Raw genomic sequence first — 230686 nt, 5'->3', positions numbered from 1 at the left:
GCGGCTGGCGAGGGGTGGGGTGGGAGGTAACCGTGTGCTACCGATAACGCCGAGAGCATTGGAATACCGACATAAAGTAATGGAAGGCGGGCAGTGGCGCTGATCATGAAAATCAATGGGATCACGATCACAAAGCCTGCGTTATAGAAAAGCGGGATTCCAATTACAAACCCCGCCAGCGCCATTCCCCATTGAATGTATTTTTGTCCGAATAAACCGATCAATGCATCTGTAATCCTTTGGGCAGCCCCGCTGTCGGCCACCATCTTCCCGAGCATGGCGCCGAAGCCTACAATGAGAACGAGGTCGCCCAACGTTCCGCCTACACCTTTCTGAATTGCTTTACTGACCGTTTCAACAGTCAACCCGCTCGCAAGACCAAGCCCGATCGATACAAGTAGAAATGAAATGAACGTATCAATTTTGAGCCACGCGATCAGGAGAATCAAAGCCAGGATCGCAATGAAAGTAAGTAGTAAGGGCATAATCGAAATGGTAGGAAAGTAAGCTAACGGTTATAAGCCGGAATAAAGCGTTTTTTAATGACAGATGCCAATTTAGTTTTGCAGGACGTAATAATCGGCATAAAATACACGGGATCACACATATAGCCGGACTGCCTCCAAATAGCATAAAAGATAGTTGCTAGACTGGGCAAAAATCGCGAAATTTGACTTTTTACAAAGGATAATATTGCATTAATTCACTGAGCAGTTGAACATATCCAATCGCTCGTTTTAACAAATTTCGATTCTTTTCTAACACTTTATGGCAGAATCTTCTGGTGAAAACATTATCCCGATTAATATCGAGGATGAAATGCGCGGGGCCTACATCGACTATTCGATGTCCGTTATTATCTCCCGCGCATTGCCCGACGTTCGCGATGGCTTGAAACCGGTACATAGGCGGGTTCTCTACGGAATGTCGGACCTGGGCGTTAATTACAACCGTGCGCATAAAAAGTCAGCTCGTATAGTAGGGGAGGTTTTAGGGAAGTATCACCCTCACGGTGACTCTTCTGTTTATAATACCATGGTGCGTATGGCGCAACCCTGGTCGCTGCGGTATCCATTGGTTGACGGACAAGGTAACTTCGGTTCTGTCGACGGTGACAATCCTGCGGCAATGCGTTATACAGAAGCGCGTCTGAAAAGAATTGCCGACGAACTTTTGAATGACCTGGGCAAGGACACGGTTGATTTTCAGCCCAACTTTGACGACTCGCTGAATGAACCTACCGTACTTCCTGCCAAATTCCCGAACCTGCTTGTAAATGGCTCTTCGGGTATCGCGGTTGGTATGGCGACGAATATGGCGCCGCATAACCTGTCGGAAGTAGTTGACGGTGTGCTCGCTTACATTGACGATAATGAGATTACCATTCCGCAGTTGATGGAGCACATCAAGGCTCCTGATTTTCCAACAGGCGGTATTATATATGGTTACAATGGCGTAAGATCAGCAATGGAAACCGGCCGCGGTAGCATTATCATGCGTTCCAAGGCGATTTTCGAAGTTGCTAAAAACGGTCGGGAGCAGATCATTGTTACCGAAATTCCGTACATGACCAACAAGGCTGCAATGATCGAAAGGATTGCAGCGCTCATCAATGAGAAAAAACTTGACGGGATTTCTGATATCCGCGATGAATCGGATAGAGATGGAATGCGCATTGTTTTTGATCTTAAAAAAGATGCGATTCCGAACATTGTACTGAACCACTTGTTCAAGTACACACCGTTGCAGACTTCTTTTGGCGTAAACAACGTGGCGCTTGTAAAAGGCCGCCCTGTTACGTTGAACCTGAAAGACCTGATCAAACATTACGTAGATCACCGGATCGTGGTAATCACGCGCCGTACAGAGTATGAGCTGAGAGAAGCTGAAAAGCGCGCGCATATTTTGGAAGGGTTGATTATCGCACTTGACAACCTGGATGCTGTCATTTCATTGATCCGCAGCTCGCGTGATCCTGAAACAGCAAAAAATGGTTTGATGGAGCAATTTGCATTGAGCGAGATCCAGGCGAAAGCGATTCTGGAAATGCGTTTGCAAAGGTTGACAGGTCTGGAAAGAGACAAGATTGTGAAGGAGTACGAGGAGATCATGCTCTTGATTGCAGACTTGCGCGACATTCTTGCAAATGAATTCCGTAAATACGAGATCATTAAGACCGAGTTGACTGAGATTAAAGAACGTTACGGCGACGAGCGCCGGACGAAAATCGAGTTTGCTGCGGAAGAGTTCAGCGATGAGGATATGATTCCTGACGATGAAATGCTCATCACGATTTCGAATGAAGGTTACATTAAAAGGACACCTTTGGCTGAGTACCGGACGCAAACAAGGGGCGGAGTAGGGTCACGCGGCGTGAAAACCAAGGATACCGACTTCACCGAGCACTTGTTCTCTGCGACTATGCTTAACTACCTGCTGATCTTTACTGAGTATGGTAAGTTGTTCTGGATGAAGGTGTATGAAGTGCCGGAAGGTAGCAAAACATCGAAAGGCCGGCCGATCCAGAATTTGATCAGTTTGGAAAATGGTGACTCAATACGCTCGGTGATCAATGTGCGTACTTTGTCAGATGAGGATTATATCAACAATAATTACCTCATTATGTGTACCCAGCAGGGCACAATTAAGAAGACTTTGCTGGAAGCTTATTCAAGACCACGTGCAAACGGAATTATCGCAATCTCGATCAATGAAGGCGACAGGCTTCTGAATGTGGCGCTGACGAATGGAGATAATGATATTGTAATTGCGTCTAGTGCCGGCCGTGCGGTTCGCTTCAATGAGAAAGGAGTTCGTCCGATGGGAAGAACTGCTGCGGGAGTTAGAGGTATCAACCTGACCGAACCAGGCAACAAGGTAATCGGAATGGTTTGTATCAACCGTGAAGATGCGCAGCTCCTGGTTGTTTCTGAAAATGGTTTTGGAAAACGTTCGAATATAGATAGTTACCGCGTAACAAACCGCGGTGGTAAGGGAGTTTCCACGATGAATGCAACCGATAAAGTTGGAAAACTGGTTGCAATCCGGGAGGTAACTGAGCAGGATGACCTGATGATCATCACACGGAATGGTATCGCGATCAGGATGAGCGTGTTGGATATCCGTCTAGCTGGTCGTAATACGCAGGGTGTGAAGTTGATCAGATTGAACAACTCTGACGAGATCACATCGGTAACGAGGATCCTGAAAGATCCGGACGAGAAGGCGGCTGAGCTGGATGAGGATGGTAATGTAATTGCCAAGCCGATTGCAGAAGGACAAGTGCTCGACGGAGAGGAAATCCTGCCCGCTGATGAGCTTGACGAAGAGGTGGAAGACGATGTGATCGAAGACGATGAGGAAGACGAAAATGATCCTTCTGAGGAACCAGAGGCATGATTTTTGTAAAAATTATATTAATTGATTTATATTTAGGATTCGAACAAACCAATCACAATCAAAGTTAATATTTATGAAAAGACTGTTTTTTGTATCTGCACTTAGCCTTTTCAGCCTGGCAGCAGTCGCGCAAGACGATGCTGTCAACAAGGCTCTGGTAGACGGATTTCGAAAGGAAAAAGAGAAAAGCGATAAAGATGTAACTGATCCAAAGGCAAGCGCAAAAGCTGCATTTTGGATGGAGCGTGCCAAGTTGTACGAAAACATCGCATCGCAGGCTTCTCAGGTCGATTCGAGTGCTGCAAAGACTGCAATGGAAGCATATAAAAAAGTTGTTGAACTTGACGTAACCAAAAAAGGGGAGCCAGGGAAATCTTCGAAAGAAGCAACAGCGGCACTTACAGCAGGAGAGGGCACCCAGCTTTTTAATGCATTTGTAAGACAGGGAGCTGAGAAGTACCAGGCTAAAAACCTGAACGGAGCTCTTGAAATGTTCTCAATGGCGCAGGAGATCAATAAAAAAGATACACTTGCTTCTTTGTATGCCGGTATTGCGGCGCAGCAGTTGGATAAAAAGGAAGATGCTAAAAAGTCTTTCGAAACTTATGCAACAAATGGCGGTAAAGATCCAAGCGTATACTATGGTTTGGCTCAGCTGTACCGTGCAGAAAACAACTTCGATAAAGCAATCGAGACTTTGAATAAAGGATTAACTCAATCCCCTAACAACAAAGATCTTAAAGCGGAAGTTGTGAATATTTTGCTTGCATCTGGTAAAGAAGACCAGGCTATCAAAGAGCTTGAAGGTTTGGCCGCTGCTGATCCTAACAATACACAGAACATCGTGAACCTTGCAATCCTGTATGATAACATGCAGAGAACAGCAGCTGACAAGATCAAGCAAATGAGCGCTAAGTCAGGATCAGGTGCAAATTCAGCAGCTACTTTGACTAAGAATCTTGAAAGCGAAAAAGGTAAGATCGAAGTTTATGACGGTGAAGTAAAACGTATCAGCGCATTGATCAAGAAGCAGCCGAAAAATGCTGATCTGAAACGTCAGCTTGCTGACGTAAATGCGAAGAAGAAAGAATCACTTGCTGCTATTACCAAACTGGAAGGTGAAGTAAGTGCTGCGCAGGAAGCTGCAAAAAGCAGTGCAAGCTCAGGATCTGAAAAAGAACTGGCTGACCTGAAAGCAAAACAAGCAGATGCAGCAAGCAAAGCAATGGCTAACTATCAGAAAGTATTGCAAATTGACGCTGCTAACTACGATGCACTTTTCAACCTTGGCGTGTTCTACTTTAATGAGGCTGTTCAGTTGAAAGGCGAAGTTGATAACATGAACATGACAGAGTATCAGCAGAGAGGTAAAGAAGTTGAAGGTCGCGTTTGCGGTAAATTCAAAAAAGCGAAACCATACTTCGAAAAAGCAATTCAGGCGAAAGACGAAGCGGAAGCAAAAGAAACACTTGCAACTGTGAACAGCGTACTGGAACAATTTACAAGCAAAGGTGTTGCTTGTGTTGAGCAGTAAGCAATATTAGTTTTTTGAATATTGGAAAGAGCGGTAACGAAAGTTACTGCTCTTTTTTTGTTCCAATAGCGTTAAAATGCGAGTTACTACCGATCTCAGGCGGGAGCAATGTTATGATAGTCCGATTATCCAACAGCTGCTTCAACCCAACCGGATCCGGATAAGGAATATGCATTGTGGGTTGCCGAAGGTAGTTCGGATTGTTTGTTTGAAGGTAGCTAACTACGTTTTTGGTTTGAACAACGGAATGTCGGTGCACCCGTTGTACGTCATGCATATCTGATTTGAACCTCTTTCTGTGCCCATGAAAAAACAGAGGGAAGATACTTAGGATCAGATATTTGTACCATTTTGCCACTTTGTATTCCTCCACAAAACGAATTGCAAACCACGCATTCGCGACCAGTCCAATACTTAGCAATTCTGTATATCGGGAAGGTAAAGCTGTAAGTTCCTGTCCCCGGCCGAATGCAATAGCCATAGCTTGAGTCAGGGACCACATTACACATCCTGCCATAAAGAAATCACTTTTACGGAGCCTGTTCCGTTTCAACAAAAATGCAAGGGTAATGAGCGCAGGCGACCAAAGTGGAGCAGCGATCCAGTTGTGGGGACCAACAGGCCAGCTCAGAATCAGTAACAATGAATGTGTCCATTCTGACAAATTTCTTGCGCGGTACATGTCATGAGCTGCAATGTGCGGAATTTGGAAATATCCGATTATGGCCATTATTGTTAAAGCTGCAACAAGAATCCAATACTGAATCTTGTTTCCGGGTTCGCTTAGCCATTGAAGCAGATACACACCTGCTACTGTAAGTGGAGTCAGAATGCCTGACGCCGTGGTGAGGGTACTTAGGAAGCAGAGTAAGAAGACTAAAAATTGCGCCGAGGCTCTTTCCGGAAAGGCAGTGCTCAGACCAAAAGCTGTCACTACAAACAGTATCAGAAAGTAGAACTGGCTTTGAAATCCTACCAGCCAGTTTTCGAAAGAGAATGGAAGTGTGAACTGTGCAATCAAAAAAGGTAAAATCCACCATTTTCTTCCATTCAGGCCATTGAACCTGTAAAGAAAACCAAGTAGGATTGTAGGGATAGTAGCTGCAAGAACTACATTGACTTTTGCGGAAAAGAGGTTATTCCATTGACCTGTGATCTGGAATAACATCAGTGAAAACAGTCGGGTAGGGAAGATGCGGTGCTCATTGTGTGGGTTCCAAAGATCTGATACTTTGAGAGTTCCTTCCACCCAGGGGCGTATTAAATGATCTCCTTCGGCGTCCCATTGATCCCAGAAAGGTAGCGCTACAGCATAGTTTTCAACATAGCAAAGCCGTATAGCAACTACGAGAAGAAAACTCAATATCACTATCCAAATTCCTCTCATATCATTTCGCTGATTTTCCAAACAGTCGGCTCCATATCAATTTTGCTTTCAATCCCCATATCTGCCGATAGATGAATGCATTCCGTTTTGACTTCCTGGTTTTTTGAATGAAGTACAACGTTTCATAATGTTCAAGAATAAATCGGGCGTAGGCAATGGAGAGGTAGGAGTGTAGGCGGGTCTCAAATAGGGCCGCTAGTTTTTTCACAAAAGCTGGATTTTTATTGAGCGTAAATCCGGCACAATGTCTGATCCATTTCAGTTCCCGTTCGAGTTTCACAATATCCCGATTCTCATGATAATGTTTGTTGACCGTCTTTCTGTAATTAAGTATATCAGTGGAATTACTGGAATGTTGCCTGTAATCGACGAGGCATTCCCGCACGCAATGAATCGTACCTAAATTGGCGGCAGCATATGCTATCCAATGATCGTGAAAATACTCGGGATTAAACGGCAGAATATTTTTGAGAAGGTCTTTCCTAAACAAACAGCTATGGCCGGAAACGCAATTAAACAGTAGGAAAACCGCTGGCTGATCTCCGTTATACAGATTAATCACATCTGACATTTTCCTGTTAAGAAATGCTCCGCTTTCATCTATGAAACTGGAATCATGGTATACAAGTTGGTGACTTCCAATCTCTTCAACCAGTCGTCGCAACTTCTCCGGATGCCAGATATCATCCTGATCTGACAATGCGATGTATGAACCATTGCAAAGTTGAAGAGCCTTTTCGAAATTCTTGCTGTAACCTACATTGACCTCATTTTTGTACAAGTGAAGGAATGGATATCGTTGCTGATACTCAAGCAGAATATTCCATGACGCATCCGTGCTATTATCATCTACCGCGATGATTTCCTTGTTTTCATAGCTTTGATGGATCAATGAATTCAGTTGTTCTCTCAAAAACTTTTCCCCGTTGTACACACAAAGTGCAATTGAGATCAGCGGTTCATCCATGTGATGCCTGTTTTGAAATCCTAGATGATGCATGTAACACGGATAAGCCCCTTAGCCTTTAAACCCCAACTTTTCTTGATTATGAAGAACAATTTGCTGATACTGCTTTTTGTAAGAATATACAACAGGCTTGATCTGTTCTTCCAAATCGTATAAGCATAGGAAAAGTGGAAAAATGAGTTGTTTCTACAGAGGCTTTTTCGATGTAAAAATTTTACGAAACTTTGCGAAGACGATTCGATCAGTGAGCAGGCTTCAAGCCAGTTACTCTCTATCTGAATCTTGTCTTTGATGATCCGGGGACCTGCACGTCTCATTGGCGAGGCAAGTAAGTTTGTGCAGTTGTGATCATGTATCCGATATTGAACAAGACTTTCGCTGACGAAATCGATTGATCCAACGCAGCATGCAACGTAGGCAAGCCACTGGTCATAATGGAATTCGCTCGAGAAGGGTAGTGCGTAATTCAAAAGCGACCGCCGCATCAATATCGTGTGGCCGGAAACACAATTCATGAAAAGAAACGTTTCCGGCGTTGAACCCTTGTAGAAGTTAAATTTGCCTGACATTCTGCGGTCCATTGCTTTCCCACTGCTGTCAATTAAATCTGAATCGCAATAGATAAGTGTATGATTTTGAATGGCTTGTAGTTGAACTCTCAGTTTTTCTTTACTCCAGATATCGTCCTGGTCGCATATCGCGATGAACTGGCCGGCGCAAAGCTTCAGAGCTTTTTCAAAGTTCTTGTTATAGCCTAATCTTGATTCGTTGGAATGTATCCGGATGAATGGATACTCAGCAGCGTAAGTCAGGAGAATGTCAAAAGTAAGATCTGTGGAACAATCGTCAACGACAACGATTTCTAGATTATTGTATGATTGCGTGACGAGTGAGTCTAATTGTTTCTTCAAAAATCGCTGCCCGTTATAAGTACAGAGAGCAACAGAAATAAGAGGTGTGTTATTCATAATATGAAAATTGTGCAGGAGCAATTTTCATATTATCATCAGTATCAGCAGCAATTGATTAGCGTGGGGTACTTGTAGATACTTAAGTGGTTATACTAGTAGAGTTAGGAGACAGTAAAATAGCTATTTAACATAATATAAATTATACAACTTTCGTTTACTGAAATTGCGGCGACTATACATTCAATACTTTTATAACATTCATACAGCTTCTGCGTGACAGTCTCTTAAAACTGCTACCTGGGCAGCTCCATTACCTATTCAGAAGCGCCTGAGATTTGATTAATCCTGCCCGATATTCAGGAGCGAAAGCTCTGATCAATTCTCAAGCGCTGTAAGCTTGCTTTATTCACCGCTAACTGACTGCATTTCAAATGTATTACAGTCGGTTATTGGCTTGTTTGAAATTCTTCCCGGAATTTGAAAATCAAGCGATGTCGCAGATCTCAACACATTGTTTCAGGGATGCCAGCGGCTCGCGCTTTGGTATAAACTCCTGAGCCACAAAGCCTTTGTAGCCAGTATCTACAATTGCCTTCATAATGGCAGGATAATAAAGTTCCTGACCTTCGTCAATCTCGTTCCGTCCGGGAACTCCGCCTGTGTGGTAGTGACCAATGTATTTGTGATACTTGTTAATCGTAGCGATTACGTCGCCTTCCATAATAGACATATGGTAAATGTCATAAAGCAACTTGAACCGCTCGGAACCAACCATTTCACAAAGACCAGCTCCCCAGGCTGTGTGGTCGCACATATAATCCCTGTGGTTCACCTTGCTGTTGAGCAACTCCATGATCATCGTGATGCCATATTTTTCAGCCGACGGCATTAATCTTCTTAGTCCGATGGCGCAGTTCCTCATTCCGTCAATGTCCGACATTCCGCGCCGGTTTCCTGAAAAGCAGATGACGGTTGAATATCCGGCTTCCTGTAATTTTGGAAAAAGATCCTCATAACTCTTCACCAGCTCGTCGTGCAATGCCAGATCGTTAAATCCTTTTTCGATTCCCATTCCTGCGCCGTTCGGCAGTGCGCAGGTAAGTCCGTACTTTTTCAGGGTTGGCCAGTCTTCGGGACCTAATAGCTCAATGGAAGTAATTCCGATCTTTTTGCATTCCTGCGCAAACGTGTCCAGTGGAATTTTACCATAACACCATTTACAAACAGAATGATTGATTTTACCTTTCAGCTTTGGACCGAGTACTTTTTCGGTAGCTGCAAAAACATCAGATATGGAAAGTACACCGGCAGTACTGGCGGCGATATTTTTTAATGCGTTGCGTCGGCTCGACATAATTGTAAGTTTTGAAGTATCAGGCAATGTCACAGATTGTAACTCCTTGTTTTAGCGAAGCGATATCATTGTTGCGGCTCGGAACAAACTCCTGTCCCACAAATCCTTTGTAACCGGTTTCAACAATTGCTTTCATGATCGTCGGATAATAAAGCTCCTGCGTTTCATCAATTTCATGTCTACCCGGAACACCGCCCGTGTGGTAATGCGCAATATACTTGTGATACTTTCGGATGGTCGCGATTACGTCGCCTTCCTGAATTTGCATGTGGTAAATGTCGTAAAGCAGCTTGAATTTTTCCGAGCCAACCATATCGCAGAGGCCTGCCCCCCACTCTGTCCGGTCGCACATGTAGTCCCGGTGGTTTACCTTGCTATTCAACAGCTCCATCACCAGTGTCACATTATGTTTTTCGCAGAGCGGTATCAACCTTTTAATTCCGACTGCACAGTTCCGCATTCCATCCACATCCGACATGCCACGCCGGTTTCCAGAAAAGCAAATGATCTTGTCATACCCTGCCGCCTGAACTTTCGGAATTACATCCTCAAACCCTTTCACCAGTTCGTCATGGTTGGCGGGATCATTGAAACCCTTATCGATACTCCGGGTCAGGCCCTCGCCCCAGGGAAGCGCGCAGGTCAGTCCGTGTTTTTTGATAACCGGCCATTCTTCTGGTCCGAGCAGTTCGATGGAGGTAATGCCAATTTTCTTGCATTCCTGTGCGAATGTTTCAAGCGGAATTTTACTGTAACACCATTTGCAAACCGAGTGGTTGATCTTTCCATTCAGCTGAGGGCCAAGTGCATTTTGTGAATCTGCAAATGCTTTTGATAATGAGGCTGTAAATGGCACGATCCCCGCTCCCATTGCGAGGTTTTTTAAGACCTTCCTTCTACCTGAAATTCTTGTCATTATGAAGCTTAAATAATTGAATTTGCCTAAAAAAAGTAGTGATGCCGCCGGTATTATCAGCCTTTAAAGCCGGACAATACAACACGCGACACCACTATCTTAAGCTTAATAAATTATATTCTACTCAAAAAAACGTTGATCTACTTTCCACCTTTTGCCGCACCTGATTCAGTGTAAATCGGGTTGTTTTTGTTACCTCCCGACATCAGATATGCAACCAGATCGCGCAGCTCATTCGGGTTCAAACCATTGATTAAACCTGGCAGCATGACGGAAACAGTTGACAATTTAGAGGAAGCGACTTCTTTTTTGCTCAGTTTCCGTACTGTTTTGGAGTCAAACGGGTTTTGTGCGATGTAATAAAAATTCGCATCTTCATTGATCTGCCGTCCCACTATCGACTCGCCGTTTTTCATTGTATAAGCAATCGAGCCGAACTGATCAGAAATGGTTTTGTTCGGATCAATGATCGATTCGAGCATATCTTTCACTGAAAAACGGGTTCCGAGTTGTGTTAGGTCCGGACCCACATCAGAACCTTCACCCTGGATAACGTGGCAACGATTACATAGCACAGCAGAGAAAATCATTTTTCCTTTCTCAAAATCACGGTTAGCAAGACTATCCTGAACCAATGCAACTGCTTCTTCAACTTTCCATCCGCGGCCTGGACCTTTCGGAGTGTACAATTTTACAAGATCGTTTCCGGTTCCTGTAAGCAGCTCGGCACCAGATAGTTTGTTGTACTTAGCTACTTGATCCTGAGGTACATTCTTCAAGGCAAGCTGACGCGCTTTGTCGATAAAACCAATGTAACTACGACCGCCCTGGTAGCTGAATGCCTTTTTGAACCAGGTGAAATATTGCTCTCTCAAAGCAGGAGTCCAGCCAGTTTTGGCACTACTCAGCATAATTGCGTAGAATGTCTGCTGCTGTGGCGGCATTTTTTCAAGCAAACTTGCCAAGTCAAGACCGTACTGCGGATTTCTCAGGATCAGGTCAGCTGACGCTGTCACCATTTCGTTGTCCTTATCATCAAACTTCTCGTTTTTCTCGATCAGCGCCAGTGTCTTTTCAACCACTTTCGGTGCTTCGAGTGTCACAAGGATCTTGCTCAAAAAGCGATTTTGAAGCGCATTGGTTGATGGATATTTCGGGTTCAAATAAGCAATTACCGCTTGCTTTGTAGTTGCATCCGGCTGACCGGTACGGTACAGCGTTACTTCCACAGCGCGCAGCAATGCTTGCTTTTGCAGATCGTCGAGCTTCGCATAGTCGATCTTCGTCAAACCTTTGAGGATCGGCCCTCCTACTTTGGTCGAGTCACCTTCCCGTGCCAGTGCAATGGACGCGTAAATTAATGTTTGAGGATCTTTCTCTGCATAAACTTTATTCTCCCACTCTGCAACAGGCTGATGTTCAATAGCTAACCGCGCAGCGAATCTCAGGAAGCGATCAGGGCTTTTTAGGTAAGGCCAGGCAGTAGCGACTGCTTTCGGGTCTTTTTTCGCGTGGAATTTTTCCAACTCCGTGCGTTGCTTGTGCTCCGCTGTCAGTGTCGGCTTAACTGTGTTTGAACCTGCCGGGATATTTTTGTAGTCACCATAATAAACGCGATACAGATCTGATTCCAGACGACGGCCGCCGGTAAGAAAGTACAATGCGCCATCAGGGCCGATAGCTCCGTCCGTCAAGGGAAGCGGCGCGCCTGACAAAAACTCTTCGTGATCAGCCGAGTATGTGGATCCGTTGGGTTTCAAATGCAGGCCATGCACGATCCCGAAACTCCAGTCGAATGCCAGCAGCGTGTTTTTGTATTTAGCAGGAAAGCGGGCGTCACTCAGGTAGATCAGGTTGGTTGGCGATCCTTGTCCGATATTCATGATCGGTGAAAGGAAGTCAGCAAATGAAGGCGATGTGTTGGCTGATCCCGTTCTCCAACCGTAGTCGCCGCCACTTGTAGCATGACAAACGCGTGTCGGGCGGTACCAGGGAGTTCCGAAATCCCATTCCATATCTGAGTCATAAATGAACAGGTCGCCCGCTTCGTTGAATGCGATATCGTAAGAGTTACGGTATCCTGCACTTACCAGTTCCCAGTTTTTTCCTTCCGGATCGGTATGTGCGATCCAGCCGCCCGGCGCGTGCCTGTCAGCTGCATGTCCGCGTGGATCTTTGATGAATGGAAAAAGGTTATCGTTCTTCCAATTGGGCATCAAACGATAGCTGTCCATTTTCGGCAGGTCGGTGAAGTTACCTGCTACTACATAAAGCGATTGTTTGTCCGGTGAAAGCACAATGCTGTGCGGCCCGTGTTCACCTTCGCCCTTCAAGGCTTTCAGCAATGTGATCTTGTCATATTGATCATTGTTGTCTGTATCCTGTAAACGATACAATCCGCTACCCTTTGGAAATCTCGGGTTTTCGCGGTTATTGATCATGACATACAAGCTGTTGAAAGCATATAGCAAACCGTGCGCGTAGCCCATTGCCACTTTCGCAGTATCGCCTTCTACTTTCAGAGTCTCTACTGTTGGTTTTTCAGTAGAACCAATCGGAGGCAGTACCAGCCGGAACAGTCCGCCATATTGATCTGAGGTGATCATGCGACCTTTGTTATCAAAGGTCATTGAAACCCACGAGCCATTTTGTTCCTCGGAAGGACTATACAAATGTTCCGCTTTAAAACCTTCGGGTAATTTGATCTTGTCAACTTTCGAGCCTGGCGGACGGTGTTTAGCGGTTCGGTTACTTAGCATCACTCCACAGAAAACACATACAGCAACCAATACCGTAAGTGTCATTGGGAGTTTTAACCATTGTTTTTTCGTGTACATTTTACAGCTCAGCGTTAATAATTATAATTTGAAGAAAAGGTGATTCTCAGAAATTAGCTTGTCTGCATTGTTATTATGCCTCCATGCGGGAGTTAATCTTTCATTATTAGGATCTTAGTCTAACTGACTAAAACATAAATTATTCTGATTATAACAATATTAAAGCTAATGTTTCACGAGACCATCCTGTTGTGTCGGGGAAGCGATTATGGAATTCTCATTTTGAATGAGTGAATGAGTGAATGAGTGAATTTGGTTTTGCATGGCTTGGATTAAGTAGCCGGGGTCTTTTTGAATGAAAAAAGTACAGCTAGCCGGAGCTGCTGCACTTTTCTCGCTGAATAACTAAGAAGTTAAAGAATAAACTACTCCCACTCCAATCCTCCAACACATATTCTATCATTCAGTCATTCAAAACTCAACATTAAAAGTAGGGCGTCAATGCTGACTCCACGGCTGGAAGGCCATAGTAATCGTCGAGTACCGTAAATGCATTCGGCGGCGGAACTGCGCCTTTGGGGAAGTAGTAGGCTGCTGGATTTGCTTTTACTTTCGCTCCGTAAGCACCGATAATCTCCTTCACGCGTCCTGTTCTGGTCAGGTCAAACCAGCGTTTGTTTTCGAAAGCCAGTTCTACGCGCCTCTCTTTGAATATAGCTTCGCGCATTGTCACTTGTGACGTAGCTGTTGTGTTGGCAAGACCTGCGCGCTTACGTACCTGGTTGAGGTAAGTTGCCGCTTCGGCGGGTTTGCCTTGCTCATTCAGCGATTCGGCCAGGAACAGCAGCACTTCCGAATACCGGTACACAGGCCAGTTTTGACCCGTATTGTTATGAAGTGAATGCGTTTTTGCATACTTTTTAATATAAGGATAAACCTTGTTTTCAACCTGGCTCGAACTCAGCGTCACGTATCCGATTGATGCTTCCTTGCGTAAGTCACCCGGTTCGTAAGCAGCGATCAGGTCGGGCGTAGGAATGTTGTTACTCTCCTGAGAAGTTCCCTGCGGATTAGAAGTACCGGTGATCGGCGCGATTTCAGTTGCCGTAATTGGCGACGGAAGAAAACGATAAATCTGGTTTCCATTATAGCCCGCAGACCCTTCCATGTACTGGATTTCAAAAACCGACTCCTGGTTATTCTTGTTTCCCGTTGTAGTCGAGAATGCATTCGCATAGTCCGGCATCAATGCATAGCCGTCATTTGCAATTACATCTTTCATCAGCGGTTCCACTTTCGCCCACGATTTCTGAGTAAGATAAAGGTTCGCCAGCAGTGTTTTGGCAGCGCCGGAAGTAGCACGGCCAGCTTCTTGCTTGGCTTTGTTTGGCAAAAGGGTACTGGCTTCAATAGCATCTTTTTCAATCTGCGCATACACTTCTTCCGCAGTTGAAAGTGGCAATGCGGCATCCTCCCTGCTTGTTACCGGTTCAAGATGCAATGGCACTTTTCCGAACAACCGGATCAGGTCGAAGTAAGCAAATGCACGCAGGAACAGCGCCTGACCTTTGAGGTTCTTTTTGGCTGCTGCATCAAAATCCACACCATCTATCAGAACAAGAATCTGATTAGCGCGTGAAATGATCTGGTAATTCAGCCTGTATTGAACGAGCACATTGTCATTTGCAGTAACGCCGCCAGCTGTTGGGATTGCGAAGTCAGCCACGTTCTCAGTCGCGTCTACTGCACCGTAAAGTACATTCCTTGCATAATAAGTATTGTCCGAATGCATTTCTTCCAACACCCAGGCACGCTCGTTATACATTTGCCGGAAAGGCACATAGGCCGAATTGACAGCCTGCTCAAAGTCGTTTTGCGTCTTGAAGAAGACGCCGGAACTTAATGCAGTTTCAGGTATTACACTTAGGAAGTTATCGCCGCAGCTGCTCAGGATACTCGCCAGAAACAAGGCTGCTATATATCTTATTTTCATTTCTTTTCAGATTAAAATGGATCTGTAACTGATCTTACTAAAAGTTAAGGTTCACTCCCAGCGTCCAGGTACGTGGTACAGGATAGTTTGAGAAGTCGACACCCTGGCTCAGGTTACCGCCGTCACTTTGTCCGTCTGGCTGTGCGCTCGTTTCCGGGTTAGGTCCACCCCAATATTTCGTGAAAACATACACCTGCTGAATCGAAGCGTACAAGCGGGCTGATTTGAAGAATTTGTTTACAGCGCCGATGTTGTAGCCTACTGTCACGTTCTTGATCGTGAAGTAAGACGCGTTAGCCAGGAAGTGAGAACTGTTCCAGTCACGCTCAATCCCGGTGAAGTTTCCACCATTGTTAGTCGCGCCGAACCTGCCATCTCCTTTTGAAATCACAGTTGTAGCTATACCCACTCCTTTTTCGTTCGTCACATTCTTCACACGGAAACGATCTTTCACACCGGCAACCATGTTGAAAACGCCGTCGAGGTTGGCAGTACTGTACATGTGACGTACCCAAAGCTGGTTACCCTGCGATCCTGAACCAACAACGGAAAGATCCCAGTTTTTGAAGCTCAGGTTGTTGGTGATACCATAAGTGAACTTTGGAAAAGGACTTCCGATGATGGTACGGTCGTCGGCATCGCCACCGTAAGTGATTACACCGTCGCCATTCACATCACGTAATTTGATCGTTCCGATTGCTGAGCGGCCGGGTATCACGGGTGAGTTTGCAAGATCTTCGGCACTCTCGTAAAAACCTTCTTTCACCATTCCATAAAACTGGCCGAATGGTTGACCGACTTGCGTAATGTGGAAAGTACCATACACGCGGTCAATACCCGGGGCAAGTTCAAGGACTTTGTTGCGGTTGAATGAAATGTTTGCATTGGTAGTCCATTTCAACCTGCCGTCGAGGTTACGGGAAGTGATCGAAAATTCGTGTCCCCAAAACTTGATCTCACCAATGTTGTCATTGTAGTTGGTAAAGCCTGACTCCTGAGGAACCTGAACCGCATAAAGCAGATTGGTAGTACGCTTGGTGTAAAAATCATAAATGAACTGGATCCTGTCGTTGAACAAACCCAGATCAAGACCCGTATCAAATTGCTTGGTAGTTTCCCAGCCCAGGTTTGGGTTTGCAAGGGAAGTAACGTTTGCCCCAGGGCCAACTTTATCTCCAAACACAGCATTGTTCGGACTGATGAGAGCGTATTGCGTGTAGTTACCAATGTTGTTGTTCCCGATCACACCATAACTCGCGCGCAGTTTGGCAAATGAAACGCGGCTGATGGACTGCATAAAGTTTTCGTCAGAAACAACCCAGCCCGCGGATACCGACGGGAATGTTCCCCAGCGGTTTTCAGAACCGAAACGTGAAGATCCGTCAGCGCGGACAGCTGCAGTAAACAGGTACTTGCCTTTGTAGTTGTACGTCAGACGTGAAATGTAAGATAGCAGTGACCATTCATTTACACCATTGAAGGTATTGGAGCCAGAGATACCATTCACATTGAAGGTCCCGCCCCTGTCGATGTTCAATGCACCCTGGATTGTTGGCAGCCTGTCTTCGGTATAAGTATTGGTAGTAATCCGGTCAAATTCCTGGCGGAATTTCTGTTGTGTAAAACCACCCAGGAGTTCAAAATTGTGCTTTTCTCCAAAGCTGTGGTTATAAGTGGCAAGGTTCTCATTCAGCCAGGAGAAATTCTGATAGTTCTGGCGAATGGAAGAAGCAGTTGTCGGGATAGGTACGTTGATGGCGCTCGTAGCCGTCGACGGGTTGAAGAAGAAGAACTTGTTGCTCTCCATTTCAATGTTCAACGTCGATTTAAGCGTCAGCCCTCTGATCGGCTGATATTGAAGGAAACTGTTTCCGAGCAGTTTCGTGATTTTCGTTTCATTGGTCAGCTCTTCTGCTGCGCGCACCCAGTTTGGATAAGCGTAAATGTTCCCGGTGTTATCAGGGAAACGGTTGAATTTCGTCAAATCCCCGTTCGCGTCCCGGATCGGCATTACCGGCCAGGTATGCAGTGCATTGAAGAGGATACCCGTACCGCGGTCACCATCTGTTCTTGGTGTATTATCGTAAACATACTGCGGCGCGATATTAAAGCCGATTTTCACCTTGCTGGAAATGTCGTACTCCGTATTCATCCGCAGGGAAAAACGCTTGTAATTGTTATTGATAACAACCCCTTCCTGATTGAAAATACCCGCAACGAGTGAGGTACGCATATTTTCCTTGTTCGAGCTCACGGTCAGGTTGTAGCTCTGGATCGGTGCTGTACGCAGCAATGCATCGTACCAGTCATTATTCTGATTGGCAAATTGCTCGGGTTTGTCAAATGGAGCGGGAACTGTTCTGTTCTCATCTTCAAAGAGTTCTTTCTTGAATTGCGCAAATTCCTGCGCGGTCAGCATTTCAATGCGCCCTTTTTGAGGTACCTTCTGGAAACCGTAAAATGCATTGAATCCTACGCTGGTCTGTCCGGGTTTTCCTCTTTTTGTCGTGATCAGCACCACGCCGTTTGCTGCCCTGGAACCGTAAAGGGAGGTCGAGGCCGCATCTTTCAGTATTGTAATATCGTCAATTTCGTCCGGGTTCATTTGCGCGATTGTTCCGGTGATCGGAAAACCATCGACAACATATAGCGGATCACTGCCTGCTGTTACAGAAACCTGCCCGCGTATACGGACGGACATCCCCTGCCCCGGCTTACCCGTAGTCTGGTTGATCTGCACACCGGCAAGTCTTCCCTGCAATTTCTGGGTTACCTGCGAAACCGGGATATCTTTCAGCTCTTCGCTTTTGACAGTTTGCACAGCACCGGTGATCTCTTTTTTCAGCTGGCTACCGTAGCCGACAACCACTACTTCCGAAAGTGCTTTCGAGTCGGAGAGCAGTTTAATGTCAACTGTATTGTTGCTGCCGACAGCGACTTCCTGAGACACAAAACCAACGGAAGAAAAGACCAGAGTTCCGCCCTGATCTGGTACGTTAATCGAATAAGCACCTTCCGCGTCGGAAACTGTCCCAATGGTAGTTCCTTTGAGAAGGATACTTACACCGGGCACACTTGCACCACTTTCATCGGTTACTTTGCCCTTGATATTCTTGTCGATCGCAACTCTACCACTTTCGGTATATGCATTCGGGATCGCGTAGTTGTTACCGGCGTACGCATTCAGTCCACAAGCTGCGCCAATGAGCACCTGGCTCAATGAGAGTTTAATGAACGAATTCAATCCGGAACAATAGGGAAATTGTCGAAATTGATTCATAGGATTTAGCATTAATGTTTTTTGTCGAGGTTTTCCCCATGGGGGACTTTTGGAGTTGAGAATTACTTTACTGGCTGACTTTTGGCATACGATCCGGGTTTAAGTGAATAATGATCAGGGTTAGGAATAGTCGGTAACTAATTGAAATACTTGTATTTAATCTTATTTAAATCATATTGAATTTCAGGTGTACCAATTGCCTCATAATGAGTCAAGTACACAAAAGATGAAGAGAGTTGGTAGTTGTAAATAGGAATACTCTAAGAACAAACTGGCTTGCGTAGTATGAAAAGCCAATCTTTAATTCTCAAAGTAATATTTCTGCAATAGTAGAATGATTACCAGTATCGACTGTCCTGCTCTGTCTGGTTTTAAGGAATATTTAATTTTCCTTGTTTTTGCAGGATGAATTGGTGAAGGACTTGCTGTATTTAGATGTTAGCAAAGAAGGAGAAAGTACTCCCTACGCAGTGTAGGGAGTGACAGTATATTGCTACTTTAATTTTGAATTGCAGGGAATGTTCGGGTTTGATTGAGTGCTCAGGCAAGCCCGAGTTTCTTTTTGCAAACCTTTGTAAATAAACGAAGAGCAAAATAAAAGCCCGCCGTTTTACCGTTAATCATGTCTGACTTTGCCTTTAGTAATTCCGGATGAACCATATCGTACAACTTTTGCTGGCGCAAAGAGATATCTACGGATTTGTCTTTTGTAAATACGAGTATGTTTTGTTTATACCACCAAAAAATGTCCGGATTGTTCCAGAAGTACGGCCTCAGAACATCGTGACAAGTATACCCGTGTTGTTCAAACTTCTGTATCCAATAAGTTGGCCATTGCTCGTTGATGTGATTTTGCCCACCCTGGCCGGGTATGGCAGCAGAGAAAACAACATTGTCACTTAATGAAACTATGTTTTCGATAAACCGGTCTGCGCTTGCAGGTGAAAGGTGTTCTGCGACCTCCAAGCTTATTGCAAGATCAAACCTGTCTTTAACATCCAGAATCCGCTCTTGTAGATCCGTTTCTTTGAATTCATCCTCCTTAAGATATTTTTTGAGGAGGGTTTTATCAACCCAAGGTCCATCCATTCCAAGTACCCGGTCAACGCCCTGTTCCTTGAAGCAATAAAGGAAAGTCCCCAACCCGCATCCGAAATCCACAACACTTTTTGGCTGGAATATTTGCACCAGTATCGGTGTGATCTCCTTTGGTGACTTTAAATTGTAAAGTTCTTCTGAATGAAAAAACGTGGTTTGGGTCATATACAACTCCGTTGACATTGATGATTGAGCATTGTCGCTCCTGCCAAAAAAATGATCTTAACTGTTGAATATCTAATAATTTCTCAACTAGTTATTAAGCGGCTTTGCGTGGTGATTATAAGGCTTATGCAAGATCAGATTGAGTCAATTTACCAAAACAAAACGAAGAATGACCTATTAACTCAGCAATTCCATTACGGCCTTCCCTTTTCCGTCCGGCGTTGTATAGAATGGGCGCTTTTCAACTTCATATTGAGTGTCTTCCGCAATGCCGAGTGCGTGGTAGATCGTCTGGTGCACACCATCAATTTTGATTGGGTTTTCAATGGTTTTGCAGGGACGTTCGTCTGCGGTTTTTCCATAAACAAACCCTTTTTTGATACCGCCTCCGAACATCAGCATGGAACATCCGTCGGTGAAATGCCGGTGCATTCCGTAAAATTTCAGGTCGGAAAGAATGTCGGGCTGGGCCACTTGTTCCAGTACCTTGGCATCAGGTCTGCCTTCTACCATCATATCGCGGCTGAATTCACTTGCCAAAACGACCATTGTACGATCCAACAGGCCCTTTTCATCCAGGTCTTTGATCAGCTGCGCCACAGGTCCATCGATCTGTTTCTTCATTTCTTCCAGGCGGGTATGTCCGTTTTCATGTGTATCCCAGCCTTTAAACGGCTCATATTCTGTGGTGACACTAATGAAGCGGGCACCTTGTTCCGTAAGCCGGCGCGCGAGCAGGCAACCAAGTCCGAATTTGCCTGTATTATAAATGTCGTAGCTTTTTTTAGGTTCGGTACTCAGGTCAAATGCTTTCGACTCTGGTGAATTCAGCAATGCATAAGCCTGCTCCATAGACCGCTTCAAGGACTCGCGCTGGTAGTCGCTGCCGAACTCTCCGACGGGACTATTGTTGATCAGTTCATTGTAAAGCTGGTTCCTGCGCTCAAATCTTTTTGCATCCATTCCAACCGGCGGACGAACACTTTCAAGTCCCTGGCTAGGATCAGGAATAAAGAACGGACCAAATTCATTTCCCAAAAAGCCGGCAGTATGGAAAGCTTTCAGCTCTTCGGCTTCCCCCACCGTGAATCGCTGACCGATATCCACGAATGCAGGAATAACAGGATTTTTAGGTCCGAGCTCTTTGGCGATCCAGGAACCAATATGCGGCGCAGCGACTGTTTGCGGCGGCTCATAGCAGGTATGCCAGTGGTACTGGTGGCGCGAATGCAGGATGTGCCCCATGTCGGCTGCCACATAAGACCGGATCAGCGTGCCTTTGTCCATTACATTTCCGATCGATTGTAGACCTTCGGAAAAGTGAATTCCGTCCAGCTTGGTAGGCAGCGATTTGAAAGTACTCAGTACGCGGTTGCCTTCCATATCCTTCTCGAAAGGCGTGTACAATTTGGGATCAAAGGTCTCGGTATGGGCCATTCCTCCCGCCATCCATAAAAGGATTACCGTGTCGGCCGAAGAGTTAGACTTGCTTTTACAGGAAGAAAGCAGGTTTGAAACGGGAGCTCCCGCGGCGAGCGCAGCCAGTGTTGCGGCACTGGCATGCTGCAAAAACTCCCTCCTATTCCATTTGCTCTGCATTGTCATAATATTTTAAACTAATAATAATGAACAACTTAGGTAAATTAACATTTAAGACTTTTATCAAGTAGCGCCTGTATGGTAATATTAATTGTTAAAAAAGATTTATACGTCTCGCGCTTATCATTAGTATTTTACTTTTAATACTTTATGTAAGTTCTGTAAGTATCGATCTTAATATATTAATTGAAACTCTGGTACTAAGGCGATAGCCCAAACCAGATCCTGAATTCCTTCTTCACTTGGCGCAGGTCCGAGGATCTTTTTCGCTGCTGCGATCTCCTTTGGTAATGGCGTTCGTCCAAGCGCTTTCCGGTACAATGCAGTTACCAGCGAATCCGAAGTCTGGTATTTCGCCTTCCATTCCTTGGATCCTGATTTCAGTGTTTCAGTAAACTTATTCCCATTGGTCAGTTCCAATGCCTGCAACAGGTTGGCCTGTGAGGTACGGCTTGTACTGACGGTCTCCCGGTTTGGCCGGCCAAGCGAAGTTAGGAACGGGTCGTTTTTCACAAAGGCAGCACGGGCAAATGGCAGTCGCTGCCTGATATCTTCCGGCAACCGCTTGTACATGATCGCTGAATCGGAGTACATTGGTTTGAATGCAATACTGATCGCATCCGAGAATTGCTCGGCAGAGAGGCGCCTTCTCACCATTCCGGTAAATTTGAAATCATTCGCCATAATGTCTCCCGCTTCTTTCACCGAGGTAGAAGGAAGCTGATACGTTTTGGAAGTGACAATAGTATAGATCAGCTTTTTCATGTCGTATCCATTTGCCACGAAATCAGAAGCGAGCCAGTCCAGGAGGTCTTCACTCCAGGGAACATTGTCCATTACATCTACGGGCTCCACAATGCCGCGGCCCATCAACTGTGCCCAAACCCGGTTAACTACCGTTCTGTATAGCCGGCCGTCTTTGGGTTGCACCAGATAATCTGCCAGCTGGCGCAGGCGCTTCTCAGTCGGTGCATCCACGCTGATCTCACCCAGTTCAGGGAAAAGCATTTTGGTACCAGCGATTTTTCCGGTCGGCTTATCGCAGTGGTTAATTTCAAGGAGCGTATCGGCAAAGATGTTTGCGAATGCATAGGCATCTGCCAACTTCCAGTCACTTACGAAACTATCGTGGCAAGAGGCACATTTGAGGTTAAGTCCCAGAAATACCTGCGATACATTTTGTGCAGCCTGCATTTCGGTGCGCTGGCTCGAATTGATAGTGCCCCTCCATTTGATCCCTTTAATAAATCCTTCCGATTCCTTGTTCGGACTGATCAGTTCTTTCACAAACCAGTTATATGGCTTGTTGCTTTGCAAAGAGCTGTAAAGCCATTTGGTAATATCAAACCGGCCGCCGGTAATGTAGCCGGTACCTGTATAATCGTTTCGGAGCGCATCGTTCCAAAACGACATCCAGTGTTGGGCGTAATCATCATTGCGGTTCAAAAGCTCTCTCGCAAGTACTTCACGCTTGTCCGGCCGGGTATCTGCAACGAATGCGTCAACTTTCTCTGGCGGCGGCAAAAGTCCGATAATGTCGAGGTAAACGCGACGGATATAGAGCCGATCATCAACAGCTGACTTCCACGTCACATTATTCTTTTTGAAGTATGCATTGACAAACAGGTCGACGGGTTTATTCAACTCCGCGGTAGCAGCCGGAACCGCCGGTGTTCTTGGTTCAAGGGCTGCAACGCGGTAAATGCTTTTTTGCTGTCCATCCGGCCATAATGCCCCTTTTTCAATCCAGAATTTCAGGACATTCACTTCACGTTCCGTCAGCCTTTTGCCTTTGGTCGGCATTGCTTCCTTGTCGCCTTTGGGTAGAGTAATGCGACGGATGATCTCACTTTTGTCAGGATGATTGGGGACAACCACAGGGCCGCCTTCGCCTCCTTTCATAATGGCTTCTTTGCTATCGAGCCGCAGGTCGCCTTTTGTTTTGGTTTCGCTGTGGCAGCTGTAACAGTTGTGTGCAAGAATGGTGCGTACTTCCACATTCAGGTTTTGCACCTGCTCGGGACTCAATGCGCCTGTGTTGGTAAGTACAAAATCAGCTTCATCAGTACCCGCAGGTTCTTTCGGTTCGGACGAGGATGGTAACACGCTGGACAGGTAATCGTCGCCGTGGGTAAGCATTGCTCCGTAGTGTCCGGCGAACGATACGCCGAAAACTGTAACGAAAAGCAGGGAGCGGAAAAGGGAGCGGTTTCTTGATCTTAATGCAAAGGTAGCTGCAACCGCAAGTGTCATGGTTGCTATCCCAGACCATTTATGGATTTCGAAGCTGGTACCGCTCGCATCTTCCGAATCGGCCAGCAATAATCCGAAAACAACAGCGAGCAATGCACTTCCTGCGCCGACCCACGTCACGATAGCAGTAGCGTCGCGCAATGCAGCCGACTTACGCCGCCAGTCCATTAACTCAAGTAAAAGGGCAACCAGCAGTAATCCGATTGGGAAATGGACCATCAAAGGGTGCAACCGGCCTAAAAACTGCCACAGCCAGAATGTTTCGTTTGCTTGAAGTAACACAATCTAAAAAATTAGGGGTTCAGGAATAATCGGGAGTTTGACGTAGAATACACAATACTAGAACGTTGACTGCTATTTTCTATCCTGTTCTGTCTTGTGAAGCTTTTATGCTATATAGTTATTGAATGAAATCCGGGGTGTGTAAGTATCGCAACTTAGTAAGGACATTATTAGTAAGTTAACGAATATAGCTCATATAAGTTATAGTTTTTATCGGGGAAACACAATTGCTAGTGTTTCCCCGATGCATTGTTTAGTATCCCGGGTTCTGAGTCAGTTTTGCATTGATCAGGATCTGCGGTGCAGGGATCGGCAGCACGTACTCATTTTCAGTATACACATAGTCAGTCGAGTTGAACGGAACATTCCCCCTGTCGATGGTAGGCTTCGCTCTTTCGCGTGCGCCGTGAGCATTCATGAATGCAGCCCATTGTGCAGGTGTCATGGTTCTTTTCAGGTCAAACCAGCGCTGATTCTCGAATGCGAGTTCCAGCCTGCGTTCTTTCAGTACAGCTGTCCTGAATGTGTTCTTGTCCAAACCTGTCAATGCGGCCAAACCGGCACGTTTGCGAACCTGATTTAAGAAATCATAAGCTTCCGCTGTGGGGCCGCTTTGTTCATTAATAGCTTCGGCGAGCATCAGCAGCACGTCGGCGTAGCGGAGTACCGGCCAGTTGGTGTTGGTCCGTCCAATAATGGTATGCGGATAATTGTATTTCGCTACGTAAGGAACAGGATAGACTTTGCCGTCGAGCGTAAAACTCGTTTTAAGAGAGATATCTTTTCTCAGGTCGCCCGTTTCGTAGGCTTCTATGATATCGTTGGTTGGAGAATTTCGGCCTCCGTTTCCACCAGCTGCATAACCCGTCACCGCGCCTTTGGATACCCTTGGAGCAAACACATACTGGAAGCTGCTCCATTCACCGAGGTCATTATCTCCCTGGTACTGGATCTCGAAAATAGATTCAATCCCGTTCTTCTTGGCAGGCGCCGGATCGAAGTTATCTGCATAGTTTGCATTCAATGCATATCCCATCGTGGTCACTTCTTTCAAAGTGGTAACGGCGTCGGCATATCTTTTCAGCGTGAGATATGATTTACCCAAAAGACTCAATGCGGCTCCTTTGGTCACACGTCCCTTGTCTGCTGCATTTGCATACCTGGCAGGCAATGAAGCAGCCGCTTCTTTGAGGTCTTTCTCAATCTGCGCCCATACTTCCGCCTGAGGTGATCTTACCAGGTCAAATGCAGGATCAGGGGTAGCCAATGTAGATGTGACGATCACCACATCTCCGAAGTACTGCACCAGGTTGAAATACAGATAACCTCTCAGAAACTTCAACTGGCCCTCGATTTCCTTCCGCGGACCTTCGTCTATAGTCGCGTCCGCCATTTTTTCAAGTGTCAGGTTGAGATTGTAGAGGGTCGCGTAGTAGCTGTTCCAAAGCGCTGCTATTTCCCCATTGCCAGAGTTGACTGTGCCGTACTCGAATGCTTCCCAGCCGCCCGCGCCACCTCTGTCCGAGGGATTCAGGTCGATTGTCGTATTATCGGTATAAAACTCACCAAAGAGATAGCCGGTGTTTGTCAAGCTCTGAACTTGCCCGTAAACGCCATTCAATGCCTGTTTTACCTGCGCTTCATTCTTATAGAATACATCCACGCCCACTTTCGTCGGGTCGGTCTGGTTCAGAAAGTCTTCACTGCAGGACGATTGCAGGAGCCCGAGTGCTATGATTCCGATTATGATTTTACTTTTCATTACAAATGTTGTTAGAAGTTCACTTTTATACCGGCAGAGTAAGTTCTTGGGACAGGATACGACTCGTCATCGTTATTGAGCTCCGTCCCGCCGCGCACACCGGCATCAGGGTTATTTCCAGGATATTTCGTGATCAGGAACAAGTTGGCTGCATTGATGAAAATGCGCGCGTCGGACAATACGCCCTTTACTCTCGGGATTGTATAGCCGATTGTTACGTTTTTGATCCAGGTGTGGGTACCGTCGTACACGTAACGTTCGCTGCTCTCGCGTGACCATTTGAAGTAGTCAGTACCGCCTTGTGAATGCTTGTCAGCAGGATTTGAGCCAGGGTTTTGCGGCGATCTCCACCGGTCTTTTGCTTTATCGAGTACATTGAACACACCATCCATATTCATGGTAGATGCCTCAATGTTTCTGTAAATGTCAAAATCGTAAGCGCCCATTAACAATACACTGAAATCAAAACCTTTGTAGTCTCCATTGACAGTCCACGCCCAGTTAAACTTGGGATTCGGGTTCCCGATAATGGTCATATCCTTGGTATCGTAGGAAACAATTCCGTCAGGGCCGCCGTCGGGTGCACCGTGCAAATCGGCGAATATCATCGCGCCTGGTACAGCACCTTCCTGCAATGGCGCCTTGTTGATCTCATCCTGCGTATTGAAGATACCCAGCTTGCGATAGCCGAAGATCATACCGATAGGTTGTCCAACCTGCTGGATATTGTAGCCGCCATATTGGCTACCCTGCAGAATGAAGTCGTTCTGGCCTCTGATCGCAAGTACTTTGTTGCGGTTAACGGTCACGTTCGCATTGGTACGAAGGTTAACTCGTCCCAGTTTGATCCGGTAATTGGCAGCAAACTCAAAACCCTGGTTTTGAACTTTACCCAAATTTTTGAGAGTAGATGTAAAGCCCGATACCGCCGGAATGCTGTAACCAAGCAGCATGTCATCGGTGATCTTCTTATAGTATTCTAATGTAAAGACCAGTTTGTTGTTAAATGTGGCAAGATCCAAGCCTACATTCAGCTGGTTGGATTTTTCCCACGAAAGCTCCGAGTTAGCAAAGCGCGTCACTGTTTTACCGGAAGCAAGGGAGTTGCCGAGTACGTAGTTGTTGATTCCAAGGAATGCCAGACTCGCGTAGTTACCATCATCGCCTGCATTTTGTCCGACACCAAAGTTGTTGTTGGCGCTCACTGCATAGCTGTTGTTACCTGTCATACCCCAGCTGGCGCGGAGTTTAAGGTCAGTCAGCCAGGCCGCTTTCGGGATAAAACGTTCTTCTGAAATTCTCCAACCCACAGAGGCCGCAGGGAAGTTACCAAACTGGTGTCCCTCGCTGAACCGGGAGCTACCTTCACGACGGATTGAAGCTGAAAGCAGGTACTTGTCTTTGAACGAATAGTTGGCACGCGCCATGTAAGCAAGCATTGTCCAGGTTCTTTCCATAGAATTGGAAGAGCGGATCGTCGCATTGCCCAGGAATGGAGCCAGGTCATCCGGGAAGGTGTTGCCACTTCCGTATAATCCTTTCACTGTTTCCTGCTGTGCAGTATAACCCAGCAATGCGTCAAAATGGTGATTTTCGCCAATGTTGAGATCGTAGGTCAGCAACTGGTCAGCAGCGTAGTTACGCAGTTCTTCCGAATCGTCACGTTCTGTGGCAATCCGCGGAGGCGCGCCGTTGCTGCCTGTCGATACTGGCAGACCAATCGTGGAAGGGACGAATTCCTTGTACCTGTTATAATTGATCTTTGCATTCAATGAAGACCTGAACTTCAAACCCGGCAGGATATTCAGCTCTATGTACCCGTTGGAAAGTACATCTGCAATATTCCTGTCACGGTTGATATTCTTTAACATATATAATGGATTGGGGAAACCGAATACATCGCCCACTCCATTATAGAAAGGGATCAGGTCTCCTTTTTCATCGTAAGCAGGGTAGCGCGGGTCGGCGATCAGGGTGAGGCCAACTTGTGCATTACGTCCGTCGGTACTTGCCAGGCTGGACCTGGAATAGCTACCCGCGATGTTCACGCCCATTGTGATGAACTTGTTTACCTTGCCCATCAGGTTGGTACGTATTGAAGCCCGGTCGTAATCTGTGTATTTCAATGCACCTGCTTCTTTATAATAACCCGCTGAAATCACGGACTTGATCGGGCCTGAGCCGGACGAAAGCGTTACGTTCACATCCGTATAGGGTGCATTGTTATGCAGGATCAGGTCAAACCAGTTGGTTGAGTATTTAGTCTGGTCCGGATAGCGAAAGTCCATAGGGATCTCCTCAATTGTCGGGTTACGCTTATTGGCGAGCAAAAATCTTCCTTCAAAAACCTCCTTTTTGAACTGCGCAAAATCCTGTCCGTTCAAAACCTTTGTTTTGCGCGACTCAGGTACATTCTGCACACCATAATCGACAGATATATTAAGTGAAGTTTTCCCTTCCTTGGCCGATTTGGTGGTAATCAAAACCACCCCGTTGGAACCACGTGCACCGTAAATGGCAGTTGAGGCTGCATCTTTTAACACCGATATGGTTTCAATATCATTCGGGTTCAGGTTTTGTCCTGCTGAGATACCTACCGGGAACCCGTCGATTACGTACAATGGATCGCTACCGGCTCCAAGTGAGCTGATACCGCGGACCTTTACCTCGAACTGCTGACCCGGTGTACCGCTCTTTTGCTTGATAATCACCCCCGGTGCCTGTCCCTGGATCATCCTGGTCACATTGGATTTGGGAACTTCACCGATGTCCTGGATATTGATCACGGAAAGCGCAGAAGTAATGTCGCGCTTGCGCTGGGTACCGTAGCCGACCACGACCACTTCTTCCAATGCTTTGGTATCAACTGCCAGCTGCACATCAATCGCACTTTGATTTCCCACCGTAACATCTTTCGTCAGGTAGCCTACGAAAGAGAAAACTAACACGCTGTTGCCCGTTTCAGGTACATTGAGCGAGTAGCGGCCGTCAGCGTCGGATACAGTTCCTGAGCTCGAACCTTTGATAATCACACTTACGCCGGGCAGCGAGAGACCTTTGTCGTCAGTTACTTTACCCGTGATCGTTCTGTCGACGGTCGCGTGGATCGCCGGGTTTAGACCGGCAGGTGCATTGGTTTCGGCATTTGTCACACCGGTAAACAGGATTCCCATGAACACTTGCGGTAACAGTACTCTCGGAAGCACTTTCAGGCAGGTGTCACGATTCAATAGTCGAGGTAGATGCATAGTTTAGGATTGGGGTTGGTTGAACTGTTGGGTTTGTTTTAACACGAATGCATTTGTAAATGCTTTTAAGCATAGGAAACAGGTTTAGTGGATAATGAAAAAAGAAAAACCTGTTAATGCCTCCGGATAAGCGGGAGCAAAAACAGCGGGTGATGATGAAGATGATTTGTACTTAATAAATGCAATTTTTGATTCGAATTGTACTTTAATCCTACAATAGTATCTCGGTTTGGACCGGTCACTGTCCTGTTCTGTCCGGTAAAGACCAAAAAGTGTATGAAAGGAACAATTAATATAATATGACCTGGAAATACCGCTGAATCTGGTGCAGTATATTGCTGGTAGTGACTAACTTTAAGGAAAGGTAACCGTTGGAAATTAAGGCGTATGGGACGAACTTTACCAATATTTTGGTTGATATTAACACTGCTACTTGGGCTAACGCCGTTAGTCAGAGCCAATCATATTGTCGGCGGGGAGTTGCAGATGCTCCGGGTGGGAAATACCAACACTTACCAGATCCGGCTGATCCAATTTTGGGACAGCAACAATCTTGTTATCCCTACTGTGAATACAGGTGGTAACCGGGACGAATCAGCCGACATTTACTTCTACGAGAAACGCACGAACCAGCTTATGGGCAGTCTTAAAGTGCGGCTTCAATCCACCAATGCAATTGCCTACCAAAATAAAGCCTGTGCAAGCAGCCGATCGCTTAACACCAGCGTGGGCGTTTACAGCGGACAAATAACGCTTGATCCCAACCAGTACAGCGACGATGAAGGTTACTACATCGCGTGGGAACGCTGTTGCAGAAATGGCGATATCAATAATATAGTGGGGCCGGGAGATAATGGGATGGTATTTTATCTTGAATTTCCACCCTTGCAAATCACCAACTCCGCTCCTGCTTTCGTTGAACCGAACGGGCAGTACATTTGCGCCAACGCGCCATTCAGTATGAACATGAGCGCAATCGACAAGGAAGGCGACGAGCTCCGGTTTTCGCTGGTAGTGCCCTGGCGCGGCTCTACCACGGGAAGTTCGCCTTTCGGAAATGCTGCTGCGAGGAGCCCCTACCCGCCTGTAACCTGGGTCGACGGCATTTCGCTTTCCAATGTTATTCCCGGGCCGCAGCCACTGCACATCGACAATGCGGGCAAGCTGACGGTGAACGCCAACCGTACCGGGCTGTACGTTTTTGCAATACAGTGCGAAGAGTACAGAAATGGCAAGCGGATTGGTCTGGTAAGAAGGGATTTTCAGCTACTGGTGATCGACTGCAACAATGATCTACCAACACCGCCGGTGATTACAATGGGATCTGCTCCGGTGGAAGAAGTCTTGTTTTGTCCTGACGGGCCTATCGAGCTGAATACCGAAAGTTCGGCGGATTGGTCGTATCAATGGCAGCTGAACGGGCTCAACATTCCCGGCGCTACCGGGCCGAGCATGATGGTAAGAGATTCAGGAAACTACACCGTTGTGAAAAGCTATACCCGCATTTGTTCCAGGGATACCAGCTCGCTTGCGGTCAGGGTTCGTTATGCTGCACCTATTGAAGCCAAACTTACGGCAGATGCGCCGACTTTCTGTAAGGGCTCTTCCATCTCTATGTATGCCAATGGAGGGAATGTGGCCGCGGATCAGGTGCTTGCGTGGAGAAAAGAAAATGCGCCTCTCGCCGGAACCAATGCAACCATTGAGATTTCAGAGCCGGGTACCTATTCTGTTGAGATAACGAATGGGATTAAAGGTTGTCGGGGAAGGGATACGATGATGGTAACGCAGGAGGAAGTTAAAGTGACGATGCCGGCTTCCAAAATGATGACGAAAGGGTCACGGTCAAACCTGCGTCCCGTAATCTCGCCACCGCAGCCTGGCGCTACTTTTGAGTGGGGACCAGCCTACGAAATACTCTCGGGAAATAGCGATGAGACAGCGATTGTTTCGCCACTTGTAGATACAACTTATACCGTTACGGTAACCAGTGCTTCGGGCTGTACTTACCAGGCCAGTACGTACATCAATGTAATCGAACAAATGTACATTCCAACTGCATTCTCGCCGGACGGAGACGGTAACAATGATACTTTCGAGATTAAGAATGCGCGCGATCAGATCGTTGAAGTCCGCATTTACAACAGATGGGGCGAGGTGATCCACCTGTCAAAAGGCTACGAAAAACCCTGGAATGGTCAGTACAAGGGTGCCGCCGCTCCTTCCGGCAGCTATCCTTATGTAATCAAGACTTTCGATCAGGAGGTAGAAGGTACCGTACTTCTGCTGAAATGACAGTAAACCTCTGACTTACTTCTCTTGGAACTCCTTGAATGTCCCGTCCGTGTAAAAAATTATAATCCGATCCACGCGTTTTTCAGATAGAGCAGCTATTGTTTTCGGCTCTTCTACCATTCTCTCCTGAGGCTGCGCTGAAACAGCAGTCTCTTTCTTTATCCTTGGTGCAGGTTGTTCAGGTGCTGATTGTGGCAGCTCATTTTCATCGAGAATCCACTCTAATCCTAAGTCAGGATATCGTTTAACAATCTTCTGTACCATTTCCAGACTCGGTTTATTGCGTCCGGCCAGTATATGCGACATGCTGGAACGCTGTACCCCAATTTCATCTGCGAATATGGAGGGTGAGAGTGCCTTGTCGGCAAGTATTTTTTTAATCTTATCGCTTAATGTCATTTGTAAAATCGGCTAAAAGCTTAACTGTTACAAATGTAATTTACAAGCCGCAACTCTACAACTAAACTAAATAATACAAATGTAAATTATCGGTATTAATATTGTAAATCCTGTGATTCACAAATATAGACTGAGCAATAGTGATAGTAACGCGAACATCTTTGAAGTGTGAACACAAAAAAATACGGCACCGTGGCGGCACCGTATTTCATATTCGTCTGGTAAGTTCAGTTAGATAGCTACCTGATTTTCTCTTAATGCGTCGTTCAGAGACGTTTTCAAGTCTGTGCTGGCCTTTCTCTTTCCAATGATCAATGCACATGGAACGTGATAGGTACCTGCTGCAAACTCTTTCGGCAATGTTCCGGGAATTACAACAGAGTCTTCGGGAACAAATCCTTTATATTCAACTGGTTCGCTGCCAGTAACGTCGATGATCTTCGAGCTGCCGGTAATTGTCACACCAGCACCCAGTACAGCTCTCTTACCCACGTGCGCGCCTTCTACCACAATACAACGTGAGCCAATGAATGCCCCATCTTCAATAATTACTGGTGAAGCTTGTACCGGCTCCAACACCCCTCCTATTCCGACGCCACCGCTGAGGTGAACGTTTTTTCCGATCTGCGCGCAGCTTCCCACAGTCGCCCAGGTGTCGACCATTGTTCCTTCATCTATATATGCGCCAATGTTGACGTAAGAAGGCATTAGTACAACTCCCCTGGAAATGTATGCTCCGTAGCGGGCAACAGCTGGCGGAACCACGCGCACTCCGAGTTGCTCGTATCCGGTCTTTAACTTCATCTTGTCATGGTATTCGAAAATTCCCAATTCTGTTGTCTGCATTTGTTGAATTGGGAAATAAAGAATGATTGCTTTTTTTAGCGCTTGGTTAACCGTCCATGAACCGTCAGGCTGTGGCTCTGCTACGCGAAGCCTTCCCTTGTCAACTTCTTCTATAAGGTCCTTAATAAAACCCTTTGCGCTCTCCTCTTTCAAAAGTTCTCTGTTCTGCCAGTAATTCTCAATAGTCTCAGCAACTGTCATGTTAAAGTAATAGATTAATATAATATAATAAACAATTTGATAATCACTCAGTTATGAGAAAAAGCGTAATTCTATTTTTGCCGCCCCGCACTATATTTAAAAGTTTTAACTTAAACAGATAAATAACCAATTCTCATCAAGGCCTACATTGAAAGGCTTAACGAAAGTAATCATTTTAAAACAAGAACAAAACTGATTGGATGCTACTATAATTAGTAAATAAAAACTCAAACATACTAAAATGAATGGTTAGCGTGATCCAAATTTACTAATATCAGTAGTATAAACAGTTATGAGATAGCGCAGTGTTAATGCTTATTTAACCTCAATTTTCGGCCATTATCCTTTAAATACACGCCATTTTTCGTATTTTTGCCCATAATTAACCAATCAAATAAGATATGTCTACAGTTAAAGTCGCAATCAATGGTTTTGGCCGAATCGGTCGCCTCGTATACCGCCAGATCTACAATATGGAGGGTATCGAAATTGTCGCCATAAATGACCTTACCAGCCCAAAGGTTCTAGCACATCTACTTAAATACGATACAGCACAAGGACGGTTTGACGCAGAAGTTAAATCAACAGATAACTCAGTAGTTGTTAACGGCGAAAATATCGTGATCTACGCACAACGTGACCCGGCTCAAATTCCCTGGGGATCGCATGATGTAGACGTGGTTCTTGAATGTACCGGCTTCTTCACAAGCCAGGAGTCAGCAAGCGCTCACATCAAGGCTGGCGCGAAAAAAGTAGTTATCTCAGCTCCTGCTACAGGTGATCTGAAAACTATTGTTTTCAATGTAAACCACGATATTCTGGACGGTTCTGAAACCATCATCAGCGGTGCTTCTTGTACTACCAACTGTCTTGCTCCGATGGCGCAGGTTTTGGAAGAGAAATTCGGTATCGTTAATGGCTTAATGACAACAATCCACGCTTATACCAACGACCAGAATACGCAGGATGCACCACATCCAAAAGGAGATTTGAGAAGAGCGAGAGCTGCTGCTCAGAACATCGTTCCAAACAGCACAGGTGCGGCAAAAGCGATCGGTCTTGTATTGCCTTCATTGAAAGGCAAACTGGATGGTTCAGCACAACGCGTTCCTACACTGACAGGTTCTTTAACTGAATTGACAGTGGTTCTTGGAAAAGAAACAAGTGTTGAAGAAGTGAATGCAGCTATGAAAGCGGCAGCAAACGAAAGCTACGGCTACACAGAAGATGAAATCGTGAGCAGCGATATCATCGGTATCAACTACGGTTCACTTTTCGATGCGACTCAAACAAGAGTTCAAAAAGTGGGCGATACGCAGCTGGTAAGAACAGTAGCATGGTACGACAATGAAATGTCATACGTTTCTCAGCTGGTAAGAACAGTTAAATACTTCGCTGGATTGATCAACAAATAGTCTGATCAAATAATAAGCTTTGAGGCCCGCTGGAACATTCCGGCGGGCCTTTTTAATGTAATACTTCGGCTTTAATGTATTTGATCGTGTAACCTTTGCCTGTAAAGATCGTCTCGTAATGCGTCTTTACTCCATGATGATCATCCAGCAAAGTAGATTGGTACAAGTCGTCGGTATGTTCCAGGATTTTATACCTGGGAGAGTCCTTTAATGTTTCGACACTATACTCATAAAGGAAAGTACTGTCTGTTTTCAGGCAAAACAATCCACCCGGCCTGATAAATCCGGCATACTTTTCCAGGAAATTTGGGTTGGTCAATCTCTTATGCTCGTCCCTCTCGCGAACCTGCGGGTCGGGGTGGATCAACCAGATCTCACTTAATTCGTTTTCTTCAAAGAATTCATGCGAATACTGGATCCCGCCACGAAGAAAAGCCACATTTGCCAGATTAAACTCGGTGGCCATTGCACTTCCTCTCGCAATGCGGTCACCTTTGATGTCCATTCCTATGAAGTTTTTGTCCGGGAATTTCCTTCCAAGTCCTACCGTATACTCGCCTTTTCCACAAGCCAGCTCCACGACGATCGGGTTTTCATTCTTAAAGTAGCGTTTGTTCCAATTACCTTTTACTTCCTGGTAAAGCGGTTTGCCTGATTCTATTACATTATCGGCCTGCGCACTAAAATTGTAATGATATAATTTCCTTCTTGTCATTTAATTTAAACTATAATTGATCCAGATCGGCTACCACAAAAGTGCTGCCTCCCACGTAAATAATATCTTCTTTTGAGGAAGCGTCCTGTGCGGCCTTCAAAGCCTGGTTAACATCACTGTAATATGCGCCGACCAACCCGAAGCCGGCGGCCGTTTCTCTTAATTCCGCTGCATTCAACGCACGCAAATTCGACGGAGCGCAGAAGTAGTATGTAGCGGTTTTAGGGAAAAGTGACAGCATTGCAGAAATATCTTTGTCCTTTACAAAGCCAACTACAAAGCGCATTTGCGCATGTGGAAGAGATTCAAACTGCCGGATTGTATTTTCAAGTCCGCCGATGTTGTGAGCGGTATCGCAGAAAACCGCCGGTTCCGTTCCAAGTTGCTGCCAGCGTCCTTTAAGTCCTGTGAGGTTTACCACTGAGCTTAATGCAGACGCAATTGCTTCCTGACTAACGGAAAAACCGTTTTCGTTCAGAACTTTCAATGTAGTCAGAACTCCTGCCAGGTTCTTGACCTGATAAGAGCCGGTAAGGTCTAAACGCAAGCTGTCTGATTGATCTTCGCCACGATGCTTCACGCTTACAGCCAGTTTTCCATCGACAAGTCCAGCGCCTTTGACAACAAATTCCTTTTCTCCAAAACAGACAGGAGCTTGCAGTGCTTCGGCTTGTTTTAGAAACACATTACTGACACCCTCTTCCTGGTACTCACTGATCACCACAGGCACATTGTTCTTGATAATACCCGCCTTTTCACCGGCAATCTCCACAAGCGTATTCCCAAGGAATTGCGTATGATCAAGACTCACATTTGTAATCACAGAGACGACAGGCGTAATGATGTTCGTAGAATCCAGCCTCCCGCCCATTCCTACCTCAATCACAGCAACATCTACATGTTGCTGCGCAAAATAGGAAAATGCCATTGCAACAGTAACTTCAAAGAAAGAAGGACTTAATCTATCGATGTTAGATTTTATGTCACTAGTAAAATCAACAACAAATTGCTCACTGACACAAGCGCCATTAATTCTGATTCGCTCTCGGAAGTCCTTCAAATGAGGAGAAGTATATAAACCGACCTTGTACCCGGCTTGCTGCAGTACTGCTGCCAGCATGTGGGAAGTACTCCCTTTCCCATTGGTACCGCCTACATGAATAGTTGGATACTTAGTCTGAGGGTCACCCAATGATTTACAGAGCTCCTGAGTAGTACGAAGGCCCGGCTTAAAAGCACGGGCCCCAATGTTCTGAAAAACCGGTAGTTTGCTGTAAAGGAAGTCCAGCGTCTCCTGATAGTCCATTACTTATTATCTAGAACGAATTTTAAACGTGATCGTACCGACTGATTCATCAGGTACATTAGACGATTTTGGAATAAATGTTAGATCTCTAACTGCGCTTTTGTACTTGTTAACTACCGAATAGTCGGTTACTGTCGTACTCGCTGTCACGATATTTTTAACCCTGCCGTTTTTGTCAACAGTAATCTTGAAGGTAATATCGCCGGTAGCATCCGAATTATCGTCTACAACAGGTCTTCTTGCCCAGCCCCAGCCTGAGAGGTTAAGGCCCACCGCCGTGCCGCCTCCGCCGCCTTCACCTTTATAGGTCTTGGCAAACAGGCTTCCGCTCTTTGAACCTTTATCACCAATTCCATCGGCATCGTCTCCATTATTATTTCCTCCAACCCCGCTCTGCGTTCCATTGGTACCATTACTTCCGGATTTGCTTCCTGATGATTTTGAAAACAATGCATCTCTGTTGATTGCTTTTTCAGGAGCAGGCTTGGCAGCAGGCGCAGATGAATTTTCGCTTCCAGTTGATTTCTTAACGTCAGTCTTTTCAGGCGCCTCCACTGGGCTCTCGACCTTAGATGCAATTACAGGCTTTTCTGCGACCGTTTTTGTTGGCTTCGGTGATTCTATTTTAGGAGGTGTCGGTGGCGTCGGCTTCGGAGTAGCGACAGATTTTACCTTCTTCACCTCGTCGGCATCTGCGCGCATGTTCTGCGCTACCTTGCTGTCGTTCGGCTTGTTGAAAGTTTGTATATCGCCTTTCCCAACCTTGTCGGTGCCGTAGTTAACTTCTACAAACAACTCCATCGGCTCTACCTTGGGCATGGAACTGTTCAGCCGGATAAAGAAGAATAAGCCTAGCATGGCTGCGGTTATTCCAAAGGACCAGGCCCATGAAACCGCAATTCTCTGACGATCCTCAGCTTGTAATGTAATCATTGACGCTAATAGTTATTTCCTCGAAAACGTAAATTTAGGAAAATTCGTATGCAACAAAAAAGGAAGCCAGAAGCTTCCTTTTTCAATTATTTGTTTGTTTTAGGCTTAAAGACCCAGCCTTCCTGACCTATAACCGATTTCAGGCGCACAGATGCGCGGTAGGCATCCTTTTCGCTTTCGAAGCTGTCGATCGCAACCTTTACTTTGGTGCTGTATCTGTTACCGGGTATAATCAATGCATTTTCAAATCCCTTCTCCTTCAAATCAGCTAGCAGCACATTTGCTTGTCTTGGACCTTTGAATGCGCCTGCGATCACATAGAATTTAGGTGATGCAATATGAACAGCCTCAACAGGTGCAGGTGAAGGCACAGCAATGGCTGACGAATCAACCTTGGTTACTGCATTATCTTCCAATTCCAGCTTGCCTGAATCTTCTTTAACAACTACTGTCTCATTGTTCTCAACAGGTGCCGGCTCTTCAACAGTCGTTTGCTGCTCCTGTGGTACCTCGCTCCTGGAAAACATCTCCTTGAACGGGTTTAATGTACTTTGAATGTCCGAATTCTGTGAGTTAACGAAGAAGAAGCTGAGTCCGCAAAGCAATGTAACCACTGCGGCCGCAGCCCAACGTCTCCAATTAATTGACCTAACCTTTTCGTCTTCGAACTCGATTACTTCAACTTCATGTGCTGTGGCAAAGGCCTGCGCAGCTGTTTTCGTTGCAACCTGCTTGTTAAAGTGCTTTACTTTAACCTTCTCGAAGCCGTACCACTCATCTTTAAAGTACTTCTCCGTTTTTGGCTCAAATACAAGCTTTCCTTCCACATTCCTTCCGAACTCTCCAACTCCTGCTATAACAGCCTGTCCACGAGCGTCGAGCTCCTGCCGTAATTGGTCGGTGTAACCTTTAACGTAATCAACTGCCTCGGTGTGGGTGCACTTTTCCTGCCGCGAAATGTAGTTGGCAAGTAAACCGTCGTCCAGTTTAAGATATTCATTGAAAGCAAGCTTCTTGGCCGGAGGCGAAAAGAAGCCCGAATTACTGTCGTAAGCAGCCGGGATGTGGTGAGACAAAAGCGCACCGAAACCAGGGATGATTACAAATTCGTATTCGCTGATAAGTTTTCTTAATACGGTTTCAACTGCGATCATGAAGCTCTTATTGGAGTTAACCCGACGAAGTTAAAAAGAAAATGACAATCCTCCAATAAAGTTCAGGCCCTGCTGAGGGTAGTACTGATAACGCTGGTACTGCTTGCCCAACACATTGTTCAGCGCCACAAAAGCAGAGAAGTTCTTGGTTAACAGGTAGTCAATCTTGAAATTCAGATCAGCAATAACCGGCAATTTTGTTACAACACCGCTTTGAAAATTTTTCGCTTTTAAACCCCTCAAAACGTAAAAATCGGAGGTAACGAACAGCTTTTTACTTATTGTAAGCGCATTGAACCAGTTTATGGTAAGATCAGGCCGATGCCACGCATCCTCCACTTTCGACGACATTGCATAGTCGAAGAAGTTAGCTTTTAACGAGGTTTTAAATACATCATTGAAATTGTAACCCGCCTGCGCCGATATCGTCAGCACCTTCGTTTTTCCCGGATCATAAATGATCGAGAACCTGGAAGTATCCGCCAGGGAGTTGTTAAAGTTGTAGAAGTTGCGATAGCTGGTATACGCTACTTTACCTTCATAGTTAAAGCCACCGCTCACTTCGCCTTTTACGCCGGCGCTTATCTCAGATGTTTTCTCTGTATTCACAATAAGCACATTCGGACCAAGCCACTGATTTTCTGCCAGCATACTTCTTAAAGTATTTCTGACAATGTCGCCATTCCAGCCAGCAAAGATATGCAAACCCGTAAATGGAGTCACGTCCAGGTTCACAGCGGGAAAGGCTTTTGTTTTGTTGATATTCAGCTCCTCGTCTGTTTCATTAACAACGTTAAGTCCGGCCGAAACGGAATAGATATCCGTCACATACTTGAATGTAGGCTGTACCCTGAACAGGTTCCTGTTATAGGTAAGCTGATCAACCCGCTGCGAAACGAATGCGTCTGCTTCAAGCAAAGCGTAGAAACTCTCACTGATCGGCACGGATGCATTCAGTTTTGTTCCCCAGTCCAGCTCGGACGCGCTGTATCGGTCGCGCAATGTATTCAGACTCGTTTTAACCGAATAATCGACAAGAACAGAAGCATCGGTATTTTCAAAACCGAGGTTTACACCAAACTGGTTAACAGTTTGCCTGATCGTGTCACGGTCTACAACAATCCCTTCCGGTTGCGGCTGATAACCGTAGAAATAATAATTCTTGCGATCATATTCCAAACCGGCATCCATTTTATATTTACTCCGGATATACTTTCCACCGATCTTGATGTTTGTGGATGCATTACCGGAATTCTTACCATCTACCGGTCCGTTTGCTGCTGACAAATGCTTCAACTGTGTCGTAAATGCAAGATCCTCCGCTGGCCGGCCGCCTACAAAAGCTTCCCCGAGAAAACGGCCGTAGTTACCCGCGCCCAGCTTCACGTAGTTATTCAATACGTCCTTTTCATCTTTCTCCTTCTGATCGGACGTGGCGGCAACGGCGGGAGTAAGTTTAGGGGAAGAAATGTTTATCTGCGGATCAATGATCTCGTAAGACACTTTCTTCTTTCCCGTTTCACCTTTTACGGGTTGTACTTTATCAAACACCCGGTTGGCCGGAGCAAATTCAATGCTTTTCTCTTTTACAATCTCATAGGTCTGACTTTCAATCTCACCGCGCTGGGCAAGTGCCTGAGAGAACGTGAAAGCCGAAGCTATACCTGCGATAACAATTCGCGATGCTTGCGTTTTAATCATTTGTACCAATATTTTTTGTTCGACCGGAGTGGACTATTTCAGTTTCTCAATTTGGGTTAGCTTTTCTTTAGCCAGCTCTACTGCTTCTTTATCATCTGAATTTTCAATGATAGAATTCAGTGTCGCTTTTGCCTGACCAACTTCATTCAAACCGGCGTATACATCTGCCAGCAGGATGAATGACCGTGCACGCCAGTAATCGTAGCCTTCAAAGGATTTACCCATCTCAATAATGGCAGTCTCAGCCTCCTTATACTTCTTCTCCTTGAAAAGGATCATTGCTCCCCAGTAGCTTGCCTCTGCGCCAAATTCATCCTTAGAGGATTTGGAAAATTTCCGGAACTCCTCTGCTGCTTTCGTCAGATCACCTTTCTCATAAGGAACTTTACCCAGGTACAGCTGCGCCTTACCAAGCCCACCAGGAACTACATTTCCTACGTTAATCACCTCTTTGGCATAATAAAGTGTTGAATCGTAGCTTTTCAGGGTATAGTAGGTATCCATCAAACCAATCCAGGCCTGTGTCTGCTCTTTCTTATTTTCCGAGTTCCGCAACAGGATCCTGAAATTGGTAACTGCATTGTTGTAATTACCCCGTCCAATCTCCAACTCAGCCGAACGTTGCGCGGAAGCAGCCACGAAAGTTGATTTATTATCCTGAACCACTTGTCTGTACCCTTGCAATGCCTCATTTACCTGGCCAAGCTTGTCATAAGATGAAGCGATAAAGTAGTTCGCGTCAAACTTGTGCTTGCTTGCCGGGTAGCTCGACAAAAATCCTTTCAGGGCCTGGATCGCATTGTCGTACTTCTCTGCATAGTACAGGTTACGTACGTTATCGAACTCAACTTCTTCGAGCTTCTCATTGCCAGGATTGTTTTTCCGCACCACACCAAGTACCTGTGTAAACTCCTCAGGTCTGCCCACGGCCGTGTAACTTTCCTGAATACCTTCCAGCGCGCTGCTTGCAGAAGGAGACTCGGGATGTTCGGTGAGGATCTTACGGAAATCGACAATTGCCTGTTCGTATACCTGCAGGTTATAGTAAGACTGAGCCCGGCGCAGCAATGCAGCAGGGATCATCAAACTTTTAGGCTGCTCGTTGATCATGCGTGTGAAGCCTTTCACAGCCGCTGAGTAACTCTGGTTTTGAAAATCAATATCCGCCATTTGGAAGTACGCATCATCCAGGTAACGTGATGAAGGATATTGGCTGATCAGCAATTCAAATTGCTTGCGCGCCTCGGCTTCGCGGTTCATATATACATAAGCCCGTCCCTTCTGGAACATCGCATAGTCTTTGTCGACCTTTCCTTTTGAAGCAACCTGCTCATAAGTCCGTATTGCCTCATTGTAGTTCTTCGCGGCCAGGTAGCAATCCGCTAATCTTGAATGCGCATCTTCGATCATCTGCACGTCCATTCCCTCGATATTGGAAGTGAACTCCTTGAAGTAGGGTAGCGCCTGGCTGTATTTTTTCTGATTATAATAAATGTATCCCAATGCATACAAGCTCTTTCGCGCGTATATACCAGCTTTGGGATTTTTTGAAATCTGAGTGTAAAGCGCAGCTGCTTCATCCACTCTTTTCAATGCATATACTGACTCCGCTTTGTAAAACAATGCAGAATTAGAGATCTCTGGATCGATAGGTACTTTCAGGGATTTGTCAAACATGGCAATCGCCTGATCAAACTTCTCCTGATTGAAATCGGTCACTCCCTGATTAAAAGTAAGCCTCTGATAGGTGCCATTGATTTTAGCATTGCGGGAAGACAGCCCTTCAATATATTTAATAGCACCCTGACTGTTGCTTGCATTCGCATAACCTTCTGCGATCAGCTCAGTAGTTTCTTCCTTGTGTTTGCTATTTGGGAACTTAGCAAGAAAATTGGTAAACTCTTTAACCGCTTCTGCATTGTTGCCTGTTTCAAGCTGCACTTTCGCGTGGTTATAAGAAGCCTCTTCTTTTACGATGTCATTGTGATCTAACCCTGCTGCATTCCCGAAGGCTGTTAAAGCATTACTTAAAGCATTCGTCTTTAAGTAACTGATTCCCAATAAATATGAGGAGTACTGCGAAACAAAATCTTTGCCGGAACTTACGGGCTTTAAGGTAGTTATTGTAGCCTCATAGTTATTGGTCCTGAACTGCGAGTGTCCGTAATGCAGAGCAACCGCCGGTGGCATAGTACCAGCTCTCATTCTTTTGTACCGGTCGTATGCTTTGACAGCCGCAGCATAGTCGCCTTTTTCATAGTAAACTTCTGCAACGTAAAGAGCAACATCGTCCAACTTCGTATTACCTCTTTGTTGAGCAAGAATCTTTTCTCCATACTGTGTGAGCTGGTCGAACTCTTTCAGTTGATAAAGAGAAGAGATAATCCAATTGGGCGCCTCGTTTTTGTAGTAAGGATGTGTCTCTACACGCCGGAAATCTTCCAGAGCAACATCAAAGTTGTTTTTCTGATAGTTAATTACCCCGGCGTAAAATGAGGCATCTCCTGCATTTGCGAAAGACGCATCCATTTTTACCTGATTAAAAAGAGGCAATGCAAGATCGGGCTGTTGCGTGTTATAGTACGACATAGCAAGCTGGTACATGCTTTCCGTCTTCATTCCACCGCCAGTTGGCGCTTCGACCGCCTTTTCAAGGTAAGTTATTGCCTTGTCATAATTCCCTGAATTAAAATAGTAGCGTCCCAAATCTCCATAAACCCGCTGTGCTTTGGGATGTTCTGCGTGATTTTTTACAAACCGGTCTACCTGAATTTCTGCTTCCGGGTAGTTCAGATAAAGTCCCGTGACTGCGACGTAATATTCCGCAGTTACTTTGTTGTAATCACTGGTGCTCAGCAATTTGTTCTGTGAGCTCAGGAATTGGCCAAACTCCTGGCGTGCAGCCACATAGTTCGACTTTTCATAATATTCCAGACCATTCCGGAAGTGAGCTTCCGGCTCTGTTATAGTTAATGTATTCTGCGCTGACACATAAGTTGTGCCTGCACATAAAAGCAATCCGAACGCCGAGGCGCTGCGTTTTAATACCATAGAAGCTGAGTTGGTGGAGTTTTGAATGAATTTAATGCGATGGACCATATCTTTATATAAGATTACCTGAGCGCACAAATACCGCCTGAAATTGTTTGCTATCTAACGAAAAGCACATTAAAAGCGTATACGTGAACAGGTGTTGACGGGGTTACAGTACGCTAAAATACTACATTATTACGCCGTAGGGACGCGAAAAAATCCTCCTGCATGGCATCAAATTTGGACCTGACCGAATCCATGAAAACCTTATCCAAACCTGCCTCCAGCTCGTCTGCACGTTCCACTTCATATTCGTCAATCTTGTAAGTCTGCTCAAAAAGACCAGACTCAATTTTAATAATGTATTTGTTGTTCCACTGATAAAGCCCAATTTTGAACTCCGGATTTAGAATTTCCTTTATATATCTCATATGTTATTTAAAAAGCCCGAAAAAGCCTTTGCTAAGCTTCAATATTCATTAGCACTAATAATTTTAGCTGTCCTCTTTCTTCATTGTACGAGTCAGAACAAGAAAGATGCTGCTGATTTTTTCCTGAAAGCAAATCAGGCTTTGACTCAAAAGAACTATGCCGAGGCAATCAGGCTATATGATGAAGCAATCTCCAAAAATGCAGATTTTTCAGACGCATACCTCAATAAAGGAATAACTTTATTGAAAATGGGCAAGGCGGAAGAAGCCTATGAGATTTTGGCAGAAGCTACCCGCATTGATCCTACACTCGTACAGGCAAATCTCGTAAAGAGTGAAGCTGCCCTCCAACTGGGCCGGCTAACCGATGCTGTGGAGCATTTGAAGGCAATTGAAAAAGAGTACAAGGATTCTGCCCGCTTCTTTTTGATTAAAGGAGACGTGCTCGCAGCACAGGGAAATGATGTTGCCGCAATCTCCGATTATGATAAAACGATTTCTCTGGAAAAGGATAACGTAGAAGCATATGTGAATCGGGGCGCGCTTTATTATCGCATGAGGTCCTACCCTGCTGCCAAAGCTGACTTCGAGAATGCGCTTGCTCTTGACGCTGCGCATCCTCAGGCACTCAATAACCTTGGACTGATACTTTCCCGCGAGAAAAACTGGAACGCAGCCCTGGCTTGTTTTGACAAGGTGCTGGACCGGCAACCTGATGATGCGTTTGCGTTAAATAACAAAGGATATGTATTGTTGAATACAGGTTTGGCTGACAAAGGAAAGGCATTGATCGAGCGATCGCTTGAAAAGTTACCGGCTAACGGGTATGCACTACGCAACCTGGGTATTTATTATTCTCAAAAAAACGAATTCGGAGAAGCATTGAAATATTATTCCAAAGCCATTGAAATAGCAGAGCCCGTAGAAATGCTCTACGGGCTCACCGGCAATGCGTATTTTGGATTGAAGCAGTTGCCCGAAGCTTGCAGGATCTGGAAGCAGGGAATTGTACTGAAAGACGCTCTCGCTACTGAACTCGCTGCTCAGTATTGTCAGTAACCCTAAACCTGCATTGACTTCAAAGCTTTCCAGGTCTGGCGATTTTCTTCCGGATCTGTAAAGATTTCTAATAAACTGATCTTGTTCGATGCAAGGAAATCTGTTATTGTCGAATGCATTGATGCAATGTCGCGCAATTCAAAATACGTAATATTAGAATCTTCGCACGTCCGCTTTGCTGTAAATGAATGTCTGGTTTCAAAATACTCGCCAAGTTCAGGCAGACCGGCAGGGCCATCGATCATTCTAAAAATACTACCTCCTGCATTATTGACTACTACTATCTTCAAGTTGTCGGGCAAATGTCGGATCAGTAAACCATTTCTATCATACAGGAAACTCACGTCTCCAACAATCAGGAGCGTAGGTTGATTGTTTACGAGTGCCGCACCAACTGCTGTGCTCACACACCCGTCAATTCCGCTGGTCCCTCTGTTGCAATAAAGTCCAAGGCTACTCTCAAAACTCAGCGCATTGGCATATCTTATAGCCATGCTATTGCCTACATGCAGCTGGTAGCGTCCATTTGTCGCTTCAAATAAAGATTCTAACGATGTTAAATCATTTAACGAACTTAAATTCGTGATAAGTTTCTGCTTATAGCGTCTCGCCTCATTCTCTTTTCGCTGCCACAAAGCACCATAGCCACTATCATTCTGAAAATCCGAGTTTTCCACAAATAGCTGATAGTCAACCTTCTCGAATAAAGATGTGAAGAAATAAAGAGGTTCAACAGGTATTTGTCGGGTCAAGGATTGCATTGGATCGGCTAAAAAGGAGTCTTGCCCTATGTGCCAGTGCTGCGAAGGTGCATTTTTTCGCAGGAAGAGCTTTAATTCTTTTGATACAAGCGATAATCCAAATGTAATCAGCAAATCGGGAGCTAGATTTTCATCTTCTGCACTCCTCAAAAATAGATCGTGATGACGAACGAAGAGCTCGCTTCCAGGCAAATTGCTTATACAATCTCCTACAACCGGCACATTCCATTCTTCTGCTATTTGCGCAAGTACCCTACCCAATTCCGGGTCAGGATTATGCTGTCCTCCTACAATCAATATGCGTTTGGCTGAGTCCAGCTCATCCAGTAACATATTCCACTTGTCAGCCGGAATGGTTCTATCAGAAACTTCTCTGTTTATAATGCGCACATTTTCTGATTGCACGAATTCTTCTTCCGGAGAAGGGTAGAACGGCTCACGGATAGGAATATTAATATGCACTGGCCCGTTTGGCTTGGTATCGCTCAATCCAACTGCTTCATTCACGATCCGGTTAATGGCCCACACCGCATCCTTGTGTCCATAGTCAGAAGGAAGTTCGAAAGATCGTTTTACATGCTTACCATATATTTCATTCTGATAAATGGTTTGACCGTCGTACTGGTGCAACCAATCCTTGGGTCGGTCTGCTGTAAGGATCAGCAAGGGAATCTGCTGAAAAAAGGCCTCTGCAACACCAGGAGCGAAGTTATAAGCTGCACTCCCGGAGGTACAGATTAATACGACCACAGAGGTTGTTTGCTGCGCTATGCCCAGTCCTATAAAAGCTGCGGAACGTTCGTCCATGCACACATGCATCTGAAATCCGCCGTGCCTCGCAAAAGCAAGTGTGAGCGCAGCGCTTCGCGATCCTGGTGAAACTACCGCGTGCCTGCTTCCGTGCGCATAGCAAATTGCCGGAATGTCAATCAAAGGTTGTAAAATGGCCATATGTAAAAGAAAATAGCCTCTTGCGGAGGCTATTTAAATAAATATTCACTAGGAATGGATCGAAAGCTTAACCAAGATAAGTTTTAAGTGCTTTGCTTCTTGATACATGGCGCAATCTTCTGATCGCTTTTTCTTTGATCTGGCGCACGCGCTCACGGGTAAGGTTAAACTTCTCCCCTATCTCTTCCAAAGTCATCGCATGCTCTCCATTCAGACCGAAATACAATGCTATCACGTCAGCTTCGCGCTGTGTCAATGTGCAAAGTGCTCTCTGAACTTCCTTACGCAAAGACTCATTTACAAGTCCTGAATCAGGTTTGTCTTCGAGATCGTTCTCCAAAACATCCAGAAGGCTGTTTTCTTCACCCTGAACAAACGGAGCGTCCATCGATACGTGACGACCCGAAATTTTCATGGTATCTACTACTTCCGAAGATGATATTTCAAGAACTTCCGCAAGTTCCTCTGGCGAAGGCTCGCGCTCAAAACGCTGCTCCAGTTCAGAAAACGTTTTAGAAATCTTGTTCAGCGAACCAACCCTATTCAAAGGCAGACGAACAATACGGGACTGCTCGGCCAGCGCCTGAAGAATCGACTGACGGATCCACCAAACTGCGTATGAGATAAATTTAAAACCACGAGTCTCATCAAAACGCTGTGCAGCTTTGATAAGTCCTAAATTACCTTCGTTTATCAAGTCCCCCAGAGATAGACCCTGGTTTTGGTATTGTTTTGCCACGGAAACAACGAACCTGAGGTTTGCTTTGGTTAATCTTTCCAAAGCCAGCTGGTCCCCGTCCCTGATCTTTTGCGCTAAGGTCACCTCCTCATCCGGCGTTAACAAATCTACCTTTCCGATCTCCTGCAAATATTTGTCTAACGACTGACTTTCACGGTTGGTGATTTGCTTACTGATCTTTAGCTGTCTCATCTATGTCTTTTATTAAGTATGTAATGTAACGACGTCAATACTGTCTCCAATTAAGGAAACACTATTTTATGCATTTTTGTTCTCTGGCTTTGGTAGCAACACTTTACGCGAAAGTCTGTATTTCCCGGTTTTCTTATCGATCTCTACCAATTTAACCTGGATCTCTTCTCCAACTTCCAGAACACCTTCCATTTGTTCAAGTCTTTCCCACTTGATCTCGGAAATGTGCAACAAACCGTCTTTACCAGGCAGGAACTCAACAAATGCGCCGAAAGGCATAATGGACTTCACTTTACCAGTATATACTTCTCCGATTTCCGGCACAAGGATAATTCCTTTAATACGTGCTACGGCCTTATCCATTGAAGTCTTGTCAGCTGAGAATATACTTACAAACCCTGCTCCATCCTTTTCTTCAATAGACACAGTAGCTCCGGATTCTTTCTGGATATCCTGAACAACCTTACCACCAGGCCCGATTACAGCGCCGATCATCTCACGATCAATTTTAATGACAACTGCGCGAGGTGTATGCGGTTTAAGGTCTGGACGACTTTCACGGATAGTCTTGTTCATTTCACCCAAAATGTGCAATCTGCCCGCTTTGGCTTGCATTAAAGCTTCTGTCAATACTTCAAATGAAAGACCATTTACCTTCATATCCATTTGACAAGCTGTGATACCAGCCTCTGTTCCTGTCACTTTAAAATCCATATCCCCCAGGTGATCTTCATCCCCAAGAATGTCAGAAAGAACAGCGTATTTACCGGTTGCTTCATCGGAGATAAGTCCCATTGCAATCCCTGATACAGGTGCCTTGATTTTCAAACCTGAATCCATTAACGCCAGTGAGCCTGCGCAAACGGTAGCCATAGACGAAGATCCGTTTGATTCAAGGATATCTGATACGATACGGATCGTGTAAGGATTGTCTTCAAGCTGTGGCAACACCTTTTTCAATGCACGTAATGCAAGATTTCCATGACCCACCTCGCGGCGACCAGGTCCACGGTTTGGTTTTACCTCACCTGTTGAAAATCCAGGGAAGTTGTAGTGCAGCATGAATTTGCTGTACCCATATTTCAAAGTGGTATCAACGATTTGCTCGTCATTCTTCGTACCCAAAGTAACGGTAGTCAGAGACTGTGTTTCACCTCTTGTGAACAGTGCAGAACCGTGTGCGTTCGGAAGAAAATCAACTTCTGACGCGATCGGTCTAACTTCGTCTAGACGGCGACCGTCCAGACGGATCCTTTCGTCCAGAACAAGGCGGCGTGATGCTTCCCAAACCAGGTCATTGAAGTAACGTTTCGCCAAACCTTCTTTGAACTCAGGCGATTCTTCTTCTGTGATTGTAGTTTTAAATTCTTCCCAAACTGCTTTAAATCCGTCTTTACGAACTTGCTTGTTGGTAGAACCTTGCTGCGTAACAGCATATATTTTGTCGTAAGCAAAAGAGCGAACACGCGCTTCCAGTTCTGCGTCAGCATCGTCACCTACGTATTCTCTCTTCTCCGTTTTACCGACAGCAGCTTCAAATTCTTTCAATGCAAGGCATTGTTCTTTGATAACAGCGTGGGCAACTTTCAATGCTTCGATAATTTCTTCCTCAGAAACTTCGCTCATTTCGCCCTCCACCATAGCGATATCGTTGTAAGTCGCGCCAACCATCAGGTCAAGTGTTGCTTTTTCAAGCTCAACTGATCCCGGGTTAACTACATACTGTCCGTCGATTTTAGCTACGCGTACCTCAGAAACTGGTCCGTTAAATGGAATATCAGAAGCCGCCAGTGCAGCAGATGCCGCCAATGCAGCAAGTGCGTCAGGCAATGCAGTTGGATCAGCAGAAATCAAAAGAATGTTAACCTGTACTTCTGCGTGATAGTCCTCCGGAAACAATGGACGAAGAACCCTGTCAACCAGGCGGCTGATCAGTACTTCGTGGTCAGATAGTTTTCCCTCGCGCCTCTGAAAGCTTCCCGGAATACGACCGGCAGAAGCGAATTTCTCCTGGTAATCAACCGATAATGGTAAAAAGTCCAAGCCTTCTCTAATATCTTTATTAGCCACAACTGTCGCCAGCAACATGGTGTTACCCAGTCTGACAACTACCGAACCGTCGGCTTGTTTTGCTAATTTTCCTGTTTCAATAGTGATTTCCCTGCCATCAGGTAAGGGTATAGTCTTGTTAACTATATTAAAAAGCATAGAATAGTGATTTTTGTAGCTTTGGAATGCCGTCCTGACATTCCGATGATTTTTCTAATTCCGCAAAAAATCAGGGAACTTACATGTGATTGAAGTTCCCTGATTTTAAATTACTTACGTATGTTCAATTCGGCAATAATCGCACGGTAGCGGTTAATGTCCTTTTTGTAAAGATAGTCTAACAATCTTCTGCGCTTTCCTACCATTTTAAGCAAACCAAGACGCGTATCATTGTCTTTCTTGTGCGTCTTTAAGTGCTCATTCAAATAGTTGATGCGGTACGTAAATAAAGCAATTTGTGATTCAGCTGAGCCAGTGTCTCCGCTCTCTTTTTTAAAACCTTTCGATTCGAAGATCTCGCTCTTCTTTTCCGCGGTTAAATACATGATTGTAACAACAGATTAAATTGTATGAGAAGTATTTTACAGCACCTTGCCGTAAATAAGGTTGCAAAAGTACGATTTTACAGCGATTTAAAAAATATAATTTTACTATGATTGGATAAGCTGACTTTTCCTAAATCTACTTGTCAGCCACGCTTTAATTCTCTTATACTGCATTTGATAAACATCTTTTTCAAATAACCGCGAGTCGCTTCTTGCCTTACTGATGAAATACAAACCCGCCAGCAGCAGCACAGTATTGGCCAGCCAGGCGCCCAGAGGCACTGCGAGCAACCCTTCTTTCACCCATTTGTCACCCTGATTAGTCAATACATATAAAAGTATAAAGAACAGGATTGATACTAATACCGGTACGCCAAATCCTCCCTTTTTGATGATAGCGCCCAACGGCGCACCGATTAAAAACATAATCAGGCAGGAAATTGCATTGGTATACTTGTGGTGTTTTTCCAATTCATAGCGGTTCGCATCTTTGAGCTTGGTTTGCAAATAATCGTACTGGGATTTGGTATAGCTTAGCATGCTGCCTGCGGCACCTTTTGCATTTTCCAGGATATCTTTTTTCAAACTGTCCGAAACCGGTTTTGCCAGTAAGGAATCAACCCACGCTCCTTTTTTCAAAGTCTTATCGGTCCCTTCGCGGTAATTGTAGGAATAATACTGCTGACTTCCGGGCACCAGGTTTTTACGCGTTTCTACATAAGAAGTACGCAGCGAATCTGCCGTTTTCGTCAGATCCGTTATATTTTTCATGAACTCGTGGTACTTGAACTGGCCTTCGTCCGTCCGCTTCATTCCAAACGACGCCAGACTTTCGGTAAGCCGGTAATGCTTGAATGAGTTGCGGCTGAAATTAGAGAAACCCCGCGTCATAGCTCCGCCCGAAGAAATGTACACCGGTCGCGAAGTCGACGAATTTGCTTCGTCCGTATACCTTGTTCCGTTGTAAAGCTCGATTACCAGGTATCGGTTATCATTAATGGAATACATTCTTCCTGAATCCGCAAGTATCACTTCGGTGTTGCCAAATTCGTAGGAACGGTTGCTGTGCTTGTAAATTACCATTCCTTTAAGCCTGCCGTTTTCCTCCTTCTTATCCACCTTAATACTATATCCCGGCAGATCATTATAGAAGATACCATCCTTGATTTTCAATGTAGCCTTGGTAGTCTTGATATCATATAAAAGACTATACCCCTTCAAATTGGCCCAGGGTGACACTCTGTCGTTGAAAAAAAATGAAAACACGCTGATCCCGAACGTAACTATAAACAGCGGCAACATTGCCCTCGTGACCGAGATACCTGCGCTTTTAATGGCGGTGAGCTCAAAGAATTCGCCCAGGTTACCAAATGCCATCAGCGACGACAGCAATGTAGCCAGTGGCAGCGCTGTAGGAACCGTGATGAGACTAAAAAAGAAGAAAAGCTGCGCGTAATCAGTAATACCGAGGTCTTTTGACACAAAATCGTCAATGTAAAAAATCATGATCCGCATCAGGAACACGAATACAACGACCGACATTGTAATGATAAACGGCCCCCAAAAAGACATCAAAACAAGCTTATCCAGCTTTTTCATCAACTACCAACTATTTCTCTGAGATTATCAATAAAGCCTTCCCACAATGACGCTAGCTCGTCCTGATCGCGGTTCGACGAGTAGTCGATTACCCGCAGGAAAGTTGTCTGAGTTAACTCACTCACTTCTAATTTTAGTTCCAAATGGTTGTTGTCGAGATTATCGTCACTCGTGTTTTCAAAGTCAAAACGCACTGCTTTGTTGATACGGAGACCGGTTTGACGCGCAATATGGCTGTCGCCGTCCCATTGAAAATCGAATCGGTGATCAGGCAGTACCATCACTTTCTCGGCAAACCACTGTTCCAGTCCGGACGGGGTCGATATATATGGAAAAAGCACTTTGGGAGAGGAACGCAATTCAAACTCGGTAATAAATTTATATTTTTCCATATGAACTTCTATTAAAACGATACCCTTAACAGTTCCTGCCTTACTCGCTGATTTAAAAGTTGTAATATAGCATAAATCAGTTATAAAAGTCTGCAAACTTAAAATTGAATGAACCCTCAAACAGATTTTCCCCATCAATTTTAGAAAAAACGAGTTGTGCCGTAAAAATATTTAACATACTTTTGCACCACAATAACACGGCGGGGTAGCTCAGATGGTTAGAGCGTAGGATTCATAACCCTAAGGTCGGCAGTTCGATTCTGCTCCCCGCTACCCGATTTCAGACATCCCATTCCAGGATGTCTTTTTTATTGTTTCTGCATTTTAAGGCTTCGCAGAGAATTAAATTTTCCCGCTTTCAGTTTATCAGTCTAGGTAAATCACCTATTTCACCCTGCTACTGTATGAAATTATTATTACAATATCTCAGCCGCTACAAATGGCTGATATTGCTGGCTCTCCTGATGGCAGCAATTAACCAGGTTTTTTCGCTTCTTAACCCTTACATATTAGGTAACCTGCTTATCGACCCTTATGCGAACAAGGCAGCGCACTTCCGTAACAACGGGCTCAAAGATGAATTTTTCAAAGGCGTACTCACCGGTCTGCTGCTGATTATCGGTACTGCCATGGTCTCCCGCATTGCCAAAGCTTTCCAGGATTACCTGGTGAATGTGGTGATCCAGAAATTTGGCGCTAACCTGTATACGGACGGACTTCGCCATGCATTGCGGCTGCCTTTCCAGGATTTTGAAGACCAGCGAAGCGGGGAAACATTGTCAGTCCTGCAAAAAGTGCGGGCAGATTGTGAGAAGTTCATCATGAACTTTGTCAATGTACTCTTTACGACGCTGATCGGTATCGTGTTCGTTGTGATTGTCGCATTTAAGCTCAGTCCGATGCTGCCGCTGATCTACCTGGTAGGCTCCGTGGTACTCGCAATTCTGACAAGCATCCTCAGCCGCAGGATCAAAGCAATACAAAAGAACATTGTCTCCGAAACAACCGCCCTTGCCGGTTCCACAACCGAGTCATTAAGAAATATAGAACTTGTAAAAAGCCTCGGACTGACGCAACAGGAGATCAGCAGGCTGAATACTACTACTTTCAAGATCCTGAAACTGGAACTGAAAAAGGTAAAAAGCATTCGTTCAATCAGCTTTATACAAGGAACGTTCGTTAACTTTCTGCAGCAATGCATCATGTTCGCGCTGCTGTTCTTTGTCTTCCGCGACCAGATTACCGTGGGACAGATGATGATGATGCAGTTTTACTCCTTCTTCATTTTTGGCCCATTGCAAGAGTTAGGTAACGTAATCCTTTCGTATCGCGAGGCCGAAGCTTCGCTGAACAACCTGCAAACGCTTCTGGCCCGGCCCATTGAAAAGAAACCTTTGCTGCCGGAAAAGATAGGGGAAATTGAAGTTCTTGAATTCCAACAAGTCAAATTCCAGCACCAGTCAGCTACGCGGCCCGCATTGGAAAACATCTCATTCCGCGTGGAAAGAGGCGAAACGATCGCATTTGTTGGTCCGTCTGGCTCGGGCAAAACCACCTTGGTTAAGTTGCTGGTTGGACTATACCCCCCCATTGAAGGGAATGTTTATTACAACAACTTCAATGGAAATACTATTGATTTTGATGAAATAAGGAACAAAATCGGCTTTGTAACGCAGGATACGCAGCTTTTCTCAGGTACTATCAAAGAAAACCTGCTCTTCGTCAACCCCGATGCGACGGATGAAATGATTAATGATGTGTTGCTCAAAGCTGCATGCTACAATCTGCTTTCACGGGCTGAGAACGGCATTTACACCGTCATTGGCGAAGGTGGATTGAAGCTTTCAGGTGGCGAGCGGCAGCGACTGTCCATTGCACGCGCATTGCTCCGTAACCCCAACCTCATCATTTTTGACGAAGCAACCTCGGCACTCGACTCGCTTACGGAAGAGGAGATATCCAACACAATCCGGACCATTACCGATCAGCGGCAGCATATTACTGTGATGATCGCCCACCGGTTGTCAACTGTCATGCATGCAGATCGCATTTACGTACTTGAAAAAGGCCGGATTATCGAAGTGGGTACGCACAACTCGCTGCTGGACGAAAAAGGGCTGTACTATGCCATGTGGCGCCAGCAGATCGGCGAGCGGAAAGACGAGCAGGTGGTTTCAGTGTAGGTAAGGTTAAATCCCGCAAGTTTCGGGTTTTCCCTACTCCTTTCGCAGGATACATTTGTCAAACTTGATTCTGACAAATTATCCTGCAATGAGAGCAATACAGAACACGGAATGGCAAACTTTAGCGAACAGTCTCAACAATAACGGTTCCGCGCTGGTGAGGCAAGCCATTGATGCTGATGAATGTAGCCAGCTGATCAGCCAGTACGGAAACGCGGACCTATACCGCAAAACGGTCGTGATGGAACGTTACCGGTTCGGTTTAGGTGAATACAAATACTTCAACTATCCCCTGCCCGCATTGATTGGCGCACTGCGGGAAAACTACTATCCAAACCTTGTTCCAGTGGCGAACAACTGGATGCAGCAGCTTGGAATTTCGCAGCATTACCCAAATGATTTTGCGGAGTTCCTGGAACAATGCAGCGCTCACGGACAAATAAAACCTACCGCATTGATCCTCAAATATGGCGAAGGCGGCCACAACACATTGCACCAGGATTTATACGGTGATGTATTCTTCCCAATTCAAATGGTCCTGTTTCTGAATCAGGCAGGACAGGACTATACCGGCGGAGAATTTGTACTTACGCAGCAAATCCCGAGAGCGCAATCAAAAGCAATCGTAGTGCAACCCAATTTGGGAGATATACTCGTTTTCACGACCAACTTCCGGCCGATAAAAGGAACAAGGGGCTACTTTCGTGCAAATATGAAGCACGGCGTAAGCCAGGTACATACGGGCAGCCGCTACACGCTCGGGATTATTTTTCATGATGCATTGAGCTAGCTATGCTGTTGCACTCAGAACTCCGTCCACTTTCTTTTCGCACAAGCCGGTTTCTTTTCGGGCTTATACAAAGCGGTGAAATCAGATTCGCTGGAAATAGTAAGCTGCGTATTTATGGTTTGTTGAACTGCCGCTCCGGCAGAAGAATGAAACAGCAAAACAGGATATTTTTCAGCTCCGAAGCAGAAGCACGTGAAAACGGCTACCGGCCCTGCGCACATTGCATGCGCCAAGCGTACCTGCAATGGAAAAGGGTTTGATCTTATTGTTTAAAGGTCAGACTCCGCCATAGATAAAAAACGAGGTAGCTCTCCCAACCTTTGTACAGCGAGAAAAGCGCAGCTATACGATCTGTTTCCTTCCTGTCACGGATAATGTCATGATTGGCCAATGCATTCAGCAGTCCGATATCGCCATGTGGAATACTTTCCGGTTCGCGCAGTGACTTCATCAATGCATAATTGGCGGTCCACACACCTATACCTTTATGAGCAGTAAGCGCCTTCATTTTCGAACTAAAATCGGGCAAAGCTTCCAGCATTTCGCGGCTCAGCGCCCCGGAGGCAAATGCTTTTGAGATACCGATCGTATAATCCGCTTTCTGGGTAGAGAATTGCATGGCCTTCAACTCCTCCATACTCACCGCCGCCAGAACTTCGGGATCCGGGAACACAAAATAGCTGCGACCTTCGTACGATATCCGCTTGCCAAACCGCTCCACAAGCGCGCGCTTTACCTTATATGCAAAAGATAGATTGATCTGTTGGCCGATAATCGACCAGCAAATTGTCTCATATAAGTTGGCAATGCTCACCAGTCGCAAACCTTTGAATGCTTCTGCCATGTAAGACAGCCGCGTATCTTTTTTCAACAGATCATAAAAAGGCTGGATTTGGGTATCCATATCAAACCATTCGCGGATATACCCGATTAAAAATGCTTCGCCCTCCTGATCCATTTCACCTTTCAGCAGCTCAACTTCAAGGAAGTTCCCATTTTCAACTATCCTGACGAGCACAAGCTGTCCGTTAATTTCCAAAGCCTTGTAAATGCTGTTATCGCGAATTTCATGCAGGCAGTCGTCGTAGTTGCGGTTTAAAAACCACATACATTCCTCAAAACTGAAAAGCGCAGGTGTGGGTATAAGTATGCTGTTTCCTTCTTCCATGATCGAAGATATGTCAATTGGAATATCGTTGAAAGCTGTTTCTTGCTATTTATCTTAATGCAGGATTTTGAAAACCAGCTCCCTCAGCAACTCGCCTTCCGATACCGTAACCCCGTCAAGTCCCTTCATCCTGCCGTCGCATTCACGGAGATAATGGATGATACTGGCCACCTTAGGCAGCGGGTAATTCCGGCAGGCAAGCAGGTAATCTTTAACAAAATACGGATTGACCCCCAACTCCGCCGCCAGGCCTTTTTCACTCTTATCGGGCGACTTGTGCGCCAGCAGCAGCTTGGAGTAAAAATTATATAAAATGATCAGAATGGGCGCCAGAGGGTTATCCTTTGTATTTGCCGAAAAGTGGTGCGCGATCTGGTTGGCCTTCATCACATCACGCGACATCAGCGCTTTCTGAAACTCGAATACATTATATTCTTTACTGATACCCACAAAACGCTCCACCGCACCCGCGTCTATCCCCTCACCTACTTTCAGGTTAACCATCACCTTTCTGATCTCATTAGTCAGGCGCTTCAGATCGTTACCTATATTATCCACCAGCATCAACACCGCCTTCGGGCTGATCTTGACACCCTCCTGCTGACAAAATGACGAAACCCAGTCGGGCAGCTTGTTATCGTACATCTTTTTTGATTGCACCACCGCGCCTTTCGCATGGATTGCCTTGATGTAGGCGCGGCGCTCATCGGCATTTGCATGAAAGCAAAATACCAGCACGGTACTTGAAAGCGGATTTTGCGCGTAATCTTCCAGTCGCGCCAGCTGATCTTTCTGTTCGATCCCGCCCAGCTTGTTTGCGTCTTTAACCAAAACCAATTGCCGCTCCGACATAAATGGAAAGCGGCGCGCATAGCTCAGCACCCCGGCAACATCCGTATCCTTTCCGTAAAGCACAAACTGATTAAACCCTTTCTCTGACTCTGGAACAATCCGCTTTTCCAGCTCCTCAGCAATGGAATCAATATAATAAGGTTCATCGCCGTGCAGAAAATAGATCGGCAGGTATCTTTTATTTCGAATGTCTTTAAGAATGCTTTCAGGAGTATGCGCCATTTCGGGTACCCGGTAAGCCGGGCTATGTCAATTATATGAATGCTTAATATTTAAAAGGAAGTCAGCGGGTTGCATTGTTTGTAATGAACGTCGCCGCGTTAGCTTGGAGGTCGGGAAAGAACTTCAGGAATTTCTCGTAATAAAATGCCTCGTTCGCTTCCAGCTCCTTTGCTGCAAATTTAATGGGATGCAGGTAATCTGCGCGGCGGGAGAGCCTGTGAAATGTAGTGTCAATGCCTTCGAGCGTCGCGTAGCCGGTCAGCCAGTCCTGCCGGATCATCGACCGCACCATCGGAATCATACTTTCAGGGATCAGGTATTCGTTTTTTTCAATCTCCGAATATTTTCCGTGTACATACACTTGCAGCGATTCATAATGGTAATCCTCAAAATGCTTTGCAAGAAAATAATCGAAGTAAATATCCATGACAATCCCGGCGAGTTTCCCCTGCGTCAAGGCGGCGAGCTGTTTGGCGTCGTGCACCTCGGAATGGGTATCTGTAAACGAATCAATGAAGCGGTGCAGCTTCAAACCAACTACGTACTCCGGGTTCCAATTTGCCGTTTTTTCGGGTGTCAGGCGCCCTTTTACAAAATCGCCCACATAATTTCCCATCATGATTCCTTCACTTTCACCTGACAGCAAAATATGGGCTAAAAAGTTCATAGCAATTACATTTTAACAAAAATCCCGTACGTTTGCCATCATTCCTATTATGGAACAATTCTTTTACAACAACATTCATTTTAATCAAACGAGCAAATGAAAGTCGAAAAAAATAACGTTGTCGCGTTGACATATAGCTTACAAATTCCTGACTCCGATGGAGAAATGGATGTTGTTGAGGTAGTCAGCGAAGACGATCCAATGTACTTCATCCAGGGCATCAGCGGGCTGCCCGAAGGATTCGAATCGCAGATCGAAGGTTTGTCAGCAGGTGACACTTTCGAATTTACTGTTGAGCCCGAAGAAGGTTACGGCGAATACGACGAAGAAGCTATCGTAGAGCTTCCTAAGGCCGTTTTCCAAATGGAAGATGTAGATCAGGACGAGCTGCTTCAGATAGGTAACATTATCCCGATGACCAACGAAGACGGTGAGAGAATGCACGGCCAGGTGGTAGAGATCAAGGAAGATATCGTTCTCATGAACTTCAATCACCCATTGGCAGGTAAACAAATGCATTTCTCCGGCCAGATCCTTTCAGTACGCCCTGCAACTCCCGAGGAAATCAGCCACGGCCACGTGCACGGAGCAGGTGGTGTGCATCATCATTGATTCTTAAGGAGAATGGAGGAAAGGGAGAATGGAGGAAGGAAATATATCAGCTAGTCTTAGTTAATCTTTCCCTTTCTTCCCTCGTCCCTTTCTTCCCTTTACTCCGTCTTATACTGCTCCACTTCCACGCCGAATCTTTTCAGAAACTCTACGCCTTCTTCTACGGCTATTCCCTTGTATGCTGCGTAGGAATGCAGAAATATAACCTTCCGGATCTTCATTGTGTAAATTACCCTCGCACAGGCTATGCAGGGCGCCAGGGTTACGAAAAGTGTCGATCCCTCAATGTTTGAACCGTTTTTGACTGCGAACAGGATCGCATTCTGTTCTGCGTGAAGGGCCAGCGAGCAGCTTCCTTTTGCGTCTCGCGGACAGCCTACTCCCGGAAATTCTTCATCACAGTTGTGCGTTCCCGCCGGCGGTCCATTGTATCCGATTGAAATAATCCTTGTGTCTTTTGTAAGCACCGCACCTACCTGGGCTTTGATGCAGTGAGAGCGTTTGGCAAGATTTTTTGCCAACTCCATGAAAATGTCATCAAATTCCGGCCGCAAATTCGTTGTAGGTAATGTCATTCGTTTTACTGTATTTTTTTACAAACTTAGATAAATGGCAGTTGGATTCAATATGGATTTAGGACTATGATCAGAGGGGTTTTGCATTATCTGCTATTATTCATTTTACCGCTCGCAGCTCATGCACAGCAGGATCGGGTTGTACTGGCTTTATCTAAGGAGCCCGCGGCGCTGTTTAAATCTTACCAGTTTTTCATTCAGGAAGTAGAAGACAAACGCACAAACCCGGGGGCGGCGCTGGGCAAAGTGATTGCATTTGGAAAGGAAATCCCCGCTGCACTCCCGGGCAATGCGGAAAAAGAGCTGTTCAATTACTGGTCGTTTGCTGCGCCGAAAAAGGAACAGGCTTACCTCCCGCTTTACATTACTGTCAAGGATTTGTCGCTAAACGAAAAACGTGTCGGGCCCAATAAGGTCACCGGTGAGGTGAAGCTGAGTCTCAAATTCAGGTGGTACCGGGATATGCAGCCGGTGGAGCTGACAGGTTATCAAACCTCTGCAACTTACACGCGCCCGGAAACGAAATATGATTACGAAAAGCTGGTTAAACAGCTGCTGGATCAATCTCTCGTACATTTTCAGAAATGGATGTCAAGCAATGCCGGGAAAAATCCTGCGCTTGCCCGCAATTTGTTGCTGGTGTTCAAGGAGATTAATACTGCCGCAGACGATGACACCGTATTCTATTCTCCTAAAAGGCCGCTGATCTGGGACGATTTCAAAGTAAGAAGTGCGAAACCAGGCAGCCGTTATGCAGCGGCTGTTTTTACAAGCTTCGGCTACGAAGGTCGCTCCTATCCGAAAGGCAATGATCTGGTCGTTGAAATCGGTTTGAAAACGTTCATGGTAAAAAGCATGTCCTGGGGCCGGCCTGAATCGCGGAATGCAGGTACACTGCGCCACGAGCAGATCCACTTTGACATTACGCGACTGGTTGTAGAGAAATTCAAAGAGCGTCTCAGAAAAGCGGAGCTCACCATTGAAGATTACGACAGCGAGATCCAGTACCAGTTCCTGGAAGCATTCAGGGAAATGAACCGTGACCAGGAACAATACGACGGTGAAACGGGCCACGGGCTGAATGCTGGCGTTCAGGCTGCCTGGGACAAGAAAGTAGCAGCGCAAATCGCCGAACTGTATTCGGTACAGTGATCCCGGGAGTCGAAAATCTAGCGCCCGAGCCGAAGCCCGAAGGATACATAGCCAAGGTTTCCTTTCTTGTTGTTTGTAAATCCGGCACCTGCTCTGTCTGGCCCCTCGACCAGCCTGGTTGTAAGCGGCACGTAGTCAGGATAGTAGACAACAAAAACTCCTATCCATTTGTATCCTATCTCCGCCACATAGCTGGGAGCGAATGTATGTTTCCTGGCAGTCACTTCATATCCGCCACCGCGTATAACAGGACCTTCACCGGCAGCTGTCGGCCCTGACGGATTATTAATGAGTATGGAGGAAGAATAAATGGAGGGACTTGCATTCGGGAAAAGCCGGTTATAGTTTAACCTGATCCCCAGATCCAGATAGAAAGTAGATAATCCATTCGCATTTTTGAGCGATATCTTGGGAGAGAGCTGGATATAAGTCTGAAAAGCATTAAAGTCAGATTGTAGAGGCGTGATCTTCTCAGCCTGCAACACCGCCTCTCCCCGTTCCTTCATCTCCGCAATATCTTCCGATGGCACTGATTGCATGGAATTCCAGTGAAGGTATCTCTGAATATTGAGCCCCAAGCCGACCCCATATCGAAGTGCAAATGCATAACGGTCACGGTCCAGCAATTTTGCATCATGCGCAACAGACAGGCTCGTTGTTAACAGATTTTCCATGACAATATCACTGGATAATCGTGCAGTCGGATGGTTAAGCACTGACGTTGGCGGCTGGAAAAACGTGTAACGGTTGACATGGTAACCTGTTCCGACATGAAGGTTCAAGAAAGTATTTTTCCAATATTTCGAGCCCTCCGGTAATGCTGCATTCTTGCTTTCGAATGCGCTATTTTCCAGAACAATGTGTTGCAATTGCGAAGTATCTGTCATGCTTTGCTTTTGGTTCAAATCTTTTAGAATCAGATTTAAATCCAGTTGTTCGAGCTTTTTCAAATCCTGCGGCGACTTCCCGTAAAAAATAACTTTACTACTATTGCCGACGCGCAAAATGATGGTATCGGGCAATGCATTAGCGGGGGACAAATTCAACATTGTCCCGAGGAGAAAAATAATCGTGTTCATGGTTAAAAAATGAAGCTTGTTAATTGCGAGGCGAAGGGTATTCTTTAAAACTGTGGTGAACAAATGACCACAAGCCATTCTTAGGATAATGCCGGCTGAATTGCAGGCGCTTCTTGCGCATCATACGATCTATTTTAACCTGTTCAAATATTTGTGTTAATGTAGAAACGTGCTCTGTCTTATCTGATGGCAGGGAAATATCGGCAGTTAATACTCTTTCCCTAACTGGTGCCAACGGATTTGCAGATGTAGCCGTATCGCTTAAATCAGCATTTTGTGGACGTAAATTTTCCATATCAGCTAACCGCGATGTTACGCTAGCAGTATCAATGTGAACAGCCTTTGCAACAGGTGCATTTGTAATTAAGCTGTCTTTCAATGCGTAGGAATAATCCCTATTACCGCCGATTTGTTTTGAAACATTGGAATGTAAAGCAGGCTGTACAGGTAATCTCTTGTCGGCTTCAAACTGCCTGGCAAATTCCTTCTTAGGCTTTGTGTCAGCATTGTCCGGCACTTTTGCAATTTTCGTAACGGAACCGGCAGGTAGGTCAATATTTTGCCTTGCTGAAATCCAAAACGCCAATCCAAGAACAAAAAGGACACTCGCTGCCACAGGGAACTTCCATAGCCAAACCTTACTGCGTTGTTCTTTTCTTCTTGATTTTACCCAAATTCTTTCGGGGTCAAAATCATCTGTACCTGAAAGGTCGTGCAGGGCGGTTTCCTTTATTTTGTCAAACAAGTTTTCGTTTTGCATAAGCCGGATCTAATTCAATTAACTTCTGTTGCAAAATGTTTTTTGCTTTACTCAACTGAGACTTGGACGTGCCGATGCTTATACCCAGTAAACCCGCGATCTCTGCATGTGAGTAGCCCTCGATTTCATACAAATTGAAAACAGTCCGGTATCCGGTTGGCAGGTTTTCAATCAAATGAAAAATTTGTTCGGCAGTTAACTTCTCGACTGTACTATCATCAACTTCATTTACATTATTCTCATCATTGTCATACGTCTCAAACCGCTTTTCTTTCCGCAAAACTTGCAGACATTCGTTAACAACAATCCTTTTAATCCACGATTCAAATGGAGGTACAGCTATAAAATTGCAGGATCCTATTTTCTTGAAAATAATGTAAAACGATTCGGATACCGCATCCTCTGTTTTCGCCTGATCTACAAGATACCTTTTGGCTAGCCTGAACAAAATCCGTCCGTAAAAATCAAAGAGCATCCGCTGTGCCACAGCATTCTTCTTTTGCGCTTTGTAAATAATGGATGGTGTGATCAAAATCGCTTATTGAATAAAATCGCAGCTATAATGAACTCACAGCTACTTCGGTTGCCTGATACTGGAAAATATTTGAAATAAATTTAATGAAGCATGAAACCTGGCAAGGTTTGCAGACGTGTGAATACGTAAATGCGAGGCAGTCTATTTCGATTTCACAAAAACAACCTCGCTCACTTCCCGGCTTACTGCGTAATTTTTGACATAAAAATCGAATGCACGTTGGTCGGATCTGAACGCGTTGTCGCTGACAACATAGAGCACATTGCCGTGCCTGTAACTTCCTGCTGAGTGTTTTGGAATAACGTAAGATATCCGCTCCCCGGATAAGTGCAGCTGAATGCTTTTTGAAACAGAAAAACTGGTAAGCAGAAACACCAGTGCGAAGCTGTATTTCAACGAGTGATACGCGCGGTTCTCGTAGGCGTACCAGATCAAAAAGAGAATGCAATAGAGCATTACAACTTCAATGGCGCCCAGGTTAACCTGTTCCACAAGATACCCGGGAAAGTGCTTCGGAATACCGGCTGCTACATTGGTAAGGTAAGCCGAAAACTCCACCACCTGGTTCGCCAGCCATTGCAGCCAAAACATACCAGTGGCACTTACCAGCAGCAAAACCAACGCCGCCGGAAGCAACACGTTTGTGAATGCGATGACAAATGGATTTACCAGCCAGAAGTACGTCGGGAATTGATGAAAATAGTAGAGGCTCAGTGGAAATGTGGCAAGCTGCGCAGCAAAAGCAAGTGCGGTTACCTGCCAGGCAAAGCCGAGTACCCTGCTTTTGGGCGTGAAAATGCGGTAAATCGGTTCATAAAACAGAAAAATCCCGCTCATGGCAAGGTAAGAAAGCTGAAAACCGACGTCAAACAAAGCGGCATTATCGAACAGCAGGATCAGCAATGCAGAAATCGCCAGGGTGTTCATGGAATGCTGCTTGCGGCCCGAAACTTCCGCGAGCACAAAAACAATGCACATGATAGTTGCCCGCTGAACAGAAGGCGAAAAGCCGGTTACCATCGCATAAAAACAAAGAAGCAGGATCATTATCCCGACATAAAGCAGCTTCCCGATCGGCCAGCGTTTTAGCCAGCCCAGCATTGCACTGATCGCCAGAAAGATGATCGCCACGTGCATTCCCGATACCGACAAAATGTGAACAGTTCCGGATGCAACATAATCGTCGGTCTGCCCGGCTTGCAGATCGTCACGCCTTCCCAGCAACATTGCCTTAACCAGACCGTAAGACGCATTATCAACAATATTCTCCCGAAATTTTAGGTCCGCCCACTCAGAAGTAGCCGCCAGCCAGTACCTTGGCGACCAGTGATCGATCGGTTTTTTAACACTCTGAAACGTACCCTCCCAAAGCTGCCCGGTCCACAATATCCCTTTGTTCCTAAGATATTTACGATAGTCAAATTGTTCGGGATTGAGTGCAGGCGCAGGAAGTTCAAGCCGCCCATTCACGACAAGTACATCGCCTGGCTGAGGAATTTCGGCGGCATTAGCGGGCAGGTTCAGCAAGACTTTGGTATGTATACCACTCCATTGGCCGTGAGCTAAAATGCGGGTTACATTGGCTTCCAGTCTTACCATCTTGTCGCGCTTTTCAGGCAAACTGGTTACTGTGGCTTCATAGGCGCGATAGTCAGCTTGCGCCAGATAGGCGATTTGTTGATCCTTTTTCTGCTCAGCAGTAATCCGGCAAAATGCACCTGATACAATCAGAAAAAGCCAGAATGCGGCAGTAAAGAGCTTTGAAGATTTGAATTGGTAGCAGAGCAAACAGCTTGCTGCTGTAATGAGAAGAATACCATGAAGAAGCCAGTCAGCTGTAAGATCTGCAAGAAAGTCTCCGCAAAGTATTCCCGCCATAAAAAGCAAAACAATGCCGACAAATGGAGCTCTTGACAGCATAGTTAGCGAACATAAAACCGTTTGGTCAATGTCCTGGAAGCGGTTTGTACCTTATAAAAGTAGATTCCGCTGGGTAGATTTTTTACGTTGAGAGAAGTTCGGTTTAAAGCTTCACCGATCACTTTTTGCCCTTTTTGATTATAAACGCTTGCAGTAAATACTTCAAAGTTAGGCGTGTAAACGTCTGAAAAAAGTACTTCCTGAACCGGGTTCGGGTACAGATTCACTATTAGCTCTTCTGTGGTAATTTTAGATAACTCCACCAGCTTGGCTCGTCGCTTGCTCAGCTCCATCACGGCGTGCATTCGCTCCTTTTGATCATTGGTGAACATACTCATGCAGATATCCGGCGAGTAGTCCATATAATTCTCGATCATGTTACGCGTGTTCACACCCCGGCAATTGGAGAAAACGGGTGTGCAGTCCGTATCGGTCGTTTCATTTTTGGTAAATGCAGTCGGCGTGTCTGCGCAATAGTCGGTACCGCAATTCTGGTCGCCCCAAATGTGGATCAATCCAAGCCAGTGTCCAACTTCGTGCGTAGTGGTGCGGCCCAGATTGTAAATTCTGCTGGTGATCGCATCTGAATTTCTGCCAAAATACCTGAAATCGATAATCACACCGTCTGTTAATGCGTCTTTCGCTTCATCTTCTTCGGTACCGAGACCGGCAGTCTGGCTCGTTATTTTCGTAACAATGGGGAATTGGGAAGTGCCCAGGTACCTGTCGTTCAGGCGGCATACCCAGATATTCAGGTAGCGGTTAGTTGACCAGGCCGGCGAAATTTCGGCAAGCTCGTCGGCATCACTGACCGGACTGAATTGCGATTTTGCATTGTAGGTGCGAACAATGGTTACGAGCTTGAAGCGAATGCCGGTATCTACACCCAGGGAATCGGTATAAAAACCCTTGTAGCCTGACGTATTGCCGTAATCTTCATTAAGTACTTCAATCTGGCTGGCGACTTGCGCGTCGGTAATGTTCGCATTGTTGGCCCCACCGATGCGCTGGTTTTCCTGTCCGTGGATCAAATGCACGACGACAGGTATTGTAATAATTTCATCCGCATTGATCCGGCTGGCTTTTCTTAAACGAACCTGGTTCTGAATCAATTCTTCCGAATGCTGGCGCAGCCTGAGCAGCGCGGGATTCTTCAATACTCTCAAAGAATCCCGCTCGGTGCTCGCGCAACGGGTTAATTCAGCGTCGGGTACCTGCGCTATCGAGATAGCAGCAGTGCCCAACACCATCAGCAACAATGCCAGTAACCTATTGCTCCGATTTTTCATAAGCAGCCAGAATATCCTTAACCAAGCGGTGACGCACCACATCTGATCCGTCCAATTCAACAAAGCTGATCCCTTTGATCCCTTTCAAAACCATAATAGAGTCAGTAAGACCTGATTTAAGATTTTTCGGCAAATCGATCTGTGATTTATCACCTGTAATAATTGCCTTGGAACTCGGGCCCATCCTTGTCAGGAACATTTTCATCTGCATTGGCGTGGTATTCTGCGCTTCGTCCAGCAATATGAATGCATTGTTCAGCGTCCGTCCGCGCATATAGGCAAGCGGCGCGATTTCGATCGTCCTGCTTTCGAGGTATAACTTCAACTTCTCCGGCGCGATCATATCGTCCAGCGCGTCGTAGATCGGGCGCAGGTACGGATCGATTTTTTCTTTCAGATCGCCCGGCAAAAAGCCCAGGTTCTCCCCTGCTTCCACCGCTGGCCGTGTGATGATGATCTTTTTGACTTCCTTGTTTTTGAGAGCGCGTACCGCAATGGCCACTGCTGTATATGTTTTACCCGTTCCCGCGGGACCAATTGCGAATACCAGGTCAAACTTGGCCGCCTGCTCGACCAGCAGCCTTTGGTTAGTTGTTTTTGCTTTGATAACGAGGCCTTTATTTCCGTAAAGGATCACATCGTCATCGTCTTCGCCACTTGGCACCGGCGTTTTGGAAACACCGTTGAGGTAGCCTTTTACATTGTCATTGGTGATTTTACCATATTTCTGGTAGTGTGCCAGAAGCGAGTCCATTACATCTGTGATCCTGATAATCTCGGGCGCCGTGCCCTGAATGCGGATCTCGTTACCGCGTGAAATGATCTTGCTTTCCGGGAAAGCGGCGGCGACCTCCTTAATATTCGAATTGTGAATACCCAAAAAGTCAACCATTGAAACGTCTTCGAGCGTGATGATTTTTTCCAGCAAATGAATCAAAGTTTAGTGTTTACCTATTTGTTCTAAAATTTAGTAATAATACCAACATTTATAAAACAAAGAATTACAAAATCCTATTCCGCACACGAAAAAATAATGCAAAAACGCCTGTTTTCCGACCAACTATTTCATTATCAGATTGGCAGGAAAATGAAGTTTTTTTCCAAAAAAATAAAGGCCCAACTTCAAGATCCTTTCTTTTGATCGCGCCCTGCATTGCGTAACTTTGTCTTCTATGGAAAACGAAAAGGCACCCAATAATTCTTTCAGACAAGGCTCCAAATCAGGGGCTTTCGCTAAAAAGCCTTACGGGGCGAGGACACCATCTATCGATCAGACTCTCAGTAAATTGCCTCCTCAGGCCGTGGATATGGAGGAGGCTGTGCTCGGCGCTCTGATGATTGAAAAAGATGCTTTGACGGCCGTGGCTGACATCCTCCGTCCCGACAGTTTTTACAAAGAAGCTCACGTACGGATTTACAGCGCGATCATCACCCTTTTCGCCGATTCCGAGCCGATTGATATGTTGACGGTTACCGCCAAGTTGCGAAGTACCGGCGAGCTGGAAATGATCGGCGGTGCTCCATACATCATGCAGCTGACCAATAAGGTCAACTCCGCTGCCAACATCGAATATCACGCACGGATCATTTCGCAGGCCTATATCAAGCGGGAGCTGATTAAAATATCCTCCGAGATCCAGCGGGAAGCATTTGAAGATACCACAGACGTTTTCATGCTTCTAGATAAAATGGAACAGAACCTGTTTCAGATATCGGAATCCAACATTAAGAAGAACTACGCGGATATGGGCGCGCTGATGCGACAGGCATTGGCCGAGCTCGACCAGAAGAAAAACAATAAAGACGGTCTTACTGGGGTTCCATCGGGTTTCAGTGCCCTGGACAGACTTACTTCCGGCTGGCAGAAGACTGAATTGATGATCCTGGCGGCACGTCCTGGTATGGGAAAAACGGCATTCGTCGTTTCTTCGCTCCGAAACGCGGCTGTGGATTTCAACATGCCGGTCGCCATTTTCTCGCTTGAAATGTCCTCTGTTCAACTTGTGAACAGGCTTATTTCGGCAGAAGCTGAAATTGACAGTGAAAAGATCAGAAAAGGAAGCCTGGCCCCGCACGAGTGGGAGCAGCTGCATCACCGCATTCATCGGCTGACAAATGCGCCGATTTTTATCGACGATACTCCCGCCCTATCCATTCTCGAATTGCGTGCCAAATGTCGCCGTTTGAAGGCGCAGCACGATATCCAGATGATCGTGATTGACTACTTGCAGCTGATGACCGGCGATACCGGCGGCAAAGGTGCAGGTAACCGCGAGCAGGAAATTGCAATGATTTCGCGGTCTTTAAAAAACCTGGCGAAAGAACTTGACGTGCCGGTGATTGCACTATCTCAGCTTAGCCGGGCAGTAGAAACGCGCGGCGGAGAAAAACGCCCGCAGCTTTCGGATTTGCGTGAATCGGGATCGATTGAGCAGGATGCCGATATGGTTATCTTCCTTTATCGTCCTGAATATTATGGTATTACCGAAGATGAAGCTGGTAATTCGGTTGCAGGTATCGGCGAGGTAATTCTGGCAAAAAACCGGGCTGGTTCACTGGATACCATACAGCTACGGTTTATCGGTAAGTACACGAAGTTCGCCGACCTTGATTCCGCTTACAGTCCAGCGCCCTTCTCGGTAGACCGGCCGATTCAAACCACAAACCCGATCGGTTCATTCGAGAGCCAGGCAAACCCATCATCAGCAGGCGGCACACTAAGAAGCCGCGCCAACGATCTCAGCAACTTCGACTACAAAGGCCCCGACAGCGAGCCACCGTTTTGATCCCACCATTTACCCCCTAAATCCCCCGGACGGGGGACTATGCAGATTGCAAAAGTCCCCCCGTCGGGGGATTTAGGGGGGCTACTTCCTCACCAGCAAAGCCACATTCTCAACGTGGTGCGTGTTGGGGAACATATCTACTGGTTGTACTTTGGTAACCTCGTAAGCTTCCGACATCAATGCAATATCCCTGGCTTGTGTAGCTGTGTTGCAGCTTACATATACAATGCGGTCCGGTGCGGCTTTCAGGATTGTTTCTATAACAGGTACGTCCATTCCGGCTCGGGGCGGATCGGTGATGATTACATCTGGTCTTCCGTGCTTGTTTAGAAAACCTTCGTTCATAATGCCACGCATATCTCCCGCAAAAAAGGAAGTGTTTGTAATTCCGTTCAGTTCCGAGTTCCTGCGCGCATCCTGCACGGCTGCCTCCACATACTCCACTCCAACAACCTTCCTGGCCCTACGCGCAACGAAATTGGCAATCGTACCTGTTCCGGTGTAAAGGTCGTACACAGACTCATTACCTGTCAGGCCGGCATACTCGCGCGCGACGCTGAAAAGCTGGTAAGCCTGTTCCGAATTAGTCTGATAAAATGATTTCGGACCAACCAGGAAGGTCAGGTCTTCCATGGTTTCACGGATAAAATTCTCGCCCGCAAAATTGATTACTTCCTGATCCTGGTAAGAATCGTTTCCTTTCAGGTTAATGATATAGTTGAGCGAAGTGATCTCAGGATGCGTTTTGTGCATATACTCCATTACCTCGCTGATCGCCTCCTGATTATCGGCACCAAACTGCACGATCACCATCACGTCTCCCGTATTCGCAGTCCGCACAACCAGGTTGCGCATAATACCGACGTTGAACTTAACATCATAGTAAGGAATGTTCTTCAGATCAGCGAAGTGGTGCAGGGAGTTGCGGATCGTATTGGAAGGGTCCGGCTGCAAATGGCAGTGGTCAACCGTGAAAATCTTGTCAAAACGCTTTGGAACGTGAAAACCGAGGGCATTTTTAGAAAAATGCTGTCCCGAATCCATTTGCTCCTTTGTAAGCCAGCGCCAGTTTGAAAAAGTAAATTCCAACTTATTACGGTAATATTCCGTCCTCGGTGCAGCGATAATCTGGTTAATGTCAACATTTTTGATCTTCCCGATCCGTTCAAAATGATCGATCACCTGCTGCCTTTTGAATGTAAGCTGATGCGTGTAGTCGATGTGCTGCCACCTGCAACCGCCGCAAACGGTGTGGTGCAGGCAGTATGGGTCGGTACGTAGTTCGGAAAGCCTGTGTGTTTTTGTAACAATAGCTTCTTTGAGTTTCTTCTTGGTTTTTACAACCTGCAAATCAACGATGTCACCCGGAGCCACATTTCCTTCAACAAAAATTACACCGTCTTCGGACTTAAATATACATTTGCCTTCTGCCGCAAAATCGGTAATTTCAACGTACTCATATTGATTGTTTTTGAGCATACTTTCTTGTTTTAATTCTTAATCCAAATCATATAGGATCATTTTTACTGCTTCATTCAACCATGAAAAAACGTTTTCTCTGGTCTGTTTTTCTTCTTTTCTTTTTCTTTCAAGCCAAAGCAACGCACATCGTCGGCGGCCAGCTTTTCATCACGCAAAATCCCAACGAGTACTATAACTACAATATGGGACTTACCATGTACTTTGATGCCCTGAATGGTAATCCCGGCGCCGAAGATCTCTCGGTAGTAATTTACGTGTTCCGAAAACGCGACAATGCACCGATTGGTTGGCTTGAAGCCCCAAAAATAGAACGAAAATCGGTCACCTACGCTAATCCGCTTTGCGGAATATCCACACTGCAGACTTACATGATCACTTACAGTACTGCACTGCGGCTCGAACCCGGCCAATTCAACGATCCCGACGGCTATTACATGGTTTGGGACAGATGCTGCCGCAACGGAACAATCACGAATATCCAGAACCCGGGCGACGCCGGGAGCTTGTTCTACCTGGAATTCCCGCCATTGATGAAGAACAATGCAAATTTCAAAAACTCCTCCCCTGTTTTCCCGGCCATTAAAGGCGATTATGCGTGCGTGAATTCTCCTTTTTTCTTTGATTTCGGCGGTTCAGATGCAGATGGTGACAGTCTTTCCTACAAACTCATCACACCCATGCAGGGTTACTCGGATAAAGCGAACCCCAGCATTCCGGCGCGTGGCTCGTCCAGCTATCCGCGCCTTAGCTGGATCAATGGCGTTTCGGAAGCCAACATAATCCCCGGTCCCGATCCCCTGAAAGTGAATCCTAAAACGGGAATGCTCTCCGTAACGCCTGGTAGCGTCGGCCTGTATGTATTTGCGGTGCAGGTAGATGAATTCAGGAATGGCGTCAAAATCGGCTCTCTGACGCGGGATTTTCAGCTAAAAGTAGTCGACTGCCCCAAGATGGACCCACCCAAACTTTTGTACAAACCCAAAGGAAAAACAACCTGGTACAGCGAAAATGAAATTATCACCGTCAAAAAAGATGATCCTAACTGCTTCGAAGTCATTGTTACCGACCCGACAGTAAACCAGCTGATCAAGGTCAACGGGCGCGCTGTAAACAATTCCAAAGATTACTTCACGATCCTGCCAGCTGAATTCCGCACCACGATCGCGAATGATACACTTAGATTTGAAGTGTGCCTCGACGAATGTTTCGTGACCTACGATAACCGACCCATCAAGATCGAGCTGATTGCGGAAGATGAAAGTTGCCCGGTTCCGTTAATGGACACGCTCGGCATTTTTATTCGGCGGGAAAGTTCCGGCAACAATCCGCCTGTGGTGAGTACTTCGCTAGGCAGCGACTTCGTGCATGTTACTGCTGGTGTGCCGGTCAACTTCACTGTTTTCGGGAAAGATCCAGATAAAGATAAGCTGGCATTATCCGGCCGCGGGCGCGACTTTAACATGAATGCAATGGGCATGAACTTCCTGGCTGCTTCGGGAACGGAGAAAGTACAGCAGAACTTCACCTGGACGCCGCCTTGCAATGCGAAAAAAGGAGACACACTTACAGTCGACTTTAAACTCGAAGATATGCGGTGCGAAGGAAATCCGATGCCGGTCTCAAAACCTGTGTACTTTGTGGTCGACGAATCGCCGAACAATCCGCCGACTGTCGGGACCTCGCTCCCGGTGCAGGAGGTTAGCTATACCATCGGTACTGCGGAAGGAATTTCATTCGATGTGTTCGGAAATGATCCTGATACCAATGCGATCAGTCTGGTTGCGGCCGGGCGCGGGTTTGACCTGAAAGAAATGGGAATGTTGTTTGAAGGCAAAACAGGAATGAAGACCGTAAGCTCCCCCTACTCATGGAATCCTGAATGCGGCCTGCTGGGCGGCGAAGTTGAGCAGACTTTCATGGTTGATTTCATTTCGCTCGACAAGAGCTGCGCTTCCGCAAGTGACACCACAACGGTCAGGATTACGGTGAAGGATACCGAAGAAGAACCCTTCCCGGAGTTCCCGAATGTGATCACTCCAAATGGTGATTCGAAGAACGATTGCTTCGTATTCCAGGATCTGCCCCGCGACAAATGCGACGACCAGTTCAAGGATATCACGATCTATAATCGCTGGGGGAAGCAGATCTACTACTCGAAAATCCGGCCAAACGACTGGTGCCCGGACAACATTTCAGGCGGGTATTATTACTACCTGATCCAATACACCCGCCGCTCCTATAAAGGCGGATTGACTGTCCTGAAGTGAAAACCTGGGGTGGCCAGTTGGTATAGTTATTTTCATTAGATCAATACAAAGAGCTCATATTGGTTTGTTTAATAAATATTTAAAATATGATAAGCTGCAAGTATATTATAATTATCAAAAGCAAGTAGCAAATTAATTGTATATTACTAGAAATACATTTTTAACATATTTTTATTTTTATACTTTTAAAAAGTATTTAAAATATAGTTTATAAAATATGTATAAAATGTTTAAAGTAAGGTAACAGGCTGAGAATGAATGCAACTTCTCCTCCGTCCTCCTTCCTCAATTCTCCCTTTCAAAAATTATTCACATCAAAATAAACATAAATGAAAATCGCATTAATAGGAGCTACTGGATTTGTAGGCTCTCATGTGTTACAGGAACTAGTTAGCAGAGGTCACGAGGTAATTGCAATTGCGCGCAATACAGACAAAATCGCAACAGATAGCGGACGCGTTACGGCTGTGTCGGCAGATGTACTGAAACCCCAGGAAGTGGCAAGCGCTGTCACCGGAGCAGATGCAGTAATCAGTGCCTATAACCCAGGCTGGACCAACCCGAATATCTATGCAGAATTCCTGGCAGGTGCACAGTCAATCCAGGCCGGAGTAAGGCAGGCAGGTGTGAAAAGATTGCTCGTGGTTGGCGGTGCGGGTAGCCTGTTTGTGAAGCCGGGCGTTCAGCTGATCGACACGCCGCATTTCCCGGAAGAATACAAGCCCGGCGCAAGTGCGGCGCGTGAGTACCTCGAAATATTGAAAGAAGAGAACGAACTGGATTGGACCTTCCTCAGCCCTGCCATTGAAATGCATCCGGGAACTTCCGGTACCAAAACCGGCACATATCGCAAAGACCTGGAAAGTCCGGTCTATGATGAAAACCACAGGAGCATTATCTCAGTAGAGGATCTGGCATTCGCAATCGTGGATGAGATTGAGAATAACAATCACATCAAACAGCGTTTTACTGTGGCCTACTAGTATAAGGTAAGTATTATTAAAAATTTGGATAGTTTATAACAGCCTAAATGGCGCAAACTATCCAAACTTAATTTTTGTATTAACCAATATATACTTTTAATATTAATCATACTAATGAAAAGTAATATCTAATCTATACTTTAAGTACATACTGCTTTATTTAAAGTGCTTAATGTTCAATATGAATAATCCTTACTGTAAATATTATAAGCTCAATACTTTAAGGCTAAAAAGCGTAAAAGTTAGTCTCAAACAGCCGCATATCTGCCAAAAATTGAGGTTCTTTGCAACTTCTGCCACCAATTGATTTTCTTAATGATACTTCGATATGCCGGATTCACACTCCTGCTTATTTGCCTGACCGCTGGTCAAGGTTTCTCTCAGCGTTTTTTAATGGACCTTGTTGATACCACCAACCAGATGGGAAAGGGTATGCTGTCCATCTATGAACGTTACAATCGCGTTCGAATCAGCGGCTACATTCAACCGCAGTTTCAATATATCTCCCGAAAAGGCGCCGAAACTTACGGCGGCGGAAATTTCAGTTCAGCGGCTAACAACCGGTTTATGCTCCGGCGGGGAAGGTTGCGTGTAGATTACGCACACTTAAATGAGCACAACGATCCGACTTCTTACTTTGTATTCCAATTTGACGGGACAGAAAGGGGCGTCGCGATCCGGGACTTCTGGGGCCGGTTTTACGAAAACAAATTCCGGCTTTTTGCATTGACCACCGGGATGTTTGCCCGGCCTTTCGGATACGAGGTAAACCTTTCCTCTGCTAACCGGGAAAGTCCGGAACGCGGCCGGATGTCGCAGATCCTAATGCGGACTGAGCGCGATATTGGTGCGATGCTCACCGTCACCAGCCGGCACACTGATCTATGGTGGCAGAAATTGAAACTCGACGCGGGCGTCTTCAATGGACAGGGAATGTCGGGACCGATGGATTACGACAGCCACAAAGACGTGATCGGCAGGTTCAGCCTCAAACCGACGAAAATGCGTGCATTAGGCGGCGCGACACTTTCAGCCGCAGTGTCCAGTTACCTTGGCGGGATCACGCACCAGTCTAAGCTATATTATAAGACGCAGCGGCGCGGGAGTGAGTACGTCATGATCGGCGATTCGACTGAGAGTAATCTCGGAAAAGCCGCTCCCCGCAATTACGCCGGCGCAGATATCCAGATCAGCTTTCCCAACAAAAGAGGCGAAACGGAGTTCAGAGCTGAGTACATCAAAGGAAAGCAGACCGCCACATTTGCCACAAGTGAGACACCAGGCGTTTACCCGGTGACAAACGGTATAAAAAATCCGCTGTACGTTCGCAATTTTGATGGAGGGTACTTCTATTTTCTTCAAAGTCTGGGGAGCCTTGAACACATGCTGGTTTTCAAGTACGACTGGTATGATCCCAACAAGCTCGTTTCTGGAATGCAGATATCTGATGTAAAAGGTTTCAGTAAGGCTGACTTACGGTACGACACCTTTGGAATGGGCTACATATACGTTGCCAACGAATCGCTGAAATTCACCTTTTACTATGACATTGTCCGGAATGAAAAGTCAGCACTGGCAGGCTTTGAAACCGATGTAGCCGACGATCTTTTTACCTGCCGCGTGCAATACAACTTCTAACTGCCGAACCGTTCGGAAAGTACCTTTTGCCGGTAAGTAAATATCGAATTTACCTCATTTCGTACGAACACCGCATTAACTACATCTCCCAGAATTCCGAGAGGTACCTTATAATTCAGGATATCTTCCATTAAAACACCGCCATCCACTTCGGTGAAGCGGTGCTGATGGTGCCAGAATGCATACGGACCAGACCGCTGTTCATCCACAAAATATTTCCTGTCGACAACGTGCGTGATCTCAGTTGTCCATTTCAATGGAATGCCCAGCACCGGCTTGACAATGTACCGGATGATCTGCCCCTCGTACATTTTCTCACCGTGGTGTCGCGACGTCACTACAAACCCCATGTGAGCGGGCGTAATATCTTTCAAATTGGCGGGATTGGAAAAAAACTCCCAGGCTTCGTCTAGTGAGACGGGCAACTTTTGCTTAAAATATAGCTCTTGCATTGTGTGTTGTTTAGGAAAATACCAAAACATCCGCGCCAGCGAACAAACCTGATGTGGCACGATTTTAGCCCAATCAAGATAGGACTAAATTCTGAGGAACAATGAACAGAAAACTGATAGCAACAACATCCACGTCGATCTACGCAAGTCCGTCTGATGTCTGGAAGGCATTGATTGACCCTGAGATCGTAAAAAAATATATGAATGGCGCCGAAATAGATTCGGAGTGGCAGGTCGGAAGCCCGATCCTGTTTACGGGTCAGTTTGAGGGCCGGACTTACGTCGACAAAGGCACGATCCTCGAAATCATTCCCGAGCGTGTTTTAAGTTACTCGTTCTGGAGCCCGCTGGCGGGCGTTGAGGATTACGAAGACAACTACGCACACGTTACCTATCACATTTCAGAATATGATGACGAAACCACGCTAACTATCACTCAGGATAACCTGGATTCGGAAGATGCTGTGGTCACAGCCGAAGGTCACTGGATGAAAGTGTCCAGGGATATCAAACGCATTCTTGAAAACGAGCACAAGCACGTTCTGTAAATGCATTACAACCTTTCCGGACTTTGAAACCCGGAAAGGTTGTTTTTTAAAGTTTCATACTAAGTGCAATCCGCTTCCTCGAAAGATCCACCTCAGTTACCTTCACCTGCACAACCTGCTGCAACTTGACAATCTCATTAGGATCTTTGATAAAGCGGTCTGCCATCTGAGATACGTGCACAAGTCCATCCTGCTTTACTCCCACATCCACAAACGCGCCAAAAGCTGTAATATTCGTGACGATACCAGGCAGTACCATTCCCACTTTCAGATCTTCCGGCTTTCTTACGGATTTGTCAAATTCAAATTTCCTTATCTGATCACGGGGATCTCGGGCCGGTTTCTCCAACTCTGCAAGAATGTCTTTTAAAGTTGGCAGACCCACAGTATCAGAAACATACTGCTCCGGGCGTATCTGCTTGCGGATTTCAGGTTTGCCGATCAGGTCTTTGATAGACGAGCCTGCATCTTTCGCCATTTGCTCAACCAGACTATAACGCTCAGGATGTACGGCGCTATTATCCAATGGGTTAACACCATTTTCAATGCGTAGGAAGCCGGCAGCCTGCTCGAATGCTTTGGCTCCCAATCGGGGAACTTTCAATAATTGTTGACGAGATTTGAAATTCCCGTTTTTAGCCCTGAAATCCACGATATTCTGCGCCAGAGCGGGTCCTAGGCCAGAAATATACCTTAATAAATGCTTGCTTGCCGTGTTGAGATTTACGCCTACGGAATTCACGCAACTTTCTACGACTGTATCCAAAGCATTTCGCAATGAATTTTGGTCGACATCGTGCTGATATTGCCCTACTCCAATAGATTTGGGATCAATCTTCACCAGCTCGGCCAGCGGATCCATTAACCTTCTTCCAATAGAAACCGAGCCCCGAACAGTTACATCCTTGTCAGGAAACTCCTCCCGCGCCACCTCCGAAGCAGAGTAAATGGAAGCGCCCTGTTCACTTACCAGGAACAAACCGATCTCTTTATAGTCTCCTGATGTATCCAGAATTTTCTTAACAAAGTCTTCGGTTTCCCGGCCGGCAGTTCCATTCCCTACTGCAATCGCTTCTATTTTAAACTTCCGGATCAACTCTGTCACTCTGGCTTGCGCGTCGGCGGGTCGGTCAAATGGATAAATTACCTGATCTGTCAGCAGGTTTCCCTGGTGATCCAGCACCACCACTTTGCAGCCTGTGCGATAGCCCGGGTCAATCGCGAGAACATTCTTTTGTCCGAGCGGAGCCGCGAGCAGCAGCTGCCTGAGGTTCTCAGTAAATACCTGAATGGCGGCTACATCGGCTTTTTCCTTAGACAAATTACTGAACTCCGTCTCAATGGAAGGTTTCAGCAATCTTTTATAACTATCCGAAATCGCGGCTTCAATCTGGTCTTTACACAATGAAGAACCTCTCAGGAAGAGCCGGTCCAGTGTTTCGAGCGCCTGGTCCTCGTCCGGAGAAATATCTACATTCAATATACCTTCCTCCTCGCCGCGACGGATCGCCAGCAATCTGTGCGACGGAATGCGGGAAAGCGGCTCACTGAAATCGAAATAGTCGCGGTATTTGACACCCTCTTCTTCTTTCTTCTTTTTAACCCTTGAGGTAATTACAGCACCCCTCTGAAAAACCTGCCGGACCCTGGCCCTGGCATCCTGGTTTTCATTGATCCATTCAGCCATAATATCACGCGCACCCTGCAAAGCGTCGGCCACAGTACCTACCTGATCATTCAGAAATGCGCCCGCTCTTCCTTCCGGATCATTTTCCTTACCTGAAAAAATTGCCTGTGCGAGTGGTTCAAGCCCTTTCTCGATAGCCGCAATGGCGCGTGTTTTTCTTTTTTGCTTATATGGTAAGTAAATGTCTTCCAGCTCGGTAAGTGTAAAAACACCTTCAATTTTCCTGCGGAGTTCGGGCGTCAGCTTACCCTGTTCCTCAATACTTTTAAGGATCGCTTCCCGGCGTTTTTCAACGTCCAGTTGCTTTTGCCACAGCTCACGTATCGCCCCGATCTGCACTTCGTCCAGCCCGCCTGTTGCTTCTTTCCTGTACCTGGCAATAAAAGGCAGCGTAGCGCCTTCTTCAAAAAGCTGGATAGTACTTCTAACCTGTTTCTCAGCAATGCTCGCCTGCTGGGCGATAAGTGTATAATTCATTTGGTAAAAGCTTTGTTAACGACAAATAAAACGGGTTTTTGTAGCTTTAAAAACAAATACGCGCTAAACCCGTCATTTCAATGCAAATCCGCCCGACAGCCACATTCGTTTTACAAATCCTTGTGCTGGTTTCTATTGCGGCCATCTCCGCAACATTCGCGCAGCAGCCTAAACGTTTCAAGACAATCGCCTTCTTTACAGGGAAAAACGATCAGGCACATATCAGTTTTGCAAAAGAAGCGCACAGGTTTTTTCCAGAAGCTGGCAAAAAAATGGGATTCAGCTACGATTCAACAAGTAACTGGGATAACATGAATGAGGCTTTTCTGGCGAATTATGAAGTGGTCATTTTCCTGGATACACGACCCGAAAAACCGGAACAGCGAGCAGCTTTTGAGAAGTATATCAAGAATGGAGGCGCGTGGCTGGGTTTTCACTTCTCAGCTTTTGCCTTAACTCCCTCCGCCTACCCGCAAAACTGGGATTGGTACCACAACGAATTTCTCGGATCTGGTCAGTACAAAAGCAACACCTGGCGGCCTACCGCTGCATTCCTGAAAGTAGAGAGCAAGAAAAGTCCGGCTACAAAGAAATTACCAAAAGTATTTAAATCGGCGCCAAATGAATGGTACAGGTGGGAAAATGATCTGAAAACCAATCCGGATATCGAGATACTGTTGTCCATAGATCCGAGTAGCTTTCCGCTGGGGACGGGGCCAAAGCAGCATGAAATCTGGCAAAGCGGATACTATCCGGTAGCCTGGTCGAACAGGAAGTATAGGATGATTTACATGAATATGGGCCACAATGACATTGATTACGAAAACAAGACAAACAAGGATCTGTCCCTTACGTTTGAGAACGAAACGCAGAACGAATTCGTAATCAATGCATTGATGTGGCTCGGCAAAAAGGAAAAATAGCTATTTCACTTATGGATTTTCAGACTCAATTTCACCGACATCTTCTTCGTCAATGTCCTGAGCAGGAATATCATCGTCCATTCTTGAACCTGTACTTACTTCCGGTGCATCAGCGCCCGGCGCATTTGGCGAAGGATTCAATGGCCCCGGCTCGTCAGGTGAAGGCTGGTCTGGCCAGGGTGGCTGTTTGTCCGGCATTTCGTTGGTAATATCAGGTGACGCATAACTTGTTAGGAAATCCATGGTTATTTTGTTTGATGATTGAACATCACAGGGAAAAAACCATGCCGACTGGTCAGCTTTTGCGTTGCAGCAGCGCCATATAGAAGCCGTCAAAACCGTCCCGGGCAGGCGATGTTCTGTGTTCGGATAGCAATTCCCATTCTTTCCCCTGCTCCTTCACAAACCGCTGCACCTGCTTTTCAGACTCCGAAGGAAGCAAACTGCAGGTCGCATACACCATCTTGCCGCCTTTCTTCACCATGCGGCTGTATGTACTTAGAATGTTCCATTGAACCTTAATGATATTTTCCAGAAAATCGGGCTTCAACTTCCATTTCGAATCGGGATTGCGCTTCAACACACCCAGCCCTGAACAAGGTACATCCAGCAACAGCCGGTCTGTGGTTTCAGAAAGCTTTAAAATATCCTCGTCCGACTGGATCAGCATCGTTTCAAGGATAGTTACCCCATTCCGGTCGGCACGCCTTTTCAGCTCAGTGAGCTTAGGCTGAATAATGTCCATGGACAAGATAGAGCCCTGATTCTGCATCAATGCAGCCAGGTGCAGACTTTTCCCGCCAGCGCCGGCGCATGCGTCAATCACCGAAAGACCGGGTTTAACATTGAGATAAGGCGCGATCAGCTGCGAACCTGCGTCCTGTACTTCCACAAATCCGCCTTTGAAAGCCTCGCTGCCTAATATATTCTGCCGTTTATTAATCAGAACAGCATCGGGAACACCATCGACAAGCGCTGTATGCTCTGCGACAAATAAGGCTCTGACATCCTCAGCAGTAGTTTTCAAAGTGTTTGCACGCAAAAATAGAGGCGCCGGCTGGTTCAATGCATGCAACTCCGTTTCCCACTGCGTACCCAGTTCCTTCAAACCGCGCTCGTCAAGCCAGTCAGGGATAGATTGTGCTATCTTTCTGATATTCAGACCCTCTTTATATCTTTCAAGAATCTGATCTGCCGTAAAATACTGAAATTCTGGCCAGTCAGGAAGTTCATTAGATTCTCCGGAATGCAAATGCACAGGCTTGATCAGCAACCAGGCGCCAACAATTTTCCAGAATTCAGGTGTTTCTGTTACTGTTTCAATGTTAGCCGCATACTTCACAAGCCGCCACCAGCGCACAATCTCATAAATATGCTCGGCGATAAAGGACCTGTCGCGCGCGCCCCACTTTTTGTTCGACTTTAAAAGCTGCTCCACAACCTGATCAGCTTGCCTGTTCCTGATAAAAATCTGCTGCAAGCCCTCAACAACAGCTGTGACCAGTCCACGATGTATCTTCAAAATGTATTTTTTTAGGTATCAAATAAAAATTGCGCTGCCTCCAAAGTGCCGGAAGCAGCGCAATTTCGTTAAATACGCTTAACGCACGTTCATCAACCTGCCAATTCTTTGATCGGGATAGCACCGATCTTCTGAAATCGGAAGGATTAGTATAATTTCTGAGGCAAATCAATGATAAAAGAAGTACCCTTACCAAGCTCCGAGCGGATATCCAGCTCACCTTCCAGCGAGGATACCAGATGTTTCACCAGCGCCAGTCCGAATCCATAGCCTTGCTCACCGTTGGTACCATCCGTGGACGAAGCCTGGCCAGACAAGATCGCTTCGATATTTTCCTGCGTCATGCCTACACCTTCATCGCTCACGATCACCTGCAATGTAGGACGGTCCAAATGCAGCAACAAGCTGAGATTCACAGTTACTTTGGCGCCCGCCGGAGTAAATTTAATCGAATTGGAAATCAGGTTACCTGTAATTTGAAGCAGCTTGTTCTTTGAAAATGAGATATTTGCAGTTGATGGAGTAATGTTTACCGCAAAATTGATCTGCTTGTGTCGCGCCTGCGGACCGTAAAGCTTTTCGAGCTTATCTTTAAAAACATTAAGGTCAAACAGGCTGCTGTCGGCGGCTCCCGGCGTTGCAGGCAGCCGCTTTTCCCTATGTGTTTCCAGGATCTCCGCCGCAAGGTCAAGTATGGAGTTCCCGCTTCTGTGGATCAGGTTGATGAATTCCAGTACCTCATCCATTTGGTTGCTTTCGCCCTGGTCCCGGATAATCTGCGCAAGACCTACAATGCCGCCCAGCGGGCCGCGGATATCGTGCGCAACCTTCTTCTGTGCCTGTTTAGCCTCAGTCAGTTTGGCTTTCAGGTTTTCCATCAGCCTTGCAGTTCGCAACCGGCTGACGATTTCATCCGCAATAATTTTCAGCAGCTCAATTTTCTCAGGATCTAATGTAACACGCTGCTGGTCCATTACGCACAAAGCGCCAATATTTACGCCGCTGCTGGTTTTGAGCGGCACGCCGTAATAATACCGGATATTAGGATCGCCTGTTACATAGGTTCTGTCCTTGAAACGCTCGTCGGCTGAAAGGTCGGGAACTTCAAAAAACTCATCTGCCATAATGGTGTACTGGCAAACAGATTCTTCCCGCAACATCTGATCGATATCCAACCCGTGATTGGATATGGTCCACTGCGTAAGTGAATCGATGAGGTTAACAAGGGAGATTTTTGTACCAGTGACTTTCGCCGCAAGCTTGGCAAGATCTTTGAATGTATTTTGTTGATCGCTGTAATCGATGTCCAGATCCGAAAGGCCCAGCAATCGTTCCATTTCATTTGCAGGAATGGGTGCGGGAATTAAAGTCACGATATGAAGATATTGATATTGGAGAATGGAATTGTGTTATATGAACAAATTTAGAAGTAATTCTATATAGCGCAATATCCGCTATCAACTTTCTCGAAGTGTGCTTTGGCGACACAATGCAGCATCTTAGAAAAATGATGTATTGCGTGAATGAGAAAGTGTTGTATATTGGTTCACCATTTCAGTCACGAGTTGGTACTTATCTACGATGCTTGTTATAGTAAAAATTCAGCTAACAGTGGTAAGTCGATGATCTTACGTTGTTAGTTTAAAAACCATTGATAGGAAATACCGTTAACACGCTATAAAGACAGTTTGCAGTTATTTACAATAATTTAACAGTGTTCCTGCCTGCTTTGTAAATCTTGAATATTTTGAAGACCGTTTTCTTCATTTAAGCCATGATCATAATCGTTCCGTAGATGTACAGAATCATTTTTACAATATTTTTTGTCTTTGTTTCCTTCTTGTCAAACGCGCAGGTAAGCACTGCAGACAAGATATTGGGAGACTGGATCAGTGAAGAGAAAGACAGCCGGATCGAGATCTACAAAACCGGTCAGGTATACTTCGGCAAGCTGGTGTGGTCGGTTGATCTTTTTGAGGCAGATGGTACCACTTCCCGGAAAGATGTACAGAACAGAGAAACGAATTTGCGAACCCGTGAACTACACAATGTGAATTTGCTGCAAGATTTCGTTTACAGCGATGGCATTTGGGATAATGGTAAAATGTACGACCCTCAGAGCGGCAAAACTTATAACTGCATTCTGCGTCTGAAAAACGATCTACTTGAAATACGCAGCTACATCGGGTTTCCATTACTCGGCCGCTCCACTTACTGGAAACGCGCCCTCAAAGAAGCATTGTAACTCCCCTACTTTCCCGAAGTATAGTCCGTTTTCTATCCAAAAATGAATAGAATGCACATTTATGCTGTTCTGAAATAAACAGAACTACATAATGAGCAATATAAAACTGGGAGTATTGGACCAATCGGTTGTAAGAGCCGGCACCACGGTCCAGCAGGCTATTCAGGAAACCATTGAGACAGCCAAAGTAGCCGAAGAACTGGGATACAGCCGTTTCTGGGTGTCTGAACACCACAATTCTACTTTCATTGCAGGATCCACACCAGAAGTATTGATGGTGAAGCTTGCCGACGCAACCAAACACATACGGATCGGCTCGGGCGGGATCATGCTTCCAAACCACAGCGCATTGAAGGTAGCCGAGAATTTCCGTATGTTGGAAACACTCTTTCCTGGTCGCATTGACCTGGGAATGGGCAGGGCGCCTGGTACAGACAGGATCACTTCGTCTATCCTGAACCCTTCAAACGATTTCAGCGAAAGCAGTTACCTGCGGCAGTTGGAGCATTTACAGCATTTTTTCCGGGATACAGCCGGTACGGAGCGCGGCTTTATTTACGCAACACCCCAATCCGAAACCATTCCGATGCAATGGATACTTAGTTCAAGCGGAGGCAGCAGCAACATTGCGGCAAGATTCGGTCTTGGTCTCGCAGTAGCGAAGTTTATCAATGGCTTCGTCAGACCGGATGTGGTGGAAACTTACAGACGTAACTTCCGCCCGTCGGACCAATATCCGGAGCCACATGCATTGCTGTCGGTATTCGTATTGTGCGGAGAAACCGAGGAAAAAGCCGCAGAAATGCGCAAAATGATGGATTACGTTCTGATTGAGTTTGAGAAAGGCAAGTTTGGCCCGTTCCCTGATCCGGAAACAGTGAAGAATTACCGTTTTACTGCCGGCGAATTGGAGCGTATCAAATACAACAGCGGCCGACTCATTTCGGGTACCAAAGAGGATGTGAAAGAGCAGCTGACCAGGCTGGCTAATGAATTTGAAGTGGATGAAATCATCATTTCTACAATGGCGGACAGTGCTGAAAACAGGCTGCGTTCATTCGAACTGATTTCGGAAGCATTTAATTTGAGAGAAGCGGTAGTTTAAGCATCTTTGCGTCTGATCTCTTCTTACCGACGCAAATGAACCGCTTTGACCGCATTACTGCCATTTTGATACAGCTTCAATCCCGCAAAATCGTCAAGGCGCAGGATTTGGCCGAGCGCTTTGAGATCAGCCTCAGGACAGTTTACCGGGATATCAATTCGCTTGCAGAAGCGGGCGTACCGATTATAGGCGAGGCAGGTGTCGGTTATTCCATTATGGACGGCTATCGCCTGCCTCCCGTTATGTTTACCAAGGAAGAGGCGCGGACTTTCATCACTGCCGAGAAGCTGATGGAGAAGTTTACCGATTTCTCGACACAATCGCAGTACCAGTCGGCTATGTTTAAAGTGAAAGCTGTACTGCGGAGCAGTGACAAGTCAATGGTCGAAAACCTGGAAAACCACATCGAAGTCCGTAAAAATCACCACGCATTTCACAAGCCTAACAGCAACACCCTCGACGTACTTCTGAAAAGTATCTCGGAAAAGAAGATAGCCAGGATTAACTACAATGCGATCAATAGCGACGACCCGATGGAAAGGATCGTGGAACCGGTTGGGGTGTATCACGAAAACAGCTACTGGTACACCATTGCCTACTGCCACCTTCGCAACGATTACCGCAATTTCCGCTCCGACCGCATTTTGAACTGCGAACTGACCGACCGCTCTTTTGAACACAAGCACGCGCCACTGAAAGACTTCCTCGAAGAAACCTACAACCACGCCGATCTCCGGCTGGTGCGGATCAGAATGGACAGAAAGATCGCGCGGTACATTCGTGAACAACGCGCATACTACGGATTTGTCTCCGAAACAATCAAGGATGATGAAGTCGAAATGAGCTTCCTCACTCCTACCCTTGAAGGTTTCGCCAGATGGTACCTGATGATCGCGCCGAATGCACGGATTTTAGAACCGGTATCTTTAAAAAACACGATAAGGGGCCTTGTAGCGAAGATTTCAGAAAACCTCGATTAACGTCGAAGCTGCTGACATACTGTTGTCATCTGACTGGGTTTACTTTGTCATAAACCAAAACAACAGCTAAAATGTCACAACTCACTGCAACTCCCGCAATCGAATCCAGTCTGGCTTATCTGATGCAGAATTATGCGGATTACAACCACTGGGCAAACTGTACATTGATCAACTGGTTAAAAACAAAACCAAGTGAAGTTGTTGAAAGAGAGGCACTTTCAAGCTTTCCAACGATCCGCGAAACGCTCATTCATATCGTGGAAACACAGCGATACTGGCTGTCGGTGATCAATCCGGATGCTGATTACAGCGGCCAGGAATTCGATGGAGACCTGGACGAAACTTTTTCCTTTGTTATGGCCCAATCTCAGGAGCTTGCAGAATACGTTGAGACATTGTTACCCGGAGATTTGTCGGAGGAAACGCTTGTAGTAAATCCGTGGTTCGAATGCAACTTTCCCAAGTTTGAATACATCATGCAATGCATGAACCACAGCACTTACCACCGCGGACAGATTGTGACCATGGGGAGAAATCTTGGTTTCACGGACGCGCCGATGACAGACTACAACTTCTACAATGTAATGGCTAAGTGACGATCGCTTGCTGATAGATTTGTATCCTGAAATGCGCTAACTTGTATCATGGAACAAATTAAAATTCTCGGGATTTCAGGAAGCCTTCGTACCGATTCAACAAACACCATCATCCTGAATACCTGCAAAACATTGCTGCCTGCCAATGCGACACTCACTGTCTTTCAGGGCCTGGACCTGATCCCGCATTTTAGTCCGGGGCTGGAAGACAATGAGGCTGTCGCCAGATTTAAGTCAGCCGTCGCGCAGGCCGACGCAGTTATTTTCTCTACTCCTGAATACGCATTCGGGCTGCCTGGAACTTTGAAGAATGCATTAGACTGGACGGTTGGGACGGGTGAATTCAATGCCAAACCGGTTGCTGCAATCAGCGCGTCGCCATTGAATACGGGCGGCGATAAGGCGCTTGCTTCCCTCCTGCTTACACTGGCGGCGCTAGGCACTTTGCGGAACGATCACTCCTCAGCTGCCATTCCCAACATCAAGGGCAAAATAGAACAAGGCTACGTCACTGATATTCAAACGTTAGATATGCTGCGTGCACTGATTAATAACCTGACAAGCCTGCTGAACCTGCGCGGGGTAAATTGAAGCGGAATTATCCAATTTATTATCCCGCAAACAAAAGACTACCAAACCAGTATAGTTGTATCGTTATTTTAATACATTTGGGTTTAATCCACATAAAACGTATTAAAATATGAAATTTGAGACCTTGCAGCTACACGCAGGCCAGGAACCAGACCCTGTAACCAACTCACGTGCGGTACCTCTTTACCAGACTACATCCTACGTTTTCAACAATGCCGAACATGCGGCAAACCTCTTTGCATTAAAGGAATTCGGAAACATCTACACCCGGATCATGAATCCGACCAACGATGTTTTTGAGAAAAGAGTGGCTGCTCTGGAAGGCGGTGTTGCCGCATTGGCTACTGCATCCGGGCATTCAGCGCAGTTTTTGGCGATTAATAACATTACGACTGTCGGCGATAACTTTGTCACTACTTCATTTCTGTACGGCGGTTCTTATAACCAGTTCAAAAATTCATTCAGGAATATCGGTGTTGAAGCGAGGTTCGCTGATGGAGACGATGTGAGCAGCTTTGAAAAGCTCATCGATGATAAAACCAAGTTCATCTATCTTGAAACAATCGGAAATCCAAGTTACAGCGTTCCCGATTTCGAGGCATTTGCCGCATTGGCCAACAAATATGATCTTCCGTTGATCGTGGACAACACCTTCGGTGCTGCCGGGGCTATTTTCCAGCCTATCAAACATGGTGCTCACGTAGTGGTACAGTCTGCAACCAAATGGATCGGTGGACATGGAACATCCATTGGAGGTGTGATTGTCGACGCTGGTACCTACAATTGGGGCAACGGGAAATACCCGCAGTTTACTGAACCTTCACCAAGCTACCACGGACTGGTGCTCAACGATGTATTTGGAATCGGCGGTCCGTTTGGCAACATCCAGTTTATCATCCGCGCACGCGTGGAAGGTTTGCGCGACTGGGGTCCGTCACTATCTCCATTTAACTCATTCTTGTTCCTGCAAGGTCTGGAAACATTGTCCCTCCGCGTGGAGCGTATCGGCGAGAATGCATTGAAACTCGCGCAGTGGCTGGAACAGCATCCTGCGGTGGAAAGCGTCAACTACATCGGACTGGAAGGCAACAAGTACAATGCGCTGGCTAAAAAGTACCTGACAAGAGGTTTCGGAGGCGTTTTATCGTTCGCGCTGAAAGGAGAAAAAAGCCAGGCCGAGAAGTTTGTAGATAACCTGAAACTGATCAGTAACCTGGCCAATGTAGGCGACGCAAAAACGCTTATCATTCACCCGGCGTCGACCACGCATTCGCAGCTCTCACCCGAGGAGCAGATTTCAGCAGGTGTACACCCCACCCAGCTGCGTATCTCGGTAGGTATCGAGCACATAGACGACATAAAAGCAGATATCGAACAAGCAATCGGAGCATTGTAAAGGCAATCGGCGATAGGCAAAACAAAGCCCAAATGCCGTCAGGCATACAACATCGGTAGACATGCAATATCGGTGTAACGGAACGCAAATGCCATTAGGCATGCAACAACATCACAAACGTTACATCCCTACGGGATTTCTACCGAGGTTTCATCCCTATGGGATTGTGAAAAGCCAGGTTGCCGTTCGGCGCCTGGCTTTTTTGATCAAGATCTATGTTCGACGGCCGACAGCCGACAGGCTCTCCCACCTACTTCTCAATCCCTTCCAGCGCGAACATAAATGCGTATTGTAATGCGATTTCTTTGAGATAGTCGAAGCGGCCTGAAGCTCCGCCGTGGCCTGCGTCCATATTGGTTTTCAGGATTAATACATTTTTATCCGTTTTGTGCGTCCGCAGGCGGGCTACCCATTTGGCGGGCTCAAAATATTGCACCTGACTGTCGTGCAGGCCCGTCATGACCAGCATATTCGGATATGCCTTTTTCGCCACATTGTCGTAGGGCGAATAGGATTTCATGTACGTGTAAGATTCCTTGTTCTTCGGGTTACCCCATTCATCAAACTCGTTTGTCGTCAACGGAATGCTTTCGTCCAGCATGGTTGTAACCACATCCACAAACGGTACCACGGCGATAATCCCATTCCAGAGATCAGGCCGCAGGTTCGAAACGGCGCCCATCAGCAATCCGCCAGCACTTCCCCCCATTGCGTACAGGTGCCGCGTTGACGTATAGTTCTGTTCGATCAGGTATTCGGCACAATCGATGAAATCGTTGAATGTATTCTTCTTTTTAAACATTTTCCCGTCTTCATACCACTGCCGCCCCATTTCCTGCCCGCCGCGGATATGCGCAATGGCGAACACAAAGCCCCTGTCGAGCAGGCTCAATCTTGTGCTGCTGAAACTTGCATCTGTACTGTAACCGTACGAACCATAAGCGTAGAGTAAAAGCGGTGTCTGCGGACTTCTGCCCGTTTTCTTTTTATAAACAATGGATATCGGAATGCGGACACCGTCGCGGGAATTTGCATACAACCTTTCTGTTACATACTCTTCGGGATTGTATCCGCCTACTACTTCCTGGCGCTTCTTCAATTCCTTTTTCTTCGACTCCATATCGTAGTCGTAAACCGAGCCTGGCGTTGTGAGCGAGGTATAAGTATAACGCAGGTTTTTAGTGTCGTACTCGGGATTTCCGGAAGGATGCGCGGTATACGTCGCCTCGCCGAAATCAACGTAGTGCTCCGAATTGTTTCTCAGATCGCGTACCCGGATCTGCAGCAAACCGTTCTTGCGCTCACTTACGACCAGAAAATTCCTGAAAACCTCAATATTTTCAAGCAGAACATCATTTCTGTTCCCGATTACTTCCTTCCAGTTTTCTACGCCTGTGTTTGAAACCGGCGTTTCCATTAACCGGAAATTGAGTGCGTCCTTGTTCGTAACGATCAGGAACTTGTCTTCATGGTGGTCAATCTCGTACAGCACATCCTTCATTCTGGGCTGAAAAACGTGGAATTCACCCTCAGGCTGATCCGCATCGAGAATGCGGTACTCCGACGACATGGTGGCCGAAGAACCGATTACAATGTATTTCTCCGACTTGGTTTTGCCCACGCCTATGTAATTGCTTTTGTCCTTTTCTGCATAAACAACCACATCCTTCTTCGCGTCGGTACCCAAAGTGTGACGTTTGATCTTCTCGCTAAGCAGCGTTTTCGCATTTTTAGAGGTATAAAAAAGCGTTTTATTGTCATTTCCCCATTCATATCCGGGATCAGTGCGCGGAATGGCGTCAGCGAAATCCTTTCCTGTTTCCAGATTTTTGACAAACATGGTATACTCCCGTCGCGAGACAGTGTCCACACCATAAGCCAGCAGCTTGTTGTCCGGACTTACACTGAAACCATCCGCAGAATAGTAATTATGTCCCTCGGCGAGCTGATCTACATCAAGAAGTATTTCCTCAGGAGCTTCCAGCGTACCTTTCCTGCGGCAGTATTTAAAATATTGTTTCCCTTCCTCACTCCTCGTGTAATACCAATATCCGTTTGTGAAAACGGGCACGGATTCATCCTTCTCTTTGATCCTGCCCTTCATTTCCGAAAACAAATCCTCCTGGAATTTCTTCGTTCCAGCCATCAGCGTGTCTGCATATGCATTCTCCGCTTCGAGGTATTCTACCACTTTGTTGCTGTCGGGACCGTTACTGAAGTAGTCCGCCATCCAGTAATATTCATCATTCCTTTTGTCGCCATGCATTCCGGTTTCATGGTCTTTCTTCTCTGCTACGGGCGCTTTCACGTCCGGCCATTGATATGCTTTTCTGTCCAATTTCTTGTTTTGATTACATGAAAAAACGATAACAGTTAACAGGAGTAAAATAATTCTCATTGCCAGGTGTATTATTAAATGTTTAAAATGTATTATATATTAAATACTTATCAAGCTTTTTAAATGATTTATATTAAAAATACTTTAAATAGGTTTGTTATATATAAAGTAGTTTAGTAATCTTCTACTTATCATTATTTCAAAACTATAAATACATTTAATACTTTTATGGAATTACGATAGTTATTGAATGTACCATACTTTTAATACTTATCGTAAATTCTTTATTAATAAAACTGTTATAACATTTTAAAAGAACAAAACCGTATGCGCTTCTGAATCAGCAAGCTACAAAAATACCTTCGTTATCCCTGTCGGTCGTTCGACTTACGTTATATTTGAGTCTTGTAACAAGACTTACCTCATGGATAAACCCGTTCATAAACTCTTTCTGCTCGACGCGATGGCGTTGATATACCGTGCACACTTTGCATTCATCAAAGCGCCGAGGATTACATCGAAAGGTTTAAACACCAGTGCCGTGTTTGGATTTACAAATACATTGCTGGAAGTACTGCAAAAAGAAAAGCCCACACACATCGGCGTCGCTTTCGATACTGCGGCACCTACATTCCGCCACATTCAGTTTGAAGCTTACAAGGCGCAGCGGCAGGAGCAGCCCGAAGACATTACCGTGGCTATCCCGCTCGTGAAACGCCTGCTTAAAGCAATGTGTATCCCCATACTGGAACTGGACGGTTACGAGGCCGATGATATCATAGGTACCATCGCCAAGGAAGCTTCCATTGCAGGCTTTGAGGTTTTCATGATGACACCCGACAAAGACTACGGTCAGCTGGTGGAAGAACACGTTCACATTTACAAACCCGCCTTTCTTGGTAAAAGTGCGGAGGTACTTGGAGTGAACGAAATCCTGGAACGCTGGCAGATCCAGCGCATTGACCAGGTGATCGACATACTCGGGTTAATGGGCGATGCGGTCGACAACATTCCAGGTGTGCCGGGCGTAGGTGAAAAGACAGCCCAGAAACTGATTTCGGAGTACGATACCATCGAGAACCTGATCACGCATGCAGATGAGATCAAGGGAAAGCTCGGGGAAAAGATCAGGGAAAACTTTGACAAGGCTGTTTTGAGCAAGCAGCTAGCCACCATCGATATCAAGGTGCCGGTACCTTTTGACGCGGAAGACCTGACCGTGTGTCCCGCCAATGCAGACCAGATCGTGGAGCTGTTTGACGAACTTGAATTTAAAACCCTTAAACAGCGCGTACTGGGAATCGGACACCCGATACAGACCACGCAGGTAACCCGCCCGGTTGCAAAAAGCCAGAAAGGCCAGCTCGACCTCTTTGGAAATCCGACGGAAGAAGTGGGCAAGCAACCCGCGATCCTCAGCGAAGGCATTGCCGACGACGATGCGCCGGCACAAGCCTACGAAGACCTGAGAATACCGACAACGCGGCGCACGATCGACAATACTTTCCACAGGTACCACACAGTGGACACGCCTGAGCTCATGAAAAGTCTGGCTTATTACCTCAACCTGCAGGATGCATTCTGTTTTGATACCGAAACCACTTCGCTGGAAACGATCCACGCAGAACTGGTTGGCTTGTCATTCTCGTACCTCGCCGGCGAAGCATTTTACGTGCCCGTACCAGCCGATCGCACGCAGGCACAGGAAATCGTCGAGTATTTCAGAGGGGTTTTTGAAAATGAAAACATTGAAAAGATCGGACAGAATGTCAAATACGATCTGCTGATCCTGAAAAATTATGGAATAGAGGTAAAAGGAAAACTGAGCGACACGATGCTCGCGCATTACATTCTCGAACCCGATAAACGCCACGGAATGGACATCCTGGCCGCATCTTACCTCAACTACGATCCCGTATCCATTACTTCCCTGATCGGCAAAAAGGGTGTGAAACAAGGGACAATGCGCGATGTAGCTATTCCTGAGATCACTCAGTATGCCGGTGAAGATGCGGATATTACTTTGCAGCTGAACGAGATCTTTTCGCGTGAGCTGCCGAAAGTAAACGCTTCAAAGCTGTATTACGAAGTCGAAATGCCGCTGACGAAAGTGCTCGCTTCTATGGAAAGTACCGGCGTGCGGCTTGATATCAATGCACTGCGGGAAATGTCGGCTGTGCTGGAATCAGACCTGCGCGCAACGGAGTCGGAAATATACGAAGCGGCCGGGCAGTCTTTCAATATCAGCTCCCCAAAGCAGCTGGGTGAGGTTTTATTCGAAAAAATGAAACTGATCGAGAAACCTAAAAAGACCAAGACGGGCCAGTATGCAACCGGAGAGGATATCTTGTCAGACCTCGAAAACAACCACGTCATCGCGCGCAAGATCCTGGACTACCGCGAGCTTCAAAAGCTGAAATCGACCTATGTGGATGCACTTCCGCTGCTGGTCAGCAAAAAAAGCGGCCGCATTCATACCTCGTACAACCAGGCGGTAGCGGCTACCGGACGTTTGAGTTCAACGAACCCAAACCTGCAGAACATCCCGATCAGAACGCCACGCGGGCGCGAGATCCGGAAGGCATTTGTGCCCGATACAGAGGAATTCCAGATTCTCTCTGCCGATTATTCGCAGATCGAGCTGCGCATTATGGCCGCATTCAGCCAGGACAGCAGTATGACGGAAGCCTTCAACCAGGGCCGCGATATTCACTCGACAACAGCCAGCAAAGTGTTCAAGGTTGATCTGGAAGACGTTACTTCGGATATGCGGCGTAAATCGAAAATGGTGAACTTCGGTATTATATACGGTATATCTGCATTTGGACTCGCTCAGCGGCTAGGTATCGCGCGTGGCGAAGCGAGTGAGATTATCCGCGCTTATTTCGAAGAATTCCCGGCTGTGAAAGGCTATATGGACCGCGTCGTAAATGAAGCACGCGAGAAGAAATATGTGGAGACGATCCTCGGGCGGCGAAGGTACCTGCCGGATATTATCTCAGGTAACCAGACCAACCGCGGCTACGCAGAACGAAATGCGATCAATGCACCTATTCAGGGCTCAGCGGCGGATATGATCAAAGTGGCGATGATCAATATTCATGACTGGATGCAAAAAGAGCAACTGAAATCCCGGATGATCCTGCAGGTGCATGACGAACTTGTTTTCGACGCGCACAGGGACGAGATTTCATTGCTGAAAGAAAAAGTAGACGACCTGATGCGGAATGCAATTCCGATGAGCGTGAGAATGGAAACCGGAATAGGTGTCGGCGCCAACTGGCTGGAAGCACATTGAGTTGTCACAATAAACAAAAGCGGGCTGCCTCAGATAAGTTGAGGCAGCCCGCTTTTGTTGAAAATGCAGGTAAGTCAAAAGCTTATTTCGACAACCAAATCTGCTGATTGATATCGTCCTTACCAGCAAACTGGCTTTGAACGGAAGCATTATAGTTTGCCTCATTCGTAGTACGTTCAGACAGCGGATACTGCCAGCGCACTGCAATGCGGCCTGAGTTACCTGTACCTACTCCCGTCATAAACTTCGGAAAGCCCGTGCGGCGGTAATTGAAATAAGCCTCCATGCCCGAATTCATGAAGAATGCGAGGTACTTCTGCGTCACGATCTGTTCAAGTCCCGCTACATTGTTGCCTGCGTACTTCACGAGCGGCTGTGCGTAATATTCATCAAAATTGAAGTTGATGGTATAGTTCGCGAAATCCGAGGCAGCGCGGCCGCCGGTTTTGGAGTAAGTCATTGTCAGTGCGCCGGTTTTTACACCATAAAATTCCTGTGAAGCCTGGATTCCCTTTTTGTACCAGTCTTCGGCACTTCCAGTTGCCCAGCCACGATTAATACCTTCCGCGATATTGAAGCACATTTCAGGATAGCCGATAATGAATGCATTCTCGCCTGTGTAATTAGAATAGTAGCGCGACCGGCTCTGGAACGAATATTCACCCGGAGCAAAGCCCGGTCCATTGTCTTTTCCGGCTTTGTTTGACATATCCGAAAGATCCTCCCCTGAACTCGCTGCGATGAATGCAGAGAAGTCCGAAGGCTGCTTGCCGGCTTTCAACTGGGCACCTGCCGGCTCTGTGGTAACCATCACGCGCGGATCTTTGCGCGCTGTCAGCAGTCCCACGTAGGTTTGTGCCATATTCTGGCGGGTCGCGTCAAAACCGAAGTTGTCGGGATTGGAAGGATACTTATTGAAGGTATTGAATTTGAATTCCAGGTTATCTCCCATTCCTTCCATCAAAGGATATTTGGCTGGATTTGAAATGATATCCGCAAACTGTGATTTCACATTCATCCCCGCCTCATTCTCTTTTTTACTCAAACGGATCAAAACGCGCAGACGGAAGCTGTTTACCACTTTCTGCCACTTTTTAAGGTCCTCGTTCAGGTAAAAATCTCCCGTTACTTTGGTATCTCCGGCAGCGATCAGCGTTGTCATTTCTGCATTCGACTGGTCAAGCCAGGTCAGGATCTGCATGTAAACATCCTTTTGAGAATCGTATTTAGGAGTTACATTTTCCAGCCCGAGCAAAGCCTCGCTCATCGGGAGATCACCCGCCCTTACAGACATTTGATCAAAGAAGAACGCGCGGAAAAACTTGCCCATTGCAGAATAGACTTTCGCGTCGGTAGCGCCGGCACGTTTGGCCTCCTCTTCCATTTTGATCACATTTTTCAATGTAGGGTAATGGTTTTCAAAGGAAGACCATTGATACTCATTGTTTCCGTAGTAGTTATAATTGATCGCGTAAAACTGGTTCCAGCGCATTTCGTCGCTGAAAGGCGTACCAATCTTATTATACATATCCATTTCAATTCCCTTCAAAACGAGGGAAGCAGGGGCAGTTACGGGCCGGTTCGGATCTTTTTCCAAATCCTCAAAGCTCCTTTCGCACGACGAAAGCGTGAATGCGAAAACGGCGCTTAATCCCAGAAGTTTTATGTTCAATTTCATTGTTCTGAATATTTTCAAATGACAGTTTAAACAGTCGGATTTTAGAAAGTCAAGCTCACGTTAACACCGTAGCGACGCACAGAAGGCGTTTGCAGATCTGAGCTGCCGCCTGCTACAAACTGGTTCAGATCGAGGTCCTTTTTCTCTGCGAAATACAGCAGGTTCCGTCCCACCAGCGACACCGACGCATTGCGTATGAATTTGCTTCTTGTCAGCCAGCTTTGCGGCAAAGTATAGCCGATAACCACTTCGCGCAGCATTCCGAAAGAGCGGCTCATCAGGTTACCTTCATCGCTGTTGTAATAGCGGCTTACCCAGTCCTGTACGTTTTGTGCGGTTGCATTCGGCTTGAAACGCAGCTCCGACAGGTTCGTGATCTTGCCGTCCGCGTCAAAATTCAATGCAGTTCCGCCTTCTACCTGCACACCCTGACCTACATACGTCTTGTTCTCGGTGTTGTTTTTAAATGCCTGGTAATCCGTTTCTCTTGATGCACCCAGCTGGCCTTGTACCAGTTCAATGTGGCGACCACCGCGGAAGGTTTGTTTCTGGATGTAGTTAGAGATCACACCGCCAAAACGCCCGTCAAACTGGAAGCTGAAATTGACATTCTTGTAATTGAATTTGTTATTGATACCCAACACAAACTTCGGGTTCACATAACCGAGAAACTGGTTTACAGGCGAGTACACCGGCCGGCCTGAATCATCATTAATGATCTGCCCGTCAGCAGTTTTCGCGAAAGCACGACCATAGTACTTGTCCATTCTGTCACCCACACGGAAGAAGGTATTCAATGCATCCTGGCCAGGGTAAATGTCCGTAAGTACTTCCTTGAAAGTTGAATAATTGGCTACAACATCCCAGTTAAAGCCGCCGTCAGTCTTCACTGGAGATCCTGTAACGGAAGCTTCCCAGCCTGTTTTCTTAGTCTTGATACCATTCACCAGCGCGGTGCTGTAACCGGTTGTTGTTGAAATCGGCAAGGCAAAAATCCGCGGACCTTCGTTGGAGGTAAAGTAAGTCACGTCAAATCCCAGGCGATTGTTCATGATGCGCAAGTCCAGGCCAACTTCTGTTTGAGAAGAAGTATTGGGTACCAGCGCAGGGTTGTTCAGCTGGTCTGTAAAATAGGCTGCGGGTGTATTGTTATAAGCAAATGGCGTTGAATAAACCGCCGCATTCTGGTAAGAAGGACCGTCATAAGGTGATCTGTACTGATCGCCATATTCGAGGGGATTGACGTTGTTGGCCGTAGTACCAATCGTCGACATCGTTAATCCATCTTTTACATTCGCATAAGAACCACGCAGTTTAAGGAACGAGATCACCTCGGGCAGCTGCACGTAATCCGATACAACTGTGGATGCTGCAACTGACGGATAGAAGAAGGTATTGTTCCCCGAAGGCAGCGTGGACAATTTGTCCATTCTACCGGTAGTCGACAGCGTGAAGTAATCTTTAAAGGTAAAATCGGCAGAATAATAAGCTGACGCAACGCGCATGGCTGAATTAAAATTCTCAATTTTCACCGGATTCGCGGAGTTGCTGAAATTGTACAAGCCCGGTACGTTCAGGTAGTTGGTTGATCCGTAAGCCGAGTTGTATTCAAAGCTTCTGATGTTACCGCCCGCCCAGACTTTCGCATTCAATCCCGGCAAAATGTCCTTATCAAACTTCACGAGAATGTCCGTGTTGTTCTCAAACAGGTTGCGACGGTCCTCCCGGTAATCACCACGGCGCTCGTCACGTCCGTAAGCACCCGCCGAGTAAGGCATTTTCTCAGTGCGCAGCAAGTTCCAGGTTGTGATTTGCGAACGGAATGTCGCTTCCAGGAAATCGGTGAACTGGTAAGTCATGGCAGCCTGGCCGATGATATCCGATTTCTGGTGACCTCTCAGCCACTCGTAGCTCATGAAATAAGGATTGTTGTAACGCTGGTACTCTGCGTAGATCTGCTGCACACCTTCTTTCCCGGGCTGCCAGTAGTTGCGCATCTGGTCAACATCCCAGTCAGCTCCTGCCCACAGTACGATGTTGTAGATAATCGAGTTGGGCCCGTAGTTTACGTCCGGAATGTTGGGCGTGTACTGCCGGTTGTACTGCAATGAGGAATTAAATTTCAGCTTTTTGGAGAAATTGTAATCCGCCACCATGTTAAAGTTGGTGATATTCAGCTTCGTGTTTGGCACAATCCCTTTCTGGTGTGTGTGCGAAGTTGAAAAACGCAGGTTGTACTTTTCACCGGAAGCAGATACCGAAATGTTATTGGTCGAAAGCAAACCTGGTTGCAGGAAGCGTTTCAGGTTGTCTTTCCCGCGGGCTACCCACGGAGTTCCCTGCCGCTTGCCGGTTACAGGGTCCACCGGACTGTCGTATTGCGGGATCAGCTGACCTTCAAACTTCGGCCCCCAGCCTCCATCGTAGTCACCATCGTTCAAACCGCCCCCTTTTCCATCGCCGAATGCATAGCGGCCGTGGTCACCAGGACCGTATACGTCCTGTACTTTCGGGATTGCGTAAAAACCGTTGTCCATCATAGTCGATGAATTGAAATCAACCGAAAACCCGCGTTTGTCTTTCGAGCCGCGTTTGGTGGTGATCAGGATCGCGCCATTCTTTCCGCGAAAACCGTAAAGTGCCGAGGCAGAAGCACCCTTCAAAACCGAATAAGTATCAATATCATCCGGGCTCACATTCCAGGTATCTGAGTTAACAGGTACCCCGTCCACCACGAAAAGCACATCGGAATTACCGCGCAGCTGGATATTTGGCTTGCGCAGCAGCTCCGACTGGATACCTACCGTCAATCCCGCTACTTTACCCGCAAGTGCATTGATTGCATTCGGTTCACGCGCTTTCACCACCGAGTTACCATCCACTGTCTGGATAGCAACACCGATGCGTTTTACGTCTTTCTTGATACCCAGTGCGGTTACGACAACCTCGCTAAGCTGCCTCAGGTCGGTACCCAAAGTGACATCCACGGTACTCCGCCCATTGAGGTTAACTTCCTGGGTAGCAAAGCCGAGGAATGAAAACGTGAGAACGGACGCATTGTCGCGCACTTCGATTTTGTACTTTCCTTCCGAGTCTGTAATCGTCCCGTTGGTAGTACCCTTTACGATGATACTGACACCGGGAATGGGCGCATTATCCTCAGATGCAGTTACCTGGCCAGTTACGACCGATTGTGCGACAGCTACTTGTGAAAGCAACCCGAACATGAGCAGAAAGCCCGCTTGCTTATTTCGTCTGACGAAATCAAGCAGTAAATGAGAGTAGAATTGTTTAATCATCTAAGCAAACGTTTCCGTTGTTTTTGTTTGAAAAAGCTGTTTGATATGCGGGGAATTTTGAAATGCAAAACTCCGGCATACTCGTCTACTTGGCGTTAAGTATTTGTTAACTTACCATCAACAAATCAGCACAACCGCGCGCGGCTTGCATACGAACAAATCAGGGAAGCTGCATTTAATGGAATTGGATGATAAAGTATCACGGAAGTAACTGTCGCTCTACTTCGGTGCCAGATATGAAGTTTCATGTTCATGCATTTATCCACCTGGTTTTTAATTGCACATACCGCCTTTTAGCGACATTCATGCAAGCTGAATATTCAATGGGATTGAACTTTCATTTGGAAACGTCGGGCGCGATGCGTCAGCCTGGTGAGATACCGCCGCATCTTTGCATTATTCCCGCAAGGGCTAAAAATAAATCCTAATATTTCCGGGTATAATAGAAGAAAAATTTGCGAACTTCGCTTTTTAATTGTAAACAATACACTTAATAGAGCCGATGCTTCATTTTTTCCGGAAAGTCTCTCTCCTTTTATTCGCTTGCCCGGCGGTTGTCGTGGGCCAGGGTACAAAAGGAAATTACACTCCCCTGCCTCTCAAAGACCTCAGTGCATTTGAATCCGGCAGCCCCAACTGGACAGTTCAGGGCAACATTGCCATTCATCCCGCCGGTTCCGCCAAGATCAAAACCCAGTCGGGCGAAGGTATCCTGGTCGGCAGTCCAGGCAAGCCTATCGTAACTAAACTGAAAGCAAACGATCTTCGCTTTTACGCAGAATTCAATCTATCCCCGGGCGCAGAAGGGAATCTGATCCTGCCAGGCGGCCAGAAAGTGCGCCTCTCAGACAGCAGCAAGCAAAAAGGACAGGGAACGCAGACTTCGGGTTATGTCGGTCAGTTCCCCACCCAGAACGCAGCAAAAGCGCCGGGTTTGTGGCAGACGATCGAGCTGGCTTATGATGCATCTGTTCCTAACCTGGCTGGCTCTGCAAGGCTGAATTCACTTTCGCTGAATGGAGTGACTGTATTGGAAACGATTTATCTTCCAAGTTCCAAATCTCCCGCCGAGGGACAATCCATTGCGATGGAAGTGACGAAAGGCACGATCGCATTCAGGAATGTTGGGTACCAGCTGCTCGCAAGCCGCAAGCCGCTGACATTGACCAGCCTGAACTATAAAGTATATTCAGACAAATGGGACAGCAAAGAGTACAGCAAGCTGGACCACGAAGGTACCTCCGGCGTACTTACCCAGGAAGTAACCAACGGAATGCGCGAATTCCACCTTGTTTATGAAGGTGATATGGAAGTGAATGAGGCAGGCGACTATATTTTTACCAGCATTTACTCCGGCCCGATGCTCGATATCGAGATAGACGGAAAAAGCGTGCTCACCAGCGGAGAAGCTACTTCGCAGGAAACGCACCAGGGTACCGTGAACCTCACCCAGGGAAAACACAAGTTTAAACTCCATTACTCGCGCTTTCCATGGAGACAGCCTGCACTTGGGCTGAGAGTTGAAAAGGCCGGTATCAGACCTTACGATCTGCATACATTATCGTCGCTTCCAGAGCCTGAGCCCAAGCCTTACATCAGCGTGACACCCGATATGCGGCCGGAAATGGTACGCTCCTTCATTCAGTTGGACGGAGAAAAAATGAAACGGACACACTGTATCTCGGTAGGCAGCCCCGACGGCTGGAACTACACCGTAGACCTTAACCGGGGTGCATTGATCCAGGCGTGGCGCGGACAGTTCGCGGATGTTACCGAAATGTGGTACGAGCGCGGCGAACCGCAGCTGCTATTTCCTGCGGGCCTCAAAGTGCACGTGTCCGGACGCAGCAGTCTGGCCTCTCTCGAAAACAGCAATGCAACCTGGCCTGATTCTTCAAACATTAACTACCTGGGTTATAACATCAATGCACAGGGTTATCCTGTGTTCAGATATGCGCTGGGTGCAGCAACCGTGTCCGATCAGCTTGTTTCGGGTGGCAATTCACTTTCCCGCACTTTTCAGGTTCAGGGCAATGCAGCCGCGCCGTTGTTCGCGCTGGTTGCATCGGGTAAGCAGATCGTCGAAATCGAAAAAGGTTTGTACCAGATCGATGACCGCTTTTATGTTCAGCTTGACAAAAAATACAAACCGACGATCAGACCGGCGGGAGAAGTGCAGGAACTGATCCTTCCTGTTTCGGGTACCACCAGCTATTCCATGTTTTGGTAAAATCTTTTGAACTGCATTCTTTTTAAATGAAAAATATACTATTAACAACCCTGATCTCCTTCTGCTGCATTACCAGCTATTCTCAATCCAAACAGAATAAGGAGGATGATTTTTACCGGATCATCACAATCCCCATTCCTGAAAATATCCAAATGGAAGTGGGCGGAATGGCGGTATTGCCCGACGGGCGGCTCGCTACTTCAACACGCCGCGGAGAAGTGTGGCTGATCGGCAATCCGTACCTGAAAGGCGATGGTAAACCTTCCTTTAACAGGTTTGCGGCCGGCTTGCACGAGCCGCTTGGACTATTGTACCGCGGCAAGGATTTCCTGATCTCGCAACGCGGCGAGGTAACCAGGCTGGCCGATACCAACAACGACGGTGTAGCCGACGTGTACGATTCATTTGCGAAATGGCCGCTTTCTGGTAACTATCACCAGTATTCCTACGGTCCAGTGGCAATGCCGAACGGCGAGTTGCTTGTTACCCTCAACCTTGACTGGGTGGGGCGCGGCGCAAGCCAGTCCAAATGGCGCGGATGGATGCTTAAAATGGGCGAAGACGGCAAGCTTACTCCCTACGCTACCGGTCTCCGCTCTCCGTCCGGCTTCGGATCTTACAAGGGTGATATCTTCTATACCGAAAACCAGGGCGACTGGGTTGGCTCGGGAAGAATGACGCACCTGGAAAAAGGTGATTTCGCAGGTAACCCTGCCGGTTTGAAATGGAGCAAGGAAGAAGGTTCTCCCGTGAAGCTGAGCGCAAGAGATATCCCGAATACAGGCGAGCCGCTGTATGACGTGGCCAAGAAAGTGCCAGGTATCAAGCCGCCGGCAGTATGGTTCCCGCATACGATCCTGGGTATCTCTACTTCGGACTTCAAAGAAGACGTTACAAATGGCAGCTTCGGTCCGTTCACAGGGCAAATGTTCGTGGGCGACCAGGGCCACAGTATCATTACCCGCGTGGATCTTGAAAAGGTAAATGGCGTTTGGCAAGGAACTGTTTTTCCTTTCCGCGAAGGTTTTATGTCAGGTATCCTGCGCCTTGAATGGGGACTGGACGGTTCTTTGTTTGTAGGACAAACGAGCCGCGGTTGGTCTGCGACTGGGAAGTCTAACTTTGGTATCCAGAGACTGGTCTGGACAGGCAAAATGCCGTTTGAAATGAAAACAGTGCGTTCAATGCCGGACGGATTCGAGATTACCTTCACGAGCCCGATTGACAAAGCGGCGGCTGCCAACCAGGATGCCTATAAACTGAGCAGCTTTACTTACAAATACCACTCTACTTACGGCAGCCCGATCGTTAACACACAGGAAGTTCCTTTGAAAGGGATTGTTGTTGCGGAAGACGGCTTGCACGTGCGGCTGGTTGTAGACCCTGCTGTACTCAGAAAGGGTTATATCCACGAGATCAAGGCGGAGGGAATCAAGTCGGCGGAGGGTAACTCACTGCTGCATGCAACCGGCTATTACACGCTCAATGAGATCGCATCAGGAAACCCGGTGGCGGCCAGCCAGTTTACAACTACTGTCAAAGCGGCCGCTGTTGATCACAGTGCACACATGGCAGCTGCGTCGGAAACTGCGGCTAATACAGCACCTTCCGCGAAGAGAGTTACTGAGATGCCTGCCAGCTGGACCAGTGGCCCCGATCAAACCATTACGATCGGTACTGTTCCTGGTTTGAAGTTCGATATCTCGGAAATCCAGGTGAAAGCCGGTTCCAAAATCAGGATCGTTTTCAATAACAATGACGATATGCTGCATAACCTGGTAATTACCAAGCCTGGCACTGCCAATGCAGTTGGTGAAGCGGGTTTGAACCTCGGCTTGAAAGGCTCTGAAATGAACTATGTACCGCGCACCAGCGATGTACTTTTTCACAGCAACATCGTAGAGCCTGAGAAATCAGAGTCCATTTATTTCGTTGCTCCAAAACAAACCGGCACTTACCAGTACGTTTGCACATTCCCAGGGCATTACACGCTCATGCAAGGCAAACTGAAAGTAGTCAGGTAACTCGATACTTCATCCGCAGGACCAACTTTTCACTCCGGTCCTGCGGATTTTCCAATACAAAATTCAGCATATATAACACAGCCTAGGCGAAAGGAGATTTATAATTCCGCCCGCTTTAAGTAGTACAATTCTTTGAATAAATTAAACAAACCATCGTCTGTCATTTGCGCAAAGAAGAGATTTCATACGACCCCATCGAACTTGACGTGCGGCTCTGGAAGCGGTTTAAAGCCGGAGATCCGGATGCAATGGGACTACTCGCCCAGATCCATTACCGGGCACTCTACAATTATGCCGCCAGGTTCTCCTGCGATCCCGATTTTATACGCGATGCAATCCAGGAACTCTACCTCGATCTCTGGGAGCGTCGTACCTTCCTCAGCGAGACTGCATTTGTAAAATCTTACCTGCTCAAAGCATTAAGGCACAGGCTGATCAAGGAAGCGCTCAGACTTAAGAAATTCCACGAGCCCGAATCTGCATTCTTTGATGAGGACAATACAGATCCTTCCATTGAAGTAAATATCATTGAAAACGAAAATCTGCGGCATCAGCAGGGGCGTTTGAAACAGATCATTTCGCTGCTATCAAAAAGACAGCAAGAGATCATCTACCTCCGCTTTTACCAGAACCTGGCCAACGACGAAATTGCCAATATCATGGGCTTGGGCAAACAAAGCGTTGCCAACCTGCTTTACCGTACCCTGAAAGAGATCAAGCAGATCTGGGTTCCTGCCGAATTCTTCTGGCTGCTGATCATCAGCTTCGTAGCTTCCTGATACACTGGCCTTTACCAAGCGCATCAAGCCACAGCATTTTACCTCCCATTTTGCCGCATTATCATTATTTCAAAAATATTTTGATTTTTTTGGTTATAACCTGATGATATCCTGACATAGTGTTTAAAGAGCAAAAGTGCGGGCGGCTTTCCCGCAAATCCTTACGCTATGATCAATTACAGGACCCACTCGGTTGAAGAACTGGCAACTGATGAAATGTTCCGCCGCTGGGTCATTGATCCTACGCCGGAGCTGAATTGTTTCTGGTCGCAATGGATCCACGAAAATCCCGACCGGTCTCAGACGGTTAGTCTTGCGAAGGAACTGGTGATCTCGGTTCGGGATATGTACCGGGACGAGCTCACCAGCGAAATGATGCGGCAGGACATCAATGAGATCGTCAGGCTTGCTTCCGAACGCCGGAATACGAGCGGGTGGCGTATATACCTGCCCGCTATATGGAGAGTGGCAGCGGCCTTTGTCCTTATTTCAGGCCTCAGTGTCGCCTACTACAACGCCCGGCTTTTACCTAAAACTGTCCAAACAGCACACAAAATCCCCGTTATACCCGCGCTTCAGATGCGCGTCAGTTCCAACAATGACAAGGACGTTATGACGGTATTGCTCAGCGACAATACAGTAGTCACCTTGTCGAAAGGCAGCTCCATTACGTATCCCGCAGAATTCAGCGGAAGCGAGCGGCGCGTTTCACTGCGTGGCGAGGCGTTTTTTGATGTCAGCCGAAATGAGCAGCAACCTTTTGTGGTATATACCGGTGAAACCGTCACCCGGGTACTTGGAACGAGCTTCCGAATCAAGGCATTTGACCAGGATAAAACAGAGCTGATCGCTGTCAAAACGGGTAAGGTGAGCGTTTTCGCGAAAAAAGAATATGAAAAGGCCAACGCGAAACCCGACGCGAAAATACCAGGCGTCATCCTGACACCCAACCAGCAGGTGGTATATATCAGGAAAGAAAGCCGGCTTGAACGCGGCGCCGTAAGTCAGCCCGCAATGCTCGTGGAATCCATCGCAGCCAGGGAACAGCTCTTCGACGACAAACCGATACCTGAAGTATTGGTATCCCTTCAAAAGCTGTACGGGATTGATATCCGCTACGACAAGGAACTGCTATCTAAATGCAGGATCAATGCGCAGTTCGATGATGAAAATCTGAAACAAAGAATGAATGCAATCTGCCAGGCTATCGGGGCAAGCTACGATATGGTTGACGGCCAGCTGGTGATCACCGCCAGGGGCTGTAACTAAATACAGTTTTACATCTTCAATTATATAACAAACAATTCATGGTATGAAAAAACGTCGACGCACGTCCTGGCAATTTTACAGGCTTTTGAGAATATCATTTTACCAACTATTAATTGCCTTTATCTTCGGTGTGGCCGCAAGTGCCGCGGGTGCGCAGGATATCCTGAACCAGCGCATTACGTTGCAGATGAACAATCAGGAGATTAAAACGGTGTTGAGCAGGCTGAACAAATTGACGCAGGTCAAATTCACTTACAATTCCTCCCTGATCAAGCCGCAGCAGAAAGTCTCGATCAACGCCGTGGAAAAGCCGCTTTCAGACGTACTTGACGAACTTTTAAGGCCCTTGAATGTAGGCTACAAAATTGACGGAAAGCAGATCGTACTGGTCAAAAACACCGCAGAGCCGACCAGCGGCATGATCCTGCGCCAGCTTCCTCAGGGGATCGACAGAACAATAAGCGGGACTGTCTCAGACGAAAAAGGTCAGCCGCTGCCGGGCGTCAGCATTGTACTCAAAGGTTCAAAGGCGGGTACTGCAACAAACACCGAAGGTACCTACCAGCTTAGTGTGCCTGATGCAGGCGGCATTCTGATATTCTCTTATGTGGGCTACACGCCGCAGGAACTTGCACTGGGTACCCAGTCTGTGTACGACGTTACATTGCAGCCCGACGTGCGCAACCTGGAAATGGTCGTAGTCACAGCTTTGGGTATCAAAAGGGATGCGAAAAAGCTCGGTTACTCCACAGCAACCATTGACACAGAAGAACTTACAACCAACCGTACGACGAACCTGGGAAACAGTCTGCAGGGAAAAGTGGCGGGATTGAATGTAACGCCACCTGCGAGCGGACCGGGCGGTTCAACCAAAATCCGTATTCGCGGACAATCCTCTTTTGGAGGCAATAACTCGCCGCTGATCATTGTAAATGGCGTTCCGATCAACAACAGCAGCGTTTCTGCGGGCGGTTCGAACGGAAATGGAACAGGTAACCCCACCGGCGGTTCGTCTGATGCAGGTGACGGTCTGCAGAGCATCAACCAGGACGATATCGAATCAATGACGGTGTTAAAAGGTGCGGCAGCGGCTGCCTTGTACGGTTTCCGCGCGAAAGACGGCGCCATTATCATCACGACCAAAAGCGGCAGCAAAACGACAGGTATCGGTGTTGAACTCAACTCCAATTTCCAGGCGCAGCAAGCACTTGATTATACGGACTTCCAGTATGAATATGGACAGGGAGAATTCGGTAAACGCCCCACGAGTGTAGCTGAGGCGCAGAGTTCGGGGGTATTTGCATTTGGTGAAAAGCTCGACGGCAAGCCGACGCCGCAATTTGATGGCAGCACCCAGCCTTACATTGCGCACAAAGACCGCATTAAAAATTTCTATCGCACCGGTACGAGCTTCACCAATTCCATTGCACTGTCTGGCGGGAATGAGAAGGGGAATTTCCGGCTGTCATTCGCCAATACCGATGCGAATGCGATCATGCCGAATTCCGATTATCACAAACGCATTTTCAACCTCGGTCTGAATTACAAGTTCTCTAAAAAGCTCTCTGCGCAGGTAAATGCCAATTATTCAAACGAATACAACAAAAACCCGCCGCAGATTGGTATCCAGGATATGAATGCGAATACGACAATTTATACCCTTGCGACAAGCATTGATACAGATTGGCTTAAAAACAGGAAGGATGCGAATGGAAACGAAATGCCGCTTGCGCGTTTTACCAACCGGAACAATCCCTACTGGGTGGCTTACGACCGTTTTGAGAATGTAAAACGCGACCGGATTTTTGGAAATACATCCGTGCGCTACGATTTTACGAGCTGGCTGTTTGTGCAGGGTCGTATTGGTCAGGACTACTACACCCGCCCCTACAATTATAACCGCCCCACAGGAACGCGCTCGATCAGTGCTGTGACTACCGGCTTTAATGGTTACTACTACCAGGATGTTTCCACCTTCCGGGAGCGGAATATGGACGTGCTCATCGGTGCTAACCGTACTTTCGGGGATTTCGGTATCGATATAACCCTCGGGGGCAACCAGATGCTGCAGATAAGCGACAATGTGTCTACTGCGGTAACCAACTTCTACGTCCGCGATTTGTACACGATTGCAAATGGCCAGGTAAAAACGCCCAATTACGGATATAGCAAGAAGAAAGTAAACTCCATTTACGGCGCAGCTGAATTCTCTTTCAGGAACTTCCTTTTTGTGAACGTGACGGGCAGAAATGACTGGTTCTCAACATTAAACCCGGAGTCGAACAGCTACTTGTATCCTTCTGTGAGCGGAAGTTTTGTATTCAGTCAGGCATTCGCGAATGCACCGGCCTGGCTTAATTACGGAAAACTCCGCGCGGCTTACGCGGAAGTGGGAGGCGATACCGATCCGTATTCAAACAACCTGTATTACGGGATCAATGCAAACCCTTTCAATGGGACCGCTTTGGGGAATTTACCTTCGACAGTAAGTCCGAATGCGAATTTGAGGCCGCTTAAAGTGAAGGAAACGGAGATTGGTCTAGAAATGAAAACCTTCGATAGCCGCCTGAACCTTGACGTTTCTATTTACCGCAAAAACACTGTGGATGAAATCCTGAACGTGGATATTTCAAATACCTCCGGTTTCAGCCAGACCAAAGTGAATGTGGGTAAGCTGCGTAACCAGGGCGTTGAATTCCTGCTGACGATCGTGCCTGCGCGCACCGACGCATTTACCTGGGAAACCAGCTTCAATGGAAGCTACAACATCAGCAAAGTGATCGAGCTGGCGGCTAATCAGCCTCGTTTTGACGTCGGTACTGGCGAATTCTTCGGCATTGTTTCCCATGAAGTGAACAAGCCCCTCGCCTCTTTGCGCGGGTTTGACTACAAAAGAGATGCGCAGGGCCGCATTATAACTTCGGGCGGTTTGCCGCAGCAGGGTAACCTTACCACTTTCGGCAGCGCAATTCCTAAATGGGTGGGTGCCTGGGTGAATACATTCAATATCAAGGGAATCCGCATCGGCACGCAGATCGACTTCAAAGCGGGTCACAAGATTCTTTCCAACTCCAACCTCAACTTCCTGCGCGAAGGTTTGTCGAAACCGTCGCTTGTGGGACGCGAAGGCGGCGTGCTGCTGGACGGCGTCAAAGCTGACGGTTCGCCGAATGATACCCGCGTAGAAGCAGAGCAGTTTTACACGGCTTACCGCAGTACCAACCTGGCGTCGCCATTTGTGTACAACGGTGCATTTGTAAGATGGCGGACAGTGTCGCTTGGTTACGATCTCTCCCGTTTTGTGAAAGACAAGACCTTCATCAAAGGCCTGACGATTTCTGCGATGTGCAACAATGTGTGGCTGATCAAAAAATACATCGACAACCTGGATCCCGAAGCACAAGTATCCGCATCCGACAACCTCCAAGGTATCGAAACCCACACACTGCCTACTACGAGAAGTTACGGTATCAACTTGAATGTTAAGTTATAAAGGAGGAAAGGGATGATGGAGGAAAGGGACTATGGAGGAAAGGGAGCCCTTCGACCGCCCGTTGGCCCGGCGTGCTCAGGGCGACAAAGTCATTCACTCATTCACTCATTCACTCATTCAACATTCAATTATTCAGTCATTCAATCATTAGAACATGAAGCAAATATTTCTATACGCAGCAACCATCGCCATCCTCGCAGGGGCTAGTTCTTGCGACAGTGGTTTTGAGGAGGTTAATAAAAATCCGGTTCAGGCAACCAGTATTGATCCGGTGTATCTCTTTTCCAATGCCGAGTTTTCATCGGCCATTGCGACGCAGCATTATCAGATGCAGATCGTGCAGCAGATCAACACGCCATTTACGGGCGTAGTGGAAGGCGGTAATCATAATGTGGTTTCCGATCCAAATTCAAATGCCAATTTCAATTCATTATACCTGCAAAACGGCCCGGTAAACCTGCTGACAACCGTGATTGCGCAGACCAAAGACAATCCGGCGCGGTCTAATCTGTACAATATGTCGCGCGTCTGGAAGGCTTATGTGTTTATGGTTTTGGTAGATACTTACGGTGATGTTCCCTACTTCCAGGCGGGAAAGGCATTTCTGGAAGGCATTAACCTGCCTAAATACGACGACCAGAAGCTGATTTACGACGATATCCTGAAAGAACTGGTAGAAGGTACCAAAGCATTGGACGCATCGAAACCGATCGAAACGGGCGATCTTTTCTTCAAAGGCAATATCGCGCAATGGAAAAAGCTGGGTAACTCCCTGCTGCTGCGGGCTGCGATGCGCTACTCGAAAGTAGATCCGGCCAGGGCAAAACAATACGTGGCGATTGCAGTGGATCCGGCCAATGGAGGTTTGCAAAGCTCCAACGCGGATAATGCTTTTATCGCATTTAACAGCACATTCAACCACCCACTCGCCGGCTATTTTCAGGGAACAGAGCGTGGGAATGTGTACATGGGCAAAGCATTTATCGATTTCCTGAAAACATCAGCTGATCCGCGCCTAAAATACATTGCTGTCAAATACGAAGCGCCGGGAAATCCGCTCGCGACCGTCGGTGCCGAGGACACAAACCCTGCGAATCAGGAAGGCATGCCTTACGGGTACAATGAATCTACGATCACCACCATTCCTGGCTTTCCGGGAAAAATCGGGTCGGCATTTAAATATTCGCAGATCAACCGCCGGACTGTCGGCAAAATAGATGCACCGGAGTTTTTTATTACTTACTCCCAAACTTCCCTCCTGCTGGCCGAAGCCGTGCAGCGCGGCTGGGCAACGGGTGATGTGAAAGCATTGTATGAAGCTGGTGTAAAAGCACATATGTCGCAGCTGGCGACTTACGATGTATCGGCGACGATACCCGAAGCGACTCAAACAGCTTACCTGGCGGCCAATCCTTTTAATCCGGCAAAAGCATTGGAACAGATCAACAACCAGTACTGGGTCTCTTCCTTCCTGAATGGTTCTGAAGCGTGGGCCAATTTCCGCAGAAGCGGCTTTCCAACGCTCCCGATCAACAATTATCCGGGCAAAGATCCATCAGTGAAAGACTTCATCAGAAGATTGGTGTATCCTGTCCGCGAGCGTTCGGTGAATGAGGCCAACTACAAGGAAGCAGTAGCCAGAATGGGTCCTGACGAACTTGGGACACCCGTTTTTTGGGATAAATAAGAATATTAACTAACCCTTAATTGTTTTTTTATGCTTAAACAAACCTTGCTGGCGGGAGTACTGGCTTGCTGGGGACTGGCGTCCCAGGCACAATCAATCTCTCCCAGCCCCGACCAGATCAAAGCCTACACTGCTGCCTGGAAAGGTGAACGCCTGCCCGACGGCCGACCGAAGGTATCTGACGCGATTCTTGCCCGCCTCAAAAACATCTCGATGGAAGAAGCCTGGGGTGTATTGCGCAACAAAGGCTACCACAACCAGTTTGAAGGCGAATGGCAGCTGATCCACAACGACAGTACCATGACCGGCCGCGTGGTAACAGCGCAATACATGCCATCGCGCCCCGATTTACAGGATCTCGTAAAGGAGACCGGCAAAAAGGAAGGCCGCGTGCAGACCGGCGGTACCAACTCCTGGCCCATTGATGTGCTGAAAGAAGGTGACGTGTACGTGGCCGACGGCTATGGCAAGATCGCCGACGGTACGCTCATCGGCGACAACCTCGGGAATTCCATTTATGCTAAATCCAAGCGCGGGGTGATCTTTTACGGCTCAGTGCGGGATGTAGAAGGTTTGAGTGAAATCAAAGGTTTCAATGCCTGGATCAAAGGCCAGGATCCTTCTTATATCCAGCAAATGATGCTGTCCAATATCAACACCCCGATCCGCATTGGTCGCGCCACGGTGCTGCCGGGCGATGTGGTACTTGCCAAGAAGTACGGTACCATCTTCATCCCGGCGCATTTGGTGGAGGAGCTGGTGATCACCTCGGAAGTAACTGCATTACGCGACGAGTTCGGGCATCTGCGCCTCCGCGAGGGCAAGTACACGCCCGGTGAAGTCGATACGAAATGGTCTGATGCTATCCAGAAGGACTTTCTGAACTGGGTAAACAACTACCCCGGCAAGCTCCCGATGACAAAAAAGGAGCTGGACGATTACTTGAAGGAGCGGAATTACTGACCCAACTTTTGTCACCCGGAGCGCAGTCGAAGGGCCTTCTTTTGTCACCCTGAGCGCAGTCGAAGGGCTACCATGAAAGCGTGGTCGCATTGTGCTTCGACTGCGCTCAGCATGACAAAAGTGAATACCTCAAAGTGACACAGCGATATTTCAATTTAACACTACCCAAAAACCAATAAAATGAAAGACATTCTCAAACACATCATAGCAGAAAACAAACAACAGGAAGAAGCCGAAAAGGCAGCGCGGATTGTGGAAATCAATGACCCGGCTACTAAGCCCAGCAGGAGAAACTTTTTGCGAAACTCTGCTTTGGGCGGCATTGCACTGGGCGGCTTCATGTCCATGTCGGCCGAGGATACGATTGCTCAGGCTACTTCAAAGGTAAACCGCGCTTCGAAGCCTTCCGAGTTGAAAATCACAGACCTGCGGTACTGCATTGTACAGAACGTAGGCCGCACGCCGATCATTCGCATTGATACCAATCAGGGGATATATGGATTGGGTGAAGTGCGTGACGGGGCCGATGAGCGTTACGCGCTGTTTCTGAAAGCGCATTTACTTGGCCAGAATCCGTGTAACGTAGAGATGATCTTCAAAGTCATCAAGCAGTTTGGCTATCACGGCCGGCAGGCTGGCGGCGTGTGCGGGGTTGAAATGGCACTTTGGGACCTTTGCGGAAAAGCGTACGGCGTTCCGTGCTGGCAGCTGCTCGGCGGCAGATATCGCGATAAGGTGCGGTTGTATGCCGATACGCCGGAGTCGAACGATTTGAATGAATTTAAACAAAAGATCAAATTCCGCACGGTGGATCAGGGCTATACCTGGCTGAAAATGGATGTCTCGATCGGTATGCTGCGTAACAGCGAGAATGCGGTAGTTAACAACAAGTTCTGGGGAGGCGGCTTTTCGCAATGGGCGGGAGATTTCCATTCCTATGCCAATACCAAGCATCCTTTTACGGCCATTCAAATCACCGAAAAAGGCCTGGCCGAAATGGCGCAGGTTGTGGAAGATGTGCGAAGTGTGGTGGGTTATGAAATTCCACTCTCGACGGATCATTACGGTCACTTTGATATGAACAACGGGATACGGCTGGGCCGCGCGCTGGACAAGTACCGCCTCGCCTGGCTGGAAGATATCGTGCCCTGGGAGTATGTGGATCAATGGAGGACCATTTCAGACGCACTTGAAACACCGACTTTGACGGGAGAAGATATTTACCTGAGAGAAGGCTTCAAATCGCTGATAGACAAGCGTGCTGTCGACATTGTCCACCCCGATTTGGCTTCCTCAGGCGGTTTGCTTGAAACAAAACGCATTGGCGATTATGCAGAGGAAAACGGGATCGCGATGGCCATGCACTTTGCTGGAACGCCGGTGAGCTTCATGGCAAATGTGCATTGCGCCGCCGCAACCCAAAACTTCCTGGCGCTCGAACACCACTCTGTGGATGTTACCTGGTGGGAAAGTCTGGTGAAAACGACGGACGGTCGCAAGCTGATCGACAAAGGCTACGCGCCGGTACCGCTCGAAGCGCCTGGGCTAGGGATTGAGCTGGTAGACGATGAGGTGAAAAAACACCTGAACCCGAAAGACAAAAGCTACTTCGCTCCTACGCCCGACTGGAACGAAAAGCGCTCGCACGACCGTCTCTGGAGTTAGCAGACTACCGTGGTAAGTCCGCCAGACTTACCACGGTTACAACCCGTGAATGCCCTCCCGGACGCTAACACACGTAACTGTGAAAGATTTTTTTGGTATTTTGCATATCGTCACTCCCATATGTAACCATGAAAAACTTACGCAGTGCACTATTTTATACGCTGACAATCGGGATATTTTCAGTCTTTCTGTACTTCTTTATCCGGCAGGGCACTTTCCTGGAAACGGCTGCCACCAAATTACACAGCCACGTCAGCAGTGCATCTTCCTGGGAGCAGTTTACGGATACTTTCGGGCATAACCTCACGCACCCGCTTGCCACACTTTTACTGCAGATCATCACCATCATTGTAGCCGCGCGCCTGTTCGGGTGGCTCTGCAAGCTAATAGGACAGCCGACGGTAATCGGTGAAATTGCGGCGGGTATCTTTCTCGGGCCTTCGCTGCTGGGCATGTTCTATCCCGAATTCTCCAACTTCCTTTTTCCAAAACAATCCCTCGGTAATCTCCAATTCCTGAGCCAGATCGGTCTGATACTCTTTATGTTTATCATCGGCATGGAGCTTGACCTCAAAGTGCTCAAAACCAAGGCGCAGGAAGCTGTTGTCATCAGTCACGCCAGCATTATGCTTCCATTCGCATTGGGTGTGGGGCTGGCTTTGTATATGTACCAGCAATTCGCGCCCGAGGGGATCAGCTTTCTTTCTTTTGCGTTATTCATCGGAATTGCGCTGAGTATCACAGCATTCCCTGTACTTGCCCGCATTGTGCAGGAGCGCGGATTATCGCGGACAAAGCTTGGTATGATGGTGATTACCTGCGCGGCGACGGACGATATTACCGCCTGGTGCATCCTGGCTGCCGTGATCGCGATCGTAAAGGCAGGCTCGTTTGTAAGCTCCATTTACACGATCATCCTTGCAGGCGCCTATGTATTGTTCATGCTGAAAGTACTGAAACCAGTTCTGAAACGGGTCGGCGACCATTATTCTTACAAAGAGGGATTGACCAAACCTGTAGTCGCTATGTTCTTTGTGGTGCTGCTGATCTCCTCCTACACGACCGAGGTAATCGGCATTCATGCATTGTTTGGTGCATTTATGGCGGGTGTGATCATGCCTGCTAATCTGAGTTTCCGCAGCATTTTTATCGAGAAGGTAGAAGATGTATCCCTGGTACTGTTACTGCCGCTCTTCTTTGTTTTTACGGGTTTAAGAACACAGATCGGCTTGCTGAATGATCCTTATCTGTGGCAGGTTACGGGGCTGATTATTCTTGCGGGCGTCGCCGGGAAGTTTGCCGGCAGTACCATTGCCGCGCGCTTTGTCAAGCAATCATGGCGCGATAGTCTGATTATCGGTTCATTGATGAACACACGCGGACTGATGGAGCTCGTCGTGCTCAACATTGGCTATGATATCGGTGTGCTATCTCCCGAAATCTTTGCAATGATGGTCATCATGGCACTGGCTACAACCTGCATGACGGGACCCGCGCTCGATCTGATCGACAAGTTCTTCCCGCAAAAGAAGTGGGAGGCCCTGCGCGACAAGCTTGAACCTTCCCGTTTTTCTGTCCTGATCGCATTCGCCAGTCCGCAGGGAGGTCGCAAGATGCTGCGTCTGGCGGATAAAATGATCTGGAAAGAAGCAGATGACCAGCAAATTACAGCCCTGCACCTTTCGCCGAGCAGCTATCTGAATCAGGTTAACACAGAGGAATACCAGTTTGAAACCTTCCGTCCGCTCAATGAAGAAGCGCAGCAGCTGGATGTTTCATTCACTTCCCTTTTCAAACCTTCGCAGGATGTGGAGCACGATATCATCGAAATTGCCAACAATGGCGACTATGATATGCTGATGATCGGAATAGGCAGATCGGTATTTGAAGGGACATTCCTGGGCAAAATCCTTGGTTTTACTTCCAGGATCATCAGCAGAGAGCGGCTGTTTGATACCATCACCGGCAAAGAAAGATTGTTCCACGAAGATGTTCTGGACGAGCGGACTACGCAGATCATCAAGTCTGTGAAGATACCCGTGGCCATCATGATAGAGAAGAATTTGAAGGAAGTGAACGATATCTTCATTCCGATTTTCTCGCCGCAAGACCAGTTCCTGCTGGAATATGCGCAGAAGCTTGTTTCCGCAGGCGACCTCAATGTGACGATCATGGACCCCTCCGAGATGGTCAGCGCGTATGCCGAAGTGCAGGATTCACTCAATGCTATCCAGGATTATGCGCCTGAGAAAGTGAGAATGCACTTCGACAATGCATTGGAAAAAGAGTTTCTGGAACAAAAAGATCTGATGATAATCAGTTTTGAAAGCTGGAAGAAAGCGGTTGAATCTCACAGTGTGTGGCTCGCAAATTCGCCTTCTGTCCTGATCATACGTGCGTAGGTTGCTGTTTTTAATAGAAATAATAAGTGTTTACTTTACGTAAGCGAATCAGCTTTCCGACTTATGATCTCCTTTTTAAAGAATAGATATACCAATTCCTTCAATCCGCAGACAATCCTCTTTTTTTTCCATAATTTCTTTATCAATGTAGGTACCACGCTGGTTTATGTTTCCGCCAACGTGCTTTTGCTCGAAAATCACCCTGAATACTCCCTGCCGATCGCATACATAGCTGCGGCACTGGCCGTGATGACAGCGGGGAAGATTTACGAATACTTCGAGCACCATTTGATCCTGAAACGCCTGAGCCTCGGGACCATGTTCTCGTCGCTATTTATGGTGGCGGTAGTGATGGTGCTGCTGTGGCTCGGTCACGGCATTGCCACGGCCATTTCCGTGATGGTAGGTTACAGGATCATTTACCTGCTTATCAATCTTGAATTCTGGGGCTTGTCTGCATTGGTTTTTGATGTGCGCCAAAGTAAGCGACTTTTCAGTGTGATCGGGTCCGGCGATATGCCCGCCAAAGCGCTGGGTGCCGTGCTGGCTGTGCTCATCCACTCCCCTTCCGTGCTGATGATCCTGCTGGTGATCTCGCTGATCTTCTTTGCGTTGGCCTTTTACACCCAGATACTTACATTCAAATACACTGAAATTCCCAACCCGCACCACGCAAGACCGCGCCAGGTGTCGGCTTCGGATTCGAAGATCATTCAAAAGTATTTTGGCGGAAACAAGCTGCTTACCTCGCTTTGTCTCGGTATGGTCGCCATTGCCGCGACTGCGACGTGGATCGAGTACCACTTTTTTGTGAATGTAAAATACAAATTCCACAGCCAGCACGACGTAATCACCTTCGTAGGTACGCTGCTAGCCGCTACTTACGGGATTTCGACGATCGTTAAATTGTTATTTTCGGGTAAAACGGTGGAGCGTTTCGGGGTAAAAATCACCTTGTACCTGCTGCCGCTTACTACCATTTTCATTTCGCTCGGCCTGCTGATCTCCTCTTACTTCCGGAAAGACGAACCCTCGCTCCTGTTCTATTATTGCGCGGCATACCTGCTTTTTGAATTGGTAAGAAGAACGATTTTCGATCCCGTATTCCTCGTGCTGTTTCAGCCGCTTTCCACCAAAACCAGGCTGAAAGGGCACACATTGGCAAAGGGACTATTTGAACCAATGGGAATGCTGATCGCAGGTGCATTGCTCTGGATCGTGTACTCGCGAAACCTGAGCAACATCAGTCTTACGTTCGATCTTTCGCTGCTCTTTGCAGTTGCGGCGCTGATTATTTTCAGGAAAGCTTATGGGCATTATACCCAGGAGCTGAAATCGGCAATCGGGAAACGGTTTATCAAAAGTGGTGAAATGGCCTCCCCTGCCGAGGCGCTGCCGATCATTACTGAAAACCTGAAAAGTGAAAGAAGAGAAGAAGTACTGAATGCGATTGACTGGCTGGCGAAAAACAAAGTGGCGCTTTTCCGCAAAAACGTTGATCTGCTGATCAAAAATCCGCACGTACAAGTGCGCCTGAAAACGCTGCAAACGCTCGCAACGCTGGACCAGCCCGAATTGTCGGATGCATTTTTGAAGTATATCGAAGCCGAACCGGATACAGCTTGTCAGACGCTCGCCGTGCGCATTGCCTGCGCCGCTTCCCGCTTGTCGGATGAGCAGCTGGCAAGGTTCCTGGCCCACCCCGACCTGGATATCGTGAGCGGTTCCGTGATGGGGAGCTGGGAAGCCGGCAAATCCCTGCCGCTGGTGCACGGTACCCTCCGCAAGCTTTTCACTTCCGGACAGGAACAACAGCAGCTGACCGCATTGGAATGTATCAGGGTAATCGGGATCCATTCCTACGAAGACCAGATTAAAAACTGCATTCAAAACGGCAGTGAAAAAGTCAAAAATACGGCGCTGGAAGTAGCCGCAGGCTCAGGGTCGGCGCAGCTGCTGCGCGAGTTGAAGCCACTGCTTGGGGGTACGCTTTCCAGATCTACCGTCATCGCATTGATCAAATCCGGTGACGCCGGTATCCGCATTATTGAGGAATGGCTGCAAAATGATCAGTCGGGAGAACGCATTCGTTTGTTCATTAAAGTAGCTGAAAAAACTAAACACGAATTTATACTTCAAATACTTTTCAATCTAATTAAAAGTATTTACCTGAATAAACATTCTGAAAGTAAAGAACTTACAGTTAACATTGATAAGATTGATACTTTTACATTGCTGGACGCATTGAAAGCGATGTCGAACTACCTGCTTGTTGCTGATTATAAATCAGTTGTATCGGAATTTGTAGAAAAAGAACTGAGCCACGCGTCGCAGCTCCTGGCCGAAATGGAGGACCATGCAATTGACAAAACATGGAATGACACACTTGAATATGAACTGGAACTCACCGGACAGCGGCTTTTCTATCTGTTCATGATGCAGTATGACAAGGACGCGGTGTCTAATGCGTGGCGCGGAATTCGTCATGCAAGCAAGGAAAAACGGGCGAACTCGCTGGAAATGATCGAGAGCCTTTTGCCGCGGACACTCTACCCTGCGTTGCACGCCTTGTTCGAAAACATCCCTGTCCAGCGAAAGCGGGAGGCACTGCGCCAGTATGTCGGCAACCAGGATGGCGGACTTGCATTGATACCTTACATTCTGACTCACCACGACCGCTCATTTACGACCTGGACAGTCGCAGTGGCGATTAAAAAGTTTGATCCGGCAGCTGGCGAACTTACCTATCTTGAACATCTTGTACACCATCCCGCGCGCCTGATCAGGGAAGCAGCTGCGGAAAAATACAGGGCGCTTGCCTTAAATCCCGAACTCAGATTCAGCCTTAACATTCCTATGCAACATACAGAAACTGCACAGACTATCTCAGAAATGGAGCGGGTGATTGTTTTGAAAAACACACAGCTTTTTTCCCAAACTCCTGAAAACGTACTGAGCTCGATCGCCCCGATCATGAAAGAGGTGACCTACAGTGAAGGTCAGCAGATCTTCGCCAAAGGCGACCTGGGCGATTCGATGTACATTATATATACGGGCTCGGTGGGGATTTACGACGGCAAAAAACAGCTCGCGTTGTTTGACAAAGGGGAGATTTTCGGTGAGCTTGCATTGCTGGATACCGAGCCACGGTCGGCTTCAACTGTTGCAGAAACGGACGTGCTCGTTTTCCGCATTGACCAGGAAGATTTCTTTGAATTAATGGAAGAACGCGACGAGATTCTAAGAAATGTGCTGCGGATCCTCTGCCAGCGCATCCGCGTTCAAAATGAGAAAATGCGGATGCAAGGCTGAGACAGTATCAATGTGCGGCTTGTTTGAGCTTTTCCAGGTGCAGCGCTTTGGCCGCATTGCGTCGTTCCTGCTGTGATTTGGTCCAGTAAAAATGCGTTTCCAGGAAAGATACCTGCGTCTCGTTCCAGTGACCGGGATCTGATACCAGCTCGCGTGCGTTCAGCTCTTCGAACAATGTAGCAGATATGGTTTCAAAATCACCTCTCCCGAGGTAGTCCAGATCTGCGTCTGCCAGGATCATTTCCATTTTATTTTGCGGCATTTGCGGGATTTTAGTTGCCATAATCATCCCGCAGATCGCCTCCATTTGTTCGTCAGAATATCCATAGTCCGGCAGGATTTCCCTCACAATCCGGCAGCCCTCTTCTTCGTGGCCACGATACACATTCATGAAACCTGAATCGTGGTACAAAGCCGCTGTTTCCAGCAAGATCAGGGCATTTACATCTGTAATTTCCTCCAATGCAGCCAGCTCCATGGCGGCAGCTACTACATCTTTGGTATGGTGTAAACCGTGGTAAAAAAGGTTACTGTCCAATCGGGTGCGCAGCTCTTCAAAAATGTATGCTCTTGCGGCCTCAATATTCATGGCTATTCCAGTACTTCGTAAATCATCACAGCATTTTCCTTGTTTTTCAAGTTCACCTCGCCTACGGGGTTGCATTGAAAAGCCTCTTTAATGCGCTGGTATGCAGATTCCGGCACTACTACCTGGCCGGGCTTCGCCACAGACTGCAAACGCTGCGCCACATTCACCACGTCCCCGATCACCGTATAATCCAGCCGCCGCAATGCAGCTGAGCCGATGTTACCCGAAACCATTTCGCCGGAATTGATCCCGATAGAAACCTTCGGACAATAAGCGGAATTGTCAGACAGCTCTTCCCTGAACTTATCAATGTGATTGCGCACTGCCAGCGACGATTCCACCGCCCTGTCGAGGTGATAGTCCCCGCGGAAAACGGCCATTACTGCATCTCCCATAAACTTATCAACCAGCCCACCCTGCGCGATGATCTCTTTAACCATCACATCGAAATACTTGTTGATCATGGTAACCACACGGTCCGCCGGCTCCTTTTCAGATATAGAAGTAAATCCGCATAGGTCCATAAAAACGACGGTACCTTCGATATTTTCACTCGTCATCAGCGACTTTTCAAAAGTATCCTGCGTCATGAATTGCAGCACAGAGGAATCGACGTACATTCTTAGAATGTCATTTTCACGCACTGCTTTCAATGTTTCTTTCAGCTGGGCGACGTACTGGAGTGTTTTCTCCATTGTCACTTCAAGGTCTTTGAAATCAATGGGTTTGGTCAGGAAATCGTATGCGCCGCGGTTCATGGCGGTGCGTATGTTATCCATATCCCCGTAAGCCGACACGATGACCGCTTTCAGTACCGGACTTACCTCTCCAATGCGGACAAGCAACGTCAGTCCATCCATTTCCGGCATATTGATATCGCTCAAAACCATATCGATATCCTGGTTCTCGGCGATTACTTCAAGTGCTTTCACACCATTTTCGGCAAACAAAAATTCGTACTCCTGCTCACGGATCTGCCTCCTGAACTTTTGCTTGATCAGCAGCTGCAAGTCAGCCTCATCATCCACAACCAATATCCTGGCTTTCATAAAATAGTCAGCAGTTTTTCTTTCAGTTCAACAAAATTGACCGGCTTGGTCAGAAAATCATCTGCGCCAAGCTGCATGGCCTGGTCGTGATTGGCGCTGTCGCCGTAGGCCGTGATCATCATCACCTGGGGCGGTGCAGACGGGTGGTCTCTCCGTATCGTTTTCAAAAGTTCGATCCCGCTCATTCCCGGCATATTGATATCGGAAAGGATCATCACTACTTCCGAAGGATGCGCGGCAAGGTAAGTCAGCGCCTCTTCGCCCGAAAACGAAAAGGAAAACTGGAACTGCCCACTTCGTATCTCCTTTCTGAACTTTTGTTCAAACAGGGATTTCACATCTTCTTCGTCGTCTACAACTAGTATTTTCATGAAGGTTTTTCGAAAATGTCAGGATTGGCTGATTGGTTCGCTGACAGGTATTGTAATTCTGAATTCTGTTCTCTCTCCGGGTATTGACTCCACGTCCAGTACGCCACCGTGCCCGTTAGTGATAATATCGTAGCTCATCGAAAGCCCCAGACCAGTTCCCTGGCCTGTCGGCTTGGTGGTAAAAAACGGCTGGAAAATCTTGGCTTTTACGTGTTCGGGCATTCCAGTTCCATTGTCGGTAACGCGGATATAAAGCTTATTGGCAAATTTTTTGGTACTGATCTTCACCTCGGGCTTATAGTCACTGCTAAAACCTTCGGCGGCCAGCTTGCGCTTTTTCTCCGCCACCGCGTAAAATGCATTGGTAAAAAGATTGAGAAATACCCTTCCCAAATCCTGCGGAAGTACATTCACTTTGCCTATTGTATCATCAAAATCAGTGACCAGCGCCGCATTGAATTCCTTGTCTTTGGCGCGCAGACCATGGTAAGCCAGCCGCATGTATTCGTCGGCCAGCGCATTGATCTCGACGGGTTCTTTCTCACCGGACGAAAGCCTCGAATGCTGCAGCATTCCTTTTACAATGGAGTCTGCACGCTTTCCGTGGTGGGTAATCTTCTGCTGGTTCTGGTTCAGGTCTGCGATGATCTGCTTGATGTAATCTTTATCTTCCTCCGCCAGCTCCGACTTTTCGATTTCCTCTTCCAACTCCGTACAAAGCTCCGCAGATACCTCAGAGAAGTTGTTTACAAAATTCAGCGGATTCTGGATTTCGTGCGCGATACCGGCTGTCAGTTCACCGAGCGACGCCATTTTCTCACTTTGAATCAATTGATTTTGCGTGGATTTCAGCTCCTCGATCGTACGTTGCAGCTCTTCTTTTTGCATCGTAAGCTCCTGAGTCCGCTCATTCACCAGGTATTCCAGCGATTCCTTTTGTGCGCGACTTGCCTGCTCTTCTCTTAGCCGGTCTTCCCGCTCCTTTTGAAGCACTTTCATCTGCTTTCTTGCATAAAACCACACGAAAAAGCAGAGTACGAATGCAAACGCGACCGCTACCTGAAAAAAGCTGTCATTCTCTTCATAAAACTTCGGGAAGATACCTTTGACAAAATCCCGGATAATCGAGATCGCTACGAAAGGCATAACCGTTTGCGCAGTAGTGCGGAGCGAGTTGAATACTTCGTTCCGGTAAATAACCACGATCAGCCAGACCAGGAAAATGTCCCACACCCAGTTGGTCCAGAAAGGCTCTTCGGCGATGTAGAAGGTGGCGATCCAGGCAATACTGAAATACCGCGCGAAGACCAGCCGCTTTTCCCATTCAGGATGGTTAACGGCGGTTTGTAAAGATGTGCGGATGTACTGGATCAGGAAAAAGGAAACTAAAAAATAATCCATGCAAGGCAGGGTTGCTGTTTCTTCTTTTGAATTAATCGATTGTACAGCCAAAGTAAAGATTTTACTTCAAATAACCGATTCAGCAGATGCCAGGCGCGATCGCCGGGATTATACTTTTGTGTAAATCTCGTTTTTAATCAACTTTACATTATTCAGCTGCGGAATTGCCAATACCTTGTTACGCGGTACCACGCCGCGCGAAATCCAGTTTTGTACGCGACTGACTTTCAGATTATGGATGCGCGAATATTCTGAAATAGTAATCCATTCATGCAAATCATACTCTGCACCTTCAACAACAATCCGCACATCTTGTAACTGCTGCAATTCGTTCAGAGCATCCTTAATTTCAGCGATGGTTTGTCTTGCACGATCCTTGATAGCCTTCCAGAATGGTTTGATCTCCTCTCGTTCGGCTTCCGAAAGCCCATAATACCAATCTGCAAATTCTTTACGGATAGCGGGCCTATCCTCACTGCGAGCCACTTTCATGCGCGCTGTATACCGGTCAATGTAAACTTGGAAGTCCTCTCTCATAACTCATCGAAATCTGTTAAAAAACCAAGTGCCTCCCTAAGCCTGACAGCCTCTCTTACCAGCTCTTCATACTCCGAATCAAGCTCGTCAAAGGGCGGCAACAATAATTCTATCTCCAACTCAGCTAGCCGGGTGGTTATCTTTAATATAAGTTCCTCTTTTCGGGACTGTCGTGACATGGAAAAGTGTGTGTTATTTTTTCAAATCTATCTAATGTAAAGTTATTTTACAAAATATCATTTGTACTTACTTTACACTATAATTGCTCTTCGCATTTCCGTACAAGGTTTGTCCGAATCTGAACGAAAGCGAGACAATGCGAAAAGCTAAGATCCTATTTTCCAAATGTTTGCAATTCTGGTACAATGTTTATACATAGAACTATGCATTACATTGTAGTTCCTGTTAGCCATGATATTTAATTTCCCCCGACTTCAACGAATTGCACGATGATCCAAAACTATTTCAAGATCGCCTGGCGGAACCTGCTGCGGAACCGCGCGTTTTCTGCCATTAATATTGCCGGCCTCGCCATTGGACTGGCTTCCTGCATGCTGATCAGTCTGTACGTGATCGACGAACTGAGCTTTGACAGGTTTCACGAAAAAGCCGACCGGATCGTGCGGGTTGTTTTCAAGGGATCCATGCAGGGCGGCAAGTTCAATGAAGCCCACGTAATGCCGCCCACAGCAGCCGCATTGAAAGCCGATTACCCCGAAGTACTCGACGCGACACGCCTGAGACAAGGCGGCAGCCCGATCATTTCCATCGACGATCAGCTATTTACCGACAACAAAATGGCATTTGTAGATCCCAACTTCTTCCAGGTATTTACACTGCCTTTTGCACACGGTAACAGCAAAACGGCATTGGCCGACCCCAATGCGATTGTGATCAGCGAAGCACTTGCCCGGAAATTCTTCGGGGATAAAAATCCGGTCGGTCAGCTGCTTACATTCAAAGGCTCACGCGATAAGGCGAGGATTGCGGGCGTTTTTAAGGATATACCAAGAAACTCCCACTTCCGTTTTGACATATTTGCTTCCCTGATCAACTCCGGCGAGGCGAAATCTACCTCGTGGATGCAATCAGAGTTCTTCACTTACCTTGTTCTCCCCGAAGGCTACGATTACAAAAAGCTGGAAGCCAAATTGCCGGCGACAGTCCGCAAGTACATGGGGCCGCAGGTTGAAAATGCATTCGGCATGAGCTTTGACGAGTTTGAGAAGAAGGGAAACATGATCGGGTTGAGGTTGCAGCGGCTCACGGACATTCACCTCCATTCAGACTTCCAATATGATCTCGGCGACAATGGCGATGTGCGTTACGTGTACATTTTCGGTGCCGTCGCAACGATCATGCTGATCATCGCCTGCATTAATTTCATGAACCTCTCTACCGCAAGCTCATCGAAGCGTGCCAAGGAAATTGGGGTACGGAAAGTAATGGGCTCCGAGAAAAGGGAGTTGATCTGGCAATTCCTGACCGAGTCCACATTGGTGACATTCCTGGCGATGACGATCGCCCTCGTAACGGCGATCATCGCATTGCCGCTGTTTAATCAGCTGGCAGATAAAAACCTGCGCATTGACTTACAAACGTTACCTGCATTGTGCCTGTATTTTGTTTTGTTCGGACTTTTCGTCGGGCTCTTTGCGGGAAGTTACCCGGCCTTTTTCCTTGCTTCATTCAAGCCCATTGCCGTTTTAAAGGGAAATATCAGCTCGGGATTTTCGAGAAACTCAGCCAGTTTCAGCATGCGCAGCGCGTTGGTGGTATTTCAGTTCTGCGTTTCCATTGTACTGATTATTGGCACAATGGTCGTATACAATCAGCTCCGGTTTATTCAGAATAAAAAACTGGGTTACGATAAAAGTCAGGTGCTGGTACTGCCGGATACCTGGGCTTTGGGTAAAAATCAGGAGGCCTTCAAAGAGGAAATGCTGGCCGACAGTCGCATTGCGCAGGTAAGCTCATCGGGTTACTTACCTGCTGGCCCCTCCTACAATAACAACTATTCGATATATCCCGAAGCAAAATCGACCGAGCTCGTGAAAACGCTGCGGTACGATGTTGACTTTGACTATATCCCGACGCTGGGCATGCATATCCTGGAAGGACGTAACTTTTCACGCGAGTTCGGGACGGATTCTTCGGCTATCATCATCAATCAAACCGCGGCGCGGATGCTGGGCTGGAAAGAAGGCGCATTGAACCACACGGTCAGCAACAGCGACAATGCAGGAAAACGCTCGACTTACGTGGTGATCGGCGTGGTAGAGGATTTCCACTTCCGCTCTTTTCACGAACCGATCACACCATTGGTGATGGTTTTGGGAAAAGGCTCCGGCACAACGATCGCCAAGATCAAAACCAATGACATACCTGCATTGATTTCGTCTCTCGAAAAGAAATGGAATGCATTCAAACCAGACCTTCCATTTACCTACTCTTTCCTCGACGACCGTTTCAATGAAACCTACAAAGCCGAGCAAAAAACGGGTAAGATACTAGGGCTGTTTGCCGGACTCACCATTTTCGTCGCCTGTCTGGGTCTGTTCGGGCTGGCTACCTTCACTGCCGAGCAGCGGACGAAGGAGATCGGGGTGCGCAAAGTACTCGGTGCATCGGTACCCGGCATTGTGGCACTGCTTTCGAAAGATTTTCTGAAACTGGTTGGCATTGCCCTGGTACTGGCAGCTCCGCTCGCGTGGTGGCTTATGGACAAATGGTTGCAGGATTTTGCTTACCGTGCCGATATCGCCTGGTGGATGTTTGTACTGGCCGGAGCGCTTTCTGTCGTGATCGCACTATTTACGGTTTCTTTCCAGTCTGTAAAAGCCGCACTGATGAACCCGGTGAAATCGCTGAAATCGGAGTAAAAGCTGGAAAATACCTTTGGAATAATTATTTAACGAAAGTCGCCATCACTAAATCAACAACTGCCATGGCGCAAAATGAAGAAGTAATCGAAGCGCTCAACGATCTGATCGTCATTAACAATGACCGGATCGCGGGGTATGAAAAGGCTTACAGCGAAACGAAAGAAATAGAAACGGACCTGCGGTCGATGTTCAATAACCTGGCAGACCAGAGCCGGGCGAATGTAGCGGACCTGAACAATTTAGTAAGAAGTCTGGGCGGAGAGCCTGAAACAGGTACGATGACTTCCGGTAAGCTGTACCGGGTTTGGATGGATATCCGGTCGCTTTTCAGCTGGGATAACAGACGCGCAGTGCTGGAAAATGCAGAGGGCGGCGAAGATGCAGCCAAGAAGGCCTACGACGAGGCTGTCAACGCTGTTGCATTCCCCAAGGAAGTTATGGACCTGCTCGTCAAGCAACAGTCGGCGATCCACAATGCGCATGATACGCTTAAAAGAGAGCGGGACCGGCAAAGGGACCTTCCGCAATATCCTCTTACCACCTGACAAAAGCCGGTTAATAGCCGGCTTTTTTGTGCCCAATGGGGGGATAGAGCTCCACATCAATACTTTTTGAAAAAAACTTTTAATTTCCTGTAACCTTTTCAGCATTTCCCAGTTTCCACGTCAGAATCACCACAAAAAAGAGGCAGCCGCTTGAATACGCTCACAGACAATTCATTGATGCTACGGGTAAAAGCCGGCGATCTGGATAAGATGGGCTTGCTGTTTGAGCGCTATAACCGGCCTCTTTTCGCGTTTTTCTATCACATGACTCACAACGCAGACCGGAGTGAAGACCTGGTACAGAATGTGTTTTACCGGATGCTCAAATACAAGCATAATTTCACCGGCGAAGGCGAGTTCAGGTCGTGGATGTACCACCTGGCAAGAAACGTACTGAACGATTCGATTCGTGAAAACAAGGGGCGGAACAATGTTGATGTAAACGATGTGGCCGATCAGCTTGGCGGAGGTACCTCGGCGGATAGTGGTTTTGAAAAACAGCAGGACAAGGATTTCCTGCACCAGGCAATGGCGGGCCTGAGCACCGAGCACCGCGAAATCCTGATCATGAGCCGCTTTCAGGAGCTAAAATACGAGGAGATAGCCAAAGTGCTGAACATCAATGAAGGGACTGTGAAAGTGCGTGTTCACCGCGCTTTGGGGGAATTAAAGAAAAAGTTTTTTACCAATGAAAGAAGATAAACACATACGTTGCGCGCAGTCCAGGGAACACCTGACCGACTGGCTGCAAAACCGCCTCAGCAAAGCGGAGCAAATGGATATGAACATGCACCTGGCGGAATGCCTGGAGTGTCAGGAAGAGTTTGCGGCAGATAAACAGCTTTGGGATAGTCTGGGTAAAATGTCCGTTCCGGAACCAGGTCCGGCCATGCGGCTGAACTTCTATGACATGCTTGAAGAGTTTAAAGCCGCTGAACAGAAAACACCCCGATTTTCATGGCAGGCGCTGCTGGAAAGGATTCAGGAGCTGGTAGTGCCGCAATGGGCAATACAGCTGGGTTTCAGCCTGCTTTTGGTAGCACTGGGCGCGGCAATCGGGTACAAGGTAACCCAGCGCAACAGCCAGGCTGCCGCTTACCAGCAGCAGATAGAAACCCTGGCCGCGCAGGTACAGGATATGAAAAGCACGATGATGCTTTCATTGATTGAAAATCCGTCGGCAACGGAGCGGCTGCGGGCGGTAAGTTACACCAGCGAGATCGCCCAGGCAGACGAACGCGTGATCGATGCGCTTTTTACCACACTCAATAACGACGACAACGTGAACGTGCGCCTCGTCACGCTCGAAGCTCTTATGCAGTACGCCGACAATCCACTTGTCCGCAGCGGGCTGGTGAAATCACTTTCTAAACAGGAATCGCCGATGGTGCAGGCTGCATTGGCCGACGTGATGGTGAAGCTGCAGGAGAAACGCTCCATTAAAGCATTGAAATCACTGCTCCGGAAAGAGGGTCTCGACAATCTGGTCAAGAATAAAATCGAACAATCGATCAAGGATTTATCTTAAACATCCATCATCTATTTATCAGCCATGAAACTTTTTGCAATCCCCCTGCTGGCGGGAGCGGTACTCTGCTGTACCCAGGCCCCGGCGCAAAACCTGGAATTTAAGGAGCATATCAGCAAGGAATTCGCCGCGCCCACTGCTTCCGGCAGTACGCTCGCTATTTACAACATCAATGGGTTTATCAAAGTGGAGGGATATGCCGGAGATAAGGTGATCCTGGAAGTGAATAAAAAAATTACTGCCAAAACAAGCGAGGTACTGGAACAAGGCAAGAGCCAGTTTAAACTAAGCTATGATCAGAAAGCCGACAGTATCATCGTCTACATCGCCGAACCTTTCGACTCGCGTCCAAACCGCGGACGTAGAAACTGGGAAGGTCCAAAAATCGAGTACAATTACGCACTGGATTTTACAGTCAAAGTCCCCTACGCAATGAGCCTGCACGTTTCGACGGTTAATGGAGGCGACGTGACGGTAGACAATGTGACCGGTCCGCTAAGTGTCAGTAACGTAAACGGCGCTATCCGAGTCGCCAATGCGAAGGGTACCGCCAGGATGCGGACAGTCAATGGCAATGTCGAGGCCAACTTTCTGACACTGCCCCCGGGTGAGTCTGATTTCAAAACGCTGAACGGGGATATCCGTATCACCTACCCTGCGGCTCTTTCGGCCGACTGCCAGTTCAAGAGCTTCCACGGCGAATTCTACACCGACTTCCCCAATGCAGAACAGCTGCCGGCCCGCGTGGTGAAGAACCAGGTTAACGACGGGAACAAGACCGTGTACAAGCTGAATACCGAAACGTATATCCGCATTGGTCAGGGTGGGCCCACTTACAAGTTTGAAACATTTAACGGTAATATCTATCTCAAAAAGCAATCATAAGCAACGATGAAAACCAACCGATTTATAACCCTCGCGCTAAGCATTTCACTGGCTGTCTTCGGCAATGCGACTGTTTTCGGACAGGCAAAAGAGACCATTACGGTACCACTTTCTGACCCGTCCAAACCTGGCAGCCTGAAAGTAAACCTCCTCAATGGAAGCATCCGGATCAGCGGCTATGCAGGCAAGGAAGTAGTGATTGAAGCAACGGGAAAAGTACCCGAGCAGAACGATAAGCCCAAGGATGAAAACGCAGCAGGAATGCGGCGCATTGTTCCTTCGAGCGGACTCGAACTGACGGCAACGGAAGAGAACAATTCGATTAAAATAACTTCCCGGTTTGTAAACAAACCAATGAACCTGCATATCAAAGTACCCCAGAAATTCGCGCTCAAAGCGTCCACTGTAAACGACGGGGATATCATCGTGGAGAATGTAGATGGAGAGCTGGAAGTGGCCAATGTCAATGGGGAAATCTCACTTACGAATGTATCCGGTTCGGCGGTTGCCAACACGATCAACGGGACGCTGAAAGCTACCTTCAAAACAGTCGATGCGAAGTCGCCGATGGCGTTCTCAACACTGAACGGAAACGTGGATGTGACACTTCCGGCTACTGCGAAATTCGATGTAAAACTGAAATCCGACCGGGGCGAAATTTACAGCGACTTCGACGTGGAGGTTGACAAAAGTCAGCCGCAGGCGACGCGCACTTCAAAGGATGGAATGTTCAAAGTTTCGCTTGAAGACTGGGTAAAAGGAAAGGTAAATGGAGGCGGAAGCGAGATCATGATGAAGAATATGAACGGGAATATTTACGTGAGAAAGGCGAAGTAAGCCCGCTGAGATTTTGACGTACGGAAAAGATTTTCTTTCCCGTACGTTTACTCGATCGTAGCGCCCAGCTCGAAGAGCATTTTAGAGAGCTCTTCGAGCTTTTTTGTTTTCACACTGGCCAGTATCTGTTCCGACATTGCCTCGGCAGAAACAGCCGATTCGGTCAGCACTTTCTTACCTGCATTGGCCAGCTTCACATAGCTCACCCGGGCGTCACGGCTGTTGGCCTCCCGGCGTACCATTCCCAGCTTTTCCAGGGGCGACAACATGCGGGTAATTCCCGATGCGGTAAGACCAATTTTCTCCGCCAGATCCGTGCGCCGCAGCTTCTCATCAGGCGCCTCCCCGAGGTGATAGAGGATCATAAATTCATTCAGACTTAGCCCATGTGAACTCAGCTTTGAGTCGAACTTCTTGAAGATCAGCGACTGTACGGTGGTGAGGTTGAGAAAGAATTTCAATGATTGAGAAATTGCCGCCATATACTTGATTTAAACTTGAAATGTACTTGAATAATAATTGATATATACTTGATTACTCAAATATATATCAATTAAATTGAAATCCTATGATCCTATTAAACAATTGATTAAGATTTTGATATTCCAAGAAAATGTTTCACGTGGCACTTCTAGCCTGAATGTGCGCGGAGCAGCTGGCGGTAGCTGTTGAGGATTGCAGATTTGGAAATAAAGCCGACAAATTCGCCGTTTGTCTTCACCACAGGCAGATTCCAGGCGCCCGATTCGTCGAACTTTTTGACGACACTTACCACGCTGTCAAAGTCGCTGATCACGACCTCGGGCTTCTTCATAAGCTGCTTTACTTCGAGCAGATCGTAGGCGCCCGGATTGAAGAAAAGCGGGCGGATATCGTCGAGCGAAATGATACCTGAAAGCTTGTTTTCGGAGTCGGTTACTGCGATGATATTCCGGTGTCCTGAACGCACCATATCGGCCAATTCCTCCCTGCTTGCCTCGCAATGGATGACTTGGATATCCTTATCGATAAGGTCGAGGACGTGGAGCAATGAAAGCAAATTCCGATCGTGCTCACGGGTGAAAATCTTGCCTTGCTGTGCGAGTTTTTCAAGGTCTGGCGACACGGATGAAAACCATTTTGCAATTGAAAAAGAGATCACCGAAACGATCATTAACGGGATAAAAAGATCATAGCCGGAGGTCGATTCTGCAATCAGAAATATGGCTGTCAGCGGCGCATAAAGAACCCCGCTCATTACGCCCGCCATTCCTACGATCACGAGGTTATTTACGGGCACGTCGCTCACTCCCGCCTGCACGCAGAGCAATGCAAATACATAGCCGAGCGAGCCGCCCGCGAAAAGCGACGGCGCAAAATTTCCCCCGTTCCCGCCGCTGAAAATCGTGATGGAAGCAGAGAATGCTTTGAGCAAACAGATCACCGCCACAAACACAATAACGACCCAGTCGCGGTAGCCAATGAACCTGAAAAAACTGTTCTGCATAATGCCCTGCATCTGTCCGTTCGTGATCGCTTTGATGGTATCATAACCCTCACCAAACAGCGGCGGATAGAGCACGCAAAGCACCGAAAGAACACCCCCACCAACCATCGCTTTTTGAATGCGCGTCATTTTCAGGTTATGGAAAAATTGGTCGATCGTTTTTGCAATCAACACAAAATACCGGGCGTACAAGCCGCAGAGAATTCCCAGTACGAGGTAGTATGGAATGTTGTGGTAGTCGAAAGGATTTCTGGTCTTGAACTGGAATAATACCTCCTCCTCTAAAAGGATTTTTGACACCAAACTCCCGCAGACAGCAGCCACAACCAGCGGGATAAAATCGGAGAATACAACGCCTGTCAGGAGGATCTCGAATGCGAACATCATCCCGGCAATAGGCGCATTGAATGCGGACGCGATACCGGCTGTTGCACCGGCGGCAAGCAGCAATGTACGCTCGCGGTAATCGAGCTTGTAAGTACGCGCGAAGTTGGAACCAATGGCTGCGCCTGTCACGGCGATCGGACTCTCCAAACCGGCCGAGCCGCCGAGCCCCACGGTGATCGCGCTTTGCACGATTTGCGAATACATTTTGACGGACGAAACAATACTGGAATTTTGCGCGATCTCGTAAAGAATGGCGCCGATCCCTTTTCTGTCCTGGCCCTTGAAAAGGAATATTACCACCAGTGTAGTGGTCACAATTCCCAGGAACGGAAACAGTATGTAGAAAAACACCTGCCGCTCGAAGTGGACTTTGTCGGTGATAATGTAGTGTATGTAATGCACCAGCTCTTTCAGCAGCACGCCCGCCAGGCCGCAGGTTACTCCTACCAGTACACCCGACAGGATCAGGAACTGTGTACGGTTAAGCACGCTTTTTAGCCAGAACAGCAGGATTTCATAACTCTTGGCTTTCCTGAGACTGTACCGGGCAAAATCTCTCCTGTACTTTAAAAAATGATAGAACTTCTTAATGTTGACTTTATTCACTGTTCAATGTTAGGTCTGCGCCCGTGACCTGCGGACAATATGAAGGTGGCATTTAGCCAAAGCAATTACGTGTGTACTTATGCTAGCAAAATATGTTCCTGCAAGCGCCGGATTACAACAAAAAACCCGTCGGGGCTGCCGACGGGCTTTTGCACTCCATAAAGGCTGGTTTAATTAGCTCTTGCAAGCTGCACTTCCAGCCTGATATCTACATTCCTTTCATTGTTGTTATACCGCGAGCCGCCTGTTCCGATACCCACGCCCATTCCGCCGCCCATTCCGATACCGCCGCCCAAACCAATGCCGATCCGCGGACTGAAGCCCGACTGGGAGGATTGCCCTTCCACTTTGATGTTTACACCCAACATGGAAGTTTCCTTTGCATTTACAGCCATCAAGCTGAACGGGATCACGATCTGCTCGGTAAGCTCGCCGTTTTTATCCATCGAGATGCGCGACTTAATGCTGCCGTCGGGCACAACCAGGTTGATAAAATGCTGGCCACTTTTGTCTTTCCAGACTGCTTCTTTATTGTATGAATCAAGCAGCAGATCAAGTCCCAGGCTGTTAGGCAGGTCCGTATCAATGCGCTTCAATGCTTTCCTATCTTCTTTCATCACCACCGGAAAAAGCAGCGAATATGCTTCTTTTTTCTGGCCTTCGGGACTGAATGCAATCTTCAAGCCGCTGCTCAGTATATTCTGGATCGTCGAAGGATCTTTTGTTTTAAGGGTAATGTACACGAACTGATCGTCGTTGATGATCCCATATTTCAACCTCGATCTCTGATCCTGCTGGTCAGGTTTCACTTCATCCACATACGTAAAAGGCGCATTCCACTTTGACTCGTAGGTCATTGTTTTTGAAGAACTACATCCGAAAAGGGCGGCAAGCAATACGATACTCCAACTGTTCCTGAAATTTTTCATTTGTTTGGCTTAATCACAATTTATTTACAATGGATTAACGAAATCCTGCATTTAAACATTACGAAAAAGCGCAACAAATCGTTGCAAATGCGCATTTCAGGAGGCAGGTGAAATGAGCCTGCCAATTTTCTGGTGCAATTTTTCGGGTTCAAATGGCTTCGAAAGCGTGTCGTTCATTCCCGCTTCGAGCGCCTGCTGGATTTCTTCGGGCAATACGGTCGCTGAAAGCGAGAGGATAGGTACAGTTACTTTCAGTTCGCTCCTTACCAGCCGGGCTGCTTCAAATCCATCCATTTCGGGCATTCTGGTATCCATGATCACGAGGTCGAACACCCGCTGCCGGAGCGTCTCTACAGCTTCTTTTCCATTCACCACGAGCGTTGTGTCCAGCTGCCAGGCTTTCAGGTATTTTTTGAGTAAAAGCGCATTGATCGGGTTGTCTTCGGCTACCAGTACTGTTCTGCCGGCAAACGGCGGCAGATTCTGGAATGAAACCACGGGCTTTGCCTCGGCGGCTTTTTCATTCGCATCGGGCAAAATCAATGTAAAAAAGAACTCGCTGCCTTCGTTTGCGCGGCTGTTCACTTCCAGCTCGCTTCCCATCAGCCGCGCGAGCTTTTGGGAGATCGTGAGCCCGAGCCCGGTACCTCCGTACTGGTGGGATATGCTCTCCGAAGCCTGTCCGTATTCGGAAAAAATGTTCGATAGCTGCTCGCCCGACATTCCGATGCCGCTATCCTCTACGCTGAACCGGATCTTGTGCCCGGAACTTGCCTGCGCGACGTGGCTAATTTTCAGCTTAACCCCGCCCTGAACCGTAAACTTCAATGCATTGCCGACCAGATTGAGCAGGATCTGATTGAGCCGCATTCCGTCCACCAGCATGCAGTCAGGCACTGCGTCGTCCACTTCCAGGTCAAGCGAGAGCCCTTTTTCATCGGCCTTGAATTTCATCAGGTCAATGATACCCCTTGCCAATACACGCATATCCGTTGAGGTAGGGATAATGGAGAATTTGCCTTCCTCTATCTTCGAAATATCAAGTATATCGTTCAAAATGTTGAGCAGAGAACCCGAAGATTGCCGCAGCATATCGATCAGTTCCCGCTGCTCTACAGTCAATGCACTTGCGGAAAGCAGGTTACCGAGACCGATAATCCCGTTCAGCGGCGTGCGTATTTCGTGGCTCATATTGGCCAGAAAAGCTTCCTTGCCTTTGCGCGCGCGGTCGGCCTGCTGCTGTGCATCGATCAATGCGCGTTCGTGGGCTTTTCGCTTTTCGATATCGTGCAGGTTGATAAACAGCAGCCTGTTCTTGAACATAATGCGCAGTTCAAGCCACACGGGCTGGCGCAGGCGACCATAAAAGCGGTCCTCGATCACGATGGTATGTCCGCCGATATAGCTCTTTTCAACCAAAACCTGACGCAGCGCCGACGTATCCGGCTCAACCAGCAGTTCCAGAATAGAAATGCCGACCAGTCCATTTGGTGAAATGCCTAAAATCGTTTCTACTGACGGATTAATCGAGAAGATCTTGCCCGTTTCAGCTTCCACCGTCGCGATGATATCGGGTGAATTGATGACGATCGTCGCGTAGTTTTCAAGCAGCTTGTTCTTATCCCGGATCTCTTTCTGACTCCTCGCCAGGCGTATCAGCGAGTCGACTTTCGCATTGGTGATAAATGGATCCAGCGGCTTGTACAGGTAGTCAATCGCGCCGGTTTTTAATCCGCGTACAGCGTAAGTAGTCTCTTTCGAAATAGCGGTTACAAAAACAATAAGAATTTCCTTTGTTTTCGGATTGGATAAAAGCGTTTCTGCAAACTCAAATCCATCCATTCCCGGCATTTGAACATCTACCAGCGCCACTGCAATATCATTTTCCCAAACCATTCTCAGCGCTTCGTTCGGGGAGGTTGTAGCAAAAATTTCAATGTCGTCCCTGCTGAGGATTGCGCGCAGCGAGATCAGGTTCTCCTCTCTGTCGTCCAGCAGTAATATCTTGGTATCTTCCATGGCTAAGTTGAGTGAGTATGCAGTATTTCTTTGATTGTATTTGAAAAATGACCGCGGGACAGCACCTTATGCCCGCTATATTGTTGCAAAGCCGCTTCCGGCATGCGCTTTGACTCAGCATCGGCAGGATCAAGCACATAGGTTGCGCTGCCTCTTTCAGCTAGTACTTTCAGCCCAAAAGCCCCATCTGCGCTCGAACCGGAAAACAGCATGGCCGCTTTGACAGGAATGCCGGAAAACGCCGCCGATATAAATGTCGCGTCTATCGACGGTCTTGAGAAAAAATCCTTTTCAGAAGAATCATAGTAAAACCGCTTGTCGGGACCAATCAGGAGGTGATAGTCGGGTATGGCGAAATAGATGCTATCGGGCTCGACGGGATCCAGATGCTGCGGTTCACTCATAAATACATTTGTTTTATTTTTAAAAATGCGGGGAAACACAGCTGAGCTGGCTTTTCCCCTGTGCAAAACAAAAACGGCTGCGAAAGACAGCGGGCGTTCAAGGATTTGTAAGATTTCCTCAAAAAGCACCATGCTCCCGGCGGATCCTCCAAAGAGAACCAGGCTCAGCGGGTTTGTTATGCCATGGTTCATTTAATTTTCTGGTAAATATTCAGTGAACTATCTACAACCCTGAAATAATCTTCCAGTCCTGAATATCGCAGCGTTTCCCGCTTTCCGAGACAAAGAAAGCCCAGAACGCTCAAACTTTCATAAAGCAGCCGGAATACGCGCTGCCTCAATTCCAGCGTAAAGTAGATCATTACATTGCGGCAGCTGATAAACTGGAACTCATTGAACACGCCGTCGCCTGTCAGATCGTGTAGCGAAAACACGATATTTTTCCGGATTTCGGGCGAGATCACCGCTTTGTTGTACGATACGTGGTAGTAATCAGATAATGAATGCTGACCGGCTGCCTGCATGTAATTTTCAGAAAAAGTACGCACACTGCTGAGCGTAAAAACACCTTCCCGCGCGGCGGTAAGTACCTTATTGTTTAAATCGGTGGCGTAAATGAGCGAGCGGTCGAGGTACCCTGCCTCTTTCAGCAGGATCGCCATTGAGAAGGCTTCTTCGCCCGACGCGCAGCCTGCAACCCAGAGTCGCAGCGCCGGATAGGATTCCAGGTAGGTGAATACTTCACTTCTCACCTTCACAAAATAGTCAGGATCGCGGAACATCTCCGAGTAGTTGACCGTCATTTCCTGGATCAGATCATATACGATCCCTCCACCGGGTGCAATGTGCGCGAGCAGCTGCTCCATATCCATTCGCTTGCTCGTGAGGTACCTGCTCGCTCTTCTCAAAAGCGACGGACGAGCGTAACCCGAGAAGTCGAACCCGGATATTTTCCTGATTTCCGCAATCAGAATTTCAAGATCTGAATATTCCATTAGTACCATGTTCAACCAGCTTGCAGCCAGACTTTGATCAGCGACAACAACTTGTCAATATCAACCGGCTTGGAAATATAATCGTTTGCACCGGCTGCCATGCATTGCTCCCGGTCGCCCTGCATTGCTTTCGCAGTCACGGCAATAATGGGCAATGTGGCCCAGCGGCTGTTTTTACGTATTATCCGCGTTGCCTCTATCCCGTCCATTTCGGGCATCATCACGTCCATTAATACCAGCTCGATATCGGAGGAATCTTCCAGCTTCTGAATTGCTTCTTTTCCATTCGCCGCAATCTCAATTTTAAAGCCCGCATCTTCGAGTACCGCGCTTAATGCAAAAATGTTACGCATATCGTCATCGGCCAGCAGAATCTTCCGGCCAATAAATGCATGTTCCGAATAAACCACGCTGCTTTTAAAGGTATCCTGCTTGGGGGCCGCGGGGGTTGGTTTCGCTGGCTGTACCTTTTTGAGGAACAGTTTCACCTCGTCCAGCAGCCGGTCATTAGACTTCTTCGTTTTGATTACCACCGGGTGCGAATACTTCATGACCCGGCTAAGATCAGCCTGCGAAAGGTCTTCGGCTGTATTGACAACCACCGGAATGGATGTGAGCGCAGGGTTCTTCTTGATCTCGTCCAGCAGGTCCAGCCCATTCATATCGGCAAGCCGGATGTCGAGGATAATGCCGTCAACATGTTCGCGGGCCAGAATCGCCAGCGCGTCCGAAGCCGAGTAGGCATAGAGTACGAATATGTTGTTTTCGGCCAGGAACTCGCCCAGATACTTACTCTGATAAGCATCATCTTCAATCAGCAGGATCCGGTGTTTTTCAAGGTCTTTGCCTTCCAGTTTCAACACATTAAAAATACTCAGGGCTGACTTCTGGTCTACCGGCTTTTGCATAAACCCGATCGCACCTTCTTTCAGCACGTCCGAGTCAAGGTAATCGCCTGAGGATATTGTGTGAACAGGAATGAGCCGCGTCTTGGTGTCGGCTTTGAGTTCTCTCAAAACTTCGTCGCCGGACATATCCGGCAGGTGCATATCCAGGATAATGGCTGTTGGGTTGAATGTCTTCACCAGTTCGAGCGCCGTTTTTCCATCGGCGGCAAGCTGCACCTGGAAGCCGCTGTCCTGCGCTTTGGCAGCCATATCGGCAGCAAAAACGGCATCGTCTTCGATCAGCAGCAACCTGTTTTCTTTCAGCTCCCGCGCCACTTCCGGCATCGCAGGTTTGATCTCTACCGCTGGTTCAGCAGGCAGCTTTTCTGCGGCTCCGTTCTGTGCAGCGGGGATTTTTAATGTAAATACCGAACCTTGCCCAGGCTCGCTTCTCAGCGAAATAGAACCTTTGAACAAATTGGCAAGCTCGCGGCTGATGGAAAGTCCGAGTCCCGTGCCGCCATATTTCCGGCTGGTTGAACCATCTGCCTGCTGAAATGCTTCAAAAATCGCCTTCTGCTTTTCTTCCGGTATCCCGATGCCCGAATCCGCTACCTCGAAGTGAATGAAGCCGGCGATCTGCCGGATTTTCAGGGATACAGTTCCTGGTGCGGATGTGAATTTAATGGCATTCGAGAGCAGGTTGCGGATGATTTGCAGCAACCGCACGTGGTCTACAAGCATGACCTCGGGGCAAGATTCTTCTTTTTCCAGGTGTAGGTTCAGCCCCTTGTTCTCGGCTACTTTCTGGAAAGTATTGGCTACCTCCGACAGGATCAGTCCCGTACTTACCTCTTCATGGATCAGTTCAACCTTACCCGATTCCACCTTTGCCAGATCCAGGATATCGTTGATCAGGGTAAGCAGGTCATTGCCTGAATTGTAGATTACCGATGCATAACGTTGCTCTTCCTCACTGAGCCGCTCTCCTTTATTTTCACCCAAAATCCTGGAAAGAATGAGGATACTGTTCAATGGCGTGCGTAGCTCGTGGCTCATATTCGCAAGAAACTCGCTTTTAAAACGGCCGCTTTTTTCAAGTTCATCCGCTTTAAGCTGTATCTGGTCGCGGGCTGCTTCAATGGTACCTTTCTGTTCTTCCAGCAGAAATGCCTTTTCTTCCAGCTCAGTGTTAATCTGTTTGAGCTCCTCCTGCTGTACCCGCAATTCCTCCTCCGAGACTTGCAGCAGCGAAGTTTGTCTGGTCAGCTCTTCATTGGTTACGCGCAGCTCTTCCTGCTGACTTTCAAGCTCCTCGGCCTGTAACTGGGTTTTCTCGAGCAGCTCATTGGCCAGCTCTCGCGCCCTTGCAGCCATAATGGACACCGCAACGCTGTCGGATATCATTTCAAGTACCTTCGCTACTTTATGGCCCGGCTCTTTGAGATAACCTATTTCAAGTACAGCTTTGATCTGTCCACCGAATGCGATGGTTTTCAATAGCACTGAGGCCGCATCGGTCTGCCCGCTGGCCGTTTTCAATGCGAGGTAGCCTGGCGCTACGTCAAGCTTTTTAAAGGGAATCTTTTCTTCCACGATATGCCCCAATGTTCCGTCGCCGACGCGGAAAGATTTGGGTGCCGGGTTTGCTTCGCTTGTCCCGTAGCTTGCCGCAAGTTCCATTGTATCTCCCGAGCGGGTAACAATGTACATAACAGCCACATGCGCGTCCGTCAACTCCACCAGCTTGGCAATCAGCTTGCGTGACAGCTCAGCCAGGGTCGGTTCTCCCCTCACCGTCTCCGCCGCCTTCACGGCCGCATCCAGTATCCAGTTTTTCTCCTGATCTACCAGCGAAAGCTGTTCCAGTTGCCGGTTTGCTTCCAGCGTCTGCTTTTCCGACGCTACCTGCGCATTGTAAGTACGTCTTATGAAATAGTATAGAAGCAAAATCACAAAGAGGAAAGCCGACGAGCCCATCAGGATGTACTGCTTTGCCTTCGAAGAACTTACAGTTGCATTTTGCTCCCGTTCGACGAGTAAGCCTTCTTCCAGGTTCTCTATCCGCCGGAAGCTGAATTCAAGCTGGGAAGACACGCTTTTGCCGGCTAGTACCAGCTGCCTGATCGTGTCTTGTGCATAGTTGCCTCCCTGAAGAAAATCATATTGCCGGTCCATCAGGTCCAGCCGCGTTTGCAGCAGCATTGACAGGGAGTCAACCCGCGCAGACTGGACACTGTTGTCGCGAACGAGCTTCCGCAGGTCGTCCAGCTCCTGCCAGACCAGCTCAACGGACTGTAAATAGCCTGTTTGAAAAGAATTGTGTTTGGTGATAGCATACCCGCGCACATTGGATTCCGCGGTAAGAAGCTGATTTTTGAGCGAAGTGCTTGTCCGCATTACTTCTCTCGTGTGGTACACCCAACCTGTATTTTCAAGTTGTATCCTGATTGCATTATAAGAAGTAAATCCTACAACCAGTACGAGTAAGATGGAAAAAGCGATCCCGAGGAAAACCTGTCGTTGGAAGGTTAGGCGCATGGATGAAATATGTTGTGAGAAATCCGAAAGGATATTTTTTGTGAATATCCGCAAAAAATATCCATTTACAGCCTGTCTTACAGACAATATGTAGCCTTTTATAAAGTTTTGTCTACATCGGATAATGGAAGTAATTCGCAGCTTACATTTGCAAAATATTGGCTTTCAATAAGGTATCATTTTCACTATGAGTTATCTACCCATTCTGCAACCTGCTTCTGAAGATCTACTACTACACCGCGTGATTGCTTGCCGGTGGATTCGTAAGCTTTGATCACCTTTCTTAAATGCCGCGCCGGTTCCGTCATGTCCTGGCCACCAGCGAATAACATGAACGCAATAGAACTGTCAGGCATTTGTACAGCCCGGTCAATGTGCAGGAGTTTTCCGCCCGGCATCAACAGGTCGCGGTTCATCTGAACCTGGTTCTGATCACTGTATAATGTACTTAATGCAGGATTTTCCAATAGTTTCAATGCCGCTGTTCTGATTTCAGAACCTTCTTTTCTTGTAAAAATACCCTCAGTAACAAGTCTTTCCATCACAACCGGCAGCTCGGAAACAGACTTTAATCTGGTAAAAAGATACTTTAACTTTTGTGTACGATCATTTTTTGACTCAAATGTATCCACATCGAAAATGCGATCGGCCATTCGTCTCAGCCGCATGGAATCGGTACGGTCGTTGCTCAATACCGCTTCCATTACAAACGGTGTGGCCTCTGAACGTACGTGTGCATGTTTAGGGTTGGAATTGGCTTCCGCTATGGTATAAACGGAAATGTTTTCATCCCATTCCGGCTTGAAATCCTGCTGTGAAAAATAGTCTTTCAGCCAATAGTTGATCTGGCTGCCCACATTCCAGTTTCGTTCTCTTTTTGCCAAAATATACAGGCGCTGTACAGGACGGGTGAATGCAACGTAAAGCAAGTTTAGATTTTCGACCAGCACACGCGTTTTCTCATTCTGATACTGCTCTGCCGCCTTCGTATTTTCCAGCTCCTTGATAACCGAAACCATAGAAGTTTTCAGGCTTTTCGGATCATAACCCGGCGATTGCGCCAGATGCAGCTCTTCGTAATCCATTCCTTCCAGGTCAAGCCACAGCCGGTCGAGCCTTGCATTGGGGGTTACCTTCCAGTTGGCATAAGGAATAATAACAGCCGGGTACTCCAATCCTTTGGATTTATGGATCGTCGTGATCCTGACAGCATCGGTACCTTCCGGGATTGTAATGGACAGCTTGTGCCTTGCAGTGTCCCAGTAGGTCAGGAAATCGCCCAGGTGATTGCTTTTACGGTTACCAAATTCCATTACCACGTCAAGAAAACGGAACAGGTATTCGGTTTCAAAACCCTTTTCAAGCAAACCAAAACGTTTCATCAGCTGCTCGCTCAGTTCAAACACGGAGAGCTGCCGCAACCTGAATGAGGTCAGCTGAATGTTCCACCGCCTGAAATATGCCAGGAATGAATCGAGCCCTTTTTCTTCTACCAGCCCGCGGATCTGCTCATAATCAGCAGGAGCGGGCGCCTCTCTCCGGATAATGTGGTGGAACAGGTAGGCAGCCTCGTACCGTGCGAGCCGGTGGTCGGAGCTGTGCAGTACCTTCATAAATGAGATAATAAAATGCACGGAGCGAGAGTAGCTGAGCGAAAGTGCGTCATCGGAAATCAGCGGGTACCCTGCCTCTTTCATGAAGTTCGCCAGCGCGGTGGCTTCCTTTTTCCGCCGGCACAAAACCGCCATATCCCGCCAATTGTATCCCTCTGATCTGAGCTTTGAGACAATTTCAAGCGTGCGCCTGATCATGTTGTCGACAGCACCTTCTGTATCGGCATTATCGTCTGCATTCTCCGCCAGGTCCATAAATTCAACTTCCACATGCCCGCCCACAGGCGCTTCATCAGGGATTTCCTGCTGGAAGTTCTGATCGTAAACTTCCCTGATCAAAGGGTATTCGTCACCGAGCAAATCGGCCACAAACCGGAAAAATGAATTGTTGAATGCAGTGATCTCACGGTAACTGCGCCGGTTCACTTTCAGGTGATTTACATTGAGGTAATTATTCAGACTGACGAGCCGCTCTGCATGGAATGTATTGTCACCAAAAACAGAGGCCAGCTGCATTACCTGGCTTTGTGCAAGGTTCAGGATCAGGTCCATATCTCCGCCACGGAACCGGTAAATGGATTGTTTCGCGTCGCCGACAACCAAACTGAAATAGCCGCCCGACAATGCATTCTCAATCAGCGGCAGCAGGTTGGCGAACTGCAATTTCGAAGTATCCTGAAATTCGTCGACCAGAATGTGGTTGTATTTTTCACCTAACCTTTCAAAAATAAAGGGTACCGGTTCCCTGGCCACGATTTCGACGATCTTGCGATTGAAATCAGAAATATGTACCTGGTTATTTTGTCTCAGCAGAATATCAAATTCCTTCCTGATCTCTCCAAGCAATGAGAGCTGGTAAATGTGCTTTTCGAGCTGGTTGTAAAGGATTATCTTACCTGATTCAGCCGTACGCATATTCTCGATCTGGTGAAAATAGTTTTCCAGATCTGTTCTTACACGCTCGATTTCATCTTTAATCAGAACAGCCGTTTTCGCACCATACCATACACCCTCTCCTATTGTCTTGTAAACATAGGAATTCGGCTCAGCCCAGAGTTTCTTGTTTTCGGAGCGGTCCCGAAAGAACCCGTAAATGCCGCGCCCGCTCTGGTGAAAGTCTTTTTCTGTCAGGAATGTTGACTGGATCAGCTCAAATGCATGCTGTGCCAGTCGCAGCATCGTCGCCTCTTTCTCGCGAACGTAACCGCGCATCTGGTTCCGGATTGCGATCCAGTCTTCCATTTTGAGGTTTTCCACCCGCTTCATCTGCAGGTAGCTCTGCTCATTCAGCAATGTGCCCGAAGTTTCGCGGATCTGCATTGGCAGCGTGCCCCAGCTTTTACCTTCTTCGGCATTCTCGCGGTAGTATTTTTCGACAATGTCCGTAAGTACCTCCTCGCCCTCCTGCCCGATCCGGGACAGTAACCTGTCTACCGCATCGTCAAGCAAATCACTGTCGAGCTGGGTTTCAAAAATGAAAGGGATACCTAGCTCATCTGTAAAACTGCTGATCAGCCTTTGTGTAAATTTATCGATGGTCATCACTGAAAAATCCGAATACCGGTGCAGGATCTGGCCAAAGACTGCATTTGCGCGCTGACTGATCAGTTTCGACGCTTCGTGGAGCAACTCGGGATCCTGTTCGGTATCGGGATAAAGCTCACTGATCACATCCTGCATCATCGGGTGCAGCTTGCCGTTTTGTGGCTTCCAATCTGCAAAAGTGCGCAGCATCAGCAGAATGCGGTCTTTCATTTCTTTTGCAGCCGCATTGGTGAATGTTACTGCAAGAATGTTCTTGAAATAGGTATCTGCACTGTTGCTTAATGCCAGTTTCAGATATTCTTTGGTCAGCGTGTAAGTCTTACCCGAGCCGGCCGATGAACTATATACTTTAAACACGTGCGAAATCTTTTGAAAAACCGATCAGGAAACTGCCGGGCAAATTAAATAAAAAAAGCAGGTATAAACCTGCTCGTTTGACTCCGGAAATGCTTCTTGCTGCTATAAGTTGAAACGGATACCAGCAGAAAGATTAGGACTCAGGTAGAAAGGACGCGGTACCAGTTCCAGATAGGTGCCGCCTTCCAGGAAAACAGAAATGCGGTTATCGGGAATGTAATATTCAAACCCGCCCAGTACTGAACCTCCTAGTGAAATGTCCTTTTCATAATTGCCGCTCAGCCTTTTCGGATAAGCGCGGCGACTGTTCAGCTGCCCGCCCAGTCCGTAATATACGTGCACTGTTTCGGAGTTGAAAACCGGAGTGTGCCACAGGTAATGCACCTGGAGGGAAACGCCCGTATTTTTGTAAATACCCTCGTCGCCGCGGTATTTCCGGTCTTTGGACAACACGCCGCCGTAAGTACCGATGGTAACATCAAGTGCGTGAATGTTGTTGAAATATTTACGGATGTTGACACCGGTTGGCTCGCCTAATTTGAAACCGACTGCCCAGTTGTCATATTGGGCCTGTGCCATTCCGAAACAAAGCGTACAGATAAACGTCAAGGCTAATTTCTTCATAATTGTTTTTGATCGGGGAAATGGATATGCTGAGTATGCTATGCAATAACGTTTTTCTGTTGGAAATTCTTTAAAGATTCGATCAAAACTTCATTTTCTTTCTTTGTTCCGACCGTAATCCGCAGACAGCCTTCACAAAGATGTACGCGTGACCGGTCGCGCACGATGATCGCCTCACTGATCAGGTAGTCCATTACTGCCTTCGCATCTTCGAACTGAACGAGCAGGAAGTTGGCATCAGAAGGGTGTATCTTCACAACCGAGGGTAAATCCAGCAACATTTCCTGCAAAGCGCCTCTTTCGGAAAGAATATCAGTTACCATTTCATCTTTCAGCGCCGGATTTTGCAAGCCTTGCAAAAGGGCATTCTGGGCTGGCAGACTGATGTTATAAGGTGGCTTGATCTTGTTCAAAATGCGGATCAGCTCAGCGGAAGCAAAGCACATACCAATGCGAAGTCCGGCCAATCCCCATGCTTTCGAGAAGGTTTGCAGAACGACCAGATTCGGGTACTCGTCAAGCCGCTGAACCCACGAAGGTTTATCGGTAAAATCAATGTATGCTTCGTCTACTACAACCAGCCCATTGAAGTTTTTTAAAATCGTTTCTATGGCTTCATCCTGCATATTGTTCCCCGTAGGGTTGTTGGGAGAGCAGATCCAGATGATTTTCGTGTGTTCGCCCACTGCATTCAAAACCGCTTCAACATCAATATGGTAATCGCTGGTAAGCGAAGCTTTATCAATGCGAACATCGTGAATGGAGGCGCTTACTTCGTACATTCCATAGGTAGGCGGCATGATGATCACGTGATCCTGCCCCGGCGTACAAGCCGCGCGCGTCAACAGGTCAATCGGCTCGTCACTCCCGTTTCCCAGAAAAATGCGGTTGGGTTCTACGTGCTTAATCTTTGAGATCAGCTTCTTGATTTCGGACTGATAAGGATCCGGGTAACGGTTATAATCTTCGTTTGTGACAGATCCGTAAGGGTTTTCGTTCGCATCCAGGAACACACCTTCGTGCCCGGTATACTCGTCTCTTGCAGAAGAATAAGGGGCGAGCGTGAGGATGTGCGGCCGCAGTATTGTTTTTAGGTCAAAAGTGTTGTTCATTCCAATTGTACGGCGTTATGCCGTTTTTATTTTTTCAAGGGAGATGTAAATAATCTCAGATCAAATTCAAAAGGTTCCTTTCCAACTACCTGAATCGAACTGGCGTTCTCATGCGCAGGATTGATCAGGAAATTGTATTCCGACTTGACTATAATTGATGGTACCCTGCATAAAAGCGAAGTTTTACCCTTTGCCCATTCATCGCCCATATCTTTGGTCCATTGCTGTTCTCCCTGCCAGTCCTGTATCATGTAAGGTACCGTCGAAGTCGCCATTGAATCGGGTACGTACAGCACCACGATCACATACTCAGGCGGCGGCACCGATTTGTTCAAATGCACCAGCACTTCAAGCATAGCGAGCGAGCGATGGGAGGCTGTGTATAACATGTGGTGTCCCGGTGAGTTCCACCTGCCCCCATGCCGGAATGCGCCAATGCCCGTCAGATCGTCCTGGTACTCCACCCGTGAAATCCGAAACAGCTCCATCAGGCAAAAATACCATGCTCAATACGCCCCAGCTCGGTTTTGATCAACTCTATACCGGCGTGGGTTTTGAGAAAATGGATCGGACATTCGTTGCCGAGAGAAGGAACCGGGCTCGTAAGCCAGCTTTTAAAATAATCTTTTGACAGGACGTTAACCCCGACGGAGAATAGATCTGCCAATGCAATCAGATGATCAGAAACTACATTGCTGAGTAAATCCTCTTCCTCGTAGCGTTGCAGGTTCCTTGAAGTTACCGGCAAAAGGTCGATTATTTCTTTTGGATCCATGCCAATCGAGCTTGCCAAATGCTGAATAGAAGCCTTGGGTACGCCATTGGTGGCGAGATAAGCCAGGTCAAAATCAGTGTTGACGCGATGTTTGAGTACTCCGTACCCGCCCAAACGCTCATTAACCATTCGTACTGTCATAAGTTCATCAGGAAAAATGTCCCTAAATATACGACATTTTTCCTGCTTCAAAAACAATCATTCAAGACTTTTCAACCTCAAACTAACCGCTTTCCGGTGCGCTTCCAGCGATTCTGCTTCCGCCATTCTCTCTACGGTCGGACCGATATTGCGGATACCTTCTTCGGTAATGTGCTGCACTGTGATTTTTTTCACAAAACTATCTACCGACACGCCGCTGTAAGCTCTTGCGTAACCGTTTGTTGGCAGCGTGTGATTGGTACCGGATGCATAATCGCCGCAGGATTCAGGTGTATAGTTACCCAGAAATATAGATCCTGCATTAACAATCTTGTCAGCTACCATCTCCGCATTTGCCACACTCAATATCAGGTGCTCTGCGGCATATTGGTTCAACAAATCAATCGCGTCACTTTCATTATCCAGCAAAATGGCTTTGCTATGGGTAATCGCTTGTCCGGCGAAATCCCTGCGTGGTAATTCTTCGAGCTGCGAAGCAAGGGCCAGGTTCACCGATGAAAGCAGTTTCTTGCTCGTAGAAACCAGCAATACCTGGCTGTCGGGCCCGTGCTCTGCTTGTGACAAGAGATCAGAAGCAACGAATGCAGGAACTGCGGTATCGTCTGCATAAACCGCTACCTCAGAAGGTCCGGCCGGCATATCAATGGAAATGCCCTGACTGTTCACAAGCATTTTGGCAGCAGTAACGTACTGGTTTCCGGGGCCAAATATCTTATAAACTTTGGGGACGGTCTCCGTTCCGTAAGCCATCGCAGCAATGGCCTGCGCGCCTCCTACCCTGAAAGCTTTGGTCACGCCTACAAGGCTGGCCGCGTATAGTATGGCAGGATTGTCGGAAGGCGTACACAAGATAATCTCCTTACAGCCAGCTATTTTCGCCGGTATACCGAGCATTAGAACGGTGCTGAACAAGGGTGCCGAGCCGCCGGGAATGTAAATGCCCACTTTTTCAATACCCACACTTTTGCGCCAGCAAAAAACGCCCGGCATTGTCTCGATCTTTTGCGGGGCTTGCAGCTGCACTTCGTGGAACTTGTAAATATTCGCATAAGCCTGTGCAATGGCCGCTTTCAGGGGCTCGTCAAGCTGGCTGGCAGCGCTGGCAATTGCCTCTCCTGAAAAAGCAATTTCTTCCAGTACCACCTTGTCAAATTGCAGGGTAAGGTCCCTGATCGCCTGGTCGCCTTCCTGTTTTACTTTTTCAAGAATGGGGAGAACCTTGGCTTCAATATCCTTTGTTTCCTGGACCGGGCGGGTGAGCAGAGAAGCCCATTGGTCACGGTCCGGAAATGGAATGATGTTCATAATGAAATAAATAGTGCAACCGTTTGGCCGGTTATTACTGAATCATTTTCTCGATAGGTATTACCAGAATACCCTCTGCACCTGCCTGACGGATCTTTTCAATGTTTTCCCAGAATTCGTTTTCATTGATCACCGAATGCAGTGAGCACCAGCCTTCCGTCGCCAGCGGCAGAACAGTCGGAGAACGCATGCCTGGCAGGAATTTGGAGATGGTCTCAACCGCCTCGGTAGGACAGTTGAGCAGGATATATTTATTGTTTTTAGCTGCCTGAACCGATTTGATCCGGAATAAAAGCTGATCCAGCAGGTTTTGCTGCGTCGCCGAAAGTTGCTTGCTCGCGATCATCACCGCCTCAGAGCGGAAGATCGTTTCAACTTCTTTCAGCCCATTGCTCAATAATGTACTGCCGGAGCTGACAATATCGCAAACCGCATCGGCCAGTCCAATGCTGGGCGCGATTTCAACAGAGCCGCTGATCTCATGGATCTGCGCAGTGACGCCGTTTGAACTCAGGTATTTTTCCAGCAGTCGCGGATATGTGGTTGCAATGCTTTTTCCTTCCAGGTCCTGCACACCTTTATACTGATGCTCGCGCAAGACGCCGATAGACAGCCTGCACTTTGAAAAACCCAGCTTGTGAACCGTATCAACGTTTTTATCCGATTCTTCCGAAACATTTTCGCCTACGATGCCCAGATGCGCCACACCGTCTTCCACATAACCGGGAATATCATCGTCCCGAAGGAAAAGAATTTCGGCGGGGAAGTTGGTGGCGTCTGTTTTCAGCTTGCCGGCTCCGTTATCAAACCGGATTCCACATTCTTTGATCAGCTTCAATGAATCTTCGCTGAGCCTTCCTGATTTCTGTATTGCAATTCTTAGAATTTCGTCGTTCATTTTTAATGCAGCTGCCGGGCAGCCAGTGAAAAGTGCCTAATTAGGGTTTTAAATTGCCTGGGTTATTGAAGGTATGATATCTTCCAAATGTAATTTCTGCTGTTCGCCTGTCTTCATATTTTTAAGTGTCAGTAAGCCCGACTGCATTTCATCGGAACCTACGAGGATCACAAACGGGATGCTTTTACGGTCTGCATAATCGAGCTGCTTCTTCAACTTGACAGAATCGGGATAGATCTCCGCATTGATTCCGGCATTTCTGAGTTTGGGTAAAATCGTCAGACCGTACTTAAATGCTTCCTCGTCGAAGTTGGAGATCATCACTTTGGTACTGGTTTGCTGGCTCTCGGGAAAGAGGCCCAATTCTTCCATTACATCATAAATGCGGTCGACGCCGAGCGAGATACCTACTCCTGAGATCCCCGGAACACCGAAAGTACCTGTCAGGTTATCATAACGGCCGCCGCCAGAAATACTACCTATCTGCACATTTTTCGCTTTAACCTCGAAAATAGCGCCCGTATAATAGGAAAGGCCGCGTGCCAGGGTAACATCGAACTCGATCTGCGGGTTTTCCAGCCCAAGCAATTTCACCATCGCCCAAACTTCCTCCAGTTCCTGAATACCTTTTAACCCGATCTCCGAATCAGCAAGCCAGCTTCTCAATTCAGCAAATGGTTCTTTCTCGTTTGAGAGCGCGAAAATCGGCTCCAATGCAGTGACACTTTGTTCAGAGAAGCCTCTCTCAAGCAGCTCTTCCACTACCTTTTCCTGACCTATCTTGTCCAGTTTATCAATGGCCACACAAAGTGGCCCTTCCATTCCGTGTGCACCTACTTTGTCGGCAATGCCCGTGAGTATCTTGCGGTTATTAATTTTAACCACAAAATCCTTGATGCCAAGCGCGGGCAATATATCATGTAAAAGTGTCACGATCTCAGCTTCGCAAAGCAGTGAATCAGTTCCTACCACATCGGCGTCGCACTGATAAAACTCACGGTATCTGCCTTTCTGAGGGCGATCGGCGCGCCAGACGGGCTGGATCTGATACCTTTTAAAAGGCATTGCCAGCGTACCGCGGTTCATTACTACATACCGTGCAAACGGAACGGTCAGGTCGTAACGCAGTCCTTTTTCAGAGATTTTGGTAGTGAGCGGCTTGTAGCCTGCATTCCAGTCCGTATCGGAAAGCTTGCCGCTGAAATCGCCCGAGTTAAGTATTTTAAACAACAGCTGGTCACCCTCATCGCCGTATTTACCCATTAAAACAGACAGGTTTTCGAATGCGGGGGTTTCCAGGGGCAAAAACCCGTAACGTTGAAAGGAGCGGCGGATCGTATCAAAAATAAAGGTCCGCTTCACCATTTGTTCTGGACCGAAGTCACGGGTTCCGCGGGCAAGGGATGGTTTACTCATTATTATATTGGATCAAAAAAAGCCCGCCTGATTAGCTGAGCTGCAAATTTAAGATGCAGCCCGGACCAGTGCCCGGCAAGGCGATTTGATAATGGTTTGGCGGCTGGCTGGGTGGCAAAGTTAGCCAGCTTATGCAATATTTGTGATGATAGCCTGCATTATTTAACAGAAAATGATTAATTTCGCGGCTCTTTCACAAAACAATATTTTACAATGGGAGTTACGGAATTGAAACGTAAAGGACGCAGAAACAAGGCGGTAGCTAATAACCGTACTGCTAAGATCAAAGATCTTTTACGTAAACCAGAGGTTCGCAATGTCGATGTGGAGGCAATCAAGGCGCAGTTTGAAGCTAACAAAAAATAAAATTGGCCTCTCCTAAATTATTCAACTAGTCCTGTCAATCTGCTTTGATAGGGCTTTTTGCTTTTTTGGCCGATTTGGATTTCCCCGATGATTTGGTGTTGACCTTGCGTGTGAGCTGACGCATACTCCGGCGGGTCTCGCGGCGGACGTGCAGTAAAATCCGGAAACGAAGCGCCTCGCCGAACATAATCAGTCCGCCATTGATCAAAGCCAGACTGTACAAACCAAGAACAACCCACACCTGAGTAGGCTCGCCGATACGCCGCTCGTGGGCAGCCTGGCTGAGCACGGTAAGACCAAAGCTGAAAAGAATCAATCCGCATGGAGCTAAAATCATCCATTTGGTGCGTGTTGACATTTTCTTTATCAGTCTTTTACCCGGTGGTTTTGGATCAATCGATGGAATCATTCAGTTATTTTTTAGAAACTTATGATCCTAAAATTATTAATTTTTAGTTAATTGACTTAATGAAATCCATCATTAGTTTAGTATTAAGGTACATTCCCCGACCCTATCTGCAATTGGTCGGACACTGGGCAGCACGTTTTCTGAGTATCTTCTATATCGGCAACAAAGTTCAATGCCCCGTTTGTGATAACCATTACCGCAAGTTTCTTCCCTACGGACGGAATACATCCAGCCGCGAAAATGCATTGTGCCCCGGCTGCCTTTCACTGGAACGCCACCGCCTGATGGGCTTATACCTCAGACAAAAGACCAATTTTTTCACGTCCAACCTGAAAGTACTTCACGTTGCGCCCGAATACTGTTTTATCGACAGGTTTGAAAAAATGAAGAACCTGGATTACATCACGGCGGACATTGAATCCCCGCTGGCCAAGGTTAAGATGGACATTCATCAGATCCCTTTTCCTGATAACACATTTGATGTTGCTTTTTGTAACCACGTCATGGAGCACGTGGATGATTATGTATTAGCAATGAGCGAGTTACATCGTGTATTGAAGCCGGGCGGCTGGGCATTGATCCAGTCTCCTCAGGATATGAAATACGCGACAACCTACGAAGATCCTACGATAACAGACCCGAAAGAGCGCGAGAAGCATTTCCTGCAAAACGATCATCTTCGCCTGTTCGGACGCAACTATAACCACGAGCTCGAAAAAGGCGGATTTAAAGTTAAAGAAGACCGTTTCGTAATGGAAGAGCTTTCGAAAGCAGAGGTAAAAAGATATGCGCTACCCGAGGAGGAAATTGTTTATTTCTGCCAGAAGTAATGAGTTTATGAGTCTGGGAGTTCATGAGTCTCGGAGTTTATGAATTCAAAGTATAAAATTCACTAGTTAAGCATAAGTTAAGAGGCAGCTTCCCCGGAAACTGCCTCTCTTTCGTTTACTCCAAACTCATAAACCTTAAACTCATAAACTCCAACCTCCTTTCAGGAAGGATATTCAATGGCAGCGCCGGTTTCCCGGTGGGATTTTTTCTCCCAGATCCGTTTCCAGCCCTCCTGTAAAAACCCGGTCCCATATCCAAAAAGCTGCACAAAAGCTGCGCCTATCGAAAGAAAAGCCACATTCAGCTGTTTTGTTTTGATCAATGCATCAGTAAAAAGCAGCAGCACATAGAAGAGCAGGAATGCAGCTCCGAGGTAGAAAAATGGTTTGAAAACAAAAAACCAGACCGGAATGCTGCACACCGCCAATGTAAAAATGAGCGGGAATGCGTGTACCAGCTTTAATTCATCGGGGTAAAACCGTGCAATGTTAATGCGGGCCCTGCCGAAAAATTTGAGCTGACGGAAAAACGGGATAAACTTAGTCCTGCGCTTGTGGTAAATAAAAGCTTCAGGGATCAGCGTGGACCGAAAACCCAGCCGGATTGCCGCAATACTAAAAAGGATATCCTCCCCCATTCTGCTTGTCAAAAACCCGCCTGTTCGCTCCCAAACCTGCCGCGAAAGTCCCATATTGAAGCTGCGTGGATGAAATGTGCCGCCCATGTTCGACTTCTTCCCGCGAATCCCTCCCGTTGTAAAAAGCGAAGTCATGGAGTAGCTGATCGCCTTTTGAATGGGTGTAAAAGACGGGTGATCAGTATCTGGTCCGCCGTACAGATCAACATAGCTGGTATTTAAATGAGTATCTACTATCTGCAGATAATCCGGTTCTATCAGCGCGTCTGAGTCCAGCAAAATAAAGTAATCGCCCGAAGCACGTTCAAAACCGTGATTCCGGGCGAAACCTTGTCCTCCATTCTCTTTGAAAAAATACTTGATATCAACCTTTCCTTGAAAGCCGGCAACTACCGAATCTGCCCTGACTTTTGAACCGTCTTCAACCACGATCACTTCAAAATGCTTGATTGTTTGCTTTGCCAGGCATTCCAGCAACTCCTGCAACTCGTCCGGGCGATTGTAAACAGGGATAATGAAGGAATAAAAGCGCATTTCGGAGGTTGTAGTTAGATAGACAGTATTTCTTTTAATGATTCTTCGTTCGCCTGAATGATCAGATCCAGGTGGCGGTCGGTCAATGCAGTGGACAGGAACATACTTTCAAATTGGGAGGGGCCCAGGTAAATTCCTTTATTGAGCATCGCGTGAAAGTACCTGCCGAACAAAACCAGGTCGGATGTCTTCGCAGATGGAAAATCAGTCACCTGCTGATTGGTGAAGAACAACGTGTACATCGAGCCGATCTGATTCAATGTATAGTCCAATCCCAGCTTTTGCATGGAACCTCTGAAACCATCAGCAAGCTTCTCTCCTGAGTCTTCCAGTTGTGCATATACTTCCGGGTGTTCATTGAGGTAGTCCAGCATAGTTAAGCCTGCCGCCATTGCAATGGGGTTACCAGACAATGTACCCGCCTGATACACAGGCCCTGCTGGTGAAACCCAGTTCATGATCTCAGCCCTGCCACCATAAGCGCCCACCGGCATTCCTCCTCCTATTATTTTTCCTAACGTTGTTAGATCAGGCGTAATCCCGAACCTTTCCTGTGCGCCGCCTTTCGCGAGGCGGAAACCGGTCATTACTTCGTCAAGGATCAATACAATTCCTTCTTCATCACAAATTCTCCGCAAGCCTTGAAGGAAACCCTCTGCGGGTAGTACACAGCCCATATTTCCTACAACCGGCTCCAATATCAATGCGGATATCTTGTTCTTGTTTGCGTCCACCAGTTGCTGAACTGCTTCCAGGTTGTTGAATGGAGCGGTCAGCGTATCGTTTGCAACCCCGCTCGTCACACCCGGACTGTCGGGAGTACCGAAAGTAGCGGCACCGCTTCCGGCAGCAATGAGGAAGCTGTCCCCGTGACCGTGGTAGCATCCTTCAAACTTGATGATCTTATCCCGTCCTGTAAAACCGCGCGCTACCCGAATAGCCGACATAGTGGCCTCCGTACCCGAGTTCACCATTCTGACCTTCTCAATGGAAGGTACCATTCCTACAATGCGCTCTGCCACCTCAACCTCGCGGCGGGTCGGTGCGCCAAAGGAAAATGAATGCTGGATCGCATCAGAAACGGCCTTTTGGATGAGCTCATTGGCGTGACCGAGGATCATCGGTCCCCAGGAGTTAATCAGCTCAATGTATTCATTTCCGTCCTCATCATATATGTACGGACCTTTGGCAGATTTAATAAAGATAGGCGAACCGCCTACTGCACGAAATGCCCTCACAGGAGAGTTAACCCCGCCCGGAATGTATTTCTGCGCATTCTCAAATAAGCTTTGACTTGTTGAAGTATTCATTCTGGAATCGTTGGATTATCTGTCTACCGGCACCCATTTGGAACCGTTGAACTTCAAAATAGGTGTTATCTGGTTCTCGTTTGATTTTGTGTAGTCAAAGCCTGTCAACAGGTATTCAGTGTCGCCGTATTTTCTGGCTTGAAGCCCGTTGCTGATTTTGTCTTTGTACTTGTGTACCATTCTTGCAAAAAACGTAAGCTGGTCGAATCCCTGATAGGAATATACCGAAGCAAACGTATTCGTTTTGTTCCAATAGCTTTTTTGAAACTGGCGAATGCTCTCTTTTTCACGGTCCACATAATCCGGTTCGATCAGGGTAAGTCTTGAACCGAAGCGTGAAATGCGCGACTGCTGCTGATTGAAGCTGGTGGCTGTGGCGATAACAGGTGTCGCAAGCAACTTGCGGCTATTCAATACTTCAATCAGATTAGGACCGGAAGTACCGTCGGAAGAGAATAATGCAACGTGGGAAGGCTTGCTCGTCTCAAATGAAGGAATATTGTTTTCCAGCCACTCGCGGTCAGACTGGATCTTTGTCGTAGCGAGCACCCTTCCACCCTTCGCTTTCCATTCAGCTGCGTAAGAAGCCGCCATTGCCGAATCTTTGGACGTGTTCCCATAGTAGATCGCGGCAGATAACCCGGGTACTGCTGACTTCATATACTGCGCCGCTCGCTGAGTCTGGTACGCAATGGAAGGGTGCCCCAGATAAATGTTGGGAGAAGACTTAAGCAAATTCGCATCGGTCGAAAGCGGGTTGACCATAATCGCATTGCTGGCGGCTATGAATTCCGCGGTCACATCAAACGTATTCGCGTAAAGCGGCCCGATTACAATATCCGACTGCTGAAAATTCTTGTTGCTGACAATGTTCTCCATTGGTTTCGCATCGTTGCTCACGTCGTAAGCCCAGAGATTAACCTGAATGCCCTCCGTAGCGAGCTGGTCTTTAGCCATTACCAACCCCAGGTAGTAATCGTAGGCAAACTGATTTGAACGCCGCTTCGAAGTCGTGAATTCGTCCAGCCGGAATGGTAACAGCACTGCCACGTCGAGGTAACCTTTTGTCCATTGCCCCTCCTGCTTCGGAATGCTGCGCCTGGGCGCTTCCTCTGCGGCAGCTACTTTTTCCTTGTTACTGAACTTGAATTGCTTTTGCAGCTGTGCCGCGTATTGCTGGTCAACGCTGGTTGATTTCGGAGATTTTTCGATAAACTGGATCAGGATCAATGCAAGATCGCGATCAGTGGGATATTGCTTCTGCAAACTGACCAAAGTGGGCAGATCGCCCACTGTTGCCAGGTAATGCTGTTTCAAACCCTGTACATCCTTCGCCATCGAAGTGTCCTTGATTTTCAGCAGCTGTTCCAATCCCTCATTGATCTGGCCCGACTCCAGCCCGATTGCGCCGAGGAGATAATAAACATCATTGATCCGGTTCCAGCCCGGATAGCGGCTTTGCAGCTGGACCAGCATCTGGCGGCTTTCGCGGTACCTTTTTAGCTGGTAAGCCGACAATGCATAATAGTAATGCGCGTAAGGTGAGTAGGAAGTTTTGACACTTGCATTCGTCAGTGGTGCGAGCTTTTCGATGGCAGCAGCATATTTGCCTTGCTTGTAATCGTTAACAGCAGCCCGGTAACGTGTTTCCGACGGAGCAGGCGCCTGTGCTGAGGCAGGGCGCTGCGAGAAAGCAAATACCGCCAAAATCACTAAAATGAAAACTCTCATCAGATTTGTGGGTCAGTGATTGGATCAAACAAAATAAGAAAACTTGTTTGAAGAGAAAAAAACGGGCAACATTCCCGGTTGGAAATATTGCCCATATATTACGATTCTAAAAACCTTTTATTTCTTTTTCGAGCGTTTCTCGAGTTCAGCCTGCTTCTTTTTCGCTTCGTCTGCTGCCTGAAGTGACTTCTCCAGATACTTTTGGAACTTCGTCTGCTTCTTCTCTCCGTTCGCGTTTTTGCGTCTGTTTTCTTCCAGGATTGACCTGATCTTGTCTTCGTTTACAAAGCGTTTGATCAACAACTGCTGTGCGATCGTCACAACGTTTGAAACAAAATAATAGAATGTAAGACCAGCCGGGAAAGAGTTCAGAACGAACATGAACATCAGCGGCATAATGTAACCCAACATTTTCATGTTCACAGGTCCGGGCTGCGTAGGCGTGATCTGGTTATTATAATAGGCATAACCGATACTGGAAGCAGTCATCATCACAGTGAATAAGCTGATGTGGTTACCAACTCCGAAGGGAACTGTAAACGGCAGTTTTATGAATGAATCGTACGTCGACAAATCGCTTGCCCACAGGAATGATTGCTGCCGTAATTCAATGAGGTTCGGGAAGAGGAAGAACAGCGAGAACAGGATCGGCATAGTAGCAAGTACCGGGATACAGCCGCTCAACGGACTTACGCCCACCTGCTGGTAAAGCTTCATCTGATCTTGTTGCTGCTTCGCCAGGTCATCCGGATTTTGTGCGCGGATCTCTTCAAGCTCAGGCGCAAGCAGCTTCATTTTCGCCATGCTGATATACGATTTGTAAGTCAGCGGTGTTAAAAGTGTTTTTACAAACAACACCAGCAAAATGATCAGCAAACCGTAGTTGCTCACAAACTTTTCAAGGAAATTAAAAAGCGGAACAAGGAAAAACTTGTTGATCGGCTTCAAAAATGCATAACCAAGGTAAACGTTCTCGTCAAAATTCTCTGCCTGCACTTTGTCTACCAAATGGTAATCGTTTGGCCCCAGGAAGAACTGGAACTTGGCCTCTCCCTTTTGGATCGATGACATCGGGATACCCGCCGAAACACGCATCGTTTTCACGATCGTTGAATCATTCGGGTTCACATTCGCATTCAATGCGACATTGTTAAATGGATGTTTGTCGGCGATCAAACCAGCCAGGAAGTATTTGTGCTTGATGGTAAACCACTTCACCGGATCAGCTGTTTTTTCCTCTTCGTTTGCAGTAGGGCTGGTGGGCAAGCTCAGCAGTTCGTCCGTGTAGTAGTTGATTGTCACCACTTCACGGTTTTTCTTCATGTCGTTCTCAAGTTGCAAAAGGTCGTTTTGCCAGTTGAAAGTCACTGACTTATCACCCAATCCAAGTGCGTTCGACTTAATGCTGTAATCAATCACATACCCAGCTCCGTGCACCACGTAGGTCTGCTCAACAAACTGGTTGTTTTTAAGGTTAACCCGGTAAGTAACAATTGCCGAATCCTTCTCTGTCAGCTGCTGATCCTGCGCGTCCGTTGAGAAGAACACATTGGTAAGTGTCACATCACCTGTTTGCGTAGGGAAGTCAATTTTAAACTGGTTATGTGCCTCTGAGATAAGATAGAGGGGCTTTTTGTCGTAGGTTTTGTATTTCTTCAACATAACCTCTTTCAAAACCCCGCCTTTGTTGGTAAAAACAACGCGGGTATCCTGCGTTTCAATTACCAGGTCCTTTGCTTCGGCTTTTGCAACAGAGTCACTGCTTGTAGAGGTATTACTGGAATCGGAGGCTGATATCGGAGTAGCTGCTGCTCTTCTTACTGTATCTGATCTGGTTTGCTCCACAGGCGTTGGTTCCACCGGTTTCGGAACCAGGATCTGGTAGCCAATCAGCATTAGCATGATAAGTACTAAGCCGATAATAAAATTTTTATCCATTATTTACTTAAATTGTTAAAAGAGAAGTCCCCAAGGGACGGCAAAGGTAATAAGTTTTTCCTTTATCGGTTTGCCGCTCAGCTCATGGAAGGATTTAACGATTCCACTGATTTTTTCTGCAGGGAATAATCCAGCGCCGCCTTCACGAAGTTGACGAAAAGCGGGTGCGGGTTCATTACCGTACTTTTTAGCTCAGGGTGAAACTGCACACCAATGTAAAATGGGTGACTCGGCAGCTCAACCATCTCAACCAGGTCGTTCTCGGGATTGATACCTGTTGCCAGTAATCCTTTTGCTTCAAAATCTTTGAGATACTTGCTGTTGAACTCATAGCGGTGGCGGTGGCGCTCGCTGATATTGGCTTTGCCGTAAATACGGTGGGCAAGGGTATCCTTTTTGATCTTGCAGGCATAAGCCCCCAAACGCATGGTACCGCCTTTATTGGAAATATCTTTCTGATCTTGCATCAGGTGAATAACCGGGTGGTCAGTTGCCGCATCCATTTCAACGGAATGCGCACTCTCCCAGCCCAGCACATTGCGGGCATATTCAATCACCGCCATTTGCATTCCCAAACAGATCCCGAAGAAAGGTATGTTGTGCTCACGGACAAACTGGATCGCTGCGATTTTTCCTTCAATACCTCTCTCACCAAAACCGGGAGCTACCAGTACGCCATCCAGGTTTTCAAGTTTCTCAACTACATTGTCAGTAGTCAGACTCTCCGAATGGATCCATTCGATATTTACCTTGCATTCGTTGGCCGCACCTGCGTGAATAAACGATTCCACAATGGATTTATACGCGTCATGCAATTCCACATACTTACCTACGAGCCCAATGCGAACGGAGTCAACCGGATTTTTCAGTCTTGACAAGAATGTTTTCCAGGAATCCAGGTCCACATCTTTATCATTATAAATATCCAGCATATACAATGCACGCTGATCGAGGCGCTCTTTGAGCATCAGCAAAGGCACAGCATAAATTGTGTCCGCATCCATTGCTTCGATCACCGAATTCACCTGAACGTTACAGAACAAGGCTATTTTCTTACGGATATCGTAAGGAAGCGGGTGTTCACTGCGACAAACGAGGATATCCGGCTGTATACCCGACTCCTGCAACATACGCACTGAGTGCTGGGTTGGCTTGGTTTTAAGCTCGCCTGCCGAGTTGAGGTAAGGGATCAGCGTGAGGTGGATAACCAGTACATCATGCTCGTTCATCTCGAACTTCACCTGGCGCACTGCTTCGAGGAAAGGAAGTGACTCAATATCACCGACACAACCTCCGATTTCGGTGATTACGATGTCGTAATCGCCCGTTTGGCCGAGCAGAAGCATGTTTCTTTTCAGCTCATCGGTAATGTGCGGGACAACTTGCACCGTCTTCCCAAGGAAGTCGCCGCGGCGCTCAGCTGTGATGACATTGTGGTAAATACGTCCGGTAGTGACGTTGTTGGCCTGTGAAGTGCGAACGTTCAGAAAACGCTCATAGTGGCCGAGGTCCAGGTCAGTTTCGGCACCATCGTCGGTAACATAGCATTCGCCATGTTCGTACGGATTCATGGTACCTGGATCAATATTAAGATAAGGATCGAACTTCTGAATCGTGACTGAAAGCCCTCTGGCTTGCAGCAATTTTGCTAATGAAGAGGCAATTATTCCTTTGCCTAAAGAAGATGTAACACCGCCCGTAACGAAAATGTACTTCGCGGTCTTTTGTGCTTTAGCAGCCATAAGACGTTGCTGTTTTTCTATGATTACGGGATACAAAGATACACGATTATTGAAAGAATCTTAGCCGCACCATTTTAAATGTTCACTCGTACAGACTAATCATTTGTCAGTCTGATGAGTTATGAAATATAAATATTTTACGACAGCTGCTACAATGAAGCAGTTGAAGCGCAATCATCTATGATTTTTCGTTAAATGCATCCGAAATGTTTCTTTATAAAGTAAATTGAAAATTATCCGGAGCACTATTTCTACAAGCGATTCCGGGTCTTTTCGTCCAACCCTTAAACCCATTTCTTCCATGCGAAAAAAATTACTGCTTGCTGCATTGCTTTTGACGGGATCCGCCGTTTCTGCCCAAAATGCACCAGATCCGAAAGCGCCGCTCAACATCATTGTATTCGGTGCACACCCCGATGACTGCGACCTTGGCGCAGGTGGCATCGCCTCCATTTATTCCTCCATGGGACATAAAGTCAAGTTTGTATCGCTGACAAATGGTGACGCCGGTCACCAGGATATAGGCGGCGGTGAGCTGGCGCGGCGCAGGCTCGCGGAGACCAAGGAAGTAGCGAAGCGACTAGGTATCTCTTATGATGTGCTGGACAACCATGACGGAGAGTTGTTCCCTACCCTGGAAAACAGGTTGGCGGTCATCCGGAAGATACGTGAATGGAACGCTGACGTTGTAATTGCGCCGCGCACGAACGATTACCACCCCGACCACCGTAACACGGGCGTGGTTGTGCAGGATGCTGCTTACCTCGTGATTGTACCTAATATACTTAGCAGTGTGCCGCCGCTGACCAAAAACCCGGTTTTTCTATATTTCCGCGATCGCTTCCAGAAACCAAATCCATTCCGTCCGGACATTGCCATCGATATCACGAATATTCTTGCTAAAAAAGTAGACGGACTGGATGCACATACCTCTCAGTTTTACGAGTGGTTACCCTGGACAAATGGTGATCTTGCTAATGTTCCGAAGGATCCTGCCGAGCGTAAAAAATGGCTGACTTCCTCCATGGAAAAACGCTCATCAGTTACCCCGGAAATCAGGACTTCACTTGAAAAATGGTATGGTGCAGATAAGGCAAAGGACGTCCGGTTTGTTGAAGTTTTTGAGATTTGTGAGTATGGCAAACAACCCACGCCGGAAGAAATCAAGCGTCTCTTTCCAATGCTACCGCGGTAGAGTTTTGAATGATTGAATGAAAGAATGACTGAATAGATCTCTATTCTATCATTCTTTCATTCAATCATTCAGAATTAGAATATTCCACGAAATGGTTTAAGCCAAAATCCTCTTCACTCAACCATTTACTACGATAACCTGTCTTTAAAGCTTTCGTAGCCGAAACTCCTGATCACCCTAAATTCTTGACTTGACTTCCATATACCAATGGAAGGTAAGTTAACGCCGTTAAATGTTGTCGTCTTTACCATGGTGTAGTGGATCATGTCCTGAAATATGATTTTATCGCCTATGTTCAGTGGCTGATCGAAGGAATAATCGCCCATGAAATCGCCTGCGAGACAAGTCATCCCTCCCATTCTGTAAGTTGGTTTACCTGCTACCGGTTCCTGGTGTGCGCCGGTGATAACGGGCTTGTAGGGCATCTCCAAAGTGTCGGGCATATGGGCTGCAAAGGACGTATCGAGGATCGCCACCTGAATTCCCTGACTATCCATTACATCAAGCACAGTTGTCACCAATTCGCCGGTTCGCCAGGCTATTGCAGAACCTGGTTCCAGTATGACCTGTAAGTCGTATCTCTGACGGATAGTACTAACTAATGCAATTAGCTTCTCAATATCGTAACCTTCCCTAGTCATTAAATGCCCGCCTCCCATGTTGAGCCACTTGGCCTGATACAGCAAATCACCGAATTTTTCTTCCAGAGCGACCAACGTTCGCTCCAAAGTGTCTGATCCATTCTCGCAAAGTGTGTGAAAATGGATACCTTCTATACCTTCCGGCAGTGTATCGGGCAATTTATCGCGTGTTACCCCCAGCCGCGAGCCTGGTACACAGGGATTGTACATCTCTGTTGCTACTTCTGAATACTGGGGGTTTACCCTGATCCCGCATGAAAGTGCATGATTTGGGTTTACAGATCTAAACTCCTCCACCCTGCTCTGGAAACGCTCCCATTGACTCAGTGAGTTAAAAGTAATGTGACTGCTCCTCTCCAGAATCTCTGGAAATTCACTATCCAGGTAGGCTGGCATATAAGTATGCGCCTTCACACCAAGGAAATCATTGATCAGCTTCACCTCATTCAAAGAACTTGCAGTAGCACCGCTCAGGTATTCCTTTACAATTGGAAACGCGCTGTACATTGAAAATCCTTTCAACGCAAGAATGATCTTGCAGCCTGCTGCTTTCTGGACACCGTCAATCAGTTGCAGGTTTTTGCGGAGCAGTTCCTCTTCCAGCACAAAACAGGGCGAGGGTATTTGGTTATAGTCTATCGGCATTTTATAAATGAGTGGATATCGAATCGTAAAAATGTAATGTTTATCTAGTTTTGTACGCAAAATAAGGGCTTTGAGTTTCCGCTTTTACAATCAAATTGATTTTCCTGTAACATTATATATATGTCCTTTCTCGTCCTCGATATAGAAATGACCGGCCCGGAGCCAGGCTGGAATGAGATTATCCAGATTGGTGCGGAGTTTTTTGACGATAGCTGGACCTCCAAAGGCACTTACCTGCAAAACGTGTATCCCGAGAACGAAGAAGCGTTTTCAGTCAAGTCGGAGGAAGTACACGGACTTTCGATGATCGACCTTGAAGATGCTCCGATGATTTACGACGTGCTGCCTGAATTCGAGAAGTGGATCAAGAAAATGAATGCGGGCAAGCCGGGGCTTTCCAATGTGATCATTTGCGGGCAGAGTGTGATCAACGATATCAACTTTCTCCGGTTTGCTTACAGAAGCGAGAAAATGAAATGGTCGTTTTCAAACAAAATGCTCGACCTGCACACAGTATCCTATCTCTTCTTCCAGATCATGGAAAAGAACGGCAAAATGGTCCCGCGCTCGCTGAGTCTGGGTTCCGTGGCAGGATACTTTGGTTTCGAACGCGAGGAGGACACGCACAATGCATTGGAAGACGCGCGTCTGACGGCCAAATGCTTCAAAGAGTTTTTTAAATTGATCGACCGAGTCAAGTTCATATGATCGACTATAATCCCAAAGAGTGGTTTCGCTACATATTCTATTTTCAAAAAGGGGATACTGTCCGCAAGCTGACGCCGCTGATCCTGACCATCGGCGTGTATTCGGCAGTGGTAGCTTACCTGGTGCTGATTTACTTCGACCTCGGCACCAATACCGATCTGAAAAATATCTCGCTCATGCATTCGCTGCTGGGTTTTGTAATCTCTATGCTGCTGGTATTCAGAACAAATACAGCTTACGACCGCTGGTGGGAAGGCAGAAAGCAATGGGGATCGCTGATGAACAACAGCAGGAATCTCGCGCTTAAAATCAGTGGGCTGCTGCCGGAAGGACACCGGGAGGAGCGGCTTTTCTTTCAAAAGATGATCCCGAATTATGCATTCGCACTCAAAAATCACCTCCGCAGCCAGTTCCGCCCGGAAGAATTTCAGGAAACGCCAGGTATGAACCACGAATCGTTGCAAGATAGCGGCCACGTTCCCAATCAGATTGCGGCGGCGATGTTCAGCAAGGTCATCGAGCTCCAAAGAAACGGGACTATACTGCCGGAACATACCATTCTTCTGAATAATCAGCTTGAAGCATTTACCGACATTTGCGGCGCCTGTGAAAGGATCAAGAACACTCCTATCCCATTGTCTTACAGCTCTTTCATCAAAAAGTTTATTTTCACCTACTGCCTTACCCTGCCGATCGGCTATGCATTCAGCCTGCATTTCCTCGTGGTCCCTTTCGTTATGTTCGTGTTTTACATTCTCGCGAGCCTGGAAGTAATTGCGGAGGAAATTGAAGATCCGTTCGGTGAGGACAGCAATGATCTTCCCGTTGATCGTATCTGCAGTGGAATTCAATCCTCAGCCCTGGCACTGCTGCAATGACAATTTGCACGCCTGCTCCACAAATCATTAGAAAGTGGTTAGAAACTCATTAAATTTTTAATGCTTCTATAAAATTTTTCCGGGTGCAGAAAAAACCTGTTTTTAGGATATTTTAAATTTTCTTAACAACCTATTGTTCAGAAGAAACCCATTTTCTCTTTTCCTGCATTTCTACTTAAAAAACGGCTTAAAATTGAAGCTGAATTTCTCCTCGAAGTAGTTTTAGGAGAGTATTAATGAATTTTACAATCATCCTTTAAGGTATTAAATTAGAACAAACCCCAATGAAAAGGGTTGAGTTGAAGTACTTTTAAATTGAATGTAAAATGAAAAATCTAAAATTTCTTGCTGCAGCAGTTGCAGCTATAACTATACTTAGTTTCCAGGCAAAAGCCCAGTCTATCGTTGATCCCGGCATTTCGGTGCACAATTACAAGCATCCAAACAAGGCTGCAGCAGCGAAGGCGAATAGGAAGAACACAGTCGAGGTTGCCAACCTGAAAACTGTTGAGCGCGCCGGCAAATACCAGCGCAGCAAATACATGAGCACCACGCCAAAGTATGCGCCAAGACCCGCTACCATGGTGGTAATGCGCGAATACAAGGTAGAAGGCGTGCAGCTTAATCCATTGACTTCGCCACGTAACTACAAAACCCAGAATGTTCTGGCACCTGTGCGTGACACGGTACAAATGGCTGACAATGTGAACAGCGCAGACGGATCAACATACCCGACAGTAGATTAGCCGCAATAATCCTGTCAGGCAAGGCCGGTCCTCCGGGACCGGCTGCTTAGGTTAACAAACTGTTTCTAAATCCAAAAGGCAAAGAGCCACGCACATCGCGCTGGCTCTTTGCCTTTTATGGTTTTAAAGATTGTTTAAAATTGAAAAAGTATGAAAATTGTAAGTTCTTCCTTCGTTTAATGAATTTTTAACAGGTATCAGTTGTGGTGAATATTTGAATTTCATAATTTCAACACATGATACCGAGCGAGACCGTAGCGCATTTTTACCAGACGCACCCAGCTGCCAAAGGTGTAGAACGCCCGGACAGTACTTCCCGTAACGAAGAGCACATCAACGTTTTCTCCCGTGTATTTTGCCCGAAATACACTTCATATGCGCGCCGGGATTTTTACAAAATATCACTGATCATCGGCAAAGGGGTCATTTCTTACGGAAATCACCAGATTGAAATTGATAAGAATGCATTAGTGTTCTTCAACCGCAACGTCCCCTATTCCTGGCAGGCAAAGTCCCATGAGCAATCCGGATTCTTTTGCCTCTTCAACGATCAGTTCCTGAGCAGTATGAGCAGGTCGGCGACTGTAAATGATTGTCCGATACTCCGGGCAGACAGTATCCCGGTCTACTTCATCAGCGAAGAACAGCAGGATTATCTGTTACGGATCTTCGGCAAAATGCAGGAGGATATCGCTTCCAGCTACGCACACAAATACGATCTGATGCGGAATTACGTGAATGTGCTCGCCCACGAGGCCATGAAAATGCAGCCTTCCGAGCTCAACGACATTCACGCAAATGGGTCGGCGCGACTTTCTGCCTCATTCCACGACCTGCTGGAAAGACAGTTTCCCATTGAATCGCCTGAGCACAAGCTGCAACTTAAGACAGCCAAGGACTTTGCTGCGCGCCTGGATGTACACGTAAACCACCTCAACCGCGCATTAAAGGAAACAACTGGCAAAACCACCACGGATCACATCATTGAAAGAATTATGGTCCAGTCAAAAGCAATGCTGCGGCACTCGAACTGGAGCATTGCCGAAATCGCATTTTGTCTTGGCTTTGAATATCCGGCTTATTTCAACAATCTCTTCAAAAAACAAACCGGTATCACCCCCAAGTCGTACCGAACCAATGAAAGATATAGTGTTTGAATTTTATAATTTATTGTTTGATTGTAGTACATAATACCTGCGACTGAGATCTGATCCGCAGAACGACGAAAGCATAGCTCCTAAACCCCGGTGCAAACCCGGACCTACTATATGTCGAAACGTTTATTTCACTTACTCCTGCCCTTTTATTTGCTGAATCCCGGCGCACAGGCCACCGCGCAGGTACTTAGCCTGCACGATGCAGTCGAAACAGCACTGACCAACTACGGTACCATCCGCGCGAAAACCAACTATCTCGGCGCTTCAAAAGCCACCGTGGCGCAAAGCCGGAAAGATTACCTTCCCAACCTAAACCTTTCTGCGCAGCAGGATTACGGAACTGTAAACGGACAGAACGGCCCGCTTTACGGGATGGGACTTGCGGTAGCTTCTTCGGGTCTGCCGCTGGGCAGCCAGAACTGGAATGCCGCATTCGGTGCATTGTACCTGACGAATGTAAACTGGGATTTCTTCGCATTCGGAAGAGCCCGCGAGCGGATCAACGTAGCAAAGTCTACAGTTGTGCGCGATGAAAGTGATCTGACACAGGAACAATTTCAGCACAGCATACGCGTAGCCGGCGCTTACCTGAACCTGCTGGCGGCACAAAGGCTGGTCCGATCGTGGGAAAACAACCTTGAACGCGCCAATGCATTAAAGAATGTGGTAGTAACCCGCGCTAAAAACGGGCTGATCCCGGGCGTAGACTCCTCGCTCGCCAATGCGGAGGTATCCAATGCAAAGATCAGCATTACCCAGGCGCGCGACCTGGAACAGGAACAGGCAAATGTACTCGCGAGGTTAATGGGTGTTACCGAACAACGGTTCATGCTTGACAGCACTTTCATCACGAGAATGCCCAGACTGGTGGCGGATACCATACCTAAGCTGGAAAACCATCCCCTGCTCCGGTTTTACACAAACCGGGTCGCGGTAAGCGAGCAGCAAGTGAAGTATATCCAAACGCTGGGAATGCCGGTTTTCTCTTTCTTTGGCGTGTTTCAGGGTCGGGGCGCAGGCTTTTCCTCCAACTATGCGGTGGATCAGCGTGCTTTTACACAAAACTATCTGGAAGGTATCAAGCCTGTTCGATTCAACTATCTGCTGGGTATCGGCGCTACCTGGAATATGACGAACATACTTCGCACGCGGCAGCAGGCGGTGGCGCAGGGATTTATTTCAAATGCATTGAAAGAAGAGTATAACCTGGCTGAACAGCAGATCAAAAACCAGCTGCTTTTATCAGAAAACAAAATCAGGAATGCAGCCGCCAATGCGCAGGAAGCGCCGGTACAGGTAAAATCAGCGTCCGATGCCTATCTGCAGAAGAGCGTGTTGTACAAAAACGGATTAAGTAACATCGTCGACATGACACAGGCACTATACATTCTGAACCGCGCCGAGACTAATCGCGATATCGCATTGAACAACCTCTGGCAGGCATTGCTGCTGAAAGCCGCGGCGGCGGGAGACTTCGGCATTTTTCTGGAACAGTGACATTTGGTCATTGGTTGACCATAAATAACAAACCTTTACCCCTTAACTAATGGATTTAATCCGCTTTGCGCTGCGTAAACCGATCACGATCATGGTTGTAGTGGCGGGTCTATTCTTTTTCGGTATCAATGCAGTACGGAACATCAAGATTGACATTTTCCCCAAGCTTGATCTGCCGGTTATGTACATTGCCCACCCGTTTGGCGGATATACCCCCAACCAGATGGAAACCTTTTTTGCCAAACAATACATCAACATCCTGTTGTATGTCAATGGTATAAAGAGCATTGAAACCAAGAACATTCAGGGACTGACTTTGATGAAGATCAATTTCTACCCGGGCACCAATATGGCGCAGGCTTCAGCTGAGCTGAGTGCTTTTACGAACAGGGCGCAGGCTATTTTTCCTCCCGGCTCCAACCCTCCGTTCATTATCCGCTTCGATGCCTCCACATTGCCTGTGGGGCAGCTGGTACTAAGCAGTGAAAAACGCTCCAACAATGAGCTGCTCGATCTTGCGAACGTGTACGTACGCTCCACATTTACGTCCATTCCCGGCCTTGTTTCAGCTCCTCCTTTTGGTGGGAATATCAGGACCATTGTTGTAAAAGCCGATCCCGAGTTGATGCGCTCGCATAATATCTCTACCGATCAGCTGGTAGAAGCTTTGCGCGTGAACAACCAGACGGCGCCTTCGGGTAATGTGCGGATCGGTGATAAGAACTACATCACGCCCACCAACACCACGGTTCGGCACGTAAAAGATTTTGAAAACATTCCTTTATTCAAGGGTACTGTTCAAAACCTCTACTTGCGAGATGTGGCAACGATCGAGGATGGTGCGGATATTACGGCTGGTTACGGGCTTGTGAATGGAAAACGTTCGGTATACCTCAGCATTGCCAAAGGCGCAGATGCTTCCACCTGGGAAGTAGTGCAAAACCTGAAAAAGGCGATGCCGCGCATTCAAAGCACTTTGCCGGAAGATGTGAAGATCAGCTACGAGTTCGACCAGTCGACTTACGTAATGAACTCCGTGAAAAGTCTGCTTACGGAAGGTGCGATCGGCGCGGTACTTACCGGATTGATGGTGTTACTCTTCCTGGGCGATCCCCGCGGTGCATTGATCGTTATTTTAACGATCCCAACCTCCATTATTGCAGGTGTTTTGTTCCTTAACTTATTTGGGCAAACGATTAACATTATGACGCTGAGCGGATTGGCGCTAGCGATCGGTATTCTGGTTGATGAAAGTACGGTAACCATCGAGAACATTCACCAGCACCTGGATATGGGAAAACCCAAGGCACTTGCAATCTGGGATGCCTGCCAGGAAATTGCATTTCCCAAGCTGTTGATCCTTTTCTGTATCCTGGCCGTATTTGCGCCTGCATTTACAATGGGCGGCATTCCGGGTTCCTTGTTTCTTCCGCTCGCGCTGGCGATCGGTTTCAGTATGATCGTCTCCTATTTTCTCGCGCAGACATTCGTTCCGGTGATGGCAAACTGGATCATGAAAGTCAAACACCACAAAAAGGCGGACGGGACCGAGATGACCGACTCCGAGGAATTTGTCGCTTCGGGCCTGAGCAGAAATAAAGACGAGCAAAAGGAAACACTCGTTAACCGCGCGGATTTTGACCAGGATGGTAAAATAAGCTTCTTTGAGCGTGTAAGAGCGCGATTCATGCGGTTTATCGAAAGAACTATCCCCTTCCGCAAGCCTATCGTTGTTTCTTACCTGATTGTCACTACCGCACTTGCAGCCTGGATGCTTGGAACGATAGGGAAAGATGTACTTCCAAAGGTGAATGGGAGCCAGTTTCAGGTGCGGTTGCGTGCGCCTGAGGGGACCCGCATTGAACGGACAGAGGAGAAGACTTTGAAGACCATTCAGGCGATCAAAGATATTGTGGGTGCGGAAAATGTCTCGGTTACCTCTGCTTATGTGGGCCAGCACCCAGCCTTATTTTCTGTTAACCCCATTTATCTCTGGATGGCAGGACCGCAGGAAGCGGTGTTGCAGGTTGGCCTAAAAGAAGGTTTTCATACCAATCTGGATGAACTGAAAGAGAAGATCCGGGCCAGCGTTCGCCGCGATATTCCTGATCTCAAACTTTCATTTGAACCCATTGAACTCACGGATAAGATCCTGAGCCAGGGCTCTCCTACGCCGATTGAGGTAAGAATGTCGGGACGTGACAAGAAGCTGAATGAAAAATATGCGCAAAAGGTAATTGCCAGGCTGAGCCAGATCAGTTACCTGCGTGATATCCAGCTGGGACAATCGAATAAATATCCTTCCATTAATATAGAAGTAGACCGGATTCGCGCGGCGCAGCTGGGTGTGGATATGAATGATATTTCAAGATCGCTCACAGCCTCTACGTCGTCTTCGCGCTACACGGATAAAAATATCTGGGTGGATGAAAAAGGCGGGTTCAGTTACAGCGTGCAGGTTCAGATTCCAGAGAACAAGATGAATAACGTCAATGAGATTGGCGAGATACCCTTGCTCCGTAACTCCAACCGGCCTGTGCTCGGTGATGTAGCCACTATCACGCCGGATACCACATACGGTGAAAACGATAACCTTGGTTCAATGCCTGTGCTCTCGGTGACTGCCAACTTGAATAATACCGATCTGGGGATTGCGAAAAAGGACGTAGAAGCTGCATTGGCCGATCTGGGCGAGTTACCCCGCGGTCTTTCTGTTGAGCTGGTCGGACTAAGTCAAACGCTGACCGACACCCTGGACAGTCTTCAAAATGGCTTGGTTGTAGCTATTGTTGTCATATTCCTGATGCTAGCCGCCAATTTTCAGTCCTTCAAAGTATCAGCAATTGTACTCGCAACGGTTCCGGCGGTGGTACTCGGCTCCCTTGCATTGCTGATGGTAACCGGCTCCACGCTGAACCTGCAATCTTATATGGGCATTATTATGTCGGTCGGCGTATCTATTTCAAATGCGGTGTTATTGATTACCAATGCAGAACAGCTGCGTAAGCACAGCGGCAATGCCATTGAGGCAGCCAAAGAATCTGCCGGTTTGCGACTAAGACCTATTGTAATGACCGCTGTGGCGATGGTGGTGGGTATGATACCTATGGCGAGCGGTCTGGGAGAAGCGGGTGACCAATCTTCTCCACTTGGCCGCGCGGTGGTCGGCGGACTTGTTGCTTCCACATTTGCCGCATTATTTATTCTGCCGCTCGCATTTGCCTGGGGACAAGGTAAAGCCAGTACCCAGAGTGTATCCCTTGATCCTGAGGATGAAGAAAGCAAATATTATGTTCCAACAACCCGATAACCCTTTTTGAACACGATACATCATGAGAAATAATCAAAAACTACTCACCTCTTTCCTGGTTGCAGCTTCGCTGACTGCCTTTCAGGGTTGTGGTCCGTCCCAGGCGGAAAAGGAAGAGGCGGCGAAGGTAGAGAAACCAGCCGAAGCGCCGGTACTTGAAACTGTTACCGTTCAAAAGAAACAGTTGTCTTCTAACCTCCAAATTCCAGGCGAACTGATTCCTTTTCAGCAGGTTGACCTTTATGCAAAAGTCAGCAGTTTTGTGAAAAAGCTGCATGTCGATGTGGGAAGTGAAGTGAAACAGGGACAACTGCTTGCGTCTATGGAAGCCCCGGAACTTACAGCCCAGCTTACTACGAGTGAATCGAGGCTGAAATCCCAGGAGGCGATTTATGAAGCGAGCAAAGCAAATTATGAAAGGCTGCTTGAAACCAGCAAAACGCCGGGGACTGTGTCACAAAACGATCTGGACCTTGCATTAGCTAAACAACGATCTGACCTGGCGCAACTTGACGCGGCGCGCTCCACAAGCAGGGAGATTACCGACACCAGAAATTATCTTGAAATACGCGCCCCATTCAGTGGCGTCATAACGGCCCGCAATGTGAGCGCAGGCGCCTACGTAGGACCAACGGGCAAAGGTTCTGAATTTCCGCTGTTCACATTGGTGGAGCAAAGGAAGCTGCGGCTCGTGGTGAGTGTTCCCGAAGCATATACCAGCTACTTGAAAGCCAACAGCGCGGTTCAATTCAAGGTAAGGTCGCTCCCGAACCAGAACTTTACAGCGAAAGTCACCAGGCTCTCAGGTGCACTAGACGCACGTTTACGCTCGCAAAGGACAGAAATGGACGTGATTAACAGTGATAGAAAACTTTTACCTGGTATGATCACCGAAGTTTCCATTCCTCTGAGTGCAGGTGCTGCCTCACTGGCCGTTCCAAAGTCAGCAGTACTCAATTCCACGCAGGGTACCTTTGTGATTCGGGTAGATAATGGAAAAGCAGTATGGATTCCGGTTAAAACGGGCACCAGCAGCGACGATCTGACCGAGGTTTTCGGGGAGATTCAGGAGGGTGACGTGATCGTGAAGGTGGCTAATGAAGAGATACGGAATAACTCCGGAGTGAAGATTTGATCAGCTTTGCGAAAGGAGCTTAAAGCCGCTTTTCATTTAACACAATTCTTAATTTAAAACCGGCAAGATCGGTATTAACTTCCTGGCAGAGACCATTTTTGTATAGATAAACGCCCTGCTTGCCATCAGGAAGCACCACGCCGTACTTTCCTTCGGATATCTTTTTGACACTGCACATTTTCCCATAACGTTCTGAATAAACTTCATTCACATTAACCGGCTCCTTATAATAGAGGCCGGTTATTGTGCTTTTTATGGGCGCATTGAGCTCAATTCTGGGCTTATCTTCCCCGTCCTCTCCCGAAAACAGCACTTCGTACAAGGATTTGGTGCTGCTTTTCGTCTGGGTTTTCTCCTTTAAATCTCCATTCACATGGTGCGAACAAGTTGCAGATACCAGCTTTCCCTGCACATAATTGGTCTGGGTTGCATACTTTCCTTTATAAAACATGATCTTGAAATCAGACTCAATCCGGTGTGTTTCACTGTTATCTGCCGCCTTATCATCAAAAACACGGAGGGAGCCGATGGTGCGGCCTGCTACGATCACATCATATAAAGTTTGTGCATGACAAAGTGAACTTGCCAGCATTGTAAGACCGAAAAACAGTGAACCCAAAACTTTCATCCTCGTATGGTTTAGAACTAATATGGTGTGCGATTGATATATAACAGTACAAAATTTGTTCCTATTGCCCTGAGACGAAAAATAATGGGCCGACTGTCCTCGTTAAAACCAGATTTACCCGGCTCCTGTTAGAAGATACCGAATTTCAATGTCAGGTTGTAAGATATGTTACTAAGATCCTTGTCGCTCAGGCCATTGCCTTTTGCATTGAAGGTCTGCCTGTAAGATACGCCCGGACTAAAACGCATCCACTTTAATAAGTTAAATTCAACCTGCACACCCGGCTCCATTACGAAGAAGAAGCGTGCATTTTCATCGCCGTCGTGATCATCCCAGTCGTCGTTCCAGAAGTTGTCATTCCAATCATCATCGTCGAAGCGATCGTACTGCAATGTAAACCCTGAGCCTGTAAGCAGGTTTACATTCACATGGACTTTCCTGGTGGAAGCAACCACATATTCCGTCATTAGACCGAACTGGCCGTACAGATAGGACATTTTGTTGGCAGCAAAATTCTGATTCACCAGCGGGACAGGAATATAGTTGGTCGTAGCAGCGCCACTTACGCCGAGCATCAGTTTTCTATTGATAAACCAGCCTCCGTAAATCTCCGGCATACTGGCAAAGCTTCCGTTTATTCTTGTAAACTTGTTAGATAATGCAACATAACCGCCAGACTTGTGACTCCCGGAGTTTTTAAAGATGGTCTGATTTTCCTGCGCCGCAGCCTGGTTAGTTACAGCGGTGTACAAAATGATTGCGAGTAGTAAGATTCCCTTTTTCATAAAGATTGCGTTGTTTCCTACCAGACAATCCAGGAACAGCCTCCCCCTATCCGCAATTCAATTTTACATCCGGATCATTTGGAAAGTGAGAAATCGAGCTGCTGTATCAATGCAGGATTTTCAGGTGATAATGTAAAAAACACGCGGATATCGCCCCGCTCGCCATTTAACATAAAGCTGCCTCTCAGGTTATTAGCTGCAACCATGTCCGATGATCCTCTGATTTTGCCAATCTTTTCCAGCAATTGATCCAGCTCTTTCCTGCGATGCGAAAGCGACCTGTCAGGGAAAAAGTTTTCCGCGAAAATCCCGCTTTGCTCTGCATTCTGCCAGCTGGGCAACATGGAAACGAGCTGTTGCTTGCGTTGTTTGAGGATATCGGAAACCGGTAACGGAAGTGGTTTCAGACCGGCCAGCGTGATGATCGTATCTAGAACAGCCGTATTAATGTTCGCCATTCCAGCGTAGGTCCTGTTTGCATAAGCTATGATACCGATACCATAATCAGGCAGGATCTGCCACTGGCTGCCGAATCCGGGCAATCCGCCGGTATGACCTATTCCGGTACGTCCGGTGCAATCCTGGCTCCAACGCAGCCCATATCCGTAGCCGCTCGTCATGGCGCATGCGCGACCACCCGGATACTTGTAAGATGCATTCAGCCCGCTGAAATTCCACGGCATCTGCATTTCCCGCACATCACTGCGGTTCACAGGCCCAGCCTCCGGCGCAGAACTGGGCGGCCATACCGACAAATGGAATGCAACATACTTACTGAAATCTTCAATGGAGGTGATCAGTCCGCCCATTGCCCCATAAGCCCCGTCGTGCAACAGCTCCTCCTCTTTCCAGGTGTCGTCTTCGTACCGGTAACCGCGGGCGAGCAGGTTTTTGGGAGCTTTGGTATATTCCCAAATGGTATGGTGCATCCCCAGCGGCTTAAAAATCTTCTCATCTATATACTGCTGATAAGGTTTTCCCGAAACCACACTGATGATCCTTCCGAGCAATGCAAATCCGAGATTGCTGTATTCATAGGTAACACCCGGCACATTGGAGAAGGAAATACCGCTCTTGATCAATGCGATCAGGTCTTCATCCTTGTCATTCAGCTGGCGGTCGCCCCAGGGATTGTCTTCCGGAAAGCCCGCAGCGTGCGTCATTAAATGCCTGATGGTAATCGGCGGAGCGTCGGTGGTGGTTGCACGCATTGTTTTCAGCTCCGGGATGTAGAGATCGGCAGGATCGTCGAGCTTCAACTTACCTTCTTTCCGCAGTGCCAGAATTCCCATTGCAGTCGCACTTTTCGACATGGACGCGATCCGGAAAAGCGTTTCAGGAGTTGCTTTTGTTGAAGTGGCTACCTCCGAAAACCCCTGTCCGCCCGATAACAGCAGCTTCCCATCTACTACTAGCCCGAAAGCAAGTCCCGGGAAATGGTTTTTCTCTGCATAGTCTTTATAAAGCTGCTCAATCACCGGCAGCGTGGCCCGGATGCTATTAAGTCGCTCGCCCTGGGTAGACTGTGCATTGGTAAGGAGGGGTAAAAGGGAGGTAAGTAGACCGAAAGCAGCTTTTTTCATGTGCAACAGGAGTTATGTATGAAGGACAATTTAGCAAATCCTCCTGCTAAGGCACAATCCAATATCAATAAATTACACGTTCTTTCTTTTGTACAACACTTACCTATTTATATCATTTAAAAAGTACAAGAATTCTGAAACTTAATCTGCTGATATGCGTTAATTTTGCAGTGTAGATGATGCATTTGAAAAGAGTAGTACAATTTCTGCTACAAACACCCTTTCAGAATTTCCTTAAAAAAGTTATATAAAAAGCAATTACAAAACACCACTGGGCTTTGTCCCGAATGAAAAAAGAAAGTCATGAATTATTCAATTTTTGCACCCTCAGATTCCAGAAAGTATTTGCGCCTTGCGGTAGCGGCTTTCTTCTTTGTTCAGGGGCTGAGCTTCGCCGCCTGGGCAAGCCGCATCCCGGACATTAAAAACATGCTCCATTTAACAGAAGGAGGCTTAGGTACCGTATTGCTTGCATTGCCGATCGGGTTAATGGCCAGCCTGCCGATTTCAGGTTGGATGGTAACCCATTACGGAAGTCGCAAAATGGTGCTCATCGGCGCTATTCTATATGCTACCACATTAGTTTTCATAGGTTTTGTAACACGCACGGAGCAACTGGTCATTGCGCTTTTTGCCTTTGGTTTGTGGGGTAACCTTACCAACATTGCCATTAATACACAGGCGGTTGCCGTTGAGCAGCTTTACGGAAAGTCGATCATGGCCTCATTCCACGGATTGTGGAGCCTTGCCGGGTTTGTCAGCGCGATGATCGGTTCGCTTTTTATCTCGATCAACGTTCCTCCCCACCTTCATTTTACATTCATTGCACTGGCCGCATTCCTAATCATTTTTACGGCTTACAAACATACAATGCCCGAAAGCGAGAAAAATTCAGGCGAATCTCAGCCACTTTTCGTGAAGCCTGACCGTGACCTGCTCACACTTGGATTGATCGGCTTCTGTGCGATGGTTTGCGAAGGAGCGATGTTCGACTGGAGCGGCGTTTATTTCCAGGAAGCGGTACACGTTCCTGCCTCCATGACCACGCTGGGTTATGTCGCTTTTATGGGTACAATGACAGGCGGCCGCTTCGCCGGTGACTGGCTCGCCAACAAGCTGGGAAGAAAAACCATGCTGCAGATCAGCGGCACATTAATGGGTACCGGACTGGCTGTTGCAGTACTTTTCCCCTACCTAGTACCGGCCACTTTCGGTTTTCTGATGGTTGGTTTCGGTGTATCTTCGGTTGTTCCGCTGGTATATAGTGCAGCAGGTAAGTCTACCACCATGTCAGCGGGAATGGCGCTGGCCGCGGTTTCTTCAATCAGCTTCATCGGCTTTTTGATCGGGCCTCCATTGATAGGTATAGTAGCGCAGTTTGCAGACCTCCGCTGGTCTTTCGCAATCGTTGGTGTGCTGGCCTCGCTTACCGCTTATCTTTCAACCAAGGCGAAACTGATCAGCTAAACTGCTGGTATAAAAATTGAACTGGGGTATCGGATAACGGTATCCCTTTTTTTGTTATAAATGAAAACTCCCGCACTGCTCCTGATCATATTTTTTGCGCTGACCGGCAATGCTGTCAATGCGCAGAAAGACACGTTACGCAACCTGGATATCAATCTGGAAAATTATGAATATCCCTTTCCGGTATCTTATGTAGAGTTCGAATCGCAGGCGGAGAAGCTCAGAATGGCGTACATGGTCGTGAAGCCTTCCCGTGGTAACGGGAAGAGCATTATGCTGTTGCATGGAAAAAATTTCAATGGTGCATACTGGGAACAGACAGCCAAAGTGCTTTCGGAGAGAGGGTTTCAGGTCATTATTCCGGACCAGATTGGTTTTGGTAAATCCACAAAACCGCTTCATTTCCAGTATTCATTCCAGGAGCTGGCAGCAGGGACAAAGCGCATTTTAGACAAACTAAATGTTACAAAAACGATCGTTTTAGGCCACTCGATGGGCGGAATGGTCGCAACGCGATTTACACTGATGTATCCCGAAACAGTCGAAAAGCTGGTTCTGGAAAACCCGATCGGCCTGGAAGATTATAAGGTGAAGGTACCCTATCAATCAATAGACAAATGGTACATGAGCGAGTTGAAGGCTGATTTCAATTCAATTAAAAACTACCAGCTGAGCAGTTATTATGACGGGAAATGGAAGGAAAGCTATACCAAATGGGTGAACCTGCTTGCGGGATGGACATTGAATAAAGACTATCCCCGCATCGCCTGGAACTCTGCCCTGACTTACGATATGATTTACTCGCAGCCCGTCTGTTATGAGTTTGCGCAGATCAAAGTGCCAACCCTGCTGATTATCGGTCAGCGCGACCGCAGCGCCGTAGGCAAAAACCTGGCGCCTGAAAATGTAAGAAAAACACTGGGCAACTACCCTGAGCTGGGCCGAAAAACAAAAGCAGCAATCCCCAACAGCGAGCTGGCGGAGCTGGATAACATTGGCCACCTGCCGCATGTTGAGGATTTTGACCGGTTCATCGGCCCGCTTGTGAAATTCATTGAAAAGCCCTGATTACATTAATATCGCTCAGGCGAAGAACTGCTTTACATAGTTGCGGCTGGTAAGGATTGCACTTTGTACATCCTTGATACTGCCTTCATAAGCTTTGTCTTCCACCTCGATCACCACCGGGCCGCGATAACGTACATCTGTTAATGCAGCGAAGAATGCCCGCCAGTTTACGTCGCCTAGTCCCGGCAGTTTGGGAGAATGGTATTCCAGCGGGTTCGCCAATATCCCTACTCTATCTAATTTACTTTTGTAAACCTTCGCATCTTTTAAATGTACATGATGCAAACGTGATTTATAATTGTAAATTGGGTAAGTTTCATCCATCATCTGCCAGATCATGTGAGACGGGTCATAATTCAATCCGAATATAGGGCTTGGAATAATCTCGAACATTCTGTCCCACACAGCCGGACTGATCGCCAGGTTTTTTCCTCCTGGCCATTCGTCGTCTGTAAAGAACATCGGACAGTTCTCAATAGCGATTTTGATATTATTCTCCTCTGCTACCTTCACCACCGCGGGCCACACATCTGCAAAGCGGGCCAGATTGTCCTTGATACTCTTGGACGGGTCTCTTCCTATAAAAGTAGTAACAACCGGAATGCCCAGCTTCGCCGCTCCCCTGATCACTTCCTTAATGTATTCGAGGAAGTATTCAGACTTATTCGGATCGGGATCCAGCGGGTTCGGATAGTAACCCAATGCCGACACAAACACGCCGGCTTCTCTTAGGGTATGTTTGATTTCCGAAATGCGAGCGGGAGTCAGGTTGAGCACGTCGATATGCGTAACACCTGCATACCTTCTGGCATCGGCATTGTCTGACGGCCAGCACATCATTTCAACACAGGAAAACCCGTGATTGGCAGCAAACTGCACCACATGTTCAAACCCAAAATCGGCAAGTATCGCGCTATTAAAACCTAATTGAAGCATATTGAAGATGTTTTTGTGGTAAACTTCAGTAAAAAAGCGGCACTGTTCAACAATTCACCCTGAATCCATCCAAATTTTCGGCGCCTTTATCAATTCAGGCTACCACTGGTAATTATCACCGCACCTGATATCCTCCAAATTTTAGTAATATTGACCTGGTAAAACCAATGAATTTTAACCAGTTATACACGATGGCAGACTCTGAACCGGGTATTGGAAAGAAAATACTCAGCTTTTTTATCAAGGAGAGTGAAGAACCAGCCAAAGCTGTTCCGGTGACCAAGCCAGCGGCTGAACAGCCAGGGCAGACCGTCGCACCTACTGTGCCGAATGTGGCGGGCACAATGAACATTGACCGCAAGTTTGTTGAACATTTTGTAAGCCTGCTCGAAAAAGCCAACCTTCCCGGGCCCGACTATTTTGAGTATAAACAGGCTTTACAAAACATGGAAGGCCTGGGACTCGGAGAAGAAAAGCAGTTCCAGGCAGCCTGGGCGAGCTTCAAGGCAATGGGCGGCGCAAAGGAAACTTCCATTCTGCAATCCTCTGCAAACCAGTACCTGTCTATCCTGGATAAAGACCGGAGCTCATTTTTGAAGGATGTAGAAAAAGCAATCAAAGACCGGGTCGGTGCATTGCAGGACGAGCAGAAGCGGCTGGAAGAATCAAACAGCTCCCTGGCGCAGCAATTGGCTGACATTCAGAGGAAAATAGATGAAAACAAAAACCGCCTTGGACAAATTTCAGGCGAGGTAGCAGAACAAAGCGCGAAGATCAATGCGAACAAAGACAGTTTCGAGATTACATATCTCAGCTTTGTTGAACAAATTAAATCAGACTTGAACAAAATAAACCAGTATCTCAAATAACCTGACTTCTCGACAAATGGCAACACCAGATTTTACACAAATAGGCGGATCGCAGGAAGATACTTCGAAGCGGTCTTACTGGAGTAAACCCGAGGGAATTACCTCGCTCCTTTTTATAGGTGGCCTCGGCGCGGCTGCGCTTTCTTATTGGAACAAAATCGCCGCATTCCTGATCGAGGTGACGCAAAACACTTTATACCTCGGCTTTTTAATGGCCGTACTCGCGCTGGTCATCTTCCTGTTTACCAGCAAGGATGTACGCACTGCTGTTTTCTTCCTTTTCAAAACATTGATGAGGAAAATCACCGGGCTGGTTATCAAACTGGATCCGATCGCAATCATGAAAATTTACATTGATGACCTGAAAGAAAAGCGCGAGAAAATGCAGGGACAGATCAATACGCTCGCCGGCCAGCTTGTGAAACTGAACAAGAATATCAATGAGAACAACGAGCGGATCAAGCAGAAATTCGCCGAAGCCAACAAGGCAGGTACCATGCTTGAAAGACCTGGAATGAAGGAAACTGCTTCGCTCGCAACGATTGAAGGTGCAGGCCTGCAGGAAATGAATGAGAAGCTTTTTCCGTTGCAAAGGAATATGAAAACGGTTCTTGAATTTATGGAAAAGGTGAACAAAAGCGCCGATTACATTATTAAAGAGACCGAAATCAAGGTCAAGCTGAAAGAGGCCGAGTACCGGATCGTGAAGGAAAGCTCCAATGCATTGCGCACCGCGATCAGTATCTTTAAAGGTAACCCGGACAAGAAGTTTTATTTCGACGAGTCAATGGAGTATATCCAGGACGATATGAGCCAGAAGCTGGGCGAAATGAAGCGTGCAATGGACCTTTCACTCGACTTTATCAACGGTGTTGACGTGCAAAACGGGCTGCTATCTGATAAGGGACAAGCCATGCTTGAAGCTTACAACTCAGGTCAGTTCAAGCTGATCCAGCTCGACAGTCCACAGGCACCTTCAAGCCGGCCAACAGAGGTACCTAAGGATTCAAGCTACCGCGGGCTGCTCGACTAACCCATTCTATTCAACTATTTAACATTGTTCATCTTTAACACAAACCCATGAAAAGACTCACAGTAGCTGGCCGCCTGATTATCACGGCGCTTATTTTAGGAGCAATATTTGTAGGATATAAGTACCTGGGCGGTCAAAAAGCGCTCACCCAAATGGCCGAAGACCGCGCCGAGAACCCAGAAAGTCAGGCCACAACCGCTGGTGAAGACGAAAGCGCCCCGAGCGAAGCCACTGCCGGGAATTCAGAAGCAGTTACCTCCGACGCAGCCGCATTCAGCTATACCGCGCCAGCGCCGGTCGACGGGAAACTGAAAGGGGTTGTTGAGCTGGGCGCTAGCGGCTTCAATTCTTTCATTATCAAAGTAGATAAGCAAAAACACTGGTCACTGGAAAAGTCCGAGTTCGGGAACAGCCTGGTGACTGAAAATATGGCCACGGATGAAGATATCCGCGTGGGTCTTAAAAAGTACATTGGCGGCATGCTCGACTTCGGTGTGGGCAGCAAAGACATCCATTTTGTGGTAAGCTCCGGTGCTGCGAAAGCCGAGGTAACTCAAAAGATCACGCGTGTGTTGAAGTCGATCGGTTATGTGGTAAACCAGGTAACTGCCGAACAGGAAGGCCAGCTGGCACTTAAATCGGTACTGCCTGCGGAGTATGCGGATAAGGCATTTGTGGTGGACATTGGCTCAGGTAACACCAAGATCTCCTGGATTGAAGGTGGCAAAGTTTCTGCGCTGGAATCCTATGGTGCGAAGTACTATCAGGATGGAGCCGACGATTCAAAGGTTTACGAAGAGGTCTCCTCAAAATCAAAACAGATCCCGACTGATAAACGTAAAACCTGCTTTATCATCGGCGGTGTACCTTTCGAAATGGCGAAGGAAGTACGTAAAGGAAAAGAGCGTTACACCACGCTAAGCGAGCCCCTAGCCTATTCGAAACTGACCAATGCGAAATCAAAAGCGGGGGTTAACATTTACAAATCTGTAAAAGACGCCACCGGCTGCGACCAATTCGTTTTCGACTGGGACGCTAATTTCACGATCGGTTTTCTTTTGAACTTGTAAGCATAAGGATCCTCGGGAGGAAGGAGGAAAGGGAGGATGGAGGATGGAAAAAAGATGGACACTGTGAATTACAAATGTAATTTATATTTGTAATTCACAACATTAAATCAAAATCTATCCATCGTCCCCTTCCTCCTTCCTCCTTCCTCCTTCCTCCTTCCTCCCTTCCTCCCCTTCCTCCATCCTCCCCTAACTACCCCTACCAGACGAACAAAAAAGATGACGCTAACACAACTATTTCAATACATTTCCTCGAATCCCTGGCCTGCTGTGGCCTTTTTTGCTTTAATGCCGGTCCTCGCCTGGTTGATTGGTGAGTTGGCAAATGGGAGCCGCGATGTTCAGTTCTGGAGTTATGTGTATGCAGTGCTGGTATATGCGGTCAGTATCCCCGGGATTTTCGCATTTACGCTGAATATCTATCTTTTTCTCTTTGAAAGACAGAGTATCTGGCAAGCCAACATCATTTTGCAATTCCTGCCAATCATTTCGCTCGCGCTGACGCTGATGCTGATCAAGCGCAAGATACCTTTTGCATTAATACCCGGTTTTGGCAAAATTTCCGGACTTCTCACGCTCATTGCTGCTCTCATTGGTTTGATGTGGTTTTTCGACCGATTGCACTTAGTAGCATGGACTTACGTTCCATTTTCTGTGATTTTGATAGGCTTTGTACTCACTTTGCTGGCTATTAGATTTGCATGGAGCAAACTGTTCTGAAATCCGGTACATATATTCAAATCTCCGTTCGGGCTGAACAGAAGCTTGCAGCCCGCAAGCTGGTGGAGCATTCGTTGACACACCATCGTGTTTCTAATATTTGGGACAAAGCACAGGTGTTACCCGCCAGCACAAGGATGCTCCGCTTCACGGGCACGCTCGGCGAAATCGTTTTTGCCGATTCTTTTCATCTGCCCCGCCCCACCCGGTCTTTCGGAGCGGTCGATGGGCAGGATTGGGGACAGGATTTTCTGATTAGGTCGGACCTGATGGACTTTGCAGTTGATGTGAAGTCCATGAAGCGCCGGGCGGGGAATCTCGCGGGGGACTATGTGCTCAACATTCCTTCTTCTCAGCTGAACAAGCCGGGTTCAAAAACGACGCATTACTTCTGCATTTCATTTCACCAATCCGAAACAGCCGGCACCATCGCTTCCTTGCTCGGGTTTATAGACAAGTCGGCGCTGCAAAACGGAGAGATCGGCAGGTTTTATGCCGCTGGTACCAGGCGCGTCAGGGCCGACGGAACTGCATTTACATTCAACGAGGACACTTACGAAATCCTGTTCAGCGAAATTTCCCCGTTGACACCAACCGCCTACATCAGATCATTGAAAGGCTTTCGGATTTGCGCTTTGAAATAAGTAGTTTTAAGCACATTCTGCCCTAAAAACCTTTCAGCTGGGAAACTTACCAGGATTTTATTCTCGTCAATGGCATCACAGTCACGCACTTACCAGAAAAAAAAGCTCCTTGGGCAAGTTTACACACCAGCACATATTGTCGAGAAAATACTGCAACTCTGCGGTTTCTATCAGGCAGATTTAACATCGGCCTCGATCCTGGATCCCGCCTGCGGAGACGGCCGTTTCCTGGTCCCGATCGCCTCCCATATCATCGCAACTACACCTCCTGAGCTACTTCCGGAAAGACTCCGGCAAATCCATGGCTGGGACATCGATCCACTTGCAATTGCAGCCTGCAAAACTAACCTGAATGCATTACTGGAACCGCTTGGCATTTCCATTGCCTGGAACTTGTCAGTGCGTAATGCATTGACACAGAAGGGTAAGAAGCAGCGGTTTGACTTTATCGTTGGCAATCCGCCGTACATCCGGATACAGCACCTGGAAGAACAGCAGCGGACTTATATCAAAGATCATTACGCATTCTGCCGCTCAGGGTCCACCGACGCCTACATCGCATTCTTTGAGCTCGCCGCCACGCTCATGTCAAAAAATGGCATTTGCGGCTTCATAACGCCCAATTCCTTTTTTATTTCCGAAACCGGGAGGCCACTCCGCTCCTATTTTCAGGAACAGCAAAACCTCGTTCACATTACCAATTTCGCCGGGATCAGTGTATTTGAAAATGCGTCCACTTACGCTGCAATAACCGTTTTCAGCAAGAAACAGGCTACGGATTTTGCCTTTGAAAAATGCACTTCCACTGACTTCTCATACGCATCCAGGCGCATTGCATTTGCAGAACTGACTGATCCCTGGCAATTGTCCGTATCTGCTGCCGAAGCGCAGGAAGGAAGGAAACTGGGGGATATCTGCAAGATTTCAGTCGGACTTACGACACTAGCAGACGCGTACTACCTGTTCTCTATTTTGGAGGAAAATGACGGGATTGTGTATGCAAAAAACAAAAACGGCGACTTCGCACACCTCGAAAAAGCGCTTCTCAAACCGGTCATCAAAGGCTCCAAACTGAAAGCCGCAGCAGATCCTGTTACCGAGTACATTCTTTTTCCATATCAGAAAAATGAATCAGGAAAACAGCAGATTATCAACGAAGAAACGCTGCAAACGCAATTTCCGAAAACTTTCTCCTATTTTCTTAAAGTAAAATCCGCGCTCGATCGTCGTGATAATGGAAAGCCCAATCCTGTTGCCTGGTATGCATTCGGCCGCTCGCAGGGTTTGGACAGCTCATTTGGGAAAAAGATTATTTTTTCTCCGATGAACAAGAAGCCGAATTTCGTGCTGTACGAAAATCCGGATGTTACCGTGTATTCCGGCTACTTCATCAAGTACGACGGCGATCATGAACAGTTGCTGGCTCAGCTCAACTCGCAGCGAATGGCCGATTTTATTGCTGTGGCGGGCAGGGATTTTCAGGGTGGATACAAAGGATACAACAAAAAAGCCATTGAAAATTTCATAGTTACTAGCCTGGTACCAGCCTGATATTCAGTCGGGAAATATTGAAAACAATGCATTTTAAAACTCTTAAATAAACGAACGTTCATTTATATTTGCCTCATGAAAACATGTACAGGAATTGAGAACAAGAGACGTCAATAAAGAAGCACTGATCAGGCAAAAAGCGGTCGAAATGATCGTAAATTATGGTTTTGATGGTTTGAGCATGCATAAGCTGGCCAGGGCGGCGGGTGTATCTGTGGCCACTATTTACATTTATTTTCACGACCGCGAGGATCTGATCCAACAGCTTTACACCGACGAAACCAACAAGATGTTCGACGCAACATTAAAGAACTTTGATCCCGAATCGCATTTTGATGAAGGATTAAGGGTACAATGGCTCAACCGGATGCATTACTGTCTGGAAAATCCTTTCAGCCACACGTTTATAGAACAGTTGCGCCACTCTCCGCTGGTCAGCCGCTCCAATGTAGGTACCCGATTTACTGAGGCAATGGGAAGGTTCGTACATAAGGCGATTGAGCGCAAGGAAATTGTGCCGCTTCCCGTTGAGATTTACTGGTCGGTTGCATTCGCCCCTTTGTATCAGCTGGTTAAGTTCCATATCGCGAAGTCCAGCATGCCCGGCAGGCCGCCTTTTATTTTCGATGAAGAAAAAGTAAACCAGACACTCGGACTGGTACTGAAAGCTTTGAAGCCCCAACCTTAGAAGCACTCAGGATCATCCCGAAACAACTACTTAGCTATGAGCCACCACGTTTACAAAGAAGAATACGTCCTCGTTTTCAGGACGAATGTCAAAAACAAGCGGCATGTTAAATCGATATCGCCGCTGCTGGACGGACATACCAGTATTATCAAGTGGAATATAGACCTGGGAGACATTGATAATGTGCTCAGGATTGAGGCCACGCAGCCGGAATGTGCGCCGGTTATCGCGCTTCTGCAACAGGCCGGTTACGCATGTGAAGAGTTAACAGACTAATCGAATTGATACATGACAGAACAAAAAAAGCCGACTTTCACCGGCTATGAGAAATTTATTATCGCATTGCTGGCCTTCTTACAGTTCACGGTTGTACTGGATTTCATGGTACTGTCGCCGCTGGGCTACATTCTTTTGGAAAAACTCTCGATTACAACCAGCCAGTTCGGGCTGGTTGTTTCGGCTTATGCATTCAGTGCGGGAGCGGCGGGCCTGATTACAGCGGGCTTTGCCGACAAATTTGACCGGAAAAAGTTGCTCCTCTTCTTTTATACGGGATTTGTGATCGGGACTTTCTTCTGCGGCATTGCACCTACTTACCATTTTTTGTTGGCCGCAAGGATTTTCACCGGACTTTTCGGCGGAGTAATCGGCTCGATCGGCTTCGCGATTATAACCGATCTTTTCCCAATACAGGTCCGTGGTCGCGTGATGGGGTTTGTTCAAATGGCTTTTGCGAGCAGCCAGGTTCTGGGAATTCCAATCGGATTGTATCTCGCAAAAGAGTACAGCTGGCATGCGCCATTCCTGATGATCGTCGGGCTGAGCATTATTGTTGGTGTGCTGGTCGTATTTTATATGAAGCCGATCAATGCACATTTGAAGTTGCAAGCGAAGACGAATGCGTTCCAGCATTTGGGTAAAACTCTGGCGAAACCTTCCTATCTGCAGGCTTTCGCCGCCACTACCCTGCTCGCCACCGGCGGCTTTATGCTGATGCCTTTCGGCACTGCTTACGGAGTCAACAACCTCGGCATTCAGGAGGCGCAGCTTCCTACATTATATATGGTGACCGGCTTGTGCATGCTTGCATTCAGTCCACTGATCGGGAAGCTGAGCGACAAGATCGGGAAGTACAAAGTGTTCCTCTGGGGCTCCGCCATTGCGTGCGTGATGACACTCATTTATTGCAATCTTGGAGTTACCCCACTTTGGATTATTATTATATTGAACATTCTGCTTTTTGTCGGTATCACGGGCCGGATGATCTCCGCCTCGGCGCTGATGAGTGCTGTTCCCGAGCAGCAAGACCGGGGCGCTTTCATGGGGATCAACTCGTCGGTCCAGCAAATTTCGGGCGGGATTGCTTCCCTGATCGCCGGGTTCATCGTGCACGAAAGCAGCACCGGCTTTATTGAAAATTACCCTTTGCTCGGAAATGTGGTTGTATTCGCCATCGTTGTTACCGCTTTTTTGATGTATCGTATTCATAAGTACGTTACCCACAAAGTACAGCCTACTGCTGCACCGGGATCAGCCATTTAGCTTTTAGCAAACAGTCCACCAGCTCGGCGACATTGTTTTTCCAGTTAACGGAACATCAATAGCCAGCTGGTGGATTTTTTATGTAAAAACTATTTGGATCTAGCGCATTCGTTTTCAGTGAATTGTACTCAGCAATCCAGGATCTTCAAAATAAATTCTTTTTATACTTTTCAATCTTTTAAAAAGATTTATACATTTACAAAGACAAAAACTTTTGAAGCATTTTATTCATTCAGATTAGTAGTAAAATTATTTTACGTTTATTTACGTATCCGATGTGAAATAAACGACAATCATTTTATACTAATAATACTTTTTAAATGAAAATCATCAGTATTGTCAACAACAAGGGTGGTGTGGGAAAAACTACGTCTGCTCAGAGCATTGCTGCCGGTCTCAGCAAATTTGCGAATGCAAGAGTGCTGGTTATTGACCTGGATGCACAAGCGAGTCTTACAAAAAGCTTTGGCATTCAACACGCCGGCTTGAAGAAAGACAGTGGCTCGTTCATCACCGGTGAATATGAATTTGACGAGATTGTTAAGCGTGTTGGCGACATTGATGTATTGCCCGGATCGGCAGAAATGATCCACCGAGAGGACACGATCAGGTCGGCACCCGTTTTTCCATTCAACCTGAAAATTGCATTGGAAAAAGTAAAAGAGTTGTACGATTTCGTCATCATCGACTGCCCTCCTGCCCTGTATGGTAACACGAGGCTGGCGCTAGTTTCGTGCCACCAGTATTATGTTCCGTTGCAGGCTGAGTTTTTAAGTTACGAGGGTTTGAGAAACTTTCTGGTTTACTCTGCCGAGATCAAAAAAATAAGTCCGAGTACAAACCTTGGCGGAGTTTTCGCAACGCGTTACAACCCGAAGATCCGCAAGAAGATCAGCCACGAACTGATCAATGCGACCAGGGAGCAACTTGGTGAAGTATTTATGGATTCGTACATTCGCGATAACATAGCCCTGTCTGAGGCTCAGGCAAACGGCACAACGATATTCGATTACGCGCCCGACAGTAATGGCGCAGAAGATTATTACAAGCTAACTAAAGAAATACTCGAACGAATTAATAACTGACACTTATGGCAAAAGAGAGGAAATTTGATTTTGCGCCACTTCCGCTGGTAGCTGATGTCCAGGAAGAGCCAAACAAACCCACCGAGGTGATTGAGGGAGCGCCAACCAAAGTAACATTCGATTGTGACTACATTCTCATGGAAAACATGAAGGATTACGGGTACTGGGAAGGGCTTACGCAAAAAGACATCATCCTTGAATCTTTAAAGCTGTATTTTCAGGATAAAGAGATCCGTCCGCGGCCAGACAAAATCCGCAACCGCACAAAGGTGGGACGGAAGCCTAAATCACTTACCGACTAGCATTGATAAAAAGTCTCCTCCCGGAGACTTTTTTGTTTTTACTGCACAGCCAGCTTACCCGAAAACTCCCGCTCGCCATTCGTAACCTTATACAAATACACACCAGCCTGAACCGGCAGCTTTAATTCAGTTTCCCTCGTGAAAGTTTTTGTACGGATGATCTTACCTGAGAGATCCAGAAGTGTAAGGGTCGATTTCCCGGAGATATTCGTAGCAACCTTGATAAAGTCACTTGCTGGATTAGGCGAAACACGGACCCATTCTTCCGGATCATTTCCTACCGCTAACAGCCGCTCGACCAGTAACTCCGTCTCTGCGCTGGCTGAACAACCGTAAACATCAGTTCCTTTCACCGAGTACTTCCCTGAATGTTCCTTGATCGCCAGTGGAATGGTAATCTCTGCACCGGTCGCGGTGAATTCACGCGGCCCTTTCCAGGTGTAGTTACTCGCACCTGTCGCATTCAGGACAACGGTACTTCCTTCGAGATAGGGACCATTATTTGTCACCTCAATCACCGGGAGCGGCAGAACGGTGATCGTAATACTTGCTTTCTGGTCGGTGGCCACGCAGGATGCTGTGTAGGACGCTGTTTTGTCCGGCTGGATCCGGATCGAATTGGCAGTATCGTCGGTTGACCAGCTTACTTCACCTGGGCAGCCGGAGGCAGTAAGCGTTACAAATCCACCCACGCACAAGCTGTCGTCGCTCGCATTGATCTTCAATATCGCGGGTGAATTGGATTTCAGGTTCCATTCGATCTTCCTTACGCGCTGCTCTGCCAGCTCTTCAGATCTGCTCATGTGCGTGGAGTCAAAAACGGAGGCTGTCAATTTCCCGGTAGCAGGCAGGTCAGAAGGCGCGAGTGTAATTTCATCGACTCCCGCAGCGATTTTCTTTCCGTCCAGGTCCCATTCAACATGCAACGAATTGGGCGCAGGTTTCAGCAAACCGAGCCTGAATTTGGCTGGCTCGGTAACCAGATATTCCGATGCATTGCCTGGCTCTATTTTCTCAACCGGATTGACCAGTGACAGGATCGTTTCAGTTGTCGCTTCGCGGCACACCACGCAAAACTGCTGGTTCAGGTATTCCATTAAACAGGTCGCATTCGAAGGCTTATGCCAAGTGGCGGCAGGGCCGTCTTCCCCGTGCTTATAGATCCCTATCCCGGGTATATCAAGCCAGTTTTTCCATTTCACCCGGGACCGATCGGTTACAGCTGTCATATTCGGCGCTTCCCTTCCATATTGCGGGCCGGCCCAATACTCGTCATTTAATGCGGCAAATGTGTGTCCGATTTCATGCGCACCAATGGTATTGGCGCTTTGGTTCAATGTATGTACCGCAATGGAACCGCCCGAACCGCCGTAAAACTCTGTATTTACCAGCATTACCGTCAGGTCGTAAGTAGGAAAGTTGGCGGCCAGTACATTGAATGCGACGCCGTAATTAACAGTGACCAGCCGGTGTATTGAGGATCCGAATGTACCGCCGTAGAATGTTTTCTTCTGTGTGACCGGCTGGTCCGGGTAAGCATCGGGCGCAGTACCCGGGTTAGTCACCCCGCTTTCTTCTGAGGGCGTTGGAATGGAGAAAAAATTGAAGTAGTTCCGGTACTTATTATAGGGCGCATAATCGAGAAAAAACTCGGCAAATTTACGCGCCTCCTCGTTGAACTTTGGCAGCTGCTCTTTCGTAAAACCGTCACCTAGTATAACAACATTAATACGATTGTCGACCGGCCCCGATTTGTATAAGGTATCGACGGGGAAAGTTTGTCCGAAAACCCGGGATAAAAGCAGGGTAAATAATAGTGTGGTAAAGGTTCTTTTCATTGTTTCAAATTAAGTGTATAAATCTTGACTGGTTGCTGTCCTGGTTTTAAGCTATAAAAATCTAACTTCTCGATATTGGGATCTGCTTGCATGCGCATGGTAAATGAACCTTCCGAAGCAAATTGCTTCTTACGCGTGATCGTTCCGGAGGGATCAGGCACTTCCACTTCCCGAAAAAGCGGATGCTCAAAAATCATCGGAACCTCAAATGCACTAGTCCTGTACCTGGGAACAACCTGTATCCGATAAGGGTACTCCACCGGGCGGCGCAGGTTCTTCAATTTTCCTGTTCCTGACACAGAGCTCACCAGACTGATCTGTTCCAGGCTCCCCTTTTCCGGTTGACTTACACGGAATTCCAGAAAAAGGATCTGATCTGCGCTTTCCGGGTTAAACATCCTCACATCATTTAAGTCCAAAACCGCCGCTCGTTTGCTGCAACCGCCAAAAAGCGAGGCGATGATAAGTAAGTATAAAAAAGAGAATTTAAGCTGCATGCAAACGTGTGTTCTGTCCTGCCTTAGTAAACTTACATCTTTCCAAAGCAAATTCACAATGGATCAAATGCCGATTATCAAACGTAGGACTCCAAGGCTGATCTAACGGTTGCATTAGCCTGCAACAACATTGCAATTACTTGATTTTCAGCACCTGAAACCCTGTTGCACGCCTTTCAACCCTATCTTTGGAAATCAAACAACGAGTAACCAATGGAATTAGAGAATAAAAATAAGGCACAAACCGAGGCAGATGATTGCTGCTCAGGGCCGAACGCACATCAACACAAAAAATCACACGAACACAGTCACGATCACGATCACGATGGCCACGATCACGGAGATAGCGGTGATACGGGATTGCTGCAAAGTCGCTGGATGCTCTGGCTCAGCCTGGCAATACTGCTCGGTACGCTGTCCGCCACATTCATTTTTAAGATTGAAATTATACGCCCGGTAGAAATCGCATTGATGCTGATCGCCTACCTGCTCGCAGGAAACAAGACCATCCTCACAGCCGGACGAAGGGTAATGCGGGGCGACTTTTTCAATGAGTTTACATTGATGACCATCGCTACACTGGGCGCGTTTTACATTGGCGAGTTCAGCGAAGGTGTGGCGGTAATGATCTTTTACGAGATTGGCGAGCTCTTTCAGGACCTCGCTGTCAGCAGGTCGAAAAACTCCATTAAAGCACTACTTGATATCCGCCCTGATTCGGTTACGGTGATCAGAAATCTGGAAAATGTACAGACCACACCCGGCCAGGTCCGCATTGGCGAGTCAATTCTGGTGAAAGCCGGCGAAAAAGTAGCTTTGGACGGAAGATTGCTCTCCGAATCAGGCGTTTTTAATACCGCCGCATTGACCGGGGAGCCGCGACCGGATGTAATTACGTCGGGTAAGCCGGTGCTTGCCGGCATGATCAATACCGAAAAAGCAGTTGAAGTTGAGGTTACTGCGCTTTTTAAAGACTCCAAATTGTCACGAATCCTGGAAATGGTGCAGGATGCAACTGCTAGAAAAGCACCTACTCAATTGATGATCAGCAAACTGGCTAAGATCTATACTCCGATCGTATTCCTGCTGGCTGTACTGATCATCTTTGTCCCCTATCTTTTCACACCGGATTACAACTTTGATCAATGGCTGTACCGCGGGATGGTTTTTCTGGTGATAGCCTGTCCCTGCGCATTGACTGTGTCCATTCCGCTTGGATACTTCGGCGGGATCGGTCTGGCTTCGCGAAATGGTATCCTTGTAAAAGGCGCCAATTTCCTGGATGTGATGACGAAAATCGATACGGTGGTCTCAGACAAAACGGGTACCCTTACCAAAGGTGTATTTCAGGTCCAGCAAGTGCAAACCACAATGTATGAGGCCGATTTTGTTCAACTGGCCGCCTCGCTTGAAAGCTACTCCACGCATCCCGTCGCCAAAGCAGTAGTTACCTTTGCAGCGGAACAGCGTCTGGACAAACCCGCGCAAGTAGAAGAGTTGTCGGGGCTTGGGTTAAAAGGAGTTGTAAACCAAAAGCAGGTACTTGCCGGCAACCTTCGATTATTAGAAAAATTCTCTGTCACCTTTCCCCCGTCACTTTCGGATATCCCTGAGACCATTGTAGCGGTGGCAGTTGACGGCACCTATGCCGGGCATTTTATTATTGCTGACGAGATCAAGGAGGATGCAGCCGCTACTGTGAGTGAGCTCGCCAAAATGGGCATTGAAACCATTATGCTTTCGGGCGATAAGCAGGCGGTAGTTACCAGTACGGCCAGCCGGCTGAATATAGCCAAAAGCTACGGCGGATTACTGCCTGAAGACAAGGTACGGGTAGTTGAGCAGCTGAAAGCAGAAGGCCGACGCATTGCATTTGTAGGCGACGGCGTCAACGATGCTCCCGTGATCGCATTGGCTGATGCGGGAATCGCCATGGGCGCGCTTGGGTCCGATGCTGCGATTGAAACCGCAGACATTGTGATCCAGAATGATCAGCCTTCCAGGATCGTCTCGGCGATCAGGGCGGGAAAGGTGACACGCAGTATTGTGTACCAGAATATTACGCTGGCAATGGGCGTCAAACTCGCCGTCATGATCATGGGCGCAGGCGGCATTGCCACCCTCTGGGAAGCTGTGTTCGCAGATGTTGGCGTGGCGCTACTTGCAATCCTGAATGCTTTCAGGATCCAGGGCAGGAAAATTTAAGAATGCTGCCGGAGTCAAATGCACCGGCAGCAATCAAACGCCTTTTTACAAGGAATCAGACAATCGGCACAGACCGGATACCCGCCGCTTTTTCAAGCGCCAGTGTGACGCGCTCGATGCGGTCAACATTACCGCGGCTACTGTCGGACACCGCCTGCGCGACGGACGTCAGATAGTCGCCTCCCAGCTTCGTGTTAAAGAAAGGATCATGCGCCGCAAGTACGCCGCGCCAGTTCTTCCCGACAATGTTCCTTGATTTTACAAAACGTATTAAAAGGCGCTCTTTGATGGACAATCCACCATACTCGGAAACTCGTGTCTGCAGTTCGCTCATTTGATGTGAAGTTGTGTGTGTTAATTTTGTAATTTCCGCATTACTAAAAACGGTATATACAAAAGTATATATTTCTTATTACAAAGTCAAGTATTCGTATACTTTAAGTTAAGAAAATGTCAATAGTTGGTCAGAGAATTAGAAAATACCGCAAACTAATGGGATGGAGCCAGGATCTGCTGGCAGAGAAAATTGACAGGAAGGACAAGCAAACTATCTCACATTGGGAAACCGGCAAGAGTGACCCTTCTCTTAAAGAGTTGATCAAATTGGCAGAAGTCCTCAAAGCCACTGTCGCCCAGCTCGTGGGCGAAGCACCTATGTTTGAAGAGCCGAGGGAAAATTATGTGATGCTCAAAAAAGACGATCTGATCGAGTTACAGCGGAAAGCGCTGGAACTTGAAGATGAGCGGATCAAGCACCTCAAAGATCAGATCAAAGCATTAAAACCTTCGGAAACGGAAGAATCAGAATCAGCTGAGCCGGACAGTTCTTTGGAATAACATCTTGAATCCCAGCGCGCAGGTAGCGCTAACTACGATCAGCGCAAGCCAAAGTACCTGGTAACCCCACATTGCAGCGACATAGCCGCCCAGCGCCGGACCTATGATTTGAGCCACAGCCTGCGCCACAGAGTAAGCAGCGGAATACTTTCCCCTGCTCATTTCGCTTGCGCGGTTCATAACAAAGGTGCTGATGTAGGGAATAGCAAGCATTTCGCCGATTGTGAACAGCAGAACTGCGATTCCTGCAAGGACCACGGGCAACACAAACGGGACGACCAGCGCAAGGAAAGACAATGCACTGAAAACCACGCCGGCCACAATGTAAGCTGAATCCGACCACCGGTCTCTCAGGTTTTGTATCAGGATCATTTCGAACAATGCAATAACTAACCCGTTCATTCCCAGCAGCAACCCGATCGTTGACTCTCCAATGTGCATTTGTTCTTTCCAATACACAGGTACCAGTCGGAACAAAAGCGAAAAGCAAACCATATACAGGGTTACCATAATCAGGAAACGCAGGAAGAACCCGTCGGTCCAAGGTGATTTCCCGAATACCGCGTCAGCTTCGTTGACCGTCGCCTCCCGGTTGATCTTCGCTTTTGGCAGTAATATAATGATCAACACACCGGCAAGCATATACACGATACCGTCAACCTGGAATAGTAAATGGTAATTAATGGCAGCAAGAATGCCGCCCATTGAAGTACCGAAACCAAAACCAATGTTGGTTGCCAGGCGGTTCAATGCATAAGAGCGGGTAAGATTGGCGGTGGTCGAGTAAGCCGCAATGGCGGTACTATTGGCTGGTTTAAAGGCTTCCACAAAAAAAGCGAGCACTATTACCAGCACACAGATCCAGAAAAAACTGGTAATCAGACTAAAAACAATAAAGAAGACTCCGCTGAGGATCAGGCTGAAAATCTGCACCGGCCTGAAACCCCATTGATCTGTAAGGTAACCGCCTGCCATGGCGCCCAACACCGACCCTACTCCAAACAAAGTAATGACCAGCCCGGCCTCGGCGATGCTCCGGTGCAGGCTCTGGGTAATGTACATGCTCATAAACGGAACCGCCATATACCCACATCGATTGACGAGTATGACGACACTTAATAGCCAGGTTTCCCTGCTGAGCCCGCTAAATGCGGTACGATAACTTGCGGCAATTTGACGGTACATAAACTCACGGCATTGATCCTGCAAATCTCACAACAAATCCCTGATAATCGAGACACTTTCTTCCAATTCATTCAGGTTGGAAGATGCAAAGCCCAGCCTGACCATGTTCGCGAAGTCTTTGGACTGGCTGAAACCCGAAGAGAAATACAGGTCTTTCTGCAATGCTTTTGAGGCAAGATGGGGTAAGTCAATGGCGGGATGAAATTTTGCCCAAACTGCCATTCCACCATCAGGAACGTCAAATTGAAGGTAGTTACCGAGCTCAGATTTCAATAATCCGGTAAAATGATCGCGGCGTTGTCGGTATATCCTCACCGACTTTCTTAAATGCCTTTGTATAACACCCGTCTGCATCAGTTCAGCAATTGCATTTTCCAGCATCTGATCGCCTTGCCTGTCAACAATCCGCCTGAGCAGCGCTAATTCAGAAATAATATCCTCCGGTCCCACCAGAAACCCCACCCTGAATGCAGGTGAGATTGTTTTGGTAAACGAGCCGCAATAAAGTACCATCCCATGCTGATCCGCACCCGCGAGCGGCAGTAAGGGTTTACTCAAATAATGGAAATCGTAATCGTAATCATCTTCAAAAATGGCGAACCGGTATTTCGCGGATAACTGCAACAAGGCAATCCGTCGATCGGCACGAAGCGCTACCGTTGTCGGATAGTGGTGGTGGGAAGTCACGTATACCAACCTGACAGGCTTCTCGGCACAAAGCATCTCCAATGCTTTCACATCCAGCCCATACTGATCAACAGGGATCTGCACAACACTCGCCCCAGCGTGAACAAAATTCATGTTAGCCCCAAACCAGCCGGGCGCATCCACGGCCACGCAGTCTCCCGGCTGCAACAATGCGGTACTCACCAGATGTATGCCCATAATGACGCCACGGGTGATCAGGATGTTTTCTGCACTGGTTTTTAAGCCGCGGGTTTCATTGAGGTGCATTGATAGCTCCTGCCGCAGCCAGGCTGAGCCTTTGGTATCCCCATAACCTAATCTCACATACGGATTTCCGTGGAGCAGCTGGCTCCGGTAAGCGCGTGAAAGATCCTCCACCGGGGCAAGTCGCGCGTCGGGAAAACCATCGTCCAAATGCAATCTGCTGCCTGATTTTAACACGGCACGGTTCAGGTGCGTCAGCTTGCGGAAGGTAAAACCGGCTTTTTTGGAAGCATTGCCATAATCATATTCCGGCTTGGCGGGTTTCTCAGGTGCCATTTCGGGCAAGCTTCGCGCGACGAAAGTGCCGCTTCCGGTTTGACTTTCAAGCCAGCCTTGCGCAAGGAGTTCATCATAAGCCTGAACGATCGTTCTGCGATGCACTTGCAAAAGTGACGCCAACTGCCTGGAACTTAACAACCTGTGTCCTGGTTGCAAAGTCCCGTTTCGGATCAATGCAGTGAGTTGACCGGCGATTTGCAGGTAGAGCGGACTCTTGCCGGATCTGTCCGGGATAATAAGAGATGAAAGCGGCTGCATAAAATTGGACTACCTGAATTCTATATATTGGATCTTTACGAAAGTCCAATTAAGTCGGAATTTTGAAGAAAAACAAGACCATGAACAACATACCATCCCACCTCATTCCCAGCAGACAGGCGAAAAAAGCCAGCTATGACCGCGAAACGATCGATCCCATTCTTGATGAAGCGCTATACTGCACGATCAGCTTTGTGATTGACAACAAACCTTTCGCCATTCCTACTGCATTCGTCCGGTATGAGGACAAAATTTACATTCACGGTTCCGTTGGAAGTCACTTTATCCGGGAAATCGAAAAGGGAATTCCGGTTTGCATTTCAATTATGCTGACCGACGCGCTAGTAGTTGCAAAGTCTGCATTCAGCCACTCTGTGAACTACCGGTCCGTGATCATTTTTTCGAAAGCGGAGAAAGTGGAAGATCTTGACACGAAGAGGGCTGCATTTGAGTGGCTTACCAATAAAATAGTCCCTGATTCCTGGGAGTACCTCAGGCCGATGACAGATTCGGAAGTTCGCAAAACAACCGCCCTGGCATTTCCTATTTCCGAAGCTTCGGCTAAAATGCGGACTGGTATGCCCAATGACGAACCGGAGGATCTGGATCTGCCGATATGGTCCGGCCTGATCCCCACACCCACCCTTCGCCAGTCACCGGTACCTGATGAGAGCAGCAAATTGATTCCACTTCCTAAACATTTGAGATAGGCGTGCAACCATGGGCGCGGATCGGGCATCTTTCGGAAAAAGGAAGCCAGATTTAAACAATGCAAACCATGTCAGGAAAGGAACTATTCGACCGATACCAATTGGCTGCACTCACGAAAGGACTTGGATCTCAGGAATTTCACTACGGTAACGTATTATATCAGGCACTGAAAATAGAAGGAGAAGAGAAGGTTTTCCAGTTGCTTGAAGCAGCCGAACAAAGCGGAAAACGCATTGTGCTCAGCTATTCAGCGACAGATCAAACCAATTTAATCGAACCCGACATTGCCATTATTGGCTAGATTCAGAAAAGAGGCTGTCGAAAGGCAGTCTCTTTTATTGTAATGCGAGAAAATTCTTTTCATTTTCAAAAAGGCATGTTTCTTTTGGTTCTGGTTTCTCTGGACTGCCTAACTGCGCGAAAATGGAATTTCTTATTGTTATAGCTTTTTTTGGCTACATATTTTACCTCGCAAAATACGCTGATCTGCGATCTCAATCGGAGAAAGAGAAAGCGACACTACCGCCTGTTCAATCTGACTTCCAAAAAGAAGAGGATTCAAAGGTTGAGCCTGCTACCACCTACTTAGCAAGCAAAACAAAACAGCCGCTCTTTGATAAACGCCTTCTGGCGAGTACGCTGCTTGTACTGGCGACGAGTTCAATTATCGTATATGTAATTGAAGATGCAGAGGGAATTCACCTTCCATATCTCGTGGCTGTGTTTTCTGCTATTTCAATCGGTTTTGCAGAACCTTACCGGGGCTGGATGCTGGCGATCCTCCAATGTGTGCTGATTTACCTTGGCTACCATTTTTTTGCCACTCCACCGGAGGGTAGTGCCTTGAAAGAGCTGCACAATTTCAGTCTGTACGGATCAATGATCCTGACATTCGCCGGCAGCTTCCTGGGTGCATTCATGAAGCGCGCATTGAATATGAAGTAGATACCAGACTTTTCATAAGCCTGGTACCTACTATATGTTCATTTTGAAGTGAGAATACTGTGTGAGCTCTGACTTCCGTCTGCTTTCACTATCAGCACAATGTACTTCCCGGAAGCCAGCTTACTTACGTCCACATCACGCTGAGATGCCGTTTGCAGAACCAGCTTCCCGTTGGACGTGAGTACCCTCACTTGCGAAACGGTTCCGCCATCTTTCAAGTCAATGCTAAACCTGTCATAAGCAGGATTAGGATACACCAGCACGGATTCATTTGCGGCGACCTTACGCTTGATTGTCTCGGCCAACGGACTGGCTCCCTCTTCAGGCGCAGGCGAAACACCTCCGCCGCCCAGGTAAGAAGACAGGTAACGCCAAGGGCCATACGTCTGCCCGGTAAGTGCCAGTGTAGGATCATACTTTACACGCACGCGCACTTTGGTTGCATTCCCTTGCTTACTGATTACATTTTTGAGTTCTGTGCCCAACAGTCCAAGACTCGCGTACACAATCTGCGAACCAGAGGCTTGCGTACTATTGGTAATTACGTTGTTAGCACCTTTTGAAAATCCCTGCCCCGCAGCCTTTGTCTCCCAAACCAACTTGCCTTTGTTGCCTCCAAGAAACGATTTGGAGTACAACCCAGCTCCAAAGTTATTCTGCGCAAATTGCGTTTGGTTGATTGAGGTGGTCAGGTTGGTATTGTAGAGGCGGAGGTTGTTGCGCTCACAATATCCACTATTACCATAACAAACGAATGCTGCGCCGTTTCCAAAATAAGGATCACCAGCAATGATGTCACTGTAACCATCGGCGTTTATATCTCCCCCACCAGACACTGAAGTGCCAAATGCCGAGTTCTGAACTCCATTATTCGCAAGCAATTTTACGCTCGAAGCTAATCCTCCTTTTGAACCCAAATAAACATGAGCTGCGCCTGTCCAGGATTGACCGCCAAAGTAAGAAGGGTTTCCGATAATGATGTCGGCATACCCATCAGCATTTACATCGCCGGCTCCTGCCACAGTCAGTCCAAATTCTGATTGGGGCTGATCTTGTTCGAGCAGAGTACCCTGTGCATTGAGACCCTGCATTGATCCATTATAAAGAAAAACAACTCCTTCATAATTTTGCCCGCTACTGTAATAAGGGGCACCAACTGCAACATCATTTAATCCATCTCCATTGACATCACCAACGCAACTCACGGAATGCCCATAATTGGCACTTGCTTGATTCACCTCATTCTTTATAAAAGAAGCTGATAAACCCGTTGAAGATCCATAGGATATAAAGAAAGCACCTTCATCAACTTGCCCGTTAGAATATTTCGGTGCACCACAAAGTAGGTCAGAAAATCCATCGCCATTAACTTCTCCGAGAGATAGTGAAAAACCAAAAAATGAATTAACCTTATTGCTCTCAAATATTTTTTTTGACTCCTTTACTATCCCATTTGAAGAACCTAGATAAAGAAAAACTGCCCCTTCATTACTTTCTACATTTGAATATGTCGGAGCGCCAATAGCGACATCGTCAAATCCATCATTGTTAACATCACCAACGCTGGATACTGCTACTCCCATCCAGGCTTGTTGAACATCTGATTCAAGTCTTGTGAATACATTGGAAAAACCATTAGAGGATCCGTAAAATACAAACACAGCGCCTTCGTTTGCTTGTCCACCATTGTACAATTCAGCCCCAACTACTAGATCGGAGAATCCATCTCCATTCAAATCTCCGCCTCCAGACATAGCAATGCCGAAGTCTGCTCCTATCTGATCACACTCCAAAACAATCTTGGGATCCGTTTGGATACCTTTATTTGACCCATGATAAACAAAAACGACGCCTTCATCTTCTTGTCCATGATCATATTGTGGTGCGCTAACTGCAACATCATCAAATCCGTCGCCATTTATGTCGCCTAATCCTGAAACAGAGCAGCCCATCCTGGAATCCGGCTGACCTTGCGAAAGTGAGGTAGTAGTAATCATATCAATTCCTCCTGCCCCACCCCTCCAAACAAACACCGCCCCTTCATCATCATGTCCATTATCATAAGCAATCGCCCCGACAATCACGTCACTGTAACCGTCGCCATTAATATCCCCTGCACTGGCCACCGAGCTGCCGAACTGGGCACTTGCTTTGTTGCTTTCCAATGTGGATACCGGGTTTGCTGATGAACCTGTTTTGCTCCCCTGAAATACAAAGGCCGCCCCTTCGTTTAAATGACCATTGTCATAATACTTTGCGCCCACAATCACATCAGCATACCCATCGCCATTTACATCCCCGGCACTGCCGGCAGAGCTTCCGAACTGCGCTTCTGCCTGGTTCATTTCAAGAGTAAGTGCCGCAACCGGGCTGATCCCCTGCGCTGAGCCGTGGTGTATAAATGCTGCTCCTTCATTGGTCTGCCCTTTGTCGTACATGTTGGCGGTGATGATGATGTCGCTATAACCGTCGCCGTTTACATCTCCCGCAGTCCCTATCGCATTACCCAGGAAAGCGCTGGCTTGATTACTTTCCAATATAACAGCTGGTACATTGGAATTTACCCCCAATGCAGACCCGTGATAAATGAACACTGCGCCTTCGTCCACCTCACCTTTGTCGAACAACCTGGCCCCTATCATGATGTCACTGTAACCGTCGCCATTCACATCCCCAGCCCCGGTAGCAGTAAACCCAAACGCAGATTCTGCCTGGTTAGATTCTATTTTCACAGGATTGTTTGCATTCAGTCCTTGTGCCGAGCCGTGGTAGATAAACGCAACACCTTCATTTACCTGCCCACTGTCATAAGCATGTACGCCGATCACCACATCGCTGTAACCATCCCCATTCACATCGCCTGCAAGTCCCATGGCATTACCAAAGTTAGCTTCGGCCTGGTTACCTTCTAATACCAGTGATGCATTCGTAGAGATACCAGCCGCAGAACCATGGTACACAAACACAGCGCCTTCATTGGTCTCACCTTTGTCGTAAAACAGCGCACCCACCATGATATCACTGTACCCATCTTTGTTAACATCCCCGGCAGTAGACACAGAGCACCCAAACCTGGATCCCGCCTGGTTGCCTTGCAGCATTACTGCATTGCCCATGTTCAAACCGGAAGCACTGCCGTAGTACACCCACGCTGCTCCCTCATCCAGCTCCCCATTGTCGTACTTGGATGCGGCCACGATCACATCGCTGTACCCGTCGCCATTCACATCGCCCGCGCTGGACACTGAGCCGCCAAGCCACGCCTGGGTTTGGTTAACCTCCGGGACAAGGATTGCGTTGGAAGGGTTACCATTGGCTATGATCGGGTCGATTGTGACAGGGAATGCGGCGCCTTTTACATCCACCGAAATGGAAATCCGGCCCTCTTTGGATGTCATGACAGCTGCCAGCAGCTTCCCGTCAGCATCCCAGCATTTCAGGTCCTTGTAAGTTAATGCATTGTCTGCCGTACCACTCGGGGACAGTTCCAGCTCGTTGTTGCCCAGGTCGCGGATTGCAGCACCTTCTACGGCGAGCTGCACTTCCAGCTTCTCACTTCCTTCCGCCGGTTTGCCAATAATGAAGTTTTGCCTGATACCCGCCTCGCTATTTACATACTGTTCAACAACAGCATCATACCGGATTTCTGCCGTATTTGCTTCGAGCACAAACCTCGGACTTTGTTCTTCTGTTTTTATCAGTTTATGATCAACAAACATCCCCTTATTGATAATCCTGAACTTAAAATTGTGACCAATGGAATCTTTCCTGTTGCAGACTGTCAGCGAGCCGGGCTCATAGTAGGCCCGAAGGTTATGCTGCCGGTTAGGACTTTGATAAACATGCTTTGTGGAATCGTAGCTGACGTGGTATTCGCGCTTGGAAAGACTTTCCTGTATACTGCCAAGTGCCGCTGCAGGGATGTCTTCGGCAGGCGGCTTTGAATACGAAGATGTTTTTGGCGAAGAATGAAAGTCTCTCATTACGCTGAGAGACAACCCTGCGATGATAGATACCCCGGTAATTACCAGGAGGTACATTTTGTAGCTGTGTTTCATGTGACGGACGGTTTTAAAGATCGGAAACCAAATAGGTTGACCAAATCTTATGACCGGAACAACAACATACAAAAGCGATTACCAAATGGTAAGTACAATGAGCAAAAGGCAGGCGAACCGCTTGGCCTGGTTTTTTCCGTCCATTATCTTAAAACACGATTGAAAATGAACGAACCGCTTAGCAGAAGAGACCTGGAAGAAAAAATCCTGTCGAAGAGACAGCAAATCGAATTTGAGGCAAATAACCTCAGATTTGAGAGAGATACATCTTCCGATAACAGGGAAAATCCGGATGTAATGGAGGAGTCTAAGAACTTTGATGACCCGGCAGAAAATGCCGTCGAATCTGGTGATTTAAAGGCATTAAGATCTGCGGAAAATGATTTAAATGAGCTATTAAAACAGCTGAAAGATCTCGACGAAGATTAAAGAGCCTGGACTCGACTTTCGAGTTCACGCTTTGTGTGCATCAATGCAGATACCACTTCATTCCAATTGCCGTGGTTCACTTTAAAAGGATCATAATTTACGTGCAACCGGCCGATCACATTGAAAGATTCTCCTGATTTTAAACGAATTCGCGAATTAAGCCCGACAAGGTTAAATGCGTCAAGCACTTCATGTGCCGTGGCATATGAATATGATTTTGTTGTGCTAAAAACCAACGATCCGTCTTTGTAATGACACTCAATATTTTTCATGGCTTGTAAATGATGCTTTCAAATTTCTCAACAAAATATCATACCAAGGTTTGTCACTTCGCTGCCACAGGTACAGAAATCTCCACAGTTGTTGAGTCTGATTCTTTTCCATTGACCTTACCGATACCAAAATCTCCGCGATTTACTTTCAAAATCCCGTAAAATTCAGGCTCTGTTTCCTTGAAAATGAATGGGATAGCAACACGTTTGACAATCCCGTGCATGTTCAGATCTCCTTCCACAACATATCCGCTGTCAGCTTTAAAAATCTTCACAGATGTGAACCTGATAGTAGGAAACCGCTCCGCGTCAAACCACTTCTCCCCTTTCGCGTGCTTATTTTTCAACTCAATCCCCGTATCAATGGAATTTACATCCACAGTCACATCAAACTTCGCACTTTCCGGATTTAATGGATCAAAACTGATATCACCCGCAAGCTGATTGAATTTTCCGTGTGCGTACTTTCCATCAAACCGGATTTTATATCCTTCCGCAATCTGCCAATCCCTGGAAATGAGGATTGTAAAGGAGCAGAACACTACAAAGACCAGTAAAACAATTAACCGTTTCATAATTCTTAGTGTTTTGTATCAGCCGCTTTTCTGGCGTGCAGGTTAGATGGGCTTATTCCTTTGAATTTCTTGAATGCGGTGGAAAAATGGTGTGCGTACTCGTATCCCAGTTGTGAAGCTACTTCTTCCACAGTGTTCCCCGAATCGAGCAATAACCGCTCTGCATACTCCATTCGCAGCTTACGCAGATAACCGAACACGGTGTCACCGAACAATTCCTTAAAGCCCCTTTTTAGCTTGAATTCATTCAGCAAACAAATCCTGCTCAGCTGTGAAAGCGATAGTTCGTCCAAGAAATGCGTATCCAGGTATTGTTTGAGCATTCTCAGTTTTTCAATTTCATCAATGCGAATTCCGGTACTCTGACCAACCGGACCACGGAATTGTCCGATCTGTAACGCAAGCAGTTCCAGCAATTTGGACTGGATTAAAAGTCCGCTCATGGGGGTGCGCATATTGGAATTACACACTTCACTGATCAGGTTCATCATCAGCGGCGTAATGTCGCGGGTGCCCTCCACAGCGACAAACGGTCTGTTATGTACCAGATCATTCTGGATCCTCTCACTCCAGTGATCGTCGCAGCCGATGGAGTCGATGAAAAAACCCTTTTCAATACTAAGGTGGAACATCTGCAAAGACGAATGCGGCGCGATCCTGTTGGTAAAACCACCTTCCGGCGCGTATACAAGATTATGCTTGCGCGGCCTCATATTGAGTTCATTTCTGATCCCCGAAAAGCGCGTATCCAGATCGCCGGACAGGTGAAAATTAATGTTGATCGTATCAGAAGATGCCGTGTCCGCCAGCTCCACCAGCTCTTCACTTGACCATTGAATGTTCATCAAATGCATGTGCGGGAGCAGATTACTCCTGAATTTCAATGCGCCAATTCTGGGATAGTAGCAATCTACAAAATCAGAGGACCGGCCGCCCGATGACGCTCGTTCCACTGTCTGCGGCTTGGGAAAATTGTTAAGGTCAAGGATGTCGTAGGAGTTGATTACCATAGTGGTAAGAGTTATAATGCTGATTTCATGACTATTTGCCCGCAAATCTATTTTTTTAGCTGAACCGGTATTTCAAAAGTTACTAAACGGATCACGTAAAAATCCGTTTTGCGTAGTTGTAAATCCGCCTTGCGTAGCCTTTCCGCCAGTTTAGAATAGGATCTTTGCCGAAAACTAATTAGCAAAGCCATGATATTGAAGATTTTAAAATGGGTCGGAATTGCCCTGGGAGTGATCCTTGTCGCATTGGTTGCGGTGTACGGCTACATTGCAGTGAACATGAACAACCGCATGGAGCGCACCTACAACTTTGAAGCCGAGCCGCTCCGCATTACCAGTGACAGCGCAACCCTCGCGCGCGGCCGTCACCTGGTTGCGATCAAAGGCTGCCAGGATTGCCACGCAGCGGATTTGGGCGGTAAGATCATGAACGACGATGCGCCTGTCGGGAGACTGGTGGCCAGTAATCTTACAAAAGGACCAGGCGGTCTGCCGGGGGACTACAATGAAGCCGATTGGATCAATGCGCTCAGACACGGGATTGGCAAAGACGGTAAACCACTCATTTTCATGCCTTCTCATGAAACAACGCTGCTTTCCGAGCAGGATATGTCGGCGCTGATTGCATACTGCGGACAAATACCCGCTGTGAACAGGTCTTTACCAGACAATGAACTCGGGCCGGTTGCGCTGGTGATGGGTTTTATGGGGAAAATGCCGCTGCTTTCAGTTGAGAAGATTGACCACCAAAAACCGATGGTGGCAAGCGTGGATTCAGTTGAGGGAATTGAATTGGGCAAATACCTAGCTGTTTCCTGCTCAGGTTGCCACCGACCTGATATGAAAGGCGGCGAACCGCTGGCTCCCGGCTTTCCGCCGGTTCCGGATATAACCAGTTCGGGACATGTAGGGAAATGGTCTGCCAGGCAATTCATCACCACACTTACAACCGGCAAAACACCCGAAGGACATGTTTTAAAAAATGAAGACATGCCCTGGAAAATGACCGCACAGTATACACAGACGGAGCTGGCTTCTATTTATAAATACCTGCGCTCCATTTAAAACAAATGCCGGACAAAGATGAGTTTGTCCGGCATTTCCTAGTTATTTCCGAAAGCGATCGGCTTGTTATTCCGCGACCATTCGCTCCATGAGCCTACGTAAAGGGCGGCGCCTTCAAACCCGGCTTCTGCAAGCGCTAGTAAGGTGTGACAGGCGGTTACCCCTGAGCCACAATGCACTACCACCTGCTCGGGGCCGCGGTTACCCAGCGCTTCCTTGTACTTTGCAGCCAGCTCTGCTACCGACCTGAATTCCCCGTTTTCATCCAGGTTGCTCGTATAAGGAATATTGACCGCGCCTGGAATATGGCCGGCAACAAGATCAATCGGCTCACTTTCACCTATATACCTGTAATGCTCCCGCACATCAATTACCATAAAGGCAGGATCAGTCGAAATTTGGGATATATAATCAATATCTACGGTAGGCAGCTGCCAATCTGCTATGGGATAGTTTGTTGCAGCTGGTTGTTCGGGTATTTTGCCCGTTACCGGTATACCTGCCTCTTTCAGCGCATCCAGGCCTCCGCTCACAACATACACTTTATCGTGCCCTGCAGCTTTCAACATCCACCAAAACCGCGCTGCTGCATTTGCACCCTTTTTATCATCATAAACCACAACCGTGTGCTCCGGAGAAATGCCCAACCTACCAAGTAATTCGCTAAACTTACCCGGCAGCGGCAGCGGGTGCCTCCCTCCTTTGGCGGCATCTTCACCTTTTTCAGACAAGTCAGTTTCCAGATCAACAAGAAATGCGTTTTCAAGATGTTCGGCCTGGTACCTTTGGGCCGCGTCGGCTCCTCCCCTGGCGTCGATCAGGGTCAATGCCTCACCGGCGCGCATTGATTTAAAATCGTCAGCTGTGATGATGTTCATAATGGATTCTTTTATGGGCAGTAAATAAAGTAGATTTTATCCAAAAAAATCTAAAAGCGCAGTGAAAGAAAAACAGAGATAATTTTTGATCAGCAACGGATTTTTGAAGATGTTTGCCAAACAAGTTTTCAATTACGCATGATGACTACTTCCGATTTCTTGCTGACGGACCTGGCTCAGCTACCGGATTTACAACCACCTGACTGGGGCGATCTCGCACCGCGATTCCGCTATTTTGTTGAATCACCGCATTGTACACCTTTGAAAATCAGCGAAGACAACCAGATTGTGGCCATTGGTACCACCATGCGACATTCCGATTCGGTTTGGCTTGCGTGCGTTATCGTTCATCCGGATCACCGGAACAAAGGTTTAGGTAAGCTGATCACCCAAACGCTGATTGCGTCCGTAGATCCAAAACGCTACACAACCATTTACCTTGATGCAACTGATTACGGATATCCCGTTTACACAAAGCTGGGGTTCACGCTGGAAACCTGCTACGGTCATTTTGTCCGCGAAGACAATCTGCCCATTGAAGATATATCGCTGAACATTATCCCATTCAACACCGGACTGAGCCAGCAGCTATTTCATCTTGACCGCGAGGTAAGTAAGGAAGACAGATCGGGTATCATAAGCGACTTCCTTCATACTGCAATGGTGTACGTCGAAGCAGGCCGGGTACTCGGATATTACATTCCAGGATGGGGCGACAGTCCGATTATTGCTCTGGACGACCAGGCAGGTGTTGAGCTGATGAAGTTGCGGTTTCAAACAGAAGAGAAAGCAGTACTCCCGCAAGACAACCTACTCGCGATAAGCACCTTGGAACAACATCATTACAGACAGCGCCGCTTTTCCAGAAGAATGTACCTGGGCGAAAAAAGGGAATGGAGAGCAGATAAGATCTTCAACAGGATCAGTGGCCAGTTGGGTTAACTACCTCAATACCAAATCGCTGATCTTGGAGAACTCGGTATGCGGCGCCATTGCCCGGATAATCCCCTTTTTATCAACGAGGATGAAGTAAGGCGTTTCGCTGATCTTATAGCGATGGTTGAAACCAAATGAATCGGGTACCGGAACAAACCCGCAGTTGCGCTTGGGAATTGCTTGCAGGCACTCTTCTTCGGTATTCAGTGTGGTACCGAGCGAGATGATCTCAACGCCCTTCTTTTTATTCTCGTCAACAAAATCAGAGATCACTTTCGTTGCTGCAAGTGAGTAAAGCGGCTTTTCATATTTTACCCAAAAACCCAGCAGGATATACTTTCCGCGCAGCTTTTCTGAATTATACTCCTTCCCGTCCAACCCTTTCATTATGAATGGGGAAATTGGCTCACCTATCTCCGGCATGAGATCTGGATTGTTCATGACAGAACCATCTTCCTGAACGTAAATCTGGCTTCTCTTGATCAATTCAAAAGACGAAGGCTTTCCATATTTGTCAAAAATCGGGAGCGTCTTGTACATTCCGGGATTTCTTTTCAGCTTCTCGTCATACTCCGTGTACGAAATGCGCTTGCCTGTTGCATGATCAATGATCACCGTCTCGCGGTTCATCACAAACTGCTGACTTACCTTTCCATTATAGCGCGTCACCTTCGGCTCCTGCGCCTGGCTGAAACCTGCAACTAAAAAAGAAAAGAAGAGTGTAAATGTAAATTGGACTTTACGGAACATGAAGAGCGTCCTTGTAGTACTTTGATTTAATCAGTATCAAAACTTTGATATTACCAGAAACAATTCCGATATTTATACCGTTCTAATAACTGCCGAACCCACCTCAATATTTTAGATTAAAATAAATTATTGACTGAATTATGTACGAGAGGATCCGAGAGAAGCTGGGAATTTTGGCAGACGCTGCAAAATATGATGTGTCCTGTTCATCGAGTGGAAGTAACAGGAAGAACGAAAACAAGGGACTGGGCGACGCGGAAGGAAGTGGGATTTGTCACACTTACACCGAAGACGGTCGCTGTGTTTCATTGCTCAAAATCTTGCTGACAAACCACTGCATTTTCGATTGTGCTTTTTGTGTTTCCCGGCGGAGCAATGATATCAAAAGGGCTGCATTCACAGTAGAGGAAGTAGTCGAGCTCACGATCAACTTCTACCGCAGAAATTACATTGAAGGGCTTTTCCTAAGTTCCGGTATCTTCAAAAATGCCGATTATACCATGGAAAGGCTCGTTCGCATTGTTAAGAAGCTGCGGACTGAGGAGCGGTTTAATGGATATATCCACTTAAAAACAATCCCGGGAGCGAGCGAGGAGCTGTTGAAGGAAGCAGGAATGTATGCAGACAGAATGAGCATCAATCTTGAAATGCCAACTGAAACAGGGCTGAAAATCCTGGCGCCCGAGAAGTCGCACGAAGAAGTGAAGAAGCCGCTGGGGTATATTCAGAAAAGTATTGCTCAATTCTCGGACGAAAAAGCATTGATCAAGAGTGTACCGAAGTTTGTTCCTGCCGGCCAGAGCACGCAGATCGTCATTGGCGCTACTCCGGACACGGACAAGGAGATTATGCACACAGCCAATACGTTTTACAAGAATTTTTCGCTTAAACGGGTTTACTATTCCGGCTATATCCCGATCAGTAATGACAGCCGCTTACCTATAATCGGCTCGCAACCTCCATTGATCCGTGAAAACCGGCTCTATCAGGCCGATTGGCTTATGCGATTTTACGGGTTCAATGTTCAGGAAATAGTAAATGATACCCATCCTAACCTGGACGTGGACATTGATCCAAAGCTAAGCTGGGCACTTCGGCATTTGGAGCAATTTCCCGTAGATGTAAATACGGCGGATTACCGGATGATCTTGCGCGTGCCTGGAATTGGCGTTACTTCTGCATTAAAGATTGTACAGGCCCGGAAGTTTGGCAGACTTTACCGCGACCATCTGAAAAAGATAGGTATATCCTTTAATAAAGCGCGGCATTTTATCCGCTTTGCCGACAGTCCCATGCAGCTAAATGACTACGAGGCAGGGCATATCAAAGGAATTATTTTGTCCGAAAGTCACAGTAAATACCAGAAAACGGCGCATAGCCAGCTTTCACTCTTTTGATGGAAACATTCGTTTTTGACGGTACGCTGGAAGGTTTGCTGACTGCTGTTTTTGACTGTTACCAGAAAAAGAGCGCGAATGTCAAACTGGTGAGCGAGCAACATTTTCATCCGGATGTTTTTCAGCAGCATTTTACGGTAACAAGTGAGGATGAAAAGGCAAAAAGGGTGTGGGCAGGATTGCGTAAAAAGCTTGATAAGGAGTGGCTGCTGAACTTCTACAAAACTTTCCTTTCCGAGCAGCCGGAAGCGTTTCAGCATTTATTGATTTTCGCCTGCTATATCATTGACAATCCGCAGGGTGCAGAGGAAAATTATGGGCATCCGTCTGTGCTGGCAGTCTCCCAATGGGCGCGGAAAGTGCATCGTGAAAAGCATCGGATGGAGGCATTTATCCGGTTCCAGAAAACTTCTGATGAAATCTTCTACTCGCATATCGAGCCTGATTTCAATGTGCTGCCTTTACTGATCACCCATTTCAGAAATCGTTATGCCGATCAAAAATGGATTATTTATGATTTGAAAAGAAAGTACGGGCTATCCTATGATCTTGAAAAGGTGGAAGAAATTGTGTTTGACTTTTCGGAAGAAATGTCGCCTAGCCTGAATGCATTACCTGCCCAGCTTTTGAATGAGAAGGAAGAGCTTTATACAATTCTCTGGAAGGATTATTTCAAAAATGTAAACATTCCGGCACGCAAGAACATGAAGCTTCACATTCGTCACGTGCCGAAAAGATATTGGAAATACCTGTCTGAAAAACAGCCTTAACCTACCTGATCTTGCTGCTCAGCCAGGCATTTCTGAACTGTTGCATTTCGGGCGTAACAGGCTTGCCGACTGTTTCATTGGTAACAACAAGCAGTCGTGGGTTTTCAGCCAGTGTGATTTCTGTCATTTTTGTTTCTTCCCTGTGCTTGTATTCTACATTGAGTTTGTCTCCTGGCTTATGCGCTTTCAGGATGTTGCCCAGCTCATTCTGAGAACCAACTGCCTTGCCTTCGATTTTCAAAATCTGATCATCCACATCCAGCCCGGCTGCGTAAAGCGGCGAGCCGATCAATGTGTTACTGGTAATCGTGAGCTCACTATCATCCTTATACCGCATATCCCCGATCCAGGCTTGCCCTTCTGACTGCTTTTTCAATGTCAAACCTGCCTTTGCCAGCAATGGCGCGTAATCCATGGATTCGTGTCCGTTGACATACTTCCGGAAGAAGTCTGCTGCGAAACGCTGATCTTTGGAGTAGGCCGCAAGCACCGCTTCAAGATCAGAGACCACGTAGGGTATCTCCGGCTTTCCGTGCTTGGCCCAAACCATTTTCATAAAATCATCCAGGTTCAATCCTCTTGACCTCAATTCCAGATCCAGCGCCAATGCAATGGAAGCGCCGTAAGGATAGTAGGAAGTGTAAAAATTGGGATAATTGGTTTTGTCAACAGCCACACCTGCGTCCACAAATACCGCCATGCAGCTTGCTTCCACGGGAGATATCCGCTTTGCACCTGCTGTATTTTCTTTGGTATTTACCAGAAAAGTAAGTGTCTGACAATAGTCACTCAATGGATCGAAACCTGCGCGGGCGAGAATCAGGTCGCCGTAATATTGTGTGAATCCCTCCGCAAACCAAAGTTCGAAGCTCATATTACTTTTCTCGAAATTGAAAGGTTCCAGCGTTTTAGGCCGGATACGCTCCACATTCCAGGTATGGAAAAATTCGTGTGAAAATACGCCGAGCAAATTATCCGATCCATTGAATGCCACCGGAATGCTGATCATCGTACTGTTGCGGTGCTCCATACCGTCGCCTCTCACATACGGATTAATGCTTGCGAGAAAAGTATATTCCGGAGAGTCGAAAACAGGATATTCACCAAAAACCATTTTCGCCTCCTGCGTTACCTTCTTCACCTTATTGGCAAAACTGCTTGCAAGAGAGTCACTTGCATTGGCTTCGAGTGCCAGCCTGAACCTGGACTGCTTACCTCCCGCATTGTCAAGTGTCCATTCTTTCCAGATCAGCTTTCCGATCTTTGTAGGCGAATCCATGAAGTATTGCAAGCCCGGCGCTGTAAATGAATTTGGCTCTTTACCCTTTACTAACTGTGTAGCGATGGTCCATTTGGAATCCTGTGGCAAATTGAACTTAACTTCAACAGGCGCATTTTGCAGCTCTTTGACCCACATGAATGTAGCCGGCATATTCAGGTGCACGCTCGAAGGATCCAGCCCGGCGTAGGTTCCGTCTGCGTGGTTGGCGTAAAGGGTATATTCAACCCGCGCAAAACCGCTGATTCCTGAAACCTTGTAAACATCACCGTCGATCCGCTGCACCGGCAGTGCTTTCCCGGATTTGTCGGTCGCTTTCACATCGTACACGTTCTTGCCGTACTCGTGGGTGGCATACCTGCCTGGCGACGACCGGCTCATTCTGAAAGTCAGTTCCTTTTGGGCTACATCTGACACGCTGAGCCGGATATTGGCTTCATGGTGAACCAGGTTGGGAAACGAGACATCGTAGGAAAGTTTTTGTGAAAAGGCATTCCATGCAATGAGCTGCAAGGTCAGGAGAGAAAGTAATTTTTTATTCATAGATCAGAAAGTTGCTTTAACAAAGACCTTCAATTTATACCATAACTTCCATATTTTACAATCTCCTGAATGCATTCAGATTTTAATTACTTAATTTTTCCATCTCAATTCTACTTAAACCTAAAAACATCCTGAAATGATGAAAATTCTGCTGGCGCCAGCTCTTGCCCTCTCCCTCTTGATCTCACAAAATAGTTTTAGTCAGTCGAAAGCAATGTTCAACGGCAAGGATTTGAAAGGGTGGCACGCGGACGTTCCGGAAATGGACAAAAACCCGGATGTAAAATCACCTTTTCTGATCAGGAATGGAAATCTGGTGAGTTTAGGAACGCCGGGTGGACATTTGATCACAGACGATCAATATGAAAACTTTCGTTTTACTTACCAGTACCGCTTTGTAGGCAAGCCTGGCAACTGTGGTGCACTGGTATTTGTATCCAAGCCGCGCGACTTGTACGATATGTTCCCAAAATCCATTGAAATTCAGATGATGCATCAAAATGCAGGAGATTTCTGGTGTATTCAGGAAGATATTACGGTTCCCGATATGGAGAAGCGACGCGGCCCCAAAGAGAAATGGGGCGTTAACGGAGATAAGCTCCGCCGCATTCCCAACCTGACTGACGGAACAGAAAAGCCGCTTGGCGAATGGAACACAATGCGGATCGAGTGTGTGAAAAACTCGATCAAAGTGTGGCTCAATGGTGTTATGGTAAATTATGGATACAATGCCACAGCACAAAAGGGGCAGATTGCGCTGCAATCAGAAGGTGCAGAGGTTGAATTCAGGGATGTGATGGTCACTCCTATCAAAACGTTGTCAAAATAATGTCAAAATTCAGTACCAACAGGGTTTTTAGAAATACAGTCATTTTGCTGATTCTTGTCGCCAACATTGGCTGCGACCAGATCTCCAAAGAAGTAATCCGCAAAAACGTGGGTTTCTACGAGACGCGGCGCGTAATCAAAGACTATTTCGTCATTACCTATGTGGAAAATTCTGGCGCATTTCTGAGCATTGGCAGCAACTTGCCCGCCACTATCAAGCTGATCGTACTTTCAGTTATTCCATTGATCGCACTGCTTTTTGGCGTCTATTATATACTTACAAAAAGAAACCTGACCCTGCTCAGCGGACTGGCATTGAGCTTTGCAATCGGAGGCGGTATCGGCAACATCTACGACCGCATGATCCACGGATCAGTAACCGATTTTATGCATATCAACCTGGGCTTCGTACAAACCGGCATTTTCAACATGGCAGACGTGTCTATTATGACAGGAATGTTTATCTTTTTGTATCAATCGTATAGCAGGCAGAGGGAGAGGATGTTGGGGTGAGGTTTTACTTCAGCTGTCGGCTGTCGGCTTTTTGATGTGGGGCTGTTGGCAGTTAGCTATTGGCTTTTAGCTGTTGAAGTACACTTTTATATAGAGTCGAATAAAAAAACGCCGATTGCCGACTGGACTGAACCCCAAAAGTTGGACGAGTTTAGAACTTAACGATYAGTGTGATGAGCCCGGTATTGTGCCGGGCTCATTCCATTTAGATTGAGTCTGATCCTGTCGTTGTTGTAATAGTGAATGTAATCTTTGATGTCTTTTTTGAGCTCATCGATGCTTTGGTATTTGTTCAGGTAGAACAACTCTGATTTAATTGTTCCAAAGAAATTTTCWATAATAGCGTTGTCCAGGCAATTACCTTTTCTGGACATACTTTGRGTGATGCCTTTTGATTTGAGCATTTTTTGATATTCGCTCATTTGGTATTGCCAGCCCTGATCCGAATGTAGCACCAGGTTTTCTGGCTTATTTATCTTTTTAAATGCAGTTTTGAGCATTTGTATGACTTGCTTAATGATTTCTCCGTTAAACAGATCAATGATAGGGGAYAGAAAAAGTTTTTTGTCTTTCACCCTGAACTCAGAAACATCCGTTGCCCATTTCTGTAATGGTTTTACAGATTTAAAATCCCTGTTGAGAATGTTGGGCGCAACCCTGCCTATCTGGCCTTTGTAAGAACGGTACCTTTTGAGACGGATTAACGATTTTAGGCCCATAGTCTTCATCAGCTTTAAAACCGTTTTGTGGTTGAGGCTGCTGCCCATCTTCCTGATAGTAATAGTAATGCGACGGTAGCCGAACCTTCCCATATGCCGGTCGTAAACTTGCCTGATCTGCTTTTTTGCGTCCTGGTACTTGCTGGCCTGAGCGCTATTTTTGATATGATAGTAAAAATTACTCCTGGGCATTTCAAAGAGCTCCAAAAGCAATTCAAGCGGATATTTCTGCCTTAACCCATGGATTGTCAACGCTTTCTCTTTTGCGCAGCTTCCTTCTGCCGGATTAAGGCATCCAGCTTTTTTAGCAAGTCATTTTCTGCCCTTAGGCGAAGGTTCTCGTTTTCGAGCTCCTCTAGTCGGGTCAATGGACCGTATGTTTTAATGATCTTGGGTTTGTTTTTCATAGACCTTGGCCTGCCACGGGCCGTACTAAAACCATCTATACCAAACTGCTCATACTGCTTGGTCCAGACATGTAAAGTACTTACACTGGGTATTTGAAATTTGAAGCAGCACTAATTCAAAGATAAACCCTGCTTTTGATAAGCATACACGACTTGTTGCTTAAATTCTTTTGTGTAAACGCGCCCGTACCGGGGCAAAAGGCTTGAACCGCCGAACTGCTCGTAATGGCCCACCCATTTCTGTATACAAGACCTGGCAATCCCAAAGCGCCTGGCCAATTCATTGATACCACCTCCCGCTTTATAAGCTTTCACAACCATCAGCCTGAACTCTACACTATGTTTTCTGTTTTTACCCATAAAAATGCCCCCAAGAAGTGTCTAACTTTTTGGGGGCAGTGCATTTGAGACAGCCTCTTTTTACTTTTGGAACTTCTTTTTATGCTCCCACTGACTTGCGAATGATATTCAGAGCTGAGCCTGCTTTAAACCATTCGATCTATGTACGGTCAGTTGTATCTCCTTATNAAGCTTTCACAACCATCAGCCTGAACTCTACACTATGTTTTCTGTTTTTACCCATAAAAATGCCCCCAAGAAGTGTCTAACTTTTTGGGGGCAGTGCAGATATCTGCGCGACTTTTTTACTTTTGGAACTTCTTTTTATGCTCCCACTGACTTGCGAATGATATTCAGAGCTGAGCCTGCTTTAAACCATTCGATCTGTTGCTCATTGTAAGTGTGGTTCACCGGGAATTCGTCGGTGGTACCATCATTATGATGCAGCACGATTGTTAGTGGCTGGCCTTCGGTGAACGTTTCCAGTCCTGTGATATCAATGGTATCGTCCTCCTGGATCTTGTCGTAATCGGCATTGTTCGCGAAAGTCAATGCAAGCATACCTTGTTTTTTCAGGTTTGTTTCGTGGATACGGGCAAATGATTTTGTCAAAATTGCACGAACTCCCAGGAAACGAGGCTCCATTGCTGCGTGCTCGCGGGACGAACCTTCACCATAGTTCTCATCACCAACAACGATCGTACCGATTCCGTGCGCTTTATAGTCGCGCTGAACTGCGGGTACTTCGCTATACTGGTTACTTAGCTGGTTTTTTACTTCATTGGTTTTCTCATTGAAGTAGTTAACCGCGCCAATCAGCATGTTATTGGAGATATTGTCAAGATGGCCACGGTATTTCAACCACGGACCTGCCATTGAAATATGGTCAGTTGTACATTTACCTTTTGCTTTGATCAACAGCTTCAATCCTTTCAGATCTGTTCCTTCCCATTCAGGGAATGGAGCAAGCAATTGCAAACGGTCTGAGGTCGGACTTACCAGCACTTGTACCTGGCTCGGGTCCTCTGCCGGTGCCTGGTAGCCTGCATCCTCCACCGCATAACCTTTGATCGGCAGTTCCAGTCCGCTTGGTTCGTCCAGCATCACTTCTTCTCCGTTTGTATTCACCAGTTTATCGGTGCGGGGATCAAAAGTAAGGCGACCTGCGATCGCCATAGCAGTTACAATTTCAGGTGAAGCTACGAAAGAGTGCGTATTGGGGTTACCATCGGCACGTTTTGAGAAGTTCCTGTTAAATGACGTGATAATGGAATTTTTCTCCCCTTTCTCAGCACCGTGGCGCGCCCATTGACCGATACAAGGCCCGCAAGCGTTTGCAAGAACCACACCGCCGATCTGCGCAAATGTATCCAGGTAACCATCGCGGTCCACTGTATAGCGAACCAGCTCTGAACCCGGCGTGATTGTATATTCGGAACTTACTTTGAGCTTTTTGTCAACAGCCTGCTGTGCAAGCGAAGCCGCGCGGCTTACATCTTCATAGGAAGAATTGGTGCACGATCCGATAAGTCCAACGGAGAGTACCTCAGGCCAGCCATTTTCCTTTACCGCAGTCGCGAACTTAGAAAGAGGCCAGGCCAGATCCGGCGTAAATGGTCCATTGATATGCGGTTCCAGCGTAGACAGATCAAGCTCGATCAGCTGATCATAATAGTTGGCTGGATTTGCATAAACATCATCATCAGAACGCAAATGCTGTTGAACTGCATCGGCAGCGTCAGCAACATCAGCTCTTTCGGTAGCACGAAGGTACGCGGCACTTCTTCTGTCGTAAGCGAAAATCGAAGTGGTAGCGCCAATCTCGGCTCCCATATTACAGATCGTTGCTTTTCCTGTAGCTGAAATGCTTTCTGCACCATCTCCGAAATATTCTACAACGTATCCGGTACCGCCTTTTACAGTCAGCTGACCCGCAACCCAGAGGATCACGTCTTTCGCAGCTGTCCAGCCGCTCAGTTTTCCGGTCAGCTTCACACCGATCAGGCGCGGCATTTTCAATTCCCAGGCAAGTCCGGACATTACATCCGAAGCATCGGCACCACCGACGCCAATCGCGATCATTCCCAATCCACCTGCATTAGGTGTGTGAGAATCCGTACCGATCATCATACCACCCGGAAATGCATAGTTTTCAAGTACCACCTGGTGGATAATACCCGCACCAGCGCGCCAGAAACCTAATCCGTATTTATTGGAAACAGAGGACAGGAAATCGTAAACTTCCTTGTTCTTGTCAACCGCATTCTTCAAATCCTGTGTAGCGCCTACTTCCGCCTGGATCAGGTGATCGCAGTGTACAGTAGAGGGAACTGCTACCTGTGGCCTTCCGGCCTGCATAAATTGTAAAAGGGCCATTTGGGCAGTTGCGTCCTGCATTGCTACGCGATCGGGAGCAAAGTCCACATAAGACTTCCCTCGCTCGTAGCTCTGAGAAGGCGTTCCCTCCCACAAATGAGAGTACAAAATCTTCTCTGCCAAAGTCAAAGGCCGCCCTACAACTTTACGGGCAGCTTCTACTCTTTCTTCCATGCGGGCGTAAACGCCCTTAATCATATCCAAGTCAAATGCCATATCTCTTATATTATTGCTTATACATTCACAGTTCTCAACAATTGTACCACAAATGTTATCTGCTCAACTGCTTCACCGGAGGCGCAAATTTGGTGAGGTCAATACCCACAACTGCTGCCTTATATTCATCCACATTCGGAATGCGGCCCAGGATTGCAGATAGCACAACCACCGGCGTGGAAGCAAGCAGTGACTCTCCTTTCTTACGTTCTGAATCCTCAACAACCCTTCCCTGGAACAGACGCGTTGACGTCGCCAGTACCGTATCGCCTTTCGCCGCCTTTTCCTGGTTACCCATGCAAAGGTTACAGCCCGGACGTTCCAGGTACATCATATTTTCATACTCTGTACGCGCCGCAACTTTCGGTGCATTGTCGTCGAATTCGAACCCGGAGTATTTCTGCAATACATCCCAGTCCCCTTCTTTTTTCAATTCTTCGATAATATTATAAGTAGGCGCTGCTACCACGAGTGGTGCATTAAACTCAACTTTGCCTTGCTGCTCTTCCAGGTTTCTGAGCATTTGAGAAACAATCTTCAAATCACCCTTATGCACCATGCAGGAACCGACAAATCCAAGGTCAACCTTTTTGTCATCTCCGTAGAAAGAAATCGGGCGGATTGTATCGTGGGTATATCTTTTCGATACATCCTTATTATTCACATCCGGATCTGCAATCATCGGTTCAATAATCGCGTCAAGGTCGATTTCCACTTCCGCGTAATATTTCGCATTCGCGTCGGGCACCAGTGCCGGCTTCTCACCTGACTTGATCTCCGCAATGCGTTTATCCGCTTTGTTGATCAATCCCTGTAAAACCTGCTTGTGGTTCTCCATTCCCTTGTCGATCATAATCTGGATCCTGTTTTTCGCTATTTCCAGTGATTCGATCAAAGTATCGTCTTCCGAGATACAGATAGAGGCTTTCGCTTTCATCTCTGCAGTCCAGTCTGTAAACGTAAATGCCTGGTCAGCTGGTAATGTGCCAAGGTGCACTTCGATAATCCGGCCCTGGAATACGTTCTCGCCGCCAAACTTCTGAAGCATTTGCGCCTGTGTGGCATGAACCACGTCGCGGAAGTCCATGTGCTCCTTCATTTCTCCCTTGAATGTCACTTTCACTGATTCAGGGATCGGCATGGAAACTTCGCCGGTAGCCAGCGCAATCGCCACAGTTCCCGAATCAGCTCCAAATGCAACACCTTTCGACATCCTTGTATGAGAATCACCACCGATGATGATCGCCCATTCGTCCACGGTAATGTCGTTCAGTACCTTATGGATTACGTCGGTCATCGAGTGGTATTCACCTTTCGGGTCGCGGGCAGTAATCAGGCCGAAGTCATTCATAAACTTCATCAGCTTAGGAATATTCGCCTGCGCTTTCTTATCCCATACCGATGCGGTGTGGCAGCCGGACTGGTAGGCTCCATCTACAATCGGAGATATCGTTGTCGCCGCCATTGATTCAAGCTCCTGTGCCGTCATCAATCCCGTAGTATCCTGCGATCCCACGATATTTACTTCCACACGAACATCAGAACCGGCGTGCAGCACTTTACCCGGAGTAGTACCCACCGCATTTCTGTTGAATATCTTTTCAACGGCAGTCAAACCTTGTCCTTCATTCGAAATTTCCTTTGAAGGAGCGAATACCGGCGTAGGTTCAATTCCCAATATCTTAGCCGCTACGGTCTGGATCTTTTTACCAAATACAATGGCGTAAGATCCTCCGGCGCGGATAAATTCCTTTTTCTGAGGCGTAAGTGCTTTTGAAATATCAATCAGCTCCTGATCACCATTATAAAGTTTCTTTGTTTTTGTATTAATGGTCAGAACAGTGCCGGTAGCTACCGAGTAGACTTCTTCCAGAATAGGGTCATTGTTCTCGTTGCGAACCACATTGCCATTCTCGTCCACTTTCTTCACCCAGTTTTTCAGGTCAATACCAATACCTCCTGTCACGTCAACCGTAGTCAGGAATATCGGAGAGATACCATTGGTACCGCCCACGATCGGAGCAATATTGACAAACGGAACATACGGGCTGGCCTGCTTGCCGGTCCAAAGCGCCACGTTGTTCACACCCGACATCCTGGATGAACCAACGCCCATGGTACCTTTTTCGGCGATCAGCATCACGCTCTTGTCCGGGTGCTCTGCCTGCAATGCTTTGATCTCACGCTGAGCTTGTGGTGTGATCATGCATTGGCCATGCAGCTCACGGTCAGAACGTGAATGCGCCTGGTTTCCCGGAGAAAGCAAATCCGTTGAAATGTCGCCCTCGCCCGCAATAAACGTTACGATCTTGATTTCTTCCGGTACTTCGGGAAGTTTGGTAAAAAACTCGGCTTTCGCGTAGCTTTCCAGGATTTCTCTTGCAATCTCACTACCGCTTTTGAAAGCATCTTTCAAACGGTCTGTGTCCGCATCGTACAGGTAAACCTGCGTTTTCAGTACCTCGGCAGCTTGTTTTGCAATAAACAGGTCTTCACCCAATGCAAGGTCGAGCAACACACCGATAGACGGCCCGCCTTTCATGTGCGACAGCAGCTCAAATGCAAATACAGGTGATATCTCCGCAACCATGGATTCTCCGAGAATGATCTCTTTCAAGAACCTGGCTTTTACGCCAGCTGCACTCGTGGTACCCGGTAATGTGTTGTAAATAAAAAAGTTAAGTGAATCAGCGCGGTGCTCATTTTCTGAATCTTTGATCTGGGCGATGATCTCTCCCAGCAATTCTGCGCCATCAATCGGCTTCGGATGAAGCCCCAGGGTTTTTCTTTCTTCAATCTCTTTAATGTAATCCTGATAGATATTCATGATGAAATCTTTTCAATGTTAAAGGCAGTATATGATGCTTAATAAAACGGGCGAAAGTACGAATTTACCCAATATACGCAGGGGCGTCAAGCGATTTTCGCTGCTATTTAGCATTATTATATACTACTGGTACATATTGATAACCCGGCTCCATTTCTTTTTGTTCTCACCGTCTCTTTAATTCATTCGTTATTTAAAACATCTGACAGGATTGCTTCACTCCTACCCCTATATTTTGCCCCTCCTTTTCCTGCAACTTTGATTTTTTGTTTGATTGTACCCTATATTTGGACGTTCAAAGTGCTACCAGATTCCTTAAATCCAAAACTATGTCGAAAAATCTGGTGATCGTAGAGTCACCGGCGAAGGCCAAAACCATTGAAAGTTATTTAGGGCAGGATTTCACGGTCAAGTCCAGTTTCGGACACGTCCGCGACCTTCCCGAACATGATATGGGCGTGGATGTTGAGCATGAATTTCAACCATCTTACGAGATTTCGTCGGACAAAGTCAAAGTCATTTCCGAGCTGAAAAAGCTGGCCAAAGACGCAGAAGTGTGGCTGGCAACGGATGATGACCGCGAAGGAGAAGCAATTTCATGGCATTTAAAAGAAGCACTTGGCCTGCCTGATGACACTAAACGTATCGTGTTCAGGGAGATTACCAAAACTGCATTGCAGAATGCCATCGCAAAACCGCGTGTCATTGACGCTGACCTTGTTGATGCGCAACAGGCACGAAGGATACTCGACAGGCTTGTAGGATACGAGCTTTCACCGGTACTTTGGAAAAAAATCAGAATTGGGAAATCGAACCTTTCGGCGGGACGTGTGCAGTCTGTTGCAGTGCGGATCATTGTTGAAAGAGAGCGTGAAATAGATGCATTCAGAACAAAGAACAGCTACAAGATAACTGCCCACTTTGACCTCGGAAACGGCAAGGTGCTCAATGCAGAACTTCCCAAAAGCTTTTCTACCGAAGAAGACGCCGTCAAATTTCTCGAAAGATGCATTGGCGCAGAATTTTCGATCAAAAACCTTGAAGTAAAACCAGCTAAAAAAACACCGGCTCCCCCATTTACTACTTCTACATTACAACAGGAAGCTTCAAGAAAGCTCAGCTTTTCAGTTGCACAGACGATGACAGTTGCACAGCGGCTGTATGAAGCTGGTAAGATCTCCTACATGCGTACCGACTCTACCAACTTATCGGAAGAAGCTTTGGAAAAAGCGCGTCAGCAGATCACAAAGGAATACGGACCGGAGTACTATAATAAGAGGATTTTCAAGACCAAATCAGAATCGGCGCAGGAAGCGCACGAAGCTATTCGCCCAACTGATTTTTCAACCTTGTCGGGGAGCAGCGACCGCAACGAGCAGCGCCTTTACGAGCTGATCTGGAAGCGGGCAATCGCATCCCAGATGTCGGACGCGCAACTTGAACGTACTACGGCTACGATCGGTATTTCAAGTACGTCGGAAGAGCTGGTGGCGCAGGGTGAGGTGATTAAATTCGAAGGTTTCCTGAAAGTATATATGGAATCCAGCGACGAGGAAGGTGACGAGGAACAAAAAGGAATGCTGCCTCCATTGAACATCGGGCAAAAGCTGAACCTGGCAGATATGAAGGCAACGGAGCGTTTTACGCGCAACCCGCCGAGATATACCGAAGCAAGCCTTGTTAAGAAGCTGGAAGAAATGGGCATCGGTCGCCCGTCCACCTACGCACCTACGATCTCGACTATCCTGAAAAGAGAGTACATTGTGAAGGAAGACAGGCCGGGTACAGAAAGAGAGTTTAAGGAGTTTACACTTGCCGCTAACCAGATCAAAAGCAAGGTAAATAAAGAAATATACGGTTCTGAAAAAGCCAAGCTTTTTCCAACCAGCACCGGAATGGTCGTAAATGACTTCCTGGTAAGCCACTTCCAGGATATTATCGATTATTCTTTCACTGCGAGCGTCGAAAAGGACTTCGACCATATTGCCGAAGGACAGCTCGCGTGGCGTCAGATGATCAAGAACTTTTACACGCCATTTCAGAAAAAAGTAGCTGAGGCACGTGAAGAGGCGATTGATAAAAGCCTGACCTCCCGCGATCTGGGTGAAGATCCGGCCACCGGTAAAAAGGTATCCGTTCGCATTGGTAAATACGGGCCTTATGTACAGATAGGCGATGTGGAAGATGAAGAAAAGCCGAAGTTTGCCAGTCTGCAAAAGGGCCAGTTGATGGAAACAATTACGCTGGATGAAGCTTTTGAACTGTTCAAACTGCCGCGCACAGTGGGATTATATGAGGACAAAGAACTGATCGTGAACATCGGAAAGTTCGGCCCATACGTGAAGCACGATGGTAGATACTACTCGCTGCTGAAAACCGACGATCCAATGGCAGTGACGGAAGACAGGCTGGTTGAAATCATCATCCAGAAACGCTTGCAGGATAGCAGCCGCACCATCAAGGAGTTTTCAGAAGACCCGGATTGCAAAGTACTGAATGGGAAGTACGGACCATATATTGCATTTGGCAAAAAGAATGTAAAAATCCCGAAAGGAACAGATCCGGCTGCATTGACCTACGAAGAGATCGTGAAGCTGGCCGCTGAAACGCCTGACAAACCCGCCGGGCGAGGATTCAAAAAGGCAGCACCGAAAGCAGCAGCAGAGAAAAAGCCAGCCGCAGAAAAGAAGCCAGCCGCCAAAAAAGCGACAGCTGAGAAAAAGCCCGCGGCAAAAAAGGCAACCAAAAAGGCTTCATAAAAGCATTTCAGCTGACATTCGTGTCCATTCGTGCATTCGTGGCAAAACAAAACACACATTAAAACCGCCAAAAGAATGAAAAAGCTAGTAGTACTCTCCGGAGCGGGAATCAGTGCAGAAAGCGGTATCAGTACCTTCCGCGACAATGGCGGCTTGTGGGACAACTATCGGATTGAAGATGTAGCCACGCCCGAAGCCTGGTCAAGAAACCAGGAACTGGTGCTGGATTTTTATAACCAGCGCAGAAAGCAGGCGTACGAAGTGAAGCCGAATGCGGCGCATTATGCATTGGTTGAGCTTGAAAAGCATTTCGACGTCAGCATTATCACCCAGAATGTAGATAACCTACATGAGGTGGCGGGCTCCTCGAATGTGATCCATTTACATGGAGAGTTGTTCAAATCGCGCAGTACCAAAAATCCTGAGCTGGTTTACCAGATGGATTCCTGGGAATTGAAGACCGGCGATTTATGCGAACTCGGAAGTCAGCTTCGTCCGCATATTGTATGGTTTGGCGAAGAGGTACCGATGATGGAGAAAGCAATCGATGTGACCGAGACTGCGGACATTTTCCTGGTAATCGGGACTTCGCTGGCTGTGTACCCAGCCGCTGGCCTGGTACATTACGTGCGGCCTGGTCAGCCCATTTACATCATTGATCCTGCCCAGCCGGATATCCGACTGAAACCGAACATGTTTTTCATTCAGGAAAAGGCTTCAACGGGAATGGAAGTTTTGACAAAGCAATATTTATTATCAGATCAATAGCGAATGCAATTACTTGACGGGAAGGCTATTTCCTCCCAAATCAAAGCTGAAATCAAAGAAGAAGTAGAAAAGTGGGTGGCCGGTGGCGGCAAAAAGCCCCATTTAGCTGCTATACTCGTAGGAACTGACGGCGCAAGCGAAACTTACGTGGCCTCCAAAATCAGAAGCTGCGAAGAAATCGGCTTCTCTTCTACCCTCCTGCGCTTCGAACCCACCATTTCGGAAGCAGAGTTGCTGGAGGCGGTAGCGTCGCTCAACAACGATCCCGATGTGGACGGATTTATCGTGCAACTCCCATTGCCCGCGCATATCTCGGAAAACACGGTAATGGAAGCGGTAGACCCGGCCAAAGATGTAGATGGTTTTCATCCGGTCAATGTCGGCAAAATGTGCAAGGGACTTCCTGCGTACATTTCGGCAACACCTTTCGGTATACTTGAAATGATCATCCGCGCCGGCATCGAAACAAGCGGAAAGCATTGCGTGGTAGTTGGCCGCAGCCAGATCGTGGGTTTGCCGATGAGCATCCTGATGCAGCGAAACAGCTATCCCGGAAACTGTACTGTGACTATCACGCACAGCAAAACGCAGAATTTGAAAGAGATCTGCCAAAGCGCAGATATCCTGATCGCTGCACTTGGAAGAGCCGACTTTATCAAAGCGGACTATGTGAAGGAAGGTGCAGTAGTTATAGACGTGGGCATTACCCGCGTAGTGGACCCTGCCAAGAAAAGCGGATACTCGATTAAAGGCGACGTGGATTTCAACGATGTGGCGCCCAAAGCCAGCTACATTACGCCGGTACCAGGCGGTGTAGGATTGATGACGATCTGCGGCTTGCTGACCAATACATTCAAAGCTGCGAAAAAGGAGATCTATTCCTGATCGATTTCACATAACTATTTTTTGAACCGGATAATGAATGCGTCCCGCACGCTGCATTATCCGGTTTTTTGTTGTGCTTTTTGTTTTTTGCTAAAAGATTTGTCAATTAGTAGCAGATTTCAAAGCAGGGATTATGAGCATTGTAAGCAACAACATCAAATATCTACGCAGACTTAACGGACTGACGCAGGAACAATTTGCGCGCAAAATCGCCATCAAAAGATCATTGCTGGGCGCATATGAAGAAGCCCGCGCCAATCCGAATTTGACTAATCTGAAAAATATTGCAGCTTCCTTTGGCATTACGGTCGACAACTTGCTAAAAAACGATCTGAGAAAACTAAGGGAAACACCGGATATGTCGTTGCCACTTGCACAGTCCAAACCTATGACGGTCTCGCATTCAGGCAATGTAACTCCGCCTGCTCAGCAACGCGCTGCCACTTATGCAGAACCGCAGCCTCTGGCCAAAGTAATAGAACAATTTCAGCAGCCCGAACAGCCTTTGCGGATGGTATCCCGGCAGGTTAACCTGAAACCAATCAGCGGAGAAGCTCCACCGCAGCAGCCTGCGCGTAACATGCACTACAAGCAACCGGAACCGCAGCCCGCTTTCAACAGCGCGCCTGCTAATCAGCTGCCTGTATTTAACAATCAATTCCAGACCGGTCAATTTAATGCGCAGCCCGAAGAGCGGCCGAACATCTACCAGAATGTGCAGTGGATTGCTTTGAATATGCAGCAGCATTATCTAGCCAATTTTCAGAATCCCGCCTATCTGACCAATCTGCCTTCTTTTCAGTTGCCCAATTTACCAACAGGCTACTATCGTGCATTCGAGGCAGGTGCGGATTACACTTACCCTGGTGCATTACTGATCGGTACCTTCGTGCGGAACTGGTATGATATTCACGATGGAATGCAGTACGTTTTCGTGCTAAAAAGTGCCGGTATTATCTGTCGTACTGCATTCAATCATGTAAAAACGTCCGGCTACCTGTTGCTGACTTCTGACAATGGAGCAGCTCCTGAGCTTGAAATCCCGTTACAGGATGTACTGGAAGTTTGGGAAATAAAGGCGTTTGTCAGTCTGCAAATCCCGGCACCACAGCCTTCGCTCGAACGCATTTCGCAGCTTGTCGACGAACTCCAGCTGGAACTTAGTCAATACCGCCAGCAGGACATTTAGCAATACACTAAATTTTGCTTGCCAGTGTGCTAAACAGCGCATCTATCTTTTCAAGATCCCTGCTTTTCGAAGTAGTTTCCAAAACAGCTACGCCCATTTGATACCACAAACCGTCGCCGGCTGTGAGGTACTTGCCTCTTTTCGAAGGCTTTGACTCCGATGCATTGTCAGCAACAAATTCCGCGCGGTACACAGTATCCATTATTTTTTGAAGCTGGTCCCATTCAAGCGGGTGAGCAGCGCCGCTGTCTTTGCTAATTGTAAATGCTTTGTTAGCAAACGATGCTTTCAGGTCAATGCGGCTTTTATGATCGCCGTCTATTTCGAGGTATGTAAGTTCAAAAGGCTTTTCGCGGCCACTGGCTTCGAAGATCGCCTGCATCATTTCCTGTAAGAAGTAAGACCAACGCTCCTTGTCAACAGGGTAAATGGTCACCCGCTTTTCATTTTCTTCCAGCTCAATCTCGACGAAGTCCTCGTACTCGTTTTCTTCACGTTTACGGATTGTTTTGGAACTCGTGAAAATTTCCTCAAACTCTTTCAACCAGATTACCGGAACATTTCCCCTCCATTTATAATCATCGTCGGTGGTAAACCCCTCGTCGTAAATTTCGTCTTCCGAGATCTCGTCGCGATCTGTGTACCGGAGCTCAAAATCGACATCGAGCTTTGTTTCTGATACGATATGCAGTTTTAAAGCATAGTAATGCGAAAAAGGAGCGGGTACCACGTCGGCGGTTTCGTACCTGATAATGTACAGTCCTGGTATTTGAAGATTTTTATCCATTTAAGATGCTGAGACAGTTGAAAAAGACCGGCGTTTGTCAACCTTGCCGGTAGGTGTTTTCGTAAATTGTTGTACAAAGTAAGTATGTTTCGGAGTTTCATAAGCGGAAACCTGCTTCCTTATTTCTTCCATTATGGTGTTTTCGCTGACAAATTGCAATTCACCTTCTATGACCAGCACCAGTTTTTGCCCCAATTTCTGATCAGGCTGCCACCAGGTAAAATGGGCATTTGCGACTTCCAGACTGGCAAATGCAGCTGCCACTACGGCGTCTATCTTATCGAGTACGATTTTCACGCCGCCCGAGTTGATCACATTATCGGCCCGCCCGATCCATTGAAAAGTATTGTCTTCCATTTCTGTAAGATCGTTGGTCTGAACAACCTCGCCATTTGTTACGTCACCGGAAACAAAAAGGCATCCCCGGTCATCGGTACCTGCAACGATGCCCGGCAGGAATGTATATTTGGTTTCCTCTTCCGGGCAGTTTAAACGGCGCAATGCAATGTGCGAGACCGTCTCCGTCATCCCGTAGCTTTGATAAACGGGCACTTCCAATGCAGCAATCTGCATTTGCAAACCCGCATTGACCGGCGCGCCGCCCAGGAGGATTTTACCCAGACTACTTACCTTATCACTGGTCGCGGGGTTTTCGAAGATACTCGCTAACTGCATGGGTACTAACGCGGTGAAGTCAAACTGCGCACCCTCTTCTGTGAGCAGAAGCGGATTGGCGGCGGGCTCTATGATACAGAGTTGCCAGTTCAGTTCCATTCCCCGCACGAGCATCATCAAGCCGGCAATGTACTCGATGTTCAGGCACACCAATGCGCGTGTGCCGGCACCCAGGTCCAACGCTGCTCCGGTGGCCAGTGCACTGGTAGTCATTTGCTTTCTGGTTAAAACAATCGGCTTGGGTGTACCGGTTGAGCCGGAGGTATGCAGGGTAAATTCTGTCTCTCCTGATTTCCATTGACGCATAAAATCATGTGCTTTGCCCAGGTAAACATCCTGCGGCCGCGGCCTCTCCCAAAAATCTGCTGGTAGGAACATCTTATTTGTTTGCTTTTTGAAGGATACCCAAACAATCAGTATTTTCGCACTTTCTGGTGCAAGAATATCCTTCTTTCCGATTCTTCTTGCCTTCTTTTATTAAAATTTCATTTCAGATATGTCCAGTCAAATTCAATGGGAAACCATTAAAGAATACGAGGAAATCCTTTTTACCATTCACGAAGGGATTGCAAAAATAAGCATTAACCGTCCCCATAAGCACAATGCATTCACGCCGCTCACGGTAACAGAGATGATCGACGCAATGCATATCTGCCGCGAGGATCCACGGATTGACGTGATTATCCTCACGGGCGAAGGCGGAAAAGCGTTCTGCTCGGGCGGCGACCAGTCTGTACGCGGGCACGGCGGCTACATTGGTGATGACCACGTTCCCCGCCTGAATGTACTCGACCTGCAAAGGATGATCCGCTCCATTCCCAAAGCGGTGATCGCGATGGTAGCTGGCTGGGCGATCGGCGGCGGACACGTACTGCACGTGATCTGCGATATTTCCATTGCAGCAGAAAATGCGCGATTCGGACAAACCGGTCCGAAGGTAGGCAGCTTCGACGGTGGCTTTGGCGCTTCTTACTTGGCACGTGTGGTAGGTCAGAAAAAAGCGCGTGAGATATGGTTCCTCTGCGATCAGTACGATGCGAAGGAAGCATTGGATATGGGGTTGGTGAACAAGGTTGTTCCGCTTGAAGAACTTGAAGCTACGACGGTCGAATGGTGCAAGAAAATTCAGGAGAAAAGCCCGCTATCGATACGAATGCTGAAAAGCGCATTCAATGCAGAGCTGGATGGACAAGCCGGGATCCAGGAGCTTGCGGGGAATGCAACGCTACTGTACTACCTCAGCGAGGAAGCTAAGGAAGGTCAGAAATCGTTTCTTGAAAAGAGAAAACCTGATTTCAGCAAGTATCCTAAGTTTCCCTGATCTGTATCCACCCATTTATCCCGTTAAGAACCTAAGAGACGAACATGAATTACTGGCTTGTAAAATCTGAACCCAGCGCTTATTCCTGGGACCAACTTGTGAAGGAAAAGGAAGGAATGTGGGACGGTGTTCGTAATTATGCCGCACGCAATAACCTGATGGCCATGAAAAAAGGGGATCAGGTGCTCTTTTACCACAGCAATGAAGGCAAGGAAGTAGTGGGCCTGGTGGAAGTTTCGAAAGAACATTACCCTGATCCTACTGCCAAAGAAGGCAACTGGGTAGTAGTGAATGTAGTTCCGGTTGAAAAATTCCCGAACACAGTGACACTGGCGCAGATCAAGGCAGACCAACGTTTGAAAGAAATGGCATTGGTGAAGTTGTCAAGATTGTCTGTTGTACCAGTTCGGCCAGAAGAATTTGACGTTATTGTCGGACTAGCCCATGATTCTAAATAGAAACCGAGGATTGAAAACGACATTTTTCCTGTTCGTTCTTGCATTGATATATGTGCAGGCCGCCGCGCAGAGCGTGAAGCGGATTGAGCTGCCACTATCCGGCAACACTGCATACCAGACGGTTCCGCTGGGAGAAAAGGGCGTGCTCCTGATTTCCAAGCCGGACCGTGGTACATTCAATGTACAGAAGTTTGATGCGAATCTGGAAAGAGTCTGGTCCATTGACGGGCCCATTGAATCTAATCTTGATTATGTAACGTCTTCTTACGACGGACAGGCTGTGTTTTTGCTTTTCAGCAAGTACCGGAGCTCGCTGTATCAGATCGTGAAAGTGAATGTGGGTCCCGGCTTTGTGGAAACTTTCACGATCAACACGCTCGACCGTTTTGAGATAACAGACTTCAAAACATTGGGCTACTCCGTTTTTATGGCAGGAATGGTGCGCAACGAACCGGTACTGATTTACACGCAGCTCACGACAGCGCAGACGAAGGTTTTGCCTTCGGCGATCAAAGGCTCCAATGCGATCCAGACGGTGGAGGTAGATACGGCACACCATTTGGTAAATGTATGTTTTGCAGTAAAAAAGGGGCGGCAGACCAAAATCGTAGCGCGGTCCTATGAAGAAACTGGTGAATTGTACACGCAGGTTTCGGTAGATCCCGAGGATGATTTCTCGCTGCTGAGCGGCCGTTTACAGGTTTTGAATGATTCCGTCCGGATTATCATAGGTACTTACGGATACCGCAATATGCAAAGCAGCTCCACTGCGGCTTCGCAGGGATTGTATATCAGTAAAATTGTGGGTGAAGAGACCGTTTTTACCAAATACCACAGTTTTACCGACTTCAAGAACTTCTTCAATTTCATGAATGAGCGCCAGCAGGAAAAAATTGAAAGGCGTATCAGGAAAAAGAAAGAAAGTGGCGACGATCTGAAACTCAACTATCGGCTTCTGGTGCATGATATTGTTCCCAAAGACAACCATTATCTGCTTGTCGCAGAGGCATTTTATCCTGAATACAGGTATAATAATAACAATATGATGGGCGGGTTTGGTTATGGAGGTTTTGGCTATCCTTTTGGAATGGGCCTTTATAATCCTTACCTGTGGAACCCTATGTACGGAGGTCGCGGCTACAATCAGCAGGTTTTCGACGGTTTCACCTACACCCACGCCATTGTTACGGATATTGACCAGAATGGAAACCTTGTCTGGGACAACAGCATCAATTTCGATCATGTAAAAAGCATGGACCTGCGCGAAAAGATCCGTGTACAATCCTTCCCAAATGGAAACTCCCGGCTCGTTTACAGCCACAATGGTGCGATCAGGAGCAAAATTATCAAGGGTAACCAGGTAATCGACAGCGACCATATTATCCCGAACGAAACCAATGTGGAAGGCGACAAGGTCCGTAAAACCAGTACCGATGATATTGATTACTGGTATAACAACTTCTACCTGGCATGGGGCGAACAGAGAATCATCAATGCAGCCGGCGATCCGCAGACGAGAGGAAGAAGAAATGTGTTTTATTTAAACAAAGTCGCATATTGAAGAGCTATTTTCCGCTATATCTGGCAAATGAAATGTAATCCCGCCGCCCCTTCTTCCGTTGGCTGAAGCCAACGGAAATGGATATGTCGGCATGGCCGACATAGATTTCGATACGCGCCAAAAAAATACATTCCCGTCGGCTTCAGCCAACGGACAAGTACGAATACAACAACAACATATCCAAGAACAAGTACAATAACAAATACAAGCAAATCCAATACACGTGATCCTACTTACACCAGACCAACATACTGACTACCAGCTAATCGATACTGGTGGCTTTGAGAAGCTTGAACGATTTGGACCTTACATATTAACCCGGCCTGAACCGCAGGCAATCTGGGATAAGTCGCTGCCTGAAAGTGAATGGGAAGATCGATCCAATGCGGTTTTTAAAAAGGACAAGAATTCGCAGGAAAAAGGCCAGTGGGTCACAAAAGGAGATATGCCGGAGAAATGGGTATTCCAATACCGCACTAAATCCCTTCACCTGCGGAGTAAGCTTGCATTATCTTCTTTCAAGCACGTGGGTGTATTCCCAGAGCAGGCTACCAATTGGGATTATATCTCCAAAAAGCTGAAACAGATTCCGGAAGAAAAGCCGAATGTACTTAACCTGTTTGCCTATACCGGCATTGCTTCACTCGCCGCCAAAGCTGCGGGCGCAGATGTAACCCATGTTGATTCCGTGAAACAGGTAATCAGCTGGTCCCGAGAAAATATGCAGCTGAGCGGACTTGATAACATTCGCTGGGTAGTAGAAGACGCGATGAAGTTTGTACAGCGCGAAGTACGCCGTGGCAACCAGTATAATGGGATCATTCTCGATCCGCCTGCATATGGTCGCGGCCCTGACGGTGAGAAATGGTTATTGGAAGAAAGCCTGAATGAAATCCTGCGGCTTTCTGCATTGCTTTTAAAGAAAGAGCATTTCTTCTTTATCATTAATCTCTACTCGCTCGGCTTCTCGGCTTTGATCGTCGAAAACCTGATCAAAGCGCATTTTGGAACAGATATAAAGCATGAGTTTGGTGAATTGTTCATTCCCGATTCATTTGGTAAAAAGCTGCCGCTTGGTGTATTTTCCCGATTCTCCGACCAAAATGATTGAAAGACGGGAAGATTTTCCAATTTTGTATAATACCCTGCTGCACTGCAATGCGTGGTATTACACACTTTTGCTTGTATGAGATTACCTTTTTTGAACTACCTTCTAGCCTTCTTTTCGATCGCTTTCACCGGCTTGCTGCAATCCTGCCAGAGCGACGCCAGGAATGCTACGCGTATTCCGCCGGTAGTAAAAAAATCGCACGCGCAGTGGCAGAATGACGCATTACTTTCCTTAACCGAACTGATCAACCGGGGTATAGATTCTGATGTGAATTATTTCAAAAGAGCCAGGATCTACTTCGACCGGGAGCAGTACACCGAGGCGCTGGACGATATCAATGAATCTATTTACGAGCAGGATAATGTAAGTGATTACTTTCTGTTGCGGGGAAAAATAAACCGGGAGCTCGGCAAGATCGACAATGCGCTGGAAGATGCGCAGCGCGCAGAGGCATTGCAGCAAAGCAGCCCTGAACTTTACGTGTTGCTCGCCGACATTTTACAAGCAAAAAATCGCTTCGGCGAATCGGTCAGCTATCTGAACCAAGCCTTGAAAATGGCGCCTTATGATGGTTCTGCCTATTATGTAAAAGGTATGTTGCAGGCGCGTCAGGGCGATTCGCTGGCTAGTCTGGCGAGCCTGGATTACGCAATCAACGTTAACCCGAGACTGCTTCGTGCTTACCAGCAGAATATCCTTATTTTACGTAAACTAAAAAACATCGATAAAGCGCTGGTAGTGAATGACAAAGCAATCAAACGCTTTCCTGCTGATCCTACCCTGTATTTTGAACAAGGGGAGATTTTCATGGCACTGGCCAGACCCGATACTGCATTGATCAGCTTTCAGAAAGCGGTAAGCCTCAGTCCGGATTATGAAGATGCGCTCTGGCAGGTAGCGAATACCAGCATTCAGCTGCGGCATTATAATAAAGCACTGCCTGCATTGAACAAGCTTTTGAAAAAGAAACCACAGTCCAAAGAGATCAACAATTTGATCGGGTTATGCTACGAAAAGAGCTTTGACTACGAAAGGGCGCGGGAATACTATACCACTGCATTGGCGTTGAGTCCGGGAGATCAGGATGCGCGTTATGGTCTTTACAGGATCAGGCTGCGTGAGAGCGAGGGGAGCTACGATTCGTATTATCCTCAGGAAAATGCAGGATCGGGTTACAAGCTGCTTGATACTGCCCGTGTAAAGATCAATGTACTGCAACCGCGCGGTACTACAAATATCCGCGTTGACTCAACACGAAAAGCTAAAATTGAATAGCTTTGTATTTTACCGCTTGCCGAAAAACCTTTGAATTAAATCCACAGAATAGATTTTTGAATGAAAGACGAGTCTCAAGTAAAAATTACCCTGCCAGACGGTAGTGAAAGATTTTACCCGAAAGGAGTTACTGCCCTCGAAATCGCACTTAGCATCAGTGAAGGACTTGCGCGCAATGTAATCGCGGCGAAAGTGAACAATGAAGTGTGGGATCCTACCCGCCAGATCACGGAAGATTCGCTGGTGAAATTGTTGACGTGGAACGACGAGGACGGCAAATCTACATTCTGGCATTCATCTGCGCACTTACTTGCCGAGGCATTGGAAGCATTGTATCCCGGCATTAAGTTCGGTACCGGGCCTTCCATTGAAAAG

The 230686-nt window shown here is 47.2% G+C and carries 181 protein-coding genes, 1 tRNA gene and 1 pseudogene (2 of these 183 only partly in view); 85 read left to right on the top strand and 98 right to left on the bottom strand.

What is annotated here, in order from left to right:
- Positions 1 to 485, bottom strand: the start of a protein-coding gene (locus ASG33_RS17965; protein ID WP_056288212.1) for a gluconate:H+ symporter. Its footprint begins 829 nt before the window's first position; 485 of the gene's 1314 nt are visible here — the first part of the coding sequence; it begins with the start codon at positions 483 to 485; its stop codon lies beyond the left edge, outside the window.
- A gap of 283 nt (positions 486 to 768) precedes the next feature.
- Here ASG33_RS17965 and gyrA point away from each other — a divergent pair, with 283 nt between their 5' ends.
- Both gyrA and ASG33_RS17955 read left to right on the top strand, forming a co-directional pair.
- Positions 769 to 3399, top strand: coding sequence for a DNA gyrase subunit A (gyrA, locus tag ASG33_RS17960; protein ID WP_056288209.1), 2631 nt, complete (start codon positions 769 to 771; stop codon positions 3397 to 3399).
- Between the two features lie 73 nt (positions 3400 to 3472).
- Positions 3473 to 4933 carry a tetratricopeptide repeat protein gene (locus ASG33_RS17955; RefSeq protein WP_056288206.1) on the top strand — a complete coding sequence of 487 codons (1461 nt, stop codon included), beginning with the start codon at positions 3473 to 3475 and terminating at the stop codon, positions 4931 to 4933.
- A gap of 43 nt (positions 4934 to 4976) precedes the next feature.
- Here ASG33_RS17955 and ASG33_RS17950 read toward each other — a convergent pair whose 3' ends face one another.
- The 13 genes from ASG33_RS17950 to ASG33_RS17890 all read right to left on the bottom strand — a co-directional run bounded on the left by ASG33_RS17950 (position 4977) and on the right by ASG33_RS17890 (position 28850).
- Entirely contained in the window at positions 4977 to 6320 is a 1344-nt protein-coding gene (locus ASG33_RS17950) for a hypothetical protein (RefSeq protein ID WP_056288203.1), read from the bottom strand.
- Position 6321: 1 nt separating this feature from the next.
- Positions 6322 to 7287, bottom strand: a complete 966-nt coding sequence (locus tag ASG33_RS17945) for a glycosyltransferase family 2 protein (RefSeq protein WP_229238710.1) — start codon at positions 7285 to 7287, stop codon at positions 6322 to 6324.
- 20 nt (positions 7288 to 7307) lie between these two features.
- Complete coding sequence (locus ASG33_RS17940; RefSeq protein ID WP_056288198.1) at positions 7308 to 8255, bottom strand: glycosyltransferase family 2 protein; 948 nt, start codon at positions 8253 to 8255, stop codon at positions 7308 to 7310.
- 427 nt (positions 8256 to 8682) lie between these two features.
- Positions 8683 to 9552 (bottom strand): hydroxypyruvate isomerase family protein, encoded by an 870-nt coding sequence (locus ASG33_RS17935; RefSeq protein WP_056288195.1) that lies wholly within the window; start codon positions 9550 to 9552, stop codon positions 8683 to 8685.
- A gap of 19 nt (positions 9553 to 9571) precedes the next feature.
- On the bottom strand, positions 9572 to 10468 hold the full coding sequence (locus ASG33_RS17930) for a hydroxypyruvate isomerase family protein (RefSeq protein WP_056288191.1): 897 nt from the start codon (positions 10466 to 10468) through the stop codon (positions 9572 to 9574).
- A 140-nt stretch (positions 10469 to 10608) separates the two neighbouring features.
- Positions 10609 to 13305, bottom strand: a complete 2697-nt coding sequence (locus tag ASG33_RS17925) for a c-type cytochrome (protein ID WP_056288188.1) — start codon at positions 13303 to 13305, stop codon at positions 10609 to 10611.
- A 424-nt stretch (positions 13306 to 13729) separates the two neighbouring features.
- Positions 13730 to 15238, bottom strand: coding sequence for a RagB/SusD family nutrient uptake outer membrane protein (locus ASG33_RS17920; RefSeq protein ID WP_056288186.1), 1509 nt, complete (start codon positions 15236 to 15238; stop codon positions 13730 to 13732).
- A 37-nt stretch (positions 15239 to 15275) separates the two neighbouring features.
- Positions 15276 to 18518 carry a TonB-dependent receptor gene (locus tag ASG33_RS17915; protein WP_056288182.1) on the bottom strand — a complete coding sequence of 1081 codons (3243 nt, stop codon included), beginning with the start codon at positions 18516 to 18518 and terminating at the stop codon, positions 15276 to 15278.
- Between the two features lie 540 nt (positions 18519 to 19058).
- Complete coding sequence (locus ASG33_RS17910; protein WP_162242756.1) at positions 19059 to 19781, bottom strand: bifunctional 2-polyprenyl-6-hydroxyphenol methylase/3-demethylubiquinol 3-O-methyltransferase UbiG; 723 nt, start codon at positions 19779 to 19781, stop codon at positions 19059 to 19061.
- A gap of 177 nt (positions 19782 to 19958) precedes the next feature.
- A complete protein-coding gene (locus ASG33_RS17905; protein WP_056288655.1) occupies positions 19959 to 21380 on the bottom strand; it encodes a DUF1501 domain-containing protein in 1422 nt (473 codons plus the stop codon).
- 174 nt (positions 21381 to 21554) lie between these two features.
- Positions 21555 to 23852 (bottom strand): PSD1 and planctomycete cytochrome C domain-containing protein, encoded by a 2298-nt coding sequence (locus ASG33_RS17900; RefSeq protein ID WP_229238721.1) that lies wholly within the window; start codon positions 23850 to 23852, stop codon positions 21555 to 21557.
- A gap of 316 nt (positions 23853 to 24168) precedes the next feature.
- Positions 24169 to 25677, bottom strand: coding sequence for a RagB/SusD family nutrient uptake outer membrane protein (locus tag ASG33_RS17895; RefSeq protein WP_056288176.1), 1509 nt, complete (start codon positions 25675 to 25677; stop codon positions 24169 to 24171).
- An 11-nt stretch (positions 25678 to 25688) separates the two neighbouring features.
- Positions 25689 to 28850, bottom strand: coding sequence for a TonB-dependent receptor (locus ASG33_RS17890; RefSeq protein WP_157474829.1), 3162 nt, complete (start codon positions 28848 to 28850; stop codon positions 25689 to 25691).
- A 489-nt stretch (positions 28851 to 29339) separates the two neighbouring features.
- Between ASG33_RS17890 and ASG33_RS17885 the strand changes: the two genes are divergently transcribed.
- Positions 29340 to 31220: a gliding motility-associated C-terminal domain-containing protein gene (locus ASG33_RS17885; protein WP_229238708.1), complete on the top strand. Its 1881-nt coding sequence runs from the start codon at positions 29340 to 29342 to the stop codon at positions 31218 to 31220.
- A 15-nt stretch (positions 31221 to 31235) separates the two neighbouring features.
- Here the strand turns inward: ASG33_RS17885 and ASG33_RS17880 are convergent, their stop codons facing one another.
- Both ASG33_RS17880 and ASG33_RS17875 read right to left on the bottom strand, forming a co-directional pair.
- The gene (locus ASG33_RS17880; RefSeq protein WP_056288170.1) at positions 31236 to 31619 is read right to left on the bottom strand and encodes a helix-turn-helix transcriptional regulator; all 384 of its coding nucleotides are present in this window, start codon (positions 31617 to 31619) and stop codon (positions 31236 to 31238) included.
- 231 nt (positions 31620 to 31850) lie between these two features.
- Positions 31851 to 32666, bottom strand: coding sequence for a 2,3,4,5-tetrahydropyridine-2,6-dicarboxylate N-succinyltransferase (locus ASG33_RS17875; protein WP_056288164.1), 816 nt, complete (start codon positions 32664 to 32666; stop codon positions 31851 to 31853).
- 401 nt (positions 32667 to 33067) lie between these two features.
- Between ASG33_RS17875 and gap the strand changes: the two genes are divergently transcribed.
- On the top strand, positions 33068 to 34081 hold the full coding sequence (gene gap / locus ASG33_RS17870; RefSeq protein WP_056288161.1) for a type I glyceraldehyde-3-phosphate dehydrogenase: 1014 nt from the start codon (positions 33068 to 33070) through the stop codon (positions 34079 to 34081).
- A gap of 52 nt (positions 34082 to 34133) precedes the next feature.
- Here the strand turns inward: gap and trmB are convergent, their stop codons facing one another.
- From trmB to ASG33_RS17835, 7 genes are all read right to left on the bottom strand, one after another.
- Positions 34134 to 34796, bottom strand: coding sequence for a tRNA (guanosine(46)-N7)-methyltransferase TrmB (gene trmB / locus ASG33_RS17865; protein ID WP_056288158.1), 663 nt, complete (start codon positions 34794 to 34796; stop codon positions 34134 to 34136).
- A 10-nt stretch (positions 34797 to 34806) separates the two neighbouring features.
- Positions 34807 to 36102, bottom strand: a complete 1296-nt coding sequence (locus ASG33_RS17860) for a folylpolyglutamate synthase/dihydrofolate synthase family protein (protein ID WP_056288155.1) — start codon at positions 36100 to 36102, stop codon at positions 34807 to 34809.
- A 6-nt stretch (positions 36103 to 36108) separates the two neighbouring features.
- Positions 36109 to 37035, bottom strand: coding sequence for a hypothetical protein (locus ASG33_RS17855; RefSeq protein WP_056288151.1), 927 nt, complete (start codon positions 37033 to 37035; stop codon positions 36109 to 36111).
- An 86-nt stretch (positions 37036 to 37121) separates the two neighbouring features.
- A complete protein-coding gene (locus ASG33_RS17850; protein ID WP_056288147.1) occupies positions 37122 to 38189 on the bottom strand; it encodes an SPOR domain-containing protein in 1068 nt (355 codons plus the stop codon).
- 30 nt (positions 38190 to 38219) lie between these two features.
- Positions 38220 to 39890, bottom strand: coding sequence for a TonB-dependent receptor (locus tag ASG33_RS17845; protein WP_056288143.1), 1671 nt, complete (start codon positions 39888 to 39890; stop codon positions 38220 to 38222).
- A 33-nt stretch (positions 39891 to 39923) separates the two neighbouring features.
- Positions 39924 to 42989 (bottom strand): tetratricopeptide repeat protein, encoded by a 3066-nt coding sequence (locus ASG33_RS17840; protein ID WP_229238707.1) that lies wholly within the window; start codon positions 42987 to 42989, stop codon positions 39924 to 39926.
- Positions 42990 to 43102: 113 nt separating this feature from the next.
- On the bottom strand, positions 43103 to 43354 hold the full coding sequence (locus ASG33_RS17835; RefSeq protein WP_056288136.1) for a hypothetical protein: 252 nt from the start codon (positions 43352 to 43354) through the stop codon (positions 43103 to 43105).
- Between ASG33_RS17835 and ASG33_RS17830 the strand changes: the two genes are divergently transcribed.
- Positions 43355 to 44413 carry a lipopolysaccharide assembly protein LapB gene (locus tag ASG33_RS17830; RefSeq protein ID WP_056288133.1) on the top strand — a complete coding sequence of 353 codons (1059 nt, stop codon included), beginning with the start codon at positions 43355 to 43357 and terminating at the stop codon, positions 44411 to 44413.
- A 2-nt stretch (positions 44414 to 44415) separates the two neighbouring features.
- Here the strand turns inward: ASG33_RS17830 and menD are convergent, their stop codons facing one another.
- The 6 genes from menD to ASG33_RS17800 form a co-directional block, all read right to left on the bottom strand.
- Positions 44416 to 46125, bottom strand: coding sequence for a 2-succinyl-5-enolpyruvyl-6-hydroxy-3-cyclohexene-1-carboxylic-acid synthase (menD, locus tag ASG33_RS17825; RefSeq protein ID WP_056288130.1), 1710 nt, complete (start codon positions 46123 to 46125; stop codon positions 44416 to 44418).
- A 67-nt stretch (positions 46126 to 46192) separates the two neighbouring features.
- A complete protein-coding gene (locus ASG33_RS17820) occupies positions 46193 to 47056 on the bottom strand; it encodes an RNA polymerase sigma factor RpoD/SigA (RefSeq protein WP_015810559.1) in 864 nt (287 codons plus the stop codon).
- Between the two features lie 66 nt (positions 47057 to 47122).
- Positions 47123 to 49264 carry a polyribonucleotide nucleotidyltransferase gene (gene pnp, locus ASG33_RS17815; protein WP_056288126.1) on the bottom strand — a complete coding sequence of 714 codons (2142 nt, stop codon included), beginning with the start codon at positions 49262 to 49264 and terminating at the stop codon, positions 47123 to 47125.
- Positions 49265 to 49374: 110 nt separating this feature from the next.
- Entirely contained in the window at positions 49375 to 49650 is a 276-nt protein-coding gene (rpsO, locus tag ASG33_RS17810; RefSeq protein WP_031527901.1) for a 30S ribosomal protein S15, read from the bottom strand.
- Positions 49651 to 49755: 105 nt separating this feature from the next.
- Positions 49756 to 51249, bottom strand: coding sequence for an LptF/LptG family permease (locus ASG33_RS17805; protein WP_056288123.1), 1494 nt, complete (start codon positions 51247 to 51249; stop codon positions 49756 to 49758).
- Positions 51249 to 51641 (bottom strand): START-like domain-containing protein, encoded by a 393-nt coding sequence (locus ASG33_RS17800; RefSeq protein WP_056288645.1) that lies wholly within the window; start codon positions 51639 to 51641, stop codon positions 51249 to 51251. The genes ASG33_RS17805 and ASG33_RS17800 overlap by 1 nt, the downstream gene beginning before the upstream one ends.
- 199 nt (positions 51642 to 51840) lie before the next feature.
- Between ASG33_RS17800 and ASG33_RS17795 the strand changes: the two genes are divergently transcribed.
- The 4 genes from ASG33_RS17795 (at position 51841) to ASG33_RS26170 (ending at position 54874) form a co-directional block, all read left to right on the top strand.
- Positions 51841 to 51914 (top strand) — tRNA-Met (locus ASG33_RS17795).
- 131 nt (positions 51915 to 52045) lie between these two features.
- Positions 52046 to 53824 carry an ABC transporter ATP-binding protein gene (locus ASG33_RS17790; RefSeq protein ID WP_056288120.1) on the top strand — a complete coding sequence of 593 codons (1779 nt, stop codon included), beginning with the start codon at positions 52046 to 52048 and terminating at the stop codon, positions 53822 to 53824.
- An 88-nt stretch (positions 53825 to 53912) separates the two neighbouring features.
- Positions 53913 to 54614: a 2OG-Fe(II) oxygenase gene (locus ASG33_RS17785; RefSeq protein ID WP_056288117.1), complete on the top strand. Its 702-nt coding sequence runs from the start codon at positions 53913 to 53915 to the stop codon at positions 54612 to 54614.
- A 2-nt stretch (positions 54615 to 54616) separates the two neighbouring features.
- Positions 54617 to 54874: an Ada metal-binding domain-containing protein gene (locus tag ASG33_RS26170; RefSeq protein WP_056288113.1), complete on the top strand. Its 258-nt coding sequence runs from the start codon at positions 54617 to 54619 to the stop codon at positions 54872 to 54874.
- 2 nt (positions 54875 to 54876) lie between these two features.
- Here ASG33_RS26170 and ASG33_RS17775 read toward each other — a convergent pair whose 3' ends face one another.
- The 3 genes from ASG33_RS17775 to ASG33_RS17765 form a co-directional block, all read right to left on the bottom strand.
- Positions 54877 to 55782: a DNA-3-methyladenine glycosylase gene (locus ASG33_RS17775; RefSeq protein ID WP_056288110.1), complete on the bottom strand. Its 906-nt coding sequence runs from the start codon at positions 55780 to 55782 to the stop codon at positions 54877 to 54879.
- 54 nt (positions 55783 to 55836) lie between these two features.
- Complete coding sequence (holA, locus tag ASG33_RS17770) at positions 55837 to 56856, bottom strand: DNA polymerase III subunit delta (protein ID WP_056288108.1); 1020 nt, start codon at positions 56854 to 56856, stop codon at positions 55837 to 55839.
- A gap of 61 nt (positions 56857 to 56917) precedes the next feature.
- Complete coding sequence (locus ASG33_RS17765) at positions 56918 to 57523, bottom strand: ACP phosphodiesterase (RefSeq protein ID WP_056288105.1); 606 nt, start codon at positions 57521 to 57523, stop codon at positions 56918 to 56920.
- Between the two features lie 96 nt (positions 57524 to 57619).
- On the opposite strand from ASG33_RS17765, the gene ASG33_RS17760 reads away from it, so the two are divergent.
- Positions 57620 to 58135, top strand: a complete 516-nt coding sequence (locus ASG33_RS17760) for a peptidylprolyl isomerase (RefSeq protein ID WP_056288101.1) — start codon at positions 57620 to 57622, stop codon at positions 58133 to 58135.
- A 98-nt stretch (positions 58136 to 58233) separates the two neighbouring features.
- Here the strand turns inward: ASG33_RS17760 and ASG33_RS17755 are convergent, their stop codons facing one another.
- On the bottom strand, positions 58234 to 58710 hold the full coding sequence (locus ASG33_RS17755; protein ID WP_056288097.1) for a dCMP deaminase family protein: 477 nt from the start codon (positions 58708 to 58710) through the stop codon (positions 58234 to 58236).
- A gap of 66 nt (positions 58711 to 58776) precedes the next feature.
- Here ASG33_RS17755 and ASG33_RS17750 point away from each other — a divergent pair, with 66 nt between their 5' ends.
- Positions 58777 to 59862, top strand: coding sequence for a hypothetical protein (locus ASG33_RS17750; RefSeq protein WP_056288093.1), 1086 nt, complete (start codon positions 58777 to 58779; stop codon positions 59860 to 59862).
- A 17-nt stretch (positions 59863 to 59879) separates the two neighbouring features.
- Here ASG33_RS17750 and ASG33_RS17745 read toward each other — a convergent pair whose 3' ends face one another.
- The 6 genes from ASG33_RS17745 to ASG33_RS17720 all read right to left on the bottom strand — a co-directional run bounded on the left by ASG33_RS17745 (position 59880) and on the right by ASG33_RS17720 (position 66373).
- Entirely contained in the window at positions 59880 to 60941 is a 1062-nt protein-coding gene (locus ASG33_RS17745; RefSeq protein ID WP_056288089.1) for a hypothetical protein, read from the bottom strand.
- 19 nt (positions 60942 to 60960) lie between these two features.
- Entirely contained in the window at positions 60961 to 61701 is a 741-nt protein-coding gene (locus tag ASG33_RS17740; protein ID WP_056288086.1) for a hypothetical protein, read from the bottom strand.
- Positions 61679 to 62233 (bottom strand): RNA polymerase sigma factor, encoded by a 555-nt coding sequence (locus ASG33_RS17735; RefSeq protein WP_056288082.1) that lies wholly within the window; start codon positions 62231 to 62233, stop codon positions 61679 to 61681. Before ASG33_RS17735 ends, ASG33_RS17740 begins: the two co-directional genes overlap by 23 nt.
- A 144-nt stretch (positions 62234 to 62377) precedes the next feature.
- Positions 62378 to 64156 carry a ComEC/Rec2 family competence protein gene (locus ASG33_RS17730; protein WP_056288079.1) on the bottom strand — a complete coding sequence of 593 codons (1779 nt, stop codon included), beginning with the start codon at positions 64154 to 64156 and terminating at the stop codon, positions 62378 to 62380.
- A 2-nt stretch (positions 64157 to 64158) separates the two neighbouring features.
- Positions 64159 to 65445 carry a M43 family zinc metalloprotease gene (locus ASG33_RS17725; RefSeq protein ID WP_056288076.1) on the bottom strand — a complete coding sequence of 429 codons (1287 nt, stop codon included), beginning with the start codon at positions 65443 to 65445 and terminating at the stop codon, positions 64159 to 64161.
- Positions 65426 to 66373, bottom strand: coding sequence for a PhoH family protein (locus tag ASG33_RS17720; protein WP_056288641.1), 948 nt, complete (start codon positions 66371 to 66373; stop codon positions 65426 to 65428). The genes ASG33_RS17725 and ASG33_RS17720 overlap by 20 nt, the downstream gene beginning before the upstream one ends.
- Before the next feature lie 244 nt (positions 66374 to 66617).
- On the opposite strand from ASG33_RS17720, the gene dnaB reads away from it, so the two are divergent.
- The gene (gene dnaB / locus ASG33_RS17715) at positions 66618 to 68231 is read left to right on the top strand and encodes a replicative DNA helicase (protein WP_056288073.1); all 1614 of its coding nucleotides are present in this window, start codon (positions 66618 to 66620) and stop codon (positions 68229 to 68231) included.
- Between the two features lie 81 nt (positions 68232 to 68312).
- On the opposite strand, the gene rlmD is transcribed toward dnaB, so the two are convergent.
- Complete coding sequence (rlmD, locus tag ASG33_RS17710) at positions 68313 to 69710, bottom strand: 23S rRNA (uracil(1939)-C(5))-methyltransferase RlmD (protein WP_056288070.1); 1398 nt, start codon at positions 69708 to 69710, stop codon at positions 68313 to 68315.
- Between the two features lie 62 nt (positions 69711 to 69772).
- Between rlmD and ASG33_RS17705 the strand changes: the two genes are divergently transcribed.
- The 3 genes from ASG33_RS17705 to ASG33_RS17695 all read left to right on the top strand — a co-directional run bounded on the left by ASG33_RS17705 (position 69773) and on the right by ASG33_RS17695 (position 74601).
- Positions 69773 to 71980, top strand: a complete 2208-nt coding sequence (locus ASG33_RS17705) for a gliding motility-associated C-terminal domain-containing protein (protein ID WP_056288066.1) — start codon at positions 69773 to 69775, stop codon at positions 71978 to 71980.
- 329 nt (positions 71981 to 72309) lie between these two features.
- A complete protein-coding gene (locus ASG33_RS17700) occupies positions 72310 to 72963 on the top strand; it encodes an NAD(P)-dependent oxidoreductase (RefSeq protein WP_056288063.1) in 654 nt (217 codons plus the stop codon).
- Between the two features lie 315 nt (positions 72964 to 73278).
- Positions 73279 to 74601 carry a porin gene (locus ASG33_RS17695; RefSeq protein WP_229238704.1) on the top strand — a complete coding sequence of 441 codons (1323 nt, stop codon included), beginning with the start codon at positions 73279 to 73281 and terminating at the stop codon, positions 74599 to 74601.
- Here ASG33_RS17695 and ASG33_RS17690 read toward each other — a convergent pair.
- Positions 74598 to 75053, bottom strand: a complete 456-nt coding sequence (locus ASG33_RS17690) for an SRPBCC family protein (RefSeq protein WP_056288056.1) — start codon at positions 75051 to 75053, stop codon at positions 74598 to 74600. The genes ASG33_RS17695 and ASG33_RS17690 overlap by 4 nt on opposite strands.
- 101 nt (positions 75054 to 75154) lie before the next feature.
- On the opposite strand from ASG33_RS17690, the gene ASG33_RS17685 reads away from it, so the two are divergent.
- Complete coding sequence (locus tag ASG33_RS17685) at positions 75155 to 75601, top strand: SRPBCC domain-containing protein (RefSeq protein ID WP_056288053.1); 447 nt, start codon at positions 75155 to 75157, stop codon at positions 75599 to 75601.
- 46 nt (positions 75602 to 75647) lie between these two features.
- Here ASG33_RS17685 and ASG33_RS17680 read toward each other — a convergent pair whose 3' ends face one another.
- Positions 75648 to 77765 carry a Tex family protein gene (locus ASG33_RS17680; protein ID WP_056288051.1) on the bottom strand — a complete coding sequence of 706 codons (2118 nt, stop codon included), beginning with the start codon at positions 77763 to 77765 and terminating at the stop codon, positions 75648 to 75650.
- 80 nt (positions 77766 to 77845) lie between these two features.
- On the opposite strand from ASG33_RS17680, the gene ASG33_RS17675 reads away from it, so the two are divergent.
- The gene (locus ASG33_RS17675) at positions 77846 to 78688 is read left to right on the top strand and encodes a ThuA domain-containing protein (protein ID WP_056288045.1); all 843 of its coding nucleotides are present in this window, start codon (positions 77846 to 77848) and stop codon (positions 78686 to 78688) included.
- Between the two features lie 9 nt (positions 78689 to 78697).
- Here the strand turns inward: ASG33_RS17675 and ASG33_RS17670 are convergent, their stop codons facing one another.
- The 3 genes from ASG33_RS17670 to ASG33_RS17660 all read right to left on the bottom strand — a co-directional run bounded on the left by ASG33_RS17670 (position 78698) and on the right by ASG33_RS17660 (position 81583).
- Positions 78698 to 78931, bottom strand: coding sequence for a hypothetical protein (locus tag ASG33_RS17670; RefSeq protein ID WP_056288040.1), 234 nt, complete (start codon positions 78929 to 78931; stop codon positions 78698 to 78700).
- Between the two features lie 52 nt (positions 78932 to 78983).
- Positions 78984 to 80210 carry an RsmB/NOP family class I SAM-dependent RNA methyltransferase gene (locus ASG33_RS17665; protein ID WP_056288035.1) on the bottom strand — a complete coding sequence of 409 codons (1227 nt, stop codon included), beginning with the start codon at positions 80208 to 80210 and terminating at the stop codon, positions 78984 to 78986.
- Positions 80211 to 80356: 146 nt separating this feature from the next.
- Positions 80357 to 81583: a GAF domain-containing sensor histidine kinase gene (locus tag ASG33_RS17660; RefSeq protein WP_082489289.1), complete on the bottom strand. Its 1227-nt coding sequence runs from the start codon at positions 81581 to 81583 to the stop codon at positions 80357 to 80359.
- A 422-nt stretch (positions 81584 to 82005) separates the two neighbouring features.
- Here ASG33_RS17660 and ASG33_RS17655 point away from each other — a divergent pair, with 422 nt between their 5' ends.
- The 6 genes from ASG33_RS17655 to ASG33_RS17630 all read left to right on the top strand — a co-directional run bounded on the left by ASG33_RS17655 (position 82006) and on the right by ASG33_RS17630 (position 87123).
- Entirely contained in the window at positions 82006 to 82455 is a 450-nt protein-coding gene (locus tag ASG33_RS17655; protein ID WP_056288023.1) for a DUF2147 domain-containing protein, read from the top strand.
- Between the two features lie 91 nt (positions 82456 to 82546).
- Positions 82547 to 83560, top strand: a complete 1014-nt coding sequence (locus ASG33_RS17650; RefSeq protein ID WP_056288021.1) for an LLM class flavin-dependent oxidoreductase — start codon at positions 82547 to 82549, stop codon at positions 83558 to 83560.
- Between the two features lie 35 nt (positions 83561 to 83595).
- Positions 83596 to 84540 (top strand): YafY family protein, encoded by a 945-nt coding sequence (locus ASG33_RS17645; protein WP_056288018.1) that lies wholly within the window; start codon positions 83596 to 83598, stop codon positions 84538 to 84540.
- Between the two features lie 71 nt (positions 84541 to 84611).
- Positions 84612 to 85136 (top strand): DinB family protein, encoded by a 525-nt coding sequence (locus ASG33_RS17640; protein ID WP_056288016.1) that lies wholly within the window; start codon positions 84612 to 84614, stop codon positions 85134 to 85136.
- Positions 85137 to 85184: 48 nt separating this feature from the next.
- Positions 85185 to 85727, top strand: a complete 543-nt coding sequence (locus ASG33_RS17635) for an NADPH-dependent FMN reductase (protein WP_056288014.1) — start codon at positions 85185 to 85187, stop codon at positions 85725 to 85727.
- A 109-nt stretch (positions 85728 to 85836) separates the two neighbouring features.
- Positions 85837 to 87123 (top strand): O-acetylhomoserine aminocarboxypropyltransferase/cysteine synthase family protein, encoded by a 1287-nt coding sequence (locus tag ASG33_RS17630; RefSeq protein ID WP_056288010.1) that lies wholly within the window; start codon positions 85837 to 85839, stop codon positions 87121 to 87123.
- Positions 87124 to 87373: 250 nt separating this feature from the next.
- Here ASG33_RS17630 and ASG33_RS17625 read toward each other — a convergent pair whose 3' ends face one another.
- The gene (locus ASG33_RS17625) at positions 87374 to 89521 is read right to left on the bottom strand and encodes a S9 family peptidase (protein ID WP_082489288.1); all 2148 of its coding nucleotides are present in this window, start codon (positions 89519 to 89521) and stop codon (positions 87374 to 87376) included.
- A gap of 364 nt (positions 89522 to 89885) precedes the next feature.
- Between ASG33_RS17625 and polA the strand changes: the two genes are divergently transcribed.
- Positions 89886 to 92759, top strand: coding sequence for a DNA polymerase I (gene polA, locus ASG33_RS17620; protein WP_056288008.1), 2874 nt, complete (start codon positions 89886 to 89888; stop codon positions 92757 to 92759).
- A gap of 82 nt (positions 92760 to 92841) precedes the next feature.
- Here the strand turns inward: polA and ASG33_RS17615 are convergent, their stop codons facing one another.
- Together ASG33_RS17615 and ASG33_RS17610 are read right to left on the bottom strand one after the other, a co-directional pair.
- Positions 92842 to 94437, bottom strand: coding sequence for a SusD/RagB family nutrient-binding outer membrane lipoprotein (locus ASG33_RS17615; RefSeq protein WP_056288004.1), 1596 nt, complete (start codon positions 94435 to 94437; stop codon positions 92842 to 92844).
- 41 nt (positions 94438 to 94478) lie between these two features.
- Positions 94479 to 97664 (bottom strand): SusC/RagA family TonB-linked outer membrane protein, encoded by a 3186-nt coding sequence (locus ASG33_RS17610; RefSeq protein ID WP_056288634.1) that lies wholly within the window; start codon positions 97662 to 97664, stop codon positions 94479 to 94481.
- A gap of 574 nt (positions 97665 to 98238) precedes the next feature.
- Between ASG33_RS17610 and ASG33_RS17605 the strand changes: the two genes are divergently transcribed.
- From ASG33_RS17605 to ASG33_RS17560, 10 genes are all read left to right on the top strand, one after another.
- Complete coding sequence (locus ASG33_RS17605; protein WP_056288000.1) at positions 98239 to 99966, top strand: family 16 glycoside hydrolase; 1728 nt, start codon at positions 98239 to 98241, stop codon at positions 99964 to 99966.
- Positions 99967 to 99992: 26 nt separating this feature from the next.
- A complete protein-coding gene (locus ASG33_RS17600) occupies positions 99993 to 101990 on the top strand; it encodes an auracyanin family protein (protein ID WP_056287994.1) in 1998 nt (665 codons plus the stop codon).
- A gap of 164 nt (positions 101991 to 102154) precedes the next feature.
- The gene (locus ASG33_RS17595) at positions 102155 to 102769 is read left to right on the top strand and encodes an RNA polymerase sigma factor (RefSeq protein ID WP_056287992.1); all 615 of its coding nucleotides are present in this window, start codon (positions 102155 to 102157) and stop codon (positions 102767 to 102769) included.
- Positions 102770 to 102937: 168 nt separating this feature from the next.
- Positions 102938 to 104038, top strand: a complete 1101-nt coding sequence (locus ASG33_RS17590) for a FecR family protein (RefSeq protein ID WP_056287989.1) — start codon at positions 102938 to 102940, stop codon at positions 104036 to 104038.
- 43 nt (positions 104039 to 104081) lie between these two features.
- A complete protein-coding gene (locus ASG33_RS17585) occupies positions 104082 to 107531 on the top strand; it encodes a SusC/RagA family TonB-linked outer membrane protein (RefSeq protein WP_082489287.1) in 3450 nt (1149 codons plus the stop codon).
- 154 nt (positions 107532 to 107685) lie between these two features.
- A complete protein-coding gene (locus ASG33_RS17580; RefSeq protein WP_082489286.1) occupies positions 107686 to 109218 on the top strand; it encodes a SusD/RagB family nutrient-binding outer membrane lipoprotein in 1533 nt (510 codons plus the stop codon).
- A 30-nt stretch (positions 109219 to 109248) separates the two neighbouring features.
- Positions 109249 to 110181, top strand: coding sequence for an RraA family protein (locus ASG33_RS17575; RefSeq protein WP_056287984.1), 933 nt, complete (start codon positions 109249 to 109251; stop codon positions 110179 to 110181).
- 180 nt (positions 110182 to 110361) lie between these two features.
- Positions 110362 to 111846 (top strand): mandelate racemase/muconate lactonizing enzyme family protein, encoded by a 1485-nt coding sequence (locus ASG33_RS17570; protein WP_056287981.1) that lies wholly within the window; start codon positions 110362 to 110364, stop codon positions 111844 to 111846.
- A gap of 128 nt (positions 111847 to 111974) precedes the next feature.
- Entirely contained in the window at positions 111975 to 114248 is a 2274-nt protein-coding gene (locus tag ASG33_RS17565) for a cation:proton antiporter (protein WP_056287977.1), read from the top strand.
- A 63-nt stretch (positions 114249 to 114311) separates the two neighbouring features.
- Entirely contained in the window at positions 114312 to 117560 is a 3249-nt protein-coding gene (locus ASG33_RS17560) for a cyclic nucleotide-binding domain-containing protein (RefSeq protein WP_056287972.1), read from the top strand.
- A gap of 7 nt (positions 117561 to 117567) precedes the next feature.
- Here the strand turns inward: ASG33_RS17560 and ASG33_RS17555 are convergent, their stop codons facing one another.
- The 6 genes from ASG33_RS17555 to ASG33_RS17530 form a co-directional block, all read right to left on the bottom strand.
- Positions 117568 to 118149, bottom strand: coding sequence for an HD domain-containing protein (locus ASG33_RS17555; RefSeq protein ID WP_056287967.1), 582 nt, complete (start codon positions 118147 to 118149; stop codon positions 117568 to 117570).
- A 2-nt stretch (positions 118150 to 118151) separates the two neighbouring features.
- Complete coding sequence (locus tag ASG33_RS17550) at positions 118152 to 119198, bottom strand: adenylate/guanylate cyclase domain-containing response regulator (RefSeq protein ID WP_056287965.1); 1047 nt, start codon at positions 119196 to 119198, stop codon at positions 118152 to 118154.
- Positions 119195 to 119569: a response regulator gene (locus ASG33_RS17545; RefSeq protein WP_056287960.1), complete on the bottom strand. Its 375-nt coding sequence runs from the start codon at positions 119567 to 119569 to the stop codon at positions 119195 to 119197. The genes ASG33_RS17550 and ASG33_RS17545 overlap by 4 nt, the downstream gene beginning before the upstream one ends.
- 18 nt (positions 119570 to 119587) lie before the next feature.
- Complete coding sequence (locus ASG33_RS17540) at positions 119588 to 120970, bottom strand: sensor histidine kinase (RefSeq protein WP_056288624.1); 1383 nt, start codon at positions 120968 to 120970, stop codon at positions 119588 to 119590.
- 108 nt (positions 120971 to 121078) lie between these two features.
- Positions 121079 to 121507 (bottom strand): hypothetical protein, encoded by a 429-nt coding sequence (locus ASG33_RS17535; RefSeq protein ID WP_056287954.1) that lies wholly within the window; start codon positions 121505 to 121507, stop codon positions 121079 to 121081.
- Positions 121504 to 121686 carry a hypothetical protein gene (locus tag ASG33_RS17530; protein ID WP_056287952.1) on the bottom strand — a complete coding sequence of 61 codons (183 nt, stop codon included), beginning with the start codon at positions 121684 to 121686 and terminating at the stop codon, positions 121504 to 121506. Before ASG33_RS17530 ends, ASG33_RS17535 begins: the two co-directional genes overlap by 4 nt.
- A gap of 270 nt (positions 121687 to 121956) precedes the next feature.
- Here ASG33_RS17530 and ASG33_RS17525 point away from each other — a divergent pair, with 270 nt between their 5' ends.
- The 6 genes from ASG33_RS17525 to ASG33_RS17500 all read left to right on the top strand — a co-directional run bounded on the left by ASG33_RS17525 (position 121957) and on the right by ASG33_RS17500 (position 128187).
- Positions 121957 to 124389: an ABC transporter permease gene (locus ASG33_RS17525; RefSeq protein WP_056287950.1), complete on the top strand. Its 2433-nt coding sequence runs from the start codon at positions 121957 to 121959 to the stop codon at positions 124387 to 124389.
- A gap of 65 nt (positions 124390 to 124454) precedes the next feature.
- Positions 124455 to 124937, top strand: coding sequence for a PA2169 family four-helix-bundle protein (locus tag ASG33_RS17520; protein ID WP_056287948.1), 483 nt, complete (start codon positions 124455 to 124457; stop codon positions 124935 to 124937).
- A gap of 177 nt (positions 124938 to 125114) precedes the next feature.
- Positions 125115 to 125639, top strand: coding sequence for an RNA polymerase sigma factor (locus tag ASG33_RS17515; protein ID WP_056287946.1), 525 nt, complete (start codon positions 125115 to 125117; stop codon positions 125637 to 125639).
- Positions 125626 to 126465 (top strand): HEAT repeat domain-containing protein, encoded by an 840-nt coding sequence (locus ASG33_RS17510; protein ID WP_056287943.1) that lies wholly within the window; start codon positions 125626 to 125628, stop codon positions 126463 to 126465. Before ASG33_RS17515 ends, ASG33_RS17510 begins: the two co-directional genes overlap by 14 nt.
- Before the next feature lie 24 nt (positions 126466 to 126489).
- Positions 126490 to 127350, top strand: a complete 861-nt coding sequence (locus ASG33_RS17505) for a DUF4097 family beta strand repeat-containing protein (RefSeq protein ID WP_056287940.1) — start codon at positions 126490 to 126492, stop codon at positions 127348 to 127350.
- Between the two features lie 6 nt (positions 127351 to 127356).
- Positions 127357 to 128187, top strand: coding sequence for a DUF4097 family beta strand repeat-containing protein (locus tag ASG33_RS17500; protein WP_056287937.1), 831 nt, complete (start codon positions 127357 to 127359; stop codon positions 128185 to 128187).
- 47 nt (positions 128188 to 128234) lie between these two features.
- On the opposite strand, the gene ASG33_RS17495 is transcribed toward ASG33_RS17500, so the two are convergent.
- The 15 genes from ASG33_RS17495 to hisS form a co-directional block, all read right to left on the bottom strand.
- Positions 128235 to 128669: a MarR family winged helix-turn-helix transcriptional regulator gene (locus ASG33_RS17495; protein WP_056287935.1), complete on the bottom strand. Its 435-nt coding sequence runs from the start codon at positions 128667 to 128669 to the stop codon at positions 128235 to 128237.
- A 149-nt stretch (positions 128670 to 128818) separates the two neighbouring features.
- A complete protein-coding gene (locus tag ASG33_RS17490) occupies positions 128819 to 130666 on the bottom strand; it encodes a chloride channel protein (protein WP_056287933.1) in 1848 nt (615 codons plus the stop codon).
- 170 nt (positions 130667 to 130836) lie between these two features.
- Positions 130837 to 131595, bottom strand: a complete 759-nt coding sequence (locus ASG33_RS17485) for a hypothetical protein (protein ID WP_056287931.1) — start codon at positions 131593 to 131595, stop codon at positions 130837 to 130839.
- A 96-nt stretch (positions 131596 to 131691) separates the two neighbouring features.
- On the bottom strand, positions 131692 to 133614 hold the full coding sequence (locus ASG33_RS17480; RefSeq protein WP_056287929.1) for a response regulator: 1923 nt from the start codon (positions 133612 to 133614) through the stop codon (positions 131692 to 131694).
- Positions 133615 to 133616: 2 nt separating this feature from the next.
- Positions 133617 to 134210, bottom strand: coding sequence for a chemotaxis protein CheB (locus tag ASG33_RS17475; RefSeq protein WP_056287928.1), 594 nt, complete (start codon positions 134208 to 134210; stop codon positions 133617 to 133619).
- Positions 134207 to 135013, bottom strand: a complete 807-nt coding sequence (locus ASG33_RS17470; protein WP_229238702.1) for a protein-glutamate O-methyltransferase CheR — start codon at positions 135011 to 135013, stop codon at positions 134207 to 134209. The genes ASG33_RS17475 and ASG33_RS17470 overlap by 4 nt, the downstream gene beginning before the upstream one ends.
- A gap of 11 nt (positions 135014 to 135024) precedes the next feature.
- Positions 135025 to 138441: a response regulator gene (locus ASG33_RS17465; protein ID WP_056287923.1), complete on the bottom strand. Its 3417-nt coding sequence runs from the start codon at positions 138439 to 138441 to the stop codon at positions 135025 to 135027.
- A gap of 185 nt (positions 138442 to 138626) precedes the next feature.
- Positions 138627 to 141956: a UvrD-helicase domain-containing protein gene (locus ASG33_RS17460; RefSeq protein ID WP_056287920.1), complete on the bottom strand. Its 3330-nt coding sequence runs from the start codon at positions 141954 to 141956 to the stop codon at positions 138627 to 138629.
- A gap of 102 nt (positions 141957 to 142058) precedes the next feature.
- Entirely contained in the window at positions 142059 to 142580 is a 522-nt protein-coding gene (locus ASG33_RS17455; RefSeq protein WP_056287915.1) for a hypothetical protein, read from the bottom strand.
- A 38-nt stretch (positions 142581 to 142618) separates the two neighbouring features.
- Positions 142619 to 143692, bottom strand: a complete 1074-nt coding sequence (gene hisC, locus ASG33_RS17450; RefSeq protein ID WP_056287913.1) for a histidinol-phosphate transaminase — start codon at positions 143690 to 143692, stop codon at positions 142619 to 142621.
- 26 nt (positions 143693 to 143718) lie between these two features.
- The gene (locus ASG33_RS17445) at positions 143719 to 144180 is read right to left on the bottom strand and encodes an RES family NAD+ phosphorylase (RefSeq protein ID WP_056287910.1); all 462 of its coding nucleotides are present in this window, start codon (positions 144178 to 144180) and stop codon (positions 143719 to 143721) included.
- On the bottom strand, positions 144180 to 144608 hold the full coding sequence (locus ASG33_RS17440; protein ID WP_056287908.1) for an antitoxin Xre/MbcA/ParS toxin-binding domain-containing protein: 429 nt from the start codon (positions 144606 to 144608) through the stop codon (positions 144180 to 144182). Before ASG33_RS17440 ends, ASG33_RS17445 begins: the two co-directional genes overlap by 1 nt.
- Positions 144609 to 144665: 57 nt before the next feature.
- A complete protein-coding gene (hisD, locus tag ASG33_RS17435) occupies positions 144666 to 145934 on the bottom strand; it encodes a histidinol dehydrogenase (RefSeq protein ID WP_056287906.1) in 1269 nt (422 codons plus the stop codon).
- A 34-nt stretch (positions 145935 to 145968) separates the two neighbouring features.
- Positions 145969 to 146832, bottom strand: coding sequence for an ATP phosphoribosyltransferase (gene hisG, locus ASG33_RS17430; RefSeq protein WP_031527974.1), 864 nt, complete (start codon positions 146830 to 146832; stop codon positions 145969 to 145971).
- Positions 146833 to 146880: 48 nt separating this feature from the next.
- Positions 146881 to 148248: a histidine--tRNA ligase gene (gene hisS / locus ASG33_RS17425; protein ID WP_056287904.1), complete on the bottom strand. Its 1368-nt coding sequence runs from the start codon at positions 148246 to 148248 to the stop codon at positions 146881 to 146883.
- A 213-nt stretch (positions 148249 to 148461) separates the two neighbouring features.
- Between hisS and ASG33_RS25970 the strand changes: the two genes are divergently transcribed.
- Complete coding sequence (locus ASG33_RS25970; RefSeq protein WP_166444435.1) at positions 148462 to 148614, top strand: hypothetical protein; 153 nt, start codon at positions 148462 to 148464, stop codon at positions 148612 to 148614.
- A gap of 34 nt (positions 148615 to 148648) precedes the next feature.
- Here the strand turns inward: ASG33_RS25970 and ASG33_RS17420 are convergent, their stop codons facing one another.
- Complete coding sequence (locus ASG33_RS17420; protein WP_056287902.1) at positions 148649 to 149023, bottom strand: hypothetical protein; 375 nt, start codon at positions 149021 to 149023, stop codon at positions 148649 to 148651.
- Between the two features lie 59 nt (positions 149024 to 149082).
- Here ASG33_RS17420 and ASG33_RS17415 point away from each other — a divergent pair, with 59 nt between their 5' ends.
- Positions 149083 to 149853 carry a class I SAM-dependent methyltransferase gene (locus ASG33_RS17415; RefSeq protein ID WP_056287900.1) on the top strand — a complete coding sequence of 257 codons (771 nt, stop codon included), beginning with the start codon at positions 149083 to 149085 and terminating at the stop codon, positions 149851 to 149853.
- A 161-nt stretch (positions 149854 to 150014) separates the two neighbouring features.
- Here ASG33_RS17415 and ASG33_RS17410 read toward each other — a convergent pair whose 3' ends face one another.
- The 5 genes from ASG33_RS17410 to ASG33_RS17390 form a co-directional block, all read right to left on the bottom strand.
- Positions 150015 to 151025 (bottom strand): glycosyltransferase family 2 protein, encoded by a 1011-nt coding sequence (locus ASG33_RS17410; RefSeq protein ID WP_056287897.1) that lies wholly within the window; start codon positions 151023 to 151025, stop codon positions 150015 to 150017.
- 14 nt (positions 151026 to 151039) lie between these two features.
- Positions 151040 to 152335 carry a glutamate-1-semialdehyde 2,1-aminomutase gene (hemL, locus tag ASG33_RS17405; protein ID WP_056287895.1) on the bottom strand — a complete coding sequence of 432 codons (1296 nt, stop codon included), beginning with the start codon at positions 152333 to 152335 and terminating at the stop codon, positions 151040 to 151042.
- Between the two features lie 15 nt (positions 152336 to 152350).
- On the bottom strand, positions 152351 to 154066 hold the full coding sequence (locus ASG33_RS17400) for an ABC transporter substrate-binding protein (RefSeq protein WP_056287894.1): 1716 nt from the start codon (positions 154064 to 154066) through the stop codon (positions 152351 to 152353).
- A 117-nt stretch (positions 154067 to 154183) separates the two neighbouring features.
- Entirely contained in the window at positions 154184 to 156004 is a 1821-nt protein-coding gene (gene yidC / locus ASG33_RS17395) for a membrane protein insertase YidC (protein ID WP_056287892.1), read from the bottom strand.
- 77 nt (positions 156005 to 156081) lie between these two features.
- The gene (locus tag ASG33_RS17390; RefSeq protein ID WP_056287891.1) at positions 156082 to 157746 is read right to left on the bottom strand and encodes a CTP synthase; all 1665 of its coding nucleotides are present in this window, start codon (positions 157744 to 157746) and stop codon (positions 156082 to 156084) included.
- A gap of 301 nt (positions 157747 to 158047) precedes the next feature.
- On the opposite strand from ASG33_RS17390, the gene ASG33_RS17385 reads away from it, so the two are divergent.
- Positions 158048 to 158941: a PIG-L deacetylase family protein gene (locus ASG33_RS17385; protein ID WP_200942799.1), complete on the top strand. Its 894-nt coding sequence runs from the start codon at positions 158048 to 158050 to the stop codon at positions 158939 to 158941.
- A 128-nt stretch (positions 158942 to 159069) separates the two neighbouring features.
- Here the strand turns inward: ASG33_RS17385 and nspC are convergent, their stop codons facing one another.
- Positions 159070 to 160227: a carboxynorspermidine decarboxylase gene (nspC, locus tag ASG33_RS17380; protein ID WP_056287890.1), complete on the bottom strand. Its 1158-nt coding sequence runs from the start codon at positions 160225 to 160227 to the stop codon at positions 159070 to 159072.
- 120 nt (positions 160228 to 160347) lie between these two features.
- Between nspC and ASG33_RS17375 the strand changes: the two genes are divergently transcribed.
- The 7 genes from ASG33_RS17375 (at position 160348) to ASG33_RS17345 (ending at position 169658) form a co-directional block, all read left to right on the top strand.
- A complete protein-coding gene (locus ASG33_RS17375) occupies positions 160348 to 160935 on the top strand; it encodes a 3'-5' exonuclease (RefSeq protein ID WP_056287888.1) in 588 nt (195 codons plus the stop codon).
- Positions 160932 to 161813 carry a bestrophin family protein gene (locus ASG33_RS17370; protein ID WP_056287885.1) on the top strand — a complete coding sequence of 294 codons (882 nt, stop codon included), beginning with the start codon at positions 160932 to 160934 and terminating at the stop codon, positions 161811 to 161813. Before ASG33_RS17375 ends, ASG33_RS17370 begins: the two co-directional genes overlap by 4 nt.
- A 326-nt stretch (positions 161814 to 162139) precedes the next feature.
- Complete coding sequence (locus ASG33_RS17365) at positions 162140 to 162559, top strand: hypothetical protein (RefSeq protein ID WP_056287882.1); 420 nt, start codon at positions 162140 to 162142, stop codon at positions 162557 to 162559.
- A 236-nt stretch (positions 162560 to 162795) separates the two neighbouring features.
- The gene (locus ASG33_RS17360) at positions 162796 to 163716 is read left to right on the top strand and encodes an AraC family transcriptional regulator (RefSeq protein ID WP_056287880.1); all 921 of its coding nucleotides are present in this window, start codon (positions 162796 to 162798) and stop codon (positions 163714 to 163716) included.
- A 111-nt stretch (positions 163717 to 163827) separates the two neighbouring features.
- Positions 163828 to 165213 carry a TolC family protein gene (locus tag ASG33_RS17355; protein ID WP_056287878.1) on the top strand — a complete coding sequence of 462 codons (1386 nt, stop codon included), beginning with the start codon at positions 163828 to 163830 and terminating at the stop codon, positions 165211 to 165213.
- A 49-nt stretch (positions 165214 to 165262) separates the two neighbouring features.
- On the top strand, positions 165263 to 168523 hold the full coding sequence (locus ASG33_RS17350) for an efflux RND transporter permease subunit (RefSeq protein WP_056287876.1): 3261 nt from the start codon (positions 165263 to 165265) through the stop codon (positions 168521 to 168523).
- A gap of 22 nt (positions 168524 to 168545) precedes the next feature.
- Positions 168546 to 169658 carry an efflux RND transporter periplasmic adaptor subunit gene (locus ASG33_RS17345; RefSeq protein ID WP_056287873.1) on the top strand — a complete coding sequence of 371 codons (1113 nt, stop codon included), beginning with the start codon at positions 168546 to 168548 and terminating at the stop codon, positions 169656 to 169658.
- Positions 169659 to 169677: 19 nt separating this feature from the next.
- Here the strand turns inward: ASG33_RS17345 and ASG33_RS17340 are convergent, their stop codons facing one another.
- From ASG33_RS17340 to ASG33_RS17330, 3 genes are all read right to left on the bottom strand, one after another.
- Entirely contained in the window at positions 169678 to 170286 is a 609-nt protein-coding gene (locus ASG33_RS17340; protein WP_056287872.1) for a DUF6134 family protein, read from the bottom strand.
- 128 nt (positions 170287 to 170414) lie between these two features.
- Positions 170415 to 171071: a hypothetical protein gene (locus ASG33_RS17335; RefSeq protein WP_056287870.1), complete on the bottom strand. Its 657-nt coding sequence runs from the start codon at positions 171069 to 171071 to the stop codon at positions 170415 to 170417.
- Between the two features lie 74 nt (positions 171072 to 171145).
- A complete protein-coding gene (locus ASG33_RS17330; protein ID WP_056287868.1) occupies positions 171146 to 172654 on the bottom strand; it encodes a serine hydrolase in 1509 nt (502 codons plus the stop codon).
- 303 nt (positions 172655 to 172957) lie between these two features.
- Between ASG33_RS17330 and ASG33_RS17325 the strand changes: the two genes are divergently transcribed.
- The gene (locus ASG33_RS17325) at positions 172958 to 174121 is read left to right on the top strand and encodes an MFS transporter (RefSeq protein ID WP_056287867.1); all 1164 of its coding nucleotides are present in this window, start codon (positions 172958 to 172960) and stop codon (positions 174119 to 174121) included.
- 60 nt (positions 174122 to 174181) lie between these two features.
- On the top strand, positions 174182 to 175189 hold the full coding sequence (locus ASG33_RS17320; protein WP_056287865.1) for an alpha/beta fold hydrolase: 1008 nt from the start codon (positions 174182 to 174184) through the stop codon (positions 175187 to 175189).
- 15 nt (positions 175190 to 175204) lie between these two features.
- On the opposite strand, the gene ASG33_RS17315 is transcribed toward ASG33_RS17320, so the two are convergent.
- The gene (locus tag ASG33_RS17315) at positions 175205 to 176125 is read right to left on the bottom strand and encodes a sugar phosphate isomerase/epimerase (RefSeq protein WP_056287864.1); all 921 of its coding nucleotides are present in this window, start codon (positions 176123 to 176125) and stop codon (positions 175205 to 175207) included.
- 191 nt (positions 176126 to 176316) lie between these two features.
- Between ASG33_RS17315 and ASG33_RS17310 the strand changes: the two genes are divergently transcribed.
- The 11 genes from ASG33_RS17310 to ASG33_RS17260 all read left to right on the top strand — a co-directional run bounded on the left by ASG33_RS17310 (position 176317) and on the right by ASG33_RS17260 (position 185629).
- Positions 176317 to 176994 (top strand): hypothetical protein, encoded by a 678-nt coding sequence (locus tag ASG33_RS17310; protein ID WP_056288617.1) that lies wholly within the window; start codon positions 176317 to 176319, stop codon positions 176992 to 176994.
- 16 nt (positions 176995 to 177010) lie between these two features.
- Positions 177011 to 178027, top strand: coding sequence for a hypothetical protein (locus ASG33_RS17305; protein WP_056287862.1), 1017 nt, complete (start codon positions 177011 to 177013; stop codon positions 178025 to 178027).
- 47 nt (positions 178028 to 178074) lie between these two features.
- Positions 178075 to 179097 (top strand): hypothetical protein, encoded by a 1023-nt coding sequence (locus ASG33_RS17300; RefSeq protein ID WP_056287860.1) that lies wholly within the window; start codon positions 178075 to 178077, stop codon positions 179095 to 179097.
- A 219-nt stretch (positions 179098 to 179316) separates the two neighbouring features.
- Positions 179317 to 179817, top strand: a complete 501-nt coding sequence (locus ASG33_RS17295) for a hypothetical protein (protein WP_056287858.1) — start codon at positions 179317 to 179319, stop codon at positions 179815 to 179817.
- A complete protein-coding gene (locus ASG33_RS17290; RefSeq protein ID WP_056287856.1) occupies positions 179799 to 180461 on the top strand; it encodes a hypothetical protein in 663 nt (220 codons plus the stop codon). Before ASG33_RS17295 ends, ASG33_RS17290 begins: the two co-directional genes overlap by 19 nt.
- Before the next feature lie 69 nt (positions 180462 to 180530).
- Complete coding sequence (locus tag ASG33_RS17285; protein ID WP_056287854.1) at positions 180531 to 182012, top strand: class I SAM-dependent DNA methyltransferase; 1482 nt, start codon at positions 180531 to 180533, stop codon at positions 182010 to 182012.
- Between the two features lie 94 nt (positions 182013 to 182106).
- Complete coding sequence (locus ASG33_RS17280; protein ID WP_056287851.1) at positions 182107 to 182700, top strand: TetR/AcrR family transcriptional regulator; 594 nt, start codon at positions 182107 to 182109, stop codon at positions 182698 to 182700.
- Positions 182701 to 182736: 36 nt separating this feature from the next.
- On the top strand, positions 182737 to 182976 hold the full coding sequence (locus ASG33_RS17275) for a hypothetical protein (protein ID WP_056287849.1): 240 nt from the start codon (positions 182737 to 182739) through the stop codon (positions 182974 to 182976).
- A gap of 12 nt (positions 182977 to 182988) precedes the next feature.
- Positions 182989 to 184242 (top strand): MFS transporter, encoded by a 1254-nt coding sequence (locus ASG33_RS17270; RefSeq protein ID WP_056287848.1) that lies wholly within the window; start codon positions 182989 to 182991, stop codon positions 184240 to 184242.
- Between the two features lie 320 nt (positions 184243 to 184562).
- Complete coding sequence (locus ASG33_RS17265; protein ID WP_031528003.1) at positions 184563 to 185327, top strand: ParA family protein; 765 nt, start codon at positions 184563 to 184565, stop codon at positions 185325 to 185327.
- Between the two features lie 5 nt (positions 185328 to 185332).
- Positions 185333 to 185629 (top strand): hypothetical protein, encoded by a 297-nt coding sequence (locus ASG33_RS17260; protein ID WP_031528004.1) that lies wholly within the window; start codon positions 185333 to 185335, stop codon positions 185627 to 185629.
- Between the two features lie 38 nt (positions 185630 to 185667).
- On the opposite strand, the gene ASG33_RS17255 is transcribed toward ASG33_RS17260, so the two are convergent.
- Both ASG33_RS17255 and ASG33_RS17250 read right to left on the bottom strand, forming a co-directional pair.
- Positions 185668 to 187467: a M64 family metallopeptidase gene (locus ASG33_RS17255; protein WP_056287846.1), complete on the bottom strand. Its 1800-nt coding sequence runs from the start codon at positions 187465 to 187467 to the stop codon at positions 185668 to 185670.
- Complete coding sequence (locus ASG33_RS17250) at positions 187464 to 187964, bottom strand: hypothetical protein (RefSeq protein ID WP_056287844.1); 501 nt, start codon at positions 187962 to 187964, stop codon at positions 187464 to 187466. Before ASG33_RS17250 ends, ASG33_RS17255 begins: the two co-directional genes overlap by 4 nt.
- Positions 187965 to 188177: 213 nt before the next feature.
- Between ASG33_RS17250 and ASG33_RS17245 the strand changes: the two genes are divergently transcribed.
- On the top strand, positions 188178 to 190169 hold the full coding sequence (locus tag ASG33_RS17245; RefSeq protein ID WP_056287842.1) for a heavy metal translocating P-type ATPase: 1992 nt from the start codon (positions 188178 to 188180) through the stop codon (positions 190167 to 190169).
- 55 nt (positions 190170 to 190224) lie between these two features.
- Here ASG33_RS17245 and ASG33_RS17240 read toward each other — a convergent pair whose 3' ends face one another.
- A complete protein-coding gene (locus ASG33_RS17240) occupies positions 190225 to 190503 on the bottom strand; it encodes a hypothetical protein (protein WP_056287840.1) in 279 nt (92 codons plus the stop codon).
- Between the two features lie 116 nt (positions 190504 to 190619).
- Between ASG33_RS17240 and ASG33_RS17235 the strand changes: the two genes are divergently transcribed.
- Positions 190620 to 191006, top strand: coding sequence for a helix-turn-helix domain-containing protein (locus ASG33_RS17235; protein ID WP_056287838.1), 387 nt, complete (start codon positions 190620 to 190622; stop codon positions 191004 to 191006).
- Here ASG33_RS17235 and ASG33_RS17230 read toward each other — a convergent pair.
- Together ASG33_RS17230 and ASG33_RS17225 are read right to left on the bottom strand one after the other, a co-directional pair.
- Positions 190977 to 192191 carry an MFS transporter gene (locus ASG33_RS17230; RefSeq protein WP_056287835.1) on the bottom strand — a complete coding sequence of 405 codons (1215 nt, stop codon included), beginning with the start codon at positions 192189 to 192191 and terminating at the stop codon, positions 190977 to 190979. The genes ASG33_RS17235 and ASG33_RS17230 overlap by 30 nt on opposite strands.
- A 27-nt stretch (positions 192192 to 192218) precedes the next feature.
- Positions 192219 to 193679 (bottom strand): PLP-dependent aminotransferase family protein, encoded by a 1461-nt coding sequence (locus ASG33_RS17225; RefSeq protein ID WP_056287834.1) that lies wholly within the window; start codon positions 193677 to 193679, stop codon positions 192219 to 192221.
- Between the two features lie 80 nt (positions 193680 to 193759).
- Between ASG33_RS17225 and ASG33_RS17220 the strand changes: the two genes are divergently transcribed.
- The 3 genes from ASG33_RS17220 (at position 193760) to ASG33_RS26085 (ending at position 195335) form a co-directional block, all read left to right on the top strand.
- A complete protein-coding gene (locus ASG33_RS17220; RefSeq protein ID WP_056287831.1) occupies positions 193760 to 194389 on the top strand; it encodes a pyridoxamine 5'-phosphate oxidase family protein in 630 nt (209 codons plus the stop codon).
- 68 nt (positions 194390 to 194457) lie between these two features.
- Positions 194458 to 194691: a hypothetical protein gene (locus ASG33_RS17215; RefSeq protein ID WP_229238700.1), complete on the top strand. Its 234-nt coding sequence runs from the start codon at positions 194458 to 194460 to the stop codon at positions 194689 to 194691.
- 122 nt (positions 194692 to 194813) lie between these two features.
- Positions 194814 to 195335, top strand: coding sequence for a hypothetical protein (locus tag ASG33_RS26085; protein WP_229238699.1), 522 nt, complete (start codon positions 194814 to 194816; stop codon positions 195333 to 195335).
- Positions 195336 to 195373: 38 nt separating this feature from the next.
- On the opposite strand, the gene ASG33_RS17205 is transcribed toward ASG33_RS26085, so the two are convergent.
- Positions 195374 to 199393 (bottom strand): FG-GAP-like repeat-containing protein, encoded by a 4020-nt coding sequence (locus ASG33_RS17205; protein ID WP_056287828.1) that lies wholly within the window; start codon positions 199391 to 199393, stop codon positions 195374 to 195376.
- Positions 199394 to 199558: 165 nt separating this feature from the next.
- On the opposite strand from ASG33_RS17205, the gene ASG33_RS17200 reads away from it, so the two are divergent.
- Positions 199559 to 199822 (top strand): hypothetical protein, encoded by a 264-nt coding sequence (locus tag ASG33_RS17200; protein ID WP_056288611.1) that lies wholly within the window; start codon positions 199559 to 199561, stop codon positions 199820 to 199822.
- A gap of 325 nt (positions 199823 to 200147) precedes the next feature.
- Here ASG33_RS17200 and ASG33_RS17190 read toward each other — a convergent pair whose 3' ends face one another.
- Both ASG33_RS17190 and ASG33_RS17185 read right to left on the bottom strand, forming a co-directional pair.
- Entirely contained in the window at positions 200148 to 200669 is a 522-nt protein-coding gene (locus tag ASG33_RS17190) for a YceI family protein (protein ID WP_056287824.1), read from the bottom strand.
- A 5-nt stretch (positions 200670 to 200674) separates the two neighbouring features.
- Complete coding sequence (locus ASG33_RS17185; RefSeq protein WP_056287822.1) at positions 200675 to 201679, bottom strand: AraC family transcriptional regulator; 1005 nt, start codon at positions 201677 to 201679, stop codon at positions 200675 to 200677.
- Positions 201680 to 201868: 189 nt separating this feature from the next.
- On the opposite strand from ASG33_RS17185, the gene ASG33_RS17180 reads away from it, so the two are divergent.
- Positions 201869 to 202744 carry a cytochrome c gene (locus tag ASG33_RS17180; RefSeq protein WP_056287819.1) on the top strand — a complete coding sequence of 292 codons (876 nt, stop codon included), beginning with the start codon at positions 201869 to 201871 and terminating at the stop codon, positions 202742 to 202744.
- Positions 202745 to 202782: 38 nt separating this feature from the next.
- On the opposite strand, the gene ASG33_RS17175 is transcribed toward ASG33_RS17180, so the two are convergent.
- Positions 202783 to 203622, bottom strand: coding sequence for a sulfurtransferase (locus ASG33_RS17175; protein WP_056287818.1), 840 nt, complete (start codon positions 203620 to 203622; stop codon positions 202783 to 202785).
- Positions 203623 to 203760: 138 nt separating this feature from the next.
- Between ASG33_RS17175 and ASG33_RS17170 the strand changes: the two genes are divergently transcribed.
- On the top strand, positions 203761 to 204564 hold the full coding sequence (locus ASG33_RS17170) for a GNAT family N-acetyltransferase (protein ID WP_056287816.1): 804 nt from the start codon (positions 203761 to 203763) through the stop codon (positions 204562 to 204564).
- Here the strand turns inward: ASG33_RS17170 and ASG33_RS17165 are convergent, their stop codons facing one another.
- Complete coding sequence (locus ASG33_RS17165; protein WP_056287814.1) at positions 204565 to 205308, bottom strand: thioredoxin family protein; 744 nt, start codon at positions 205306 to 205308, stop codon at positions 204565 to 204567. It lies immediately after the preceding gene.
- Between the two features lie 140 nt (positions 205309 to 205448).
- Between ASG33_RS17165 and ASG33_RS17160 the strand changes: the two genes are divergently transcribed.
- Together ASG33_RS17160 and ASG33_RS17155 are read left to right on the top strand one after the other, a co-directional pair.
- Positions 205449 to 206705 (top strand): putative DNA modification/repair radical SAM protein, encoded by a 1257-nt coding sequence (locus tag ASG33_RS17160; RefSeq protein WP_056287812.1) that lies wholly within the window; start codon positions 205449 to 205451, stop codon positions 206703 to 206705.
- On the top strand, positions 206705 to 207475 hold the full coding sequence (locus ASG33_RS17155) for a TIGR03915 family putative DNA repair protein (RefSeq protein WP_056287809.1): 771 nt from the start codon (positions 206705 to 206707) through the stop codon (positions 207473 to 207475). Before ASG33_RS17160 ends, ASG33_RS17155 begins: the two co-directional genes overlap by 1 nt.
- A 1-nt stretch (position 207476) precedes the next feature.
- Here the strand turns inward: ASG33_RS17155 and ASG33_RS17150 are convergent, their stop codons facing one another.
- The gene (locus ASG33_RS17150) at positions 207477 to 209297 is read right to left on the bottom strand and encodes a M61 family metallopeptidase (RefSeq protein WP_056287807.1); all 1821 of its coding nucleotides are present in this window, start codon (positions 209295 to 209297) and stop codon (positions 207477 to 207479) included.
- A gap of 139 nt (positions 209298 to 209436) precedes the next feature.
- Between ASG33_RS17150 and ASG33_RS17145 the strand changes: the two genes are divergently transcribed.
- Entirely contained in the window at positions 209437 to 210126 is a 690-nt protein-coding gene (locus ASG33_RS17145; RefSeq protein ID WP_409012537.1) for a DUF1080 domain-containing protein, read from the top strand.
- On the top strand, positions 210126 to 210638 hold the full coding sequence (gene lspA, locus ASG33_RS17140; protein WP_056287804.1) for a signal peptidase II: 513 nt from the start codon (positions 210126 to 210128) through the stop codon (positions 210636 to 210638). The genes ASG33_RS17145 and lspA overlap by 1 nt, the downstream gene beginning before the upstream one ends.
- A 158-nt stretch (positions 210639 to 210796) precedes the next feature.
- On the opposite strand, the pseudogene ASG33_RS17135 reads toward lspA, so the two are convergent.
- From ASG33_RS17135 to ASG33_RS17120, 5 genes and pseudogenes are all read right to left on the bottom strand, one after another.
- Positions 210797 to 211618: pseudogene (locus tag ASG33_RS17135) on the bottom strand (IS3 family transposase); the annotation flags it as partial.
- Positions 211606 to 211857, bottom strand: coding sequence for a hypothetical protein (locus ASG33_RS26295; RefSeq protein WP_409012536.1), 252 nt, complete (start codon positions 211855 to 211857; stop codon positions 211606 to 211608). The gene ASG33_RS26295 and the pseudogene ASG33_RS17135, both read right to left, overlap by 13 nt.
- A gap of 18 nt (positions 211858 to 211875) precedes the next feature.
- A complete protein-coding gene (locus ASG33_RS26290) occupies positions 211876 to 212124 on the bottom strand; it encodes a helix-turn-helix domain-containing protein (RefSeq protein WP_056287800.1) in 249 nt (82 codons plus the stop codon).
- A 303-nt stretch (positions 212125 to 212427) separates the two neighbouring features.
- Complete coding sequence (locus ASG33_RS17125; protein WP_056287798.1) at positions 212428 to 214695, bottom strand: aconitate hydratase; 2268 nt, start codon at positions 214693 to 214695, stop codon at positions 212428 to 212430.
- Between the two features lie 55 nt (positions 214696 to 214750).
- Positions 214751 to 217522 carry a bifunctional aconitate hydratase 2/2-methylisocitrate dehydratase gene (locus ASG33_RS17120; protein ID WP_056287795.1) on the bottom strand — a complete coding sequence of 924 codons (2772 nt, stop codon included), beginning with the start codon at positions 217520 to 217522 and terminating at the stop codon, positions 214751 to 214753.
- Positions 217523 to 217851: 329 nt separating this feature from the next.
- Here ASG33_RS17120 and topA point away from each other — a divergent pair, with 329 nt between their 5' ends.
- From topA to ASG33_RS17100, 4 genes are all read left to right on the top strand, one after another.
- A complete protein-coding gene (gene topA / locus ASG33_RS17115) occupies positions 217852 to 220281 on the top strand; it encodes a type I DNA topoisomerase (RefSeq protein WP_056287793.1) in 2430 nt (809 codons plus the stop codon).
- Positions 220282 to 220356: 75 nt separating this feature from the next.
- On the top strand, positions 220357 to 221049 hold the full coding sequence (locus ASG33_RS17110; RefSeq protein ID WP_056288608.1) for an NAD-dependent deacylase: 693 nt from the start codon (positions 220357 to 220359) through the stop codon (positions 221047 to 221049).
- A 3-nt stretch (positions 221050 to 221052) separates the two neighbouring features.
- Complete coding sequence (locus ASG33_RS17105) at positions 221053 to 221934, top strand: bifunctional 5,10-methylenetetrahydrofolate dehydrogenase/5,10-methenyltetrahydrofolate cyclohydrolase (RefSeq protein ID WP_056287792.1); 882 nt, start codon at positions 221053 to 221055, stop codon at positions 221932 to 221934.
- Positions 221935 to 222067: 133 nt separating this feature from the next.
- On the top strand, positions 222068 to 223123 hold the full coding sequence (locus tag ASG33_RS17100; RefSeq protein WP_056287790.1) for a helix-turn-helix transcriptional regulator: 1056 nt from the start codon (positions 222068 to 222070) through the stop codon (positions 223121 to 223123).
- A 7-nt stretch (positions 223124 to 223130) separates the two neighbouring features.
- Here ASG33_RS17100 and ASG33_RS17095 read toward each other — a convergent pair whose 3' ends face one another.
- Entirely contained in the window at positions 223131 to 223910 is a 780-nt protein-coding gene (locus tag ASG33_RS17095; RefSeq protein ID WP_056287788.1) for a hypothetical protein, read from the bottom strand.
- Positions 223911 to 224963 carry an AMP-binding protein gene (locus ASG33_RS17090; protein WP_056287787.1) on the bottom strand — a complete coding sequence of 351 codons (1053 nt, stop codon included), beginning with the start codon at positions 224961 to 224963 and terminating at the stop codon, positions 223911 to 223913.
- 118 nt (positions 224964 to 225081) lie between these two features.
- Between ASG33_RS17090 and menB the strand changes: the two genes are divergently transcribed.
- The 6 genes from menB to thrS all read left to right on the top strand — a co-directional run.
- Positions 225082 to 225906 (top strand): 1,4-dihydroxy-2-naphthoyl-CoA synthase, encoded by an 825-nt coding sequence (gene menB / locus ASG33_RS17085; RefSeq protein ID WP_056287785.1) that lies wholly within the window; start codon positions 225082 to 225084, stop codon positions 225904 to 225906.
- A gap of 44 nt (positions 225907 to 225950) precedes the next feature.
- Positions 225951 to 226364 (top strand): EVE domain-containing protein, encoded by a 414-nt coding sequence (locus tag ASG33_RS17080; protein ID WP_056287782.1) that lies wholly within the window; start codon positions 225951 to 225953, stop codon positions 226362 to 226364.
- 10 nt (positions 226365 to 226374) lie between these two features.
- Positions 226375 to 227925, top strand: coding sequence for a hypothetical protein (locus ASG33_RS17075; RefSeq protein ID WP_229238690.1), 1551 nt, complete (start codon positions 226375 to 226377; stop codon positions 227923 to 227925).
- A 223-nt stretch (positions 227926 to 228148) separates the two neighbouring features.
- Positions 228149 to 229036 carry a class I SAM-dependent methyltransferase gene (locus tag ASG33_RS17070; RefSeq protein WP_056287778.1) on the top strand — a complete coding sequence of 296 codons (888 nt, stop codon included), beginning with the start codon at positions 228149 to 228151 and terminating at the stop codon, positions 229034 to 229036.
- A 75-nt stretch (positions 229037 to 229111) separates the two neighbouring features.
- Positions 229112 to 230311, top strand: a complete 1200-nt coding sequence (locus ASG33_RS17065) for a lipopolysaccharide assembly protein LapB (protein ID WP_056287776.1) — start codon at positions 229112 to 229114, stop codon at positions 230309 to 230311.
- Between the two features lie 60 nt (positions 230312 to 230371).
- Positions 230372 to 230686, top strand: the beginning of a protein-coding gene (gene thrS / locus ASG33_RS17060) for a threonine--tRNA ligase (protein ID WP_056287774.1). The gene runs 1629 nt beyond the window's last position; the window shows 315 of its 1944 coding nt (coding positions 1-315); it begins with the start codon at positions 230372 to 230374; its stop codon lies beyond the right edge, outside the window.

The organism is Dyadobacter sp. Leaf189 (assembly GCF_001424405.1).
GTDB lineage: Bacteria > Bacteroidota > Bacteroidia > Cytophagales > Spirosomataceae > Dyadobacter.
This window is presented reverse-complemented; position numbering and strand designations above follow the sequence as displayed.

Coding starts and splice junctions, on each gene's coding strand:
- gyrA (WP_056288209.1), top strand. CDS start 769: ATGGCAGAATCTTCTGGTGAAAACATTATCCCGATTAATATCGAGGAT.
- ASG33_RS17955 (WP_056288206.1), top strand. CDS start 3,473: ATGAAAAGACTGTTTTTTGTATCTGCACTTAGCCTTTTCAGCCTGGCA.
- ASG33_RS17950 (WP_056288203.1), bottom strand. CDS start 6,320: ATGAGAGGAATTTGGATAGTGATATTGAGTTTTCTTCTCGTAGTTGCT.
- ASG33_RS17945 (WP_229238710.1), bottom strand. CDS start 7,287: ATGGATGAACCGCTGATCTCAATTGCACTTTGTGTGTACAACGGGGAA.
- ASG33_RS17940 (WP_056288198.1), bottom strand. CDS start 8,255: ATGAATAACACACCTCTTATTTCTGTTGCTCTCTGTACTTATAACGGG.
- ASG33_RS17935 (WP_056288195.1), bottom strand. CDS start 9,552: ATGTCGAGCCGACGCAACGCATTAAAAAATATCGCCGCCAGTACTGCC.
- ASG33_RS17930 (WP_056288191.1), bottom strand. CDS start 10,468: ATGACAAGAATTTCAGGTAGAAGGAAGGTCTTAAAAAACCTCGCAATG.
- ASG33_RS17925 (WP_056288188.1), bottom strand. CDS start 13,305: ATGTACACGAAAAAACAATGGTTAAAACTCCCAATGACACTTACGGTA.
- ASG33_RS17920 (WP_056288186.1), bottom strand. CDS start 15,238: ATGAAAATAAGATATATAGCAGCCTTGTTTCTGGCGAGTATCCTGAGC.
- ASG33_RS17915 (WP_056288182.1), bottom strand. CDS start 18,518: ATGAATCAATTTCGACAATTTCCCTATTGTTCCGGATTGAATTCGTTC.
- ASG33_RS17910 (WP_162242756.1), bottom strand. CDS start 19,781: ATGACCCAAACCACGTTTTTTCATTCAGAAGAACTTTACAATTTAAAG.
- ASG33_RS17905 (WP_056288655.1), bottom strand. CDS start 21,380: ATGCAGAGCAAATGGAATAGGAGGGAGTTTTTGCAGCATGCCAGTGCC.
- ASG33_RS17900 (WP_229238721.1), bottom strand. CDS start 23,852: ATGGTCCATTTCCCAATCGGATTACTGCTGGTTGCCCTTTTACTTGAG.
- ASG33_RS17895 (WP_056288176.1), bottom strand. CDS start 25,677: ATGAAAAGTAAAATCATAATCGGAATCATAGCACTCGGGCTCCTGCAA.
- ASG33_RS17890 (WP_157474829.1), bottom strand. CDS start 28,850: ATGGGAATCCTGTTTACCGGTGTGACAAATGCCGAAACCAATGCACCT.
- ASG33_RS17880 (WP_056288170.1), bottom strand. CDS start 31,619: ATGACATTAAGCGATAAGATTAAAAAAATACTTGCCGACAAGGCACTC.
- ASG33_RS17875 (WP_056288164.1), bottom strand. CDS start 32,666: ATGACAGTTGCTGAGACTATTGAGAATTACTGGCAGAACAGAGAACTT.
- gap (WP_056288161.1), top strand. CDS start 33,068: ATGTCTACAGTTAAAGTCGCAATCAATGGTTTTGGCCGAATCGGTCGC.
- trmB (WP_056288158.1), bottom strand. CDS start 34,796: ATGACAAGAAGGAAATTATATCATTACAATTTTAGTGCGCAGGCCGAT.
- ASG33_RS17860 (WP_056288155.1), bottom strand. CDS start 36,102: ATGGACTATCAGGAGACGCTGGACTTCCTTTACAGCAAACTACCGGTT.
- ASG33_RS17855 (WP_056288151.1), bottom strand. CDS start 37,035: ATGATTACATTACAAGCTGAGGATCGTCAGAGAATTGCGGTTTCATGG.
- ASG33_RS17850 (WP_056288147.1), bottom strand. CDS start 38,189: ATGATCGCAGTTGAAACCGTATTAAGAAAACTTATCAGCGAATACGAA.
- ASG33_RS17845 (WP_056288143.1), bottom strand. CDS start 39,890: ATGATTAAAACGCAAGCATCGCGAATTGTTATCGCAGGTATAGCTTCG.
- ASG33_RS17840 (WP_229238707.1), bottom strand. CDS start 42,989: ATGGTCCATCGCATTAAATTCATTCAAAACTCCACCAACTCAGCTTCT.
- ASG33_RS17835 (WP_056288136.1), bottom strand. CDS start 43,354: ATGAGATATATAAAGGAAATTCTAAATCCGGAGTTCAAAATTGGGCTT.
- ASG33_RS17830 (WP_056288133.1), top strand. CDS start 43,355: ATGTTATTTAAAAAGCCCGAAAAAGCCTTTGCTAAGCTTCAATATTCA.
- menD (WP_056288130.1), bottom strand. CDS start 46,125: ATGGCCATTTTACAACCTTTGATTGACATTCCGGCAATTTGCTATGCG.
- ASG33_RS17820 (WP_015810559.1), bottom strand. CDS start 47,056: ATGAGACAGCTAAAGATCAGTAAGCAAATCACCAACCGTGAAAGTCAG.
- pnp (WP_056288126.1), bottom strand. CDS start 49,264: ATGCTTTTTAATATAGTTAACAAGACTATACCCTTACCTGATGGCAGG.
- rpsO (WP_031527901.1), bottom strand. CDS start 49,650: ATGTATTTAACCGCGGAAAAGAAGAGCGAGATCTTCGAATCGAAAGGT.
- ASG33_RS17805 (WP_056288123.1), bottom strand. CDS start 51,249: ATGAAAAAGCTGGATAAGCTTGTTTTGATGTCTTTTTGGGGGCCGTTT.
- ASG33_RS17800 (WP_056288645.1), bottom strand. CDS start 51,641: ATGGAAAAATATAAATTTATTACCGAGTTTGAATTGCGTTCCTCTCCC.
- ASG33_RS17790 (WP_056288120.1), top strand. CDS start 52,046: ATGAAATTATTATTACAATATCTCAGCCGCTACAAATGGCTGATATTG.
- ASG33_RS17785 (WP_056288117.1), top strand. CDS start 53,913: ATGAGAGCAATACAGAACACGGAATGGCAAACTTTAGCGAACAGTCTC.
- ASG33_RS26170 (WP_056288113.1), top strand. CDS start 54,617: ATGCTGTTGCACTCAGAACTCCGTCCACTTTCTTTTCGCACAAGCCGG.
- ASG33_RS17775 (WP_056288110.1), bottom strand. CDS start 55,782: ATGGAAGAAGGAAACAGCATACTTATACCCACACCTGCGCTTTTCAGT.
- holA (WP_056288108.1), bottom strand. CDS start 56,856: ATGGCGCATACTCCTGAAAGCATTCTTAAAGACATTCGAAATAAAAGA.
- ASG33_RS17765 (WP_056288105.1), bottom strand. CDS start 57,523: ATGAACTTTTTAGCCCATATTTTGCTGTCAGGTGAAAGTGAAGGAATC.
- ASG33_RS17760 (WP_056288101.1), top strand. CDS start 57,620: ATGAAAGTCGAAAAAAATAACGTTGTCGCGTTGACATATAGCTTACAA.
- ASG33_RS17755 (WP_056288097.1), bottom strand. CDS start 58,710: ATGACATTACCTACAACGAATTTGCGGCCGGAATTTGATGACATTTTC.
- ASG33_RS17750 (WP_056288093.1), top strand. CDS start 58,777: ATGATCAGAGGGGTTTTGCATTATCTGCTATTATTCATTTTACCGCTC.
- ASG33_RS17745 (WP_056288089.1), bottom strand. CDS start 60,941: ATGAACACGATTATTTTTCTCCTCGGGACAATGTTGAATTTGTCCCCC.
- ASG33_RS17740 (WP_056288086.1), bottom strand. CDS start 61,701: ATGCAAAACGAAAACTTGTTTGACAAAATAAAGGAAACCGCCCTGCAC.
- ASG33_RS17730 (WP_056288079.1), bottom strand. CDS start 64,156: ATGCTGTCAAGAGCTCCATTTGTCGGCATTGTTTTGCTTTTTATGGCG.
- ASG33_RS17725 (WP_056288076.1), bottom strand. CDS start 65,445: ATGAAAAATCGGAGCAATAGGTTACTGGCATTGTTGCTGATGGTGTTG.
- dnaB (WP_056288073.1), top strand. CDS start 66,618: ATGGAAAACGAAAAGGCACCCAATAATTCTTTCAGACAAGGCTCCAAA.
- rlmD (WP_056288070.1), bottom strand. CDS start 69,710: ATGCTCAAAAACAATCAATATGAGTACGTTGAAATTACCGATTTTGCG.
- ASG33_RS17705 (WP_056288066.1), top strand. CDS start 69,773: ATGAAAAAACGTTTTCTCTGGTCTGTTTTTCTTCTTTTCTTTTTCTTT.
- ASG33_RS17700 (WP_056288063.1), top strand. CDS start 72,310: ATGAAAATCGCATTAATAGGAGCTACTGGATTTGTAGGCTCTCATGTG.
- ASG33_RS17695 (WP_229238704.1), top strand. CDS start 73,279: ATGATACTTCGATATGCCGGATTCACACTCCTGCTTATTTGCCTGACC.
- ASG33_RS17690 (WP_056288056.1), bottom strand. CDS start 75,053: ATGCAAGAGCTATATTTTAAGCAAAAGTTGCCCGTCTCACTAGACGAA.
- ASG33_RS17685 (WP_056288053.1), top strand. CDS start 75,155: ATGAACAGAAAACTGATAGCAACAACATCCACGTCGATCTACGCAAGT.
- ASG33_RS17680 (WP_056288051.1), bottom strand. CDS start 77,765: ATGAATTATACACTTATCGCCCAGCAGGCGAGCATTGCTGAGAAACAG.
- ASG33_RS17675 (WP_056288045.1), top strand. CDS start 77,846: ATGCAAATCCGCCCGACAGCCACATTCGTTTTACAAATCCTTGTGCTG.
- ASG33_RS17670 (WP_056288040.1), bottom strand. CDS start 78,931: ATGGATTTCCTAACAAGTTATGCGTCACCTGATATTACCAACGAAATG.
- ASG33_RS17655 (WP_056288023.1), top strand. CDS start 82,006: ATGTACAGAATCATTTTTACAATATTTTTTGTCTTTGTTTCCTTCTTG.
- ASG33_RS17650 (WP_056288021.1), top strand. CDS start 82,547: ATGAGCAATATAAAACTGGGAGTATTGGACCAATCGGTTGTAAGAGCC.
- ASG33_RS17645 (WP_056288018.1), top strand. CDS start 83,596: ATGAACCGCTTTGACCGCATTACTGCCATTTTGATACAGCTTCAATCC.
- ASG33_RS17640 (WP_056288016.1), top strand. CDS start 84,612: ATGTCACAACTCACTGCAACTCCCGCAATCGAATCCAGTCTGGCTTAT.
- ASG33_RS17635 (WP_056288014.1), top strand. CDS start 85,185: ATGGAACAAATTAAAATTCTCGGGATTTCAGGAAGCCTTCGTACCGAT.
- ASG33_RS17630 (WP_056288010.1), top strand. CDS start 85,837: ATGAAATTTGAGACCTTGCAGCTACACGCAGGCCAGGAACCAGACCCT.
- ASG33_RS17625 (WP_082489288.1), bottom strand. CDS start 89,521: ATGAGAATTATTTTACTCCTGTTAACTGTTATCGTTTTTTCATGTAAT.
- polA (WP_056288008.1), top strand. CDS start 89,886: ATGGATAAACCCGTTCATAAACTCTTTCTGCTCGACGCGATGGCGTTG.
- ASG33_RS17615 (WP_056288004.1), bottom strand. CDS start 94,437: ATGAAATTGAACATAAAACTTCTGGGATTAAGCGCCGTTTTCGCATTC.
- ASG33_RS17610 (WP_056288634.1), bottom strand. CDS start 97,664: ATGTTCGGGTTGCTTTCACAAGTAGCTGTCGCACAATCGGTCGTAACT.
- ASG33_RS17605 (WP_056288000.1), top strand. CDS start 98,239: ATGCTTCATTTTTTCCGGAAAGTCTCTCTCCTTTTATTCGCTTGCCCG.
- ASG33_RS17600 (WP_056287994.1), top strand. CDS start 99,993: ATGAAAAATATACTATTAACAACCCTGATCTCCTTCTGCTGCATTACC.
- ASG33_RS17590 (WP_056287989.1), top strand. CDS start 102,938: ATGATCAATTACAGGACCCACTCGGTTGAAGAACTGGCAACTGATGAA.
- ASG33_RS17585 (WP_082489287.1), top strand. CDS start 104,082: ATGAAAAAACGTCGACGCACGTCCTGGCAATTTTACAGGCTTTTGAGA.
- ASG33_RS17580 (WP_082489286.1), top strand. CDS start 107,686: ATGAAGCAAATATTTCTATACGCAGCAACCATCGCCATCCTCGCAGGG.
- ASG33_RS17575 (WP_056287984.1), top strand. CDS start 109,249: ATGCTTAAACAAACCTTGCTGGCGGGAGTACTGGCTTGCTGGGGACTG.
- ASG33_RS17570 (WP_056287981.1), top strand. CDS start 110,362: ATGAAAGACATTCTCAAACACATCATAGCAGAAAACAAACAACAGGAA.
- ASG33_RS17565 (WP_056287977.1), top strand. CDS start 111,975: ATGAAAAACTTACGCAGTGCACTATTTTATACGCTGACAATCGGGATA.
- ASG33_RS17560 (WP_056287972.1), top strand. CDS start 114,312: ATGATCTCCTTTTTAAAGAATAGATATACCAATTCCTTCAATCCGCAG.
- ASG33_RS17555 (WP_056287967.1), bottom strand. CDS start 118,149: ATGAATATTGAGGCCGCAAGAGCATACATTTTTGAAGAGCTGCGCACC.
- ASG33_RS17550 (WP_056287965.1), bottom strand. CDS start 119,198: ATGAAAGCCAGGATATTGGTTGTGGATGATGAGGCTGACTTGCAGCTG.
- ASG33_RS17545 (WP_056287960.1), bottom strand. CDS start 119,569: ATGAAAATACTAGTTGTAGACGACGAAGAAGATGTGAAATCCCTGTTT.
- ASG33_RS17540 (WP_056288624.1), bottom strand. CDS start 120,970: ATGGATTATTTTTTAGTTTCCTTTTTCCTGATCCAGTACATCCGCACA.
- ASG33_RS17535 (WP_056287954.1), bottom strand. CDS start 121,507: ATGAGAGAGGACTTCCAAGTTTACATTGACCGGTATACAGCGCGCATG.
- ASG33_RS17530 (WP_056287952.1), bottom strand. CDS start 121,686: ATGTCACGACAGTCCCGAAAAGAGGAACTTATATTAAAGATAACCACC.
- ASG33_RS17525 (WP_056287950.1), top strand. CDS start 121,957: ATGATCCAAAACTATTTCAAGATCGCCTGGCGGAACCTGCTGCGGAAC.
- ASG33_RS17520 (WP_056287948.1), top strand. CDS start 124,455: ATGGCGCAAAATGAAGAAGTAATCGAAGCGCTCAACGATCTGATCGTC.
- ASG33_RS17515 (WP_056287946.1), top strand. CDS start 125,115: ATGCTACGGGTAAAAGCCGGCGATCTGGATAAGATGGGCTTGCTGTTT.
- ASG33_RS17510 (WP_056287943.1), top strand. CDS start 125,626: ATGAAAGAAGATAAACACATACGTTGCGCGCAGTCCAGGGAACACCTG.
- ASG33_RS17505 (WP_056287940.1), top strand. CDS start 126,490: ATGAAACTTTTTGCAATCCCCCTGCTGGCGGGAGCGGTACTCTGCTGT.
- ASG33_RS17500 (WP_056287937.1), top strand. CDS start 127,357: ATGAAAACCAACCGATTTATAACCCTCGCGCTAAGCATTTCACTGGCT.
- ASG33_RS17495 (WP_056287935.1), bottom strand. CDS start 128,669: ATGGCGGCAATTTCTCAATCATTGAAATTCTTTCTCAACCTCACCACC.
- ASG33_RS17485 (WP_056287931.1), bottom strand. CDS start 131,595: ATGAAAAATTTCAGGAACAGTTGGAGTATCGTATTGCTTGCCGCCCTT.
- ASG33_RS17480 (WP_056287929.1), bottom strand. CDS start 133,614: ATGGAAGATACCAAGATATTACTGCTGGACGACAGAGAGGAGAACCTG.
- ASG33_RS17475 (WP_056287928.1), bottom strand. CDS start 134,210: ATGAACCATGGCATAACAAACCCGCTGAGCCTGGTTCTCTTTGGAGGA.
- ASG33_RS17470 (WP_229238702.1), bottom strand. CDS start 135,013: ATGGAATATTCAGATCTTGAAATTCTGATTGCGGAAATCAGGAAAATA.
- ASG33_RS17465 (WP_056287923.1), bottom strand. CDS start 138,441: ATGCGCCTAACCTTCCAACGACAGGTTTTCCTCGGGATCGCTTTTTCC.
- ASG33_RS17455 (WP_056287915.1), bottom strand. CDS start 142,580: ATGAAGAAATTAGCCTTGACGTTTATCTGTACGCTTTGTTTCGGAATG.
- hisC (WP_056287913.1), bottom strand. CDS start 143,692: ATGAACAACACTTTTGACCTAAAAACAATACTGCGGCCGCACATCCTC.
- ASG33_RS17445 (WP_056287910.1), bottom strand. CDS start 144,180: ATGGAGCTGTTTCGGATTTCACGGGTGGAGTACCAGGACGATCTGACG.
- ASG33_RS17440 (WP_056287908.1), bottom strand. CDS start 144,608: ATGACAGTACGAATGGTTAATGAGCGTTTGGGCGGGTACGGAGTACTC.
- hisD (WP_056287906.1), bottom strand. CDS start 145,934: ATGAACATCATTCCATTTCCGGACCGTGACCAATGGGCTTCTCTGCTC.
- hisG (WP_031527974.1), bottom strand. CDS start 146,832: ATGAACGACGAAATTCTAAGAATTGCAATACAGAAATCAGGAAGGCTC.
- hisS (WP_056287904.1), bottom strand. CDS start 148,248: ATGAGTAAACCATCCCTTGCCCGCGGAACCCGTGACTTCGGTCCAGAA.
- ASG33_RS25970 (WP_166444435.1), top strand. CDS start 148,462: ATGGGAGTTACGGAATTGAAACGTAAAGGACGCAGAAACAAGGCGGTA.
- ASG33_RS17420 (WP_056287902.1), bottom strand. CDS start 149,023: ATGATTCCATCGATTGATCCAAAACCACCGGGTAAAAGACTGATAAAG.
- ASG33_RS17415 (WP_056287900.1), top strand. CDS start 149,083: ATGAAATCCATCATTAGTTTAGTATTAAGGTACATTCCCCGACCCTAT.
- ASG33_RS17410 (WP_056287897.1), bottom strand. CDS start 151,025: ATGCGCTTTTATTCCTTCATTATCCCTGTTTACAATCGCCCGGACGAG.
- hemL (WP_056287895.1), bottom strand. CDS start 152,335: ATGAATACTTCAACAAGTCAAAGCTTATTTGAGAATGCGCAGAAATAC.
- ASG33_RS17400 (WP_056287894.1), bottom strand. CDS start 154,066: ATGAGAGTTTTCATTTTAGTGATTTTGGCGGTATTTGCTTTCTCGCAG.
- yidC (WP_056287892.1), bottom strand. CDS start 156,004: ATGGATAAAAATTTTATTATCGGCTTAGTACTTATCATGCTAATGCTG.
- ASG33_RS17390 (WP_056287891.1), bottom strand. CDS start 157,746: ATGGCTGCTAAAGCACAAAAGACCGCGAAGTACATTTTCGTTACGGGC.
- ASG33_RS17385 (WP_200942799.1), top strand. CDS start 158,048: ATGCGAAAAAAATTACTGCTTGCTGCATTGCTTTTGACGGGATCCGCC.
- nspC (WP_056287890.1), bottom strand. CDS start 160,227: ATGCCGATAGACTATAACCAAATACCCTCGCCCTGTTTTGTGCTGGAA.
- ASG33_RS17375 (WP_056287888.1), top strand. CDS start 160,348: ATGTCCTTTCTCGTCCTCGATATAGAAATGACCGGCCCGGAGCCAGGC.
- ASG33_RS17370 (WP_056287885.1), top strand. CDS start 160,932: ATGATCGACTATAATCCCAAAGAGTGGTTTCGCTACATATTCTATTTT.
- ASG33_RS17365 (WP_056287882.1), top strand. CDS start 162,140: ATGAAAAATCTAAAATTTCTTGCTGCAGCAGTTGCAGCTATAACTATA.
- ASG33_RS17360 (WP_056287880.1), top strand. CDS start 162,796: ATGATACCGAGCGAGACCGTAGCGCATTTTTACCAGACGCACCCAGCT.
- ASG33_RS17355 (WP_056287878.1), top strand. CDS start 163,828: ATGTCGAAACGTTTATTTCACTTACTCCTGCCCTTTTATTTGCTGAAT.
- ASG33_RS17350 (WP_056287876.1), top strand. CDS start 165,263: ATGGATTTAATCCGCTTTGCGCTGCGTAAACCGATCACGATCATGGTT.
- ASG33_RS17345 (WP_056287873.1), top strand. CDS start 168,546: ATGAGAAATAATCAAAAACTACTCACCTCTTTCCTGGTTGCAGCTTCG.
- ASG33_RS17340 (WP_056287872.1), bottom strand. CDS start 170,286: ATGAAAGTTTTGGGTTCACTGTTTTTCGGTCTTACAATGCTGGCAAGT.
- ASG33_RS17335 (WP_056287870.1), bottom strand. CDS start 171,071: ATGAAAAAGGGAATCTTACTACTCGCAATCATTTTGTACACCGCTGTA.
- ASG33_RS17330 (WP_056287868.1), bottom strand. CDS start 172,654: ATGAAAAAAGCTGCTTTCGGTCTACTTACCTCCCTTTTACCCCTCCTT.
- ASG33_RS17325 (WP_056287867.1), top strand. CDS start 172,958: ATGAATTATTCAATTTTTGCACCCTCAGATTCCAGAAAGTATTTGCGC.
- ASG33_RS17320 (WP_056287865.1), top strand. CDS start 174,182: ATGAAAACTCCCGCACTGCTCCTGATCATATTTTTTGCGCTGACCGGC.
- ASG33_RS17315 (WP_056287864.1), bottom strand. CDS start 176,125: ATGCTTCAATTAGGTTTTAATAGCGCGATACTTGCCGATTTTGGGTTT.
- ASG33_RS17310 (WP_056288617.1), top strand. CDS start 176,317: ATGGCAGACTCTGAACCGGGTATTGGAAAGAAAATACTCAGCTTTTTT.
- ASG33_RS17305 (WP_056287862.1), top strand. CDS start 177,011: ATGGCAACACCAGATTTTACACAAATAGGCGGATCGCAGGAAGATACT.
- ASG33_RS17300 (WP_056287860.1), top strand. CDS start 178,075: ATGAAAAGACTCACAGTAGCTGGCCGCCTGATTATCACGGCGCTTATT.
- ASG33_RS17295 (WP_056287858.1), top strand. CDS start 179,317: ATGACGCTAACACAACTATTTCAATACATTTCCTCGAATCCCTGGCCT.
- ASG33_RS17290 (WP_056287856.1), top strand. CDS start 179,799: ATGGAGCAAACTGTTCTGAAATCCGGTACATATATTCAAATCTCCGTT.
- ASG33_RS17285 (WP_056287854.1), top strand. CDS start 180,531: ATGGCATCACAGTCACGCACTTACCAGAAAAAAAAGCTCCTTGGGCAA.
- ASG33_RS17275 (WP_056287849.1), top strand. CDS start 182,737: ATGAGCCACCACGTTTACAAAGAAGAATACGTCCTCGTTTTCAGGACG.
- ASG33_RS17270 (WP_056287848.1), top strand. CDS start 182,989: ATGACAGAACAAAAAAAGCCGACTTTCACCGGCTATGAGAAATTTATT.
- ASG33_RS17265 (WP_031528003.1), top strand. CDS start 184,563: ATGAAAATCATCAGTATTGTCAACAACAAGGGTGGTGTGGGAAAAACT.
- ASG33_RS17260 (WP_031528004.1), top strand. CDS start 185,333: ATGGCAAAAGAGAGGAAATTTGATTTTGCGCCACTTCCGCTGGTAGCT.
- ASG33_RS17255 (WP_056287846.1), bottom strand. CDS start 187,467: ATGAAAAGAACCTTTACCACACTATTATTTACCCTGCTTTTATCCCGG.
- ASG33_RS17250 (WP_056287844.1), bottom strand. CDS start 187,964: ATGCAGCTTAAATTCTCTTTTTTATACTTACTTATCATCGCCTCGCTT.
- ASG33_RS17245 (WP_056287842.1), top strand. CDS start 188,178: ATGGAATTAGAGAATAAAAATAAGGCACAAACCGAGGCAGATGATTGC.
- ASG33_RS17240 (WP_056287840.1), bottom strand. CDS start 190,503: ATGAGCGAACTGCAGACACGAGTTTCCGAGTATGGTGGATTGTCCATC.
- ASG33_RS17235 (WP_056287838.1), top strand. CDS start 190,620: ATGTCAATAGTTGGTCAGAGAATTAGAAAATACCGCAAACTAATGGGA.
- ASG33_RS17230 (WP_056287835.1), bottom strand. CDS start 192,191: ATGTACCGTCAAATTGCCGCAAGTTATCGTACCGCATTTAGCGGGCTC.
- ASG33_RS17225 (WP_056287834.1), bottom strand. CDS start 193,679: ATGCAGCCGCTTTCATCTCTTATTATCCCGGACAGATCCGGCAAGAGT.
- ASG33_RS17220 (WP_056287831.1), top strand. CDS start 193,760: ATGAACAACATACCATCCCACCTCATTCCCAGCAGACAGGCGAAAAAA.
- ASG33_RS17215 (WP_229238700.1), top strand. CDS start 194,458: ATGTCAGGAAAGGAACTATTCGACCGATACCAATTGGCTGCACTCACG.
- ASG33_RS26085 (WP_229238699.1), top strand. CDS start 194,814: ATGGAATTTCTTATTGTTATAGCTTTTTTTGGCTACATATTTTACCTC.
- ASG33_RS17205 (WP_056287828.1), bottom strand. CDS start 199,393: ATGAAACACAGCTACAAAATGTACCTCCTGGTAATTACCGGGGTATCT.
- ASG33_RS17200 (WP_056288611.1), top strand. CDS start 199,559: ATGAACGAACCGCTTAGCAGAAGAGACCTGGAAGAAAAAATCCTGTCG.
- ASG33_RS17190 (WP_056287824.1), bottom strand. CDS start 200,669: ATGAAACGGTTAATTGTTTTACTGGTCTTTGTAGTGTTCTGCTCCTTT.
- ASG33_RS17185 (WP_056287822.1), bottom strand. CDS start 201,679: ATGGTAATCAACTCCTACGACATCCTTGACCTTAACAATTTTCCCAAG.
- ASG33_RS17180 (WP_056287819.1), top strand. CDS start 201,869: ATGATATTGAAGATTTTAAAATGGGTCGGAATTGCCCTGGGAGTGATC.
- ASG33_RS17175 (WP_056287818.1), bottom strand. CDS start 203,622: ATGAACATCATCACAGCTGACGATTTTAAATCAATGCGCGCCGGTGAG.
- ASG33_RS17170 (WP_056287816.1), top strand. CDS start 203,761: ATGATGACTACTTCCGATTTCTTGCTGACGGACCTGGCTCAGCTACCG.
- ASG33_RS17165 (WP_056287814.1), bottom strand. CDS start 205,308: ATGTTCCGTAAAGTCCAATTTACATTTACACTCTTCTTTTCTTTTTTA.
- ASG33_RS17160 (WP_056287812.1), top strand. CDS start 205,449: ATGTACGAGAGGATCCGAGAGAAGCTGGGAATTTTGGCAGACGCTGCA.
- ASG33_RS17155 (WP_056287809.1), top strand. CDS start 206,705: ATGGAAACATTCGTTTTTGACGGTACGCTGGAAGGTTTGCTGACTGCT.
- ASG33_RS17150 (WP_056287807.1), bottom strand. CDS start 209,297: ATGAATAAAAAATTACTTTCTCTCCTGACCTTGCAGCTCATTGCATGG.
- ASG33_RS17145 (WP_409012537.1), top strand. CDS start 209,437: ATGAAAATTCTGCTGGCGCCAGCTCTTGCCCTCTCCCTCTTGATCTCA.
- lspA (WP_056287804.1), top strand. CDS start 210,126: ATGTCAAAATTCAGTACCAACAGGGTTTTTAGAAATACAGTCATTTTG.
- ASG33_RS26290 (WP_056287800.1), bottom strand. CDS start 212,124: ATGGGTAAAAACAGAAAACATAGTGTAGAGTTCAGGCTGATGGTTGTG.
- ASG33_RS17125 (WP_056287798.1), bottom strand. CDS start 214,695: ATGGCATTTGACTTGGATATGATTAAGGGCGTTTACGCCCGCATGGAA.
- ASG33_RS17120 (WP_056287795.1), bottom strand. CDS start 217,522: ATGAATATCTATCAGGATTACATTAAAGAGATTGAAGAAAGAAAAACC.
- topA (WP_056287793.1), top strand. CDS start 217,852: ATGTCGAAAAATCTGGTGATCGTAGAGTCACCGGCGAAGGCCAAAACC.
- ASG33_RS17110 (WP_056288608.1), top strand. CDS start 220,357: ATGAAAAAGCTAGTAGTACTCTCCGGAGCGGGAATCAGTGCAGAAAGC.
- ASG33_RS17105 (WP_056287792.1), top strand. CDS start 221,053: ATGCAATTACTTGACGGGAAGGCTATTTCCTCCCAAATCAAAGCTGAA.
- ASG33_RS17100 (WP_056287790.1), top strand. CDS start 222,068: ATGAGCATTGTAAGCAACAACATCAAATATCTACGCAGACTTAACGGA.
- ASG33_RS17095 (WP_056287788.1), bottom strand. CDS start 223,910: ATGGATAAAAATCTTCAAATACCAGGACTGTACATTATCAGGTACGAA.
- ASG33_RS17090 (WP_056287787.1), bottom strand. CDS start 224,963: ATGTTCCTACCAGCAGATTTTTGGGAGAGGCCGCGGCCGCAGGATGTT.
- menB (WP_056287785.1), top strand. CDS start 225,082: ATGTCCAGTCAAATTCAATGGGAAACCATTAAAGAATACGAGGAAATC.
- ASG33_RS17080 (WP_056287782.1), top strand. CDS start 225,951: ATGAATTACTGGCTTGTAAAATCTGAACCCAGCGCTTATTCCTGGGAC.
- ASG33_RS17065 (WP_056287776.1), top strand. CDS start 229,112: ATGAGATTACCTTTTTTGAACTACCTTCTAGCCTTCTTTTCGATCGCT.